This window comes from Bradyrhizobium sp. CB3481, assembly GCF_029714305.1.
Lineage (GTDB): Bacteria > Pseudomonadota > Alphaproteobacteria > Rhizobiales > Xanthobacteraceae > Bradyrhizobium.
On sequence record NZ_CP121647.1, the window covers coordinates 1349450 to 1575504 of the forward strand.

At 63.5% G+C, this 226055-nt stretch carries 222 protein-coding genes, 1 tRNA gene and 2 pseudogenes (1 of these 225 cut by a window edge); 126 read left to right on the top strand and 99 right to left on the bottom strand.

Annotated features, from left to right (window positions below):
• Positions 1-188 precede the first annotated feature (188 nt).
• Positions 189-413, top strand: a complete 225-nt coding sequence (locus QA643_RS06490; RefSeq protein ID WP_283032365.1) for a hypothetical protein — start codon at positions 189-191, stop codon at positions 411-413.
• Here the strand turns inward: QA643_RS06490 and QA643_RS06495 are convergent.
• On the bottom strand, positions 367-1158 hold the full coding sequence (locus QA643_RS06495; protein ID WP_283032366.1) for a crotonase/enoyl-CoA hydratase family protein: 792 nt from the start codon (positions 1156-1158) through the stop codon (positions 367-369). The two genes, QA643_RS06490 and QA643_RS06495, sit on opposite strands and share 47 nt — an antisense overlap.
• 249 nt (positions 1159-1407) lie before the next feature.
• Between QA643_RS06495 and QA643_RS06500 the strand changes: the two genes are divergently transcribed.
• Both QA643_RS06500 and QA643_RS06505 read left to right on the top strand, forming a co-directional pair.
• On the top strand, positions 1408-2028 hold the full coding sequence (locus QA643_RS06500) for a TetR/AcrR family transcriptional regulator (protein ID WP_283032367.1): 621 nt from the start codon (positions 1408-1410) through the stop codon (positions 2026-2028).
• A gap of 105 nt (positions 2029-2133) precedes the next feature.
• Positions 2134-2781 carry a VOC family protein gene (locus tag QA643_RS06505; protein WP_283032368.1) on the top strand — a complete coding sequence of 216 codons (648 nt, stop codon included), beginning with the start codon at positions 2134-2136 and terminating at the stop codon, positions 2779-2781.
• A 109-nt stretch (positions 2782-2890) separates the two neighbouring features.
• On the opposite strand, the gene QA643_RS06510 is transcribed toward QA643_RS06505, so the two are convergent.
• Positions 2891-3601, bottom strand: coding sequence for an HAD family phosphatase (locus QA643_RS06510; RefSeq protein WP_283032369.1), 711 nt, complete (start codon positions 3599-3601; stop codon positions 2891-2893).
• A 302-nt stretch (positions 3602-3903) separates the two neighbouring features.
• On the opposite strand from QA643_RS06510, the gene QA643_RS06520 reads away from it, so the two are divergent.
• The gene (locus QA643_RS06520; protein WP_283032371.1) at positions 3904-5463 is read left to right on the top strand and encodes a DUF1800 family protein; all 1560 of its coding nucleotides are present in this window, start codon (positions 3904-3906) and stop codon (positions 5461-5463) included.
• A gap of 5 nt (positions 5464-5468) precedes the next feature.
• Complete coding sequence (locus QA643_RS06525) at positions 5469-6701, top strand: DUF1501 domain-containing protein (protein ID WP_283032372.1); 1233 nt, start codon at positions 5469-5471, stop codon at positions 6699-6701.
• A gap of 155 nt (positions 6702-6856) precedes the next feature.
• On the opposite strand, the gene QA643_RS06530 is transcribed toward QA643_RS06525, so the two are convergent.
• From QA643_RS06530 to QA643_RS06540, 3 genes are all read right to left on the bottom strand, one after another.
• Positions 6857-7795 carry an aldo/keto reductase gene (locus tag QA643_RS06530; protein WP_283032373.1) on the bottom strand — a complete coding sequence of 313 codons (939 nt, stop codon included), beginning with the start codon at positions 7793-7795 and terminating at the stop codon, positions 6857-6859.
• Positions 7796-8072: 277 nt separating this feature from the next.
• Entirely contained in the window at positions 8073-8534 is a 462-nt protein-coding gene (locus QA643_RS06535) for a GNAT family N-acetyltransferase (protein ID WP_283032374.1), read from the bottom strand.
• Positions 8535-8652: 118 nt separating this feature from the next.
• A complete protein-coding gene (locus QA643_RS06540) occupies positions 8653-9465 on the bottom strand; it encodes a PAS-domain containing protein (protein ID WP_283032375.1) in 813 nt (270 codons plus the stop codon).
• Between the two features lie 200 nt (positions 9466-9665).
• On the opposite strand from QA643_RS06540, the gene QA643_RS06545 reads away from it, so the two are divergent.
• Positions 9666-10019: a DMT family protein gene (locus tag QA643_RS06545; RefSeq protein WP_283032376.1), complete on the top strand. Its 354-nt coding sequence runs from the start codon at positions 9666-9668 to the stop codon at positions 10017-10019.
• Between the two features lie 114 nt (positions 10020-10133).
• Positions 10134-11414 carry a M20/M25/M40 family metallo-hydrolase gene (locus QA643_RS06550; RefSeq protein ID WP_283032377.1) on the top strand — a complete coding sequence of 427 codons (1281 nt, stop codon included), beginning with the start codon at positions 10134-10136 and terminating at the stop codon, positions 11412-11414.
• 43 nt (positions 11415-11457) lie between these two features.
• Here QA643_RS06550 and QA643_RS06555 read toward each other — a convergent pair whose 3' ends face one another.
• The 4 genes from QA643_RS06555 to QA643_RS06570 form a co-directional block, all read right to left on the bottom strand.
• Positions 11458-12618, bottom strand: coding sequence for a PQQ-dependent sugar dehydrogenase (locus tag QA643_RS06555; protein WP_283032378.1), 1161 nt, complete (start codon positions 12616-12618; stop codon positions 11458-11460).
• 67 nt (positions 12619-12685) lie between these two features.
• Positions 12686-12859, bottom strand: a complete 174-nt coding sequence (locus QA643_RS06560) for a hypothetical protein (protein WP_283032379.1) — start codon at positions 12857-12859, stop codon at positions 12686-12688.
• A 197-nt stretch (positions 12860-13056) separates the two neighbouring features.
• Complete coding sequence (locus QA643_RS06565) at positions 13057-13710, bottom strand: glutathione S-transferase family protein (protein ID WP_283032380.1); 654 nt, start codon at positions 13708-13710, stop codon at positions 13057-13059.
• 202 nt (positions 13711-13912) lie between these two features.
• Positions 13913-15142, bottom strand: a complete 1230-nt coding sequence (locus tag QA643_RS06570) for a glycosyltransferase family 87 protein (RefSeq protein WP_283032381.1) — start codon at positions 15140-15142, stop codon at positions 13913-13915.
• A 190-nt stretch (positions 15143-15332) separates the two neighbouring features.
• Here QA643_RS06570 and QA643_RS06575 point away from each other — a divergent pair, with 190 nt between their 5' ends.
• The 9 genes from QA643_RS06575 (at position 15333) to QA643_RS06615 (ending at position 24481) form a co-directional block, all read left to right on the top strand.
• Complete coding sequence (locus QA643_RS06575) at positions 15333-16535, top strand: pyridoxal phosphate-dependent aminotransferase (protein WP_283032382.1); 1203 nt, start codon at positions 15333-15335, stop codon at positions 16533-16535.
• Positions 16536-16739: 204 nt separating this feature from the next.
• Entirely contained in the window at positions 16740-17261 is a 522-nt protein-coding gene (locus tag QA643_RS06580) for a DUF992 domain-containing protein (RefSeq protein WP_283032383.1), read from the top strand.
• A gap of 285 nt (positions 17262-17546) precedes the next feature.
• Positions 17547-18029 carry a DUF992 domain-containing protein gene (locus QA643_RS06585; RefSeq protein WP_283032384.1) on the top strand — a complete coding sequence of 161 codons (483 nt, stop codon included), beginning with the start codon at positions 17547-17549 and terminating at the stop codon, positions 18027-18029.
• 135 nt (positions 18030-18164) lie between these two features.
• The gene (locus tag QA643_RS06590) at positions 18165-19001 is read left to right on the top strand and encodes an SAM-dependent methyltransferase (RefSeq protein ID WP_283032385.1); all 837 of its coding nucleotides are present in this window, start codon (positions 18165-18167) and stop codon (positions 18999-19001) included.
• Positions 18994-19614, top strand: coding sequence for a TetR/AcrR family transcriptional regulator (locus tag QA643_RS06595; RefSeq protein WP_283032386.1), 621 nt, complete (start codon positions 18994-18996; stop codon positions 19612-19614). Before QA643_RS06590 ends, QA643_RS06595 begins: the two co-directional genes overlap by 8 nt.
• 194 nt (positions 19615-19808) lie before the next feature.
• Positions 19809-21857: an elongation factor G gene (locus tag QA643_RS06600; RefSeq protein ID WP_283032387.1), complete on the top strand. Its 2049-nt coding sequence runs from the start codon at positions 19809-19811 to the stop codon at positions 21855-21857.
• 256 nt (positions 21858-22113) lie between these two features.
• Positions 22114-22947 (top strand): shikimate dehydrogenase, encoded by an 834-nt coding sequence (locus tag QA643_RS06605; RefSeq protein WP_283032388.1) that lies wholly within the window; start codon positions 22114-22116, stop codon positions 22945-22947.
• A 134-nt stretch (positions 22948-23081) separates the two neighbouring features.
• Positions 23082-23660 (top strand): hypothetical protein, encoded by a 579-nt coding sequence (locus tag QA643_RS06610; protein ID WP_283034731.1) that lies wholly within the window; start codon positions 23082-23084, stop codon positions 23658-23660.
• Positions 23661-23854: 194 nt separating this feature from the next.
• Positions 23855-24481 (top strand): hypothetical protein, encoded by a 627-nt coding sequence (locus QA643_RS06615; protein WP_283032389.1) that lies wholly within the window; start codon positions 23855-23857, stop codon positions 24479-24481.
• A gap of 176 nt (positions 24482-24657) precedes the next feature.
• Here the strand turns inward: QA643_RS06615 and QA643_RS06620 are convergent, their stop codons facing one another.
• A complete protein-coding gene (locus tag QA643_RS06620; RefSeq protein ID WP_283034732.1) occupies positions 24658-25794 on the bottom strand; it encodes an alpha-hydroxy acid oxidase in 1137 nt (378 codons plus the stop codon).
• 108 nt (positions 25795-25902) lie between these two features.
• Between QA643_RS06620 and QA643_RS06625 the strand changes: the two genes are divergently transcribed.
• The 10 genes from QA643_RS06625 to QA643_RS06670 all read left to right on the top strand — a co-directional run bounded on the left by QA643_RS06625 (position 25903) and on the right by QA643_RS06670 (position 37371).
• The gene (locus tag QA643_RS06625) at positions 25903-26079 is read left to right on the top strand and encodes a hypothetical protein (RefSeq protein WP_283032390.1); all 177 of its coding nucleotides are present in this window, start codon (positions 25903-25905) and stop codon (positions 26077-26079) included.
• A 215-nt stretch (positions 26080-26294) separates the two neighbouring features.
• Positions 26295-27641, top strand: coding sequence for a phosphoglucosamine mutase (gene glmM, locus QA643_RS06630; RefSeq protein WP_283032391.1), 1347 nt, complete (start codon positions 26295-26297; stop codon positions 27639-27641).
• Between the two features lie 147 nt (positions 27642-27788).
• Complete coding sequence (locus tag QA643_RS06635; protein ID WP_283032392.1) at positions 27789-29054, top strand: MFS transporter; 1266 nt, start codon at positions 27789-27791, stop codon at positions 29052-29054.
• 290 nt (positions 29055-29344) lie between these two features.
• Entirely contained in the window at positions 29345-30181 is an 837-nt protein-coding gene (locus QA643_RS06640; protein ID WP_283032393.1) for an outer membrane beta-barrel protein, read from the top strand.
• A 211-nt stretch (positions 30182-30392) separates the two neighbouring features.
• Entirely contained in the window at positions 30393-31217 is an 825-nt protein-coding gene (locus QA643_RS06645; RefSeq protein WP_283032394.1) for an outer membrane beta-barrel protein, read from the top strand.
• 79 nt (positions 31218-31296) lie between these two features.
• Positions 31297-31887 carry a glutathione S-transferase family protein gene (locus QA643_RS06650; RefSeq protein WP_283032395.1) on the top strand — a complete coding sequence of 197 codons (591 nt, stop codon included), beginning with the start codon at positions 31297-31299 and terminating at the stop codon, positions 31885-31887.
• A gap of 326 nt (positions 31888-32213) precedes the next feature.
• Positions 32214-32408 carry a hypothetical protein gene (locus QA643_RS06655; RefSeq protein WP_283032396.1) on the top strand — a complete coding sequence of 65 codons (195 nt, stop codon included), beginning with the start codon at positions 32214-32216 and terminating at the stop codon, positions 32406-32408.
• Between the two features lie 79 nt (positions 32409-32487).
• Positions 32488-33660, top strand: a complete 1173-nt coding sequence (locus tag QA643_RS06660) for a phosphoserine transaminase (protein WP_283032397.1) — start codon at positions 32488-32490, stop codon at positions 33658-33660.
• A gap of 190 nt (positions 33661-33850) precedes the next feature.
• Positions 33851-35440, top strand: a complete 1590-nt coding sequence (gene serA / locus QA643_RS06665) for a phosphoglycerate dehydrogenase (protein ID WP_283032398.1) — start codon at positions 33851-33853, stop codon at positions 35438-35440.
• 251 nt (positions 35441-35691) lie between these two features.
• A complete protein-coding gene (locus QA643_RS06670; protein WP_283032399.1) occupies positions 35692-37371 on the top strand; it encodes a mucoidy inhibitor MuiA family protein in 1680 nt (559 codons plus the stop codon).
• Between the two features lie 177 nt (positions 37372-37548).
• On the opposite strand, the gene QA643_RS06675 is transcribed toward QA643_RS06670, so the two are convergent.
• Both QA643_RS06675 and QA643_RS06680 read right to left on the bottom strand, forming a co-directional pair.
• Positions 37549-38787 (bottom strand): DUF763 domain-containing protein, encoded by a 1239-nt coding sequence (locus tag QA643_RS06675; RefSeq protein ID WP_283032400.1) that lies wholly within the window; start codon positions 38785-38787, stop codon positions 37549-37551.
• 52 nt (positions 38788-38839) lie between these two features.
• Positions 38840-39415 carry an alpha-ketoglutarate-dependent dioxygenase AlkB gene (locus QA643_RS06680; protein WP_283032401.1) on the bottom strand — a complete coding sequence of 192 codons (576 nt, stop codon included), beginning with the start codon at positions 39413-39415 and terminating at the stop codon, positions 38840-38842.
• A gap of 286 nt (positions 39416-39701) precedes the next feature.
• On the opposite strand from QA643_RS06680, the gene QA643_RS06685 reads away from it, so the two are divergent.
• Positions 39702-40562: a hypothetical protein gene (locus QA643_RS06685; protein WP_283032402.1), complete on the top strand. Its 861-nt coding sequence runs from the start codon at positions 39702-39704 to the stop codon at positions 40560-40562.
• Between the two features lie 146 nt (positions 40563-40708).
• Here the strand turns inward: QA643_RS06685 and QA643_RS06690 are convergent, their stop codons facing one another.
• The 5 genes from QA643_RS06690 to QA643_RS06710 all read right to left on the bottom strand — a co-directional run bounded on the left by QA643_RS06690 (position 40709) and on the right by QA643_RS06710 (position 45227).
• Positions 40709-42061: an esterase-like activity of phytase family protein gene (locus tag QA643_RS06690; RefSeq protein ID WP_283032403.1), complete on the bottom strand. Its 1353-nt coding sequence runs from the start codon at positions 42059-42061 to the stop codon at positions 40709-40711.
• A 107-nt stretch (positions 42062-42168) separates the two neighbouring features.
• Positions 42169-42975 (bottom strand): heme ABC transporter ATP-binding protein, encoded by an 807-nt coding sequence (locus tag QA643_RS06695; RefSeq protein ID WP_283032404.1) that lies wholly within the window; start codon positions 42973-42975, stop codon positions 42169-42171.
• Positions 42972-44063 (bottom strand): iron ABC transporter permease, encoded by a 1092-nt coding sequence (locus QA643_RS06700; RefSeq protein WP_283032405.1) that lies wholly within the window; start codon positions 44061-44063, stop codon positions 42972-42974. Before QA643_RS06700 ends, QA643_RS06695 begins: the two co-directional genes overlap by 4 nt.
• On the bottom strand, positions 44060-45010 hold the full coding sequence (locus tag QA643_RS06705) for a hemin ABC transporter substrate-binding protein (protein WP_283032406.1): 951 nt from the start codon (positions 45008-45010) through the stop codon (positions 44060-44062). The genes QA643_RS06700 and QA643_RS06705 overlap by 4 nt, the downstream gene beginning before the upstream one ends.
• Before the next feature lie 19 nt (positions 45011-45029).
• A complete protein-coding gene (locus tag QA643_RS06710; RefSeq protein WP_283032407.1) occupies positions 45030-45227 on the bottom strand; it encodes a hemin uptake protein HemP in 198 nt (65 codons plus the stop codon).
• A 279-nt stretch (positions 45228-45506) separates the two neighbouring features.
• On the opposite strand from QA643_RS06710, the gene QA643_RS06715 reads away from it, so the two are divergent.
• The 6 genes from QA643_RS06715 (at position 45507) to QA643_RS06740 (ending at position 50964) form a co-directional block, all read left to right on the top strand.
• Positions 45507-47855 (top strand): TonB-dependent hemoglobin/transferrin/lactoferrin family receptor, encoded by a 2349-nt coding sequence (locus QA643_RS06715; protein WP_283032408.1) that lies wholly within the window; start codon positions 45507-45509, stop codon positions 47853-47855.
• Between the two features lie 138 nt (positions 47856-47993).
• Positions 47994-48329: an antibiotic biosynthesis monooxygenase gene (locus QA643_RS06720; RefSeq protein ID WP_283032409.1), complete on the top strand. Its 336-nt coding sequence runs from the start codon at positions 47994-47996 to the stop codon at positions 48327-48329.
• 14 nt (positions 48330-48343) lie between these two features.
• Positions 48344-48859, top strand: a complete 516-nt coding sequence (gene hutX, locus QA643_RS06725; protein WP_283032410.1) for a heme utilization cystosolic carrier protein HutX — start codon at positions 48344-48346, stop codon at positions 48857-48859.
• Between the two features lie 57 nt (positions 48860-48916).
• Entirely contained in the window at positions 48917-49678 is a 762-nt protein-coding gene (gene exbB, locus QA643_RS06730; protein WP_283034733.1) for a tonB-system energizer ExbB, read from the top strand.
• Between the two features lie 4 nt (positions 49679-49682).
• Entirely contained in the window at positions 49683-50126 is a 444-nt protein-coding gene (gene exbD / locus QA643_RS06735; protein ID WP_283032411.1) for a TonB system transport protein ExbD, read from the top strand.
• Between the two features lie 4 nt (positions 50127-50130).
• The gene (locus tag QA643_RS06740; RefSeq protein ID WP_283032412.1) at positions 50131-50964 is read left to right on the top strand and encodes an energy transducer TonB; all 834 of its coding nucleotides are present in this window, start codon (positions 50131-50133) and stop codon (positions 50962-50964) included.
• 166 nt (positions 50965-51130) lie between these two features.
• Here the strand turns inward: QA643_RS06740 and QA643_RS06745 are convergent, their stop codons facing one another.
• From QA643_RS06745 to QA643_RS06760, 4 genes are all read right to left on the bottom strand, one after another.
• Complete coding sequence (locus QA643_RS06745) at positions 51131-52033, bottom strand: carbohydrate ABC transporter permease (RefSeq protein ID WP_283032413.1); 903 nt, start codon at positions 52031-52033, stop codon at positions 51131-51133.
• Complete coding sequence (locus QA643_RS06750; protein ID WP_283032414.1) at positions 52026-52982, bottom strand: sugar ABC transporter permease; 957 nt, start codon at positions 52980-52982, stop codon at positions 52026-52028. The genes QA643_RS06745 and QA643_RS06750 overlap by 8 nt, the downstream gene beginning before the upstream one ends.
• A gap of 178 nt (positions 52983-53160) precedes the next feature.
• Entirely contained in the window at positions 53161-54507 is a 1347-nt protein-coding gene (locus QA643_RS06755) for an extracellular solute-binding protein (protein ID WP_283032415.1), read from the bottom strand.
• Between the two features lie 75 nt (positions 54508-54582).
• On the bottom strand, positions 54583-55626 hold the full coding sequence (locus QA643_RS06760) for a C-terminal binding protein (protein WP_283032416.1): 1044 nt from the start codon (positions 55624-55626) through the stop codon (positions 54583-54585).
• 241 nt (positions 55627-55867) lie between these two features.
• On the opposite strand from QA643_RS06760, the gene QA643_RS06765 reads away from it, so the two are divergent.
• Positions 55868-57553, top strand: a complete 1686-nt coding sequence (locus QA643_RS06765; RefSeq protein ID WP_283032417.1) for a methyl-accepting chemotaxis protein — start codon at positions 55868-55870, stop codon at positions 57551-57553.
• Between the two features lie 102 nt (positions 57554-57655).
• On the opposite strand, the gene QA643_RS06770 is transcribed toward QA643_RS06765, so the two are convergent.
• The 4 genes from QA643_RS06770 to QA643_RS06785 all read right to left on the bottom strand — a co-directional run bounded on the left by QA643_RS06770 (position 57656) and on the right by QA643_RS06785 (position 63050).
• Entirely contained in the window at positions 57656-59191 is a 1536-nt protein-coding gene (locus QA643_RS06770) for an ATP-binding protein (protein WP_349253257.1), read from the bottom strand.
• A complete protein-coding gene (locus QA643_RS06775) occupies positions 59191-59910 on the bottom strand; it encodes a response regulator (protein WP_283032419.1) in 720 nt (239 codons plus the stop codon). The genes QA643_RS06770 and QA643_RS06775 overlap by 1 nt, the downstream gene beginning before the upstream one ends.
• A gap of 1019 nt (positions 59911-60929) precedes the next feature.
• Complete coding sequence (locus QA643_RS06780) at positions 60930-61856, bottom strand: tripartite tricarboxylate transporter substrate binding protein (protein ID WP_283034734.1); 927 nt, start codon at positions 61854-61856, stop codon at positions 60930-60932.
• Positions 61857-62114: 258 nt separating this feature from the next.
• On the bottom strand, positions 62115-63050 hold the full coding sequence (locus QA643_RS06785) for a DMT family transporter (protein ID WP_283032420.1): 936 nt from the start codon (positions 63048-63050) through the stop codon (positions 62115-62117).
• Positions 63051-63351: 301 nt separating this feature from the next.
• Here QA643_RS06785 and QA643_RS06790 point away from each other — a divergent pair, with 301 nt between their 5' ends.
• On the top strand, positions 63352-63753 hold the full coding sequence (locus QA643_RS06790) for a DUF1330 domain-containing protein (RefSeq protein WP_283034735.1): 402 nt from the start codon (positions 63352-63354) through the stop codon (positions 63751-63753).
• An 11-nt stretch (positions 63754-63764) separates the two neighbouring features.
• On the opposite strand, the gene QA643_RS06795 is transcribed toward QA643_RS06790, so the two are convergent.
• A complete protein-coding gene (locus QA643_RS06795; RefSeq protein WP_283032421.1) occupies positions 63765-64373 on the bottom strand; it encodes a TetR/AcrR family transcriptional regulator in 609 nt (202 codons plus the stop codon).
• A 71-nt stretch (positions 64374-64444) separates the two neighbouring features.
• Here QA643_RS06795 and QA643_RS06800 point away from each other — a divergent pair, with 71 nt between their 5' ends.
• Positions 64445-64849, top strand: coding sequence for a hypothetical protein (locus tag QA643_RS06800; protein ID WP_283032422.1), 405 nt, complete (start codon positions 64445-64447; stop codon positions 64847-64849).
• 2 nt (positions 64850-64851) lie between these two features.
• On the opposite strand, the gene QA643_RS06805 is transcribed toward QA643_RS06800, so the two are convergent.
• From QA643_RS06805 to QA643_RS06815, 3 genes are all read right to left on the bottom strand, one after another.
• The gene (locus QA643_RS06805; RefSeq protein WP_283032423.1) at positions 64852-65859 is read right to left on the bottom strand and encodes a tripartite tricarboxylate transporter substrate binding protein; all 1008 of its coding nucleotides are present in this window, start codon (positions 65857-65859) and stop codon (positions 64852-64854) included.
• Positions 65860-65926: 67 nt separating this feature from the next.
• On the bottom strand, positions 65927-66835 hold the full coding sequence (locus QA643_RS06810; RefSeq protein WP_283032424.1) for a VOC family protein: 909 nt from the start codon (positions 66833-66835) through the stop codon (positions 65927-65929).
• 53 nt (positions 66836-66888) lie between these two features.
• Positions 66889-67884, bottom strand: a complete 996-nt coding sequence (locus tag QA643_RS06815; protein WP_283032425.1) for a zinc-dependent alcohol dehydrogenase family protein — start codon at positions 67882-67884, stop codon at positions 66889-66891.
• A 111-nt stretch (positions 67885-67995) separates the two neighbouring features.
• On the opposite strand from QA643_RS06815, the gene QA643_RS06820 reads away from it, so the two are divergent.
• The 3 genes from QA643_RS06820 (at position 67996) to QA643_RS06830 (ending at position 70302) form a co-directional block, all read left to right on the top strand.
• Complete coding sequence (locus QA643_RS06820; RefSeq protein WP_283032426.1) at positions 67996-68697, top strand: FCD domain-containing protein; 702 nt, start codon at positions 67996-67998, stop codon at positions 68695-68697.
• Between the two features lie 160 nt (positions 68698-68857).
• Positions 68858-69724, top strand: coding sequence for a fumarylacetoacetate hydrolase family protein (locus QA643_RS06825; protein WP_283032427.1), 867 nt, complete (start codon positions 68858-68860; stop codon positions 69722-69724).
• Positions 69721-70302 (top strand): amino acid synthesis family protein, encoded by a 582-nt coding sequence (locus QA643_RS06830; RefSeq protein WP_283032428.1) that lies wholly within the window; start codon positions 69721-69723, stop codon positions 70300-70302. Before QA643_RS06825 ends, QA643_RS06830 begins: the two co-directional genes overlap by 4 nt.
• 117 nt (positions 70303-70419) lie before the next feature.
• On the opposite strand, the gene QA643_RS06835 is transcribed toward QA643_RS06830, so the two are convergent.
• Both QA643_RS06835 and QA643_RS06840 read right to left on the bottom strand, forming a co-directional pair.
• Positions 70420-71637, bottom strand: coding sequence for an alpha-hydroxy acid oxidase (locus QA643_RS06835; RefSeq protein WP_283032429.1), 1218 nt, complete (start codon positions 71635-71637; stop codon positions 70420-70422).
• A gap of 37 nt (positions 71638-71674) precedes the next feature.
• Positions 71675-72490, bottom strand: coding sequence for an MlaD family protein (locus tag QA643_RS06840; RefSeq protein WP_283032430.1), 816 nt, complete (start codon positions 72488-72490; stop codon positions 71675-71677).
• Positions 72491-72676: 186 nt separating this feature from the next.
• Here QA643_RS06840 and QA643_RS06845 point away from each other — a divergent pair, with 186 nt between their 5' ends.
• Positions 72677-73603, top strand: a complete 927-nt coding sequence (locus tag QA643_RS06845) for a DUF3658 domain-containing protein (protein ID WP_283032431.1) — start codon at positions 72677-72679, stop codon at positions 73601-73603.
• Positions 73604-73631: 28 nt separating this feature from the next.
• Here QA643_RS06845 and QA643_RS06850 read toward each other — a convergent pair whose 3' ends face one another.
• Entirely contained in the window at positions 73632-74564 is a 933-nt protein-coding gene (locus tag QA643_RS06850) for a DMT family transporter (RefSeq protein WP_283032432.1), read from the bottom strand.
• A gap of 364 nt (positions 74565-74928) precedes the next feature.
• On the opposite strand from QA643_RS06850, the gene QA643_RS06855 reads away from it, so the two are divergent.
• The gene (locus QA643_RS06855; protein ID WP_283032433.1) at positions 74929-75120 is read left to right on the top strand and encodes a hypothetical protein; all 192 of its coding nucleotides are present in this window, start codon (positions 74929-74931) and stop codon (positions 75118-75120) included.
• Positions 75121-75137: 17 nt separating this feature from the next.
• Here the strand turns inward: QA643_RS06855 and ybaK are convergent, their stop codons facing one another.
• Positions 75138-75611, bottom strand: a complete 474-nt coding sequence (ybaK, locus tag QA643_RS06860) for a Cys-tRNA(Pro) deacylase (RefSeq protein ID WP_283032434.1) — start codon at positions 75609-75611, stop codon at positions 75138-75140.
• 281 nt (positions 75612-75892) lie between these two features.
• Here ybaK and QA643_RS06865 point away from each other — a divergent pair, with 281 nt between their 5' ends.
• Both QA643_RS06865 and QA643_RS06870 read left to right on the top strand, forming a co-directional pair.
• Positions 75893-77185: an adenylosuccinate synthase gene (locus QA643_RS06865; protein ID WP_283032435.1), complete on the top strand. Its 1293-nt coding sequence runs from the start codon at positions 75893-75895 to the stop codon at positions 77183-77185.
• A gap of 37 nt (positions 77186-77222) precedes the next feature.
• Positions 77223-78818, top strand: coding sequence for a hypothetical protein (locus QA643_RS06870; RefSeq protein ID WP_283032436.1), 1596 nt, complete (start codon positions 77223-77225; stop codon positions 78816-78818).
• A 94-nt stretch (positions 78819-78912) separates the two neighbouring features.
• Here QA643_RS06870 and QA643_RS06875 read toward each other — a convergent pair whose 3' ends face one another.
• On the bottom strand, positions 78913-79176 hold the full coding sequence (locus tag QA643_RS06875; RefSeq protein ID WP_283032437.1) for a hypothetical protein: 264 nt from the start codon (positions 79174-79176) through the stop codon (positions 78913-78915).
• A gap of 656 nt (positions 79177-79832) precedes the next feature.
• On the opposite strand from QA643_RS06875, the gene QA643_RS06880 reads away from it, so the two are divergent.
• Positions 79833-80951, top strand: coding sequence for a DUF2336 domain-containing protein (locus QA643_RS06880; protein ID WP_283032438.1), 1119 nt, complete (start codon positions 79833-79835; stop codon positions 80949-80951).
• A gap of 130 nt (positions 80952-81081) precedes the next feature.
• On the opposite strand, the gene QA643_RS06885 is transcribed toward QA643_RS06880, so the two are convergent.
• Together QA643_RS06885 and QA643_RS06890 are read right to left on the bottom strand one after the other, a co-directional pair.
• Positions 81082-82131 (bottom strand): glycosyltransferase family 4 protein, encoded by a 1050-nt coding sequence (locus QA643_RS06885; protein ID WP_283032439.1) that lies wholly within the window; start codon positions 82129-82131, stop codon positions 81082-81084.
• Positions 82132-82159: 28 nt separating this feature from the next.
• Positions 82160-83401, bottom strand: a complete 1242-nt coding sequence (locus QA643_RS06890) for a glycosyltransferase (protein WP_283032440.1) — start codon at positions 83399-83401, stop codon at positions 82160-82162.
• A 288-nt stretch (positions 83402-83689) separates the two neighbouring features.
• On the opposite strand from QA643_RS06890, the gene QA643_RS06895 reads away from it, so the two are divergent.
• The 3 genes from QA643_RS06895 (at position 83690) to QA643_RS06905 (ending at position 87029) form a co-directional block, all read left to right on the top strand.
• A complete protein-coding gene (locus tag QA643_RS06895) occupies positions 83690-84112 on the top strand; it encodes a DUF5413 family protein (protein WP_283032441.1) in 423 nt (140 codons plus the stop codon).
• Positions 84113-84306: 194 nt separating this feature from the next.
• Positions 84307-86379, top strand: coding sequence for an ATP-binding protein (locus QA643_RS06900; protein ID WP_283032442.1), 2073 nt, complete (start codon positions 84307-84309; stop codon positions 86377-86379).
• Positions 86376-87029 carry a response regulator transcription factor gene (locus QA643_RS06905; protein ID WP_283032443.1) on the top strand — a complete coding sequence of 218 codons (654 nt, stop codon included), beginning with the start codon at positions 86376-86378 and terminating at the stop codon, positions 87027-87029. Before QA643_RS06900 ends, QA643_RS06905 begins: the two co-directional genes overlap by 4 nt.
• A gap of 12 nt (positions 87030-87041) precedes the next feature.
• On the opposite strand, the gene QA643_RS06910 is transcribed toward QA643_RS06905, so the two are convergent.
• From QA643_RS06910 to QA643_RS06925, 4 genes are all read right to left on the bottom strand, one after another.
• Complete coding sequence (locus QA643_RS06910; protein ID WP_283032444.1) at positions 87042-87326, bottom strand: DUF6719 family protein; 285 nt, start codon at positions 87324-87326, stop codon at positions 87042-87044.
• Positions 87323-87727 (bottom strand): hypothetical protein, encoded by a 405-nt coding sequence (locus QA643_RS06915; RefSeq protein ID WP_283032445.1) that lies wholly within the window; start codon positions 87725-87727, stop codon positions 87323-87325. Before QA643_RS06915 ends, QA643_RS06910 begins: the two co-directional genes overlap by 4 nt.
• Positions 87728-87796: 69 nt before the next feature.
• Positions 87797-88036, bottom strand: a complete 240-nt coding sequence (locus QA643_RS06920) for a hypothetical protein (protein WP_283032446.1) — start codon at positions 88034-88036, stop codon at positions 87797-87799.
• Positions 88037-88378: 342 nt separating this feature from the next.
• A complete protein-coding gene (locus tag QA643_RS06925; protein ID WP_283032447.1) occupies positions 88379-88570 on the bottom strand; it encodes a hypothetical protein in 192 nt (63 codons plus the stop codon).
• Between the two features lie 420 nt (positions 88571-88990).
• Here QA643_RS06925 and QA643_RS06930 point away from each other — a divergent pair, with 420 nt between their 5' ends.
• On the top strand, positions 88991-89530 hold the full coding sequence (locus QA643_RS06930) for a DUF4112 domain-containing protein (protein ID WP_283032448.1): 540 nt from the start codon (positions 88991-88993) through the stop codon (positions 89528-89530).
• 60 nt (positions 89531-89590) lie between these two features.
• Here the strand turns inward: QA643_RS06930 and QA643_RS06935 are convergent, their stop codons facing one another.
• From QA643_RS06935 to msrA, 5 genes are all read right to left on the bottom strand, one after another.
• Complete coding sequence (locus tag QA643_RS06935; RefSeq protein WP_065731310.1) at positions 89591-89875, bottom strand: hypothetical protein; 285 nt, start codon at positions 89873-89875, stop codon at positions 89591-89593.
• A gap of 224 nt (positions 89876-90099) precedes the next feature.
• Positions 90100-90264, bottom strand: coding sequence for a DUF3309 family protein (locus QA643_RS06940; protein ID WP_283032449.1), 165 nt, complete (start codon positions 90262-90264; stop codon positions 90100-90102).
• Between the two features lie 166 nt (positions 90265-90430).
• A complete protein-coding gene (locus tag QA643_RS06945; RefSeq protein WP_283032450.1) occupies positions 90431-90805 on the bottom strand; it encodes a hypothetical protein in 375 nt (124 codons plus the stop codon).
• A gap of 115 nt (positions 90806-90920) precedes the next feature.
• Positions 90921-91331, bottom strand: coding sequence for a peptide-methionine (R)-S-oxide reductase MsrB (gene msrB / locus QA643_RS06950; RefSeq protein ID WP_283032451.1), 411 nt, complete (start codon positions 91329-91331; stop codon positions 90921-90923).
• 9 nt (positions 91332-91340) lie between these two features.
• Positions 91341-92060: a peptide-methionine (S)-S-oxide reductase MsrA gene (gene msrA, locus QA643_RS06955; RefSeq protein WP_283032452.1), complete on the bottom strand. Its 720-nt coding sequence runs from the start codon at positions 92058-92060 to the stop codon at positions 91341-91343.
• A 260-nt stretch (positions 92061-92320) separates the two neighbouring features.
• Between msrA and QA643_RS06960 the strand changes: the two genes are divergently transcribed.
• Positions 92321-94018 (top strand): caspase family protein, encoded by a 1698-nt coding sequence (locus QA643_RS06960; RefSeq protein ID WP_283034736.1) that lies wholly within the window; start codon positions 92321-92323, stop codon positions 94016-94018.
• A gap of 170 nt (positions 94019-94188) precedes the next feature.
• On the opposite strand, the gene QA643_RS06965 is transcribed toward QA643_RS06960, so the two are convergent.
• Complete coding sequence (locus QA643_RS06965) at positions 94189-95304, bottom strand: ATP-dependent RecD-like DNA helicase (protein WP_283032453.1); 1116 nt, start codon at positions 95302-95304, stop codon at positions 94189-94191.
• Positions 95305-95489: 185 nt separating this feature from the next.
• Here QA643_RS06965 and QA643_RS06970 point away from each other — a divergent pair, with 185 nt between their 5' ends.
• Both QA643_RS06970 and QA643_RS06975 read left to right on the top strand, forming a co-directional pair.
• Positions 95490-96695 (top strand): LLM class flavin-dependent oxidoreductase, encoded by a 1206-nt coding sequence (locus tag QA643_RS06970; protein ID WP_283032454.1) that lies wholly within the window; start codon positions 95490-95492, stop codon positions 96693-96695.
• A 64-nt stretch (positions 96696-96759) separates the two neighbouring features.
• Complete coding sequence (locus QA643_RS06975) at positions 96760-96915, top strand: hypothetical protein (RefSeq protein WP_283032455.1); 156 nt, start codon at positions 96760-96762, stop codon at positions 96913-96915.
• A 103-nt stretch (positions 96916-97018) separates the two neighbouring features.
• Here the strand turns inward: QA643_RS06975 and QA643_RS06980 are convergent, their stop codons facing one another.
• The 8 genes from QA643_RS06980 to QA643_RS07015 form a co-directional block, all read right to left on the bottom strand.
• Entirely contained in the window at positions 97019-98395 is a 1377-nt protein-coding gene (locus tag QA643_RS06980; protein WP_283032456.1) for a sigma-54 dependent transcriptional regulator, read from the bottom strand.
• Positions 98396-98448: 53 nt separating this feature from the next.
• Entirely contained in the window at positions 98449-98799 is a 351-nt protein-coding gene (gene fliN / locus QA643_RS06985) for a flagellar motor switch protein FliN (RefSeq protein ID WP_065731301.1), read from the bottom strand.
• A gap of 19 nt (positions 98800-98818) precedes the next feature.
• Positions 98819-99445: a FliH/SctL family protein gene (locus QA643_RS06990; protein ID WP_283032457.1), complete on the bottom strand. Its 627-nt coding sequence runs from the start codon at positions 99443-99445 to the stop codon at positions 98819-98821.
• Positions 99445-100533, bottom strand: coding sequence for a flagellar motor switch protein FliG (fliG, locus tag QA643_RS06995; RefSeq protein WP_283032458.1), 1089 nt, complete (start codon positions 100531-100533; stop codon positions 99445-99447). Before fliG ends, QA643_RS06990 begins: the two co-directional genes overlap by 1 nt.
• 1 nt (position 100534) lies before the next feature.
• On the bottom strand, positions 100535-102157 hold the full coding sequence (fliF, locus tag QA643_RS07000) for a flagellar basal-body MS-ring/collar protein FliF (protein WP_283032459.1): 1623 nt from the start codon (positions 102155-102157) through the stop codon (positions 100535-100537).
• A 169-nt stretch (positions 102158-102326) separates the two neighbouring features.
• The gene (locus QA643_RS07005; protein ID WP_002714638.1) at positions 102327-102602 is read right to left on the bottom strand and encodes a DUF1153 domain-containing protein; all 276 of its coding nucleotides are present in this window, start codon (positions 102600-102602) and stop codon (positions 102327-102329) included.
• 214 nt (positions 102603-102816) lie between these two features.
• Positions 102817-103506 (bottom strand): flagellar hook capping FlgD N-terminal domain-containing protein, encoded by a 690-nt coding sequence (locus QA643_RS07010; RefSeq protein WP_283032460.1) that lies wholly within the window; start codon positions 103504-103506, stop codon positions 102817-102819.
• 11 nt (positions 103507-103517) lie between these two features.
• Complete coding sequence (locus tag QA643_RS07015) at positions 103518-105224, bottom strand: flagellar hook-length control protein FliK (RefSeq protein WP_283032461.1); 1707 nt, start codon at positions 105222-105224, stop codon at positions 103518-103520.
• Positions 105225-105567: 343 nt separating this feature from the next.
• Here QA643_RS07015 and mnmA point away from each other — a divergent pair, with 343 nt between their 5' ends.
• From mnmA to QA643_RS07035, 4 genes are all read left to right on the top strand, one after another.
• Entirely contained in the window at positions 105568-106770 is a 1203-nt protein-coding gene (gene mnmA / locus QA643_RS07020; protein WP_283032462.1) for a tRNA 2-thiouridine(34) synthase MnmA, read from the top strand.
• A 22-nt stretch (positions 106771-106792) separates the two neighbouring features.
• Positions 106793-107431, top strand: a complete 639-nt coding sequence (locus QA643_RS07025; protein WP_283032463.1) for a methyltransferase domain-containing protein — start codon at positions 106793-106795, stop codon at positions 107429-107431.
• A gap of 54 nt (positions 107432-107485) precedes the next feature.
• Positions 107486-107851, top strand: coding sequence for a hypothetical protein (locus tag QA643_RS07030; RefSeq protein WP_283032464.1), 366 nt, complete (start codon positions 107486-107488; stop codon positions 107849-107851).
• Between the two features lie 116 nt (positions 107852-107967).
• A tRNA-Met gene (locus QA643_RS07035) sits at positions 107968-108044 on the top strand.
• Between the two features lie 71 nt (positions 108045-108115).
• On the opposite strand, the gene QA643_RS07040 is transcribed toward QA643_RS07035, so the two are convergent.
• Complete coding sequence (locus QA643_RS07040; RefSeq protein WP_283032465.1) at positions 108116-108742, bottom strand: TetR/AcrR family transcriptional regulator; 627 nt, start codon at positions 108740-108742, stop codon at positions 108116-108118.
• 173 nt (positions 108743-108915) lie between these two features.
• Between QA643_RS07040 and QA643_RS07045 the strand changes: the two genes are divergently transcribed.
• Together QA643_RS07045 and QA643_RS07050 are read left to right on the top strand one after the other, a co-directional pair.
• The gene (locus QA643_RS07045; RefSeq protein WP_283032466.1) at positions 108916-110151 is read left to right on the top strand and encodes an allantoate amidohydrolase; all 1236 of its coding nucleotides are present in this window, start codon (positions 108916-108918) and stop codon (positions 110149-110151) included.
• 9 nt (positions 110152-110160) lie between these two features.
• Positions 110161-111552, top strand: a complete 1392-nt coding sequence (locus tag QA643_RS07050; RefSeq protein WP_283032467.1) for an aspartate aminotransferase family protein — start codon at positions 110161-110163, stop codon at positions 111550-111552.
• 228 nt (positions 111553-111780) lie between these two features.
• Here the strand turns inward: QA643_RS07050 and QA643_RS07055 are convergent, their stop codons facing one another.
• From QA643_RS07055 to QA643_RS07070, 4 genes and pseudogenes are all read right to left on the bottom strand, one after another.
• Positions 111781-113397, bottom strand: a complete 1617-nt coding sequence (locus QA643_RS07055) for a DHA2 family efflux MFS transporter permease subunit (RefSeq protein ID WP_283032468.1) — start codon at positions 113395-113397, stop codon at positions 111781-111783.
• 1 nt (position 113398) lies between these two features.
• Positions 113399-114574 carry an HlyD family secretion protein gene (locus tag QA643_RS07060; protein WP_283032469.1) on the bottom strand — a complete coding sequence of 392 codons (1176 nt, stop codon included), beginning with the start codon at positions 114572-114574 and terminating at the stop codon, positions 113399-113401.
• A 243-nt stretch (positions 114575-114817) separates the two neighbouring features.
• A pseudogene (locus tag QA643_RS07065) lies at positions 114818-115479 on the bottom strand (TetR/AcrR family transcriptional regulator).
• Positions 115480-115536: 57 nt separating this feature from the next.
• Positions 115537-116043, bottom strand: a complete 507-nt coding sequence (locus QA643_RS07070; protein ID WP_283032470.1) for an Lrp/AsnC family transcriptional regulator — start codon at positions 116041-116043, stop codon at positions 115537-115539.
• Positions 116044-116247: 204 nt separating this feature from the next.
• On the opposite strand from QA643_RS07070, the pseudogene QA643_RS07075 reads away from it, so the two are divergent.
• Positions 116248-117335 (top strand): annotated as a pseudogene (locus tag QA643_RS07075) (aminotransferase class I/II-fold pyridoxal phosphate-dependent enzyme).
• Between the two features lie 40 nt (positions 117336-117375).
• A complete protein-coding gene (locus QA643_RS07080) occupies positions 117376-118380 on the top strand; it encodes an adenosine deaminase (RefSeq protein ID WP_283032471.1) in 1005 nt (334 codons plus the stop codon).
• A 104-nt stretch (positions 118381-118484) separates the two neighbouring features.
• On the opposite strand, the gene QA643_RS07085 is transcribed toward QA643_RS07080, so the two are convergent.
• Complete coding sequence (locus tag QA643_RS07085; RefSeq protein WP_283032472.1) at positions 118485-119135, bottom strand: TetR/AcrR family transcriptional regulator; 651 nt, start codon at positions 119133-119135, stop codon at positions 118485-118487.
• 240 nt (positions 119136-119375) lie between these two features.
• On the opposite strand from QA643_RS07085, the gene QA643_RS07090 reads away from it, so the two are divergent.
• The 3 genes from QA643_RS07090 to QA643_RS07100 are packed head-to-tail and all read left to right on the top strand — an operon-like array spanning position 119376 to position 123179.
• Complete coding sequence (locus QA643_RS07090) at positions 119376-119873, top strand: (2Fe-2S)-binding protein (protein WP_283032473.1); 498 nt, start codon at positions 119376-119378, stop codon at positions 119871-119873.
• Entirely contained in the window at positions 119870-120925 is a 1056-nt protein-coding gene (locus QA643_RS07095; protein WP_283032474.1) for a xanthine dehydrogenase family protein subunit M, read from the top strand. The genes QA643_RS07090 and QA643_RS07095 overlap by 4 nt, the downstream gene beginning before the upstream one ends.
• Positions 120918-123179 carry a xanthine dehydrogenase family protein molybdopterin-binding subunit gene (locus tag QA643_RS07100; protein ID WP_283032475.1) on the top strand — a complete coding sequence of 754 codons (2262 nt, stop codon included), beginning with the start codon at positions 120918-120920 and terminating at the stop codon, positions 123177-123179. The genes QA643_RS07095 and QA643_RS07100 overlap by 8 nt, the downstream gene beginning before the upstream one ends.
• Positions 123180-123260: 81 nt before the next feature.
• On the opposite strand, the gene QA643_RS07105 is transcribed toward QA643_RS07100, so the two are convergent.
• Positions 123261-124148 carry a LysR substrate-binding domain-containing protein gene (locus QA643_RS07105; protein ID WP_283032476.1) on the bottom strand — a complete coding sequence of 296 codons (888 nt, stop codon included), beginning with the start codon at positions 124146-124148 and terminating at the stop codon, positions 123261-123263.
• 183 nt (positions 124149-124331) lie between these two features.
• On the opposite strand from QA643_RS07105, the gene QA643_RS07110 reads away from it, so the two are divergent.
• Both QA643_RS07110 and QA643_RS07115 read left to right on the top strand, forming a co-directional pair.
• On the top strand, positions 124332-124700 hold the full coding sequence (locus tag QA643_RS07110) for a nuclear transport factor 2 family protein (protein WP_283032477.1): 369 nt from the start codon (positions 124332-124334) through the stop codon (positions 124698-124700).
• 1115 nt (positions 124701-125815) lie between these two features.
• Entirely contained in the window at positions 125816-126070 is a 255-nt protein-coding gene (locus QA643_RS07115) for a hypothetical protein (protein ID WP_283032478.1), read from the top strand.
• A 56-nt stretch (positions 126071-126126) separates the two neighbouring features.
• On the opposite strand, the gene QA643_RS07120 is transcribed toward QA643_RS07115, so the two are convergent.
• The 11 genes from QA643_RS07120 to QA643_RS07170 all read right to left on the bottom strand — a co-directional run bounded on the left by QA643_RS07120 (position 126127) and on the right by QA643_RS07170 (position 137486).
• Positions 126127-127104, bottom strand: a complete 978-nt coding sequence (locus tag QA643_RS07120) for a tripartite tricarboxylate transporter substrate-binding protein (protein WP_283032479.1) — start codon at positions 127102-127104, stop codon at positions 126127-126129.
• A gap of 23 nt (positions 127105-127127) precedes the next feature.
• Positions 127128-127841, bottom strand: a complete 714-nt coding sequence (locus QA643_RS07125; protein ID WP_283032480.1) for a GntR family transcriptional regulator — start codon at positions 127839-127841, stop codon at positions 127128-127130.
• Between the two features lie 107 nt (positions 127842-127948).
• The gene (locus QA643_RS07130) at positions 127949-128719 is read right to left on the bottom strand and encodes an SDR family oxidoreductase (protein ID WP_283032481.1); all 771 of its coding nucleotides are present in this window, start codon (positions 128717-128719) and stop codon (positions 127949-127951) included.
• 12 nt (positions 128720-128731) lie between these two features.
• Positions 128732-129112 carry a carboxymuconolactone decarboxylase family protein gene (locus tag QA643_RS07135; protein ID WP_283032482.1) on the bottom strand — a complete coding sequence of 127 codons (381 nt, stop codon included), beginning with the start codon at positions 129110-129112 and terminating at the stop codon, positions 128732-128734.
• Between the two features lie 26 nt (positions 129113-129138).
• On the bottom strand, positions 129139-130374 hold the full coding sequence (locus QA643_RS07140; RefSeq protein ID WP_283032483.1) for an ABC transporter substrate-binding protein: 1236 nt from the start codon (positions 130372-130374) through the stop codon (positions 129139-129141).
• Between the two features lie 37 nt (positions 130375-130411).
• Positions 130412-131647, bottom strand: coding sequence for an ABC transporter substrate-binding protein (locus tag QA643_RS07145; RefSeq protein ID WP_283032484.1), 1236 nt, complete (start codon positions 131645-131647; stop codon positions 130412-130414).
• Between the two features lie 37 nt (positions 131648-131684).
• Positions 131685-132392, bottom strand: a complete 708-nt coding sequence (locus tag QA643_RS07150; protein ID WP_283032485.1) for an ABC transporter ATP-binding protein — start codon at positions 132390-132392, stop codon at positions 131685-131687.
• Entirely contained in the window at positions 132379-134163 is a 1785-nt protein-coding gene (locus QA643_RS07155) for a branched-chain amino acid ABC transporter ATP-binding protein/permease (RefSeq protein WP_283032486.1), read from the bottom strand. Before QA643_RS07155 ends, QA643_RS07150 begins: the two co-directional genes overlap by 14 nt.
• Before the next feature lie 2 nt (positions 134164-134165).
• On the bottom strand, positions 134166-135101 hold the full coding sequence (locus QA643_RS07160; protein ID WP_283032487.1) for a branched-chain amino acid ABC transporter permease: 936 nt from the start codon (positions 135099-135101) through the stop codon (positions 134166-134168).
• 62 nt (positions 135102-135163) lie between these two features.
• Positions 135164-136561: an MmgE/PrpD family protein gene (locus QA643_RS07165; protein ID WP_283032488.1), complete on the bottom strand. Its 1398-nt coding sequence runs from the start codon at positions 136559-136561 to the stop codon at positions 135164-135166.
• Positions 136562-136592: 31 nt separating this feature from the next.
• The gene (locus QA643_RS07170; RefSeq protein WP_283032489.1) at positions 136593-137486 is read right to left on the bottom strand and encodes an NAD(P)-dependent oxidoreductase; all 894 of its coding nucleotides are present in this window, start codon (positions 137484-137486) and stop codon (positions 136593-136595) included.
• A 209-nt stretch (positions 137487-137695) separates the two neighbouring features.
• On the opposite strand from QA643_RS07170, the gene QA643_RS07175 reads away from it, so the two are divergent.
• Genes QA643_RS07175 through QA643_RS07185 form a run of 3 tightly spaced genes read left to right on the top strand, consistent with a single transcriptional unit; the run spans position 137696 to position 140330 of the window.
• On the top strand, positions 137696-139060 hold the full coding sequence (locus tag QA643_RS07175; RefSeq protein WP_283032490.1) for an MmgE/PrpD family protein: 1365 nt from the start codon (positions 137696-137698) through the stop codon (positions 139058-139060).
• An 11-nt stretch (positions 139061-139071) separates the two neighbouring features.
• The gene (locus QA643_RS07180; protein ID WP_283032491.1) at positions 139072-139455 is read left to right on the top strand and encodes a carboxymuconolactone decarboxylase family protein; all 384 of its coding nucleotides are present in this window, start codon (positions 139072-139074) and stop codon (positions 139453-139455) included.
• 41 nt (positions 139456-139496) lie between these two features.
• Positions 139497-140330: an N-acyl homoserine lactonase family protein gene (locus tag QA643_RS07185; RefSeq protein WP_283032492.1), complete on the top strand. Its 834-nt coding sequence runs from the start codon at positions 139497-139499 to the stop codon at positions 140328-140330.
• A gap of 28 nt (positions 140331-140358) precedes the next feature.
• Here QA643_RS07185 and QA643_RS07190 read toward each other — a convergent pair whose 3' ends face one another.
• Positions 140359-141330 carry a tripartite tricarboxylate transporter substrate-binding protein gene (locus tag QA643_RS07190; protein ID WP_283032493.1) on the bottom strand — a complete coding sequence of 324 codons (972 nt, stop codon included), beginning with the start codon at positions 141328-141330 and terminating at the stop codon, positions 140359-140361.
• A gap of 190 nt (positions 141331-141520) precedes the next feature.
• Here QA643_RS07190 and QA643_RS07195 point away from each other — a divergent pair, with 190 nt between their 5' ends.
• Positions 141521-142720: an adenylate/guanylate cyclase domain-containing protein gene (locus tag QA643_RS07195; protein ID WP_283032494.1), complete on the top strand. Its 1200-nt coding sequence runs from the start codon at positions 141521-141523 to the stop codon at positions 142718-142720.
• 84 nt (positions 142721-142804) lie between these two features.
• Complete coding sequence (locus QA643_RS07200) at positions 142805-143680, top strand: phosphonopyruvate hydrolase (RefSeq protein WP_283032495.1); 876 nt, start codon at positions 142805-142807, stop codon at positions 143678-143680.
• Positions 143681-143705: 25 nt separating this feature from the next.
• On the opposite strand, the gene QA643_RS07205 is transcribed toward QA643_RS07200, so the two are convergent.
• Positions 143706-144527: an SDR family NAD(P)-dependent oxidoreductase gene (locus tag QA643_RS07205; protein WP_283032496.1), complete on the bottom strand. Its 822-nt coding sequence runs from the start codon at positions 144525-144527 to the stop codon at positions 143706-143708.
• 29 nt (positions 144528-144556) lie between these two features.
• Positions 144557-145393 (bottom strand): MurR/RpiR family transcriptional regulator, encoded by an 837-nt coding sequence (locus QA643_RS07210; RefSeq protein WP_283032497.1) that lies wholly within the window; start codon positions 145391-145393, stop codon positions 144557-144559.
• A 122-nt stretch (positions 145394-145515) separates the two neighbouring features.
• Between QA643_RS07210 and QA643_RS07215 the strand changes: the two genes are divergently transcribed.
• The 7 genes from QA643_RS07215 to QA643_RS07245 all read left to right on the top strand — a co-directional run bounded on the left by QA643_RS07215 (position 145516) and on the right by QA643_RS07245 (position 152468).
• Positions 145516-146808: an ABC transporter substrate-binding protein gene (locus tag QA643_RS07215; RefSeq protein WP_283032498.1), complete on the top strand. Its 1293-nt coding sequence runs from the start codon at positions 145516-145518 to the stop codon at positions 146806-146808.
• Positions 146809-146881: 73 nt separating this feature from the next.
• Complete coding sequence (locus tag QA643_RS07220; protein ID WP_283032499.1) at positions 146882-147802, top strand: branched-chain amino acid ABC transporter permease; 921 nt, start codon at positions 146882-146884, stop codon at positions 147800-147802.
• 2 nt (positions 147803-147804) lie between these two features.
• Positions 147805-148848, top strand: coding sequence for a branched-chain amino acid ABC transporter permease (locus tag QA643_RS07225; protein ID WP_283032500.1), 1044 nt, complete (start codon positions 147805-147807; stop codon positions 148846-148848).
• A complete protein-coding gene (locus QA643_RS07230) occupies positions 148839-149582 on the top strand; it encodes an ABC transporter ATP-binding protein (RefSeq protein ID WP_283032501.1) in 744 nt (247 codons plus the stop codon). The genes QA643_RS07225 and QA643_RS07230 overlap by 10 nt, the downstream gene beginning before the upstream one ends.
• 47 nt (positions 149583-149629) lie before the next feature.
• Positions 149630-150280 carry an ABC transporter ATP-binding protein gene (locus QA643_RS07235; RefSeq protein WP_283032502.1) on the top strand — a complete coding sequence of 217 codons (651 nt, stop codon included), beginning with the start codon at positions 149630-149632 and terminating at the stop codon, positions 150278-150280.
• On the top strand, positions 150280-150936 hold the full coding sequence (locus QA643_RS07240) for an ATP-binding cassette domain-containing protein (protein WP_283032503.1): 657 nt from the start codon (positions 150280-150282) through the stop codon (positions 150934-150936). Before QA643_RS07235 ends, QA643_RS07240 begins: the two co-directional genes overlap by 1 nt.
• A gap of 95 nt (positions 150937-151031) precedes the next feature.
• Positions 151032-152468, top strand: a complete 1437-nt coding sequence (locus QA643_RS07245; RefSeq protein WP_283032504.1) for an NAD-dependent succinate-semialdehyde dehydrogenase — start codon at positions 151032-151034, stop codon at positions 152466-152468.
• Positions 152469-152535: 67 nt separating this feature from the next.
• Here the strand turns inward: QA643_RS07245 and QA643_RS07250 are convergent, their stop codons facing one another.
• Both QA643_RS07250 and QA643_RS07255 read right to left on the bottom strand, forming a co-directional pair.
• The gene (locus QA643_RS07250) at positions 152536-154248 is read right to left on the bottom strand and encodes a bifunctional protein-serine/threonine kinase/phosphatase (protein WP_283032505.1); all 1713 of its coding nucleotides are present in this window, start codon (positions 154246-154248) and stop codon (positions 152536-152538) included.
• A gap of 31 nt (positions 154249-154279) precedes the next feature.
• The gene (locus tag QA643_RS07255; protein ID WP_283032506.1) at positions 154280-155539 is read right to left on the bottom strand and encodes an MFS transporter; all 1260 of its coding nucleotides are present in this window, start codon (positions 155537-155539) and stop codon (positions 154280-154282) included.
• Between the two features lie 637 nt (positions 155540-156176).
• Here QA643_RS07255 and nirB point away from each other — a divergent pair.
• The 3 genes from nirB to QA643_RS07270 are packed head-to-tail and all read left to right on the top strand — an operon-like array spanning position 156177 to position 161641.
• A complete protein-coding gene (gene nirB / locus QA643_RS07260) occupies positions 156177-158636 on the top strand; it encodes a nitrite reductase large subunit NirB (RefSeq protein WP_283032507.1) in 2460 nt (819 codons plus the stop codon).
• A complete protein-coding gene (nirD, locus tag QA643_RS07265) occupies positions 158633-158968 on the top strand; it encodes a nitrite reductase small subunit NirD (RefSeq protein ID WP_283032508.1) in 336 nt (111 codons plus the stop codon). Before nirB ends, nirD begins: the two co-directional genes overlap by 4 nt.
• 12 nt (positions 158969-158980) lie before the next feature.
• Positions 158981-161641, top strand: a complete 2661-nt coding sequence (locus QA643_RS07270) for a nitrate reductase (RefSeq protein ID WP_283032509.1) — start codon at positions 158981-158983, stop codon at positions 161639-161641.
• 30 nt (positions 161642-161671) lie between these two features.
• Here QA643_RS07270 and nhaA read toward each other — a convergent pair whose 3' ends face one another.
• Positions 161672-162856, bottom strand: coding sequence for a Na+/H+ antiporter NhaA (nhaA, locus tag QA643_RS07275; RefSeq protein ID WP_283032510.1), 1185 nt, complete (start codon positions 162854-162856; stop codon positions 161672-161674).
• Positions 162853-163491, bottom strand: coding sequence for a TetR/AcrR family transcriptional regulator (locus QA643_RS07280; protein ID WP_283032511.1), 639 nt, complete (start codon positions 163489-163491; stop codon positions 162853-162855). The genes nhaA and QA643_RS07280 overlap by 4 nt, the downstream gene beginning before the upstream one ends.
• Positions 163492-163644: 153 nt before the next feature.
• On the opposite strand from QA643_RS07280, the gene QA643_RS07285 reads away from it, so the two are divergent.
• Complete coding sequence (locus tag QA643_RS07285) at positions 163645-163854, top strand: ferredoxin (protein ID WP_283032512.1); 210 nt, start codon at positions 163645-163647, stop codon at positions 163852-163854.
• 58 nt (positions 163855-163912) lie between these two features.
• Positions 163913-165133 (top strand): cytochrome P450, encoded by a 1221-nt coding sequence (locus QA643_RS07290; RefSeq protein ID WP_283032513.1) that lies wholly within the window; start codon positions 163913-163915, stop codon positions 165131-165133.
• Positions 165134-165286: 153 nt separating this feature from the next.
• Here the strand turns inward: QA643_RS07290 and QA643_RS07295 are convergent, their stop codons facing one another.
• Positions 165287-166255, bottom strand: coding sequence for a tripartite tricarboxylate transporter substrate binding protein (locus QA643_RS07295; RefSeq protein WP_283032514.1), 969 nt, complete (start codon positions 166253-166255; stop codon positions 165287-165289).
• A 57-nt stretch (positions 166256-166312) separates the two neighbouring features.
• Positions 166313-167344 (bottom strand): LacI family DNA-binding transcriptional regulator, encoded by a 1032-nt coding sequence (locus tag QA643_RS07300; protein ID WP_283032515.1) that lies wholly within the window; start codon positions 167342-167344, stop codon positions 166313-166315.
• Between the two features lie 216 nt (positions 167345-167560).
• Between QA643_RS07300 and QA643_RS07305 the strand changes: the two genes are divergently transcribed.
• Genes QA643_RS07305 through QA643_RS07315 form a run of 3 tightly spaced genes read left to right on the top strand, consistent with a single transcriptional unit; the run spans position 167561 to position 169532 of the window.
• Positions 167561-168358: a glucose 1-dehydrogenase gene (locus QA643_RS07305; protein WP_283032516.1), complete on the top strand. Its 798-nt coding sequence runs from the start codon at positions 167561-167563 to the stop codon at positions 168356-168358.
• A gap of 54 nt (positions 168359-168412) precedes the next feature.
• Positions 168413-168946, top strand: coding sequence for a VOC family protein (locus tag QA643_RS07310; RefSeq protein WP_283032517.1), 534 nt, complete (start codon positions 168413-168415; stop codon positions 168944-168946).
• Positions 168947-168971: 25 nt separating this feature from the next.
• Positions 168972-169532, top strand: a complete 561-nt coding sequence (locus QA643_RS07315; protein WP_283032518.1) for a carboxymuconolactone decarboxylase family protein — start codon at positions 168972-168974, stop codon at positions 169530-169532.
• A gap of 13 nt (positions 169533-169545) precedes the next feature.
• Here the strand turns inward: QA643_RS07315 and QA643_RS07320 are convergent, their stop codons facing one another.
• The gene (locus QA643_RS07320; RefSeq protein ID WP_283032519.1) at positions 169546-170229 is read right to left on the bottom strand and encodes a GntR family transcriptional regulator; all 684 of its coding nucleotides are present in this window, start codon (positions 170227-170229) and stop codon (positions 169546-169548) included.
• 127 nt (positions 170230-170356) lie between these two features.
• Between QA643_RS07320 and QA643_RS07325 the strand changes: the two genes are divergently transcribed.
• From QA643_RS07325 to QA643_RS07355, 7 genes are all read left to right on the top strand, one after another.
• Positions 170357-171541: a cytochrome P450 gene (locus QA643_RS07325; protein WP_283032520.1), complete on the top strand. Its 1185-nt coding sequence runs from the start codon at positions 170357-170359 to the stop codon at positions 171539-171541.
• A gap of 84 nt (positions 171542-171625) precedes the next feature.
• Positions 171626-172060: an SRPBCC family protein gene (locus QA643_RS07330; protein WP_283032521.1), complete on the top strand. Its 435-nt coding sequence runs from the start codon at positions 171626-171628 to the stop codon at positions 172058-172060.
• Positions 172061-172064: 4 nt separating this feature from the next.
• Positions 172065-172298, top strand: coding sequence for a ferredoxin (locus tag QA643_RS07335; protein ID WP_283032522.1), 234 nt, complete (start codon positions 172065-172067; stop codon positions 172296-172298).
• Positions 172299-172373: 75 nt separating this feature from the next.
• Positions 172374-172799, top strand: a complete 426-nt coding sequence (locus QA643_RS07340) for a DOPA 4,5-dioxygenase family protein (protein ID WP_283032523.1) — start codon at positions 172374-172376, stop codon at positions 172797-172799.
• Positions 172800-172969: 170 nt separating this feature from the next.
• Positions 172970-173962 (top strand): DUF2778 domain-containing protein, encoded by a 993-nt coding sequence (locus tag QA643_RS07345; RefSeq protein ID WP_283032524.1) that lies wholly within the window; start codon positions 172970-172972, stop codon positions 173960-173962.
• Entirely contained in the window at positions 173959-174228 is a 270-nt protein-coding gene (locus QA643_RS07350) for a hypothetical protein (protein ID WP_283032525.1), read from the top strand. The genes QA643_RS07345 and QA643_RS07350 overlap by 4 nt, the downstream gene beginning before the upstream one ends.
• A 7-nt stretch (positions 174229-174235) precedes the next feature.
• The gene (locus QA643_RS07355; protein ID WP_283032526.1) at positions 174236-174844 is read left to right on the top strand and encodes a nuclear transport factor 2 family protein; all 609 of its coding nucleotides are present in this window, start codon (positions 174236-174238) and stop codon (positions 174842-174844) included.
• Between the two features lie 332 nt (positions 174845-175176).
• Here QA643_RS07355 and QA643_RS07360 read toward each other — a convergent pair whose 3' ends face one another.
• The 8 genes from QA643_RS07360 to QA643_RS07395 all read right to left on the bottom strand — a co-directional run bounded on the left by QA643_RS07360 (position 175177) and on the right by QA643_RS07395 (position 181913).
• Positions 175177-176217, bottom strand: a complete 1041-nt coding sequence (locus tag QA643_RS07360) for a uroporphyrinogen decarboxylase family protein (protein ID WP_283032527.1) — start codon at positions 176215-176217, stop codon at positions 175177-175179.
• A 96-nt stretch (positions 176218-176313) separates the two neighbouring features.
• Positions 176314-177183 carry a fumarylacetoacetate hydrolase family protein gene (locus tag QA643_RS07365; protein ID WP_283032528.1) on the bottom strand — a complete coding sequence of 290 codons (870 nt, stop codon included), beginning with the start codon at positions 177181-177183 and terminating at the stop codon, positions 176314-176316.
• Complete coding sequence (locus QA643_RS07370; protein WP_283032529.1) at positions 177180-177845, bottom strand: polysaccharide deacetylase family protein; 666 nt, start codon at positions 177843-177845, stop codon at positions 177180-177182. Before QA643_RS07370 ends, QA643_RS07365 begins: the two co-directional genes overlap by 4 nt.
• Before the next feature lie 13 nt (positions 177846-177858).
• Entirely contained in the window at positions 177859-178653 is a 795-nt protein-coding gene (locus QA643_RS07375) for an ABC transporter permease (RefSeq protein WP_283032530.1), read from the bottom strand.
• A 7-nt stretch (positions 178654-178660) separates the two neighbouring features.
• Complete coding sequence (locus tag QA643_RS07380) at positions 178661-179458, bottom strand: ABC transporter ATP-binding protein (protein ID WP_283032531.1); 798 nt, start codon at positions 179456-179458, stop codon at positions 178661-178663.
• Positions 179437-180192, bottom strand: a complete 756-nt coding sequence (locus QA643_RS07385; RefSeq protein ID WP_283032532.1) for an ABC transporter permease — start codon at positions 180190-180192, stop codon at positions 179437-179439. Before QA643_RS07385 ends, QA643_RS07380 begins: the two co-directional genes overlap by 22 nt.
• An 11-nt stretch (positions 180193-180203) precedes the next feature.
• On the bottom strand, positions 180204-181175 hold the full coding sequence (locus QA643_RS07390) for an ABC transporter substrate-binding protein (RefSeq protein ID WP_283032533.1): 972 nt from the start codon (positions 181173-181175) through the stop codon (positions 180204-180206).
• 51 nt (positions 181176-181226) lie between these two features.
• Positions 181227-181913 carry a GntR family transcriptional regulator gene (locus QA643_RS07395; protein WP_283032534.1) on the bottom strand — a complete coding sequence of 229 codons (687 nt, stop codon included), beginning with the start codon at positions 181911-181913 and terminating at the stop codon, positions 181227-181229.
• A 214-nt stretch (positions 181914-182127) separates the two neighbouring features.
• Between QA643_RS07395 and QA643_RS07400 the strand changes: the two genes are divergently transcribed.
• Together QA643_RS07400 and QA643_RS07405 are read left to right on the top strand one after the other, a co-directional pair.
• Positions 182128-182568, top strand: coding sequence for a MarR family winged helix-turn-helix transcriptional regulator (locus QA643_RS07400; protein ID WP_283032535.1), 441 nt, complete (start codon positions 182128-182130; stop codon positions 182566-182568).
• Positions 182565-183341 carry an enoyl-CoA hydratase-related protein gene (locus QA643_RS07405; protein WP_283032536.1) on the top strand — a complete coding sequence of 259 codons (777 nt, stop codon included), beginning with the start codon at positions 182565-182567 and terminating at the stop codon, positions 183339-183341. Before QA643_RS07400 ends, QA643_RS07405 begins: the two co-directional genes overlap by 4 nt.
• A 371-nt stretch (positions 183342-183712) precedes the next feature.
• Here the strand turns inward: QA643_RS07405 and hemE are convergent, their stop codons facing one another.
• Positions 183713-184759, bottom strand: coding sequence for a uroporphyrinogen decarboxylase (gene hemE, locus QA643_RS07410; protein ID WP_283032537.1), 1047 nt, complete (start codon positions 184757-184759; stop codon positions 183713-183715).
• 135 nt (positions 184760-184894) lie between these two features.
• On the opposite strand from hemE, the gene QA643_RS07415 reads away from it, so the two are divergent.
• On the top strand, positions 184895-185116 hold the full coding sequence (locus QA643_RS07415) for a hypothetical protein (RefSeq protein WP_283032538.1): 222 nt from the start codon (positions 184895-184897) through the stop codon (positions 185114-185116).
• 67 nt (positions 185117-185183) lie between these two features.
• Here the strand turns inward: QA643_RS07415 and QA643_RS07420 are convergent, their stop codons facing one another.
• Both QA643_RS07420 and QA643_RS07425 read right to left on the bottom strand, forming a co-directional pair.
• Positions 185184-185399 (bottom strand): SlyX family protein, encoded by a 216-nt coding sequence (locus QA643_RS07420; protein WP_283032539.1) that lies wholly within the window; start codon positions 185397-185399, stop codon positions 185184-185186.
• Complete coding sequence (locus tag QA643_RS07425; protein ID WP_283032540.1) at positions 185392-186144, bottom strand: rhodanese-related sulfurtransferase; 753 nt, start codon at positions 186142-186144, stop codon at positions 185392-185394. Before QA643_RS07425 ends, QA643_RS07420 begins: the two co-directional genes overlap by 8 nt.
• Positions 186145-186350: 206 nt before the next feature.
• On the opposite strand from QA643_RS07425, the gene ggt reads away from it, so the two are divergent.
• The 8 genes from ggt (at position 186351) to QA643_RS07465 (ending at position 193109) form a co-directional block, all read left to right on the top strand.
• Positions 186351-187937, top strand: coding sequence for a gamma-glutamyltransferase (ggt, locus tag QA643_RS07430; protein WP_283032541.1), 1587 nt, complete (start codon positions 186351-186353; stop codon positions 187935-187937).
• An 85-nt stretch (positions 187938-188022) separates the two neighbouring features.
• On the top strand, positions 188023-188436 hold the full coding sequence (locus QA643_RS07435; RefSeq protein ID WP_283034737.1) for an FKBP-type peptidyl-prolyl cis-trans isomerase: 414 nt from the start codon (positions 188023-188025) through the stop codon (positions 188434-188436).
• A 21-nt stretch (positions 188437-188457) separates the two neighbouring features.
• Positions 188458-189438, top strand: a complete 981-nt coding sequence (locus QA643_RS07440; protein WP_283032542.1) for a D-2-hydroxyacid dehydrogenase family protein — start codon at positions 188458-188460, stop codon at positions 189436-189438.
• Between the two features lie 129 nt (positions 189439-189567).
• On the top strand, positions 189568-190083 hold the full coding sequence (locus tag QA643_RS07445) for a cupin domain-containing protein (RefSeq protein ID WP_283032543.1): 516 nt from the start codon (positions 189568-189570) through the stop codon (positions 190081-190083).
• A gap of 44 nt (positions 190084-190127) precedes the next feature.
• Positions 190128-190865, top strand: a complete 738-nt coding sequence (locus tag QA643_RS07450; protein ID WP_283032544.1) for an enoyl-CoA hydratase-related protein — start codon at positions 190128-190130, stop codon at positions 190863-190865.
• Between the two features lie 145 nt (positions 190866-191010).
• Positions 191011-192021 (top strand): alpha/beta fold hydrolase, encoded by a 1011-nt coding sequence (locus QA643_RS07455; RefSeq protein ID WP_283032545.1) that lies wholly within the window; start codon positions 191011-191013, stop codon positions 192019-192021.
• A gap of 142 nt (positions 192022-192163) precedes the next feature.
• Positions 192164-192589: a VOC family protein gene (locus QA643_RS07460; protein WP_283032546.1), complete on the top strand. Its 426-nt coding sequence runs from the start codon at positions 192164-192166 to the stop codon at positions 192587-192589.
• Positions 192590-192620: 31 nt separating this feature from the next.
• The gene (locus tag QA643_RS07465; protein WP_283032547.1) at positions 192621-193109 is read left to right on the top strand and encodes a VOC family protein; all 489 of its coding nucleotides are present in this window, start codon (positions 192621-192623) and stop codon (positions 193107-193109) included.
• A gap of 220 nt (positions 193110-193329) precedes the next feature.
• Here the strand turns inward: QA643_RS07465 and QA643_RS07470 are convergent, their stop codons facing one another.
• Entirely contained in the window at positions 193330-193518 is a 189-nt protein-coding gene (locus tag QA643_RS07470) for a hypothetical protein (RefSeq protein WP_283032548.1), read from the bottom strand.
• A gap of 248 nt (positions 193519-193766) precedes the next feature.
• Between QA643_RS07470 and QA643_RS07475 the strand changes: the two genes are divergently transcribed.
• Complete coding sequence (locus QA643_RS07475) at positions 193767-195029, top strand: phospholipid carrier-dependent glycosyltransferase (protein WP_283034738.1); 1263 nt, start codon at positions 193767-193769, stop codon at positions 195027-195029.
• A gap of 142 nt (positions 195030-195171) precedes the next feature.
• Here the strand turns inward: QA643_RS07475 and QA643_RS07480 are convergent, their stop codons facing one another.
• Positions 195172-195810: an OmpA family protein gene (locus QA643_RS07480; protein ID WP_283032549.1), complete on the bottom strand. Its 639-nt coding sequence runs from the start codon at positions 195808-195810 to the stop codon at positions 195172-195174.
• A gap of 675 nt (positions 195811-196485) precedes the next feature.
• Here QA643_RS07480 and QA643_RS07485 point away from each other — a divergent pair.
• The 9 genes from QA643_RS07485 (at position 196486) to QA643_RS07525 (ending at position 207166) form a co-directional block, all read left to right on the top strand.
• Positions 196486-196716: a hypothetical protein gene (locus tag QA643_RS07485; protein ID WP_283032550.1), complete on the top strand. Its 231-nt coding sequence runs from the start codon at positions 196486-196488 to the stop codon at positions 196714-196716.
• 77 nt (positions 196717-196793) lie between these two features.
• On the top strand, positions 196794-197960 hold the full coding sequence (locus QA643_RS07490) for a winged helix DNA-binding domain-containing protein (protein WP_283032551.1): 1167 nt from the start codon (positions 196794-196796) through the stop codon (positions 197958-197960).
• 70 nt (positions 197961-198030) lie between these two features.
• Positions 198031-198567 carry a hypothetical protein gene (locus tag QA643_RS07495; RefSeq protein WP_283032552.1) on the top strand — a complete coding sequence of 179 codons (537 nt, stop codon included), beginning with the start codon at positions 198031-198033 and terminating at the stop codon, positions 198565-198567.
• 144 nt (positions 198568-198711) lie between these two features.
• On the top strand, positions 198712-200031 hold the full coding sequence (locus QA643_RS07500) for an MFS transporter (RefSeq protein ID WP_283032553.1): 1320 nt from the start codon (positions 198712-198714) through the stop codon (positions 200029-200031).
• A 241-nt stretch (positions 200032-200272) separates the two neighbouring features.
• Positions 200273-201379 (top strand): efflux RND transporter periplasmic adaptor subunit, encoded by a 1107-nt coding sequence (locus QA643_RS07505; protein WP_283032554.1) that lies wholly within the window; start codon positions 200273-200275, stop codon positions 201377-201379.
• A gap of 171 nt (positions 201380-201550) precedes the next feature.
• Positions 201551-204703: an efflux RND transporter permease subunit gene (locus QA643_RS07510; protein ID WP_283032555.1), complete on the top strand. Its 3153-nt coding sequence runs from the start codon at positions 201551-201553 to the stop codon at positions 204701-204703.
• 19 nt (positions 204704-204722) lie between these two features.
• On the top strand, positions 204723-205328 hold the full coding sequence (locus QA643_RS07515; protein ID WP_283032556.1) for a TetR/AcrR family transcriptional regulator: 606 nt from the start codon (positions 204723-204725) through the stop codon (positions 205326-205328).
• Between the two features lie 118 nt (positions 205329-205446).
• On the top strand, positions 205447-206067 hold the full coding sequence (locus QA643_RS07520; RefSeq protein ID WP_283032557.1) for a flavin reductase family protein: 621 nt from the start codon (positions 205447-205449) through the stop codon (positions 206065-206067).
• A gap of 73 nt (positions 206068-206140) precedes the next feature.
• On the top strand, positions 206141-207166 hold the full coding sequence (locus QA643_RS07525) for a L,D-transpeptidase family protein (protein ID WP_283032558.1): 1026 nt from the start codon (positions 206141-206143) through the stop codon (positions 207164-207166).
• Positions 207167-207190: 24 nt separating this feature from the next.
• Here the strand turns inward: QA643_RS07525 and QA643_RS07530 are convergent, their stop codons facing one another.
• The gene (locus tag QA643_RS07530) at positions 207191-208501 is read right to left on the bottom strand and encodes a serine hydrolase domain-containing protein (protein ID WP_283032559.1); all 1311 of its coding nucleotides are present in this window, start codon (positions 208499-208501) and stop codon (positions 207191-207193) included.
• 254 nt (positions 208502-208755) lie between these two features.
• Here QA643_RS07530 and QA643_RS07535 point away from each other — a divergent pair, with 254 nt between their 5' ends.
• From QA643_RS07535 to QA643_RS07560, 6 genes are all read left to right on the top strand, one after another.
• Entirely contained in the window at positions 208756-210006 is a 1251-nt protein-coding gene (locus QA643_RS07535) for an SMP-30/gluconolactonase/LRE family protein (RefSeq protein WP_283032560.1), read from the top strand.
• Between the two features lie 215 nt (positions 210007-210221).
• On the top strand, positions 210222-210488 hold the full coding sequence (locus QA643_RS07540) for a hypothetical protein (RefSeq protein ID WP_283032561.1): 267 nt from the start codon (positions 210222-210224) through the stop codon (positions 210486-210488).
• Between the two features lie 205 nt (positions 210489-210693).
• Positions 210694-212961, top strand: a complete 2268-nt coding sequence (locus QA643_RS07545) for an acyl-CoA dehydrogenase (protein WP_283032562.1) — start codon at positions 210694-210696, stop codon at positions 212959-212961.
• Entirely contained in the window at positions 212961-214244 is a 1284-nt protein-coding gene (locus QA643_RS07550) for an acetyl-CoA C-acetyltransferase (protein ID WP_283032563.1), read from the top strand. Before QA643_RS07545 ends, QA643_RS07550 begins: the two co-directional genes overlap by 1 nt.
• A 2-nt stretch (positions 214245-214246) precedes the next feature.
• Positions 214247-216340: a 3-hydroxyacyl-CoA dehydrogenase NAD-binding domain-containing protein gene (locus QA643_RS07555; protein ID WP_283032564.1), complete on the top strand. Its 2094-nt coding sequence runs from the start codon at positions 214247-214249 to the stop codon at positions 216338-216340.
• A complete protein-coding gene (locus QA643_RS07560) occupies positions 216337-216765 on the top strand; it encodes an acyl-CoA thioesterase (RefSeq protein WP_283032565.1) in 429 nt (142 codons plus the stop codon). Before QA643_RS07555 ends, QA643_RS07560 begins: the two co-directional genes overlap by 4 nt.
• A gap of 91 nt (positions 216766-216856) precedes the next feature.
• On the opposite strand, the gene QA643_RS07565 is transcribed toward QA643_RS07560, so the two are convergent.
• Positions 216857-217291: a YMGG-like glycine zipper-containing protein gene (locus QA643_RS07565; RefSeq protein ID WP_349253258.1), complete on the bottom strand. Its 435-nt coding sequence runs from the start codon at positions 217289-217291 to the stop codon at positions 216857-216859.
• A gap of 142 nt (positions 217292-217433) precedes the next feature.
• Here QA643_RS07565 and QA643_RS07570 point away from each other — a divergent pair, with 142 nt between their 5' ends.
• Entirely contained in the window at positions 217434-217622 is a 189-nt protein-coding gene (locus QA643_RS07570; RefSeq protein WP_283032566.1) for a hypothetical protein, read from the top strand.
• Positions 217623-217647: 25 nt separating this feature from the next.
• Here QA643_RS07570 and QA643_RS07575 read toward each other — a convergent pair whose 3' ends face one another.
• Positions 217648-218103, bottom strand: coding sequence for a nuclear transport factor 2 family protein (locus QA643_RS07575; protein WP_283032567.1), 456 nt, complete (start codon positions 218101-218103; stop codon positions 217648-217650).
• A 227-nt stretch (positions 218104-218330) separates the two neighbouring features.
• Here QA643_RS07575 and QA643_RS07580 point away from each other — a divergent pair, with 227 nt between their 5' ends.
• Entirely contained in the window at positions 218331-219173 is an 843-nt protein-coding gene (locus QA643_RS07580; RefSeq protein WP_283032568.1) for a DeoR/GlpR family DNA-binding transcription regulator, read from the top strand.
• On the opposite strand, the gene QA643_RS07585 is transcribed toward QA643_RS07580, so the two are convergent.
• Positions 219170-219775: an ABATE domain-containing protein gene (locus QA643_RS07585; protein ID WP_283032569.1), complete on the bottom strand. Its 606-nt coding sequence runs from the start codon at positions 219773-219775 to the stop codon at positions 219170-219172. The genes QA643_RS07580 and QA643_RS07585 overlap by 4 nt on opposite strands.
• Before the next feature lie 98 nt (positions 219776-219873).
• Here QA643_RS07585 and QA643_RS07590 point away from each other — a divergent pair, with 98 nt between their 5' ends.
• From QA643_RS07590 to QA643_RS07615, 6 genes are all read left to right on the top strand, one after another.
• Positions 219874-220785 (top strand): DMT family transporter, encoded by a 912-nt coding sequence (locus tag QA643_RS07590; RefSeq protein WP_283032570.1) that lies wholly within the window; start codon positions 219874-219876, stop codon positions 220783-220785.
• 88 nt (positions 220786-220873) lie between these two features.
• A complete protein-coding gene (locus QA643_RS07595) occupies positions 220874-221257 on the top strand; it encodes a RidA family protein (protein ID WP_283032571.1) in 384 nt (127 codons plus the stop codon).
• 203 nt (positions 221258-221460) lie between these two features.
• A complete protein-coding gene (glpD, locus tag QA643_RS07600) occupies positions 221461-223005 on the top strand; it encodes a glycerol-3-phosphate dehydrogenase (RefSeq protein WP_283032572.1) in 1545 nt (514 codons plus the stop codon).
• Positions 223002-224132 (top strand): ABC transporter ATP-binding protein, encoded by a 1131-nt coding sequence (locus tag QA643_RS07605; protein ID WP_283032573.1) that lies wholly within the window; start codon positions 223002-223004, stop codon positions 224130-224132. Before glpD ends, QA643_RS07605 begins: the two co-directional genes overlap by 4 nt.
• A gap of 12 nt (positions 224133-224144) precedes the next feature.
• The gene (locus QA643_RS07610) at positions 224145-225230 is read left to right on the top strand and encodes an ABC transporter ATP-binding protein (protein ID WP_283032574.1); all 1086 of its coding nucleotides are present in this window, start codon (positions 224145-224147) and stop codon (positions 225228-225230) included.
• Positions 225230-226055 carry the 5' portion of a sugar ABC transporter permease gene (locus tag QA643_RS07615; protein ID WP_283032575.1) on the top strand. 77 nt of this gene lie beyond the right edge of the window, so the window shows 826 of its 903 coding nt (coding positions 1-826); its start codon is at positions 225230-225232; its stop codon lies beyond the right edge, outside the window. The genes QA643_RS07610 and QA643_RS07615 overlap by 1 nt, the downstream gene beginning before the upstream one ends.

Genomic DNA, 226055 nt, shown 5'->3' on the forward strand with positions numbered 1-226055 from the left:
TCGCTTGCGCTCCTCGCAATGACGGCCAGTCTGTGAGCCTCGTCAGCGAAGGTCGGCAGTTCATGATTGTGCGCCTTCGCGCGCAATCGTCGAGGCTGTAAATTAGTTCTATCCGATAACGATGTTAGCTTTGACGTAAAATGAAGGCGTAAGCTGTCTCCCCAATGGCCGTTCAGGGGAGGCGGGTCATGACCGAATTTGAAAGCAAACTGGAGCGATTTGAGACTCTCGCCGCCGAGTGCGATCTGATCAGCAAATTGACTGACGATGCCGCGAAGCGGGAATTGTATTTGCGCCTCGGCCTGCATTACCGCGAACTCGCCGGCGATATGCGGGCGGTGATCGCCGCCAGTGTTGCGCCCGGCGTCAGCAGCCGCGATAGCGCGGCGTCCGGCGCTCGATCCAGGCATTGATACCTTCGGCGAGGTCGGCGGCCGGCACCAACGCCGCGAATTGCTCGCTCTCGACCTGCAGCCCTTCGGCAATCGCCATGTTCAGTCCGCGGGTCACCGCGGTGATGATGCCGCCAGCTGCGAGCGGCGAATGCCTGATGATCCGCTGCGCCAGCTCGCGCGCGGCGGGCAGCAGCGCATCATGCGGCACCACGCGGTTGACCAGCCCGATCTCCAGCGCCCGTTCCGGCGAGAAGGGATCGCCGGTCAATAGCAGTTCGAGCGCGCGCTTGCGGCCGGCGAGCCGCGGCAGCCGCTGCGTTCCACCAAAGGTCGGCGGCATGCCGAGATTGATTTCCGGTTTGGCAAATCGCGCGCGGTCGCTGGCAATGGCAAGATGAACCGCTTCGGTGATCTCGCAGCCGCCGCCGAAGGCGAGGCCGTTCACGGCGGCAATCACCGGCTTGCGGAACGCTTCGAGCCGTGCGGTCATCGCCTGTCCGCGCCGCACGAAGTCGCGAATCGCCGTGTCGCGGCCCTGGCGGACGCTGCCGGAGAATTCGTGGATGTCAGCGCCGGCGGAAAAGGCGCGCCCGCCTGCGCCGGTCAGGATCACGGCGCGTACGGCAGCATCGGTCTCGACCGTGTCCAGCACCGCCATCAGGCGGTCGATCAGCGCGTAGTTCAGCGCATTGAGCTTGTCCGGGCGGTTCAGCGTGACCATCGCAAGGCCGTCACTGGTTTCGAGCAGGATGGGGTCGGACATCTTGAAGGCCTCTGCTAAGGGTTGACGATCTCGTGTCCCGGACGCAGTGCGGCGCGGAGTGACGTACTGCAGAGCCGGGACCAATGCCGGGTGGTGGGCCCCGGCTCTGCAGCGCATCACTTGCGTGCTGCGCTGCGTCCGGGGCACGCGGACGGCGCCCTAAGACTTCCGCAACAGCGCCGGATTGCGGGGATAGACTAGAAGCCCGGCCGCGTTGTGTATATTCACTGGTTAGTATACATCGGTGCGATGGCACGAACGGGTACTCCGACGCGCGAACGCATCATCTCGGCGGCCAACGCGCTGTTCTACAATGACGGCATTCGCGGCGTCAGCGTCGACGCCGTGGCCGAGAAGGCCGGCGTCACCAAGCGGACGCTGTATTATCATTTCAGGAGCAAAGACGATCTGGTGACGGCCTATCTCGCCGGCCGCGATCAGCCGAATCTTGCGCTGTTCCGAAAATGGTTTTCGGAGGCCGAGGGCGATTTGCCTGCGAAGGTCGAAGCCATTTTCCGCAACCTTGCCCGTTCGGCGCGGCATCCGAAGTGGAAGGGCTGCGGCTTCCTGCGCACGTCCGCCGAGCTCGCCAACATGCCCGGTCATCCCGCGGTCAAGATCGGCGCCGCCCACAAGAAGAAGTTCGAGGAATGGCTGCGCGCGACCTTCGCGGCGGAAGGCGTCGCCGAGCCGTTGCAGCTCGCGCGGCAAATCCTGCTGCTGCTGGATGGCTCCTTCGCCGTCGTGCTGCTGCACCGCGATCCCTCCTACATGGAAACGGCGGGCGAGGCGGCATCTTCTCTGATGGCAGCCGCGATGGTGCGGCGGCGGAGCCGGCGTCAGCGCAGACGCCTCGCCGGGGCCGATTGACAGCCGCGAGATGGCCCGGCATCCAGCTGACGCTGCATGTAGGGCGCATCGGCTTGGGCCGAAGGGGCTATGCCCACCTACGCGACGTCATCAGTAGCTGCGCCCATGCCCAATCTCGAAAACCTTCGCAAACAGGCCAAGCTCATCCTGCGCTGGCATCGTGACCGATACTATCCGGTCGCCGCCCAGATCAGGTCGGGCTTGCCTCGCTTCAGCCAGATGACCGATCCTGACATCCTCGCGCACAGTTTTCGCCTGAGCGATGCGCAGGAACTGGTCGCGCGGCAGCATGGTTTCGAAAGCTGGCAGGCGCTCAAGATGGGATTGCCGACCATGCCAGACCATGCAGACACCACGACCACCGCTGTTGTCATCACCGCCGCCGAGCCCCAGCTCTTCGTCGTCGATATCAAGGCGTCCTGCGATTTCTTCACGGGCAAGCTGGGCTTCAGCATCGTGTTCACCTACGGAGAGCCGCCATTCTACGCGCAGGTCGCGCGCGACGCGGCGCGGATCAATTTGCGCTGCGTCGCCCGGCCGCCGATCGATCCCGAACTGCGCGACCGTGAAGAGTTGCTTGCCGCTTCGCTGACGGTCGCGACGGCAGAAGAGATCAAAAAGCTCTTCCTCGCCTATCAGTCGGCGGGCGTGACGTTCTTCCAGATGCTAAGACGCGAGCCGTGGGGCGCGCGCGATTTCATCGTGAAGGATCCGGACGGCAACCTGCTGCTGTTTGCAGGGCCCGCGGAGTAGCGTTCGCAACTACGATCGGTTTCGTAGGGTGGGCAAAGCGAAGCGTGCCCACCATCATCTTCGTGCCGTATCCCGCGGTGGGCACGGCGTAAGAGCGCCTTTGCCCACCCTACGGCACTTCGTTTCCCGGGCGGAGCGATCGGCGCTCAAACACACCGCGCTCGTGCAGCATCGCCAGCACGGCATTCAGGTCCGGCAGCACCGCCGCGCATTTCGCCCGCGTCTCCTCTGTCGGCGGTGCCATGTCCGGCACCATGATCGTGATTGCGCCGGCGGCGTGGAAGGCGGCGACGCCGTGGTTGGAATCTTCCACGGCGACGCAGAGTTGCGGAGCGAAGCCGAGGCGCGAAGCGGCGAGGAGATAGAGATCGGGGCTCGGCTTGCCGTGCGTGACGTCGTCGAGTGTCAGGATGGTGTCGAAGCGCGCGCGGATTCTGGCCAGCGATAAATGGCGCTCGGCGTTACGCCGGGAGGAGGACGTCACGATCGCCGTCGGGCAATTGGCGGCGGCGAGGGCGTCTAGCAGTTCGATCGTGCCTGATTTGAGCGGCAGGCCGGCCTCCATCAACCGGTCGCGGTTGACGAGGAAGGCGTTGTTGATGTCGGCCAGCGGAAAGTCTTTGCCATAACGATCGAGCAGCATCGCTTCGCAGGCCGGCCCGGGAAGGCCGACCATGGCGTGGCACAGCGCGACGGAACCATCGGCATAGCCGGCCGCATCGAGCGCCGCGACGAGGCTGTCGAAATAGACCTTTTCGGTATCGAGCAGCGTGCCGTCCATGTCGAGCAGGACGGCACTGACGTTCCATTTTCCGGTCACGCAGCACCCGCCTCCGTGCGCCGTTTGGCGAGTTTGCGCAGGCAGTCCGGGCAGAGGCAGTCGCCGCCGTCCACAGGCATCGGCATCCGGAATGCCTCGTCACTGCACCAGCACGGGCCGGACAGGTTGCAGCCGAACTCGGTGCCGCAAGAGGCGCAGGCGAGGCGCCGCGGGGGCTGATGTTCCGGACGGCTTGTCATCGATGAGGCCATTTCCTGACGTGGAATTAATCACGGGTTCACGTTGAACCACGCTATACTCTCGCAGCACTATACGCCGGTGGATCTTTCAAGGGAAATCCGATGGCCCGCGATTCGCAAGCAGCGCTGGTTGCGCTCAATCGCTTTGGCTTCGGCGCGCGCGGCGGAGCCTCCGGCGATTTTCTCAATGCGGCCTCCGATCCGCGCGGCTTCGTCAAGGCGGATCTCGCTCGTTCCAACGGCGCGCTGCTCGAAGTGCCGGGATTGCAGTCGACGCCGGCGCTCGGCAAGGCGGTGTTCGACTATCAGTTCGGAGTTCAGCAGGCGCGCGAAGCGGCGGCCAAGTCCGCAGCGCCCGCGACCGAAGGTCAATCGCCGCCGGATGCGAAAGCGCAGCGGCGAAACCTTTCGCTCAACAGCATCGCCATGGATATGGCGCCAAAGGAACAGTCGAGGGAACAGGCGGCGAAGCCGCCGGAGAATCCCAATGCGACGATGGCGCCGGCCGAGACGATGCGGCCGAACGCGCCAAGGCCGCCGGCACCGCTCAACATCATCCAGAAAACCTTTCGCGCCGAGGCGCTCGCGCGGCTGCAGCGTGCCATCATCGCCGATTGCGGATTTGTCGAACGCCTGGTGGTGTTCTGGTCGAATCATTTCTGTATTTCCGCGAGCAAGGGCGGGCCGGCGCGGATGTGGGCCGGCTCGTTCGAGCGCGAGGCGATCCGGCCCTATGTGCTCGGGCGCTTTGCCGATATGCTGAAGGCGGTCGAGCAGCATCCGGCGATGCTGTTCTTTCTCGACAACCAGCAGTCGCTCGGGCCGGACTCCCGCGCCGGGAGAAACCGCAATCGTGGACTGAACGAGAATCTGGCGCGCGAGATCTTGGAGCTGCATACGCTCGGCGTCGGCGGCGGCTATTCGCAGGAAGACGTGACGGCGCTGGCCAACGTCATCACGGGCTGGACCTATGCCGGAAGGCTCGGCCAGTTGGGGCCGCCCGGCAGTTTTGTATTCAACGCCAATGCGCATCAGCCGGGCGCTCAGCGGGTGATGGGCAAGATCTACGACGCCCCGGGCGTGACGCAAGGCGAGGCGGTGCTTTCAGACATCGCGCGCCATCCGTCGACCGCGAAATTCATCGCCGGCAAGTTCGTGCGTCACTTCGTGGCCGACGATCCGCCGCCCGCACTGGTGGCGCGGCTCACCGATGTCTTCACCAGGACGGACGGCGATCTCAAGGCGCTGGCGATGGCGCTGGTGGATTCCGACGAGGCGTGGGCGGCGCCGCTCGCCAAGATGCGCTCGCCCTATGAATTCCTGATCGCGGCCGGCCGGCTGCTGGCGCAGATCCCGAACGATCCCGCCCGCTATCTCGGCGGCCTCAACACGCTGGGCCAGCCATTATGGTCACCCGCCGGGCCGAACGGCTTTCCCGATACCAGCGCAGCCTGGGCGTCGCCGGAAGGCGTCAAGCTGCGGCTCGACATATCCGCGCAGATCGCCTCGCGGCTGGCCGACGGCGTCGATCCGCGCGACCTGCTCGAGCTGGCCGCCGCGGACGCGGCATCGGCCGAAACGCGGCGGACCATCGAGCGCGCGGAATCGCGCCAGCAGGCGCTGGCGCTGCTACTGATGTCGCCGGAATTCCAGAGGAGATGACGTCGATGGAGACCACGATGGATTGCTGCGAAGGCATCAGATCGTCAGCGATCTCGCGGCGTGGCGTGTTGCTCGGTGGCGCCTCCTTTGCGGCTTGGGCGCACCTGCCGAAATTCGCGCGCGCCGCCGACGGCCGCGATCCGCGGCTGGTCGTGATCATCCTGCGTGGCGCGCTCGATGGTCTCGCCACGGTGGCGCCGATCGGCGATCCTGATTACGTCGGACTGCACGGCGCGATCGCGCTCACGTCGAATGGCCCGAACGCGGCCCTGCCGCTGGATTCGTTCTTCGCGCTGCATCCGGCGATGCCGGAATTCGCGCGGATGTACCGCGAGAAGAAAGCCGCGGTGATCCACGCCGTGGCGACGCCCTATCGCGACCGCTCGCATTTCGACGGGCAGGACGTGCTCGAGAGCGGCTTTGCCGGGCCAGGCCGGGTGCAATCGGGCTGGCTCAATCGCGCGCTGGAAGGCCTGCCGAAAGGTGAGCGCGTGACGAGCGCGCTTGCGGTCGGTCCGACCACGCCGCTGGTGTTGCGCGGCGCGGCGCCAACCGTCGGTTGGGCGCCGGTCGCAGTGCCGCAAGCTGCCGAGGATACCGCGATGCGGCTGGTCGAGCTTTATCAGCACCGCGATCCGGCGCTGGCGAGCGCGTTGAAGCAGGGCATTGCGCTCGACAAAACAGCGCAAGGCGACGACATGAAGCCGAAGCCGGGCACCAATGGCGGCGCGATGCGGCTGGTGGCGCGCGGTGCGGCCAAGCTGATGGCCGCCGATGACGGCCCGCGGATCGGCGCACTGGCGTTCGACGGCTGGGACACGCACGCCAATGAAGGCGGCCCGGTCGGCCGGCTCGCGCAACTGCTCGGCGGCCTCGACGGCGCGCTCGCCGAATTCGAAACCGGATTGGGTCCGCGCTGGCGCGATACCGTGATCATCGTCGCCACTGAATTCGGCCGCACCGCGCGGATCAACGGCACGCAAGGCACCGATCACGGCACCGGCACGCTGGCGCTGCTCGCCGGCGGCGCCGTGAAGGGCGGACGCGTGATCGCCGACTGGCCGGGGCTGAAGCCCGCCAACCTCTACCAGGGCCGCGACCTCGCCCCGACCGCCGATTTGCGCGCGGTGATGAAGGGCGTGCTGAAGGACCAGTTCGGCCTCGCCGACAAAGTGCTGGCGGAGAACGTGTTCCCGGACAGCAGCGCGGTGAAGCCGATGCAGGGGTTGATTGGGTAGATGCTAGTCCCACCCACGGTGTCGTCCCGGCCTTGAGCCGGGACCCATAATCACTGCAGAGAATTGCTGAAAGGCGCTGTTGCCTCGGCGCGGCGCAACCGCGAGCTTCTGTGGTTATGGGTCCCCGCGTTCGCAGGGACGACGACAACTAAGACCTACTTCGTCATCTGATCCACTTCCGCCATCTCTTCCACGCTCAGCGTCCAGCTGATCGCATTCGCGTTCTGCTCGACCTGTTCGACGCGGGTGGCGCCGGCGATGACGCTGGCGACTTGCGGGCGTTGGGCGAGCCAGGAGAAGGCCAGCTTAAGCAAGGAGTGGCCGCGCGCTTGCGCAAACGCCTGCAGCTTTTCGACGATGTCCTCGTTGCGCTTGGTGACGTAGCGGTCCTTCAGGGCAGGCGCCTTGGCGAAGCGGGTGTCGGCGGGAGCATCTGTACCGCGCTTGTACTTGCCGGTAAGCAGGCCACTTGCGAGCGGGAAGAACGGCAACAGGCCGAGCTTGTATTCCGCTGCTGCCGGCAAGAGATCTTTCTCGATGCCGCGCACCACGAGGCTGTATTCGTCCTGGCAGGAGATGAAGCGGCTCACATTCATCTGTCGCGCCAGCATTTCGGCTTCTGCGATGCGCCACGCCGGAAAGTTCGAATTGCCGATGTAGCGGACCTTGCCCTGGCGGACGAGATCGTCGAGCGCGCGCAGCGTCTCTTCCATCGGTGTCAGTGGGTCATAGTCGTGTTGCTGGTAGAGGTCGATGTAATCGGTCTTCAGCCGCTTCAGGCTCGCTTCCACCGCTTCCATGATGTAGCGGCGCGAGGCGCCCTGCTTGGTGCCGTCATTGCTCATGGGCTTGGCATATTTCGTCGCCAGCACGATGTCCTTGCGGCGGTCGCCGAGCACCGCGCCGAGCACGGTCTCGGAGCCGCCCATGCCGGCATAGATGTCGGCGGTGTCGAACAGGGTGATGCCGAGGTCGATCGCCTTGTGGATGACCTTGCGCGAGGTCTCCAGATCGGTGCGCTGGCCGAAATTGTTGCAGCCGAGGCCGACGGCGGAAACACGCAGGCCGGAGCCGCCGAGGTTGCGAATTTGCATGGATCGATCCTGTGGGAAGAGCGGGAGAGGACCGGTATTTTGGCCCGCACAGAGCCAACCCGCAAGCAGCGGGAGTTCCGGCATTCGCGCTTGGCAGCCATGCGGCACAAAAAGAGGCGGCCCCGGTCAGACGCGGCGACTGACGGGGACCGCTTGGGGCGTGTGATCTGAGACGGGGGCCTGATCAGACGCAGCTGCAACCTATCCGCGCCGTGTTACGCCGGCGTGACAGCGGGACTTATCCACAGGCACGCCGGCATCGGCAGGCACAGACCTGTCACAGCATCTTGCGGTACACAACGAAGCCTGAGCGCTCCGCCACTTTGTCGTAGAGCTGCATCGCGGTGTGGTTGGTCTCGTGGGTCTGCCAATAGACGCGAGAGCAGCCGGCGCGCTTGGCCTGGTCGTAGACGCCGTTGATCAGCGCGCGGCCGACGCCTCTGACGCGCGCTGCCGGATCGGTGAAGAGGTCCTGCAGATAGCAGTTCGGCTCGATCATGGTGGTTGAGCGGTGAAACAGATAATGCGTCAGTCCGAGCAACTTGCCGCCGCGCTCGGCAACCAGCGCATGCACCGGCTCGTAGGCATCGAAGAAGCGCGCCCACGTCATCGCGGTGATCTCGGGCGCCAGTGCGGTCGGGCCAGAGCGGCCATAGAAGGTGTTGTAGCCGTCCCACAGTGGCAGCCATTGCGCGTAGTCCTGACGGGTGACGAAGCGGATGGTGAGGTCGCCTGGCATTGCGGGATTTCCGTTTTGGTGAGATGGGCGCGCCGGGACGCACGAAAGACGTCTGTGCATTAGTACAGACGCGGCAATGCTGGATCAATGTCACAAAAAGCGCGGCGGTGCCGCGCCGCTACTCCGCGGCGCCGAGATGGTGGGCGAGGCTGCGATGGCTGCCGCGCAGCGCGCGATAATAGTCGGCGCTGCCGGGATCGTCGGAGTGGCGGACAAGATCGGTGACCGGCATGTAGCTCAGCATGCGGCCGCCGTCCGGCAGCGCCGTGCAGGTGAAGCGCAACACCTGCCCGTCGGCGAGGTTGATGTTGATCGGTGTGGAATCGCCGGTGCGGATCATTTCGGTGCGCTTGGCGATGAAGGTGCTGAGTTCGTCCTCGGGCAGTTGCCAGGCGCCGGTGTCGCGGCCGTGATACATCAGTGCGATGAAGGGCGGCTTGCTGTCGGCCTGCTCGTCGGACAGCTTGAAATAATCGCGGAAGGCGCGGTTGATGAATTCGGCGCGGGTATCGGCATCGAGCAGTACGATGCCGATATCGACCTGATCGAGCGCGGCCGACAGGCGATCGGCGGTGGCGTGATGCTTGTCCTGCCAGGCCAGCGTATCGATCCATTTCTGCCTGAGCAGGCCGGTGATCAGCGCGGTGCCGCCGGCGGTCGCCGCCAGCAGCAACATGCGCGACAGATCCGACATGTCATAGCCGGGCGTGGCGCGGTGGTTGAGGAAGAACAGCGCGGACGACGTTACCGCAATGACGGCACTCGCCATGCCCGAGGCGATGCCGCTGCTTGCGGCGGAAAGCGCAACGATACAGACGAACAGCGGCGCGGGATTGGGTACGGCAACGAAATGCCGGTCGATCAGGAAGGCGAGGAGCGCCGTCGCTGCCGTGAGGATCGGACCGGAGATTGCGTGCCAGTTGAACTGCATGCCGGTTCTCGCCGCTTGCCGGGAATAAGGCACAAGCATGCCTGATTGTTGCGATTGTGCACGCGTTTCTGCCGCTAGTCCTAAGAGAGCGTTGTCCGCGTGCGTAAGATTTTCGTGCTTTTGAAATCAAATGATATCGAGTTAAGGAACGCCGTACCGCGCCCGACGATTGGCGCACGCCATTTTGCAAGAGGACGTCAATGCCCACCGTTTCGCCCACGCTGCTCCCGGTCCTGATGCTGTTTGCCTCCAACGTCTTCATGACGTTTGCCTGGTACGGCCATCTGAAGTTCAAGGAAAGCCCGCTGCCCGTCGTCGTGGTGGTAAGCTGGGGGATCGCCTTTATCGAATACTGGCTGGCGGTGCCGGCCAACCGCTGGGGCAGCGCGGTGTATTCGGCGGCGCAGCTCAAGACCATGCAGGAGGTGATCACGCTGGTGGTGTTCGCCGCGTTCTCGGTGCTTTATCTCAAGGAGCCGCTGGGCTGGAACCATGCGCTCGGCTTTCTCTTCATCGCGATCGGCGCGTTCCTGATCTTCCACAAATGGGGGTGAGGGTTGTTGTATCTGGTATTCGAAATAAAGCGCCGGCTCGCCTTCCCGTTTCGTTTTTGATTTCGTGAAAGGACGTTGATAGCTTCCTGCTTTTCCCGCTAGCAGGAAGCCGTCATGCACCTATCGCGCCTTGTTTCGTCCTTCGTGCGTTCCTTGATCGCTTTGGCGCTGGCGGCCACGGCAGCGCACGCCGCGCCGGTGACGGACGTTCACGCGCTGACGCAGAAGGAGCAGCAGGCGCTGCTCGATACGCTGCGCGATCTCGTCAACATCGAGTCCGGCAGCAAGGACATCGACGGGCTGAACCAGATCGCCGGGCGCATCGCCGGCCAGCTCAAGGGGTTGGGCGCCACTGTCGAGGTTCTGCAGCCCACCGACGTCTACCGCCTGGACGACACGCCGGAGAAGGTGGGCCCGGCCGTGCAGGCCGTGTTCAAGGGCACAGGCAGCGCGAAGATCATGCTGATCGCGCACATGGACACAGTGTACCTCAAGGGGATGCTGAAGGATCAGCCGTTTCGCGTCGATGGCGACAAGGCCTACGGGCTCGGCATAGCCGACGACAAGCAGGGCATCGCTCTCATCATCCATGCCGTGGCGCTGCTGCAGAAGCTGAACTTCAACGGGTACGGTACACTGACCGTGCTGATCAATGGCGACGAGGAGATCTCTTCGCCCGCCTGGCGCAGCGCCATCACCCGCCTCGCGGCGGAGCAGGACGCGGTGTTTTCGTTCGAAGGCGGCGGCCTCGATGGCACGCTGCGGCTCGCCACCAGCGGCATCGGCTCGGCCTATCTCACGGTGCAGGGCAGGGCCTCGCATGCGGGCTCAAGGCCGGAAGGCGGCGTCAACGCGCTCTATGAGCTGTCGCACCAGCTGTTGCAGATGAAGGATCTGTCAAAACCGGAGCAGGGGTTGAAGCTGAACTGGACCGTCGCCACCGCCGGGACCAACCGCAACGTGATCCCCGCCGAAGCCGCCGCCCAGGCCGATGCGCGCGCCCTCAAAGTTTCGGATTTCGATGCGCTCGAAAAGGCGCTGCAGGACAAGATCAAGAACCGGCTATTGCCTGACGCCAAGGTGGGCCTGAAATTCGAGGTGCGCCGTCCGCCGCTCGAGCCGAACGACGCCGCGCGCCGCGTCACCGAGCATGGCAAAACGATCTATCAGGAGATCGGCCTCGCGCTCAACGTCGCCGAGAAGGCGACCGGCGGCGGCACCGACGCGGCATTCGCCGGCCTCAAGGCCAAAGGCGCCGTGGTCGAAGGCATGGGGCTTTCCAGCTTCGGCGCGCACTCCAACGATGCCGAGTATGTGAAGATCGACAGCATCGTGCCGCGCCTCTATCTCACCACGCGCCTGATTATGGATATGTCTACCGGCAAGCTGAAGTAGGTTTGAAGCCCACGCGATGCGAGGTCGCTCACCGGCGCAAAAATCATTTCGCGGCCGGCGCCACCCGCAAGACGCGTCCGTTCGAACTGTCCGTGAGCAGCCACAGCGCGCCGTCCGGTCCCTGGCGGACGTCGCGGATGCGCTCGTGCAGGTTCTGCAGCAGGCGCTCTTCCGAGGTGACGGTGTTGCCGTTCAGCGTCAGGCGCACCAGCATCGCGCCGCGCAGCGCGCCGACGAACAGGCTGCCGTTCCATTTCGGAAACAGTTTTCCGGTATAGAACGCCATGCCCGACGGTGCGATCGACGGCACCCAGTATTTGAGCGGCTGCTCCATGCCGTCCTTGGCCGTCGCATCGTGGATTTTGGCGCCGGAGTAGTCGATGCCATAGCCGATCACTGGCCAGCCGTAGTTCTTGCCCTTGCCGATTAGATTGACCTCGTCGCCGCCGCGCGGGCCGTGCTCGATTTCCCAGAGTTCGCCGGAGGCGGGATGGATCGCGAGCGACTGCGCGTTGCGGTGGCCGTAGCTCCATATCTCGGCCTTGGCGCCGCTGCGGCCAACGAACGGATTGCCTGAAGGCACGGAGCCGTCGGGCGCGATCCGGATCACCTTGCCGAGATGATTGTCGAGGCCTTGGGCCTGATCGCGATAGGTGAAATGTTCGCCCAGCGTGACGAACAGATTGCCGTCATCGGCCTGTGCGATGCGGCAGCCGTAGTGATTGCCTGACGACAGCGGCCCCTGCTGACGGAAGATGACCTTGACCTGATCCAGCCGGCCGTTGCCGTCGTCGAGTTTGGCGCGCGTGACCGCGGTGCGCCCGCCGCCCTCGGTCCGCTCGGCGTAGCAGAAATAGATGGTCCGGTTCTGCGCAAAGGATTTGTCGATGATGACATCGAGCAGGCCGCCCTGGCCCGACGCCCAGACCTCGGGCACGCCCTTGAGCGGCGGCGAGAGCTGTCCTTCCACTGAAACCACGCGCATGCGGCCGGGACGCTCGGTCACCAGCATGGTTCCATCCGGCAGGAAGGCGAGCGCCCAGGGATTGACGAGGCCGCGGGCGATGGTGCGGACCTCGAGCTCGCCGGCCGAGGAGTCGAATGCCGGCTGTTCGCCGCGGGTGCCGGTCGCGATCAGAAACGACAGGGCAAGCAGGATCGCTACCGTCAGTGCGGCGGTCACGAGGCCGACAGGTGTTTTCATCCTGGTCCACATCGCGATGCCTCTCATCGCGCGTTGGCTAATGATGCAAACAAAAAGGCCGCTGATATCAGGGGATGGGCATCGCCACGGTGGCCTTGATCGACAGCACCGTCATGGTGACCATGAGGCAGAGCGACAGTGTGCCGATCGCGAGCGAGGTGGCGATGGCACCAAGCAATCGGGAAGACGCAACAGGTGCACAGCGGACTCCGAAGCCGACCGTGCCGGGTGACCGTATCATGGTCCAGATCCTTGTAACGCGGGGCGAATCACCCGCGGTGTCAGGAAAACTTTGCAATCGGGACCGGCAACATTGCGGCGACCGACCCTCGAAAATGGCCAAATCACGGCAAGGGTTAAATTTATACCCGCTATTGTTAACTTTTCGAGTAGCGCTCGCGGGAATGTGAGCAGGACGTCCGGCAGACTCGGTCGCGGTTACGCGCCGGCAGCGATACCGGCCTCGTCGTCAGGCACGGTCTCCGGGCGCCAGTCCATGGTCACGAAGCCGGGGGTTTGCTCCACCCGCCGCAGCCAGGCGCGGATGGCGGGGAAGGTGGCGAGGTCGTAATCGCAGCGGTCGGCGACGTGGGTGTAGCCGTAGAGCGCGATATCGGCGACCGTCAGCTGCCCCGCGGCGAAATAGGCGCGGGTCTTGAGATGATTCTCCATCACCTGCAGCGCCGCATAACCACGTTCCATCCAGTCCTCCAGCGCATGCGTCTGCAGGTCGCGGCCGCCCTTGACCAACGACAGCCAGAAATAGGCGGCGCCGATATTGGGCTCGAGCGCGTGCTGCTCGAAGAACATCCATTGCAGCGCTTCGGCGCGTTCGACCCGCGACTCCGGCGCCAGCGACGTGCCGCCGCAGACATACCAGAGGATCGCGTTGGACTCGGCGAGATAGCGTCCGTCCGCGACTTCCAGCAGCGGCACCTGTCCCGACGGGTTCTTTTCCAAAAACTCCGGCGTGCGGCTTTCGCCGCGCAGAATGTCGACCTCGATCGCCTCATAGGGCGCGTTGAGCAGCGCCAGCGCAAGGCGGACCTTGTAGCTGTTGCCGGAGCGCTGCATCGAATAGAGCTTGTACATCGTTCTGGATTTCACCCGGACCCAAGGAAGCACGCACGCCGCGGTTGCGCACCCGCGCTGTCGGCGGATCGCACCGCAACGCGGCTAAACAATGATGCCGATGTCACTGCGTCGCAAGTCCCGCGGAATGGAAAAAGTCGAAATCCATTGCCGCACTGCACGCGCGCAGAATGATTCCATCAACACGCGGGAACAACAAAGATCACGCTTGCGCGACGCGGATAGCGCCGGGCGCATGGCTCGCACGGTCGAGGGCGGCGCGCCGCAATATGAGCGCATAAAAAGCCAGCTCGACCAGCAACCCCAGGGGTATGTAGCTGATGCCGGCGATGCTGCGTGACAGCAGCGGCACAATCCAGGCCGCGGCGAGCAGGCTGATCTCGAAATCGCGAAAGCCGTGGGTGAGCGCGTGCCGCGCGAAGAAGGCAATCGCGACCGCGAGCACCACAAAATCGTAGTCGAGCACATAGGGCGTTGCGAGCAGGCTGGCGAGCGCCAGCGCCGCCGCCTTGAGCTCGAAGGCGGCATCGCTGCGCCATAGCCAGGCGAGGCTGGCGGCGAGCAGCGCGAGCAGCGAGCCCTGCGCCGTATAGGCGGTCGGCACGTTCGCGCCGAGGGCGCGGACGGCCGAGAAGATCGACTGGATCTTCGGCCAGCCGGTGCCGCCTTGTTCGAGCACGACCGTTTGCGTGAAATTCATGGAATCGGCAAAGGCCTGCCAGATGCCGCTGCCGAGCATCGCGAAGCTGATCCCGACCAGCGCAGCCACTGTCAAGGTCGCAGCGCCGATGGTGCGCCAGCGCCCGCCCGCCAGAAGCGCGATCGGAATCAGCACGCCGAATTGCGGCTTGTAGGCGAGCAGGCCGATCAATACGCCGGCAAGCCACGGCCGCCGGTCGAGCCAGTGCAGTGCGCCGCCGAGCAGCGCTGCGGTGAGAAACCCGTTCTGGCCGTGGCCGACATTGACCAGCACGGCAGGGAAGGCGGTGGCAGCCAGCAAGGTTTCGCGGCGTGGCAGGATGGCGCGGATCGCCGCGAGGTAGGCGGCAAAGCTTGCGACCAGCCAGAGCGCGAGACCCGCAGCATAGGGCATTGCTGCGACGAGAAATGCGATCGCAAGGAAGAACGGCGGATAGTGCCAGCCATAGAGCGGCACCTCGCGGCCGTCGAACACGGCCTTCTCCGCCGCATGCTGAAGCACAGGCGAATAGGCGTCAGCGGCGCGTCCCTGCCAGGTCAGCGATCCTGCCGCATAGACGTTGGAAAAATCGGTGCCGATCGGCTGGCCGGTGCGGTCGATCAGGCCGTCGGAAACAACGATCCATCCGGCGAAGACCAGGACCGACAGGGCGAGCAGGATCAGGCAGTAGCCGCGCATGCGCGACGCCGTCAACCAATCGCCGGATCGCAGCCCTTGCCAGATATTTGTCATTTCACCGCGGAATTTTCCGAATATTGCGCCGTATTGCACCGACCGTACCGAGGCCGCTTTAATGTTCCCTAAAGTTCGACGGTATTTGGCCAAGCTTCTTGCGATGCAGCGCCCAGCGCCGTAGGGTGCCCCGTTCCCATCAAAAAGAGTCGTGAATTTTTGAGGTCACGACGTTTGCCAGGAGATGATGATGCCCTTCCTGTCTGCCTCGCTCGCCCGTGTGAAGCCGTCCGCGACGATCGCGGTCACGGATAAAGCGCGCGCGCTGAAAGCGGCGGGTCGCAACGTCATCGGGCTGGGCGCCGGCGAGCCGGACTTCGACACGCCCGCCAACATCAAGCTGGCGGCGATCCGCGCCATCGAAGCGGGCAAGACCAAGTACACCGATGTCGGCGGCATTCCCGAGCTGAAGGAAGCCATCATCGCCAAGTTCCAGCGCGAAAATGGCCTGACCTACAAGCCGAACCAGATCATCGTCGGCACCGGCGGCAAGCAGGTGCTCTACAACGCGCTGATGGCGACGCTGAACCCCGGCGACGAGGTGATCATTCCCGCGCCGTACTGGGTCAGCTATCCCGAGATGGTGGCGCTCGCCGGCGGCGAATCCGTGCCGGTGGTGTGCCCGGCCTCCAGCGGTTTCAAGCTACGGCCGGACGATCTGGAAAAGGCGATCACGCCGAAGACCAAATGGATCATCCTGTGCTCGCCGTCGAACCCGACCGGCGCCGCCTATACGCGCGCTGAACTCAAGGCGATCACCGACGTGCTGGTGAAGCATCCGCATGTCTGGGTGATGACCGACGACATGTACGAGCATCTCGTCTATGACGACTTCCAGTTCGCAACGCCCGCGCAGGTCGAGCCGAAACTCTACGATCGCACGCTGACGGTGAACGGCGTGTCGAAGGCCTATTGCATGACCGGCTGGCGCATCGGCTACGCCGGCGGCCCGGCCGAACTGATCAAGGCGATGTCGACGATCCAGTCGCAGTCGACCTCGAACCCATCGTCGATCGCGCAGTGGGCGTCGGTGGAGGCGCTGAACGGTCCGCAGGACTTCATCCCCGTGCACAACAAGACCTTCAAGGAGCGGCGCGACCTCGTGGTCTCGATGCTCAACCAGGCCAAGGGCATCGAATGTCCGCGCCCCGAAGGCGCGTTCTACGTCTACCCGTCCTGCGCCGGCACCATCGGCAAGACCGCACCGTCAGGCAAGGTGATCGCCAATGATGAGGATTTCGTCACCGAGCTGCTGGAGAGCGAAGGCGTCGCCGTCGTGCAGGGTTCGGCGTTCGGCCTCGGGCCGGCGTTCCGGATTTCCTATGCGACCAAGACCTCGGACCTCGAGGACGCCTGCAAACGCATCCAGCGCTTCTGCGGCAATCTGAGATAAGGCGCGTTTTGCGATCGAAGCGTCCTGCATTCGCTTGATGCAGGACGGCTTTTTGTTGCGCGATGAAAACGCGCATGTCGCGATGTTTTGATCGGTTCTTTGCGAAGCGTCATCTTTTTTGACGAAGCGCCATGTTTTCGACACGGCGCTTCCATCCTGTCCGCTCCGCCAAATTTGTTCATCATCATGCGGAGACTGGGACTCATGCGCTTCCTGACATTGACACTCGCCACGCTTGCGCTGCTCGCGCCGATCGCAGGCGCGGACGCAGCGCCGCCGGTTCGCGCCGGCATCCTGCAATGCCAGGGCGGTCAGAATGTCGGCTTCGTGGTTGGCTCTGTGGCGAACCTCGAATGCGTGTTCCGCAGCGAAGGCCGCCGGCCGGAGCCCTACATCGCCAGGGTGCAGCGCATCGGCCTCGACCTCGGCATTACCGAACAGACTCAGTTGCAGTGGGCGGTGAACGCGCCGACCACCCGGCTCGGCCGCGGCGAACTCGCCGGCTCTTACGGCGGCGTCGGCGCCAACGCTTCGATCGGCATCGGCGGCGGCGGCAACTTCCTGGTCGGCGGCCCGGCCAACGCCTACGCGCTGCAGCCGATCAGCCTGCAGGGCCAAACCGGCCTCAATGTCACCGCCGGGATCGCCGGCCTTGAGCTGCAGCCGTTCTACGGCAATGGCGGCCCGCGCCGCCACGGCCACCGCCGCCATCACCGCCGCGGCTGAGGATCACACGTTTACGGAAAAGGCCCGCGTGAGCGGGCCTTTTTTCTTGTGTCGTTCTGGATGCGGGACGCAGTACAGATGCGTTTCCCCGATCATCGCCGGGGCGCCAGACACAAATCGCGAAAACAACCCCATGCAAAGTAGAATTGGCCCGGCGCATCGCCGGAATGACGCCGCAGCCATTCTGGCACGGCGCATGAAGCTATGGCATAGAACAGCAGCAGTGGGCACGGCCGTTTTGTCGACTCTTGCTCGCATCATGCTTTTTCAGCCGGAGATTACTTCATGCGTCGTTCTCTCATCCTCGCCGCTGCCGCGCTCGCTTCGTTGGTGTCCCCAATAGGCGGCGCCAACGCGCAGCAGGTACAGCGCGTGCAGGTCGGCGTGCTGGAGTGCCGCGGCGGCGCCAGCGTCGGGTTCATCGTCGGTTCTGTCACCAATCTCGGCTGCGTGCTGCGCGCCGACGGGATGCCGGAGGACCGCTACATCGCCACCATCCGCAAGGTCGGCCTCGATCTCGGCATCACCCAGGAATCCGCGCTCGCTTGGGCGGTGTTCGCGCCGGTCGCGCAGCTCGGCCCCGGCGGCCTTTCCGGCGACTATGTCGGCGCGCAGGGTAGCGCCACGCTCGGCGTCGGTGTCGGCGGCAACGTCCTGGTCGGAGGCTCCGCCAATTCGATCGCGCTGCAGCCTCTGAGCCTGCAGGGCCAGGTTGGCGTCAGTATTGCTGCCGGATTGGAAGGCCTGGAATTGCGGCCGGGCCGCTAAATTAACCACACCTCACTTTCGGCATGGTCAGCGTGACCTGGCAGTCGATTGGGCATAAAAAGAATAAACGTTCTTTTTGAGAGGAGCGCGAAATTGCTGCAGCATCAGCCAAGCCGGACGGCCGAATACATGGCCATGTTCCGAGCGTCAGAGCATGCGAAGGGTACCGGGCAACGCTTGTTTGCCGACCCGCTGGCCGTCGCCTTATTGCCGGGAAGCCTGCGGCTATCGGCCAAACTGCTTGCGGTTCGCCCGGTGAGCAGCATGCTTGCCCGCTACATCGACCGGCAATGGCCGGGGGCACGAACCTCCGGCATCGCGCGTACGCGGCTGATCGACGACTGGATCGCGGAATCGATCGGGCAGGCCGAGCAACTCGTATTGCTGGGCGCGGGCTTCGATACGCGGGCCTGGCGGCTCGGCGCGCTCGATGCCGTCAAGGTTTTTGAGGTGGATCATCCTGCGACCGCAAAGGTGAAACGGCAGCGCTTGCAGGCGGCCGGAGCCGATATGAACCGAGTGACCTTCGTCGCCGTCGATTTCGAGATCGATGACTTCGAAGTGCGCCTGCGCGATGCCGGCTTCGATTTGGCGCGGCGCTCGATCGTGGTGTGGGAAGGCGTCAGCCAGTATCTGACCGGCGAGGCGGTATGCGGTGTGATGCGTTGGGCGGGCCGGCTCGCGCCAGGCAGCCGGTTCATCTTCACCTATGTTCATGAGGGCGTGATCGACGGCAGTGTCGCGTTCGATGGCGCAGACAAGGTCGTCGCCAAGGTCGGCGTATCAGGTGAACCCTGGCGGTTCGGGCTGCTGCCGGGCGAATTACCAGGCTTCCTGCGCGAGCGCGGGCTGCGACTGGTGAGCGATCTCGGCGCCGATCAATACCGGGAGCGGGTGATGGGGCAAGCCGGCCGCGATATGCACGGCTACAGCTTCTATCACACGGTGCTCGCGGAAGTCGGCGATGCCTAGGATTTCCGCGGCGCGCGCCAACGAGCAGCGCGGGCGCATCCTCGATGCCGCACTGACATGCTTTGCGCGCGAAGGCTTTCATGCCGCAACCGTGCAGGATATCGTCGAGGAGTCCGGGCTTAGTCCCGGTGCGATCTACGGCTATTTCAAGGGCAAGACCGAGATCGCAATGGCGATCGCCTCCGAACGCCATGCGATGGAACGCCGACGCATGGAATCCGCGCTGGCCGCGCCGGATATCGATACCAGCCTGCGGCGCCTTGTCGAAGGGTTCGTACTTGAATTGCGCAATCCCAAGGAAAGGCGATGGCGCCATCTCGCCGTGCAGCTTTGGGCGGAGAGCCTTTCCAATCCGCGGTTGAAGCGCGAAGCGCTCGCGGGCGTTTCGCAGGCCGTCGACGTGTTGGCGCCGATGATCGCGCAGGCGCAACGGGGAGGGCGCTGGCCGCGGCATCTCGATCCAGCGTCGGCCGCTCGCGTCATGGTCGCGGTCCTGCAGGGCATTTCGCTGCAGATTGCCTGGGATGAGCGCGTCGATATCGAGCGCTTCGCCGTCGCGCTGCGGATCATGCTGGATCCGGGTTCGGAAGGGTCAGGTGCGGTTACCGGCTAGACGAGAATTAGCATCAGGTTCCAGATTTGGCTGATGGTGAGCGGCTCCGAAAGGCGGTCGTCCCAAGCCGAACGTCAATATCGACTGGATGCACCGCAGCGAATTTTTCCCGCTTGCCAAATCGTCCGGACGGGCGGAGCATCAGAAGTCGCCGACCCAATCATGGGCCGAGCTCCAAAGATAAGGAGGCGGCAATGGGACAAGACGTCAGAAGTCCCCGTGGTCCACGGTGCATCGCGCTGGTGGGCCCTTTCCAAAGCGGTAAAACCACACTTTTAGAGGCCATATTGGCGCGAACGGGCGCCATTAAAAATGCCGGCAGCGTCGATGCCGGAACATCCGTCGGCGATGCCACCCCCGAGGCGCGCCATCACAAGATGGGGGTGGGCCTCTCCGCCGCCACCACCACCTTTATGGGCGATAGTTACACCTTTATCGATTGTCCCGGCTCGGTCGAGTTCGCGCATGACATGCGCGCCGCGTTACCCGCGGTCGATGCCGCAGTCGTGGTCTGCGAGGCGGACGAGAAGAAGCTGCCGCAACTGCAGATCATCCTGCGCGAGCTGGAGGATCTCGGCATTCCGCGTTTTCTGTTTTTGAACAAGATCGATCGCGCCAACCAGCGCATTCGCGAGACGCTGGCGATGTTGCAGCCGGCCTCACGCGTGCCGCTGGTGCTGCGGCAGATTCCGATCTGGAACGGCGAGTTGATCGAAGGTTTCGTCGATCTCGCTCTCGAACGCGCCTTCGTCTACCGCGAGCACAAGCCGTCCGAAGTCGTCGCGCTGGAGGGCGGCAATCTCGACCGCGAGAAGGAAGCGCGCTTCTCGATGCTGGAGAAGCTCGCCGACCATGACGACGCGCTGATGGAACAGCTGCTGGAAGACATCCAGCCGCCGCGCGACGCTGTCTTCGACGATCTCGCGCGCGAATTGCGCGAAGGCCTGATCTGCCCGGTGCTGCTCGGCGCGGCTGCACGCGAGAATGGCGTGCTGCGGCTGATGAAGGCATTGCGCCATGAAGCGCCCGGGATCGCCGAGACGGCAAAGCGCCTCGACGCATCGTCGCAAAAGGATGCGCTCGCCTACGTGTTCAAGACACTGCATCTGCAGCACGGCGGCAAGCTGTCGCTGGTGCGACTGCTCGCCGGCCATCTCGACGACGGCGCGACGCTGCAATCCTCGTCCGGCGAGGCCGGGCGCGTGTCCGGCATTCTCGCCGTCAGCGGCGCGCACGACACCAAGCGTCCCTCGGCGGAGCCCGGCGATACCGTCGCGCTCGGCAAGCTCGACGCGATCAAGACCGGCGACACGCTGTCCAGCGGTAAGACCGCGCCAGCGGCGCTGGCGCAGATCGCACCAGTGCCGCCGGTGCTCGCCATGTCGCTGTCGGCGACCGACCGCAAGGACGACGTCAAGCTCGGCCAGGCGCTGCTGCGGCTGAACGAGGAAGACCCGTCGCTGACCATGATCCAGAATCCGCGCACCCACGACATCGTGCTATGGGGGCAGGGCGAGATGCATCTGCGTGTCGCGCTCGAGCGCCTGCGTGACCGGTTCGGCGTCAACGTCAAGTCGCAGCCGCCCGCGATCGGCTATCAGGAGACCATCCGCAAATCGATCACGCAGCGTGGTCGCCACAAGAAGCAGTCCGGCGGCCACGGCCAGTTCGGCGACGTCGTCCTGGAGATCAAGCCGGTGCCGCGCGGCACGGGCTTCGAGTTCCACGAAAAGGTGGTCGGCGGCGCGGTGCCGCGCAACTATATCGGCGCGGTGGAGGAAGGTGTGGTCGATGGCCTCGCAAAGGGCCCGCTCGGCTTTCCCGTCATCGACGTTCATGTCACCCTGATCGACGGCTCCTATCACAGCGTCGATTCCTCCGATCTCGCCTTCCGCACCGCAGCGCGGATCGGTATGAGCGAAGGCCTGCCGCAATGCCAGCCGGTGCTGCTGGAGCCGATCCATGTGGTGGAGATCGTCTGTCCGACCGAGGCCACGGCGAAGATCAACGCCATCCTGTCGGCGCGGCGCGGCCAGATCCTCGGCTTCGACACCCGCGAGGGTTGGGCGGGCTGGGATTGCGTCCGCGCCACCATGCCGGAGGCGGAGATCGGCGACCTGATCGTGGAATTGCGCTCGGCCACCGCCGGCGCCGGCAGCTTTACGCGGACCTTCGACCGCATGGCCGAGGTCACCGGCCGGGCCGCCGACCAGATCATCGCCGCGCACCGCGTCGCGGCGTGAGAATCTCCCTCTCCCCGTTCTTCACGGGGAGCGGGCCGGGGGGAGGGGCTGCTTCCACAAAATTACTGCTTGTGAGTTTGCGGAGACAACCCCTCACCCTGACCCTCTAAGAGCAAGCTTCGCTTGCCTCGACCCCGCGGAGGGCGGGGAGAGGGAGTGCAGCACCGTGGGCTGCTTGACAGGCTCGGCGGGACACGAAATGGATCGGCTTCCAAGAAATTTGGAAAGCTCGTGTCCCACGCCGCAGAGAACCATTGTGTCTAAACCCCCCGCCGCCTGCCTGATCGGATGGCCGGCCGCGCATTCGCGCTCGCCGCTGATCCATCGCTACTGGCTGCGCACGCTCGGCATCGAGGGCGGCTATGTCATCGAGGCGGTGCCGCCGGACGAGTTCAAGGATTTCATCTTCCGCCTGTCGCTGCGCGGCTTCGTCGGCGCCAATGTCACCATTCCGCACAAGGAGCAGGCGCTGGCGCTGACCAAGCCCGATGCGCGCGCCCGCGCGGTCGGCGCGGCCAATACGCTGTGGTTTGCCGATGGCGAATTGTGCTCGACCAACACCGACGTCGAAGGCTTCATCAACAATCTCGACGCCTGCGCTGACGGTTGGGACCAATGCGATGAAGCGCTGGTGCTCGGCGCCGGCGGCGCCTCGCGCGCCGTGCTGTTCGGCCTGCTCGACCGCGGCATCAAGCGCGTCTATCTCGCCAACCGCACCATGGCGCGTGCGCAGGCACTGGCCGATCAGTTCGGTGCGCGCGTCGTGCCCGTCGCGTGGGATGCGATCGGCGATCTCCTGCCGCGCACGAGCTTTCTGGTGAACACGACCTCGCTCGGCATGAAGGGCCAGCCGCCGCTTGAACTCGATGTCACGATGCTGCCGCAAGAGGCCGTCGTCGCCGATCTCGTCTATGTGCCGCTCGATACGCCGCTGTTGGACGCGGCCCGGGCGCGCGGCCTGAAGACGGCCGACGGGCTCGGCATGCTGCTACACCAGGCGGTGCGCGGCTTCGAATTGTGGTTCGGCCGGCGGCCCGAGGTGACGGCAGAGCTTCGCACACTGGTCGAGGCCGATCTCACGAATAGCTGATCGGCCGGTCGCGAACTATTGAGGCGGAATTTTTTTGAAGTGCCGGGGTCAATGGCTACGTCAGTGCCGCCACCGGAGATCCCAGCATGCCCGTTCACCGCTTTCAGTTCGTTCGCCCGCTTGTCGCCGTCGCGATGGTGGCCGGTTCCACGCTTTACGCGATCGCCCAGCAGCCGCCGACGCCGACGCGCGTCCGTGGCACCATCGAGGCCGTCGATGGCAATCTGCTCGCGGTCAAGTCGCGCGGCGGCGAGGATGTCAAGCTGAACATGACCGGCGATGTCAATGTCGTCGGCATCAGCAGGATCTCGCTGTCCGACATCAAGGTCGGCTCCTTCATCGGCACCACCACGGTGCCGGGCTCCGACGGCAGCCAGAACGCGGTCGAGGTGCACGTGTTTCCGGAAAACATGCGCGGCACCGGCGAGGGCTCGCGGCCCTACGATCTGCGCCCCAACTCCACCATGACCAACGCCACGGTGGCGGATTCCGTGGTCGGCAATGACGGCCACACCCTGACGATCAAGTACAGGGGCGGCGAGAAGAAGGTCGTGGTCTCGCCGGAAACGCCTGTCGTGACCTATGTTCCCGCCGACAGGGCCGACCTCAAGGTCGGCGCCAAGGTGATCGCCTTCATGAAGAAGCTGCCGGACGGCTCGCTCGAGACCAGCCGCGTCAGCGTCGGCCGCGACGGCCTGACCCCGCCGATGTGACGCGCAGCGTCATTCCGGGATGGTCCGAAGGACCAGACCCGGAATCTCGAGATTCTCAGGTGCGCAATTGCGCACCGTAGTTCGATGCTTACGCATCGCCCCGGAATGACGAACAGGCGTTGAGCATGGAATACCTGCTCACATCCGGTGTTTGCGTTGAGTTGGGCGCCAAATAACAATCCGGGAGAACAATCATGCCGAAACCTTCTTCATGGCCGCGACTGCTCGCGGCAACCCTTGGCCTTGCCACCCTGATTGCGGTCGAGGCCTCGGCACAGCAGCCGCCGACGGTCCGCATCCGCGGCACCATCGAGGCGGTTGACGGCCCCGTGCTGTCGATCAAGTCGCGCGAGGGCACCGACATGAAGGTGAAGATGACCGACAATGTCGCTGTGTTCGCCGTCGTGAAGACCGAGCTCTCCGAAATCAAGGAAGGCTCCTATATCGGCGTCACCGGCATGCCGGAGCCTGACGGCACCCAAAAAGCAGTCGCGGTGCACATCTTCCCCGAGAACCAGCGTGGCGCCGCCGAAGGTTTTCGCCCCTGGGACCAGCGGCCGAACTCTACCATGACCAATGCCACGGTCGCGCAGACGGTGAAGGGCACCGACGGCCAGAACATTCTGGTCAAGTACAAGGACGGCGAGAAGAAAGTGGTAGTGCCGCCTGGCACGCCCGTCGTCACCTTCGTCGCCAGTGACAAGTCCGAGATCAAGCCGGGCGCGAAGATCATCATCTTCGGCGCGGTGAAGAAGGACGACGGCACGCTCGAAGCGAACCGCGTCAATGTCGGCCGCGACGGGATCACACCGCCGATGTGACGGCTATAGGACGGCTAGCGAGCTCTCTCAACGGGTCGTCCCCGCGAACGCGGGGATCCATAGCCACCGTTGCATGTTGTGGATCGAAGGCGTCTACCACATCGCTTGACTGAACGGCCGCGGCGTATGGGTCCCCGCGTTCGCGGGGACGACGATGAGCTTGTCTCGCCGCTTCCTCACACCGCCAGCACGTCGTCGTTGATCTCGGCCACCGTGTTGACGCCGCACAGGCCCATCGTCGTGAGCATTTCCTTGGCGAGGATGTCGATCGCCTTGGCGACGCCGGCCTCGCCGCCGGCACCCAGGCCGTAAGCATAGGCACGGCCGATCATGCAGGATTTTGCGCCGTGTGCGAGCGCGCGCACCACGTCCATGCCGGTGCGAATGCCGCCGTCGAACATGATCTCCACCTGCGAGCCGACGGCATCGACGATCTCCGGCAGCACCTCGATCGAGGAGGGCGCGCCGTCGAGCTGGCGGCCGCCATGGTTGGAGACGACGATGGCCTGCGCGCCGGTCTTGGCCGCGAGCTCGGCGTCCTCGACGTCGAGAATGCCCTTGAGGATCAGCTTGCCCGGCCAGATCGAGCGGATCCAGTCGAGGTCCTTCCAGTTCAGCGAGGTGTCGAACTGCGAGGCGGTCCATTCCGCCAGTCTATTGAGATCCTCGGTGCCTTTGACGTGGCCGACAATGTTGCCGAAGCTGCGGCGCTTGCCGCGCAGGATGCCCGCGACCCACGAAGGCTTGCTGGCAAAGTCGAGCAGTTTTCCCAGCGACCACTCCGGCGGCACCGACATGCCGTTCTTGATGTCCTGGTGGCGCTGGCCGATCACCTGCAGGTCGACGGTCAATACCAGCGCCGAGCACTTTGCCGCGATGGCGCGCTCGATCAGCGCCTTGATGAAGCCGCGGTCCTTCATGACGTAGAGCTGGAACCAGAACGGCTTGTCGACGGCGGCCGCGATATCCTCGATCGAGCAGATCGACATCGTGCTCTGGGTGAAGGGAATGCCGGCCGCCTGCGCCGCGCGGCAGGCATGAATTTCGCCGTCGCCATGCTGCATGCCGAGCAGGCCGACGGGAGCCAGGATCAAAGGCATCGCGGCGGGCTCGCCAAGGATGGTGGTGGAGAGATCGCGCTTGGAGACATCGACCAGGATGCGCTGGCGGAACTTGATCTGCTGCAGATCCTCGGAATTGGCGCGCAGCGTGTCCTCGGTGTAGGAGCCGCGATCGGCATAGTCGAAAAACGCCTTGGGAACCCTGCGCCTGTGCAACTGGCGCAGATCCTCAATGCAGGTGATGTGCTTCATGGACGTCCCGCCCTTCTTGAATTTCGTAAGCCCGCCGTCATCTAGCATGGTTGGATGGCCAGCCAAATCGCATCTCGTGCGGCGCCATTCATGACGGGAGAACATCCCATGACCCATCCGCGCACTGCTGCATCTGACAAGGCCGGCCCGACCGCGTTAGAGGACAAGCGCCGGCTCGACGATGCCCTGGAAGAGGGGCTGGAGGAGACCTTTCCGGCGTCCGACCCGGTCAATGTCACGCAGCCACCGCCCTCGAAGGCGGACCGCCGCATCAAGCGGCGCTGATCCGAGGCCCGGCCAGCAGGCCCGCCGGCATCTCCAAAAGCTGAGCAATGTCAATGCTATATCTGGGAAAATGGCTGCCTTGTGCCGTAATGATTCATCATATTTTTTGAAGCCATTTTAGCGGCCGAGGGATTATAACCGCTGCACGCCTCGATCGAGGGCGTTCGGTGATTCGTGGCCTGATGGGTCCTCGTCCCGAAATGGCTGGGGGTTTTATGAGTCGCAAATATTTCGGTACCGACGGCATCAGGGGTCGCGCCAATGGTTTGATCACGCCGGAGCTCGCGCTCAAGGTGGGGCAGGCGGCCGGCCTGGTGTTTCAGCGCGGTGACCATCGCCACCGCGTCGTCATCGGCAAGGATACGCGCCTCTCCGGCTACATGATCGAATACGCCATGGTCGCCGGCTTCACCTCGGTCGGCATGGACGTGCTGCTGCTCGGCCCGATGCCGACGCCGGCGGTCGCGATGCTGACCAAGTCGATGCGCGCCGACCTCGGCGTGATGATCTCGGCCTCGCACAATCTGTTCGAGGATAACGGCATCAAGCTGTTCGGCCCGCAGGGCTTCAAGCTGTCCGACGACGTCGAGAAGCAGATCGAGCAGCTGCTCGACGAGCCGATCGACCGCCGCCTGGCGCAGAGCGCGAGCCTCGGGCGCGCCCGCCGCATCGACGGCGTCCATGACCGCTACATCGAATTCGCCAAGCGCACGCTGCCGCGCGAGCTGTCGCTCGACGGCCTGCGCGTCGTGGTCGACTGCGCACACGGCGCCGCCTACAAGGTGGTGCCGGAAGCGCTGTGGGAGCTGGGCGCCGACGTCATTGCGATCGGCGTCGATCCCGACGGATTCAACATCAACAAGGAATGCGGCTCGACCGCGCCGGAGACGCTGGCCAAGAAGGTGCGCGAGATGCGCGCCGATATCGGCATTGCGCTCGACGGCGACGCCGATCGCGTCATCTTGGTTGACGAGCGCGGCCATGTGGTCGACGGCGACCAGCTGCTCGCGGTGATCGCGCAGAGCTGGAAGGAAGACGGCCGACTTGCCAAGCCCGGCATCGTCGCCACCGTGATGTCGAATCTCGGCCTCGAGCGCTTTCTCGAGAGCCAGGGCCTCGGCATGGTGCGCACGCCAGTTGGCGACCGCTACGTGCTCGAGCAGATGCTGAGCCAGGGCTACAATCTCGGCGGTGAGCCCTCGGGCCATATCATTCTCTCCGACTACGCCACGACCGGCGACGGCTTCGTCGCCGCGCTGCAGGTGCTCGCCGTGGTGCAGAAGCTGCGCCGCCCGGTGTCGGAGGTCTGCCATCGCTTCGACCCGCTGCCGCAGATCCTGAAAAACGTGCGCTATCGCAGTGGCAAGCCGCTCGACAATGCCGAGGTGAAATCGGCGATATCAGACGGCGAGAACCGCCTCAACGGCCACGGCCGCCTCTTGGTCCGCTCGTCCGGCACCGAGCCTGTCATCCGCGTGATGGGCGAGGGCGACGACCGCGATCTGGTCGAGGACGTCGTCGACCAGATCGTCAGCGCGCTCGGCCACGCTGCGGCGGCATAAGCGCGATTTATCCGGCGCCGACGTGATCGCTGATCGGCGGTGCGCAGTTGCGCATCGCAGCCATCGTCTATTGATGCTGGTCGCCGCCACGCGATGCGGCGTAAAAAGACGGCATTGCGCCCGCCGGTCATTTTTGGGAATGCGCCGTTGAACAAGCCCGTTATCGTGTCAGAGGAAACCGCGGCCGCGCCGGTGATGGTGGCGGATGCTGCGCCCGGCCTCACCGCCAAGGCCGCCGTCGCCGGGCCGGCCTATGTCGTGCTCGCCGGCATCAGCTTCTCGCATTTCCTCAACGACACGATGCAGTCGTTGATCGCGTCGGTCTATCCTATCCTGAAAGACGCCTACGCGCTCGACTACGCGCAGATCGGCATGATCACGCTGGCGTTCCAGTTCACCGCATCGCTGCTGCAGCCTGTGGTCGGGCACTTCACCGATAAGAAGGCGCAGCCGTTCTCGCTCGCGATCGGCATGGGCTTTACTTTCGTTGGCCTCTTGCTGCTCAGCGTTGCGCATCTCTATCCGATCATCCTGATCGCGGCGGCGCTGGTCGGGTTGGGCTCGGCGGTATTCCATCCGGAATCGGCGCGCATCGCGCGGCTCGCGTCCGGCGGCCGCTACGGCTTTGCGCAATCGGTGTTTCAGCTCGGCGGCAGTTTTGGCACTTCGATGGGGCCGGTGCTCGCCGCGTTGATTGTGGTGCCGTTCGGCCAGCCGTCGATCGCCTGGTTCTCGTCGATCGCATTTCTGGCGATCGTGATCCTGTGGCGGATCGGCGTCTGGTACAGGCCGCAGATCACGACCAAGAAGACGGCGGTGGTGGAACGGCATCCGGACCATCCGGATTCGCGTCGCGTGAAAATCGCGCTCGCGGTGCTGGTCGCGCTCTTGTTCTCGAAACAGCTCTACGTGTCGAGCCTGTCGAGCTATTACATCTTCTACCTGATCGACAAGTTTCAGGTCTCGACCCAGGCGGCCCAGCTCTATCTCTTCATCTTCCTCGCCGCGAACGCGGCGGGCGCGTTCTTCGGGGGGCCGCTCGGCGATCGCTACGGCCGCAAATACGTCCTCTGGTTCTCGGTCCTGGGCGCGCTGCCGTTCACGCTGGCGCTGCCCTATGCCGGCCTTGCCACCAGCGCCGTGCTGACGGTGTTCATCGGCCTGATCCTGTCATCGGCGACGTCGTCGATCATCGTGTTCGCGCAGGAATTGATGCCGCACCGTTTCGGCATGATCTCGGGCGTGTTCTTCGGCGTCGCCTTCGGCATCGGCGGACTTGGCGCAGCCGTGCTCGGCAAGGTCGCCGACCACACCGGCATTGCCTTCGTCTATCACCTCTGCGCATTCCTGCCCGCGCTCGGCCTGCTTGCAGTGTTCCTGCCGAAGATGCCGAGACAGGCGAATAGCGAGTAGGGAATGGCGAGTGGCGCGCGGGGGACGGCGGCGCCTCTACTCGCCATTCGCTATTCGCAACTCGCCCATTATCAATACATCGTTAGGGTGTATGGCGGTTTCGCCATTTTTCTCGTTGCAACTGCGCGGAGATTCGCTTGAAAAACAGGCCCCGCGAAAAAAGTGAGAGATTGTCAACCTTAAAAATTAGGGTTAAGCGCCGCTTAAACATTTAATGCCATCGTCCCGTCCGTGAGTTTTTGAAGTGGGGCCTTTTGTAGTCAGCCTCACCGGACAAAAGGACGAAGCCCATGCGTAGCGTTAAGTCTTTCATTGCCGCCGGTGCGGCCACTTTGTTGTCCTCCGCGGCGTTTGCTGCCGACATGGCGATAGCGCCTCCGCCCGCTTATGCGCCGGCTCCCGTGGTTGAGGATTTCGGCGGCTGGTATCTGCGCGGCGACATCGGCTTTTCCAACCAGCGTGTCGATCGTCTGAACAATGCGCTCGACGTCAACAACACGTCCTCGGTGCAGAGGCTGAACTTCAACTCCGCCGGCATCTTCGGCCTCGGCGTCGGCTACAAGGTCAACAACTGGTTCCGCGCCGACGTCACCGGTGAATATCGCGGCAATTCCAACTTCTTCGGCACCGACCGCATCACTTATGTCGGTGGCGTCGGCACCGACACCTATCACGCGACCAAGAACGAGTGGGTCGTTCTCGCCAATGCCTATGTCGATCTCGGCACCTGGTGGTGCATCACCCCGTTCATCGGCGCTGGCGTCGGTGGCGCGCGGGTTGCGATCAACGGCTTCACCGACCAGAGCATCGCGCTGAACGGCGGCGTCGGCCCCGCACTGCCGGGCCTTGCCTTCGGCGACAACGTCTCGAAGTGGAATTTCGCCTGGGCGGCCCACGCCGGTCTCGCGTACAAGGTCACGCCGAACTTCACGGTCGAGCTCGCTTATCGCTATCTCGACATGGGTGACGGCCTGACCGGCGACCTTCGCGCGTTCGATGGCACCAACAACATCAACAACCCGACGACCTTCAAGCACATCACCTCGCACGACCTGAAGCTCGGCGTGCGCTGGGATCTGACCAGCCCGCAGGTCTACGCTCCGCCGCCGCTGGTCACCAAAGGTTAATCGCGACTTCCATTCGTTAACGGTTGCCGAACGGCGCGGGAGTTTCCCGCGCCGTTTGCTTTTGCGCCACGCAGAGAGACGGGGCGCATCAGGAAGAAAATACGCGTCAGCTTTCCGACAAGATTGCGCCATTCGAAGCCCACGAAAACGATTGGTTAAGGTTAACAGGCGATGATCAGCGACAAGTTCAGTACGTGGATGGAGCGTTGCGATGCGTCGATTGTTGCTGGTGGCTTTGATGTGTGGGGTGGTCGGCGGCGCTCATGCGGCTGACATGCCGGACCTGCCGTTTCTCCGCGGCAGCTTCACCGAGGGGCTGAGCACAGCCACCGTGAATTGGCAGGGTGGCTATATCGGCGGACACGCCGCCTACGGCACCTCGAACATGAATTTTACGGGTTCGACGAGAAACGTCGTCGCGCGCCTCCTGGACGGTACCGAAATGGAGGCGATCCAGCGAATATCTGAGTGGCCGGTGCTGGGAAAAGTGTCGGCCCATGGCGAAGGGTTCGGCGGATTCATCGGCTACAACGCGCAGTGGAGCGACGTCGTCCTGGGCGTTGAATTAAACTACACCCATGGCAAGTTCGGCGGTTCACAAACCGGCAGCATGGCGCGGTTCTTCTCGCTTCCCTCCGGGTATACGGTCGGCGCCACGTATCAGGCGACAGCCCAGATGATCCTGAACGACATGGGAACGCTTCGCGTGCGCGGCGGCTACGCGTACGGTTCGTTTCTCCCCTATATGTTTGGCGGCATCGCACTCGGGCAGGCCGATATCATTCGCACCGCCCGAGTCTTCGGCACGCAGGTCAATCCGGCGGCCGCGCCGCCATTCCAGAACGTGCCGTTCGATGTCAGCGCGACCGACGCCCAGTATAGCCACTTGATCTACGGCTATTCGTTCGGCCTGGGCACTGAAGTGATGCTGATGGCCGGCCTGTTCTTGCGCGCCGAATGGGAATATGTGCGCTTCGCATCCTCGATCGATACCAGCATCAACACGGTCCGCGCCGGCCTCGGCTACAAGTTCTGACCGCCCCGCGGCGCCGAGCGCGCCGCCGTTGACAGATCTGCCGCCGCCTGTTGCACTGTTGCGCTGACAGGGGCGGCACATGAAGATCTACGGCGATACCAATTCCGGCAATTGTCTTAAGGTGAAATGGGTGTGCGATCATCTCGCGTTGCCCTACACCTGGATCGCAATCGATACGCTCAAGGGCGAGACGCGGACCGCGGAGTTTCTCAAGCTCAACGGCGCGGGTCAGGTGCCGACCATCGAGCTCGATGACGGCCGCACGCTGGCGCAGTCCAACGCGATCATCCGCTATCTTGCCCGCAGCTCTAGCCTGATCCCCACGGATGCATTCGCACAAGGCAAGATGGATGAATGGCTGTTCTGGGAACAGTACAGCCACGAGCCCTATGTCGCAGTGTGCCGTTTCCAGATGTTCTATCTGAACAAGCCGGCCTCCGACCTCGATCCCGAGAAGGTCAGGCGCGGTTATGCGGCGCTGGCGCGAATGGAGCAGCAGCTCAGCGTCACGCCATTTCTTGTCGGCGACGCCGTCACGCTCGCCGATGTCTCGCTGCTCGCCTATACCCGCGTGGCGCATGAAGGCGGCTTCGATCTCGCCGGCTATCCGGCGCTGCGCCGCTGGATCGCGGCAGCCGAAAAATTCCTCAAGCTTCCACCGGCGCGCTGACTTCACGACATACAGAAAATTGTAGGGGTGGGCAAAGGAGCGCAGCGACGTGCCCACCATCCATCACCGAGTACGTTGCTCAATGGTGGGCACGCTGGCTTTGCCCACCCTACTGCAGATCTTCTTGTTGCTTGCAGCAGTGCATGCGCGCAGCAAGGCTTTGCACGCAGGTTGAATGGAGTTTGCGACAAAGCTTTCAGGTAGTCGTCGCTGTGCGATCGGGTTAACAACCGATAAACTACGCATGCGTCCGTGATTTTACGGACAGGAACGTCTCCGCTAATGCGACGTCACCCATGGGGCTTGGGCAGCTTTGGGGATTTCCGATGAAGAAATATTCGATCGTTCGTATCGGAAGCGAATATGTCGTACAGGCCGGAGAGACGCGCATTTTGAAGGTCGCGAGCCGCCGGGAGGCGGCCAAGCTGGTCACCGATGCCGCCGAATTGTTGCAGGAGGAGCCGGCGCCTGGCGCAGGGGAGGGCTCATCAATCGGGCGTGATATGCCCGATGTTTCTTGACGATTGGGCGCGATTCCCTTAATCACCGCCGCGGGACACCTCCCCCCAACGGGAGGCTTACTATCTGGAAGGATAGATCATGACCGTAGCGAAGCCCGCTTCGCGGCCGAACGTGCCGCATTTCTCCTCCGGCCCCTGTGCCAAGCGCCCCGGCTGGAATCCCCAAAATCTCAAGGATGCCGCCCTCGGCCGCTCGCACCGCGCGAAGCTCGGCAAGGCCAAGCTTAAGCTCGCGATCGAGCTGACGCGCGAAGTGCTTGAAGTGCCGGCCGATTACAAGATCGGCATCGTGCCGGCGTCCGATACCGGCGCGGTCGAAATGGCGCTATGGTCGCTGCTCGGCGCGCGCCCCGTCACCACGATCGCCTGGGAATCCTTCGGCGAGGGCTGGGTCAGCGACATCGTCAAGGAATTGAAGCTCAAGGACGTCACCAAGCTGCATGCCGGCTACGGCGATCTTCCCGATCTCTCCAAGGTCGACCAGGCCTCCGACGTCGTCTTCACCTGGAATGGCACCACATCAGGCGTGCGCGTGCCGAACGCCGACTGGATCAGCGCCGATCGCCAGGGCCTGACGATTTGCGACGCCACCTCGGCCGCCTTCGCGCAAGCGCTGGATTTCGCCAAGCTCGACGTCGTGACCTTCTCCTGGCAGAAGGCGCTCGGCGGCGAGGCCGCGCATGGCATGCTGATCCTCTCCCCGCGTGCCGTGGAGCGGCTCGAGACCTACAAGCCGGCCTGGCCGCTGCCGAAGATTTTCCGCCTTACCAAGGGCGGCAAGCTCAACCAGGGCATCTTCGAAGGCGAGACCATCAACACGCCGTCGATGCTGTGCGTCGAGGACTATCTCGATGCGCTGAACTGGGCGAAGTCGATCGGTGGCCTCAAGGCCCTGATCGCGCGCGCCGACGCCAACACCAAGGTGCTGTCGGACTGGAAGGCGAAGACGCCGTGGATCGACTTTCTGGCGAAGGATCCCGCGATCCGTTCCAACACATCGGTGTGCCTGAAGTTCATCGACCCCGCCATCACCTCGCTGACGGCGGATGCGCAGGCCGAGTTTTCCAAGAAGCTGGTGGCGCTGGTCGAGAAGGAAGCCGCCGGTTACGACTTCGCCTATTACCGCGATGCGCCGGCGGGCCTGCGGATCTGGTGCGGCGCGACCGTGGAAGCGTCCGACGTCGCATTGCTGACGCAGTGGATCGACTGGGCGTTCGCCGAGACCAAGGCCGCGTTGCCGAAGGCGGCTTAAGCTTTACCCTCCCCTGGAGGGGGCCGAGACGAGCGGAGCTCGCTCGTGGATCGGCGCATCCGAAGGATGCGTCGGGGTGGGGTGATCTCTCCGCACCCGACGCACGCAGAGTTCGCAGCGACAGTTTCACCCATCCCGGCGCTTCGCGCCGACCTTCCCCCTCCAGGGGAAGGTGTGAAGGAACACTCCAATGTCCAAGCCCAAAGTTCTCATTTCCGACGCGCTCTCTCCGGCCGCGGTGCAGATCTTCAAGGATCGCGGCATCGAGGTCGATTTCCAGCCCAATCTCGGCAAGGACAAGGACAAGCTCGCCGAGATCATCGGCGATTACGACGGCCTTGCGATCCGCTCCGCGACCAAAGCGACCGCCAAGATCATCGACAAGGCCAAGAAGCTGAAGGTGATCGGCCGCGCCGGCATCGGCGTCGACAATGTCGAGATCCCCGCGGCCACCGCCAAGGGCATCATCGTGATGAACACGCCGTTCGGCAATTCGATCACGACCGCCGAGCACGCCATCACCTTGATGCTGGCGCTGGCGCGCGAAATTCCGCAGGCCGATGCCTCGACGCAGGCCGGCAAGTGGGAGAAGAACCGCTTCATGGGCGTCGAGATCACCGGCAAGACGTTAGGGGTGGTCGGCTGCGGCAATATCGGCTCGATCGCGGCCGATCGCGCGCAGGGGCTGAAGATGAAGGTGGTTGCGTTCGATCCGTTCCTGTCGCCGGAGCGCGCCAAGGACATCGGCGTCGAAAAGGTCGAGCTCGATGAATTGTTCAAGCGCGCCGACTTCATCACGCTGCATACGCCGCTGACCGACAAGACCCGGAACATCATCGATGCGGCCGCGCTCGCCAAGATGAAGAAGGGCGTGCGCATCATCAACTGCGCCCGCGGCGGCCTGGTCGACGAGCAGGCGCTGCTCGATGCGCTGAACGCCAAGCATGTCGCCGGCGCCGCCTTCGACGTGTTCGTCGAGGAGCCGGCCACCAAGAACGTGCTGTTCGGTCATCCCAATGTGATCTGCACCCCGCATCTCGGCGCCGCCACCACGGAAGCGCAGGAGAACGTCGCGCTGCAGGTCGCCGAGCAGATGTCGGATTATCTGCTCACCGGTGCGATCTCGAACGCGGTGAATTTTCCGTCGATCACGGCGGAAGAGGCGCCGAAGCTGAAGCCGTTCATCGAGCTTGCCGAAAAGCTCGGCTCGTTCGCCGGCCAGCTCACCGAGAGCGGCATCATCAAGACCGAGATCACCTATGAAGGCCATGTTGCCGAGATGAAGATCAAGGCGATCACCTCGGCGGTGCTGTCGGGCCTGCTGCGGCCGATGCTGGGCGATGTCAACGTGGTCTCGGCGCCTGTCGTTGCCAAGGAGCGCGGCATGGTGGTGGACGAGATCGTGCGCGCGGCGCAGAGCGACTATGAAAGCCTGATCACCGTCACCGTCACCACCGAACGGCAGGAACGGTCGGTGTCCGGCACCGTCTATCACGACGGCAAGCCGCGGCTGGTCGACATCAAGGGCATTCGCGTCGACGCCGAATTCGGCAAGTCGATGATCTATGTGACCAACGAGGACAAGCCCGGCTTCATCGGCAGCTTCGCCGGCCTGCTCGGCGATGCCAAGATCAACATCGCCACCTTCCATCTCGGCCGCGTCAAGCAGGGCGGCGACGCCATTGCGCTGGTCGAGATCGATGGTCCTGTGCCCGCTGACGTGCTGACGAAGGTGCAGGCCCTGCCGCAGGTCAAGCAGGCCAAGGCGCTGGCGTTCTAAGAGCCTCGCGCAAAACGCTGAGTGAATCTCGACGCATGGGATCGAGGTTCGCTCGCACTGTTGCCCCGAAGGTTGCGGCGACGAATGCCGGCGCCGACTGGCTATTCCGGCCTGCTCGATCATCGCCAAGCTGGCCGCAATCTTGCCTAAAGTCCTGATCGAACCCGTTTCTCCTTCGCTGCGTCTCACGACCGGGGACGGTGGGCCTTTTGGTGCGCCGCCGTCAGGGGAACAGGTCAGGAGAAAACTCCATGCGATTGATTGCAAACAGCTTTTTGACGACGAGCCTCGTCGTGCTGACGGCGCTTCTCGCCGGCCGGGCGCGGGCGGCCGACCTGCCGGCCAGTTCGGCGGTCGATGCCGTCACGGTCTATCCCGACGGCGCCAGCGTCACGCGCGTCGTCGAGCTGGATCTTCCTGCCGGCGAGAATTCCGCCGTACTGAAGGATTTTCCGCTCGCGCTCGATCCGTCGTCGCTCCGGGTCGAAGGCGAGGCGGCGGCCAAGCTCACGATCGGCGCAATCGACGCCAAGCCGCCGCGCGCGGCGCCGCCGGCCAACCTGCCCGAGCTCGACAAGCGCATCGAGGCGCTGAAGGACGAGCGGACCAATTTGCAGGGTGCGATCGATGCGGCTAATGCGCGGCGCAAATTCGCCGAGCGCTTCGCCGATACCTCGCCGGCCGGGATCGGCGACAAGGGTGAGGCGCGGCCGGTTGCCGAATGGCGGGCCGCCTTTGCCGCGGTCGGCGAGGAAATCGCCAGCGCCAACGCTGCGATCCGCGATGCGCAGCGCAAGCAGCGCGACATCGACCGTGAAATCGCGCACCTCGAACAGGACCGGGCGCAGAAGCCGCCGAACAAGCTGGAAGTGCGGATCGAGCTTGCCGCCGCCGCTGCGACCAAGGCCACGCTGCGGGTGACCTATGCGGTGCGCAACGCGCGCTGGACGCCGCTCTATGACGCGCGGCTCGAAACCGGCGCCCGGGATCGCAAGCCGGCGCTCGAACTGGTGCGCCGCGCCGAAATCACCCAATCGACCGGGGAGGATTGGTCCAACGTTGCGCTCAGCGTCTCGACCGTGCGCACCGCGCGCGGCGGCAGCGCGCCGGAGCTGAGTTCGCTTGTCGTGCAGTATCCGCAACCGCCGCGGCCGCAGGCATCCGCCAGCGGCGCGGTGGACACCAACAGGCAGTTGCTACGCGCGGCGCCTGCGCCGATGGCCAAGATGGAGGAGGCGGTGGCTGGGGAGCGCTTCCGGGTGGCCGATGAACAGCAGGCCACGGCCGATGTCAGCGGCTTCCAGGTGGTGTTCAGGATTCCCGGCCGCGTCAGCCTCAGCGCCAGCGAGGGTGCCAAGAGCCTGCGCGTCTCCTCTGCGGCCATCGCGCCCGATCTTTCGGTCCGCGCCGCGCCGGTGAAGGATCCGGCGGCGTTCCTCGAAGCGAGCTTCAAGCAGGGCGAGGACGCACCGCTCTTGCCGGGCCGGGTCTCGATCTACCGCGACGGCGTCTTTGTCGGGCGTGGCCTGATGGCCGCTGCAAGCAAGGACGAGACCGTGCGGCTCGGCTTCGGCGCCGACGACAAGGTCAAGATCGAACGCACTGTCCTCAAGCGCAACGAGGGATCGGCCGGCCTGATCGTGACGACGTCGAAGACCGACGAGCGCGCGTTCAAGACCACCGTGCGCAACGGCCACGATTTCCCGATCCGGATCGCGATCGAGGATCAGTTGCCGGTCAGCGAGAACGAGGACATCCAGGTCGAAATGCTACCCTCCACGACGCCGCCGACCGCGAGCAACATCCGCGACCGCCGCGGCGTGCTGGAATGGGCCTTCGAGGCCAAGGCGGGTGAAGTCCGGGATATCAACTTCGCCTGGCGGATCCGCTGGCCCAAGGACAAGGGTGTCGTGATGTTGCCGGCGGGGTGAGACCAGCGTTCACATCTCCCTGTCATGCCCCGCCACCCGGTCCGGCCTTCGGCCGGCCGGATGACAGGCTCCGGCGGGGCATCCAGTAACCCGCGGCGTCAGATGAGCGCGCCATGACCGCCGCGGAGTACTGGGTCCCCCGCCTTCGCGGGGGATGACCACTGAAGCTAGTTGGCGTCACCTACTCTTCCGCGCCTGCAACTCTGCTTCCCATCCGAACACCGAGCGGCCATCGAGCCCAGGCGATGCCGCTCGCTCTCCAGCGATGAACGCCTCCAGCGACGGCCCCTTGGCTGAACGCTCGAGCCGCCGCGACTGGTCGTCAAGGCGCTTCAACGCCTGCATCTCCTCGTCGCGCCCGAGCTTTGCGTTCTGCACCGCCGATTTCAGCACGCGGATGGTTTCGTCATAGACCTTGATCGGCACGGGGTAGGGATGGCGGTCCTTGCCGCCATGCGCCAGCGAGAAGCGGGCGGGATCCTTGAAGCGATAAGGCGCGCCATGGACGACTTCGGCGACCATGGCGAGCGAGCGCACGGTGCGCAGCCCGACGCCCGGTGTCAGCAGCAGCTCCGGAAAATCGATTGGCCCGCGCTCGGCCGCCGCGGCCAGCGTGCCATGCAGGCGGCGACTGAACACGTCACTTGCACGGACGTCATGATGTGCGGGCATCACGAGATGAGGCAGCAGCGCCTGCGCTGGTACTTTGCCCTCTATGGCGGCAAGTTCGCTGATGAGGCGATCGGGCCCCATCTCGCTCAACAATTCGAGCTGCGCGGCCCGCGAGCGCTCCGCGCGGTGGTCGGTGAGATTGACGATCTCGCCCTGCGCCGGACCGTCGATCGCGCTGTGCGGCTCGTCGACGAAGTTGGTGAGCTGCTCGGAATGCCAATGGTAGCGCCGCGCCTGCCGCTTGTCGCCGTTCATGCCCTGCTGCACGACGGTCCACTTGCCGTCATCGGTGACGAAGAAGCCGTGCAGGTAGAGATCAAAGCCGTCCTGCACCGCGGCGCTGTCGACCTTGGCGACGAGGCGGCTGGCACGGATCAATGGTCCGCTGTCGAAGCCAACCTGCTCGCCGATCAACCGAAGCTCATCCGGCGTCTTGCGCGAGTGCTGGCCGCGACCGCCGCAAACGCGGATGCCGAGCTCGTGCTCCATGGGTTTGAGGCCGCGTTTCAGCGCGCCGATCACGCTGGTGGTGATCCCGGACGAATGCCAGTCCATCCCCATCACGGCGCCGAACGACTGGAACCAGAACGGATGCGACAGCCGCCGCAAGAATTCATCGCGGCCGTAGTGATGTACAACGGCTTGCGTGATGATGGCGCCGAGCGAGGACATGCGCGTCGCCAGCCAGGGCGGCACGCGGCCGCCATGCAGGGGGAGATCGGCACTGCCGCTACGTCTTGCCATTGGTTCCCAGCGATTCTGGATGACAGTCTAGCAGAGCCAAAGGCCGTCGCCGCTAGGCCTTTCTGTCGGCCATCGTACGGAAGGTGATAGAATAGCGCGGCGCCCCGACGGCGGGAATGCTGTGCTCCCAGACCAGGCGGGATTCGCCCGACATCATGTAGAGCGAGCGAGGCGCGGCTTCGAGCGTATAACGCTGCCACTTCGCGCCAATGGCGCGGCGAAAACGGAACTTGCACGACGATCCCAGCGAGAGGCCGAAGATGCGATCGAAATGCGGTTTGTCGCGGTGCCAGCCGATCCCCACACCGACGTCATATTCGGTGCAAAGCACTTGCGCGACTTGGGTCGACGGGCCGCCATGGGCCTCGACCTTTTCGATCAGCGGCAGCAGCCAGGCGGGGATCGGTTCGGCCGGTCGCAGCCGTTGCAGCGTGTAGTCGTAGCGGAACCCGAAGGAAGCGACGCGGCGCTTGCCTTCGAACGCGCCGAACTGGAAAGGCTGCAGCGGCAATGCCGAGACCTGTCCAATAAGCTCACGCTCGAGCGCCGGCGTGATGAACTCCGGGGCATAGCGCAGTCCCTCCGGCGAGGCTTTCTCCTGCGCAAAAAGAGCGAGCTGCTCGGTCAAGCTGATGTCCTTGGCAATGTCGGCATCCATCCAATATGGGGATCAGTCCGCACAAATAAAGGTGCGCCCTCAACTGGTTAAAGCCGCACGCGAGGTCGCTTCGTTGCATGTTTTTCCTGCCAGCGGGAGGAACTTTGCCGGTATGCAAAAATTGTCGGTTCGGACATGGCGGCGGGACATTTGGAGGAGGAAACCATGCACGGACTTATCTATCTGGTCGGCTTGATCGTCGTCATTCTGGCGGTTCTGTCGTTCTTCGGCCTTCGCTAGTGCGATGGAGATATCGATGGAAAACATCACGCCGGCGGCGCGCAGCGATGTCGCGTCGCGTTTTTTGCAGTGGTCGCCGATCGTGCTCGGCGCTTTCGCGGCCACCGCGCTGTCTTCGGTGCTGCTGACATTCGCGGTGACGATCGGCCTTGGCGTAACGTCGGCCGCGCCGACATGGCGCGATGCGTCCGCAGCGCTTGCGATCCTCTCGGGCCTTTATCTGATCATCCAGGCGGTGCTGTCGTTCGGCCTTGGCGGCTACATCGCCGGACATGCCCGTAATTCGGCCGGCCCGGCCGCCGTGGAGGAAACAGAGCACGTCGACGGCGCCCACGGCCTCGGTAGCTGGGCGCTCGCCGTGGTGATGGGCGCCATCCTCGCCGCTCTGATCGGCGCGGCGACGGTCAACCGGACGGCCTCATTGCGCGGTCCTGCGCAGGCCGGCGCGGCCGAGCCGCTATTGAGCTACGAGCTGGACCGGCTGTTTCGCGCCGGCCGCCGCGCGCCCAATGTCGACCTCAGCGCCGAGCGCGCCGAGGCAGGTCGCATCCTGCTCACCACGTCGAGCCATAGCGGCCTGAGCGCTGATGACCGAACCTACCTCATTCAGCAGGTCGCCGCGCTCACGGGACTCTCGGCAGGCGATGCGGAGAAGCGTGTCGATAGCGTCGCTGGCGCTGCCCAAACCGCGATCGCGCGCTCGCGGCGCAGCAGCATCATCCTGGCGTTCTCCGTTGCCACCGCCATCCTGCTCGGCGCCGTGGCGGCCTGGGCTGCCGCCGTTGCCGGCGGCCGGCATCGCGACGGCGCGGCTCTGCCGGAATGGATGGTGCGATCGAACGCGATCGGAAGGCGGCACGAGGCGGTGTACCGATAGCGGCTTTCTTCTCTCTCTCCCCGTTCTTCACGGGGAGAGGGGAGGGGTGAGGGCTGCTTCAGCAGACTCAATTGGCAGTGATTACGAGGATAGATCCTCTCACCCCAACCGCCTCCCCGCGAAAGGCGGGGAGAGGGAGGAGCAACTCACTTCGCCTTCAGGAATTCACCGACTTCGAGCAGCACGAACTCGTTGTCGTCGGCCTTGTTCGGCTCGCGGCTGGAGGAGAACGGCAAATTGTTGTCGTTGCCGACGATGATGTGGGTGTCGTCGACGCGGTCGACGTTTTCGATGGTGAAGAACGGGAAGGTCAGCACGCCGTCATTGAGCGGCTTGCGGGCCTTCTTGTTCGGATCCTTGATCTTCATCAGGTCGATATAGGCCACCTTGCGCACCGGCTTGCCGACATTGGCGTCCGTCAGTTCGACCTTGTAGACGCGCTTGAATTTGGCGAGGTCGGCAAAGCAATTCTCGCCGCGCTGGCCGGCCGGGCAGGCCTTGTCGGCAGTGCCCTCGCCATTGTCGCGCTCGATGATCAGGCCGCTGGTCGCGTCGATCATGTTGAAATCGCCGATCGCATGGCCGTTCTGCTCGAACACGTACTGCCAGTAGCGGCCGGTGAACTTTTCGGCGGCGACGTCGAATTCGAGGATGCGCGACGCTTCCTTGCCGTCGACCTCTTCAAAGTCCTTTTTCTCGGCGTCCCATAGCGGGCCCTCGAGCAGGCCGTACAGGAACTTGCCGTCCTTGGAGGCGGCAAAACCTTCATATCCCTTGGAGCGGCGCAGATTGACTGTGGTGTAGCTCGCGCCGGGCGCGGCCGGCGACTGCACCGACCAGTGGTCCGGCGAGCGCACCGGCTTGCCGTCGGCGGTGGTTTCGAACACCGCGAGAATCTTGCCCATCCTGTCGGCCTTCAGCACATAGGGCCCGAACTCATCGCCGATCCAGAAGGTGTCGCCGATGATCTGGAATCCCTCGGTGTCGAAATCGGCGCCGGTGAGATAGCGCTTGGCGGTATCTTCATGGACGATGCGGAACGGCACCTTCTTGTCGGGATCGTGCAGGAAGACGGTTTCCTGGCGCTCGATCTTGCCGCTCGCCCAGTCGATCTTGTGGCGGTTGAGATAGAGCATCGAATCGGCCGAGTTGTAGCGCGAACCCATGCCGTTGTCGGTGAGCACCCAGAATGAGCCGTCTGACATCACCTTGATGCCGGAATGGCCCTGCAGCGGCTGGCCCTTGAACGGCAGCGCGACGCTGGTCGGACGCTCATAGGATTTGCCCATCACGCTGCCGACCGCGTCGACGCGCTTGCCGGTGGTGTACTTGCCTGAGGTCTTGAGATCATCAGGTGCGTCGGCCGGTGCCTCGATGAAGGTTTCGGCCGGCAGCACCGCATGGCTTTTCAGCGTGGCGGGAAATTCGCCTTCGCCTTGAGCGAAGGCGGTACCGGCCAGAAATATGGACGCGACAGAGCAGAGCAACGACACGCGCATGGCGGATCTCCTGTAGGTAGCGATGCGCCTGTCTTGCGGAGCGGCTGTTACAATCACCTGACAGTTCCGTGAACAACCGGTGACGCCGTTGGATAAGCCTTGCGGCGTTATGCCGTCGGCGCACCGGCCGGCCGCATGGTCTGCGGCAGCAGGAACGGCACGCCCTGGTCGGTGTAGTCGATCTCTACATCCACCTCGAATATTCGGCGGATGGTGTCAGCCGTGATAGCCTCGCTGCAGCCGCCATCGGTCGCGAGCCGGCCGCGATGCAAGAGCACGATGCGGCCGGCAAAACGCATCGCGAGATTGAGGTCGTGCAGCACGGCGATGACAGCCGTGCCGTTCTGCGCGCGCCGCTTGGCGATTTCCACGAGGTCAATCTGGTGGCGCATGTCGAGGCTGGAGGTCGGCTCGTCCAGCAAGAGGAGGCCGGGGCCGTACTGCGCCTCGCCGCAGGCAAGCTGCACCAGCACGCGGGCGAAATGCGCGCGCTGCTGCTCGCCGCCGGAGAGCGTCGGCAATTGCCGTGCGCCGAAATGCGCCAGTCCCACCTCGTCGAGCGCGGCATCGACCAGGCGCTGCGCGGCGGCGCGGCCGGCATCGCCGGCGCCCATATGGACGATCTCTTCGACCGTGAACGGGAAGGTGACGTTGACATGCTGCGACAGCATTGCGCGGTGACGGGCGAGCAGGCGCGGCGGATAGAGGTGGATGTCGCGCTGCTTCAGCGCGATGCGGCCCTTGGTCGGGCGGATGTCGCCCGACAGCATTCGTAGCAGCGTCGATTTGCCGGCGCCGTTGGGGCCGACGATCGCGACCATCTCGCCGGTCTGGACGCGCAGGTTGACGCTATCGACCAGCGTGGCGCCGCCGACGGCCATCGAGAGCGATTGCGCGTCGAGCAGGGCAGTCATAGCGACACCAGCCCACGCTGCCGCAGCAGCATACCCAGGAAGAACGGCGCGCCGACCGCGGCCGTCAAAATGCCGATCGGCATTTCCGCGGGCGCCACGGTGGTGCGGGCCAGCGTATCGGCACCCGTCAGCAGCACCGCGCCTGATAGCATGGAGGCCGGCAGCAGCAGCCGGTGCGCCGGCCCGATCACCAGCCGCAAGAGATGCGGCACCACGATGCCGACAAAGCCGACGACGCCGCAGACGGAAACCGCCACGCCTGTCATCGCCGACACCAGCACGATCGAAATCCGCTTCAACCGTTCGACATCGACGCCGCTGTGAAACGCTTCGGCTTCACCGAGCACCAGGACATCAAGCCCGCGCGCGATCGAGATGCAGGCGATCGCGGCAATGGCGAGCACTGGCGCCAGCGTGGCGAGCTTGGGCCACGTTGCGCCGCTGAGCGAGCCGAGCATCCAAAACGTGATGTCGCGGAGCTGCCGGTCGTCGGCAATGAATACCAGCAGTCCGATGCCGGCACCAGCGATAGCGGCGATCGCAATGCCGGCCAGCAGGAAAATTGCGATCGACGTCCGGCCCGAGCGGCTCGCAATCGAATAGAGGATGATGGTCGTTACCAGCGAACCGCCGAAGGCGGCCAGCGGTAGTAGCTGATGCTGCATGAATTGCAGGCTTTGGCCAAATCGGCTGTCGGTAAATACGATCGCCGCGGCGGCGGCAAATGCACCGCCGGAGGATACGCCGACCAGCGCGGGATCGGCCAGCGGATTGCGAAACAGCCCCTGCATGATCGCGCCGGATGCGGCGAGCAGGGCGCCGACCATCGCCGCGGCGGCGATCCGCGGGATACGGATCGACCACAGCACGAGCTGGTCGCGCGCGAGCGTTGGCGCCGGCGAGGCGTCCGCCCACAGGCCGAGCGCCGCGGGTAGCCGTGCCAGCGGGATTCCGGCCGCCCCCAAGGTGAGAGAGATCAGCACTGTGCCGGCAAGCACGATCAGCAGGAAAATGAGCGTCAGCGAGGCCGCCGGACGGAACGAATACCCGCTCCGCCGCTTCGCCTTGGCGTCAGTGAGTGCGGTCATGTTCGGCAATTAGCCGTCAATGCCGACGGCTTGAACTTCTCCGCCTGCGGTGCCAGCGCCGGGTAAAGCCTGATCGAGAGATCGCGTGCCGCGGCCGCGGTGCGCGGCCCGAAGCCGAGCAGATAAAGTCCTTCCATCGAGATGAAGGTCTTGTTCGCTGCGACCGGCGTCAGTGCGAAGGCCGGATGGACGTACACGGCTTCCGCATCCACCGAATCCTTGCCGCGCTGGATCGAAAGCACAACGTCGGGTTTGGCCGCGATGATCGCCTCGTCGTTGATGATCTTGTAGCCCTCATAGCCGTCGATGGCGTTGACGCCGCCGGCGAGGGCGATGATCTCATTGGCGGCGGTCTTCTGGCCCGCAGCCATGGCGCGGCCGTTGAGCAGCGACATCACGAACATGACGCGGACCGGCTTGGTCACCTTGGCCCTGAGCTCGCGCAGTTGCGCCAGGTCGTCGGTGACCGCTGCCGTCAGGCATTCGGCGCGCTTGTCCGCGCCCATGGCGTGGCCGACCAGCTTGATCTTCTCGACCAGGCCGGCTTCGGAGAAGGTCTCGGGCACCAGCACCAGTGGCACCTTGGCTGCCTCGAGCACATCCATGGTTTCCTTCGGCCCGGATCCCTGCGCCGCGAGCACCAGCGAGGGATTGAGGCCGAGCACGCCTTCGGCCGAAAGCTGGCGCATGTAGCCGACATTTGGCTTGTCGCGCAGCGCCGCGGCCGGGAACAGGCTGGTCGAGTCGACGCCGGCGAGGCGGTCCTCGAAACCCAGCGCATAGAGAATTTCGGTGATCGCGCCGCCGATCGAAACGATTCGCGCCGGATCGCTGATGATGACGTCGCGATTGCGTGCATCATGCACAGTGATGCCAGCGCCGAGCGCCACGCCGCCGAGCAGGAAGCAGGCGGTGGCCGTCCATGCGAGCGTGCGACAAATTGTCATCAAAGGTTCACCTGATCGGTCACTTGGTCAGGATCAGCTTGTTCTGTGACGTCAGCCGAAGACGATAATTGTCCTCGCCATGCGTGATGATGATCTCACGCTCGGTCGCGAACAGCTCGCGGCTGTCGATCCGGTTGCCGCTGATCGCGAGCGATCTGGCGGCAGTGGCGGCGCTGCCGGCTTTGGTCCGGGCGTTGTCTCCAGATGCTGCGGACATGTCGTTGGTGGCGCCCCGAAATTCTATGTGATGCCCCATGTTTGTACAGTTGCGACGTGCCGCAATCCAACTATGGCAATTTACAATTGATATAAACTGCCTGATGCGGTTCTTGACCACGCGGAACCTGCCACGTAACCAAGTATGACACGATGCCGGCGAAAGGCCCGCGTCGAGAATGTGGTAGCCAGCAAGCAGCTCGCAAGTTACGCGCAGCGCCCGCCAGCCAAACCCAAGAACAGATATCGGGGTCGGGGTTTTATGGCTGACGGGGCTAGGATGTCGCGCGCCCTCTTGTTGGGCGCGTCGGTGTTTTCAATTGCATTGCTGGGCGGGGAAGCCAGCAACGCACAGACGGCGGATACGCAGGTAGCGAGCGGTGCGTCCGAGCGCCAGAAGCAGTCCCGACGCAAGCCGGAAAAACCGCCGCAGGGTCAGCAGGCGGCAGCGCCCGTGATGAATGCACGGGCGCAGATTGGAGCTGCGCCAGTGCAATCGCTGGATACGATCACGGTGGCGGCCTCGAAGACCGAGGAGCGCGCGATCGATGCGCTAGCGCCGGTCAGCGTGGTGACGCTCGAGCAGATTCAGGGTTTGCAGCCGAACCGGTTGTCGGACGTTTTTTATAATGTGCCTGGCGTGTCGTTCCAGGAGCGCGGCGACGATCCTTCGACCGTCATCAACATCCGTGGCCTGCAGGATTTCGGCCGCGTCGCCGTCGTCGTCGACGGCGCGCGGCAGAACTATCAGCGTAGCGGCCACAACGCCAACGGCTCGTTCTTCCTCGATCCAGAGCTGGTCGGCGGCGTCGACGTGGTGCGCGGTCCCACCGCGAACATCTACGGCTCCGGCGCGATCGGCGGCGTGGTCTCGTTCCGCACCAAGGATATCGATGATGTCGTGCGTCCGGGCGAGCGCTGGGGCGTCGACATGACGGGCTCCGGCGGCACGAACAATGCGCGCGGCATGGGTTCGATCTTCGGCGGCGTGCGCGCCACGCCCAATGTCGACGTGTTCGGCGGCGCGGTCTACCGCACGCAGGGCAATTACAAGGATGGCAACGGCACCGAGATCGGTAACACCGGCAACGAGATCGCTGCCGGGCTGATGAAGGTCACAGTGCGGCCGGCGGAAGGCCACGAGATCAAGCTCGGCGGCGTCTTCCAGGACTATCAGTACAACATCGGCCAATTCAATCGCGGGCCGACAACGACCTCAGCGCCGCCGGCGGCGATCGCCGGCTCCTCGGTCTACGCATCGGATGCCAAGAATTACACAGGAACGCTGACCTGGAAATACGCCAGGCCGGATGACAATCTGTGGGACTGGAATCTGTCGCTCTACGGCAATCGCACCGATAACGACCAGGTCAAGACCTACAACAACCGCATCACCACTGGCGGCGGAACGTGTACGCTGGGCAATCCCGGCAACAACATTTCCGGTTGTGTCGGTGATCGCCGCGGCTATCAGCTCGACACGCTCGGGATCGACGTCAACAATACAACGCGGTTCAATGTCGGCGACTGGCGCAACGCCGTCACGCTCGGCCTCGATGCGTTTCAGGACGACGTCTCGACCTTCGATAGCCGTGGCAATTCCAACGTCACCACGCCCGGCGGGCTGCGTACGGTTTCCGGCGGGTTCGCGCAGTTGAAGCAGAACTATTCGACCTGGTTCGAGGCCGTCAGCGCGATCCGTTACGACCGCTACGATCTTCATTCGCCGTTTGTTGCGACCGGCGGTGGCGGCGACCGGTTCTCGCCGAAGTTCACCGTCGGTATAACGCCAGTACCTGGCTTCACGCCGTATGCCAGCTACGCCGAAGGTTATCGCGCGCCCGCGATTACCGAGACGCTGATCGCCGGCGCGCACGCCACCGGCGGCGGACCTCCGCTGTTCCCGTGCCCGGACGGCTCTGCCGGCCTGTTCTGTTTCCTGCCCAATCCGAACTTGAGGCCGGAGATCGGCAAGAACAAGGAAGTCGGTCTCAACCTGAAATACAATGACGTGTTCGCGGCTGGTGACAGCTTCCGCGGCAAGTTCAATGTCTTCCGCAACGACGTCGATGGCTATATCGACCTGGTCGGTTCGACCCCGCGGTCCGCCATCTTGGTCCCGGTCCCCGGCCAGTTCAGCCAGTTCTTCCAGTATCAGAACATCGCGCATGCGCGGATCGAAGGCTTCGAGTGGGAAACGGCATACGACGCCGGTCTGTGGTATGTCGGTTTCTCCGGTCACCTGATGCAGGGCAAGAATGTCGACACCAATGTCGGGCTTGCGACCATCACGCCGCGCAAGATCACCACGACCGGTGGTGTGCGCCTGCTCGACCGCAGGCTGATCCTGGCGGCGCAATGGTCTTCGTTCGGGGCCAACAACGACGTGCCGGCCGGCTATCTGCCTGCCACTGGCTATGAACTGGTCAACCTCTATCTGACCTGGAATGCCACCAAGGACGTTGTTTTCACGGCCTCGATCGACAATCTCTTGAATCAGTATTACCGGCCCTATGCGATTCCCGGCAGTTCCACCGACGGCACCACGCAGAACGACGTGTTATGGTCGAGCCCCGGCCCGGGCAGGGTCTACAAGGCCGGCTTGAAGATTCACTTTGGCGGAGCGTAGTTCGACGAGCTGACAAACCAGTCCAGTTGCACCCGGCCGCGCTGATGCTCCAGCGCGGCTTCGGTGCGTTTCATGTTTACTAGCCAACCCAAACGGTACGCCAGGCGCACCCCAGCAACCCAGCTAAGGAGATTTCAAATGTTTATCGCGATGAACCGGTTCCAGGTGAAGATTGGCTCCGAGGCGGCCTTCGAGAACGTCTGGCGTACGCGCGAGTCCTATCTCAGCAACATGGCCGGCTTCGTCGAATTCCACCTGCTCAAGGGGCCCGTGGCCGAGGATCACACGCTGTATTCGTCGCATACCGTCTGGGTCGACAAGGCCGCATTCGAGGCCTGGACCAAATCGGAAGAATTCCGCCGCGCGCATGCCCGCGCCGACAACAAGACCGGCGAGAGCCTCTACCTCGGCCATCCCAAGTTCGAAGGTTTTGAGGTGATCCTGAGCGAGCGCAAGTCCAGCGCCGCCGCGTGACGGGGAGGGGTGCGATGTTGAGCACGGACCTTGCCGACCTCAAGGCATATATGGCCGACAATCCGGGTGCGGTGATCGAGGACGTGGCGCGGGAACGGAAAGTCACCCCGCGCGCCGTGCTGCAAGCGCTGCCCGCTACGATGGTGCGCCTCGGCCCCGGCAGCGAGTTCGCCGCCGCGATGAACGATGTCGCGCAATGGGGCGAGGTGACGCTGATCGTTCACACCGACGATGCGATCTTCGAGTTCACGGGCAGCGTGCCGGCGGGCGAGATCGGCCGCGGCTACTTCAACCTGATGCAGCCGAAGGGACTGCACGGCCACCTTCGACACGAGCGTTGTGCGGCCATCGCTTTCGTCGAGCGGCCCTTCATGGGCAAGTCGTCGGCCTTCATCGCGTTCGTCAATGTCGACGGCGGCATCATGTTCAAGGTGTTCGTCGGTCGCGACGAGACGCGCGCGCTGCGCGGCGATCAGCTGCAGCGCTTTCATGCGCTTCGCGACAGGATCGGTTCCGCCCGCGCGGCGTAACCTGTTTCCATATTGTTGGCCCGGGAGACGATCATGCGGCGGAAAACGCTCGATGTTATGATCCGTTGGTGTGGCGCAATCGGCGTGGCCGCCTTGCCGGAGGCGGCGTTCGCCGCTCCCGACGTCGCGCTGCTGCCGCGCAATCTGTCGCCCTGGAACATGTTCGTGAATGCGGACGTGGTGGTGCAGGCGGTGATGGTGGGCCTGGCCTTCGCCTCGCTGGTGACGTGGACGATCTGGCTCGCCAAGACCATCGAGATCCGCCGCAAGACCACCACGGCAAAGCGGCGTCTCGGCATGCTGGAAAGCGATACGGTGCTGGCCAGGGCCGAGCAGGAGACCCGTGGCGGCAATGACGCGGTGGCGCAGATCATCCAGTCCGCCGCGCGCGAGGCCAGCCTGTCCGGCGGTCACTTCGACGACGGCCTCAAGGAGCGGGTGGCGCTGCGGCTGGAGCGGGTGGAGGCGGCGATGTCGCGCCAGATCGCGCGCGGCACCGGCGTGCTCGCGACCATCGGCGCCACCGCGCCCTTTATCGGGCTGTTCGGCACGGTCTGGGGCATCATGAATTCGTTCATCGGCATTTCCGAAGCCAAGACCACCAACCTCGCCGTGGTCGCGCCCGGCATTGCAGAGGCGCTGCTGGCGACCGCCCTTGGCCTCGTCGCGGCGATTCCGGCGGTCGTGATCTACAACCATCTGACCCGCACCATCACGGCCCACCGCGCGCTACTCGGCGACGCCTCGGCGCTGGTGCTGCTCTTGATCAGCCGCGAGGGCGACCGCGGCACGTTCCGGCTCGCGCGCGCGGCGGAGTGAAGCGATGGGCGTGAAGCTCGGGCAATCCATCAGCGGACGATCGCGCGGCGGCAGCGACGATCTTGCCGAGACTCATGAGATCAACGTCACGCCGTTCATCGACGTGATGCTGGTGCTTCTGATCATCTTCATGGTCGCCGCCCCGCTCGCAACCGTCGATCTCGGCGTCGATCTGCCAGCAAGCGCGGTCGAGCCGTCGCCGCGGCCGGACCAGCCGGTCTTCGTCACCGTGAAGCCGGATCTTTCGGTGGCGGTCGGCGAGGTGGTCATCGCGCGCGACGCGCTGACCACAACACTCGATGCCGCCACGCACGGCAAGAAGGAGGAGCGCATCTTTCTGCGCGCCGACAAGGCGGTCAGCTATGGCGACCTCATGGAGGTGATGAACTTGCTGCGCAACGCCGGCTACCTCAAGATCGCGCTGGTCGGCCTCGACGGCCGAAGCTGACACCATGAACGCGTTCGCGCTGCATGACGTTTCCGACCAGGCCACCGTCCGGCGCTGGGGTGCGTCGGCGTTTGCGATTGTCGCTGCGCATGCTGCGCTGATCGCCCTGGCCATCAACTGGGCGACGCAGCGGCCGCTGCCGGGCGTCTCGCTGCCGGTGATCATGGTCGACATGGCGCCGGTCTCGGCCGCGCCGCAGCCGACGCAAATGGACCTTGCGCCGGGGCCGGTGATGCAGCAGGCCGATGCCTCGCCGCCGCCGGCGGCGGCGCAGCAGGAGGTCGTGCAGGAGCAGATCGCGCCGACCCCGCCGCAGGAGAAGCCGGAGGTCGTCGCGCCGCCCGAGCAGAAGACCGAGCCGGCGCCGCCGAAACCGGAGCCGGCCAAGGTCGAGCCGGAGAAAAGGCCGTCGCCGGTGAAGCCGAAGGTGGTTCGTGCGGAGGCGAAGAAGCCGACCGACGCGCCGCCTGCGCCGCGCACGACGGCCTCGCCAAAGGCCGAGCGCCAGGCCCCGGCCGCGTCCGCCGCCAGCGCCGGCGCATCGGCCGCGGCGCTAGCTTCCTACCGGCAGATGGTCGCCGCCCATCTGCAGCGCTTCAAGCAATACCCGCCCGCCGCCAAGGCGGCGGGCCAGCAGGGTACCGCGCGGGTGAGCTTTACGCTGAGCCGGAGCGGCGGCGTGACCTCGGTCAGCCTCGGCGGCTCGTCCGGCCATGCGGCGCTGGACGCCGAGACGCTCGCCATGGTGCGCCGTGCCCAGCCGTTTCCTGCATTCCCGGCCGACGTGAAGCAATCCTCGATGCCGTTCAGCGCGCCGGTGGCGTTTTATATCAGGTAGTGTCGGATCGCGCTGTGTGCGCACTCTTCTCCCTCTCCCGCTTGCGGGGGAGGGCCGGGGTGGGGGTGTCTCCGCGGGCGATACTGCCTGAGTGGAGAGAGTCCCCACCCGGATCGCATCTTGCGATCCGACCTCCCCCGCAAGCGGGAGAGGTGACTCCGAGAGCCTACTCCTTCACCGCGCCTGTCAGCGACGACACGTAGTAATCCACGAATAGCGAGTAGAACAGCGCGACCGGCAGCGAGCCGAGCAGGGAGCCTGCCATCAGCGCGCCCCACTGGTAGACGTCGCCGGTGACGAGCTCGGTCAGGATCGCGACCGGCACCGTCTTGTTGGCGCCGCTTTGGATGAAGGCGAGCGCGTAGATGAACTCGTTCCATGACAGGGTGAACGAGAAGATGCCGGCCGAGATCAGGCCGGGCACCGCGAGCGGCAGCGTGATCCGCCGCAGGATCTGCAGCCTGGTGGCGCCGTCGACCAGCGCGCATTCCTCGAGCTCATAGGGGATCGACTTGAAATAGCCGATCAGGAGCCAGGTGCAGAACGGCACCAGGAAGGTCGGATAGACCAGGATCAGCGCCATCGGCGAATCGAACAGGCCGAACTGCACGATCACGGTGGCGAGCGGAATGAACAGGATCGAGGGCGGCACCAGATAGGCGAGATAGATGCCGAGCCCGACATAGGGGCTGCCGCGGAAGCGCAGCCGCTCGATCGCGTAGGCGGCGAGCGTCGAGGCGAACAGCGACAGGAAGGTCGAGCCGATCGCGACGAACATCGTGGTCTTCAGCCAGGTCGGATACGCCGTGTTGAACAGTAGATGCTTGATATGCGCCAGCGTCGGTGAGGAGATCCAGAACGGATTGTGCTCCTTGTAGTTCAAGAGCTCCGCGTTCGGTTTGAACGAGGTGATCGCCATCCAGTAGAACGGAAACAGCAGGATCAGCACGAAGCACGATAGCGGCAAATAGATCATCATCATCCGCCGTGCGCGGGAGTCCCACGACATCGTGTCGGGCGTGGCGCTGGCGACGTTGCTGTTGCCGGGCGAGGCGGCGACGTCAGTCATTGGCTTCTCCCTGCTGCCATTTGCGGCGCGCGAGGCCGAAGTAGCTGAACAGTGTTGCGAACACGAGGAATGGGATCATCGATACCGCGATCGCCGCGCCCTCGCCGAGCTCGCCGCCGGCGATGCCGCGCTGGAACGCGAGCGTTGCCAAGAGATGCGTGGAGTTGACCGGCCCGCCGCGGGTGATGGCGTAGACGAGCTGGAAATCGGTGAAGGTGAAGATGATCGAGAACGTCATGACGATGGCGAGGATCGGCATCATCATCGGCAGCGTGATGTAGCGGAAGCGCTGCCAGGCGGTGGCGCCGTCCAGCATCGCCGCCTCATAGAGCGACGGCGAGATGGTCTGCAGGCCCGCCAGCAGCGAGATGGCGACAAAGGGAATGCCGCGCCAGATGTTGGCGGCGATCAGCGAGAAGCGCGCCGGCCAGGGCGAACCGAGGAAGTCGATATTGGTCGAACGGATATGCAGCACGTCGACCAGAAGGTAGGAGATGATCGAGAACTGCGGATCGTAGATCCACCAGAACGCCAACGCCGACAGCACCGTCGGCACGATCCACGGCAACAGCACGATGGCGCGGAGCAGGCTCTTGAGCGGAAAGTGGTTGTTGAGCAAGAGCGCCAGCCAGAAGCCGAGCGCGAATTTCCCGATCGTCGCGATGCCGGTGTAGAAGATGCTGTAGAACACGGCATTCCACCACAAGGGATCCTTGAGCAGGTACTGGAAATTCTCCAGGCCGATGAAGATGCCACGCTGGCCGATGGTGGTGTCGGTGAAGGCGAGCCAGACACCGAGGCCGAGCGGATAGGTGAGAAATACGGTCAATAGCCCGATCGCGGGCGCCAGGCACATCACGATCAGGAACGGCTTGTAATCGAGCAGCCGCGCGATCCAGCCGGGTTGCCGGAGGGCTACGCCATGGGATGGTAGAGTTGTTACAGACATCGGACCCTTAATCTCGGTCTGATTTTCAAGGTCATTCCGGGGCGATGCGCAGCATCGAACCCGGAATCTCGAGATTTCCCGGTGCGCAACTTGCGCACCTGAGGTCTGGTGCTGCGCACCATCCCGGAATGACAGCGTGTCAATCGCTTCTCGCAATGACAGCCACTCTGTTCGGCTTCTACCGCCCCTGCCGCCGGAAATACCGCTTGCAGCGCTGCTCGGCTTCCGCGGCTGCAGCCTCCGGCGTCGAGGCACCGGTCGCAACCGCGGCGCACATCTGCACCAGAACGTAGTCCGCGTTGACGGCGCCGGTTGCCGTCGAGATCGGCCCCTTGTAGCCATCGTAATAGGTGCTGTTCATCGTGTCCTTGAAGATCTTGACCTTGGGGTCGCCGGACCAGACCGCGGCGTCGGCATAGGCGGCAAGTGGCTGGGACCAATAGCCGGAGTTGGCGTTGAGCCACGGCTCGTATTGTTCCTTTTCCAGCATGTACTGCAGGAATGCCTTTGCGGCGTTGGGATATTGGCTGTGCTTGAACACCATCGCGTTCAGCGTCAAGCCCGCCATCGGCGAAATCTTGGCGAGGCCTTTCGGCAAGAGCTGATGCTCGCTGTCCTCGGCGATCGCCTTGGTTGCCGGATCGTTCTTCAGCGAGAAATACAATGAGACGCCGTTGGCGGTGAGCGAGATTTCCTGCGAGGAATAGGCGCGATTGTTGCTGACGTCGTTCCACGACGGCGTGCCGGCGATGAAGGTCGGGTAAATTTCCTTGACCCATTTCAGCGCGGCGATGGTCTCCTTGCTGTTGATGACGACGTTGCCCTCTTCATCGAGCAGGGAGGCGTTGTGCGACCACAGCACCCAGTTGGCGAAGCCGTTGCCGTCGCCCCTGGCGTTGCCGAGCGCAAAGCCCGCGGGCTTGCCTGTCTTTTGCAGCTTGCGGCAAAGATCGAGAATCCCGGCGTGGTCTTCAGGCACCTTGTCGAAGCCGACCGATTGCAGCACCGATTTACGGTAGATCAAGGGGCCCGCGCTGGCGCCAAACGGCAATCCGATCCAGGCATTGCTCTTGTTGCGCATGCCGTATTTTTTCGCCAGCGGCTGCCAGCCGCCATAGCGCTTGCCGAGATAGTCGGCGACGTCGGTCAGCTCGATCAGCTTGTCGACATAGATGTGCGGGGCATCGGAGAAGCCGATGATGATGTCGGGTCCGGCACCGGAATTCGAGGTCACCGCGGTTTGCTGGTTGATGTCTTCCCAGCCGACGAAATCGACCTTGACCTCGACGCCCGTCTCCTTGGTGAACTTCGCCGCATTGGCGCGGAATACGTCCTCGTCCGCCTGCACGAAGCGCACCGGGCGCAGCATGCGCAAGGATGCGCCTTTCTCGATCTCAAGCTTGGGGGCAGGAACGTCGGCGGCCTTGATGCTGGATGCGGTCTGGGCGGAAGCGCCGGTCGCCGCCAGCGCGGCGGCGGATGCCCCCAATACCAGCGCCTCACGACGGGTGATGTCGTTCTTCATTATTTCTCTCCCTAAAATCGGTTCCCGGCGTTGAATCGCCGGTGAACCCTGTCGTTCGAAAACGCTTCGGCGGCGCTAGCTGTTCGGACCGCGATCCATGCTGACAGGTTGCCAGCGGCGGAGCGAGGTCGTTTGCAGCACCGACGGATTGACGCAGCTTACCGGCCACATCCCCTGCAGGACCAGTGACAATTCGTAGCCCACACGGCGCTTGCGCGCTTCGTCAAAACGTGCCGAGGCCGACGCCACATGGGCTGTCAGGGTAACGTTTTCCATCGAGAGCAGCGGGTTGTTGTGCGATGGCGGTTCCTTTTCCAGCACGTCGAGCGCGGCATGCGCGATCCAGCCTTCCTGCAGCGCCTTGATCAGCGATTCCTCGTCCACGGTGGCGCCGCGGCCGGTGTTGATGAACACGGCGGAATTTTTCATCTGACGGAAATGCTTCTCGGTGAGCATGTGATGCACCTCGGGCCGCGCCGGCGCATGCATCGAGACGAAATCCGACTGCTGCAGCACCTCGTTCAGCGTCGCCGGAATCACGCCGTGATCGTACATCAGCGTTTCCTGGATGAAGGGGTCGTAGGCCATCATGCGCAGCCCGAACGGGGCGGCGCGCTTGGCGACCGCGCGGGCCACGCGCCCGAACGAGATGAAGCCGAGCGTCTGGCCCATCAGCCGCGGGATCTTCAACAGCGCCGGGCGGCCTTCCGACCAGCGGCCGGTACGCACCATCTTGTCCTGCTCGACCAGGCGCCGAAAACCCGCCAGCAGCAGCATCATGGCGTGGTCGGCGACCTCCTCGATGAAGGTGTCGGGGATGTTGGTGACGGGAATGCCGCGGGCAGTGGCGGCCTTGACGTCGACCGAGTCGACGCCGACGCTGCCGAGCGTGATCACCTTGCAGTTTTGCAAGCTGTCGATGACCGTTTTGGTGATCGGCATGCCCTTGGCGTAGATCGCATCAGCGGTTTTCGCGGCGGCAATGAATTCGGCCTCGTTGGCCGGCGCCTCGATGATTTCGGCGCCGATCGGATCGAGCGCCTCCTTCTCATAATCGTAGCCGCCGCCGGCGACCGTGAAGCTCGCGCCCTTCGGCGTCACCACCCTGAATTTCGGCATTTCCTGCTCTCCCGATTTGATCTTCGGTGTTGATTTCAGGCGGCGGGCGCCGCCACTTTCTTACGCAACTTCACCTTTTACGCGACCTGATGCGATCCTGCTACAATCGCCGGTTGCTTTCGAAACGTAAAGCGCCGTCTTCCGCTGGCCGTCGTAACAAAGCGCTAAAGGGTCTCACGATAGTGTGCCGAAAATCAATCGGCCAATTCGCGCGCCCCGCGTCCATTTTCCGGAGACTCCCGTGAAGCTCACCAATCTCAAGATCACCCCGAAGCTCGGCATTCTGGTGGGCGTGACCCTGCTTGGGCTGTGCGCCGCCGGCGTGCTTGCGGGCTATCTGATGCAGCGTGAGATGGTGAATGCGCGGATCGAGCAGACCAGGGCGATCGTCGACATGGCGCGCAACATGGCGCTCGGGCTGCAGAAGCAGGTCGCCGCCGGCCAGATGACCAAGGATCAGGCGATTGCCGAGTTCTCCAAGCGCGGCAACACGCTGACCTTCGACAACGGCAACGGCTATGTGTTTGCCTATACGATGGACGGCGTCGCCGTGCTGGCCCCGGTTCCCAGCCAGATCGGCCAGAACCGCATGGATATCGACACCGGCGGCCGCAAGCTGGTGCGCGAGCTGCGCGACGGCGTCGCCGCCAACGGCGAAGTCATGCTGCGCTATGAATTCCGCAAGCCCGGACAGGAGGAACTCATCCGGAAATTCTCCTATGCGGTTGCGATCCCCGGCTGGAACATGTTCGTCGGCACCGGCGCCTATCTCGATGACCTCGACGCCAAGATGAAACCGCTGGCGACGTTGCTCGCCCTTGCCGTGCTCGGCATCGCCCTCGTTGCCGGCAGCATCGCCTGGACGATCGGGCGCAGCATTAGCAAGCCGCTCGGCCAGCTTGGCGCCCGCATGCAGGATCTTGCCGAGGGACGGCTCGACGGCGAAATTCCCGGCATCGGCCGCGGCGACGAGATCGGCGCGATGGCCGCGACTGTCCAGATCTTCAAGGACAACGCGGTGCGGATGCGCGGGCTGGAACACAAGGAAGCCGAGGTGCAGGCGCGCGCCGAGGCCGAACGGCGCGCGGCGATGGAGAGCATCGCCAGCGATTTCGAGCGCAGCGTCACCGGCATCGTTCGCTCGGTTTCGACCGCGGCCGCCGGCATGCAGACCACCGCGCAGTCCATGACTTCGACCGCCAGCGACGCCAGCGCGCGGGCGGCGACCGTCGGCGCGGCCTCGCAGCGTTCGTCCGACAATGTCGGCACGGTCGCCTCGGCCGCGGAGGAGCTGTCGAGCTCGGTGACGGAGATTTCCCGCCAGGTGACGCGCTCCAGCGAGATCGCCGCCAAGGCGGTCAGCGATGCCGAGCGCACCAACGCCACCGTCGGCGCGCTCTCGACCGGCGCCGAAAAGATCGGCGAGGTCGTCAAGCTGATCCACTCGATTGCCGCCCAGACCAACTTGCTGGCGCTCAACGCCACCATCGAGGCGGCGCGCGCCGGCGATTCCGGCCGCGGCTTTGCCGTCGTCGCTTCCGAAGTAAAGGCGCTTGCCAACCAGACCGCAAAGGCGACCGAGGAAATCTCCGCGCAGGTAGCGGCGATGCAGTCGTCCACCAGCGAGGCGGTCGCCTCGATCGGCGGTATCTCCGAGACCATCGCGCAGATGAGCGAGATCACGGTGTCGATCTCGACCGCCGTCGAGCAGCAGGGCGGCGCCACCCGCGAGATCGCCCGCAACATCCAGTCGGTGGCGGCCGGATCGAACGAAATCTCCGCCCATATCGGCGGTGTCACCACCGCGGCGGAAGCCACCGGCAAGGCAGCGACGGACGTGCTGACCAGCGCCCGCGAACTCGATACACAATCGGGCATGCTGCGCAGCGCCGTGGACGAGTTTTTGGTCAAGGTGCGCGCGGCGTAGGGCGCGCACTGATTTGCAGTGCGAAGTGAAGGCCATCGTCCATAACAATTGATGCGCGCGCTGATCCCTCCGGACTTCGCGCATCGGCGTTCTGCAGGGCGATCAATATGATTTCGACGCGCGCTGCAAGATCGTGGCCACCGACGAAGGTTTTGCCGATTCGAGAACGTTGGTAACGTCCTTCGCCGCTGCGACTGCGATCGGTCGGCCGACGGAAGGCGGCCCGCTATCCAGCGCTGGCAAGCTAATGGCCGCGTGTAGTCCCTTTTTCTGGTTGATGAAGGCGATATCGCCGCCGTGGTGGCGGACAATAGACCGGGCAATGGAAAGGCCGAGACCTACGCCTCCGGTTTCGCGGTTCCGCGAACTCTCCATCCGGAAAAACGGCGTAAAAACCTGCTCCTTGGCGGAGTCGGGAATCCCGGGTCCATCGTCCGAAACGATGATTTCGATACTATCTGCTCGTCTCTCCACGCTGACGCGCGCACGCTCACCATAACGAATGGCATTTTCGACGAGGTTACGGCATGCGCGGCGCAGCGCGTCTGGTCGGCAGCTGTAGCTGATCTTCTGTCCCTCGGAGAAAGAGACGTCATAACCGAGTTCGGCGAGATCGTCGCAGAGACTTTCCACGAGCGCCGAGAGATCCACGGTCCGCGTGTCTTCGGCGGTTGCGTCTTCGCGAGCGAATGCGAGGGTCGCCTCCGTCATCGTCTGGATCTCGGTAATGGTGGAGAGCATTTTCTCGCGGACGTCGCCGTCGGGCACGAATTCTGCGCGCAAGCGGAGCGAGGTCAGAGGTGTGCGAAGATCATGGCCGATGGCGGCCAGCATTCTGGTGCGGTCGTCAACAAAACGATGCAGGCGCGCTTGCATGCGATTGAATGCCTCGGCAGTGCGTCGGATGTCGTCGGGTCCGGTTTCCGGCAGCGGCACGATCTCCTGACCACGACCGAGGGCCTCGGCCGCAACGGCGAGCCGGCGCAATGGTCGCGCGATGCCTCGAGCGGCGAATACGGCAATGATCGACAACGACAACGCCGAAAGGCCGAGCGCCAGGGTGGATTTGGAGGTCCAGAAGCCGTCTTGTGCGGGTTTGGCAAATGCAGTGTTCAGCCATGCACCGTTCGCCAACCGAACGGCCAATCCCATGCCGGTGGCGTCATCGAGATAAAGAAATTTCGCTGGTCGAGACAGTGGCCAAGCTTCCGGCTTTAGGTCGATCCATTGTGAGGAGGTGGCGCTGCTACTGCTGGCAGTGTTCCGGGCGAAATCCGCTCTCACCTCGGCGGGCACGCTGTGGCCGGGAAAGGATACGCGCGGCAATGGCTGCGCCAAGCGCTCCCATGCCTCCTCTCGCCACGCGGAGGCATCCTTCAAACCATTGGTCGATATCCAATATCTCGCTGAACTGGTGTTACTGGCATTAAGGATGTCGGTCTGCAGCGCCGGAGGTGTCGCTTCCAAGACTCGGGCGAGCGAGGCGCAGCGGCTGAGTATCTCGCCCTTGGCGGCCTTCCGAATCGCCTGCCCATGCTCATCCCAGGAAATGAAGAACACGATTGCTTGCGACAGCACGAGGGACAGCAGCGTGAAACAGATGAAACGTGCCGCAAGACTACGCTTCCACAAGCTCATCATGGTTGCTCGACCTGTGCGGCGAGGCTGTATCCACCGCCCCAGTGAGTCTTGATCAATGCGGGTGTTTTCGGGTCAGCCTCGATCTTCTTCCGCAAGCGGCTGACTTGATTGTCAATGCTCCTGTCGAATGGATCGGCATCCCGGCCGACCGTCAGGTCGAGAAGCTGATTGCGGCTGAGTACCAGGCCAGGATGGTCAAGAAATGCACATAACAGGCGGAACTCCGCCGTGCTGAGCGGCACAGCAACGCGGTCGTCGCCCATCAACTCGCGCCGGTTGACGTCAAAGGTCCATCGATCAAAACGTACGACCTTGGTCGCAAGCCGGCCCTTCTGCGGCGGCAGGCTTTGGACTCGTCGAAGCACTGCCTTGATACGTGCGAGAAGTTCGCGGGGATTGAACGGCTTGCTCACATAGTCATCGGCACCTACTTCCAGGCCGACGATTCGATCGGTTTCCTCAGCCATCGCAGTCAACAGGATAACGGGAAGGTCTGTGGTGCTGCGCAGATGGCGGCAGAGGGACAGTCCGTCCTCGCCCGGCATCATGACGTCAAGAACCACCAGGTCCAGAGCACTTCGTTCGAGCAAACGGCGGAGTGCAACAGCGCTCTCCGCAAGGCTGATGCGGTAGCCATGCTGTATCAAGTACTTGCCGACCAGATCGCGAATATCGCGATGATCGTCCACTACGGCGATGTGAGGTGCCGAGTCCATCTAGTTTGCTCCGTGCCGGATCATACTGAAGTCCCGCACCCAACCCATCGAAAAAGTGTAACAGAATGTATCGGGCGCGTATGATCGACCGAAATCAAATGCTTGTGGCTGGCTTCACTATGCGTCGTGGCATCGGGATCGCACGATCCCGATGCCGGCCGATCCGAGCGGGAACCGTCCTCATGGGGTATGATTCCCCGATCTGGCTGAAACAATTTAGGCACAAGCTGTCGCAGAACGTTGTCCCGGTGAGCCATCTTTGTCGCGAATTGTCGCAAACTGGCATGGCTGCTCAGACTTGATACAACTTAAGGAGCAGCATTGAGAGCAAGGTAATGAAGAGGATGAGACGAGTAGCCATCACCGAAGCCGCAATTGTCGCGAACTATCCAATGCAATATTCGTGAGACAGATCGCGACAATTTCCAGTGGTCGTCGGCAAAGTTCTGCGACATCCGGACCTCATCGTACGCTCGCTCAACGAAGGAGCGTTATATGTACGATGCGATGCACGCCGTTTCCCGCGGGGCCGTTCCGGAGATCTTGAAAGGCTCATCGGCCGAGGGCGATGAAGATCACACTACACCGAAGCGAATGTTGCTTGGCAGAGCCGCAGCGCGGATAGGTTGGTTGCTCGTTCTCGTGTTGCGTAACACCTCGGCCTCAACCACCCCTCTTGACCTGATGTACCGTGGGGATGGTGTGGTTGTTTCGCGCCTCGTGACGGAGGACGACTGTTTGACGTCCGAGCAGAATCCCAAGTTCGTGTGCAGAGTGCCCGATTCTACTTCTTGCGGGCCATGTCTTCGTGTCGGTCACAAAAGCTCGTCCTCGGCCGATCAGCCTGACTGCCGTCGCATACAAACAAGATGACGTCTTGCCCGAGCCGGTTTGAAGTCGCGACGCGTCGCCGCGCCGCTGCAACGTTTGAATGGCACGATATGGGTCGCATGATTCGAGACGGCGCTGCGCACCTCCCCACCATGAACGTTTGATAATTGTTTACGCAGCGGTCTCGCCTACTGCTTCTCAATCCCCGCGGCGGTGATCAGCTTCTCCCACACCACGAGCTGCTCTTTCACGAAGGCGTCAAACTCTTCCGGCGTGCCGGAGAACGCCTCCATGCCGCGTTCGGCGAGTTGGCTCTTGATGTCGGGCCGCTCGACCACCTTGCGGATTTCCGTGTTCAGCTTCGTGACGATATCCTTCGGCATATTGGCCGGGCCGAAATAGCCCTGCCATGACGTGATATCAAAACCCTTCACCGTGTCGTCCATGGTCGGAAGCTCCGGCAGCAGCGCCGAGCGCTTCTTGGTCGTCACCGCCAGCGCCTTCAGCGCCTTGGCGTTGACGTGCGGCAGGCCGGTCGGCACGTCGATGAACATCATGGAGACGCGGCCGGCAATCAGGTCGGTCAGCGCCGGCGGCGAGCTCTTGTAGGGAACGTGCAACAGATCGATGCCGGCCAGCCGGGCGAAGGTCGCGCCGGCGACGATCGCCGCCGAAGAGCCGCTGGCATAGGTGTATTTGCCCGGCTCCTTCTTGGCCAGCGCGATCAGCTCGGCGACGGAGTTCGCTGGAATGTCCGGATGGATCACGAGCATGAAGGGCAGGTCGCCGGTGCGCGCGATCGGCGTGAAGTCCTTGACCGGGTCGTAGGTCATGTTCTTGAGCAGATATGGATTGGCCGAGTGCGACGTGTTGGTCGTCACGAACAGCGTGTAGCCGTCGGGCGCGGAGCGCGCGACAAAGCTCGCTGCGATCGAGCCGTTGGCGCCGGCCTTGTTCTCGATCACCATGCCGGTGCCGAGCGCGGTGCCGAGCTCCTTCGAAATGATGCGCGTGGTGGTGTCGGTGCCGCTGCCGGCCGCGAAGGGCAGCACCAGCGTGATGGTGCGGCTCGGGTAGGGCGCCTGCGCGGCGGCTGTGGCGACCATCGCCAGCATCAGGGGAGCCGCTGCCGCGACTGGCCGGTACCGTTTCCATAACGCGAACATGTAGTCGTTTCCTCGTTTGTTCTTATGTTGAATTGGCCGGCAAGCTAGCCTGCCCCCGGACAAAGTGGAAGCCGGTGCGCCGCCAAGGCCCAGCTCGTGCCCCGGGGCGCAGCGCAGCACGCAAGTGGTGCGCTGCTGAACCGGGGCCTACTGGGTCCCGGCTCTGCGGCGCAGCGTTACACGCTGCACCGCGTCCGGGACAAGAGACTATTTCTTCGCCGAAGCCCGCCGCGAGGCGATCACTACCCCGGCCAAAACGAGCGCATAGCCCACGAGATGGAATAAGCGCAACTGCTCGCCGAGCAAAAGGATCGCCATCGCCGAACCGAATACCGGCACCAGATGGAAGAACGGCGCGGCACGGTTGGGCCCGATCAGCGCCAGCCCGCGGTTGAAGAACAGATAGGCCAGCGTCGAGGGAAAGATCACGGCATAGCCCAGCGTCGCCATCGAGATCATGTCGAACTTCAGCGTGGCGCCAGTCGAATATTCCCAGATCGAGAACGGTACCAGCATCATCGCCCCGCAGCAGGTGGTGAACGAGATCAGCGACAGCGCATGGGTCACCGGCCGGCGCGGGATCAGCGCCGAATACAAGCCGAACGACACCAGCGAGCTCGCAAACATCAGGTCGCCGCGGTTGAAGCTGATGCTCGCAAGCGCGCTGAAATCGCCGCGCAGGATGATGGTCAGGACGCCCAGAAGCGAGATGGTGATGCCGGCAAGCTGCGCGCCGGTCAGGCGTACCCCGAACAGCGCCAGCGACCACAGCGCGACGAACAGCGGCCCGGCCGACTGGATCAGAAGCGCGTTCAGCGCCTCGGTATATTGCAGGGCCCAATAGGAGATCGCGTTGTTGTAGGCGAAGCCGACGAACGACAGGAACAGCATCATCGGCAGATGCGCGCGCAGCACCGGCCAGTCCTGCTTCAAATGCGGCCAAGCGAACGGCAGCAGGATCAGGAAGGTGCCGATCCAGCGCACGCAGGATAGCGTCAGCGGCGGCACGTGCCCGGCGACATGGCGCGCCAGCACGATGTTGCCGGCCCAGAACAGCGAGGTCAGGCTCAGCAAGAGATAAGGCTGGTTGGTCAGCCACCGGACCGGTTGGAAGGCAGGCGGCGCTGGTGCGGGCTTGGTCATGTCGCGGAGCGGAATAGGGCCGGATTTTCCGCCACGCGACAAGTCCTGTGGGCGCAATGCTACAATGCTCTGTGCATTGCGCTTTGGCCAGTGAGCAGCGCTGTAGCGGCACCCCTCACTGTCATACTCCGCGAAAGCGGGGTATCCAGTACGCCGCGGCTTCTCGATCGACCGCGAACGTCTCTGGAATACTGGATCACCCGCTCCAGGGCGCAATTGCGCACAAGGCGGGTGACGACAGTCTTCGTGTGGATGGATGATGGACAAGCACTCCCATCTCGCCGATGCGGCAGGAGCAATCATGGGCGTCGATCTCTTGAACGTACGAGGCCTTGCGGGGCTGGACCAGCACGCCCCTGTAGTCATGCTGAACCTGATGCGGTTCCGCGAGCGTTCGCTCGATGGCGATGGCTCAGGCTGGGACGCCTACCTGCGCTACAGCGCGCTCACCGTGCCGATGATCAAGGCGCGCGGCGGCACGTTGCTGTGGACTGGCGACGCCAAGACGGTCGCGCTCGGACGCGAAGCCGGCAATACCTGGGACTATCTGGCGCTGGTGTATTACCCGACCGTCGCCGCCTTCATCGACATGATGACATCAGCCGATTACGAAAGCCGCTGTGACCCGCACCGCACCAACGGCTGCGCTGAGCACGTGATCATTGTTACCAGGGAAGCCTACAGCAAGTTCAAGATCATGTAGCTCCGAACAGGCTAGCGCGATACCGGCTCGATCGCGGCGCGGCAGGCCGATTGCATGAGCTGACAGACTTCGTTGGCCGGCCGCCCGCGGCACAACATCGCGAACATCGGGTAGCTCGTCAGCGCAAAGAGCATGTCGACGGCGCCCTCGCGCGCGCGGCGCGATGCGGTCTTTGCGGCGATACGCCTCACCAGCATCCTGACCAGCTTTCGGCGCCGCTCGTTGCGTTCGAGCAGCGCCTCTGCAAATTCGGGATCGGTCGCCATCGCTTCGTGGAGGCGGCCAATGGCGGCGTCTCTGGCCCAGAAGCCGCAGAAGATTTCGACCACGCGCTCCAGCGCCATCAGCGGGTCCGGCATCGCCATGGCATCGGCGATTTCATGAAGCCCGCCCTGGCGGGCGATGTCGTCGAACACTGCCTCGAGCAGGCCGCGCCGTGATCCGAACTGGTTGTACACGGTCAGTCGCGTCACGCCGGCAGCCTTTGCCACCGTGTCCAGCGAAAACCGCGCGATGCTCGCGTCCTCGCGCAGCGATTTCGCTGCGGCTTCGATGACGCGATCGCGCTTCTCTGCCGCAGCGGCCGACCGCACGGAACTCACATAAGCGCGCTTCTTCATTCACCCGCCATTCTTTTGACCAATTGAATATACAATATGTATATTGAATTTCAGCATCCGGAGCGACGCCCATGCAGATCCCCCTCATCATAACCCTGTCCCTTCACGTGTTGTCATCGGTGTTCTGGGCAGGATCGAGCTTTACGCTGGCGCGCACCGGCGGCGCCTGCGGCGAGCAGTTGTTTGGACCGCAAATGGGCGCTGCGACCGTCACGATCCTGACCGGCGCCTATCTCGGACATTCCGTTCATGCCGGCACCTTCGGTACTGCCGAGCAGATCCTGGCCGTGGGGGCGCTCGCCGCGCTGGTTGCCGCTGCCGTTCAGGGCGCGATCGGCGGCCGCGCGATCCGAAGCTTGCGCAATGGGAAAGCCGCGGAGGCCGATGCGCGCTCGCGCATTGCCACTGCCCAGCGCATCGCGGCCGTCTTGCTAGCGGTGACGGCCGCGTGCATGGGAGCGGCGCGTTATGCGTAAGGTCAGATCCGCGGGATGCCGGCGTCGTTGATGACCTTCGACCATTTGGCGGTTTCGGACGTAATCAGCGCCCGCATTTCCTCCGGCGTACTGCCGCGGACCTCGCCGCCGGTTGCCGTCTCCAGCGCGGTCTTGACCGCGGGATCGGCCAGCATCGACTGGATTTCCGCCTGCAGTCGCTTGGCGATCTCCGGCGGCGTGCCCTTCGGTGCCACCAGCCCGGCCCAGGTGCGGACGTCGAAACCGGCGATGCCGGCTTCCTGAACCGTAGGCACGTTCGGCAGCAGCTTTGTGCGGGCGGGCGAGGTGACGGCAAGGCCGCGAATGGTGCCGCCTTCGATCTGGCTGGCGAGCAGCACGGTGGTTCCAACGATCACCGGAACGTCGCCGGCGAGCAGGGAAGTCACCGTCAGCGAGTCGCCGCGATAGGGGACGTGCACCATCCTGGTGCCGGCTGTGATGTTCAAGAGTTCGCCGGCGAGGTGATGCGTGCTGCCGAAACCGACTGAGCCGTAGCTCAGCGCGTCGGGCTTGGCTTTCGCCATCGCAATCAGCTCCGCCAGCGTCTTTGCCTGATGGTCGGCGCGCACCGCGACCACCAGTGCGTAGTACACCATCGTCGAGAGCATATCGAAGCTGTCGGTAGGGTTATAGGCGAGCTGCTTGTAGAGCGCGCCCGAGATTGCGTGGGCCCCCGTGATAAGCCCAATCGTGTAACCATCAGGTGCGGATTTGGCGACGGCATCCGCGGCGAGGTTGCCGCCAGCGCCGGGCTTGGCTTCCACGATCACCGGCTGCCCCAACCGCTTGGACAGCCCTTCCGAGACGATGCGCGCCATGGTGTCGGCGGCGCCGCCGGCCGCAAAGCCATGCAGCAGCCGGATCGGCCGGTTGGGATAGGTTTGCGCGGCGGCAACGGAGGGCATCAGGCATATCAGGCCGAGCGCCGCAATAGCGATGCAGCGCATGGCGAGCCATCGTCCGCGCAGGACGTTCAACGATCGAACCATCTGTTTCATCCCTAAATGTTTTGCTTTTCTTGAACGTCAGCTCCGGCTTCTGTTGGCGCGAGCGCGATTACTTCACGCCGCGCATCGCCGGAGAAAATTCGCTTGCTTCCTTGGCCGGGCCGACGCCCCAGACGTCGCGCGGCAGGCCGACCCAGGTCTTCGGCCGCTGCGGCCGGTCGCGGTGCCAGGGACGCGGCTCGAAATAGCCGAGCTCCTCGTCGAGCATCACGTCCATGCTGTAATAGAGCTCGATCAGATGGCGATCGGGATCGTAGTGATAGACTGCCACGTTATGGCCGGGCCCGTGGCGAACCGGGCCCCAGAGAATCTGAACGCGGTTGCGCCCGAGCAGGTCGCAGGCCTGATGCATGTGCGAGGCGTCGCGCAGCTCGAAGGCGATATGGTGCAGGCGGCCGTCGGTGCCGCGGGCGAAATTCATCGCGTGGTGCTCGGGTCCGCAGCGCATGAAGACGAAATTTTGCTCGATGCGGTCGGAGACGCGGAAGCCGAGCACGTCGCCGAAGAACTTTGCGGTTCGCTCCGGATCGGGCGAATGCAACGCGACGTGGCCGAGTTTTGCCACCGCAAGACCGCGGATCGGCTCGACCGCCTTGCAGAACCCCCAACGGGAGAACAGTTCGATCCGGTGCCCGTCCGTATCGTCGAACAGCAGCGATTTCGCGATGCCGGGCGCGGTATCGCTCCTGATCTCAGAGGCGATGCCGTGGCTTGCCAGCGATTTCTGCAGCTCGGCCGGCTCGAGGCCCGGCGCCACCTCATAGGCGATCGAGGTCAGTTGCGAGGCGGCGCCGCGTTCGAGCACCAGCGTCAGCTCGTCGGATTCGGTGCCGAGCAGGATGCGGCCGTCGCCGCGGGCGATAACGCCGAGCCCGATGATGGACTGGTAATAGTCGAGCTGCGCCTTGATGTCAGCCGTGGTGAAGGTGGCGTGTCGCAGCCGTTTGACCTTGATCATCTCATGACCTCGTGAACTGGTGTATCGGCCGGGGCGAAGGCATCGCGCGCCGCTCAACCCGGGATCATCACGATCTTGCCGAACGCGGTGCCGGAATCGAGCAGTTCATGCGCGGCGCGCACTTCCGAAAGCTTGAAGCGCCTAAAGATCGAGGGGCGGATCGTACCGTCGGCAAGATGGCCGATCACCGTTCGCATGATCTCGCGCCGGCCTTCGCGGTCGTGGTCGTAGATGTGAAAGGAAAAGCAGCGGATCGCGGGGCAGATATCGAGATATTTCCGCATCTCGCCCATCGCGTTCTCCGTCGGCAGGCCGGCAAATGCGTTGTAGGAGACGAGCGTGCCCCATTTGTCGAGCGCGCCGAGGTACGAATAGAACTCCGGGCCGCAGACGTGGTCGAGCACGAGGCTGACGCCGCGTCCGCCGGTCAGCGCCCTTGTGCGGCCGACGACGTCCTCATCGCGATAGAAGATGATCTCGTCGGCGCCCATCTGTTTTGCGAAGGCGGCCTTCTCGCGCGTCGAGACCGTCCCGATCGCCGTCATGCCGGCGAGCTTTGCGAACTGCACCAGCGAGGTTCCGACGCCGCCGGCGGCGCCGACGATGAGGGCGGAGTGAGGCGGCGTGCTGGCGCCGCATCGGTGCAGCAGCGCCCAGGCGACCTGGTAGTTCGGCAGGCAAACGGCGTCCTCGAACGCAACGTTGTCGGGCAGCAGGTGCACCGCATCGGCGGGCGCCGCGACATATTCGGCGTAGCAGCCGCCGCGCTGGGCGAGGTCGCGCGCGCTCAACAGCACCCGCTGGCCCACGGCAAGCCCGCTCACGTTAGTGCCGACAGCTTCGAGGATACCGGCGACGTCGTTGCCGGGATTGGCCGGCAGCGGCGGCATCCATTTGTAGGCGCCGCTGCGGATCAGCCTGTCCGGCTGGCCGACGCCAAAGGCCTGCGCCCGGATCAGAACGTCCCGCTCGCCGAGATCAGGCATCGGCACTTCGGCATAGTCGAGCGCCTCCGGCCCCCCAGGGCGATGCACCAGTACAGCCTTCATGCGGCCGGCCTCCCCAAAATCAGTATTTTCGAAAATATCTCCTATTGCGAAAATTATTGCAACGGGATTCTTTTGAGGTAGGATCGCGGCTCCGGATTGCGAGAAGAATCAATGACAACGACAGCCCTCAAGGCGCGCAAGGAATTCGGCAAGACGCTCGCTTCCGACATCGCCCACCGGCTGCGCAACGAGATCGTCACCTGCCAGCTCAAGCCGAATGAATCGCTCAAATTCGATGCGCTGCGGCTGTCGTTCGGGGCAAGCTTCACGACGCTGCGCGAAGCCCTGACATTGCTTGTCGCGGAGGGGCTGGTCGTCGCTGAGGAGCAGCGCGGCTACAAGGTTGCGCCGGTGACGCTGGAAGATCTGCACGACCTGACCCATGCCCGCATCCTGATCGAGGTCGATCTGATGCGCCGCTCGATCGAGAAGGGCGACGACGACTGGGAAATAAGGGTCATTTCGTCACTTCACCGGCTCGCCAAGATCGAGGAGCGGGCCCCGGAAGATTATGCGACCAATGTCGAATGGAAGATGGCGCACCGTCAGTTCCATGAAGCCTTGGTCTCGGCGTCGGGCTCGCCTACACTGCTTGCCGTGCGCAACTCGCTGTTCGATCGTGCAGAGCGCTATCGCAATCTCTCGGCCATGTACCGGCCGCGGCCCCGCGACAAGGCCGGTGAACACCGCGCGCTGATGCAGGCCGCGATCGGCCGCAATGCGGATCAGGCCTGCGATCTGATCGCGAGCCATATAAAGACCACGTCCGACAACGTCGCCAAATACGCCGCCGGCGTCATCAGCGCCATCTGATTGCCGGCGACCTGGCGGACGCCGCTCCTCTCTCACAAAAGCTCGGCATTGCCCTCCGCGGCGACGGATTTCTGTTGCACTCGACAATATTTTCGAAAATAGTTGCCTCTGACGAAATTTACTCCATCAGCCCGTCCAACCGAGAAGGATACCCCGTCGCATGCGGCTGCTTTCATTTCTGAACAAGGGCAAGGAGACCTGGGGCGTGGTGCTCGGCGATGGCGTCGTCGACCTCGGCAGCAAGCTCAGCCACGCCACCCTGCAGGACTTCATCGCCAGCCCGGATTTTGAGAAGCGTGACGGCATCGTCGCCGGCCACGCACCGGACCTGAAGCTCGCCGATGTCAAATATCTGCCGGTGATCCCGCGCCCCGAAAAGATCGTCTGCGCCGTGCGCAACTATCTCGACCACCACAATGAGGCGGTGGCCTTCGGCATGCAGCGCGAGATCACGGCGTTTCCGCCGATCTTCCTGCGCGTCTGGCGCTCCCAGGTCGGCCACGACGCGCCGGTGGTCCGGCCCAAAGTTTCGACGCATCTGGATTGGGAGGGCGAGCTTGCCGTGATCATCGGCAAGGGCGGCCGCCATATCTCTGAGGCCGACGCCATGAACCATGTCGCCGGCTATTCGATCTACAACGACGTCAGCGTGCGCGACTATCAGCGGCACGCGCAGCAGATCGCCGCCGGCAAGAATTTCGTCGGCACCGGCCCGTTCGGACCGTGGATGGTGACGACGGACGAATTGCCCGATCCGACCAAGTTGAAGCTCGAGACCCGCGTTAACGGCAACGTCGTTCAGAAGTCGGATACCTCGTTCCTGATCTTCTCGATCCCGCGGCTGATCAACTACGCCTCCGAGATTTTCGATCTGGTACCCGGCGACGTCATCGCAACCGGCACGCCGGCCGGCGTCGGCTTCACCCGCAAGCCGCCGATGTTCCTCGTTCCCGGCGACGTCGTCGAGGTCGAGGTGGAGAAGATCGGCGTGCTGCGCAACCCCGTGATCGACGAGGCCGCGCAGTGACGGCGTACGACATCAGGAAGACGCAAGTCTCGATCGAAGAGGTCTGGCACGAGCGCGGGCCGCGCCGGGCGCAGCCGCTGTTGGTCGGCACCGCGCTCGCCGTCATCAACAACCCTTATGCGGGCCGCTTCGAGCCTGATCTGATGGCTTTTCAGGCAGCTTTACGCGATCTCGGCCGGCAGCTGGCGCGCACGCTCTGCGAACGTCTCGGCGGCAAGGACGGCATCGAAGCCTATGGCAAGGGCGCGATCGTCGGCGGCGACGGCGAGCTCGAGCATGGCGCGGTCTGGCACGAAGCCGGCGGGGCGGCGATCCGCGAGGTGATCTCGCAGGCCAAGGCGATCGTGCCGGCGGCGAAAACCGTCGGTGCGATCGGCACGCGGCTGATGGTGCCGCTCGGCCACATCGAGGCGGCGTATGTGCGCAGCCATTTCGGCACCGCCGAGATGACGATCTGGGACGCGCCGCGCCGCGACGAGATCGTGTTCGGCCTCGTGATGGCGACCGGCGGCCGCACCCATGCGCGCATCGGCGGGCTGTCGGTGGACCAGATCTCGGTCCACGACGGACAGCGATAGCGTTCAGTCATGTAGGGTGGGCAAAGCGAAGTGTGCCCACCATCACGAGTGCGATGTTGAATGGCGGGCACGGCGCAACAGCGCCTTTGCCCACCCTACGATCCCCGCGCAACTACGTTAAAACTTCCGCACCAGGTCCGGCGTGATCTCGCTGAGCTTGCGGATGCCTGATAGAGCGAGGTCGCGGTCGATCTCGGCTTTCAGCAGCGAGATCGCGCGCTGCACGCCGGCCTGGCCGCCGGCGATCGCGGCATAGAGGAACGGACGGCCGATCCAGACGAAATGCGCACCGAGCGCCAGCGCCTTGATCACGTCGGTGCCGCGGCGGATGCCGCCGTCGACCATGACCGTCATGCCCTTGGCCTCGGCTGCGATCTCCGGCAGCGTGCGCAGGCCGGACATCGTGTAGTCGAGCTGGCGGCCGCCATGGTTGGACAGCATCACGCCGTCGACGCCGCTCTCGCGCGCAATCCTGGCATCCGCCGGCGAGACCAGGCCCTTGACCACGAGCTTGCCCTTCCACTTCCTGCGGATCATCTCGACATGCTTCCAGGCGAGCTGGTCGCGCGCGCCGATGTTGCGCATCAGGTTCTTCGCCAGCACCGGCGGGCCGCGCTGCGCGTCCATATTCTCGAAATGGGGCATGCCGTGATTCATGATGGTGCGCGCCCAGGTGCCGAACAGCCAGTGCGGATGGGTGACCGTGTCCCAGAACACGCGCGGCGTGATGGCGAGCGGCACCTGAAAGCCGTTGCGGATATTGTTCTCGCGGTTCGGCGGCACCGGCACGTCGGCGGTGACGACGAACGTGTCGTAGCCGGCCGTGGCGACGCGATCGACCAGCGGCTCGATCCTTTCAGGCAGGCCTGCGAGATAGGCCTGATACCACGCCGCCGGATTGGCTGACCGCACGTCCTCCAGCGTGATCAGCGAAGAGGCGCTGAGGATCATCGGCACGTTCTCGCACTTGGCCGCCTCTGTCAGCACGATGTCGCCGCGATAGGCCGCGAGTGCGGACGAGCCCATCGGCGGAATGCCGAACGGCGCGGCATAGCTCTTGCCGAACAACGTCGTCGTCTGGTCGCGGCCAGAGACGTCGTTGAGCACGCGCGGCACGAAGCCGTATTCGTTGAAGGCGTTGCGGTTGTCGCGCAGCGCGGCGTCGGTCTCGGCGCCGCCGGAGATGTAGCCGTAAAGAAATTTCGGAATCCGGCGCCGTGCCGTCGCCTCGAAATCGTCGAGCGCGAGATATTTCTGCAAATGCCGCGGCACCGCGCTTTCGGGACGGGTCACGGTCGCGGGCGGCGCAGTCAGGCTGGCGGATTTGTCGAGCACGTCGGCTTCCATCTTGTTGATTGTTATGCGGCTGGGCTCAGCGGCGGCGGGGTGGGGCGGCAGGTGCCGGGCTGGACTTGTTGATGGCGGCAGAGACCTCGCCGAGCATCTTTCGTGCGTCGGCGAGCACCTGGCCGGATTTCTTGTCAAAGCTTTCGATCAGTTCGCGCATCGAGATCACGGTCGGCAGCAGTTCGCCCCCATATTTGTCGCTGGCGAGACGGCCGAGGAAGTCTTTCGTCTTGTCCATTGCGCCGTCGACGGCGGCCACGCCGGATTCGGCAGTGGCGATGACGGAGGAGATCTTCTCGCCATTGCCCGACAGCGAGGCGGTGAAGCTCTCGAAGTTCCGTAAGGTGTCCTTGATCGCCACCTCGTTGTCGGCGATCACCTTGTCGACGTTGCGCAACGCGACGCGGATCTTTTCCTGGGTGTTGAGCGTGCCTTCGCGGTCGGCGGTCAACTCCGGAATGCCATCGGCGCCTTTGGGCGGCGGCGGCGCCTCGTCCGAGCCGCCGGTGAACGAGATCGCGGCAATGCCGGTGAGGCCCTGGAATTCGAGGCCGACCTGGGTGTCGCTCCTGACCGGCGTGTTGCCGTCGATCATGGTGAGCGCGACCACGCGGCGCGGATGGTCGAGCTTCAGCGACACCACCTCGCCGACGCGGATGCCGGCGAAATTGACGCTGCCGCCCTTGCGCAGGCCGGACGCCGATCCTTCGAAGACCACGCGGAACGGCACCTTCTGCTTGATCCCGGCGAGCTTCTGATAACCCAGCCACGCGCCAAGCGACCCGGCGATCAGGGCCAGGGTGAGCGTGCCGATCATCAGATTGCTGGCGCGAACCTTCATTGAAATGCCTAGGAGAAGCGGATCCGAGTGATATCGGATTTATGACGGCAAGTCACCGCGCCCGACGACCCGGAACTGGGCCGTATGCTCATAGGGTCGGTTGTACCGATCGGGCGCGATTCCGCCTTTCCCTGGCAGACATCGTCCCGGCCCGCTGGCATGTCCGGTTCGGGCCACGAGGCAGACATGAGCTTTTTGCTTCTCTTTATCAATTTTCGGTTGTGGCAAACGTGCAGACGTAACTACACGCTATTCTATAAAGTCAGAACCGCATCATTTGGGAGATGCTTCGCAATGGCTGCATCGACGCTTCATGTCGTGTTCAATTCGTCCGCGGCGGCTGGCCTGCGTGACGCACTACGACAGGCGGGCCGCGCCGAACGTGTGGTCAGCCTTTCCGATTGCCTCAGCTTCGGCCCGATCAACCCGCCCGATCCCGAGTTGCGCAGGGAGTGGGTCGAAGGCGAACTCGGCTATGCGGGGTGGGAGGAAGTCGTCGGCGAAGCAACTTCCTTCTGGTCCGAGGCGCTGTCGATCAGCAGTCGAAGGGTCGCGTGGCTGTCGCGACGATCCACGCAAGAATATGCGGGTTTTCTCGAATGGCTGTGGCGGCTTGGCGAAGAACCAATCGAAATTGTCGATCTAACCGACGTCATGGTGACAGGAATTGGCACTGGGCCGACCAAGCCACACCCTGCAATTTCCCTCGCAATGTTGCCTCCACACACGATTCTCGAAAACGAACTGCTCGACCGCACTGAAGCACTCACGGCGGTCCTGCGCGCCCGGTATCGACAATTGTGGGGACGCCTGAGGACCGAAAATGCACCGCTGCGCGTGCTCAGCGAAGGTGAACTTGTGTCCGCGCCGCTTTCATTCTTCGACCCGCTATTGTTGTCGTGCGCAGCGCCTGAATGGCAAAAGGCGGCAAGAGTTATTGGAGAAGCACTCTCAGATTTCTGGGAGACGTCAGTGTTACAGACCGGCGATCTCGTCTTGTGCGCGCGTGCCCGCGCAATTGCCAGCGCTGGTGGTCTGGAATTTCGGGGAGATCTGTCCGACATTCACAATAGCGAACTGCGGTTACCCATCAGCCGGACTCCCCACGACTGAAAGGCTCATATATTGGTGCGTACACGCCCTAGGTCGTCTGCGGCTTCCGCGACGCCACGAACACCCCGGTCAGCACCAGCGCAAAGCCGATGAAGTGGAACGCCTGCGGATGCTCGCCGAGGAAGGCGATCGACATGATGGTCCCGAACACCGGCACGACGTGGAAGAACGGCGCGGCGCGGTTGGCGCCGATCAGCTGCACGCCGCGATTGAAGCAGAGATAGGCGAGGGTGGAGGGAAACAGCGCGACATAGGCCAGCGTCAAAACATTCGCCGTGTCGAGCTGCATCACGGGCCGCGCGAACAATTCCCAGATCAACAGCGGGATCAGGCAGGCGGCGCCGGCGCCGAAGGTGAAGGCGACGAACGACAGGGCATGGATCGCCGGCCGCTTCAGCGACAGCACCGAATAGAGCCCGAAGATCGCAAGCGCGACCAGGAAGATCAGGTCGCCGCGGTTGAATTCGATGTTGGAAAGCTTGGTGAGGTCGCCATGCATCAGGATGATCACCACGCCGGCCGTCGACAACAGAATGCCCGCCGCCTGCGCCAGCGTCAGCCGCACGCCGAGCAATAGCAGCGACCAGACTGCGACCACCAGTGGGCCGGCCGACTGCAGCAACAGCGTGTTCAGCGCCTGGGTATGTTCCAGTGCCCAGTATTGCAGGGTGTTGAACGCGCCGATGCCGGTGATCGAGAGCACGATCATGATGCCGAGGCGGCTTCGGATCGCGTCCCAGTCGCGCCTGAGGTGCTTTGAGGCAAACGGCAGGATGACCAGGAAGGCGAGCGACCAGCGCAGGAACGACAGCGTCACCGGCGCGATGTGGCCGGCGGCGAGCCGCCCCACGATCGCGTTGCCGGCCCAGCATAGCGCGGTGATGCTCAGCAAAAGATAGGGCTGGTTGGCGATCCAGTTCCGAGATGACGATGCTGATGAGGTCTGTTCGGTAGCCGACATTCGAGGACAAGGCCCAGTTCATGGCGCCGCGGCCCGCCCGGCTGGCGTCGCCGGGCCGGAATGTGGCCCGGCCTCTGTCACAGACACGGATTTGCCTCGTGCATCAATGGTGCAGGATGCATCGCGACCATGCAGGCGTCTTGCTGCTTGCTCTGCACGGTATTTGGGGTTGCCAAAAGGTCGGCGGATATGCAATCAAAAGATGATCGATTCATGAGACCCAACCTTTGTTTGATTTTGAGGGTCGCATGCGATTATTCCGGCACTATTTGATTAGCGAAACTTCGTTCGATCGTTGGGACCAGGGATTGGGGGCGGCCGCGCTGGTGCGGCGTACCCTGATCCGTGAGGTCGAATTCTACAGATGATGGGCATTCCCTTGAACAGACCGACACCGGCCGAAGAAGCCGAAGCCGAAACACGTCACCAGTTTGCCATTCGCGCCAATTCCATTCTGGCGTTCATCGAATGCGATGAAGAGCAGCGCCCGAAGCTGCGCGAGGCCATCATCGAGGCGATGCTGTGGGCGCAGACGCAGCCCAGGCTCAGCAAATAGCGGCTTGTCGCAGCCGCTCACGCCACAAGCGGCCGCGCGATTGCGCCCGCGGCCTTCACGGCGTCACTCGGATCAAGTTCGACCTGCAGGCCGCGCTGGCCGCCATTGAGAAACACGCTGGCATGGCCGAGCGCCGCTTCCTCGATCGCGACCGGCACGCGCTTCTTCTGTCCGAACGGCGAGATGCCGCCGACGTGGTAGCCGGTCAGCCGTTCGGCATCGACCGGCCGCATCATCTTCGCCGTCTTGGCGCCGAAGGCGGCGGCGAGCTTTTTCATGCTGACCTCGCAATCCGACGGCACCACGGCGCAGACCGGCTTGCCGTCGGCCTCGGCCATCAGCGTCTTGAGCACGCGCGATGGCGGCACGCCGAGCGCCTCCGCCGCCTGCAATCCGATGCTCGCCGCATCCGGATCGTAGGCGTAGGCATGCACGGTGAATTTCACGCCCAGCCTTTCCAGCGCCTGGGTCGCACGGGTGGTTTTCGACATGGCCTTTCCGTCATTGCGCGAAGTTAATGCAGCGAGGCTCTGGGAGCCTCCGATTTTTACGGGTATATCAATGGGTTGGAGCGGTTCTAAGGCCCCCATAAAGCCGCCTTCTTGCTTGCCTAGATCAGCTGCTTCCTTTATCCGGTGGGGCGCCCTGCACGCGAACGGCCCCGGCCGTGATTTTGGCTGGGCGAGACAGAAGCATGGTCCGGAAAGTTGGAGTGCCGGTTTTCCGGTGAAATCATGCTGGAACCAAGAGATTTGCAGGGAAAACCATAGATATGGCCAATGTTGTCGTCGTCGGCGCCCAGTGGGGCGACGAAGGGAAGGGCAAGATCGTCGACTGGTTATCGGAGCAGGCCGATATCGTCGTGCGCTTCCAGGGCGGCCATAATGCCGGCCATACGCTCGTCATCAATGGCGAGACCTACAAGCTGGCGCTGCTGCCCTCCGGGGTGCTGCGGCCTTCCAAGCTGGCCGTGATCGGCAATGGCGTCGTGTTCGACCCCCAGGCCTTCCTTGACGAAGTCGCGCGGCTGAAGGGGCAGGGCGTCGCCGTCGGCCCGGACAATTTGCGAATCGCCGAGAATGTGACACTGATTCTGCCACTGCACCGCGATCTCGACGCGCTGCGGGAATCCTCGAACGCGGTCACCGCGATCGGCACCACGCGCCGCGGCATCGGCCCGGCCTATGAGGACAAGGCCGGCCGCCGCGCCATCCGTTTGATGGACCTCGCCGACCTCGACACGCTGCCGCACAAGATCGATCGCCTGCTGGCGCATCACAACGCGCTGCGCCGCGGCCTCAATCTGGAAGAGATCGACGGCGACGGGATCCTGAAGGAGCTCACCGCGCTGGCGCCCAAGCTGCTGCCCTATGCCGAGACGGTGTGGCGACTGCTCGACATCAAGCGCCGCGAGGGCAAGCGCATCCTGTTCGAGGGGGCACAGGGCGCGCTGCTCGATGTCGACCACGGCACGTATCCCTATGTCACCTCGTCCAACACGGTAGCCGCGCAGGCGGCGACCGGAACCGGCCTCGGCCCGGGTGCGGTCGGCTATGTGCTCGGCATCTGCAAGGCCTATACGACCCGCGTCGGCCAGGGCCCGTTCCCGACCGAACTGAACAATGAGATCGGCGAAGAGATTGGTCGCCGCGGCAGGGAGTTCGGCGTCAACACCGGCCGCAAGCGCCGCTGCGGCTGGTTCGATGCGGTGCTGGTGCGGCAAACGGTCCGCACCTGCGGCATCAACGGCCTTGCGCTGACCAAGCTCGACATTCTCGACGGCTTCGACACCATCGAGGTCTGCACCGGCTATATGCTCGACGGCAAGGAGATCGACCATCTGCCGGCGGGCGAGGGCGCCCAGGCTCGGGTGGTGCCGATCTATGAGACGATCGAAGGATGGAAAGAGCCGACCGCCAATGCACGCTCCTGGGCCGACTTGCCGGCCCAGGCCATTAAATATGTCCGCCGGGTCGAGGAACTCGTGGGTTGTCCAATCGCATTGCTTTCCACCAGCCCCGAACGCGAGGATACTATCCTGGTGCAGAATCCGTTCGAGGCTTGACGGGATGTTGCGGCCGCTCCAGCAGTATTGATGAGAAATGGCTGATTATTACCCGCTGATCGCACGCGCTATTGCCGGCCTGGACCCGAATGCTCCAGGCGAGAGCCGCCGCGCGCTTTATGAGCGGGCCCGCACCGCGCTGATTGCGCAGTTGCGCAGCGTGCAGCCGCCGCTTTCCGAATCGGAGATCACCCGCGAGCGGCTGTCGTTGGAAGAAGCCGTTCGCAAGGTCGAATCGGAAGCCGCCCAGCGTGCCCGGGAAGCCTCGCGTCCGGGCGGTGCCCCCCGGGCGGGCGATAATTTCCGCCGCGCCAATGCCCGTCCGCCGGAGGATGGGGCAGCGCCGCCACCACCGGGCGCCCCGCGCCCGCGTCCGCCGCAGGGGCCTGCGCGCGAGGGCCGTCCGCCGCTTGGCCAGGAGGAGCCGCGTCCGCCGCGCAATCTGCGTCCCGATGCGCCGCCGAACGGTGCGCCGCGCCCGCAGGTGCCGCCGATTCCGATGCAGGATGCCGGCTTGCCGCCGCCGCCTCCGCGCGGGGCCGGTCCGCGCCGCGGTCCCGAGAATGGCGGCCCGCCGCAGCCGCCGGGCATGCGCGGCTTCCGCGACATCGCCGCCGACGCCGACGATCTCGGCCGCGCCGCCGCGCAGGCCAATCGCGCCGCGCGAAAGACCTATGCCAACGTGCCGTCGCCCTCGCCGGAATTCGACCGGCTGGAGCCGAGCATGGAGAACCGCGGCGCCGATCCCGAGGCGCCGTATTCGTACGAGGAGCAGCTGGCGGAGGCCGACCGCTATCCGCCGCCGCCGCTGCGCGACCGCCCGCGGCTCTCGCAGGATCGCGATCGCGAGCCGCCGAAGAAGCGCGCCCGTTCTGCTGCCGTGTTTCCGTTCAAGAGCGCGATTGCGGTCGGCATCGTGCTCATCCTGGTCGGCGCCGGCATCCTGTGGGGCAAGTCGGTGGTGTCGGCCTTCAGCGGCCTGTTCAAATCCTCCCAAGTGGCGGAAGCGCCGAAGGATCCGGCCGCGCCGCAGTCGCGCCCGAAGATTCCCGATCGCGTCGGCCAGCCCGCAACCGGCGAGAACGTCGCGCCGGTGGCGCAGCGCGTCGTGCTGTATGACGAGGACCCGTCCGATCCCAAGGGCAAGCAGTATGTCGGCTCGGTGATCTGGCGCACCGAACCGATCAAGGCGAGCGGCAACCAGAAGCCTGACATCGCCGTGCGCGCCGACATCGAGATTCCCGACCGTAAGTTCAAGATGACGATGTCGTTCCGCCGCAACACTGACTCGTCGCTGCCGGCGAGCCACACCGCCGAGCTGACCTTCATCCTGCCGCAGGATTTCACCGGCGGCGGCGTCGGCAACGTGCCGGGCATTTTGATGAAGTCGAACGAGCAGGCGCGCGGCACGCCGCTGGCCGGCCTTGCCGTCAAGGTCACCGACGGCTTCTTCCTGGTCGGCCTTTCCAACGTCGATTCCGACCGCTCGCGCAATCTGCAGCTTCTGAAGGAGCGCTCCTGGTTCGACGTGCCGCTGGTCTACGTCAACCAGCGTCGCGCCATCATCGCGATCGAAAAGGGCTCGCCGGGCGAGCGCGCGTTCAACGACGCGTTTGCGGCTTGGGGCGAGTAGCTATCCGCGAGGCGTGCGCGAGGCTTTCTGACAAAAAACGGCCCCGGCATCGCTCATCCCGATGCCGGGGCTGTTCTGCGTTTTGAGCGATCCGTCATTCCACGGCGGCGGCGCGCCGGCGTGCGGCGGCTTCGCGGTCCATCACGGCCCGGCAGCCCGGGCTGAGCTGCGCCTTGTGCTTCACCATGCAGGCGGTGATGCGCTGGATATTGGGAACTTCGTGGCCGCATAGCCGCATGGCGTCGCCGGTGCACATCTGCTGCGCGTCGGACGAGAGGCTTGGGCTCGCGGAAAGCGCCGTCGCCGCAGCGGCGATGGCGAAGAGAGCAGCGATCTTGATGGTACGACAGGAAGTCATTTGACCGGTTCCCCAAAAGTTTGCGTGCGGCGCCTCGGCCGCTGTTCATTTCATTGGGGGCGCTGCAGGCGGCTTGCGCTGCCGCACGCGTCTTCCCGCACGCGGAAGGTGATCCGCGTGTGGTTGCTCGATTTCTGCCGATGTCCGAATCGAAAGGTGCTGCGCCGCCCCGCGCGAATTATGCGCCAACGCTGTGAAGCTGCAATGCTCGCTTCAACACTTCTCTGGACTGTTGCGAGCGCGCCACGAAATTGAGTCCACCGAGCGGGACGGCGAGACTCTTTCCCCGATCGCTCGGAGGCCGCTGTCGAAGCGGTGGAGTGCCCGACCCCGCGATCGGGGAGGTCGCTGCGGCGCATCTGCCCCGGGCGGGGCCGACCCGGCCTGCCGTGCGGCGCCGCAAACTCAGTAAAAATGCGGAAAATCCGGGGTCCGGAACAACCACCCGTTAGGGAAGGCTGGGTACGATCAGCGGCTATTGCTCGCACCCGCCTCATTGCTTTCGTGGAAGTAAAAAGGCTTGCCGAAACCGGCCCGTCGAATGGCACTCGAATGCGCGTTGATGCCGATGGATCCCCTGACATGCCGGCCGTCCGCGCGGTAGTGCGGGCGGTGATGCGGCGCGCCCGAACGATCCGCCCAGAGGCGGCATCGCCATGACGGCCGCAACCAGTCTGCGCGAGGAGCTGAACGGCGCCGAGAAGGGCGGGCCGGAACATGACGCCCAGGTTTTCGGGGAGGTGACGGACCTGTTCCTGTCGAACTTCGACCGGCTCAGCGAATCCCAGATCGCCGCCGTCGATGCCGTCCTCGCCCAACTGATCGCGCGGGTGGCGGCGGCCAGCCTGATCGAGCTCAGCGAAGAGCTGGCCACCATCGAGCAGGCGCCGCGCCAGACCGTCCGCAACCTTGCCTTCCACGACGACGTTCAGGTCGCCGGGCCCATCCTCCGGCATTCCGTCTGCCTGTCGGACCAGGACCTGCTTGAGATCGCCCGCAGCCGCAGCCAGCAGCATCTGCTCGCGATCTCCGACCGCAAGGCGTTGAACGAGGCGCTGACGGACGCGCTGATGCGGTTTGGCGACGTCAACGTCTCCAACGCGCTGGCCCGCAATGCCGGCGCGCGTTTCTCCGAATGCGGTTACGCCACGCTGGTCGGCCGCGCGGAGCGCGACGAGGCGCTTGCCGAGAAGCTCGGCCTTCGCCTGGATATTCCCGGCAACCTGTTGCGCGAGCTGATCGGCAAGGTGGCCGACGTGGTCCGCGCCCGCTTCCTGACGGCCTCGCGGCCGGTGGCCCGCAAGAAGGCGCCGGGTGCTGCCGCGACGGCCGCACCGCCAGCTACGTCCCGCAAGGCGATCGACTACACCAAGGCGTATAATGAGGTCGTCGCGCTCAACCGCGCCGGCAAGCTCAACGATTCCACGGTGAACCGGTTTGCGGTGCGCGGCGAATACGACCTGGTGGTCGCCGCTCTTGCCCTGAAGGCCGACGTCAAGGTCGAGGCGATCGAACCGTTCCTCGAACCCGAGCGGGTCTATGGCCTGATCGTCGCCTGCAAGGCGGCGCGGCTGAGCTGGTCGACCACGACGATGATCGTCCGCATGCGCCCCGACTGCCCGCCGGCCACCGACCGCGAGCTCGAGCAATGCGTGGCGATCTATGAATCGCTGTTGCTGTCGGTCGCGCAATGGACCATCCGCTTCGGGTCGGACCGGATCCTTGGAAAGAAGAGCGAGCCGGTCGCGGCGGTTGCGGTAGCCGGCAGGAAGTAAGCCACTCCATGCTCTCTACATCGTCATGGCCGGGCGCTGTCCCGGCCATCCACGTTCTCTTATGCAGAGTCGAAGACGTGGATGCCCGGGACAGGCCCGGGCATGACGAAATTGTGGACGCTCGCCCAGCTCAAGCCGGGACGGCTTCATTGGCGCGGCTCCGCGCCAGCGCCGCGTAACAGCGCAGATACTCTTTGGCCATCCGCTTTGCGGTGAACCGCTTCTCGAACTGCGCGCGCACTTTCCTGCGATCGAGCTCGGGCAGTCGTTTGATCGCTTCGATAGCTTCGGCTTCATCGCTGACAACAAAGCCGGTGATGCCGTCGTCGATCACCTCGGGCACTGATCCCGATCGGAAGGCGATGACGGGAGTACCGCAGGCCATGGCCTCGATCATGACAAGGCCGAACGGTTCCGGCCAGTCGATCGGAAACAGCAGCGCCGCCGCATCAGCGAGAAACTGCCGCTTCGTCTCGTCATTGACCTCGCCGCTGAGCTGGACCTGCTTCCCATCGATCTGCGGTTCGAGCTGCTCCTTGAAGTAGCCGCGTTCGCCGCGCGGCACCTTGGCGGCGATACGCAGCGGCATGTTGACGGCGCGCGCGATCCGGATCGCGGCTTCCGGTCCTTTCTCCTTGGTCAAGCGGCCGAGAAAGGCGAGATAGGAGCCGGCCTCGAACGACGGACGGAACAGGTCCGCCGGCAGGCCGTGATAGATGGTGCCGATCCACCTGGCCTCGCTCAAGGGCGCGCGCTGATTATCCGATATCGACACGAACGGCGCGTCGGGAAAACGGCCGACGACGTCCGGAAAGCCCGGCAGGTCCAGGCGCCCGTGGCAGGTGGTCAGGAACGGCACGCCGAGCCTGGTGAACAGCGGCAGATGCAGCCAATCGATATGCGCGTGAATGACGTCGAATTCGCTGGCGTGCCGCGCCACCGCCTCCAGCAGCGCCGCTTGCGTCGCCATCGGGTCCGTCTTCGGCCGGCCAAGCCGGAGCGCCCGCGGCCAGACGGCGTGAAGCCGGGCTGATGTCTGCGAATCCCCGCTGGCAAACAGCGTCACCTCGTGTCCGAGGTTGACCAGCTCGTCGACCAGCCACGCCACCACGCGCTCGGTGCCGCCGTAGAGCTTGGGCGGAACGCTTTCCATCAGCGGCGCCATCTGCGCAATTCGCATCGGCCTTGCACCATCGACATCCATGCGATCAGGCCACCCGCCGCTCGTATCTGGACAAGAGGTCGAGCCAATCCTCTAATAGCCGGCTCATCAGAAAGTTCTGCCGCACGCTTTCCCTGGCCCGCGAGCCGATCTGCCGCCGGAGCCTTGCATCCTTCAGGAGCCGAACGATTCTGTCGGCAGCCTGATCAGGCGTATCGACCAGAAACCCGTTCCAGCCGTCCTTGATCTGGTGGCGGATGCCGCCGACATTGCCGCCGATCACGGCGGCGCCTTTCCACATCGCCTCGGTGACGGTCAGGCCAAAACCTTCGCGCAGCGACTTCTGCAGGACGACGGCGGCGGAACGCTGCAGCGCGTTCACCAGCGTCGGATCGTCGACGCTAAGGATGATGATGCCGTCATCGGCGGCGCTCTGGATTGCTTCCAGGATCTTGCCGCCTTCCGGATCGTCGGAGGCATTGTTGCCGACGAGCACGAGCGTGCAATCGACCTGTTGCCTTGCCTTGCGGAACGCCTCGATCACGCCCGTCGGGTCCTTCCAGCGGTCGAACCTCGAAATCTGCGTCACCAATGGACGATCGGTCGGGATCTTGTAGTTGCCGAGGAATTCGCCGATCTCGCGCGCCGACAGCTCCCGGTTCTTTGCCGAGAACGGATCGATCGCCGGGGTGACGAAGTGTTGGCCGCCGCCAAGATCCTGCCCGTATTCAGGGAGCGAGAAGATCGCCGCATCATATTGCCCGATGAAGCGGCGCAAATAGGCCCATACCGGCGCGTAGGGCGACGAAAGGTCGACGTGGCATTGCCACAGCCACGGCATGTCACGATCGGGAAAATGCGCGATCAGCGGCAGTGGCTGCGGATCATGCACGATGACCGCGTCGCAATCCTCGAGATGAAGCCGCATGGCATTTTCGAATACGACCTGCTCATAGATCGTCTTCTCGGCGTCGGAAAATTCTACGCGCTCGCCCTGCAGCGTATTGTGCAGCTTCTTGGTGCAGCCGAAAAACCCGGGCGTCCCCTGGATCAGATGCCAGTCGGTCTCGATGCCGCTGGCGTTCATCATCAGCGTCAGCGGCGTCAGCAGTTCGGTGACGCCGCCGCCATAGAATGTCGAGCTGATATGGGCGACGCGCATCGTGCCCAGGCGGTTCGCCTTTGCCGCGATGCGTTCGACTCCGGCAGCGCCGATCAGCGGTTCGTATTGTTCGAGCGTATGCAGCCCGAGGGTGGATCGTTGCACGGCAGGAGTAAGCATGGACATCGCAGGTCCTCATCGTTCTTGCAGCGCGGCAATGCCGCTTCCATGGCCTGCGATCCCCGCAGCGCCATGCCAGTTTTTCCCGTCAGCGATAAGTCCGGAGACGTACGGAAGTTGCTTCAGTCTTGCGTCGGATAAGGCCGCTTAATCTTGCTGAACGTCCATTCATGGACCTCGATGCGATCCGATCGGATGCAGGCTGTCGGCTATGGCCATGGGAAGAGGGGCCCGACAAATTTACTTGGTCCCTGGCCTGCTGTATGGGAGTGACCAGCGCCAGGAGGCAGTTCCATGAAACGCTATCTGATCTTCGGAGCGATCGGGCCGTTCGTCGGCGGGTTTCTGATGCTGCTCGCGACCACGGTGGCTTCGGGTTACTGGACCGACACCAACTGGAGCGAGATCAGCAAATTTCTCGGCGCATTCTTCAAGACGCTGCATTACAGCTACCTGTTCGGCATCGTGCCGGCGCTGATGGTCGGCGCCATCGACGATATTCTCTGTCACGTCAGGCGCATTCTCCCTGCCGTGCGGACCCTGATCGTCGCCGCCATCGGCTTTGCCGCGTCCTCGTTGCTCTATGGCTCGCGAGGGCCGGATACCGGTACGACGCAGTTCTTGCTCTACGGCGCCGTCGGCATGGTGCCGGCGATGCTGTCGTCATGGCTCGCGCACAAATATGCCGACGAGCCGCAGGCGGTGCATTCGACGTGAGCGCCGGCCGGCACGCGGCTCGGCGGTCCCCCGGGACCTGTTTGAATTGGAACCATCAGGGGTCGACGGGCGTCAGGAATTTCCTGACCGTAGCCGGCCGAGATGATTGTTGGCAGAACAAGAGCGAACTGATCCGATTGGACATTCGAGGTTAAGGGAGCAATTGCGTTGTCCGTTATTGCCGGCAGGAAGACATGGCCGTGATCGCGGAACTGGGGAGCAGGCTATCCCCCGGTTCAAATCGGCCGAAGGAAGGCGTCTGGCTGTTCACGGCCCTCGTTCTCACCGCCGCCATTCCAGTTCTGCTTCTCGGCGGGTGGATGGCCTATATCACCGCCGACCAGGAACGCAGCTACGCGCGTGAGGCCGCAACGCAGGCGCTGACCCAGGTCGCGCACCGGATTGAAGGCGAGATCTCGCGCGAGATGCAGGTGGCCGAAACGCTTGCAAGTTCGGCCGCGCTGGATCGGGATAATCTGCAGGACTTTTATCTCGAGGCCACGCGAATCGTGGCGGCACGTTCGCTGTGGGAGACTGCCGCGCTGACGAAGCCGGATAAGGAGCAGGTCCTCAACGTGCTGCGGCCGCTGGGCGCGCCGCTCGGTCCGGTGACCGACACCGACAGCTTCAACGCCGTTCTTCGTACAAAAAAACCTGTTCTCGGCGGGCTCGGTCCCTATCAAGCCGCCATCGGCAAGCAACTCGTGTCGCTGCGCGTTCCGGTCATCAGGGATGGTGAGCTCCGCTACGTCCTGACGATCGGCCTGTTGCCGGACCAGCTCAGCACCATTCTCGCGCAAGCCGGTTTGCCCACCGGATGGGCGGGCACGGTCATCGACGCCAAGGAAAAGATCGTCGCGCGCACGCCCGATACCAAAATGACCAAGGCTGGCGTAACGACACCCGCGGTCCAGGAAGCCATGGCACGCGGCGGCTCGAACTCGCCGCGAACGGAGACGAGCGAGGGCGTTGCTGTGGAAACCGTTCACCGCGTTCTGGCTGGCACCGACGGCTGGTCGGTGCATGTCGGCGTGCCGGTCTCCGAGTTAAACGCGCCGGTGTCGCGCTCGTTGCGGCTGCTGGTCGGCGGTACGGCGGCGAGTGTCGGCCTTGCCATTGCGCTCGGACTGGTGATCGGCCGCGAAATCGCCCAGCGGCGCCGCATGGAGGCCCTGCAATCGGCGGCGGCGCTGCTGGACAGCGAAAAGCGCGGCGCGCTCGCAATCGATGCGGCCGAACTCGGGACCTGGCGTTGGGATCTGTCCGCAAACGAATTCAGCGGCTGCAGCCGGTTCTGTGCGCTACTCGGCCTTGCAGCTCCCCGAGCCGGCGAAGCGCGATGGTCGGCCGACCGGATTTTTGCGCTGCTCGAGCCGTCGCACCGAGCCACGCTGGCCTCGTTTGCAACCGACTGCATCGAGAGTGGCCGCTCGGGCAGCGTCGAGTTTCCAGTCCAGTCGGATGACCGCGGCGAGCATTGGTTACGCGCGGCTGGGAGAGCCGAAGGGCCGCCCAACCGGCGACATGTGATTCACGGCGTGCTGGCCGACATCGATATCCTCAAGCGTGCGGAGGCGGAACGGCACCATCTGCTTCGTCGCCTGGCGTCGGCCCAGGAAGAGGAGCAGCGCCGGATTTCGCGGGAGCTGCACGATCAGATCGGGCAGACGGTGACCGGGCTATCGCTCGGCCTGAAGGCCCTGGAGCAGGGACTGGCCAAGGGCAACCACGGCGATGCCGCGACGGAGCAAGTGCGGTGGCTGGAACAACTGGCCGGCCAGATCGGCCGCGACATTCATCGCACCGCCTCGGACCTGCGCCCCACCGCCATCGACGATCTCGGTATCTTCAAGGCCATCGAAGCCTATGTTGCGGACTGGCAGGAACGGTATGGCGTTCGCGTCGATATCCAGACCCTCGGACGCGACGATCGGTTGCCCGCCGACGTCGGGGCCGTGCTGTACCGGCTGGTTCAGGAGGGATTGACCAATGTCCTGAAGCATGCGGACGCCGGCAAGGTGAGCATCGTGCTCGAGAAGAAGAAGCAAGGGCTGGCGCTGGTCATCGAGGATGACGGCGTCGGTTTTGATCCCGAGACCGTGGGCCGGCTCGCGCCAGGCAGCGCGCGGCCGCCGGGCCTGGGCCTTTCCGGCATGAAGGAGCGGGTTGCGCTGCTCGGCGGCACGATCGCCATCGAATCTTCGCAAGGAAAAGGAAGCACGATTTTTGTCCAGATCCCGCTGGAAACCTCGGAGGCTGCCGCATGAGCCCCGTTCGCATTGCACTTGTCGACGATCATCCCGTTGTACTCGCGGGCATCCGTGCGCTGCTGCAGGGCGTGCCGGAAGTCGAGCTCGTCGGCGAAGCCAATACCGGAGCCACCGGCCTGAAGGCCATCCGTGATTCCTCGCCCGATATCGCCGTGATCGACCTTTCGCTGCCTGATATCAGCGGGATGGAGCTGGCGCGCCAGATTCGCCGGCAATGTCCCGACGTGAAGATCATCGCCCTCACGGTGCATGAGGACCGCGCCTATGTGCATCCAGTGCTTGAAGCGGGCGCCAAGGGATATTTGCTGAAGCGATCGGCCGCAGACGAACTGCTGCGCGCGATCCGTGCCGTCAATCAGGGCGATATCTATCTCGATCCGACGATCGCCGAGAAAGCGGCGGTGAATGCACCGGCACTTGCAGCGTCGGACGATAGCGATGGCGGCGAGCTCAGCCGGCGCGAGGAGGACGTGCTGCGGCTCGTGGCGCAGGGCTTCAGCAACAAGCAGATCGCAGGTCAGCTCGAAGTGAGCGTCAAGAGCGTGGAGACGTACAAGGCGCGCGCGTCCGAAAAGAAAGCGCTTCGCAGCCGCGCGGATATCGTCCGTTACGGCATCAAGCAGGGCTGGCTCGCCGCGCCGAACTGAGGTCGCGCGACTCTATTTGGCCGCGCCCGGGCCCGGCATGCCTTGCAGATCGCTCATGGGCACACAGCTCTTCTTGCGGCGTTGATTCCGGTGGGCACCTTGCACCCTCAGAACCTTGCCCGCCGAACAGGAACCATCGTTGACATAGATCGTCGAATACGGGTCCATCATCAGCGGCTCGTAAGGGTATAGTTTCTGGGCGGAGGCGGCTTGAGAGACGAGCAGCGCAGCCAGCAGCGCGGCGAAGAAACTTGCGATATGCCCGCGGCCCGGGCGCGAGATGATGGTGGCCATCATTGATCCCTTCGAAGCCCGCGCGTCTCTGCCGCCAGGCGGGAGTCTCGCGATTTGCCGTGGATGACATCCGTCACGGGGATGAGATGGCGAGCGTACGCGTCCTTCAGTCTTCCAATCATTTCGATGTTGTTGTCCGATGCGTTCAAGCCAAAGGTATCGTCCTTGCGGGCGAGCAGGCCGTTGTCACAAAGTCCCTCCAGCGCTTTTGCCGTTTCGGTTTCACCGGCGTAGATGCGCGCCGCGACCCTCGGCACGCTCCAGCACTTCTCCGGATTCGACCAGATCAGAAGCAGCGCTTCAATCTGGGCAACCGAAGCGATGTGCTTCACTATGAAATCCCTGATGTCATCGGGGACGTGTTGGGTTGCCATGCCGTCGGCTAATGTTGTTGGTTCGAGCAATGCCGGATGCCTGGAGTCGTGACCGTCGTGCCGCGGATGGGGACGAAATGGTCCGCGCTGCGCTTATCCTCAACCGGTGTGACGCTCCGGTGTGTCGTCGGCGTCAGCGGTTTGTAGTGGCGTCGCGGGCTGCTCCAGTTCGAGCTTTGCCCGGGCCGCTTCGCGTTCATATTCGTCGACCAATACCTGAAGCTTGGCCGAGAACTTTGGATCGGCTGCGCCGATCGCCAGCCGTTTGAAGAAAAAGGCCCGCTCGCGCAGCTGTTTGCTCCGGTGGTGCTGGAGCGGCTTGTCGTTCTTTTGGTCCACCGCGCGCCCCCCGGAAGTTACATGCGTTGTTCGCTCAATCGCCATCCTAAAGCCCGCCACCGTGGGGACCCGTCAGGAAAAACCTGTCAATTTGTCGTCCGCACTGCTTACGGTGAGGGACCGGGCGCCTTTTGGGAGACTGAGCCCTGGCGCGAGTCGTTGTTGCAGACCAGGCAGATGGCTCTGGACGTAAGCCTGCCATTGACGCCCAGCCTTTCGTAGCGGTGCGGCGTTCGTTCCGAACACGGCACGCAGTAAGCCCAAGGCTGCTTGTCGACTACCTTGCCGGTGAACATTTCGAGCCCCCTGTCTTGCCGTCCAGAAATCAGTCAATTGTCTCGGCTAATCCTTGCTGATCACCGCCGTTACGATCAGAAGCAGGCCGAGAATGCCGGCGGAAATGAGCGCGTCGATCCTCAGCGCCGCGGGAGGGACGCCCAGACCATAGTGGATGAAAACCGCCATCAGGAAAGCGGCCACGCCGGCGCTCGCAATGAAGAAAATGAGCGCGACGGCCAGATCGATGATCCTCATTGTCGGCTCGCTTGGTCACTCCTTGCTAACGAGAAATTCGATCGTAACGAGGCCGCAGATAAGGGCGGCGCAGATCAGTGCCTGCTCCCGAAGCGCTGTGGCAGGAACGCCAAGATCGTCATGCGCGATGTGTGCGAGCGAGTACGCCACGACGGCCGCACCCGTCATCGCAAGAGAAAATGTAACTGCGCGATGGGCGAATCTTTTCACTTGTCCTCACCTCGTGCTTCTATCCGCCCCGAAGACGCCCGCGATGACCATCTGCCCGTTTGCGCCCCGTGCCCGGCGCAAGCATGCGGCATAATAGAATGGCGCCCGATCGGGAAATGTCAGGAAATCCCCGTCAGGGCATATCAATGGCTCAGCGATGCCTCGTGATAATTTGACGCAACTTGCAGCTCCCATTCGCGTTACCATCTGATGACCATGTCAAACGACGATATTTATGTGCCGCCGCGTGCGCGCAACGAGCAGTCCTCCCGCCGGCGCGCGGCCGGGCGTGGTCCCGTCATCGACCAGGAGGGGCGCGAGATCCCCGAGCCGAACCTGCACACCCAGTTTGAGGGCCTGCGGTTCGATTTCGGCCATTCCGCCGCCAGCCCGTTCGGCAATCTGACGCGCGAGCAGCGGATCGCGCGGCTGGACGCCATCGCCAAGCTTCTCGACGTCGCCTTCATCGTGCCCGGCACCAATTTCCGCTACGGCATTGACGGCCTGATCGGGCTGATCCCGGTGGTCGGCGACATCATCACGACGGCGATTTCGCTGTGGATCGTGCGCGAGGCGCGGGCGCTCGGGGCGCCCTGGCACCTTACGGCGCGGATGCTCGCCAATGTCGCTGTTGACGGCGCGGTCGGCCTGGTGCCGGTGGCGGGCGACGCCTTCGACGTCATGTTCCGCGCCAACGTCCGCAACGTGCGCATGCTCAGGCGCTGGCTGGACCGGCAGCCGCGCCAATGAGGCAAGAAAAAACGCCCCCGGAAGATTTCCGGAGGCGTGCTGTTTGACGGTTGGAAGCGTTCAGGCCGCGTCGGCCTTGTCGTCGGTGCTGGCGGCCGGGCGCGGACGGCGCGGCAGCGGGAAGGCTTCGCTTTCATAGAGCGAGCGGATGCCGCTCTGGTCGAAGCGGGCTTCCTCGACTTGGAGATACGCGCCGTTCAGCGAATCCGCCGGCAACTCCTCGATCGCGAAGCGAACCGCTTCCGCCGCGGTGCCGAAACGCCGATAGGCAAACCCGGCACGCTTCTTCTTGCGGATCGCGGCGGGAAAGAGTTCGGCGGCGGTGTTGTAGCTGAAGGGACGCATGGTCGGTGACCTCAATCTTTTTAGGCTCTCTTCGTGCGAGCAATGGGGATTGGATGACGGTGGGCCTTAGGAAGCGGCGCGCCGTGCACGTCATTTCAAGGGCTAATATAAGCTTCTCTGACAGAAATGCGACCCCCGACGTCGGCCATCGGGGGTGATGATGAATCCACGCATGGCTGCCTGGAACCAAAATTTCATCAAGTTTTTTCAATGACTTATATGGCTCAAATCTTGCCGAATAGGAGCAGGATCAGGAGCACGATCAAAATCACCCCAACGAGCCCCATGCCGGAATGGCCATAACCGTAGCCATAGCCGCGGACGCGACCGGAAAAGCCGCCCAGTAGGATTATAATCAGGATGATGACGAGGATGGTGCCAAGCGTCATGGCGCGCACTCCGAAGGCTCGCGGCGCGTCCCCAAACGCATCCCGCAGCCCCCGGATCAAAGCACATTCCGGGCCGCGAGTCCTTGGATTGATGCACTGAAAGATTGAGTAAGCTCGTCATTCCGGACCGATGCGCAGCATCGAACCCGGAATTACGACTACGCCGTCACTTTTTACTTTCGTCGATCGGCAGCACCTTGAGCGGCGTCGCATAGGGTTCGACACGCAGCGAGTCGCTGGCGATTAGGCCGATCTTGTGCAGCGGCGACTGCTCGAGATCGCCGGTCGCGGATTTGCGCACGGCGTATTGCCACACGCTCATCGAGCCCTTGGCAACCAACGCCTTGGCGACGCCGCCGGCGTTCTGGCCCTCGATCTGGGCAAGGTCGGCTTCGCTGATCCCGATCACGATCTCGTCCCTGGTGGTGATGACCTTGAACAGGGAAATCTTGTCGGCGGCGAGGGCGGGCTGGATCACAAGGCTCTCCATCAGGAAGGCAGCTAGCCCGAAACCGAGCAGCAGACGTTTTTTAATGGGCATGTTGAAATTCATCCTTGTCTACGCGCCGGAGGGGCGGAAAGCGTCCCAAAAACAAACCCCGCGCGACCAGCCCTTGGTCGCGCGGGGAGAAAGCTAGGTTCGAGCGTTACTGGAACTATTTCGGCTGCAGCTTGAGCGCCGCCGAATTGATGCAGTAGCGCAGGCCGGTCGGGCCGGGGCCGTCGTTGAAGACATGGCCGAGATGGCCGTCGCATTTCGAGCACAAGACTTCGGTGCGGATCATGCCATGGCTGAAATCGCGCTCCTCATCGATATGGCTCTCCACGGCGGGCGCGCTGAAGCTCGGCCAGCCGCAGCCGGAGTCGAACTTGGCGTCGGACTCGAACAGCGTCTGGCCGCAGCCGGCGCAGGTATAGGTGCCCTTGCGCTGCTCGTGCTCATATTCGCCGGTAAAGGGCCGCTCGGTCGCCTTCTCGCGCAGCACGGCATATTGCATCGGCGTCAATTCCTTGCGCCACTCGGTCTCGCTCTTGACGACCTTGCCGGATGTTTTGGTGTCGGACATTTAGCCTCCTTAATTCGTGGCCTTCGCGCTGCTCACCAGCGTCGGCTTTTCGATGTAGTTATCCGCAAAGATCTTCTTCAGATTTTCGATCTTCGGAATGTCGTTGAAGGCAATATAGGGTTGGTTCGGGTGCAGCGTCAGGTAGTCCTGGTGATAGTCTTCCGCCGGGAAGAACGCCTGCAGCGGGCCGACCTTGGTCACAATCGGCTTCTTGTAGACCTTGGCGGCGTTGAGCTGGGCGATATAGGCCTCCGCGACCTTCTTCTGCTCGTCATTGGCCGCAAAGATCGCCGAGCGATATTGCGTGCCGACATCGGGGCCCTGGCGGTTCAACTGCGTCGGGTCATGCACCACGGAGAAAAAGATCTGCAGGATCTTGCCGTAGCTGATCTTCTTCGGGTCATACTTGATCTCGACCGCCTCGGCATGGCCGGTCGTTCCGGTTCCGATCATGGTGTAGTTCGCGGTCATCTTGCTGCCGCCGGAATAGCCGGACACCGCGTTGAGCACGCCCGCGGTGTGCTGATAGACGCCCTGCACGCCCCAGAAACAGCCGCCGGCGATCACGGCGGTCTGGATGCCATCGGCGGCCTGAACGTCGAGGGCCGGGGGCGGAATGACGACGGCTTCCTCCGAAGCGCGCGAGGGGCTGATGGCGATCGCGGCGAGGGCGAGCGCGCCGATGGCGGCGGCACCGAGCGACAGACGGCTGAGATGGCGAGGGGACATGGTTTCCTCTTTCGGCATTGGTTGGGGGCAGTCTAGAGCGGGACCGGCGTTTCGCAATCGGCGCAATTCTGTCCGATGCCCAAGATACGGCTGAAGCCGCCGATTGTTACGGGCCGTGTCACACGAGTTCGTGAATAAAGTGACGCCCGTGCAAGGCCTTAAGGGGAGGGCGATCGGTCAGGCTTGACCGCTGCGATCCTGTCTTTCCACAATGAACCGGGAATCATCAGCCGCGACCAAAATCCATGAACGTTTCGCAGATGTTACGGGCCTTGTTGCTGGCTCTCGTCATGCTCGCCGCCGCTGGCCCGGCGCGGGCCGCGGGGGATATCGACACCTGCCGGAATTCCACGGCGGAACCGGCGGCACGCCTCGCCGCCTGCGAAAGCGTGATCGCCGACGAAAGCATCACCGGCCCCTCCCGCGCCGCCGCCTTCTGGTACCGCGGCGACACCCTGATGAAGAAACGCGACTATGACGGCGCGATCGCGGCGTTCACCACCTCGCACGAGATCGCGCCGCAGAACGTCATGGTCATCAACGCGCGCGGCATCGCCTACAGCTACAAGGGCGACGACGAGCATGCGCTCGCCGATTACGACCTCTGCCTGCAGCTGCGCCCGACCTTCGGCAGCGCCTACAATAACCGCGGCCTGATCTTCATGCGTCGGGGCGAGCTGCAGCGCTCGCTCGACGAGTTCAACCTGGCGGTCAAATACATCGGCAACGATCAGAGCCGCTATCTGCATCATTACAACCGCGGCCGCCTGCAGGGATTGATGAAACGATACGAGGAATCGCTCGCCGACTTCGCCGAGGCGCAACGGGCCAATCCCGACGGCCCGCAAGTGCCGGGCTATCGGTGCCTCACCTATATCGGCATGGGCAGGTTCGACGATGCGCTCACCGACTGCAATACGGCGCTGGCGAAGTCGCCGAACAATCTCTACGCGCTGACCAACCGCGCCAACGCCTATCTCGGCAAAGGCAATCTCGACGCTGCGCTGAACGACTACAACCAGGTGCTCAAGGTCAACCCGAACTACGTTCGCGCCTATGTCGGCCGCGGCCAGCTTTACGAAAAGCGCCGCAACCTCGCCGCTGCGCGCACCGATTACCGCGCGGTGGCCAATGCCGTGGCGGCAAAGCGCGAGGACATCGACACCACGCTCGCGCGCGCCGTAGCCAAGGAGCGGCTCGAGGCCTTGCTGGGCACGGCGGCACCGGCGAGCAAGGCGCCGCAGCCGGCGGGCCCGCGCAAGGTCGCGCTGATCATCGGCAACGGTGCCTACAAGAATGTCGCGCCGCTGGATAATCCGCCGCGCGACGCCAAGCTGATCGCGTCGACCTTTCGCGACCTCGGCTTTGCCACGGTAACCCTGTCGTCCGATCTGACCCGGGACAAATTCTTCGCCGCGCTCCACGAATTCGGCCTGGAGTCCGAAAAGGCGGACTGGGCCGTGGTCTATTATGCCGGTCATGGCATGGAGATCGGCGGCGTGAACTATCTGATCCCGGTCGATGCCAGGCTGAAGGCTGACAGCGATGCGGAGACGCAGGCGGTGGCGCTCGAGCAGGTGATCGCTTCCGTTGCCGGCGCGCGCAAGCTGCGGCTGGTGATGCTCGATGCCTGCCGCGACAATCCCTTTGAAAAGACCATGCAGCGGACGATTGCGCTAAAACTCGTCAACCGCGGTTTTTCCAACATCGAGCCGGAAGCCGGCTTCATGGTGGTCTATGCCGCCAAGCACGGCGAGACCGCGCTCGACGGCGATTCCGTCAACAGCCCGTTCGCCACCGTGCTGGCGCGCGTCATCAGGGAACCGAAGATCGAGGTGCGCAAGCTATTCGACATCGTCCGCGACGATGTCTGGAAGGCGACCAACCGGACGCAGCAGCCGTTTACTTATGGCTCGCTGCCGGGGCGGGAGGATTTTTACTTCGTGGCGGAGAAATGACTGGTCTCGTGTCCCGGACGCGGTGCAGCGTGCAACGCTGCTCCGCAGAGCCGGGAACCCAGTGGTCGTGAGGTGAGCCGCATGGACCCCGGATCAGCAGCGCATCACCATAGCGCGTTGAAGACGCGCGTGAACGCGCTTATGCTGCGCAGCATCCGGGGAACGTGTCATCACACCACCACGCTCAGCCGCTTCGCCGCGCGCGTAATCCCCGTGTAGAGCCACCGTGCTCGGCTGTCCTGGAACGCAAAACTCTCGTCGAACAGCACGACATCATCCCATTGCGAGCCCTGCGATTTGTGCACGGTGAGCACATAGCCATAGTCGAACTCGTCATAGGGCTTACGCTGCTCCCACGGGATCGCCTCGATACCGCCCTCGAAGCAGTCGTGGCGCACAGACACCTTGGTGACCTTGTGGCCGAACTCTTCGTCGGGCGAGAGCCGCATGGTCAGGATTTTGGATTTCGCCCGCGGCTGGGTGCGCGACTTCACCCGCCACAGCCCGCCATTGAACAGGCCCTTTTTGCGGTTGTTGCGCAGGCAGACCAGCTTGTCGCCGGCAACCGGCAAGGGATCCTCGATGCTCTGCTTCTGGCGGATGCGCATGTTGTAAGCGCGGCGGGTGTTGTTGCGGCCGACCAGCACCTGGTCGGCGCCCATCACGCGCTCCGGATCGACCTCGCTGCGCGCGACCACCTCGCTCTCGCCATGGCGGCCGATCTCGAGCTCGCGGCCCTCGCGGATATCCATCGACATCCGCACGATCGGATCGTCTTGCGCCTGGCGATGCACTTCTGTCAGCATCGCGTCGGGCTCGCAATTGGTGAAGAAGCCGCCGCCCTGGATCGGCGGCAATTGCGCGGGATCGCCGAGCACGAGCAGCGGACAGTCGAACGACATCAAATCGCGGCCGAGCTCGGCATCGACCATCGAGCATTCGTCGATGACGATCAGCTTGGCCTTCGAGGCCGGCGCATCGTCCCACAATTCAAAGCTCGGCTGCTCGACGCCGGATTCCTTGGCGCGATAGATCAGCGAATGGATGGTGGAGGCGTTGTCGCACCCCTTGTTGCGCATGACCAGCGCCGCCTTGCCGGTGAAGGCCGCATACTTCACCTCGCCGTCGACGCCTTCGGCGATGTGCCGCGCCAACGTGGTCTTGCCGGTGCCGGCATAGCCGAACAGGCGGAAAACCGGCGGTGTGCCGTTTCGGCCGGGCTTGGCCTTGAGCCAGTCGGCAACGGCCTTCAGCGCAGAATCCTGGTGCGGCGTGAAAATGGTCATGGGGTCCAGATGGAGAGGGAGCGGGCGTTGGGCCGCGACTCAATGGCAGCGTAAAGCTAACCATTCGCGCGTTCCATGCAAGGCTGCTTCCGCACCACGGAATTGCTCACGCGGGGTCGAGGCTGGACTTGGAGCGGGTGGCGAATACACTGACCGAAAATAGCAAGCAGTCCTTGGGAGGCGTCATGAAATTCGGAATCTTCTACGAGCTGCAACTGCCGCGCCCCTGGCAGGACGGCGACGAGCTCCGGCTCTACCAGAACGCGCTGACGCAGCTCGAGACCGCCGACCGGCTTGGCTATGACTACGCCTGGGTTGTGGAGCACCATTTCCTCGAAGAATACTCACATTCGCCGGCTCCCGAGTCTTTCCTCGCCGCCGCCAGCCAGCGGACCAAAAACATCCGGCTCGGCCACGGCATCTTCCAGCTCACCACCAACCATCCGGCGCGCGTCGCTGAGCGCGTCGCGGTGCTCGATCTGCTCTCCAACGGCCGCTGCGAATTCGGCATGGGCGAAAGCGCCTCCATCACCGAACTGACGCCGTTCGGCCGCGACATGGAAACCAAGCGCGAGGTGTTCGAGGAAGCGGTGCAGGCGATCTTCCCGATGTTCACCAAGGTCGGCACCGAGCATCACGGCAAGTATTTCGATATTCCCTTGCGCAATGTGGTGCCGAAACCCGTGCAGAAGCCGCATCCGCCGCTGTGGATGGCGTGCTCGCAACTGCCGACCATCGAGCGCGCCGGCGAGAACGGGTTTGGTGCGCTCGGCTTCCAGTTCGTCAGCGCGGACGCCGCGCATGCCTGGGTACACGCCTATTACAACGCGATCACCAAGCGGCTGAGGAAGCTTGCCGACTACGAGATCAATCCGAACATGGCGCTGGTGTCGTTCTTCATGTGCGCCGAGACGGACGAAGAAGCGCGCCGCCGCGCCGACGGCGCCACCTTCTTCCAGTTCGCGCTGCGCTTTTACGGCCAGTCGCAGAACCGCCAGCGTCCCGATCCCGGCACGGTCAACATGTGGGACGAGTACAACAAATGGAAGCGTGACAATCCGGAGGCGCAGGAGGCGGCGCTGCGCGGCGGCCTGATCGGCTCGCCGGAAACCATCGCCAGGAAGCTGCGGCGCTTCCGCACCTCGCATATCGACCAGGTGATCCTGCTCAACCAGGCCGGCAAGAACACCCACGAACATATCTGCGAGTCGCTCGAACTGTTCGCCAGGGAGGTGATGCCCGAGTTCCAGCACGATCCCGAGCATGATGAGTGGAAGAAGGGCGTGCTGAGCGGGGCGATCCAGCTCGAGGAAATCGACACCAAGGCGTTCAGCGATCGTTACGGCAAGCTGGCGGTCAATGTCGCGCCTGCGAAGGTGGCGGCGGGATAGCGGTTGGGCCAGCGCACCGCGTTGTGCTAGCCTTTACGAAGGCTCAACGTGGTGCGGCGGTCTGATGAAGCGATTGGCGACCTGGGTATTTTATGGCATCGGCGCAATCGCGATCGCCTATCTCGCGCTGTATGCGTATGCCGTCTTCACCGGGCGTGACCTGCAGCCCGGGGATCCCATCCACATTTTCCGCAAGCCGGATGCGCCGAGTTATTCGTGATGCGTCGTCATTCCGGGGCGATGCGAAGCATCGAACCCGGAATCTCGAGATTCCGGGTCTGGTCCTTCGGACCATCCCGGAATGACGGGAGAAGCGATCGGCCTTACCCCGCCGTCATAAACCGCTGTTCACCCGCACCCGCCGGCGTAATCGGAATGCCGCCGTCGGCATATTCGTTCAGCTTGTTGCGCAGCGTGCGGATGGAGATGCCGAGGATGTTGGCGGCATGGGTGCGATTGCCTAAGCAGTGCTTGAGCGTCTCCAGGATCAGGTCGCGCTCGACATCGGCGACGGTGCGGCCGACCAGCGCGCGGGTGACCTGCTCGGCGGCAAAGGTCGCATGCGCGACCGCGGGCGCGGTCTTGGCGAGGTCGAGGCGGTCGCCGTCCGGCGTGACGATCGCATCAGCGCCAATCTCGTCGCCCTGCGCCATCAGCACCGAACGGTGAATGGTGTTTTCCAGCTCGCGCACGTTGCCCTGCCAGCGGTTCGAGGTCAGCACCCGACGCGCCTCGGCCGAGATCGGCCGCAGCGGCACGCCATTGGCCTCGGCGTATTTTTTGGCAAAGTGCTGCGCCAATTCGAGGATGTCGGCCGGACGGTCGCGCAGCGGCGGGATCTTCAGGTTGACGACGTTGAGGCGGAACAGCAGATCCTCGCGGAAGGTGCCTTCGCGCACGGCGTCGGCGAGGTTGCGGTTCGAGGTCGCGATGATGCGGATGTCGACGGGGACAGGCTTGGTGCCGCCGACGCGGTCGATGACGCGCTCTTGGATCGCGCGCAGCAGCTTCGATTGCAGGCGGACGTCCATTTCCGAGATTTCGTCGAGCAGCAGCGTGCCGCCCGAGGCTTCCTCGAACTTGCCGATGCGGCGGGCGACAGCGCCGGTGAAGGCGCCTTTTTCATGGCCGAACAGTTCGGATTCCAGGAGGTGCTCGGGGATCGCCGCGCAATTGATCGAGATGAAGGGACGCTTGGCGCGGTTTGAGCGGGAGTGGACATAGCGCGCCAGCACTTCCTTGCCGGTGCCGGATTCGCCGGTGATCATCACGGACGCGTCGGAGCCTGCGATCTGCTGCGCCAGCTTGATTACCTTGCCCATCGCTTCGTCGCGATAGACGAGATCGCGGGAGTCGTTGGCGACAGCGGCGAGGACAGCTGCGATCAGCTCGGGATCGGGCGGCAGCGGGATGTATTCCTTGGCGCCGGCATGGATCGCGGCGACCGCGGCGCGGGCGTCGTTGGAGATGCCGCAGGCCACGATCGGCACGTAGATATGCTCGGCTTCCAGCCGCATCACGAGGTCGCGGATGTCGAGGCCGACGTCGACCAGCAGGAGGTCGGCGCCCTTGCCGCCGCGCAACACGCCCATCGCCTGTTCGATCGCTTCGGCATGGGTCACGGATGCCCCGTTCGCCATCGCGATCTTGGTGGCGGTCGTGAGCTGGCCCTTCAAGGTGCCAACGATAAGAAGCCGCATGTCTGTCTCCTGTCCGTCTGTTCGCGCCCTGCAGGCGCGTATCGCCAAAATTATTAGCTGCGTTCAGCCTTGATGATTTCCGTCATGGTCACGCCGAGCTTGTCTTCCACCAGCACGACTTCGCCGCGCGCCACCAGGCGGTTGTTGACGTAGATGTCGATGGCCTCACCGACGCGGCGGTCGAGTTCGAGCACGGTGCCGGGCCCGAGCTTGAGCAACTCGCCGACATCCATCTTGGAGCGGCCGAGAACGGCCGATACCTGGACCGGCACGTCGAACACGGCCTCGAGGTCGGCCGCGATGCGCGAAGCCTGTTCGTCCTCGTTGTAAGCGAGGTCGTCGACCGGCGGCGCATCCGCGGCGTTGAGGTCGGGAAGCGGTACCTGTGCGTCGGTGTCACTCATGGTTCAGTCCTCATGACCTTTACGCTCCGGCCGGGTCGCGCGACGCCAGATAGCGTCCGACGAGTTCGCTGATTTTCGCTTCGATGGCTGCGCGCTCCAGCACGACGCCGCCATCTGCCCATTCGATCCGGCAGTCGCCGGTGGCGATGCCGGGTTCGGCCAGGATGACCAGCCGTCCCTCGAAACCGCTTTGCGCGGCCTGTCGTTCGATCTTCGCGCGGGCAGCTTCATAGAGCTGGTCGTTGATGCGAACGACCAGATGCGGGGTCGCAACCAGGTGCGAGAAGCAGTCGCTGACCAGCGCCATGACCTCGCCGAGTGGTTCGCGGGCGATCAGTTCACTGCAGAGCTTGCGGGCCACCGCGACGGCGACTTCGACCGCCTCCGTCTCCATCTTGGCCTCGATGCCGGAGAAACGCGTGGCGATACCCCTGATGGCGATGCCGATCTCCTCCAGCGCCAGCGCCGAGCGACGGTCGCTTTCCACCTTCGCCTCATGCTGGGCCGCTTCATAGCCGGCGCGATAGGCGCGTGCTTCGGCCTCCGCGACCTTCTGCGCGATCTCGGCGTCGGTGGCCGCCTTTTCGCGCGCCTTGTTAGGTGCGGCGAAGTCGGTGTCGAACAGGAATTTTGCGGGTGCGGCCATCAGTACACCAGCTCGTCGTCGGCGCGGTTCTTGGTCAGGGTGATTTCGCCGCGCGCGGCCATGTCCTTGGCGAGGTTGACGAGCAGCGCCTGCGCCTCGTCGACGTCGCGCAGTCGCACCGGCCCCATCGCGGCCATATCGTCGAGCAGCATCTTGCCGGCGCGCGAGGACATGTTGCCGAGGAAGAAGGCGCGCACCTCCTCATTGGCGCTCTTCAGCGCGATGCCGAGCTTGTCCTTGTCGACGTTGCGCATCAACGTCTGGGCCGAAGCGGAATCCAGCTTGATCAGGTCGTCGAAGGTGAACATCAGCGCCTTGATGCGCTCGGCGGATTCGCGGTTTTCTTCTTCCAGCGAAGTGATGAAGCGGGTTTCGGTCTGGCGGTCGAAATTGTTGAAGATTTCGGCCATCACCTCGTGCGCGTCGCGGCGACGGGTCTGCGACAAATTGGACATGAATTCGGTGCGCAGCGTCTGCTCGACGCGCTCAATGACTTCCTTCTGCACCGCTTCCATCTTCAGCATGCGGCCGACGACGTCCAGGGCGAGGTCCTCGGGCAGGATCGCCAGCACGCGGGCGGCGTGCTCCGGCTTCAGCTTCGACAGCACCACCGCGATGGTCTGCGGATATTCGTTCTTGAGGTAGTTCGCGAGCACCTCTTCCTGCACGTTGGAGAGCTTCTCCCACATGTTGCGGCCGGCAGGACCGCGGATTTCATCCATGATGCCGCTAACGCGTTCGGAGGGCAGGTATTGCTGCAGCAGCCGCTCGGTGGCATCGAAGGTGCCCATCAACGCGCCGGAAGCCGACATGCGCGAGACGAATTCGAGCAGGAGGTCCTCGACCACGTCGGCCTCGACGGTGCCGAGCGTCGACATGTGGATCGACAGTTCGCGGACCTCGTCATCGTCGAGCAGCGACCACACCTTGCCGCCATATTGTTCGCCCAGCGCCAGCATCAGGATCGCGGCGCGCTTCGGCCCGCTCAGCGGCTTGCTCTTGGGCCGGTTGCTCTGACGGCTCGCCAGCGCCGAGATGACGGTGGTGATGTCGTTGGCGTTGACGTTTTGTTGCGGTACGGCGGCCATGTCAGCTCTCGGCGGGTTCGCTCAGCCATTGCCGAACGATGGAAGCGGTTTCGTTGGGATTGCGTTCGGCCAGTTCGCCGACCCGGTGCACGGCCTGGGCGTGGACCTGGCCCTGGACCTGAGCGACGTCGATCAACTGCGCAGTGCCGCTGGTGCCGGCGATCAGGGCCTGATTGGGCCCGAGTTCACCATTGGGCCCGCTACCCTCGATCAGGGCCGGCGACGGCTCGGCCGCGGGGACGACTTCGGCGGCCAGGATGCGCTTGACCAGCGGCCGGATCACCAGGAACAGCACGACAAGGCCGAGCAGCATCATGACGCCGAGCTCGATGACGTGCATGACGTCGTCCTTGGTGAATTGCAGGAAGCCGAGCAGACCGCCGGGCTCGGCGACGGGCGGCACGGTCGGCGCCTCGGCAAAGCGCAGGTTGACGACCTCGACCTGGTCGCCGCGCTTCTGGTCGAAGCCGATTGCCGAACGCACCAGCGTGGCGATGCGGTCGAGCTGCTCCTTGCTGCGGTCCTGGTAGACCATCTCGCCTTTTTCGTTCTTGGCATAGGCGCCGTCGACCAGCACCGCGACCGAGATCCGGTTGACCCGTCCGGCCTCGGTGATTTCGGTCTTGGTGGTGCGCGAAATCTCGTAATTGTTGGTTTCTTCGCTCTTCTTGCTCTGGTCGCGCGCGGCGGTGGTGGCGCCCGCCTGGTTGCCGGGCAACTCGTTGTTGACGGTGACCTGGCCGCCGTCGCCGGCACTGGCGGAAGATTCCTCGCGGGTCTGGCTCGAGCGCAGCACGCGGCCCTCGGGATCGAACTTGTCCGAGGTCTGGGTGACCTTGTTGTAGTCGAAATCGGCGGTGAGCTGGACGCGGGCGCGGCCCTGGCCGACCACCGAGGAGACGATTGCCTCGACTTCGTTGCGCATGCGCTTCTCGAACGCGGTACGGCGCTCGTCGCCGACGGCGATATCGGGATCCTTGCTGGCGCCGTCGGCGAGCAGGCGGCCGCCTTCATCGACGATCGATACCCGCTGCGGCTTCAGCCCGTTGACGGCGGAGGCGACGACATGGCGGATGGCACGGATCTGCTGGGCCTCGAGGCTGCCGCGCACCCGCACCACGATCGAGGCCGACGGCTCCGGCGCCTCGCGCGCGAACAACGGGCGCTCGGGCAGCACCAGATGGACGCGGGCAGCCTGGATGCGATCGATGGCGCGGATGGTGCGGGCAAGCTCGCCCTCCAGCGCTCGCAAATGGTTGATGTTCTGGACGAAGCTCGTGGTGCCGAGCGCGTCGGATTTGTCGAAAATCTCGTAGCCGACGCCGCCGCCCTTGGGCAGGTTGCTTTCGGCGAGCTTCATCCGCAGGCGCGTGACCTTGTCCTTCGGCACCATGATGACCGCGCCGTCATTGCGCAGCTCGAAGGGGATCGCCTGGCGTTCCAGATCCTTGATGATGCTGGAGGAATCTTCAAAGGAGAGGTCGGTGAACAGGGTGGTCATCTGCGGCGTGGTGACGCGCATGATGACAAAGGCGAAGAAGCCGATCAGCGCGGTCGTCACGGCGACCATGGCCATCAGCCGTGCCGCACCCAGGCCTTTCAGGAAAGCAACGAGACTTTGCACCAACCGCCCCCAGGGATTCGGCCCCAGGGACCGACTGGGCAATTATTGCCTAGGGGATGGTTTCCATATGGTTAACGACCGTTAAAGCGCCCCTAATAGTTCCGGCATGTAAAAAACCGGCTTCGCAGAGCGAAGCCGGTTTTCATCAAATCTTTCGGTTCGGGAGGGCTTACTGCCGATATTGCTGGATCCGGGTCGTCCGGAGGCCTGCCAGCCCGTGCTGATCGATTGAGAACTGCCAGGAAAGGAATTCGTCGACGGTCAAGGTATAGCGGCTGCAGGCCTCTTCGAGGGATAGCAGGCCACCACGGACCGCGGCGACTACTTCGGCCTTGCGACGGATCACCCACCGTTTGGTGCCGGGCGCGGGCAGGTCAGCAATTGTTAACGGACTGCCGTCAGGCCCGATGACGTATTTTACCCTCGGGCGATGGGGTTCTGTCATGGCGTACTCACAAACTCTCAACCACTGAACTCACGGTACCAACTTACGCTGGTCGGCTTAAAATTTGCCTAAGCCTACGGCTTCAATACGAATCTCCTTGAAAATGACCAGAAATGGCCACGGCCCGGCCTCCGGGAACGCCTGTGCGTTCGCTGGGGAACCGGGCCGCTAAGGGCTGATGCTGGGGTAAGCGATCGACGTTGGGTACCGGATCTTAGGCTTTCGTGCGCATCACCCGCTTGATCTTGTCGGTGGTGTAGCTCTGTCCGCCGATCGACAGCAGCGGCGGGGACGAGGTCAGGTCGACGGAATCGACGACGCCCTGGACTTCGGTGGAAATAGCCACGTTGTTGCCTTTGCTATCCGTGCCCGTCGCGGTCAGGGTGTAGGTTCCGGGCGGCCACTGCACGCCGTCATTGCCCTTGCCATCCCAGACGAAGCTGGAGCCGCCCTTCTTCAGGTTGAAGTTGCCGCTGTAGGCCGTCTGTCCTGCGGAATTGGTGATGGTGATCTTCGCGGTTGTGTCTTGCTCGGAATTGAAATTCCAGGTCGCCGACTTGTCGAACTGCGCCTTGCTGCCGTCGATGGCAACGGTGTTGCCGACATAGACCAGCGCCTGCGTCGCCTGCGCACCCTTTTCGATCTCGACCAGGGACTTCAACTGCTCGTTCGACTTGAGCTGCTGCTCGATGCCGGCGAACTGCACGAGTTGCTGGGTGAACTGGTTGGTGTCGAGCGGATCCAGCGGATTCTGATTCTGAAGCTGCGTGGTCAGCAAGGTCAGAAAGGTTTGGAAATTATCCGCGATCCCGGTCGTCTTGTCCGATGCGGTCTTGTTGCCCGTCGCGTTACCGGTTCCGGGAGCCGAAACGACCGTGGTCGGCATGGTTGCATCAACTGCCATGGCGATTTCCTTTACACTCTGATGTCAACGCCGCCGCTCGCACCGAGCATGCGGCCATAGCTGCGGCCCGCGACGACGGCCGGCACGCTGTCTTCCTCGCTGACGACGATGCGATGCGCGTTGGGATTTCCCTGGTTGCCGTCGTTCTGGCCCTGCGAGGACTGGTCGCGCAGGCTGAACTGCAGACCGCCATTGCCGGTGGAGAGCCCGGCATTGTCGAGCGCGCGCTGCAGCTGGTTGGCGTCCTGGCGCAGCATCGACAGCGTTTCCGGCCGCTCGACGGTGAGGTGCGAGGTCACCTGGCCGTGTCGGTCGACATCGATGCGAACATCGATGCGGCCGAGCTCGGCGGGATCGAGCCGGATCTCGAAGCGGGTCTTGCCGCTCTTGGCGGAGGCGGCGATTTCCATCGCGAGTCCGCTAACCGGCACGGCAGCATCGGTAGCGGCAGTGGCGGTGAGTTGACTGGCCGCAGCGGTCGTCGCGGAATGAACGGTCGACTGTTGTGCCAGGATCGTGCCGGCGGCCTGCAGGCCGTTCCCTGGCGTATTGAACGTCGTCTGGCCAATATCGGCGGCAAGCTGCGCGTTGGCATTGGCATGCGCCACGGGCGGCGCGATGGAATTGCCTGACGCGTCGCCCTTCACGGCATCAGCGATGCCGTTCTCGGATTTTGGCTTGGCGACGGCTTCGGCCGGCGTGACGGCGGACACGATGGTGTCAGTGGCAGGTGCCGTCGGTGCAGCGGTATCGGTGCTGTCGATCGTGCCGGGCTGCTGCTCGACCGCCGCCGTGGCGCCCTTCTTGGCGAGATCGGCACCCTTGGACGGCACGGCGGCTTTGGTCGCGGCCGGCGTCGCCGCGACCACTGCAGCGGCCTGAGCGATGCCTCCGGTAACAGATGGATCGCCGGACGTCGCCTGCGCGCTGACCGCCTGGCCGACGCCGCCTTGCGCGACAGTCTTCACCGTGGTCTCCGCCTGTGCGGCGTTCGCGGTCGCGGGGGAAGTTGCTCCGGCGTCGCCGTCCGTCGTTTCGGCGGTGGGCGTCGCCGGAGCGGTTTCGGCGGCCACCGCTGCGATCGCGGCTGCTGCAATGGCGAGCGGGGCGGCGGCCTTGTCGGCTGTGGCCGCTGCGGGGACAGTCGGCGCCGGCGTTGCAGCAGCAGGGATTGCGGCGGCGATGGCATCGGCCGTCGTGACGGTCGTTCCATTCTGGTCCGTCTCGGTCTGATCGGCGGCGGAGATATCGCCGGAAGATGCCTGCGCCGTTTCGTCCGACGTCGCCTTGTCAGACTTCGGCGCGTCGGACTTCGATTTGGTGCGGCGGGTTGTCGTCGCCTTGGTATCGGCAGTCGTGTCAGTATTGGTGTTGGCGTCGGCTTTGCCATTGTCGCGCGCGTTGTCGTCGCTACCAGCCTTGTCGTTACGGGGCTTGGCCTCGGCGTTGCGATCATTCGCATCGTTGCGCGCGGCCTTGTCGGACGCGGCGGCGCTGTCACGCGATCGATTGCCGGATGCCTGGGTGTCGTCGGGGCGGCGCGCGGCGGGCGCCTGGTCTTGCGCGCGATTGTCGTTGCGGCTCGCGGCCGTGTTGCTGTCGACCAGCGCTGCGAAGCTGTGGTTCCCGGTGGGGGGATCGGAATCCGGCCGGGCGGATTTCGCCGCCGCGTTCTGGAAAGATGCGTTTGCCGATACTTCTGACGTGACACTAACCACGGGCAACCCTCGCGCTGAGCTCTCGGGCTACCCTTCAGCAAGGACCGGGCCACTTCCGTCCGAGAATTATTATTAAGGGATTTCAGGGCCTTGCGACCGAGCCCGACCGGGTGGCGTTGCCCGGTTTCGGCCGCCTTTTCTGCCCGGCGGCAAGATTTGCCGTCCTGGACCCGCTCCAAATTGGCGGCCGGCTGATTGCTTCGCAGGAATACGGCCTATATTAAAGAGCGGCGTCCAATCCGGTCCGGGATGGGCAGAATGATATCCTAAGGCCTTGGAGAAAAAGGTCTTTTAACCCCTGCGGGCCGCCTGGCGCCCGCGATTGAAGTCGATGACCCCTGGCATGCGAAACAGTCTGGATCTCGAGGGCCGCCCGCAGGACACGCGGATCGTGGTTGCCATGTCCGGCGGCGTCGATTCCTCGGTGACGGCCGCCCTCTTGAAGTCCGAGGGCTACGACGTGGTCGGAATCACGCTGCAGCTCTACGACCATGGCGCGGCCACCCATCGCAAGGGCGCCTGCTGCGCCGGGCGCGACATCCACGACGCCCGCAACGTCGCCGAACGGATCGGCATTCCGCATTACGTGCTCGATTATGAAAGCCGCTTCCGCGAATCCGTGATCGACAATTTTGCCGACAGCTACGCGCATGGTGAGACGCCGGTGCCCTGCATCGAGTGCAACCGCTCGATCAAGTTTCGCGACCTGCTTTCGACCGCGCGCGAGCTTGGCGCCCAGGCGCTCGCGACCGGGCATTACGTGGCCTCGCGCCGCCTCGCCGACGGATCGCGCGCGCTGGTCTGCGCGGCGGATGCCGATCGCGACCAGAGCTATTTCCTGTTCGCGACCACGCGCGAGCAGCTGGACTATTTGCGCTTTCCGCTTGGCGACATGACCAAGCCGCAGACGCGCGAGCTGGCGCGGCGCTTCGGGCTCGAAGTCGCCGACAAACAGGACAGCCAGGACATCTGCTTCGTGCCGACCGGCCGCTATACCGACATCATCGGGCGGCTGAAGCCCGGCGCGATCGAGCCCGGCGACATCGTCGATCTCGAGGGACGCGTGATCGGCCGTCACCAGGGCATCGTTCATTACACCGTCGGCCAGCGCAAGGGCCTCGGCATTGCCGCCGGCGCACCGCTCTATGTCGTCAAGCTCGATGCGGCCAGCCGTCGCGTCGTGGTGGGCCCGCGCGAGGCGCTGCGGATGGATCGCATCCTGCTGCGCGACGTCAACTGGATCGGCGACGGCGCGCTCGACCGTGTCATCGGCGAGGGCATCGAAATGTTCGTTCGCGTGCGCTCGACCCGTGCGCCGCAGCCGGCGTTTCTGCGTGCGGTCGATGGCGGTTATGAAGTCGAACTCGTCGCCGGCGAGGAGGGCGTATCGCCCGGCCAGGCCTGCGTGTTCTACGACGCGCCTTCCGGACAGGCGCGCGTGCTCGGCGGCGGATTTATCAAGAGCGCGACCGCGCGCCATGCGGTGACGAGGGCAGGGGCGCAGCCAGCGACGACGCCGCCACTTGCCGAGGCGATGCGCACGTAAAGAAAAAATCGGGGCAGGGGAAATGGCTGCGGACATCGACCGCGAGGGGGTCGAAAAGGCTTATGGGCGCTGGGCGCCGGTCTACGATCTGGTTTTCGGCAAGGTGTTCGACGAGGGCCGCCGGTCGACCATCGCGGAAGCCGACAAGATCGGCGGACGCGTTCTTGATGTCGGCGTCGGCACCGGGCTGTCGCTGTCGGAATATTCGCGCAATACGAGATTGTGCGGCGTCGACATTTCCGAGCCGATGCTGCGGCGGGCGCTGAGGCGCGTGCGCGAGTTTGGGCTGACCAACGTCGAAACCCTTGCGGTGATGGACGCCAAGAACCTGGCGTTTCCCGATTCGTTTTTCGATGCGGTGGTGGCGCAATATGTCATCACGGCGGTGCCGGATCCCGAGGCCACGCTCGATGATTTCATCCGCGTGCTGAAACCGGGCGGCGAACTCATCCTGGTCAACCACATCGGCGCGGAAAGCGGCCCGCGGCGCGCCTTCGAGCTGGCGTTCGCCCCGATTGCGCGGCGGCTGGGCTGGCGGCCTGAATTTCCCTGGGAGCGCCTGACCAACTGGGCCGACAAACATGGCGGCGTCACCCTGACCGAGCGGCGGCCGATGCCGCCGATGGGACATTTTTCCCTGATCCGTTATCGGAAATCGTGATCGCGCATGACAGTCTGACGGCGGAACCTCCGCCAGCGCAGGCCGTTTTCTTGCATGGCAATGAAACGCGCACTGCTTCTCTCATGCGTGATGACGGTGGCCGCCGGCGTGGCGGCGGCGCAGGCTCCGCCCGGTCCGACCACACCGCCGGCCCCGACCGCGCCGCCATCGCCGCAACGCGCCGCCGATTGTGCACCGATGCAGCCCAAGCCCGATACCGGCGAGAAGGTTCCGGAGGGAACGACCACTGGCCAGCGGGCTGAGCCGCTCGGCGACAAGCTGGCGCGCTCCGACGGCGTATTGTGTCCGCCTGCGGGCGTCGACCCCGAAATGCACGCGCCCGCGCCGGATGCCGGCAAGACCCCGGTGATTCCGCCGCCCGGCAGCCCCGGCGGCGACCAGACAATCAGGCCAAAATAGCGTGGTTTTGCGAAGGCTTGCGCGGCGTGCTCGCTTTGCTTGACAGCGGCTTGAGCCACTCCTTATATGCGCCGCGTTCGCGACCGCGGCATTGCCTGCCGCCACCGCGACGCCGTGGCGGGGTAGCTCAGCTGGTTAGAGCACGGGAATCATAATCCTGGGGTCGGGGGTTCGAGTCCCTCCCCCGCTACCAAGCGGCACGATTTTCTACGCCAGACTTCGATCTTCTGCGATCTTGCACTCCCATGGTAGCGGTCGGAGTCGTTACGCGCGAACCATCGATGCTTCCCGCTGCAGTTGTTGAGAATATTGCTTCGCTCCAAATATGAGCGCCTCAATCGCTTGATTGGAGCGCGTGCGGCTTGGTTTCACCAATTCCTGAAGAATGAGGCCGTCAATGCCCGCGAGTATGAAGCGTGCCAGCGAAGTATAGCCTGCGGCCGAAAGTTCCGACTTTTTGGATTTGCTGGTTAGTTGATCCCGGTAAAGCTGCAGGTAGGCCTCGTACTGCTGATCGGCGAGCCATTGGGCGCCCTCACGCAACGCGTACAGCGTCAGCTCGTACTGCACGATCTGGCGAGCGCGCGATTGCATGATGGATCGCCACGTGCCGCGAATTAGGATCTCGATGCGATTGTCGAGATCGGGTTCAGTGCCGGCGCGATCTTGCCGTAGTCGCTCGGCGATCTCGTCGATCAGCGCTTCCAACACGGCGACGAGCAATGTGCTCTTGCTTTCGAAATGATAATGCAGCGTCGCAAGCTGAACATTCGCTGCTGCGGCAATGCTCCTGGTGGTGGTTCCGATAACGCCGGTCGTCTCCAGAGCTTGCAGCGCTCCCTGAATGATTTGGGCGCGCGTTACGTCACTCTTCGTCCTCAGCTTTGTCATGCGTCCGATGTTTCCGCGAACTGCTTTGAGCTGTCAAATGCATCTTGGCTGCCCTCAGTTTCTTCGCCCGACCCCGCCCGACATGTCATCTTGCTCAAAGCTGGTCGCTTGACTAAATTTGGTCGTTTGACCAAAATGCTGCCGCGATAGGGAGATTGTCCAGGAAGCGAAAGATGATCAGAGTGGACGGCGAGCGCCTATGGTCGGATCTGATGACGATGGCGGCCATCGGCGCGACCGCGAACGGCGGCTCGTATCGAACGGCGCTATCGGACGCCGATCGCGATGGACGCAATCTGTTCGTGCATTGGGCGAAAGAGGCGGGGCTGACCGTCACGATCGACAAGATCGGCAATGTCTTTGCGCGCCGGAGCGGCATAGACGACAATCTGCCGCCGGTCATGATGGGCAGTCACCTCGACACGCAAGCGCCCGGCGGGAAGTTCGATGGCGTCCTGGGTGTCTTGGCGGGTTTGGAAGTCGTGCGAACGCTCGACCGCGCCGGCGCTCGGACTCGTCGCCCGATCGAGGTTGTGAACTGGACGAATGAGGAAGGTGCACGTTTTCCGCCCGGGGTGGTCGGCTCGAACCTGTTTGCAGGCCGAACGACGCTGGAGACTCTGCTCGCCACCCGCGACCGGGCGGGCATCTTGATGGGCGACGAGCTCAAGCGCATCGGATATGCGGGCGAGGCGGAGGTGGGACAGCGTCCCGTAGACAGCTACGTCGAACTACATATCGAGCAAGGGCCGGTTCTCGAGGCCGCCGGCATCCAGATCGGGGCAGTGACGCACACCTCCTATCAGGGCGGCGGCATCATCGAGATTCTTGGCGAGAACGGTCACTCTCAGACCACCCGGATGTCGAAACGGCGCAATGCTTTGGTTGGCGCCGCGAAGATAGTTCAGGAAATCGAAGAAATCGGCATGGCCCAGGAGCCGCATGGGATGGTCAGTGCGACGGTCATCGATATCTGGCCGAACAATCGCATCAATATCCCGCACAAGGCCGTCGTCCAGTTTTTGGCGGTGCACGCCGAAGCGGGCGGGCGCGACGACATTCTAGCCAGCATCGAGCAGTTGGTCGAAAAGGTTGGGCAGGAGCATCGACTGAGCATGTCATTCTCGCGCAATCCGCAGCGTCACCGCTTCGATTTCCCGAGCGAACTCGTCGAGCTGACCGAACAGGTCGCCAGCCAACTCGGCTTCACTTCGATGCGGCTGCCGACATGGACTGCGCATGATGCGCTCAACATGCATGTGGTGTGTCCTACAGCGCTGATCTTCGTGCCCTGCCGCGACGGCATATCGCACAGCGAATTCGAGTGGTGCGAGCCGGGTCACGCCAAAGCGGGCGCGGATGTGCTTGCCAATATGGTGTACGAGCGGGCCCAGCGGGCCGCGGATTAGGAGAGCAGAGTGAGCATTCGTCCCAATTCGATCGAGGCGCGCGACGTTGCGCGAGTGCTGCATCCCTACACCAATGCGGTTGCCCATGAAAAAGTGGGTCCGATGATGATCGAACGCGGAGACGGGATCTACGTCATCGACAACGAAGGCAATCGCTACATCGAGGGGCTCGCCGGCTTATTCTGCGCTTCGCTTGGCTTCAGCGAGCAGCGGCTGATGGACGCTGCGTATCGCCAGATGCAGAAATTGCCGTTTTATCACAGCTTCGGCGGCAAATCACACGATACGGCGGTCGAGTTGGCCGAGCGGCTGGTCGATCTCTCGCCAGTGCCGATGAGCAAAGTGTTCTTCGTCAATTCCGGGTCAGAAGCAAACGATACGGCGATCAAGCTCGCGTGGTACTACCACAATTCCATCGGCAGGCCGGCCAAGAAGAAGATCATCTCCCGTATGCGCGCTTACCACGGCGTGACGATTGCGTCGGCGAGCCTCACGGGTCTCGTCAATAATCATCGGGATTTCGATCTTCCGATCGACCGCGTCCTGCACACCGAGTGCCCACTTCACTACCGATACGCAAATCCCGGCGAAGACGAAGAGACTTTCGCCACGCGCTGCGCCGATGCGCTTGAGCAACTGATCCAGAGGGAAGGTCCAGACACGGTTGCGGCATTCTTCGCGGAACCGTTGATGGCATCGGGTGGATGCATCGTGCCGCCGCCGACCTACTATGAAAAGATTCAGGCAATCTTGCGCAAGTATGAGATCCTGTTGATCGCGGACGAGGTCATCTGCGGGTTCGGAAGAACCGGCAACATGTTCGGATGTGAGACTTTCGGTCTCAAGCCGGATGTCATCACGATGGCGAAGCAGCTCTCGGCGGCCTATCAGCCGATCGCTGTCGTGATGATCAATGAAAAGGTCTATTCAGCGGTTCGTGACGCAAGCGGAAGGATAGGAACGCTGGGGCACGGCTTCACCTATGGCGGTCATCCTGTCGCCACGGCAGTGGCGCTGGAGACTCTCAAAATCTATCAAGAACGAGACATCGTGAACCACGTCCGCTCGATCATGGGCGAGTTCCAGTCGGGTCTTAAGTCCTTCGCAGATCATCCGTTAGTCGGCAACGCCCGTGGCGTCGGACTCATCGGGGCGCTCGAGCTGGTTAGCAACAAGGATTCGAAGGAGGTTTTCGATCCGTCCTGGGGCGTTGCGGCTCACGTCGGAGAACGGGCCCTCAAGCACGGTCTGATCACGCGTGCGCTCGGAGACACGATAAACTTCTGCCCGCCGATGATCATCACCAAGGCTGAGATCGGCGAGATGTATGCGCGCGCCCGACGCGCACTCGACGAGACTTATGCGTGGCTGCAGGCCGGTCGCCCGGCGGCTGCGGCCTAACAAAAGGCGGTTTCGCCAGACTATCAAATTGCTCGCTGGGCCGGCTTCGCTGCCCGCCGATAAGAAAACAGGGCTCCCGAACTAGTGGGTATCGCGATGTAGCGGACCCCCGCTACCAAAGCTTCCATTGCCTGCGCCGATATGCGATCTCCCGCGATTTCGCACGCTTGAGGCATGCCCACGAGATATCGATCCCGCTTTGGTAGCGCCGACTTCGAGCTCGGGAGACTAGTGACCTCGCGCAGGCGCCTTCAAATCGATCGATCGGAGCGTCAGCGCCATGGGGATCATGATGGCGCCGATCATCGCAAGGGTCCAAAACACGTCCGCAAAGGCGAGCAGATCGACCTGCTTTTGCAGCGTTTGTCCCACCCAGGCGATGGCTTGCGACGCCGCTTCAGAGGCGCTGGAGCCTTGCGCCTGAAAGTAGCGCGTCATTGCATCGATCGTTTGCTGATAGGCGATGTCGGAAGGGGCAACATGCTCGACCAGGCGGGTTTGATGGAATTGCTGGCGCTGGGCGAGAACGGTCTGCACCAGCGCGACACCCATCGAGCCGCCGAGGTTGCGCGCGACGTTGATCAGCGCGGAGGCCTGGTTTGTCTTGTGCGGCGGGATGCCGTCATAGGATGCGGTCGTGATTGGCAGGAACAGCAGCGGCAGCCCAATCGCCAGATAAATACGTGACATCGCGGCATAGCCGTAGGTGATGTCGCCCGTGATCCCGGTGAGATGCCACATCGACAGCGCCGCGATCGCCGATCCTGCGGCAATCAGATATTTCGGCTGCACCCAGCCGATCAACCAGCCGGTGATCGGCATCATCACCATGGTGACGAGCCCACCCGGCGACAGCACCAGTCCGGCAAGCATCGCCGTGTAGCCCAGCTCGGTCTGCAGGAATTGCGGCAGGATCTGCGTGGTCGCAATGACGATCGCACCAGTGCCGAGCATGGCCAGGAAGCAGGCGCCGAACTGCCGCTGTCCCAGCAGGCGGATATCGATGATCGGATCCTCGCGCGTCAATTCCCAGAACACCAGCGCGACCAGGCAGAAGCCCGCCGCGAGCGCGAACCCGACAATCATGTTCGATCCGAACCAGTCGTTGCGCTGACCCTCGTCCATCACGAACTCGAGCGAGCCCAATCCAATCGCAACGAGCGCAAACCCGACATAGTCGACGCGCAATCCCCTGCTGAGCAGTCTTTGCCGTTCCTCTTCCGCGCCGGACGGTTCACTGACCAGCGTTCCAACCAGAAAAAGCGAGAGCAATCCCATGGGCACATTGATCAGGAATATCCAGTGCCAGGAATAGGTATCGCTGATCCAACCGCCGAGGGTCGGGCCGACCACAGGCGCGACCACGACTGCGATGCCGTAGATCGCAAAGGCCTGGCCGCGCTTTTCGGGCGGAAAGGAATCGGCGAGGATTGCCTGCTCACTGGTGGCCATGCCGCCGCCACCGAGACCCTGTAGGATGCGGAAGAGCACCAGCGCCTCGAGATTCCAGGCAAATCCGCACAGCAGCGACGCAAAAGCGAAGACGGCGACGCAGATCATGTAGAAGCGCTTGCGCCCGATGACCGTCGCCAGCCAGCCGGAAATCGACAGCACGACCGCATTGGCGACAAGATAGCTGGTAATAACGTAGGTACTTTCATCGAGCCCGACCGCGAGTCCTCCGGCGATATAGCGCAGCGAGACATTGGCAATAGTCGTATCGAGCACTTCCATGAAGGTCGCGATCGAAACAACAAAGGCTATGAGATAGGGATTGTGTCCACCGGCGGCGGACCGCTCCGGTGACCAGCCGCTGCCCCGCGCGCTGTCGGTCGTGCTGGTCATTTCACTTTGGTCCAATCACTCTGGTCCACGGCACGACCGACATGCCCGGTCCGACCGGCACGTCGGCAGGCCAATGGTCGACCACAATCTTCACCGGCACGCGCTGCACGACCTTGACGAAATTGCCAGTCGCATTTTCCGCCGGCAGCAGGCTGAAGGCGGTGCCCGATCCAGGCTGGATCGATGCCACGCGGCCAGTCAATGTCCGGCCCGCATAAGCATCGATGGTGAATTCGACCGGCTGGCCGGGCCGCATATATCTGAGCTGCGTCTCCTTGTAGTTCGCGACGATCCAGATATCGTCCGGAACCAACATCATCAGCGCCTGGCCCGCGGTAGCGAGAGTCCCGACGGCACCGGACAGCTTGACAACGCGCCCGGCCTGGTCGGCTGTGATGCGCGTGTACTGCAGATTGAGATTGGCCTGATCGAGCTGGGCCTGCGCCTGCTGCCGCCCGGCGCGCGCGCTTTCAAGCTGCGCCCCGAGCGTCTTGATGCCGAGCTCAGCAGCAATCATTGCCGCCTTTGCCCGCGAGGTGTTGGCCTGCTGTGACTGCAGATCCGAACGCGTCTGCTGCTCACGCTGGACGGTGCCGGCGCCTTTATCGACCAGATCCTTGGCGCGAGCTTCTTCCTGATCTGCGAATTTGAGCTGAGCCTCGGCCTGCTCCAACTGCGCCTTTGCCTGATCAATCTGCTGATGTTGGCTTTCGATCTGGGCTTGGACGTTGTCGATATTGGCTTCCGCGACCGCGACCTGCGCCTTGGCTTGGCTGACCGCGATGACGTAGTCGCGATCGTCGATCCGGGCCAAGAGGTCGCCGGCATTGACATGCTGGTTGTCGGTGACCGGCACGTCCGTGACATAACCGCCGACCTTCGGCGCAACTGAGAAGCTCCGTGCAGCGATGAAGGCGTCGTCGGTGATTTCGTAATTGCGAATGCTGAGCCAGTAGATAGTTCCTCCGCTGACGGCAACCAGCAACAGGCACGTCACGACGGACGCTAGAAGCCAGTGCGCGCGAAGTCGATCGCGCAGGGAAGCGGGTGGCTGCGCCTTGTCCTGCGCGCCGCTGTTCGCCTGATGATCCTTGGGCTGCGGCTGCTGCTCAGATCGCGTCGGCAGCAACCGGGGCCTGTCGGGGGAAGGGCTCCGCTCTATCGTCCGTGTGTCCATGCGATGCCCTCAGGTTGTGCTGCCTGCGGTGCTACGCATGGAGAGTAGCTTGGTTCCCTTGATCGCATTGAACTGAACAACTGGAACGGGCTTGCGAGCGGCCGTTTGACTTCACGGCAGTTCCGCACTTGCTCAATGCGCAGTTCCATGTCCAGACCGTAGGAGATCCCTCGCGCACCGCCTGCACTGGGCGTGCGCTAACTCTTCGCCCCCGGCTACTGCATCAATGCAGCTGCATGATGGTCAGCGTTTCGTCGCACGTTTTGTTGCTTGCTTGCTGGCCGGCGGCTTCGCGGCGGCGGGTGCCGTTTTCGCTTTCGGCTGGATCCGAAGCCCGTCGATGAACACGTCGAGCAGCCGCCGGGCGGTTGCCTGCCAGCCCGGCTGGTCGTGCATGTAGCACATGCCGATCAGCGCCCGCAGCAGGTCGTCCGGGCTGATGTCGGCACGCAATTTCCCGGCGGCGACCGCACGGTCGAGCAGCAGGCCGACGGCCTTCGTCAACGGTCGAGCGAAAACGCGTGCAGCTCGGACTGGTTCTGCACGGCAAGCGCCAGCGCGGCCAACATGCCCTTCTTGGTTGCGACGAACTCGACATTGGAATGCAGCCAGCGGCGCAGCGCTTCGACCGGGTCCTTTGCGCCCTTCAATAGCTCGGCGAGTTCGCCGAGTTGCTCCACCTCGCGCCGGTAGACCGACTCAAACAAAGCCTCACGTGTCGGGAAGTGTCGGTAGAGCGTGCCGATGCCGACGCCGGCGCGCTTCGCCACCGCTTCCAGGCTCGCCTCCGGCCCACCGGCGCTGAATACGGCCTTCGCCGCTTCGAGCACGCGCTCGCGATTGCGCACGCCGTCCGCGCGAGGTTTTCGGATCTTTACTTTCGGTCGTCCTGGATGAGCGGACATTTTCGATATCCGTCAACATGTTGCAGCCGCCAATGAGTGCGCACGAAGTTGCTAACCTCAGCGTTGGCGCAAGGGCAAAGCGCCGGACAGTTTGAAGCTTTTCATCGCGAAGCTCGTTCGGATGTCGCGCACTTCGGGGAGGCTTAGAAAACGCCGGAGCACCACGGATTCGTAGGTCGTCATGTCCGGCACGACGATCTCGACCAGAAAATCGACGTCGCCGGAGATCAGGTGGCAAGCGACCACTTCCGGCATTTTAAGGATGGTCTGGATAAACCGCTCCTTCGGCGCATCTGCGTGCTTTTCCATTTTGATACCCGCGAAGACAGTCAGTCCCAACCCGACGGCGGTGCGGTTCAAGACCGTTTGGTAGCCTTCAATGACACCTTCGCTTTCGAGCATCCGCACTCGCCGCGAACAGGGCGAGGGTGACAGGCCGACGCGATCGGCCAGAGTTTGGTTCGGCAGCCTCGCGTCGAACTGCAGTTCGCCGAGTATCTTCAGGTCAATCGCATCCAATTTCGCCAAAGAGTTGATTTGAGACTGTTTGGCTGGTTTGCTCATTTTTTATCTACCTATTAGCGGTTTGCACCAACTTTGAGGGGTTACGAGACGAAGTTTAGCATAATTGGCGCTCGCTTTCTCGCTAGATTGTGGCCATGAAAAACGATCGAAAATTCGGTTTCGCCACGACCGCCATCCATCACGGGTACAACCCGCTCGCTTACCATGGCTCGCTCAATCCACCCGTTTTTCTCACGTCGACATATGCGTTCGATCGCGTCGACCGGCAGCGAAACGTTCGCGGGCGAGAACGAAGGATACATCTACAGCCGGGTCGGCAACCCTACGGTCAGCATTCTGGAGGCGCGAATCGCAGCGCTCGAAGAAGGTCAGTGCGCCCTTGCGACCTCTTCAGGCATGGGTGCGATGACCGCTGTGCTGTGGACTCTGTTGCGTTCCGGCGATGAGGTGATCGCGGACAAGACGCTTTATGGGTGCACGTTCGCGCTCCTGAGCCACGAGATCCAAAGGTTTGGCATCAAGACACGCTTCGCAGATCTCACAAATCCATCCGGATTCGACCAGGCGATCACGCCGCGCACGCGGTTGGTTGTCGCCGAAACGCCCTCGAACCCCAACATGCGCGTTGTGGACATTGCCGAGCTTGCGGATCGCTGTCGCAAGGCCGGCGCTTTACTCCTGATCGACAATACCTACTGCACGCCCTATCTGCAGAAGCCGATCACGCTCGGGGCGTTCTCGTGGTCCATTCGGCGACGAAGTACCTTGGCGGACATGGCGATCTTCTCGCCGGTCTGATCGTCGCGCGCAAGGAACTCGTCGACCAATTCCGCTTCGTCGGGATCAAGGAGATGAATGGCGCGTGCATTTCGGCATTCGATGCCTTCCTTGTGCTGCGCGGATTGAAAACTCTCAACCTTCGGATGGAAAGGCACGGCACGACGGCGGCCAGGATAGCCCGCGATATCGAAGCGCATGCCGCAGTGGCCAAGGTTTACTACCCGGGCCTGGTGTCCCATCCGCAATACCACGTGGCGAGGCGCCAAATGCGGAATATGGGAGGAATGATCGCTCTCGAACTGAAGGGCGGTCTGCCGGCGGCCCGCGCATTTATGAATGCGGTCAGTCTGGCGACGCGTGCGGTAAGTCTCGGGGACGCGGAGACACTGGTACAGCATCCCGCCAGTATGACGCACGCTACCTATTCCCCCGAAGAACGCTTCGAGCATGGATTCACGGATAGTTTGATAAGATTGTCGATCGGCCTCGAGGATTATGACGATATCCGCGCTGACCTGATCGAGAGCCTTGATCGCGTCAAGGCCGCCTAGTTTTGGCGTATCCCTCTTCACGACCATAAAGGGAATCCTTATGACGGAGATGAGTGCTTTCATTCGGGGAATGCCGAAAACCGAGCTGCACATGCACATCGAAGGCAGCCTGGAGCCGGAGCTGATGTTCGCATTGGCTAGACGAAATGGTGTCAAGCTTCGCTGGGAAACGCCGGAAGCGCTACGAGCCGCTTACCGTTTCTCGGACCTGCAGTCGTTCCTCGATCTCTATTTCGAGGGTTGCCGTGTGCTCATGCATGAAGTGGACTTCTACGATGTGACCGCAGCCTATCTGAGAAAGGCCCATGAGCACGGGATCGTTCGGGCCGAACTGTTCATGGGCCCGCAAAGCTTTACCAGTCGAGGAGTTTCGATCGATTGCGTCATGAATGGCGTCCTGCGGGCGATGGACGATGCCAAACGTGAGCGTGGAATCAGTTCCGGTCTAATGGTCAGCGCGCACCGTCACAGGACGGAGGGCGATGCGTTGGAACTGCTCGATCAGGTAATGCCTTGGTCGGATCGCATACTTGCGATCGGGATGGGTGGCGCGGAGATCGGTAATCCGCCGTCGAAGTTCAAAAGCTTCTTCCGCGAATGCCGTGGCAGAGGGTTCCGAACCACGATTCACGCGGGAGAGGCGTCCTACGTCCGGGAAGCCGTCGAACTGCTGGAGGTCGACCGCATCGATCACGGTAATTCCTGTTTGGCCGATCACGGCTTGGCGAGGGAGCTTGCCCACCGCCGAATTGCGCTCACCGTTTGTCCACTCTCAAACCTGAGACTAAATGTAGTACGCTCGCTGCGCGATCATCCGCTGCGGGCAATGATGGATGCGGGCCTGCTGGCTACGGTCAACTCCGACGACCCGCCATACTTCGACGGATATGTCAGTGAAAATTTGATTGAGTGTCAGCGGGCATTGCAGCTCTCGCAGGAAGACATTGTCCGCGTGGTCCGCAACGGATTTGAGGCCGCTTTCATCACCGAAGAAGAGCGGCATCGGTTCTTGACAGCCGTCGATACCTACGTCGGACATGCCTGATCTTGCTAGGGCAGGCTCGGGATTGCGAACCAGTGCACGCCGCCGACGTCGGAGATCGTCGCTTTCAGCCGCTGCGGCTTTGCAGCTGAGGCTGATCCTGACGATCAGCGTCTGTTCACGCGCTTCGTTGCTCGCTTGCTGGTCGGCGGCTTCCCGGCGGTGGGTGCCGTTTTCGCTTTCGGCTGGATCCGAAGCCCGTCGATGAACACGTCGAGCAGCCGCAGGGCGGTTGCCTGCCAGCCGGGCTGGTCGTGCATGTAGCACATGCCGATCAGCGCCCGCAGCAGGTCGTCCGGGCTGATGTCGGCACGCAATTTCCCGGCGGCGACCGCACGGTCGAGCAACAGGCCGACGGCCTTCGTCAAACGGTCGAGCGAAAACGCGTGCAGCTCGGACTGGTTCTGCACGGCAAGCGCCAGCGCGGCCAACATGCCCTTCTTGGTTGCGACGAACTCGACATTGGAATGCAGCCAGCGGCGCAGCGCTTCGACCGGGTCCTTTGCGCTCTTCAATAGCTCGGCGAGTTCGCTGAGCTGCTCCACCTCGCGCCGGTAGACCGCCTCAAACAAAGCCTCACGTGTCGGGAAGTGTCGGTAGAGCGTGCCGATCCCGACGCCGGCGCGCTTCGCCACCGCTTCCAGGCTCGCCTCCGGCCCACCGGCGCTGAATACGGCCTTCGCCGCTTCGAGCACGCGCTCGCGATTGCGCACGCCGTCCGCGCGAGGTTTTCGGATCTTGTCGGCCTGATCGTCCATACCCCCGAATGTAGATCACGATCCGGTTAGATTGAACCCGGTCATGGCTGCATCGCGTTGTTTGCACATGCTCTTTTGACGAATTCTGAAATCTTTTTAGGTGCCCCTTGTTAAACGGAGGGTGCCTCCGTATATCCGCTCGGCTATCGGCTCGATCCATCGTCGAGCCGCGTGAAATCGATGGCGGCCACGCCGTGGCGCGCAGCGATGACCCATGACCATATCTGATCGGAGCTCTCGATGACCCACTCCATCAGCCTCACCGTGAACGGTGCGCGGCGCGAGATCGAATTGAACGATCCGCGCGTCACGCTGCTCGATCTCCTGCGTGAGCGCCTCCAACTCACCGGAACCAAGAAGGGATGCGACCGCTGCCAATGCGGCGCCTGCACCATCCTCGTCGACGGCAAGCGCATCAATTCGTGCCTCGCGCTCGCCATCAGCCATGCCGGCGCCGAGATCGTCACGATCGAAGGCATTGCCCGCGGGGATCAGCTGCATCCGGTGCAGGCCGCTTTCATCGCCTGCGACGGCTTTCAGTGCGGCTTCTGCACGCCGGGCCAGATCATGAGCGCGATCGGGCTGATGAGCGAGGGCCAGGCCGGCAACGATCCCGAGCGGATCCGTGAAGGCATGAGCGGCAATCTCTGCCGCTGCGGCGCCTATGCCGGCATCGTCGATGCCGTGCTGGAAGCGCAGGCGAGCCAGACCGAAGCAGGCCGGAGGCGCTCCGCATGAAAATGTTCGATTATGTGAAGCCCGCGACGCTGGCTGAAGCCGTTGCGGCCGCGAGCCAGCCGGGTGCCGCCTATCTTGCCGCCGGCACCAACCTGCTCGATCTCATGAAGGCCGGCGTCAGCCGTCCGGATCGCCTGGTCGATGTCACCCATCTTCCAGGACTGGACCGCATCGAGCATTTGCCCGGCGGCGGCGTCCGCATCGGTGCGCTGGTCTCCAATGCGGGCCTCGCGCACGACACCGAGTTCGCAACGGCCTACCCGGCGGTGGCGGAAGCCTTGCTGTCAGGCGCCTCGGCGCAACTGCGCAATGCCGCGACGGTCGGCGGCAATCTGCTGCAGCGGACGCGCTGCGCCTATTTCTACGACACCGCCAGCCGCTGCAACAAGCGCGAGGCGGGAAGCGGCTGCGATGCCCAGGGCGGCGAGAACCGGCTGCACGCCGTGCTCGGCTGGAGCGCGAGCTGCATCGCCACGCACCCTTCCGATTTTTGCGTGCCGCTGGTTGCGCTCGATGCCGTCGTCGAGATCGAAGGCAAGAACGGCCGCCGCGAGCTGCCGCTCGACGAGTTGTACCGCCTGCCGGGCGACGCGCCCGAGCGCGACAACGTGCTCGCGCCCGGCGATCTGATCGTCGCGGTGCGGCTGCCGCCGGCGTCGCGGAATTTTGCCGCGCATGCCCGCTATCTCAAGGTCCGCGAGCGCACCTCCTACGCCTTCGCCGTGGTATCGACTGCCGCCGCGCTGCAGATCGAGAACGGCAGGATCGCCGAGGCGCGGCTGGCGCTCGGCGGCGTCGCGGCAAAGCCATGGCGCGCCCGTGCGGCGGAGCAGGTGCTGAAGGGAGCTACGCCGGATGCAGCCAATTTCCGCGAGGCCGCCCGGTCAGCTCTCGCCGAGGCAACGCCGTCCGGCGACAACGCCTTCAAGATCGAGCTGGCGCGCCGTGTGATCGTGCGGGCGCTGAGCCTTGCCGCAACCGGGACGCCCGCGCGCATACCCGCGCTGCCGGCGTCCGTCTTCGCATCGAATTCCGGAGCATTGCATGCTTGAGATCAATCCGACGCAGACTCCCACGCACATGCGGCATGGTTCGAGCATCGGCCAGCCGCTGACCCGCCGCGACGGCATTTTGAAGGTCAAGGGACAGGCCGGCTACGCCGCCGATCGTCATTTGGCTGATATGCTCTACGCCGTGATTGCCGTTGCCAGCATCGCCCGCGGCCGCGTCACGTCGCTCGATGTGGCGGCGGCGAAAGCCCATCCGGGCGTGGTCGACGTCATGACGACGGCGAACAAGCCGCCGCTGGCGACCGATCCCGACATCAAGACCAATCCGTTCGTGTTCCGCATGGAGGTGCTGCAGAGCGACGAGGTACGCTATGCCAACCAGCCGATCGCGGTGGTGATCGCAGAAACGCTGGAAGCCGCCACCGAAGGCGCGGCCCTGCTGGCGCCGCGTTACGAGGCGCTGCCGGCCCGTGTCGGTCTGGACGCCGGCGAGGCTTTCGTGCCGCCCGTCGTCGGCGTCGGCAATCCTGCCGAGCACCTGCATGGGGATATCGAAGCAGGGCTTGCTGCGGCGTCGAAGACGGTCGAGGCGACCTATGAGACGCCACCACAATATCACAACGCGATGGAGCCGCACGCGGTCGTCGCGGCCTGGGACGTCGACAGGCTCGTGGTCGATACGCCGAGCCAGGCGATGGTGATGGCGCGCGCGCGTGTCGCCGAGCTGTTCGGCATCGCGCCGGAAAATATCCTCATCCGCAGCCCGTTCCTCGGCGGCGGCTTCGGCTCGAAGGGATTTTTGACCGGTCCGCAGATTCTTGGCGTCATGGCGGCGAAGCTGGTCGGCAAGCCGGTCAAGCTCGTGCTCCGCCGCGAGCAGATGTACGGCCCGGTGGGCCATCGCGCGCCGACAAGGCAGCGGCTGCGGATGGGCGCCGACGGCGAAGGACGTCTCACCGCGATCGACCATCATGCCCGGACGGTGTCGAGCCGCTATGACGACTTCTACGAGCCGGCGGCCGGTGCGTCCCACACGCTCTACGCCAGCCCCGCGATCCGCACCGCGCATGATGCGGTACGGGTCGATACCGGCACTCCCCTGTTCATGCGCGCGCCTGGGGAGGCGACCGGATCGATTGCGCTGGAGAGCACGATCGACGAGATGGCTGCAGCCTGCGGCATCGATCCGCTCGCATTCCGTCTGAAGAACTACGCCGAGGTCGAGCCGATCACCGGCAGGCCGTTCTCCTCCAAGGCACTGCGGGCTTGCTATGAGCAGGGCGCCGCGCGCTTCGGCTGGGCGAAGCGGCCGCTCGCGCCACGGCAGATGCGCGATGAGGCGGGTTTGCTGGTCGGCTGGGGCCTCGGCACCGCGACATTCCCGGCGATGATGTTCCAGGCTGAAGCCCGTGCGGTGATCCGCCGCGACGGCTCCGGCGTGATGGAAATCGGCGCGCACGACATGGGGCAGGGCGCCTGGACGGCGCTCGCCCAGATCGCGGCCGATGGTCTCGGTCTCGACGTCGATCGCGTCGAATTCAGGTCCGGCACATCAGATCTGCCAGATGGCGGCATCGCCGGCGGCTCGGCGCACACCGCGACAGCGGGCAATGCAGTCCACAATGCCGGCGCGGCCGTGATTGCCAGGCTCGCCGATCTCGCGACATCAGATGAACGCTCGCCATTGTTCGGGGCCGGCAATGCCGGTGTGATCGCGCGCGATGGAAGGCTATTCCGCCGCGACGATGATACCCGTAGTGAGGCCTATCCCGACATCCTCGCTCGCGCGGGCCTTACCGAGATCGAGGCGCGTGGCATGGGTGGCCCAAACCCGGCGGCGCAGGCGGAGTACGCGATGCATGCGCATGGCGCCGTATTTGCCGAGGTCAAGGTCGATCCTGAACTGGGCCAGATCCGCGTTTCACGCATGGTCGGCGCGTTCGCCGCGGGGCGCATCATCAATCCGCATCTGGTGAGGAGCCAGTTGTTCGGCGGCATGATCTGGGGCCAGTCGTTTGCGCTGCATGAGGAGGCGATCATCGATCGTCGCGGCGGCCGGATCATGAATGCCAACCTTGCCGAATATCATGTCCCGGTGAACGCCGACGTGCCCGAACTCGACGTGCTGACCGTCGAGGAGCACGATCCGCACGTCAACGCGCTCGGCATCAAGGGCGTCGGTGAGATCGGTATCACCGGCAGCGCCGGCGCGGTCGCCAATGCGGTCTGGCACGCGACCGGCGTGCGTGTCCGCCGTTTCCCGATCCGGATCGAGGAATTGCTGACGCAGCTGTAGCGCCAGGCTCACGCTCCCTCTCGCGCCTGGGAGGGAGGTCGTCCGCGGAAGCTAAGTGCGTCGGCAGCGGTCGCGCGCAGACTATTGTTCAGAGAGCCGCAGCGCGTTGACAAGTGTAGACAGCGCAGCAGGTTGGTGCCGACGACTGGGATAGTACATGAAGAAGCCGGGGATAGGCGGCGTCCAGTCCTCCAGGACGCGGATAAGCCGGCGTTTCGCAATGTGCTCAGCGACCTGATCTTCACATGCCAGTCCGAGGCCAGCTCCCGCGAGCGCCGCCTGGATCACCAGGTGCGTATCGTCGATGATGAGTGGGCCATTCACGCCGATTGTGACCGACTTTCGTCCTTGCTCGAACTCCCATCGATATGGGCCGCTGGGAAGACGCAGCGTTATGCATCGATGATCCCTGAGATCCTTTGGCTTTTGCGGCATCCGTCGTGATGCGAAATAACGAGGCGATCCCACCACGGCCAGTCGCAATTCCGGCGTGACACGCACGGCGATCATATCCTTTTGAATGTACTCGCCGAGCTGAATACCGGCATCGAACTCGCCCGCAACGAGGTCTACGGGGCCGGTGACCGTGACAACGTCGAGAACGATGTCAGGATAGGCCTCGGCGAATGCCCTCAGCCTTGGCATCAATACCATCACCGCGGCCGATCGCGACATGACAATGCGAAGGCGCCCGGCAGGCCGGCGACGAACACTGCGAGCCTTGTCCAGCGCAAGATCGATTTGCTCAAGCGCGGGAGACAAGTCCTTCAAAAGAGCTGCGCCTGCAGCGGTTGGCGCGACGCTCTTGGTTGTTCGAGCAAGAAGCTGCAGCTCGAGTCTTTGCTCAAGTCGTCGGATCGTGTGGCTGAGGGCAGACTGTGACACACCGAGCTTTACTGCAGCCCGCGTAAAGCTTCGTTCACTCGCGACGGCTGCAAAGGCCGTCAGTTCGTTCAATTCGTTTCCCATGATTTATGAATATCGTTCATGACTCTATCCCATTCAACAGATCTATCATCATAAGCCGCCTGGCCCTAGGTTCGGCCAACGAGGAGCGTGAGGCCCCGTTCGGCACATTCCGGGCGCTTAGGCGCTCGACACGCCAGGGGCCGCGCGAGTCGGTCCGTTGTAACGGTTTTTGGAGGATGACTGATGGACACCGATCTTCACGCCTTGCGCTCGCTGGCGCAGACCTATTTCGACGCGGCCTATGAAATGGATGCTGAGAAATTTGCATCCATATTCCATCCCTCGTGTTCCGTCACAAAGGTCGGTGACGACGGCAACGTGGCCGTGACGCCGATTGCCGCGTGGCTCGCAGCGGTCCGCAACCTGACAGCTCCGAAAGAGCAGGGCTTCGAGCGCGACGACCAGATCGTGTCAATAGACGTCGAAAGAGAGCTCGCGCTCCTGAAGTTGAAATTGCAGGTTCCGCCCCGTTACTTCACGGACATGCTGTCATGCTTAAAGGTCGATGGGGCCTGGAAGATCGTTCAGAAGGTGATGACTCCGAAAACGTAACAATTGGGCGTCCGAGGCTTGGACCTACACGGAAGTATCAGGCTAACGCAGAACGCCGCTGATCTATTTGCCAACTATTGCTCGCGACGAAGACGTCGAACCGCCCTGCTAAAGGGGCAAGAGGCCGCTCCACAGCACCCATCAGGGCGGCCTCCGGCCGCATTCAACATCGGTCAGTGAACTACGCGAATTAAGTAATAGCTGACGCCGCCCAGCACGATTACGGCAGGAACGGCCCACATGATGAATACTGGCATTCGCGTCTCTCCTCCATAATTGCCCACATGGAGGAATGCTCCCGTTTTGCCATTTGTTCCCGTATTATTTGATTGCCAACTTTGTTCTGTGCAGCGCTTTGCTGCGGAGCAATAACAATAATTGCCGCATATTCCCGATTGGAACATGGAATGGATTTTCTGGTTTTCATGCAGGTGGCAGCGAACTGGAGGGTCAAATGGACGGGCGTCGGGAAGCCAGGATTTTCGGTCTGGGCATTACAGCCGTCTATGTTTGCTTGCTACTTGCTGCGCTCGGCTCTGCATAGAGGGACAAATGCCGACACAAATCGCTACGGCCTCAATCGCGTTGCTGTTTACTGCGGTGCTCGCGCTGGGCAGTTATCGATTCATTGACAGCCGGCCCTCTGTCCTCAATCCGGCAATCTCTGCCCAGGGGGTGCGCTGACCGGTTGTGCCGAACCGCTGCTGATGGTCGAAGCGGCCCGTTCGGCTGATTGCATCAAGAGTCCCAGCTCCGGGGCGTCGAAGCCGGGACTCCTGGAGGCCGGCCCTTCACCCACAAAGGGCCACGCCAAAATCACAGCACCAGACGATCTTTCCTCGCTACAACAAAAGTTATTTGCAGGTCGATCGTCGGACGCAATGGCTGTACCCATATTGGCTTCCTTTGCTACCGAGCGGAATTTGCTGGTAGGAGGGCGACGCATAAAAATGGCCCCAGCGCGAGTGATGCGCCGAGGCCACCGAGGTATTCACATTTCAAATAGCCAGACAGGTAGTGGGTACCATCTGGCACCCCAATAATAGCGGGAAAAACTGGCAATGTCTGTTCAGTACTGTACAGAAGGCCGATAGCGAGCCAGCCGCAAGTCCCCTATGATTGACCGCAAGCAAAAGGGGACGCCGATGCCCATCTATCGCCTGCTGCAAAACATGCCAATGGGGCCGGAGGACATCGCGCGCTTGACCACTGCTTATGAGCACGCACTGCGCAGCATCGGCATCGTTGACCGAGGCGACCCGTTGGCTGAACTACTCGCCAGGAAAATCATCGAGGTCGCACAGACTGGCATTAGAGAGCCTGCGGACATTGCTGCTCAGGCAATCAGGGAAATCGGCTTCGCCACGTAGAACAAGAAGAGTCTGTCGGGAAAGGCGGTAGCGCTCCCGCTAGCCCCAATTGAGTCCTACTGCGGCTCAATTCCCGCGGCCTTGATAATGCGTCCCCATTTCTCGATTTCCGCCTTCAGGAACGCTTCGAGCGCCTCGGGATTCGCGCGGTCTTGCTCGACGGGCACCATGCTGAGTTCGGCAAAGCGGCTGACCAGTGCCGGATCTTTGAGGGCAGTCTGTAGGGCAGCGACCAGCGCGGCGATGACGGGTTTCGGCGTGCCGCGGGGCGCATAGAGCCCGTACCAGGTCGTGACGTCGAATGCGGGAAAGCCGGCCTCGGCCGCCGTCGGCACATCGGGCAATGTCGAAATGCGCTGCTTGCTCGTGATCGCATAACCCTTGATCGTGCCTGACTGGATGTGCGGCGTCGGTCCGGTTGCAGGATCGCAATAGACATCGATCTGGCCGGCGATGACGTCGTTCAGCGCCGGCCCGCCGCCCTTGTAATAGACCGGCGTCAGCTTGGTGTCGGTCGTGCCCATGAACATCAGTCCGCAGAGCTGCGAGGCGGAGCCGAGCCCGACATTACCGAACGTCATCTTGTCGCCCTCGCTGCGGATGCGGGCAACCAGCTCCTTCAGGTCCTTTGCCGGAAAGTTCGGCCGCGTCACCAGGATCATCGGTACGTCCGTGACGAGCCCGATCATCGAGAAGTCGCCGACCGGATCGAATGGCAGCTTGGCATAGAGTGCCGGGGCCGTCGCCTGGCCGACATGCATCAGCAGCAGCGTATAGCCATCGGCCGGCGCTTTGGCGACGCGATTGGTGCCGAGGGTGCCACCGGCGCCGACGACGTTTTCGATGACAAGCGACTGCTTGAGCGTTGCACTCATGGCAGTGCCGAGAATGCGCGCGATCACGTCACCGGGGCCGCCGGCCGAGAAGGGGACGATCATCGTGATGGGACGGGAGGGATAGTCCTGCGCGAACGCCGGAATGCAGGGAAGCGACAGAAGCAGCAGCAAAGCCAGCTTTCGTATCAGCAACATCACAAATACTCCTCCCATACGCTTCCCTATTTTCCGGGAAGCAAATTCTCTTTGGCCGATGTCCGCTCGATCATGTCGAGCGCGGCCACCGCCGCCGCCTTGACGTGATCGACGCAGCACCGCTCGGCGAGTTCTTCATCACCGCTCTGGATCGCGCGCCAGATCGCGGTGACCTCGCGCAAGCTCTTGTTGATCCGCTTCGGCTGCGACATCGACGTGATGCGCAATAGCGTGATCCGGTCATGCAGCGGCTTGAGCATCCGTTCGACGAAGCTGTTGCGGCAGCCGCCGATCAGCGCGCCGTAGAAATCGGTTTTTGCCTCCAGGCATCCGACCAGATCCTGCCTGGCCGCAGCCGCCTTCAACCGGGTCAATGCATCGCCTATCCTGTGCACCACGTCGGGATCGCGCAGGCGCGCGCATTCGCGGCCGGCAAACCCTTCCAGAACCGCCCGGGCGTCGTAGAGCTGCTTGGCTTCCTCAAGGCTGATGGTGCTTACCACCGGGCCCCGGTGCGGGACCGTGTTGACGAGCCCGTCGGCTTCCAACAGCCGCAGGGCTTCGCGGATCGAGGGGCGGCTGACCCCCATCATTTCGCAGAGCTCGCGCTCGACCAGCCGCTGGCCCGGCTTCAGCCTGCCGGACATGATCGCCTCGCGCAGCTTCTGGGCAACCATCGCCCGGACGGTCGGGACGTCCTCGATGCGAAGCGTAGACTGCAGTTCAGCGCGTCGGTCCATTTGCGATGTGCCTTCGTTCTATTCCCGGTTCATCGGCGATTTACCGGCAGAATCAGCATTTCCGCAATTTGAAGATGGGGATGTTTGCCCCGGAAAGTCGGTTTTGCTCATGCGATCGACCAACCTCCGTCGATCGGCAGGGCGGCCCCCGTGATGTCCTGCGCGGCGGCACTACAAAGGAAGGCCACCAGAGCGCCGACCGCCTCCATTGCGATGAATCGGCGGGACGGCTGACGTTCGGCCAGATAGTCTTCCGTGGCATCTTGCACGCTCTTACCGGCCTGTGCGGCGATGGCGGCGATCTTGCCCTGGATGGCTGACGTCGGCAGCGTGCCGGGGGCGACCGCGTTGCAGGTGATGCCCGTGCGCGCGGTTTCCAGCGCCACCGCGCGGGTGATGCCGAGGATCGCCGTCTTGGTGGTGACGTAATCGATGCGATCCTCGACGGCGCGGGTGGAGTAGATCGAGGCCATGTTGATGATGCGGCCCCAGCCGCGCTGCTTCATGGCGGGGAGCGCCAGGCGGATCAGGTGAAACGGCGCCGACAGGTTCACCGCCAGCGCGCGGTCCCATGCCTCCGGCGGAAATTGCTCTGTGGCGGCGAAATGCCTGACAACGGCATTGTTGACGAGAATATCGATCGCACCACAGCGATCGAGCGGCGCCGCCATCATGGTTTCGATGGCGGCACGTTGCGATAGATCGGCTTCGGCGGCGATGACCTCGACGCCGAAGCGGGCAGCGAGACGGTCGGCGGCGTCCCTCGGCGCGACGAGATCATGCAGGACAATATTGGCCCCCGCGCCGGCAAGACTTTCCGCCACCGCCAGGCCGAGGCCGGCGGTCGCTCCGGTGACGAGGGCCCATTTGTCCTTCATCTTCGGCGGTTCCTATTTCTTGTCGAGTTCGGCAAATACTTCCTTGGCGTTGCGGAACGCGTCGACGCCGGCGGGCACACCGCAATAGATTGCCACCTGCATGAAGACCTCGCGGATCTCCTCGCGCGTGGCGCCGTTGGCCAGCGCGCCGCGAACATGCGTCTTCAGCTCGTGCGGTCGGTTGAGTGCGCAGAGCATTGCGAGGTTGAGGAAGCTGCGGGTCTTTCGCTCAAGACCGTCGCGGCCCCAGACATAACCCCAGCAATATTCGGTCGTCAGATCCTGCATCGGGCGGTTGAAGTCATCTGCTGACGCCAATGCCTTGTCGACGAACTCGCTACCGAGCACGCTCTTGCGGATTTCGAGACCGCGGTCGTAGGTCGCCTTGTCCATGCTGTTCTCCGTTTTGTGGGGCGATGTCAGCTCTTCGGCCAGAACGGCTCCGCCAGCGCAAGCTGCGGCGGAAACACCGTGACCGGCACGCCCTTTTGCCACTGCACAATGGTCATGCCGGCGCCGACGCGGCGGCCCTTTTCGTCGAACTTGATCTCGCCGAGCGGATAATATTTGGAGGGGCCGGCATCCATGCTGCGCAGTGCCTCGGCGACCGCGACGCGGTCGGCTTTGCCGGCCTTCTCGAGCGCGTCCTTGATCACCCACATGTCGCCATAGGTGGAGATCGCGTTCTGCGTCATCCATGGCTCCTTGTAACGCGTCTTCAGCTCCGCGATCAGCGCTTCATGCCCCTTGGCGCCCCAGCTTGCGACGCAGGTCAATACACCCTGCAGCAGCTCGGGGCTGACGGTCTGCAGCATGTCAGGCTCGGCGATCGCAATGCCGAAGGAGATGGTGGGAATCTTGCCCTGGCCGAGGCCGAACTCGTTCATCTTCTCCAGCAGCAGTTTTGCGTCGGAGATCACGGTCGGCAGGAAGAACAGCAGGTCCGGCTTGGCCGAGCGGACCTTTTGAACCAGCGACGTGGCATCGGCAAGCGGCGGTGTGAAGGTTTCGTCGACGATGAGTTGTAGCTGGTTCTCCGCCAGCAGGCCTTCGCGCATCGACTTGGCGGAGGCGATGGAGGCCGCGGTGTTGTCGGTCAGGATCGCGACCGTCTTCGGCCGCTTGCCGGAGGCGGTTTCCGCAAGCTTGATAATCTGCGGCAGCGCCTGTCTGGCCTGCGAGCCCGCGGTCGCCGAGGTCTGGAAGACGTATTTGAAGCCACGGTCGGTGATGAGGTCGGAATAGGAGAGGGTGAGAACGGGCAGGTTGGCCCGCTCGGTGACCTCTGTGACCGCGAGCGTGAAGGAAGAGAGATAGGCGCCGCTCGCCGCCACCAGATCGGTCTCCTGCGCCACCATGCGTTGCGCGGCGTTCTTGGCTTTCTCCGTGCTGTCGCCGGAATCCAGCACCACCAGCTTCATCTTGGCGCCGCCGAGCGCCTTGATGCCGCCCTGGGCGTTGATGTGCTCGACCGCCATCTCGGCACCCTGCCGCATCACCGTTCCCGGGCGCGCATACATGCCCGAGATCGGCACTAATAGGCCAACCTTGACTTCGGAAGGCTGCTGCGCCCATGCGCGGGATGCAATCAGAGCACTGGATGCGCCGGCGAGCACTGTTCGCCGGGTCACTTTGGTCGGGACGCTCGTAGTCATGACGATCCTCCTCCCTCAATGGTGCAAAGTATTTTTCTCAGGATTTTTTCGGCCAGAACGGCGTGGCCTGCGCGAGTTCGGGCGGATAGACGGTGACCGGCACGCCGTTCTGCCACTGCACGATGACGACGCCGGCGCCGACGCGGCGGCCTTTCTCGTCGAACTTGAGCTGGCCGCCCGGATAGTATTTCGATGGCCCGGCATCCATGGTGCGGAAGGCATGCGCGACGGCCTGGCGGTCGGCCTTGCCGGTCTTCTCCAGCGCCTCTTTCATCAGCCACATGTCGCCATAGGTCGAGACGACGTTCTGCGTCGCCCAGGGCTCCTTGTACTTCGCCTTCAACTCCGCGATCAGCTCTTCCTGGCCCTTCGAGCCCCAATTGGCGACGATGGTCATGATGCCCTGCACGGCCTCGGTGCTGACGCTTTGCAGCATGTCGGGCTCGGCGATGGTGATGCTGAAGGACACGGTCGGGATTTTGCCCTGGCCGAGACCGAACTCGTTGATCTTCTCCAGCCCGAGCTTGGCGTCCGATACTGCGTTCGGCATGAACAGCAGGAGATCGGGACGCGCGGAGCGTACTTTTTGAATCAGCGGGGTGGCATCCGATAGCGGCGGCGTCCAGATTTCTTCGACGACGAGCTGCAGGCCTTCCTGCGCGAACAGCTTTTCCTTCAGCGCCTTCGCGGTCGCGATCGAGGTCGCCGTGTTGTCCATCAGCATCGCCACCGTCTTCGGCCGCTTGCCGGCCGCGGACTCGGCGAGCTTCATCAGGGTCGGCAGGCCAAGCTCGGACTGCCGGCTGGCGGGAGCCGCGGTCTGGAAGATGTATTTGAAGCCGCGCTCGGTCAGGAGGTCCGAATAGGACAGCGTCAGCACCGGCAATTCGGCGCGCTCGGTGACCTCCGTCACCGCCAGCGTGAAGGAGGAGAGATACGCACCCGTTGCGGCAACGAGGTCCGTTTCCTGCGCCACCATGCGCTGCGCCGCGTTCTTGGCCTTTTCGGTGGTGTCGCCACAATCGATCACCACCAGCTTCATCCTGGCGCCGCCGAGCGCCTTGATGCCGCCCTGCTTGTTGATGTGATCGATACCCATCTCGGCGCCCATCTTCATCACCTGGCCAGGACGGGTGTAGATGCCTGACAGCGGGACGATCAGGCCGACCTTGACCTCGGACGGCTGCTGCGCCCGCGCCAGCCCTGAGAAGCCGACAGCGGCGGCGCCGGAAAGCACGGTGCGGCGCGTCAGCCTTGTGGGGTTCTTGTTCATCTTGTTTCTCCCTGTCTTCTTTTTTTGTCAGAACTTGTCACATGCCGAGATAGGCCTTGCGGACCCGGTCGTCGGCGCGCAGCGTTTCGTTGTTGCCTTCGAGCACGACCCGTCCGGCTTCGAGGACGTAGCCGTGATCGGCGGATTCCAGCGCTTCGGCGACGCGCTGCTCGACCAGCAGCATGGTCAGGCCGGATTGCTTGCGGATGTCGATCAGCCGCTCGAAGATGAAATCTGCGGTCGACGGCGCGAGGCCCATCGACGGTTCATCCAACATCAACAGCTTTGGCGAGGAGGCGAGGCCGCGGCCGATCGCCAGCATCTGCTGCTGACCGCCCGACAGCGTGCCGGCGAACTGGCCGCGGCGCTCGGCGAGCACCGGCAGCCATTCGAAGATGCGCTCGATATTCTGCTTCCAGTCGCGCCGGCCGCTCTCGGTCATCGCGCCCATCTCCAGGTTCTCCATCACCGTGAGCGAGGGAAAGACCTGACGGCCTTCGGGTACATGCGCGATGCCGAGATGGGCGCGCTGCGCCGGCGGCACAGTCAGGAGGTCGGCATCACCGAACGTGATCCGGCCGGCGCTCGGCTGCAGGATTCCGGAGATGGTCTTGAACAGCGTGGTCTTGCCGGCGCCGTTCGGCCCGACGATGGCGACGAACTGGCCTCCCTCGACATTGATCGACACGCCGTTCAGGACGGGTTTGGCCGAATAGCCCGCGCTCAATCCTTCAATGCGGAGCATGGGCCACCCACTTCTTGCCGAGATAGGCTTCGATCACGCGGTTGTCGCGCGTGACAGTTTCCGGCTCTCCCTCGGTGATGACGGCGCCGTGGTCGAGAACGACGAAACTGTCGACCAGGCGGACCATCGCCTGCATCGTGTGCTCGATGATGGCGATGGTGATGCCGTCGCGGGCGAGCTGCTGGATGACGGCGACGACCTCGTCGGCCTCGCCATGGCCGAGGCCAGCGAGCGTCTCGTCGAGCAGCAGAATTCTCGGCTGGCCGGCAAGCGCCCGCGCGAGCTCCATCAAACGCAATTCCTTGGTCGACAGCTCGCCGGCGACGCGATCGGCCACATCGGACAGGCCGACGCGGGCGATGGCGTCGGCCGCGAGATTCCTCGCCTCCTCCTCCGTCTTGGCGCGCACATAGGCACCGACCACGACGTTGTCTGATATCGACATGCGCAGGAACGGGCGCATGACCTGGAAGGTGCGGCCGATCCCGGTCTCGCAGATCGTGTGCGGCCGCTCGCCGGACATGTTGCGGCCATCGATCAGGACTTCGCCCTCGTCGGGCCGCAGGAAACCGTTCAGGAGATTGAACAGCGTGGTCTTGCCGGCGCCGTTCGGGCCGATGATGCCGAGGATCTCGTTCTTGTGCAGCTGGAAGCTGACATTCTGAACGGCCTTCAGGCCGCCGAAGGATCGCGAGAGATTGCGCACTTCGAGCACGACTTCGGAAGTGGCGGCACGTTTCCGGGCCAGCGGCAATGGGGTTACGGTGGCCGCGGCTGGCTGCAACGTATGCGGCGTTGCAGGTGTCAGTGCGGTGGCTGCCCGTGCAAGGCGCTTGCGCAGGAGATCGCGCAGCTTCCAGAACAGCCCTTCCGGAGCCACCAGGATCACGCAGATGATGGCGAAGCCGAAGATCACGCCCTGGATGCCCGGGAAGCGATCGCCGGCTTCAGCATGGAGTATCTCGGCCAGCGGGATCAGGATCACCGAGCCGATCACCGGTCCCCATACCGTGCCGACGCCGCCGAACATGGCGACGGTGAGCGCCTGCGCCGACACCAGCATGCCGAATACGGATTGCGGGGTGACGACCAGGAGGACCTGGGCATAGAAGGCGCCGATCGCGGCAGCGATGGCGCCGCTCAGCGTGATGGCGCGCAGCTTCCAGGCCAGCGTATTGATGCCGGCCGCCTCGGCAGCGGCCTCGTTCTGCTTGATCGCCAGCAGCGCCATGCCGAAGCGGGACTGCTCGATGATCCGTGTCAGAACGATCGTGGCCAGCATGATCGCCAGCGCCAGCAGCGTGTAAACCCGGGGATCGCCGAACTGCATATAGGCGATCGGCGCCTCGCGCTTCATCGGCAGCGTGACTTCCTGGAAGCCGAGCCACTCGAAGACGTAGAGGATGGCGAGCGGATAGGCGAGCATGGCCAGCGCAAAGTAATGGCCCTGCAGGCGGAAGGTCGGAAAGCCGATCAGGAGCCCGGCAATGCCGCCGAGCATCGCCGCGACCGGGATCAGCAGCCAGGGAGACAGATCGAAATAGATCTGGCCGAGCGCGGTCGTATAGGCGCCGATGCCGAAGAAGGCGGCATGACCAAACGAGATCAGGCCGGTGTAACCGCTCAGCAGATTCCAGGACAGGCCGAACACGGCCCATACCGGAACCAGCGTCAGCACCAGCTGGTAATAGGAATTGGTGACGCTGAGCGAGACCACCGCATAGGCGATGGTGAAGATGATCGCGGGCAGCAGCGAGCGGAACTGCGGCATGGTCACGTCCTCTCGACCATGCGTCCGAAGAAGCCTTGCGGACGGAAGAAGATAATGAGGAGGAAGACGACGAAGATCGCCGCGTTCTGCAGCTGCGTTGGCAGGATCAGCGTCGACATCTGCTGGACCAGGCCGATGGTCATGCCGCCCCAGAACGCGCCGATGATGCTGCCCATGCCGCCGAGCACGACGCCGGCATACATCACGATGACATATTCAAGACCGACGAAGGGGTGAAACGGGTAGTTGGTCGCGAGCAGGCCGCCGGCGATCGCGGTGATGCCGCAGCCGAGTGCAAAGGCGACACGATGCGCGCGGTCGACGTCGATGCCCATATAGGTGGCAGCGGTCGGGTTGTCGGCGGCGGCGCGGAGCGACTTGCCGATCCGCGAACGCGTGATTAGCAGGCTGAGCAGCGTCATGGTCACGAGAGAGACGATGGCGTCGATGCCGCGCGCCTTGTTGATGAACACGCTGATGTCGGAGGTGAGGCCGAGCTCCCATGCAGAACTCGAGAGCGGCGTACGGATCGAGGCCAGTACCGATCCGAATACGATGAGGCCGCCGTTCTGCAGGATCAGCGCGATGCCGAGCGTGAGGATGAGCTGGGCGTAGTGGCCCTCGCCCTCGAGCGAGGCGGTGCGCGTACCCGATACGTGCGAGATTAGGGTGCGGTGAACGAAATAGCCGAAGACCGCAAGCACCGGGCCGGCAAGCAGGATCGCGACGAATGGTCCCACGGCGTTGCCGAAGACGGCCTGAACACCTGCAGCGGTGAACAGATAGAAGGCAACATACATGCCAAGCATCATGAAGTCGCCATGGGCGAAGTTGATGACGCGCATGACGCCGAAGATCAGTCCAAGGCCGACGCACATCAGGCCGTAGACGGCGCCGATCAACAGGCCTGCGGCGAGCGCTTGCAGAAAGCCCTCCATCAGCGGCCGCTCCTCGTTGTTGCGATGTTGGTTTTCTGGTTCACGATTCCCCCGACACTCGCTTAAGACGCTGTTCGCAAAATCTGTCCCGGCGGCTCGAGCCGGCATGAAGCGGCGATGACACCGGCATCGCCAAGCCGTTCGCAGCTCTCGATGGTCTCTTCCAGCCGGCGCGCGCGGTCCTCGCCGATCACGCGCGCCGCGGCGGCGCGAAAGCGGCCACGGATTTCGGCTGGGGTCGCCGCGACGACGTCGGAAAGGCTGTGCCGGATCGTCTTGCCGCCGCGCAGATGGACAGTGACATCGGCGCCTTGTTTCGCGGGGAAAGCGGCCGTGAAGGCGGTATCGCTCTGAAGATCGGTTGCGGCGATAAGGCGGAGGATTTCCGTATCATCGAGCGAGGCGTAATTCCCTTCGTCGATTTCGCCCCGGCTGAGCGTGGCCGCCACACTGAACGGAATGCTCATCTTGGCCTGCAATGCATTCCGGTAGGGCCCCTTGGCATCGCAGCCGGGATAGCGAACCGCGGCATCAGGCGCGCGAATGATGATGCGCTCGACCGATTCGGTTTCGGCCAGCTCGTGCGAGATGCGGAGCGCTGCTTGCGAGGCCGTCTGCGCGAAATTGCAGGCCGGCGCCGGCTTGTTGTAGACGGCCATGATCTCCGCCTGGCCACCGGCGAACAGCAGGATGTCGTCACGTGCGGGTTGTCGCCGGTAAGCGGCAAACAAGCCGGCTTCGCCTTCCAGAATAGTCTCGGAGGCAAGCGCGCCGGCTTCGGCGAGCGCGATGGCCTTGAGCGCGTTGCAAGCCGCAAAGCCCGGGTGAAAGTACATTTCGGAGCCGCCACCGTGCGGCCACTCGTTGAGGCCGCTGGACGTATTGGCGGCGATCGCGATCGCACTCGTCGCAGCTTGCTCCGAAAGGCCTAGTGCAAAGCTGCCGGCCAGCGCGGCGCCGAGCGGCGCCACCAGGCCGGTCGGCCGGTACAGGCGGGCGAGATCGGAGTTGAATAACGCACGGCCGATCCGTGCACCAACTTCGTAGCCGATGATGGCGGCGGCGAGCAGGGTGGTGCCGCGCAACGGGGCCCGTTCGGAGAGGGCGAGCAGGGTCGGCCAGATCACGACGCCGTGATGCGAGATGCTGGCCGCATGCATGTCCTCGCGCACCAGGCCATGGCCCATGACCGCGTTGGCAAAGGCCGCATCCGCGGGAGATGCAAGCCGGGAGGTTCCGATGATGGTCGCGCCACTGCTGACCGGATGGCTCGCCGCAATGGCCTGACGGCTCCAGGGGTGACCGCCGGCCTCGAACGCGCAGGAAAGGAAGTCGATCAGGCAGAGTTTCGCCTTCGCGACGATCTCCGAACTGAAATCCGCAAACTCGACGGCAAGCGCGGATCGCGCCATTCGCCGCGCCAGCGGTTCATTGCCTGACACGATCGCGCCGATCGCCATGGCACTCACCATTTCCTAATTGGTTTGCCGATCAGCCCCGCATCTGCACGCCAGCCCATTCCTCGACGACTTTGGCGATCGACGTGAAGTCCGATGCTGCGCCGTATTTGGCATTGGTAATCGCCAGCATCTGCCGCACCACTGCGCCGCAGACCATCGGCACGCCCATGGCTTCGGCTTCGTCAACGCAAAGCCGCACATCCTTGTAGGAAAGCCCGGTCGCAAAGCCGAAATCGAACGTGCCGGGCAGCACTGCGCGCGGGAACTTGTCCTCGGACGCGCTGTTGCGGCCGCTGCTAGCATTGATGATGTCGATCAGGACTTTGGCGTTGACGCCGCCCTTCACACCCATCGCCACCGCTTCCGATGTGATCACCAGCGCCGCGGCGGCCATCAGATTGTTGGCGAGTTTTGCTGTCTGGGCCACGCCGGGCTTGTCGCCGGTGTAGAACAGCTTGCCAAAATTTTTCAGGATTGGCTTCACGGTCTCGTAGGTCGCTTGCGGGCACGACACCATTACGGCCAGCGTGCCGTTGACGGCGCCCTTGATGCCGCCGCTGACGGGGGCATCGACCAGCGTCATGCCCTTTGCCTTCAGCCCTTCGGCCACCAGCTTTGCCGCACCCGGACCGGTGGTCGACAGGTCGACCACGATGCGCGCCCGATTGCCGCTGCTGATACCGTCAGGACCGAGCGCGACCGCCTTGACGATGTCAGGCGTCGGCAGGCTGGCGAGCACGATCTCGGCGCGGGAAGCGACGTCGGCGGGCGATTTGGCCCGCTGTGCGCCGCGCTTGAGCAGCGGCTGCATCGCCTCGCTCTGGGTGTCGTAGATAACAAGCGAATAGCCGGCGTCCAGCAGCCGCCCTGCCATAGGTCCGCCCATCCGGCCCGTACCGATTACGCCGAGCGTCTCTCCCGCCATCGTCTGCTCCCTGTCGCGCGTCTCGAAGGCGAGCGCGCTGTTGTTGTTCGACTTGTCGTCGTTGTTCGATTGTCGTTGTTGCGGGCCGCTGTCTTCGCAGCCGCGCCCATTTGTCCAGATTGTCAGTCAATCTGTCAAGCTGAACATTTTGGGGTCGACAGTTGGCCGCGGGTCGGCTTAAGGTTCGGAAAAGCAAGGAATGCGCCCCGGTGCCGCAAAGCGAAGTTTCAGGCGTCAGCCGGACATTGGCTGAGTTGGTTGCCGCCACATCATGGGCGGATGTCGCGGCGCAGCAGCATGAGGCCAAGCGGTCGATCCTCAATTTCTTTGCCACCGCGCTCGGCTCGGCCCATGATCCGGCGGTCACCATCGCGTTGCAAACCTTGCTGCCGTTCAGCGGCGCCGCGACTTCGACGATCATCGGCCGCGACGAGCGGCTCGACGCGATCGGGGCGGCGTTCGTCAATGCGATCTCGGCGAACCTGCTCGATTTCGATGACACCCACCCCGAGACGATCATCCATCCCACGGCGCCGGTTGCAGCTCCCGTGCTGGCGCTCGCGGAGGCGCGCGGGCTGCACGGCCGAAACGTTCTCACCGCATTCATCCTCGGCGTGGAAGTCGAGTGCCGCATCGGCAACGCGGTTTCTCCACGGCATTACGCGTGTGGCTGGCACATCACGTCGACCTGCGGAATATTCGGCGCCGCGGCAGCCTGCGCAAAGCTGCTCGGCTTATCCGTGGACGGCATCGCCAATGCGATCGGCATCGCCGCAAGCCAATCGGCCGGCAATGTCGAGAATCTGCCGACGGCTGCCAAGAATGTCAGCGTCGGCAACGCGGCGCGGAACGGGCTGTTCGCGGCGTTGCTGGCGCAGCAGGGCTATGAGGCCGCGCCGCGGGCGATCGAGGGCCCACTCGGCTGGGCGCGCGCCATGGGCGATGATCCCGATCTGGGCCGGCTGCTCGGTGGCCTTGGCGAAACTTGGGAGATATCGAAGAACACCTACAAGCCCTATCCGGCAGGCATCGTATTTCACGCCGTGATCGATGCCTGTTTTGGGTTGCGTGACCGCATCGGTCGGATCGATCAGATCGAGGTGGTAACCGTGCGGGGGTCTGCGCTGCTACTTGCGCGCGGCGACCGGCCGGTCAGGAACGAGCGCGATGCGCGCGTCAGCATTCATCACTGCGTTGCCTGCGCCCTGCTGATCGGCACCGCTGGGGTTCCCGAATTCGCGCGCGAGACGGTGTTCCGGCCGGATATTGCAAAATTCCGCGAGAAGGTGCGGGCGGAGCTCGACAGCTCCATGCCCGACGGTGCTGCGCGCGTCAGCATTCGCCTGGCATCGGGAGAGGCCATCACCGAAACCGTGATGTCCCCGCGCGGCAGCCTTGCCGATCCGCTCGGCGATCGTGATATCGAAGCCAAACTGCGCGATGGCGTGCGGACCGGCGGCAGCGATTGGGACGCCGACCGCATTATCGAGTCCGTTTGGCGGCTTGACACTTGCGACGATATCGCCGGTGTGATGCAACGGGCGTCATCAAACAATAGTGCTCTGCAAACCTGAAAGGACGATCCATGAGCAAGAGCGAGCTGTTCGAAAAAGGCCTCAAGGTCCGTAAAGAGGTTCTCGGAGAGGACTTCGTCAACAAGTCGATTGCGGGCGCCGATGAGTTCACCCGCACGATGGCCGAATGGTCGACCGAGTTCTGCTGGGGTGCGCTGTGGACCCGGCCGGGCATGGACAAGCGAACCCGCAGCATCGTCAATCTGGCGATGCTCGGCGCGCTGAACCGGCCGCATGAGCTGAAGCTCCATGTCAAGGGCGCACTGAAGAACGGCCTCACCAAGGACGAGATCAAGGAAATCCTGCTTCAAGTGGCGGTCTATTGCGGCGTCCCTGCCGGCATCGACGCCTTCCGCAACGCGCGTGAGGCATTCAACGAGGTCGAGGCCAAGTAATCGGGGCAAAGTGATCGGGCGCCGGAGCATCGGGGTATCGCATGGCTGAGCCGGAATACGAACTCTTCGCCATCCGCTATGCGACCCGCGATGCGCGGCGCAGCGATCATTTCATCGGCGGTGATCCGCACGACGGGCCGATGCCGATGGATTATTTCATGTGGGTGGCGCGAGGAGGCGGGCGCACCTTCGTCATCGACACCGGGTTCAATGCGGAGGTAGCGGCGAGGCGGAACCGGACTTTTCTGCGTTGCCCGGTGGAAACGCTCGGCGCGTTCGATATCGATGTGAATGCGGTGGAGGACGTGATCCTCACGCATCTGCACTACGACCACGCCGGCAATTTCGACCGTTTTCCGAAGGCGCGCTTCCATCTTCAGGAGCGTGAGCTGGCCTATGCCACGGGCCGCTACATGCGCTATCCGAGGCTGTCGCATTCCTTCGAGGTCGAGGATATCTGCGGGATCGTGCGGCTCAATTACGCCCGCCGCGTCTTGTTTTATAACGGCGATGCCGAACTCGCCCCTGGCATTACGATCCACGCGGCCGGAGGCCATTCGGCCGGGCTGCAGTTCGTTCGCGTCAGGACCCGCCGGGGCTTCGTCGTACTCGCCTCCGATGTCAGCCATTTCTACGAGAACATGGCGAGCGAGCGGCCGTTCACCACAGCTCTGCATATCGGCGAGATGCTGGAAGGCTTCGAAAAATTGCTCGCGCTTGCACCGGACGAGAACCATATCGTTCCGGGGCACGACCCGCTCGTGATGAAGCTATATCCGGCCCCAAGCCGGGAGTTGGAGGGGATTGCGGTGCGGCTCGACGTCCCGCCATCCGGCGACGCGCCGGCCCGTGTGGACTATTTGCCGGTGCATTAGCAGGCGAATCCGCCAAGGCAGGCGCGTTCTATTTTTCCCCGGCGGCCTTTAAGATCGGCAGCAGCCGCGCGGCTTCGCTTTTGACGAGATCGGCTAGGGCTTTTGGTCCGCGGCGGCTTTGCTCCATGCTTTCGGCGCCAAGGTCTGCCAGCCGCTTTTGTACAGCTTCCTCGTTTAGTCCCTTGCTCAGCGCGTCCGCGAGCTTGTCGACGATCGCCTGCGGCGTGCCGGTTGGCACGAACACGCCGTAGAACGGCGCCATGTCGAATTGGGGCAGGCCCTGCTCGTGGGAAGTCGGCACGTCGGGCAGCAAGGGACTGCGCTTTCGGGAGGCGATCGCCAGCGCCTTGACGTTTCCTGCCTGTATTTGGCCCAACGTTCCCAGCACGGGATCGCACTCATAGTCGACCTGCCCCGCCAGCATGGCATTGAGCACCGGGGCGGTCCCGGTGAAGGGAACCATCGTTGGCTTGATGCCGATCGCCGAATGAAGCAGCAGACAGCCGATATAGGAGACCGAGCCGAGCCCGGCATGCCCGACATTGAGCTTTTCCGGGTTAGCCTTTGCGTAGGCAACAAATTCCTTGAGGTTGTTGGCAGGAAAATCCTTCCGGACGACCAGCAATTCCGGATATTCGGCGGTCAATCCAATCGGTTCAAAATCCCTTTGCGGATCGTAGCCGAGGTTTGGATAGAACGCCGGCGCCAGCGCATTGGTGCCGAGATGGCCGGACAGGATCGTATATCCATCCGCCGGCGCCCGGGCAGCGCGTATTGTTCCCGTCGTGCCGCCGGCGCCCACGACGTTCTCCACCACGAATCTCTGACCGAGATAACGGGAGAGGATGTCAGCGACGATCCGCCCTGTGATGTCGGCCGGTCCGCCGGCGGCGAATGGAACGATAATTGTCGCCGTTCTTGTGGGATAGTCTTCGGCCCAAGCGCCGTTTATTCCGGCCATCGCCAAGAGCACAGCCGCAGCGATCAACTGTTTCGCCAATTATCGCCTCCCTGCCGTTGTTCTTTTCTGCAATCTTATGCTGGTTTCGCCGCCGGGCAAGCTGATTGGGCATCTTCGCCTATGCAGCCAGTGCGCCGGTCATGTCCGCTACAGCGCAGGGGCGTTTGCAACAGGCAGCCGGACACCACATATGGTGCATGGCGATCCACTCTACCCCTGAGAGCAAGACATGAACCCGCTGCCAAACGTCGATCCTGCCCCCGCATATTCCGACGACGACATCGTGCACTGGCTGACGAATGGCACGCGCGAGGAACGCTTCATCGACAATATCTTTGCTGAGTTGTGCATCAGGCTTCAGCGGGCAGGCATTCCGGTCAAGCGGGCGACGCTTCATTTCCTGATCCACCATCCGCAATGGCTTGGCGCCCGGATGGTATGGGCCGACGGAATGCGCGAAGCCGAGATTGCCAGAGTTGATTACGACGTCAGGGGGCGCTCGGAATATATCGGCAGTCCAGCAAACGAAATTCATGAGGGCGCTGCAGAGGTGCGCGAAAAGCTCGAACGCGATCCATCGCTCGGCCGCAAGCACGCGATCTATGACGAGATGCGGGCCAAGGGGTTGACGGATTACGTTGCATGGCCGCTGTACCATACGCTCGGCAAGCGGCACCTCGTGACCTTTGCGACCGACCACCCCGGCGGCTTCGACGACGCGCATCTCGCGCGTTTACAAAAGCTGGTGCCGCTTCTGGCGCTGGTCAGCGAGATCCGCGTCAAGAACCGGCTGGCGCGAACGTTGCTGGAGACCTATGTCGGATCACATGCCGGTGAAATGGTGCTGGCCGGTGCCACCAGGCGCGGCAGCGGAACGACGGTGCGCGCCGCCATCATGATCTGCGATCTGCGCGACTTCACCAAAATCTCCGATAACTGGCCGCGCGACGACGTCATCGATCTCCTGAACAGCTATTTTGATGCACTGTCGGAGCCGATCGCGAAGCATGGCGGGGAAATATTGAAATTCATCGGCGACGGCCTGCTCGCCATTTTCCCGCTCACCCAGCCGTCGGCCTGCGCAAATCTGCTGCATGCCGTTGCCGAAGCCCGTGACGCCTTGGCTGCCCTCAGCGAAAACAATGGTGCAACCGGCCGTGCCCCGCTGGATTACGGCATCGGTGTCCACATCGGCGACGTCATGTACGGCAATATCGGTTCGCGCACCCGGCTCGATTTCACCGTCATCGGTCCTGCCGTCAATATGGCCTCGCGTCTCGAAGCCCTGACCAAGCAATTGGGCAGAAAGGTGCTGCTATCCCGCGCATTCGCCGACCAGGTCCAGGGCGATTTCGATCTCGAACGCGTCGGCGAGCATCCGGTGCGGGGCTTTAGCGAACCGATCGAGCTGTTTGCGTATCACGGGTGAATAGGGTTTATCGTCGGTAGCCGACCTATGGGGCTCGGTTTGTCACGGCATCACCTCGCGCCGAATTCAGGGGGAAACGAAAGCATGAGCGGCAAAGGACGTCTGCTGAGGGACAAGATGGCCGATTCCGGCCTGGTCCACATCATGGCGGCGCATAGTCCGCTCTCGGCGCGGCTCGCCGAGGAGGCCGGCTTCGACGGCATCTGGGCCTCGGGCTTCGAGCTCTCGGCGCTCTACGGCCTCGCCGATGTCAGTCTGGTTTCGATGACGCAGCATCTCGAGATGATGCGCGCGGTGGCCGACCGGGTGAACCTGCCTATCGTTGCCGACATCGATACCGGCTTCGGCAACGCCATCAACGTGATCCATGCTGTCCAGAGTTACGAACGCGCCGGCGCCGCTGCTATCGTCATCGAGGACAAGTCGTTTCCGAAGGTGACCAGTCTGGTCGCCGACGGCCGTCAGGACCTGCTGCGGATCGAGGAGTTCCAGGGCAAGATCGAAGCCGCGTGTCAGACGCGGGCCGATGCCGGATTCCTGGTGATCGCGCGGGATGAAGCGCTGATCGCGGGATTGGGGCAGGACGAAGCGCTGAAACGCGCCGCCGCCTATGAGGAGGCCGGCGCGGACATGATCCTGATCCACTCCAAGCAAAAGGCGCCTGACGAGGTGGAAAGCTTTGTGCGCGCATGGAAGGGCAGGGTGCCGATCGTCATCGTCCCGACTGCCTATCCCGAGATGACGGCGGAACGCATCCGCGCGCTGGGAAAGATCAAGATGGTAATCTACGGCAACCACGCGATCCGCGCCGCCGTCACGGCGATGAAGGATGTGTTCGCGGCCATCCTGAGGGACGGCGGTATCCAGAATGTCGACAAGAAGATCGTCTCGGTCGAAGAGATCTTCCGCTTGCAGGACATGGATCAGATGAAGATCAACGAGAAACGCTATCTGAGATGAGCAGCGAGGGGATGCAGGGCTGGCCTCACGCCGCCCAGCACTGTCCGCCACCGTCGACCCGCAGCACCTGCCCGGAGACGAATGCGCCCCAGGGACCTGCGAACACCTCCACGACACGCGCGACTTCGTCGACGGTGGCGATGCGGTCGAGCGTGCCTGATACGGCCATCCGGTTCTGGTCGACCGCGCGCGTGCCCATGAAGCGGCCGGTGCGGGTGTCGCCCGGTGCGATGCAGTTCACGGTGATGTCGTAGGCGCGGAGCTGATCGGCGAGGCAGCGCGTGTAATGCGTCATGCCGGCTTTCGCCACCGCATAGATCGAACCGTTGGTGCGGCCCTTGAACGCCGCGACCGAGCCGATGGTGACGATGCGGCCCTGACGGCGCACCATCATCTCCTTGGCGACCGCCTGGCAGGTCAGGATGGTCGAGAGCAGGTTGCGGTCGAGTACGGCGCGCACGTCTTCTTCGCGGATATTGACGGCGTCGTTGGGATCGGGCTTGCCGCCCCTGGCCGCGATGTCGCCGCCGGCATTGTGGACGAGGATGTCGATCGGGCCCAGTCCCCTCGTTGTCGTCTCGACCACGCGCGCGATATCGGCGCCATTTGTGAGGTCGCCAAGCACGCGGATGGTGCGCACGCCATGATCAGCCGCGACCTGTTCAGCGACGGCCGTCAACGTCGATCCCTCGCCATACTCCGCCGGTCCATGTTCGCGCATGCCATGTATCGCGACATCGGCGCCCATCGCCGCCAGCCGTTCGGCGAAAGCGCGGCCGAGCCCGCGTCCCGCGCCGGTCACCAGCGCAACCTTGCCCTGCAGCGCCCGCGCGTCGTGTTGTGCCATGATGATGTTCTCCAGATTTGCGTAAGTTCTCAGTCGGCGGCGAGATCGAGGCCGATCGCGAGCGCCTGCACCAGGCACATTGGCGCGACCAGCGTGCGCAAGGCCGGCTCGGGCATGTCCTGAATCTCGAAGACAACCGACGCACCCTCGACGATCGGGCTCAAGAGGCTGTCCGTGATCGATATCGCCGGCACATTGCGCGCCACCAGCTCCGGGAATAGTCGCGCGGTGTCCGGGTAATAGTTGCGGAAGCTGATCGCGACCAAGGCGTCCTCGGACGTCGCCGGATGGGATTGCTCATGGATGCTGCCCCCGGTGCCGTCCAGCAATACCACGCGGCGCCCAAGCTTTCGCAGCACATAGGCCAGATGGGTCGCAACCGGAAACGAGCCGCCGAGTCCCAGCAAATAGATGTCGCGCGCCTTGGCCAGTATCATGATGGCCGCCTCGAGCTGGCGCTCATGAGCCGATTGGCTCAACGTCACCAGGCTTGATTGGGCTTCGGCGACGAAGCGCCCCAGCACCGCGCCGGGCTTGCGGCCGAGGACCGATTTCTCCTCGCTCTTCATGCGCGCCAGCCGCGCCTTGTAGCTCGGCGCCACGCCGGCCACGAGGCGGGTTCGAAACACTTGCTGCATCTGGGTGAAGCCGCCAAACCCCAAGGCGTGGGCGAAGCGAACGATCGCCGACGGTGGCACGCCGGATCGTTCGGCGATCTCCGCCACGGTGCCCAATGCCACGTCGATCGGGTGATCCAGCACGAACTCGGCGATCTGCTGCAGCCGGCCCGACAGCGCGCGATGCCGCTGGGCGATCGCGCCGCGCAGCTCATCATACGTCATCGCGGTGTCGGCAGGCTTGTTCATGCGCCAGCTTTATCCCATCTCGGCCATTCCGCCGACTGGTTCAAATATTCCACTTTACAGGTAAGAATAGAACGTTCATTCTAAATGCCGCAACAAGAAAACGATCTGCTCGGGAGGAAGCCATGAAAAAGCGTGAGATCTCGCGGCGAAGCGTTTTGCAGGGCAGCCTGATGGCGAGTGCCTTGGCCGGCACGGCGAGCTATTTCGGGCCGTGGAAGGAAAACCGGGTCTGGGCGCAAGGCACCAAGCCGATCAAGCTTGGCCTGACCTGCGACGCCAGCGGTCAATACGGCAACAGCGGGCAGGACGACCTGCGCGGCATCCAGATGGCCATCGATGAAGCCAACGCCAAGGGCGGGGTGCTCGGCCGCAAGATCACTTGGATCACGGCCGATACCGAAACGACGCCGGCCACCGGCAGCCGCATCGCCGAACGCTTCATCACGCGGGAGGACTGCACGATCCTGATCGGCGCGGTGCATTCGGGCGTCGCCAACGCCATTACCCAGGTCGCCGCCAAGAACGGCGTCATCTACCTCAACACCAATTCCTCGGCGCCCAGCGAGGCCGGCGAAAACTGTTCGCGCATCAAGTTCGTCTGGGACGGCAACGGCACCAATTTCTCCAAGGCCTCGGTGCAGAACGCCGTCAATTCGATCGGCAAGAACTGGATGCTGCTCACCAACGACTATGTGTGGGGCCACACCACGTCGGCGGCGACAAAGACGCAGGTCGAAGCGGCCGGCGGCAAAATCATCGATAACCTGCTGGTGCCGCAGAACACCCGCGACTTCACCGCCTATCTGCTGAAGATCCAGCAGGCGAAACCCGATGTGGTCGCAACCGCGATTGGCGGCGACGATATCAAGGCGCTGCGCGAGCAGGTCGCCCAGCTCAAGCTCGACGGCAAGCCGGCCTGGATCAACAACCAGCAGGACTGGCCCGATGTCTGGGGCGCGCCCAACAGCCTGTTCGGTGTGTTCGGCACCACCTGGTATCACAAGCTGGCGCTACCCGGTGTCCCCGAATTCGTGAAGAAATGGCAGGCCGCCAACAAGGAGGGGTCGATACCGGTACCCGGCAACGTCTCCTACAACGGCTACATGGCGACGCGCGAACTACTGCGCGCGATCGCGCGGGCTGGCTCGACCAACAACGTCAAGATCATCAAGGAGCTTGAAAACCTCAAGGTGTCGGCGGCCGACCGCATGCAGCACTTCGATGCCTACATGGATCCGGTGACCCATCAGATGCAGCAGACGATCTATCTAGCGCGGCGAAACGCCAAGCCGTCCGACAGCACCGATCTCTACGAGATCATCAGCTGGACCGAGCCCAAGGCGGTCGCCGATACCGATGCCGCCGCCAAGTGCAAGCTCGTTCCCTACGAGCAGGTTCCGACCGTGGATTCCTGATCTTCCGGCCTCAATAAACCAGCAGCGGACGCGGCTGCGCCCGCTGCCTTGCAATCCAGCCACGAGAGCGATCTTGTTCGATCTTCTTCCTCATGTTCTCAACGGCCTCACGCTTGGCCTGTTGTTCGCGCTGATTGCGCTCGGCTTCATGCTGATCGTCGGCCTGATGGAGCAGATCAACCTGGCGCATGGCTCGCTGTTCGCGCTCGGCGCCTACTTTGCCATGCAGCTATTGGGGCCGCGTCCGCCGTTGCCGCCCGGCATCACGACTGCCTGGCTCGCGCTGCCGCTAGACTGGCGCTACGCCGCGACGCTGATCCTCGCACCCTTGGCGGCGGGCCTTGTCGGGATCGCGATCGAGTTCTGCATGCGGCGGACCTATGGCAAGGATCCGATGTACGGCCTTCTGCTGACGTTCGGCGCGGCGATGGTGATCGAGGAGACGATCCGCCTGACCTGGGGCACGCGTGATTACGTCCTGCAGGTGCCGCAGGCGATCAATGGCGGTTTCCTGTTCGGCGATCTGATCTGGTCGACCTACCGCTTCTATGCCGCAAGCATTGCGGCCGTCATCATCGGACTGGTCTGGCTGCTGATCGAGAAGACGCCGTTTGGCGCGACCGTCAAGGCCGGCGCGCATGACAGCGAGATCGTGCGCGCACTCGGGATCAACCTGACGCGGCTGCGGCTGTTGGTCTTCTTCTTCGGCACCATGCTCGCGGCAATCGCCGGCATCATCGTGGCCCCGATCTGGGGTATCCGTCCGCATATGGGCGTCGATGCCGTTATTCCGGCGTTCCTGGTTATCGTGCTCGGCGGGGTCGGCAGCTTCTGGGGCGCTGTGGTGGCCGGGCTGCTGGTCGGTCTCGCTGTCGGTCTCTGCGGCGCCTATGCGTCCGAATGGTCGCTGCTGTCGATGTATGTGCTGCTGGTCGCGGTCGTAACCTTCAGGACGAGGGGCCTCTGGGGCAAGAAGAGCGTGCTTGAGGCCTAAAGATGATCGCGACACACCAATCGGATTCCATTCGGCTGATTACGCCCACCATGCTGGTGCTGTTCCTGGCGTTGTTGACGGTGCCGCTCTGGATCGCGCATGCCGGCCTTTATCCCTATCTCGGCATCGAAATCCTGATCTGGTCGATCTACGCCCTGGCATTCAATCTTGTGCTTGGAATGGCCGGCCTGCCGTCGTTCGGCCATGGCGCCTACTTCGGAATCGGCGCCTACGCTTTCGGCCTCTGTCAGTTCAACGTCGCCGCCAACCTATGGGTCTGCATGGCGGCTGCGTTCGCCGTCGCCGGGCTCGCCGGTGCGCTGGTGGCGCTGTTCATCTCGCACCGGCGCGGCATCTACTATGCCTTCATGACGATCGCGTTCGGTCAGATCTTCTGGACGGTCGCGATCAAGTCGCACAAGGTCACCGGCGGCGAGGACGGGCTGTTGAAGATCGCGCGGCTGCCGGCCGATCTCGGGTTTGCATCGTTCGATCTCTCCAGCAATGTCGCGTTCTACTATTTCGTTCTCATCGTGTTCGGCGTTGCGGCCATTGCGATGTGGCGGCTGGTGCATTCGCCCTATGGCCGCGTGATTGCGGCGATCAAGCAGAGCGAAACGCGGGCGGCGCATCTCGGCTACAATGTCTGGCTCTACAAGGCCTCGATCTTCACGCTGTCGGCCGCCATATCGGGGTTTGCCGGTGGGCTGTTCGCGATGGCGCAACTCGCGGCGTTTCCTGATGTCATGAGCCTGCATCAATCGGGCTATGTGGTGATGATGACGCTGGTCGGCGGCGGTCTCGTCAGCTTTTGGGGGCCGGTGGTCGGCGTCTTCCTGTTCCTGACGGCGCGCGACGTGATCGGTGCGCTAACCAACGCATGGATGCTGTATTTCGGTCTGCTTTTCATGGCCGTCGTGCTGTTCTGGCCTGAAGGTGTCGCCGGAGCCATTGCCGCTATCTGGCAGAACAGGTCACTGCATCTGGCGCGGCAGCAGGGCAGTTCGGCGTTGCGTGTGTTATTCGGAGTTGGGCGATGGCGCTGATCGAGGTCGAGGGAGTCCACGTCCGTTTCGGCGACCGCGTCGTGCTGGAAAGCATCGATCTTGCGGTGCCGGAGGGGGAGTTCCACGGTCTGATGGGGCCGAACGGTGCCGGCAAGACCACGTTCTTCAACGTGCTTACCGGCCGCGTCAAGCCGAGCCGCGGTTCGATCCGGCTCGCCGGCGAGGACGTCACCGGCCTCAGCCCGCACCGCATCGCCGACAAGGGCGTCGCCCGCTCTTTTCAGATCATGACGCTATTCGATGATTTCAGCGCCCGCGAGAACATCATGACGGGCCTGCCCGGTTTTCGCGCCCGCGGCTTTGACATGTGCCGCGCGGCTGCAGCGGATCGTGACCTTTCCGAGCAGGCGTCAGACATTCTCGCGATGGTCGGCCTTGCCGACAAGGCTGACGTTCGCGCCAGGGATCTCTCCTATGGCGATCGCCGCGCGCTCGAAATCGCCGTTGCGCTCGGGCAGGGCCCGCGCGTGCTGTGCCTGGACGAGCCGACATCCGGGCTCGGCACCGATGGCGTGCAGCGGCTCGGCCAGCTGGTCAGCCAGCTCAAGCGCAAGCTCACGATCGTGGCAATCGAACACGACATGGAATTCCTGTTCTCGCTGGCGGACCGTATTTCCGTGATCCATTGGGGGCAGGTGGTCGCGCGCGGCGCGCCGCGGGAGCTGCAGCAGAACGAATGGGTCAGGCGCTCGAATCTCGGACGGTTCGCATGATTCTCGAAGTTGAGGCTGTCGATACGTTCTACGGTGAGACACAGGCATTGTTCGGCGCATCGCTGGCCGTCGAGCGCGGCAAGGTCTTCGCCCTGCTCGGCCCCAACGGCGCGGGCAAGACGACGATGCTGCGCTCCATCCTGGGATTGACGCGGCCGCGGCGCGGCGTGGTCAGGTTCGACGGCAGCGATGTCACTCACCATGCGACGCACGAAATCGCCCGTGCCGGTGTCGGCTGGGTGCCGGACGATCGTCGGCTGTGTCCGACGCTGTCGGTCGCCCGCAATCTCGGCATCGCGCAGAAGCGCACGCGTTTCCGCAGTTGGACGATCAAGGAAACCTGCGAGATTTTCTCGCCGCTCGAATATCTGATGGAGCGCGAGTGCGAAAATCTCTCCGGCGGCGAGATGCAGATGGTGGCGATCGCCCGCGCACTGGTCGGAGCGCCCGGGTTGATCCTGTTCGACGAGCCCAGCCAGGGCCTCGCACCCAAGATAGTCGGTGACGTGTTGGCGACGATACGCAGATTGCGGGATGAAGGAGTGGCGTCGCTCGTGGTCGAGCAGAATGCCGAAATCGCGTTGTCGGTGGCCGACCAGGCGGCTGTCATTGACCGCGGCCGGATTGCGTGGAGTGGTGAGGCGGCCGCGCTGCGCGATGACCGCGAACTCCGCCAGCGCCTGCTCGGAGTTCACTGATGACGCCGTTGCTTGTCCTCGATCGTATCAGAAAGGTCTACACGCGCGGGCGGGTGGTCCGGCGCCCGACATTCACCCTCGAGGTTGACCTCGTGATCGACCGGCCCGCGATCATTGGGGTGGTTGGACCGAACGGGGCCGGCAAGACCACGCTATTTGAGATGATGACCGGCTCCAACGCGCCGTCATCCGGCCGGGCCTACGTCGCCGGCACCGACATTCATCGGGTGAAGTACCGCGAACGCGACCGGCTGGCGATCCATTATCACCAGTCCTATCAGGTCCGCCGGTTTCGCAAGCTCGTGCCATCCGTGCTGCTCGAAAGATCGCCGACGGCCGTACCGATGGTGCATCTGTTCGACGAGCCGCAGTTCAATCTGCAGGACGGGTATATCGGCTTCATGCTCGATTTTTTCCGCAAGCTGCGGGGCGAGGGGCGGCTAGTGGTGCTGTGCCTGCATCCGACCGCGGCATGGCACCTGGAAATTCTGGCCGAGATCGCCGAGCAATATCTGCTGGTGGCCGATGGCGGCGTGACCCGGCAGCCGGATTTTGCGACGCTGACCAGCCAGCCCCGGTTCCGGAGCTATCTGGGTGAGGAAATGACGCGGGCCGCGGAGGCGCTATGCGCCGCTCGCGCGGGCGCACCCCACTGAATCGGCTTTGCAATTTGATAGGGCTTCCATCATATAGCGCCTGAATTTCCGCCGCGCGCCATTTTGGCGATCAATAAGCTCAGGGAGAAAGTCTCGTGGCATATTCGAACACTCAACTCTTCATCAACGGCAAATGGCGTCCGAGCCAGTCGGGCAGGACGATTGCCGTGCTCAACCCGGCGACCGAGGAAACAATCGGCACAGTGGCCCATGCCGACCGCGCCGATCTCGACGAGGCGCTGGAAGCGGCCGCCAAGGGTTTCAAGGCCTGGCGTGCGGTGGCGCCGTTCGACCGCTGCCGGATCATGCGCAAGGCGGCCCAAATCATGCGCGAGCGCAATGACGAGATAGCGCCGCTCCTGACCATGGAGCAGGGCAAGACGCTGGCCGAAGCCAAGATGGAGGCGATGGCGGCGGCCGACGTCATCGAGTGGTTCGCAGAAGAAGCCAAGCGCGCCTATGGCAGGGTGATCCCGGCCCGCGGCCCCGGCATTTACCAGATCGCGGTCAAGGAGCCGGTCGGCCCGGTCGCTGCCTTCACGCCCTGGAATTTCCCGATCAACCAGGTGGTCCGCAAGCTCTCCGCGGGCCTTGCGGCCGGCTGCTCGATCATCGTCAAGGCGCCTGAGGAAACCCCGGCATCGCCCGCGCAACTGATCAAGGCGTTCGCCGATGCGGGCGTGCCCGACGGCGTCATCAATCTGGTCTACGGTGTGCCGTCGGAGATTTCGGAATATCTCATTCCGCATCCTGTGATCCGCAAGATTTCCTTCACCGGCTCCACCATCATCGGCAAGCAGCTCTCCGCACTGGCCGGCCTGCACATGAAGCGCGCCACCATGGAGCTCGGCGGTCACGCACCGGCGATCGTGTTCAAGGACGCCGACGTTACCTCGGCGGCGAAGATCCTGGCGGCCGCGAAGTATCGCAATGCCGGCCAGGTCTGCATCTCGCCGACCCGCATGCTGGTGCAGGACGATGTGTTCCGTGAGTTCGTCGACAAGTTCGTCGAGGGCGCCAAGTCGATGAAGGTCGGTAACGGCCTCGATCCGGACTCGAAGATGGGCTCGCTCGCCAATCCGCGCCGCGTCACCGCGATCGAAGGCATGGTGCAGGACGCCGTCGGCAAGGGCGCCAAGCTCGAGACCGGCGGTCACCGCGTCGGCAACAAAGGCTACTTCTTCGAGCCGACCGTCGTCAGCGACGTGCCGAAGGATGCCCGCGCCATGAACGAGGAGCCGTTCGGACCGCTGGCGCTGATTTCGCGCTTCTCGACCTTCGACGAGGTGGCGGAAGAAGCCAACCGCCTGCCGTTCGGCCTTGCGTCCTACGCCTTCACCAGCTCGACCAAGACCGCGACCGCGATCGGCGCTGCGATCGAAGCCGGCATGGTCTCGATCAACAGCTTTGGTCTCGCGCTGCCCGAAGTGCCGTTCGGCGGCGTCAAGGATTCCGGCTACGGCTCGGAAGGTGGCACCGAGGCGATGGAAGGCTATTTCAACACCAAGTTCATCACCCAGACCGGGGTGTGATCAGACTGCGAAGCAATACGTGCTTCGTTCGCCTGGTATGGCCCGACGCTTCGCTGTGAGCGTCGGGCTAACTTTTTACGATCCATGCGAGAAGCAGGATGACCAGCACGACGAGGCTTGCGGACAGGCTTTTCCAGAACACGAGCGGATCGCGCTCATAGAGCGAGCGCCGCGACGTGACGGCTGGTTTCGCCCATGTCGCGCCGTTCTCGAGCTCGTGCGAAAATTCGATGACATCGCCATAGCGCTGCGCAGGGTCGACGTGCAGCGCCTTGCCGATCACCGCGTCCAGCCAGGCCGGCAGGTCGGGACGATAGCGCGCGAGGTTGGCGGGCTTGCCGAAGCGGGGCCGCGAGAACGGCTCGATCTCGCCATAGGGATAGGCGGCGGTGAACATCCGGTACACGGTGACGCCGAGTGCATAGAGATCGGAAAATTCATCACCCGGCCGGCCGCCGAACAGCTCCGGCGCCATGTAGCTCGGCGTCCCCGGAATATCCTCGGCCGGAAAATCCTCGAGCAGCGGCACGCGGGCGACGCCGAGGTCGACGAGCCGCAATCCGCCGCCCTTCAGCAGGATCACGTTATCGGGCTTGATGTCGCGATGGATGATGCCGGCGCGGTGCAGCGTCGCCACCGCGCGCGCCAGCTTGGTCGCGATCCCGATGCCTTCGGCGAGCGAAAGCTGCGGCGAGCGGTTGAGCCGCTGCTCCAGCGTCTCGCCCTCGTAAAGCGGCATCACCGAATAGAGGCGGGTCTGCCGTTCGGCGGGCAGCTCGACGATCTCGCCGATCCACAGGCTGCGCACGCGCGCCGCGACCCAGGCTTCGCGGACGAAGGCGAGGCGATAGGAGCCCTCGCTGGCAACGCGTGGATGTGGAAATTTCAGCACGACTTCGCGGCCTTGCCGCTTGTCGGTCGCCTTGAACAGCCGGCTGTAGCGTCCGTCGGACAATATCTCGCCGAGCGCGAAATCGTCGATGACATCGTCCGTTTCCGGCAGGTCCAGGATCGGAAGCGTGGCGATCGAGTGAGTGAGCTCGTCACGGTCGGCGGGCGGCAGGTCGACGACGTCGAGCACCAAGGCCGTCATGTTGTCGGTCGAGCCGGCATCGAGCGCCGCATCGACAAGCGCGCGCGCGGATTCTTCCGGCGAGGTGCGCTCGCTCAATAATAGCTGCAGCCGATGATCGGCGAGCACGCCATGCACGCCGTCGCTGCAGACCAGGAGCCTGTCGTGCTGCCGCAATCCGACGGTCGCATAATCGAAGCGGGCGAAATCTTCGAAGCCGATGGCGCGGTTGAGCAGGTGCGCGAGATCGCCGCGTCCGGCGATGTGATCCGTGGTCAACCGTTCCAGCCGTCCCTCGCTCAACCGATAGGCGCGGGTGTCACCGATGTGAATGACGTGGCAGAGCCGCCGCGACAGGATGATCGACGAGAAGGCGCAGCTCATGCCGCTGAGCCGGGGATCGGTGCGGCCCTGCGTGTAGATCCAGCTATTGGCGGCTTCAAGCGAGCGCGATGCCCGGCGACGCACGCCGAGCGTCTCGGGCAGGGAATAATAGGCGTCGATGAAGCAGCGAACCGCGAGCTCGGCGGCTTCGCGCCCGCCCTTGTGCCCGCCGACGCCGTCGGCGACGGCGGCGACGATGTCGCGGTTGTTCAGGCCGGATTGCCCGAGGCAGGTACCGACGTAATCCTCATTGGCGGAGCGCTTGCCGGTCTCGCTGACGAAGCCGACGCGAACCCCGAGATTACGTTGCGAACCGATCGTCACCCGCGCGGCCTCGAACTAGCAGCGCGGATCCTCAGACCCGCGCTCCCGATGCGGCGCCCCAAGTGGTGCGCCAGCGCACCTTGACCATGGCAAGTCCGATGAAACCAAGCAACGCCAGCAGGCCGAAAAACAGGAAGCCGGCGCCGAAACCGCCGGTCATTCCCTTGGCAAGGCCGAGCGTCTTGGCGAGGAAGAAACCGCCGATGCCGCCGGCGCAGCCGACCATGCCGGTCATCAGGCCGATCTCCTGACGGAAGCGTAGCGGGATGAGCTGGAACACGGCGCCATTGCCCATGCCGAGCGCCAGCACGCCGATCGAGAACAACAGCACCGACATCCAGGCGATCTTCGGCATCTCGGTGAGCGCCCAGCCGGCCGGTGCCGGCGCGGCCGGTCCCTCCGGCATGAATGCGATGACGAGATACGCCGCCACGACGACGCCGAAGAACATCGACAGCGAGCGGATGCCGCCGATGCGGTCGGCGATCAGACCGCCGACCGGGCGGAAGCCCGAACCGAACATGACGATCAGGGAAACCAGGAGGCCCGCCGCGACGCCGGAGACGTGATACTGCACGGTGAAATACAGCGGCAGCGCGTTGGCGAGCCCGACGAACCCACCGAAGGTGATGAAGTAGAAGAACATGAACCAGCGGCTGTCGGGATCGCGCAGCAATGTGCCGTAGGCCTTTAGCGAAACCGGCTTTCGCTCGCCGGGTGCGTCCTTCGCGGCGTAGATGTAATAGGCGAGGATCAACAGCATCGGAACCAGCAGCACACCGAACACGGCCTGCCATCCCCAATGTTCGGCGATCGACGGCGCGAACATGGTGTCGAGCACGACCCCCATATTGCCGGCGCCGGCAATCCCCATCACCACGCCCTGATATTGCGGCGGATACCAGCGGCTCGCCTGCGGCAACGCCACCGCGAACGAGGCGCCGCCGATGCCGAGCGCCAAGCCGAACAGCTCGATCGAGAGCTTGCTCGGAAGTCCGAAATAGCAGACCCAGGCCGTCGCGGCGATGACGACGAGCTGCGCGACGATTCCGGTTTTCTTGGCGCCGAACAGATCGGCGAGCAGGCCCATCGGCACCCGGAGCAGCGCGCCGGCCAGAACCGGAATGGCGACGAGCGTGAACTTTTCGTCCACCGCAAGGTTCATGTCGCGCACGATGTAAACGATCAACGGGCCGAGCGCGACCCAAGCCATGAAGCTTATGTCGAAGTAGAGAAAGGCGGCGAGCAGCGTGGGCCAATGGCCGGCCTTCTTGAATTCAGCAAACTTCATCAAGCAGCCTCGAAGATCGGCGCGTGATGCCGCGCTGGAAGCGCGGCGATCGCGGCACACAGGAATTTAATGTTGGGAAGCGAGTCGTCTCGTCGTTGAGGCGTACTCTCGTTCTCACTTCAGCAATTCGTGTGCCACAACGACGAGTGCACCACTTTGTGAGCGTTTGCAGAGCGTTGCCGGCCAAGGACAAGCCACCGCGAATACCGTTGCTGCTCCGTTTGTTGGCAAAAACAGCCCTCGAACGTGCAGATTGGTGTTTTATTATGCTGTGCAGAGGATGCGCGCTTGAAAGGCCGGTTTCCTCTGCTGTGCCGGTCTACCGGGCAGGTTGCCGCGCAATCGTGGTTAAGCATTGGTGCTGTGCACAATGGATAGCCCGAACGGGTGATTTTTTGTGCATTCGTGCACGCGCGGGTGCAACCAGTCAGCGATTTCATCAGCCGAAGTTGGTCGTGGTGCCCGAAAAACTACGGACCCCGTGTTGGCACGTGTCTTGAATACGTGAGAACTCGATCGTCATAGCCGACGAGTCTCTGCCCGCCGATGGGCGCTCCCAATCAACCAATATCGTTTGCCGATCGTCGATGCAGGGCTGCGTCGCCGACCGGGGCCGTCGGAACCTGGATCAGAGAGCATGCTCGATAAAGTGACTAAGCAAAAGTTGGTGGTGATCGGCAACGGCATGGCCGGCATTCGCACGGTCGAGGTGCTGCTCGAACGTGCGCCCGATCTCTACGACATCACCGTGTTCGGCTCCGAGCCATACGGCAACTACAATCGCATCCTGCTGTCGCCCGTGCTCGCCGGCGAAAAGACTGTCAACGATATCATGCTCAACACCGAGCAGTGGTACGAGGATAATGGGATCACGCTGCGCAAGGGCGAAATGATCGAGATGATCGATCGGCGCACCTGCGAGGTCGTCACCGTGGAAGGCGCGCGGGTCCCTTACGACCGTCTCCTGATCGCGACCGGCTCCAACCCGATCATGCTGCCGCTGCCGGGCAAGGACCTGCCAGGTGTCATCGGCTTCCGCGACATTCAGGACGTCGAGCGTATGGTTCATGCGTCGACGAACTACAAGAATGCCGTCGTGATCGGCGGCGGCCTGCTTGGCCTCGAAGCCGCCAACGGACTGATGAAGCGGGGCATGAACGTCACGGTCGTGCACCTCCTCGATACGCTGATGGAGCGCCAGCTCGACCAGGTCGCGGGTGGGCTCTTGCGCAAGTCGCTGGAAGAGCGCGGCATGGTGTTCAAGATGCCGGCGCAGACGGAAGCGATCCTCGGCACGGATCGCGTCACCGGCGTTCGCTTCGCCGATGGTGAGGAAATCCCCGCCGATCTTGTCGTGATGGCGGTCGGCATCCGTCCGAATGTCGAGCTGGCGCGCAAGGCCGGTCTCTATTGCGAGCGCGGCATCGTTGTCTCCGACACCATGCAGACCTATGACGGGCGGATCTACGCCGTCGGCGAATGCGTGCAGCACCGCCGCCAGACCTACGGTCTCGTGGCGCCCTTGTTCGACCAGGCCAAGGTCTGCGCCAATCATCTCGCCATGAAGGGCTTTGCCACCTATGACGGTTCGGTCGTTTCGACCAAACTGAAGGTGACCGGGATCGACCTGTTCTCCGCGGGCGACTTCGCGCCGGGCGCGGACAAGGAAGAGATCGTGATGCAGGACGCCTCCCGCGGCGTCTACAAGCGGATCATTCTGCGCGACAAGAAGATCGTCGGTGCCGTGCTCTATGGCGATACCATCGACGGCCCCTGGTACTTCCAGCATCTGCGCGACGGCACCGATGTCTCGCACATGCGCGAGCGGCTGGTGTTCGGCGCCGCCAATCTCGGCGATGGCGGCCATAGCGGCAAGAATTCGGTCGCCGCGATGAGCGACGACACAGAAATCTGCGGATGCAACGGCGTCTGCAAGGGGACGATCGTCAAGGCGATCAGCGAAAAGAAGCTGTTCACGATCGACGACGTGCGTGCCCACACCAAGGCGTCGTCCTCGTGCGGCTCATGTACCGGCCTCGTCGAGCAGGTTCTCGCCTTCACGCTCGGCGGCGACTATTCGGCGGCCCCGAAGGTCAAGCCGATGTGCGCCTGCACCGATCACAGCCATGACGACGCCCGCCGCGTCATCATCGAGAACGGATTGAAGACCATTCCCGATGTCATGAAGTTCATGGACTGGAAGACACCGAACGGCTGCCACTCCTGCCGGCCCGCGCTGAACTACTATCTGCTCGCCACCTGGCCGGGGGAATATCGCGACGATCAGCAGTCGCGCTACATCAACGAGCGCGTCCATGCCAACATCCAGAAGGACGGAACCTATTCGGTGGTGCCGCGGATGTGGGGCGGCGTCACGACGCCGGACGAACTGCGCGCCATCGCCGATGTTGCCGACAAGTTCAACATTCCAACCGTCAAGGTGACCGGCGGACAGCGCATCGACCTGCTCGGCGTCAAGAAGGAGGACCTGCCCGCGGTCTGGTCCGACCTCAACAAGGCCGGCATGGTGTCGGGCCACGCCTATGCCAAGGGACTGCGCACGGTGAAGACCTGCGTCGGTTCGGAATGGTGCCGCTTCGGCACGCAGGATTCGACCGGCCTCGGCGTCAAGCTCGAAAAGTTCATGTGGGGCTCGTGGACGCCGGCTAAGGTGAAACTTGCGGTCTCCGGCTGTCCACGCAATTGCGCGGAGGCGACCTGCAAGGATGTCGGCGTCGTCTGCGTCGATTCCGGCTACGAGATCCATTTTGCCGGCGCCGCGGGCCTTCACATCAAGGGCACCGAGTTCCTGACCAAGGTGGCGACCGAGGAAGAGACGCTCGAAATCATCGCCGCGCTGACACAGCTCTATCGCGAGCAGGGCTGGTATCTGGAGCGCATGTACAAATGGTGCGACCGGGTCGGTCTCGACGCCATCCGCAAGCAGGTGGTCGACGACATCGCCAACCGCAAGGCGCTGTTCGGACGCTTCGCCCATTCGCAGCAATTCTCGCAGAGCGATCCCTGGGCGGCGCGCGCCGAGCGCGGCGTCGATCGCAACGAATTCACCCCGCTGGCGGAGCTGGAACTGGCATGACCAAATGGATCGAAATCGGGGCGCTGAACGATATTCCGGTTCTCGGCTCGCGCGTGGTGCGAACTGCCGGTGGTGACATCGCGGTGTTCCGGACCAGCGACGACGAAGTCTTCGCGCTTGACGATCGTTGCCCGCACAAGGGCGGGCCGTTGTCGCAAGGCATCGTCCACAACAAGCGTGTCACCTGTCCGCTGCATAACTTCGTCATCGAGCTCAGAAGCGGTGCAGCGGTTGCACCCGATGAGGGATGCACACGCGCGCACCCGACCAAAGTGGAGAATGGCATCGTCTGGCTTGGCATCCAGGCGGCAGCGACCGTGCCTGCCGAGTGAGGGTGATCGCCCGTGGCAGTGAAGACAACCTGTCCGTATTGCGGCGTCGGCTGCGGCGTCATCGCTGACAGGGACGCTGCCGGCACGGTGACCGTCCGCGGCGATCCGCTTCATCCTGCCAATTTCGGAAAGCTGTGCGGGAAGGGCTCGGCGCTCGCCGAGACCGTCGGCCTTGAGGGGCGGCTGCTCTCGCCTGTCGTCAATGGGCAGGAGGCGGGCTGGGCTGCCGCGCTCGATCATGTCGCGGAGGGATTTGGCAGGATCATCCGCGAGCATGGCCCTGATGCGGTGGCGTTCTACGTCTCCGGCCAAATACTGACCGAGGACTATTACGTCATCAACAAGCTCGCCAAGGGCTTCATCGGCACCGCCAATATCGACACCAATTCCCGGCTTTGCATGGCATCGAGCGTGGCGGGCCACAAGCGCGCGTTCGGCAGCGACACCGTCCCGGGCTGCTATGAGGATCTCGAAACCGCCGATCTTCTGGTCCTGGTCGGCTCCAATGCCGCCTGGTGCCATCCGATTCTCTATCAGCGCATGATGGCCGCCAAAGCCAATAACCCGGCGTGCCGCGTCGTCGTCGTCGACCCCCGGCGAACCGCGACATGTGACGGCGCCGACCTGCATCTGCCACTTCGTTCCGGCAGCGATTCCGTGCTGTTCAACGGGCTGCTCGCGCATCTTGCGTCGCAAGGCGCGATCGATCGTGCATTCGTGGAGGGCTGCACTACTGGCGCCGAGGCGGCGCTTCAGAACGTCGCCGGCCAGACGGTTGCGCAGACTGCGGAGATCTGCGGCCTGTCGGAGGGCGCGGTGGCGCTGTTCTTCGACTGGTTTGCCAGGAACGAACGGGTCGTCACGCTCTATTCGCAGGGCATCAACCAGTCGAGCAGCGGCGTTGATAAGGTCAATTCGATCATCAACTGTCATCTGCTGACCGGCCGGATCGGGCGGCCCGGCATGGGCCCGTTCTCGCTGACCGGGCAGCCCAACGCGATGGGCGGGCGGGAAGTCGGCGGGCTGGCCAATCAATTGGCCGCCCACATGGAGATCGAGAATCCTGGGCACCGCGATATCGTCAAACGCTTCTGGCAGTCGCCTGTCATCGCCGACAAGCAGGGCCTCAAGGCCGTCGACATGTTCGACGCGATCGCCGATGGGCGCATCAAGGCGGTTTGGATCATGTCGACCAATCCGCTGGTCAGCCTGCCGGATGCCGATCGCGTGCGCTGCGCGCTCGACGCCTGCGAACTCGTCGTCGTCTCCGATTGCATGCGCCATACCGACACCACGCGACATGCCCATGTGTTGCTGCCCGCGCTTACCTGGGGTGAAAAGGACGGCACCGTCACCAATTCCGAGCGCCGCATCTCGCGGCAACGTCGGTTCCTGCCGGCGCCCGGTGAGGCGAGGGCCGATTGGCAGGTCGTCTGCGACGTCGCGAAGCGTATGGGCTTTCCCGGATTTGACTATCCGAGCGCGGCTGCGATCTTTCGCGAGCACGCCGGGCTTTCCAGTTTCGAGAATGACGGAACGCGCGATTTCGATCTCTCCGCGCTGCAGACGCTGGACGATCGCGCCTATGACGCGCTGACCCCGATCCAATGGCCGGTGACGCGGGAATATCCGACCGGCACGCCGCGGATGTTCGAGACGCGCGAGTTCTTCACGCCCGACCGCAAGGCCCGTTTCGTACCGGTGACGCCGCGCGCCGCGATAAATGCGACCAGCCGCGACTATCCCTTGGTGCTCAATACCGGCCGGGTCCGCGATCAGTGGCATACGATGACGCGGACTGGAAAATCGCCGCGGCTGCTTGCCCATATCTTCGAACCTTATGCCGAATTCCATCCTGACGATGCGCGGATGGCCGGCGTCGAGAACGGCGGGCTGGCGCGGCTGACCAGCCCATGGGGTGAGATGGTGGCGCGCGTCGTCGTCACCGCCGATCAGCGCCGCGGCTGCGTGTTCGTGCCGATGCACTGGAACGGCGAGTATGCCGGCGACGGCCGGGTCAATGCGCTGGTCAATCCGGCGACCGATCCGATATCCGGACAGCCTGAGTCCAAGCACACGCCGGTCAAAGCAGCAGCGTACTTGCCGAAATGGCACGCCTTCATCCTCAGCCGCCAGGAGATCGAACGTCCTGCCGCAGGCTATTGGGTTAGCGGTCTCTCGGGGACGTGCTGGCGCATGGAGCTGGCCTTCGATGTGCGCGAGCCGAGTTGGCGCGATTGGGCGCGGGCACAGCTCCGCGTGGGAGATGACGACATCGAGTGGATCGCCTATCGCGATCCCAAAGCCGGCCGCTTCCGTTACGCCGCCGTTCGCGACGGCCGGCTGGAGGGCTGCGTGTTCATCGCCCCCGACCACAAGCTTGTCTCGCGGTCATGGCTGACAGGCTTGTTTGCGGAACCAGCCTTGTCGCCGAATGCGCGGATGTCGCTGCTGACAGGACAGCCGCTGGACGCCGGCCAGGACGTCGGGCAGATCGTGTGCTCTTGCTTCGGCGTCGGGCAGCATCAGATATCGGCTGAAATCCGCAAGGGTGCGGCGAGCGTCGAGGATATCGGCCGCTGTCTGAAGGCCGGCACCAATTGCGGTGCCTGCAAGCCGGAGATTGGAAAGCTGCTGCGCGGTGCGGCCGTGCGCGACCCGCATCCGGCGTGAGCGATTCCTGAGCGCATCAAGCGGCGTTCGTCACCGCGACGCGGACGCCTCACCGGACTTCGCGCCAACTGAAAACATCACGGCAGCCACAATGCCCGACATCAGCGAGGCGGCGAGGACGCCGAGCCGAATTTGCTTCAGCACCGTTTCGTCATCGAAGGCGAGGGTTCCGATAAACAGGCTCATGGTGAAACCAATGCCGGTCAGGATGGCCATCGCATAAAGCTTTGCCGTTGTCGTGCCTTCCGGCATCGCCGCCAGCCCGAGCCGGATCGCGATCATCGAAGCGGTGAAGACCCCGAGTTGCTTGCCGATGAAAAGCCCCGCGACGATGCCGAGCGGTATCGGCGCCGTCAGAGTTGAGATGGTCAGCCCGTGGAGCGATACGCCGGCATTGGCAAAAGCAAAGATCGGCACGATCGCGAAGATGACCCACGGCCGGAGTGCGTGTTCGGTATCCTCGAGCAGGCTGTGGCCGTCATGCCGGGTAAGCGGCATCGCCAGCCCGACGGCGACGCCCGCGAGCGTCGCGTGCACGCCGGATTTGAGCACGCAGACCCAGGTGAATAGGCCTGTGATCAGATAGAACGATGGCCGACGCACATCCAAAAAGTTCAATACTGCGAGCGCGGCGACGCCGAGCCCGCCGAGCGCCAGTGCCAGCACCGAGAGATCGGCGGTATAGAAGATCGCGATCACCACGATGGCCATCAGGTCGTCGATGATCGCGAGCGCCAATAGAAACGCCTTCAGCGAAGCCGGCACCTTTCGTCCCAGCATGGCGCAGACGCCGAGCGCAAAGGCGATGTCGGTGGCTGCCGGTATGGCCCAGCCGCGCAAGGCTTGGGGATCTCCCCAGTTCACCGCGGCATAGATGGCGGCCGGCGTGACAAAGCCGCCAAAGGCGGCGATCACGGGTAGCGCCGCCTGCTTGGCGCTCGCCAGCGCGCCCTCCATCACCTCGCGCTTGATTTCGAGGCCGACCAGCAGAAAGAACACCGCCATCAGGCCATCGTTGATCCAGTGGTCGACGGTTTTGCTCAGTCCGATCGATCCGATCCGAACCTCGCCGGTCATCCGCAGCAGCGCCTCGTAGTCCGCGCCGAATGGCGAGTTGGCAACGACCAGCGCCGCGATGGCTGCCAGGCCGAGCACCGCGCCGCCATAGAGACCCGTATTGTCTGAAACGTCTGAGGCCGGAATGTTGGCGGTCATCGGCCAGTCTTGCCGCTCGCCTCGATCGCGATCGACAGCGCAAGCTTGGTTTCCGCAACGATGTCTTCGACCAGCTCTTCCCGGCTGACCTGGGCGGCCTGGCCGGTGAGCAATCCCTGTTCGGCGAGCATCACCACCCCATGCAGCGAGGCCCAGATCTTCAGGGCACTGCGCTCGCGTAAAAGGCCGACAGCCGGCGCCTCCAGCGCCTCCACCAGCAACTCGAAGGTCTCCATTGCCGCGCTGTGCAGCTCGCTGCCTTTCGGCGCGCATGCCATGGTCCGCGATGCGAACATCAGGCGATAGATGCCGTTGCGGCGCAGGCCGAAATCGAGCGTGAGCTGCGCGAAACGCGACAATTTCGACTGTTTCGACGGCTTTTCGATCGCCGTGCGCAGCATTGCGCTGAACTGGCGAAAGGCTTCGGCCGTGACGGCGGTCAGCAGCGTTTCGCGGTCGGCAAAATGCTTGTAGGGAGCCGGCTGCGAGACGCCGAGTTTTTTGGCAAGGGCGCTGATGCTGATCGCTTCGGGGCCGCCGAGTTCGACCTCGTGCAGCGCAGCCTGAACCAGGGCATCACGGAGATCCCCATGGTGATAGGCATTCAGCGCTTTGCGTGCAGGTCGAGGCGGCATCCAGTTCCATCATCTATAACTTTTGCCTTGACAGCACAACGCCAACGCGAATGTAATATGATATAACTTCGCGGTGCGCCGGCGGGTCTGTCCGGTCGCGCCGAGGATAAGGCCGTGCAAGATAAGCGCGCCGCAAGCGAGGGGAACGCTGCGATGGCTGGAACGCTGAAGATCCGCGTCGACCAGGACAAATGCCAGGGACACGCGCGCTGCAAATCACTGGCACCCGAACTGTTCGACCTCGACGAATTCGGCAACGCCCACGAAGTGGGCGACGGCACCGTGCCTGCAGGCCTCGAAGACAAGGCCTACCTCGCCCAGAGCAACTGTCCGGAAATTGCGATCGAGGTGACCGAAGAATAGCCGGTCGCGATCTTTCATCCATCACGATCTGAACGAACCAAGCAGAGGAATTGCTCCGATGTCCGATTCCGCCAGCATCATGCCCGAACATCCGCCGGTCACCGATTGGGTCAACGATTTCGACCACACCGATCCGAAATGGACGGAGAACCCGTTTCCGATCTGGGAAGAGTTGCGTGCGGCCTCGCCCGTCGTGCACACTGAGCGGTTCCTCGGCTGCTACATGCCGACCACTTATGAGGCGGTGAAGGAAATTGCCTACGACACCGAACACTTTTCATCCCGGCGCGTCATTGTGCGCGACGTGCGGCCGGAGATCACGGCAAGGGCGCCGCCGATCACTTCCGATCCGCCCGAGCACAAGCCGGCCAAGCAGTTGCTGCTGCCGCCGTTCACGCCGGACGCGATGAAGAAGCTTGCGCCGCGGGTGCGCGCGATCTGCAACGAACTGATCGACGAGTTCATTGCCGACGGCAAATGCGATGCCGCCGCGCGCTATACCAAGCACGTTCCGGTGCGCGCCATCGCGCATATGCTCGGGATTCCGGAAGACGATGGCGAGCTCTTTATCAAGTGGATTCATGAGATCCTCGAGCTCGGCATCAAGAGCGAAAATGCACTGATGGGCGCCGTAAGGGATATGACCGGCTATTTCGCCGTGCATCTGGAGCAGCGCAAGAAGAACCCCACCGACGACCTGATCTCGACCTTGATGAAGGCGAGGGACAAGGACGGCAATCCGCTGGCGGACGAGCACGTGCTCGGTTCGCTGCGGCTATTGTTGATCGCCGGCATCGACACCACCTGGAGCGCGATCGGCTCCTCGCTCTGGCATCTGGCGAAGACGCCCGCGGATCGCGAGCGTCTCGTCAAGGAGCCGGAACTGATGCCGCTCGCGGTGGAGGAACTGCTGCGCGCCTATTCACCGGTGACGATGGCGCGCGAGGTGATGAAGGAGACCACCGTCAGCGGTTGCCCGATCAAGCCCGGCAACATGGTGCTGCTGTCGTTCCCCGCCGCGAACCGCGATCCCGCGATGTTCCCCGATGCCGACAAGGTGGTGATCGACCGCAAGGAGAATCGTCACGCCGCGTTCGGCCTCGGCATCCACCGCTGCGTCGGCTCCAACCTTGCACGCATGGAAATGACCGTCGCAATCGAGGAATGGCTGAAGCGGATTCCGGATTTCCGGCTCGATCCGGCCGGCAAGGTGACGTGGTCCGAGGGCACCGTTCGCGGCCCGCGCCAGTTGCCGCTGCTGTTTGGCAAGACGAACTGAGCATACCGACATCGGATAGCGTCGTGTTCCGGACGCAGCGCGGCACGAAGTGCTGCGCTGCTGAGCCGGGACCTTCCCGTGCATTGAGGTGGGTCCCGGCTCTGCGGTGCAGCGCTGAAGCGGCGCTGCGCCGCGTCCGGGACAGGAGCGCCGTTACTTGACCTCGATCTTCGCGTCGCTGGCCACCTTCTTCCAGGCCTCGATGTCCCGCGCGTTGATGTCGCGCTGCTGGTCCCCGGCGATGAATTCCGCGGAGATGCCGAGCGCCAACAACTTGTCGGCAATATCCGCCTCGGTGAGAGACTCCCTCAAGGCACCAGCGATTTTCTGCGCGACGGGATCGGGAACGCCGGCTGGCGCGTACATTACCCAGGAAAGGCTACGTTCGAAATCGACGCCTTGATCCTTGTAGCTCGCAACATCCGGCAGGCTCGGCGAACGCCCGCCGCATGCCGCCAGCGCCTTCAGCTTTCCGTCCCTCACCAGCGGCGTTCCGGTCGCCATGTCGACCAGTCCGACCGAGATGTGCCCGCCCATGAGATCGTTGGCCAGCTTGGCCGCGCCGCTGAAGGGGACGTGCTGCAGGCGGATGCCTGCCTTTTGCGAAAGAATTTCGCCGCAGAAATGTCCGGTCGAGCCGACCCCCCAGCTTCCGTACTGGATGGGCTCTCCCTTCTTCGACAGTTCGGTCAGTCCGCGCAGATCGCTGGCGGGAAAATCCTTCGTCGCAATCAGCAGGATCGATGACGTTCCGATGCGGCCGATGGTGGTGAAATCCTTGAGCGGATCATAGGGCAGGCTCGGATAGACCGCGGGCGCCAGCACATGCGTGGTCATGCCGCCGATCGTGATGGTGTAACCGTCCGGTGGCGAGGTTGCCGCCTGTTGCGCGCCGATGGTGCCGGCGGCGCCGGTGCGGTTTTCGACATATATGGTTTGTCCGAGGCGTTTGCCCATCCGGTCGGCGAGCAAGCGCCCGAGCACATCGCCGCCGCCGCCAGCTCCGAACGGCAGCAGCATCTTGATCTTCTTCGAGGGATAGTCGGCTGCGTCCTCCGCGTGAACTGAGGCTGTCATCGACGACAGCGCAAGCAGCGAAAGCATGATCGCACGCAACTTCATTTACTCACTCCCTGGGTTTCCTGTTTTTGTTTTTGGTCGTTTGGATCGGCGGCCCCGTTAGGGCGCGCGGGGTTTGGCGCCCGAGTGTCGAAGAATGAACCGTGTCGGCAGGTAAACCGGCCGTATCTTCTTGGCCGTTTCACCGCCGCGGATGCGGTCGAGCAGGATGTTGGCCGCAAGGCGGCCCATCTGGTCGAGATCCCAGGTCAGCGCCGATATGCCCGGCGTTGCATGTCGCGCCAGGTCGGTGTCGCCGATGCACACCAGTGAGACATCGTCGGGATAACGCAGTCCGCTGCTGGAAAGCGCGTTCATCACGCCAGCCAGCATATGCGTGCCCAGCGTGATAATCGCGGTCGGGCGGTTGGGGCCGCGCAGCAACTGGCAGACGTCGCTGAACGCGATGCCGGAGCCTTGCGTCTGCGGCAGGATCAGCTCGGGATCGACCGCGAGCTTCGCTTCGGTATGGGCCTGGCGATAGCCGGCAAGGCGTTCCGAGCTCGGCAGCAATGCCGCGCGTCCCGTGAGCAGCGCGATGCGGCGGTGGCCAAGCCCGATGAGATAGCGCGTGATCTCGAGGCCGCCGCCGCGATGATCTGCGCGTACCGAGGGAGCGCCTGGCACCTCGCGGTCGATGGCGACGCAGGGCAGCTCGAGGTTTGCCAGCGCGCCGGTAAAATCCTTGTGGGCGTTGTCGCCGGCAAACAGCAGCAGTCCATCCATGCGCCGGCGTCGCACCGCCGAGATAAAGGCTGTCTCGCGGTCTTCCTCGTGCCGAGTCGCGGCGAGCATCAGCACATAGCCGGCGCGCTGAAACTCCTCTTCCGCACCGTTGATCATCTCGCTGTAGAGCGGGTTCGACAGATCGGAGACCATGCAGCCGATCGTCTTGCTCTCGCGCGAGCGCAGCGCCTGCGCCGCCGAATGCGGCTCGAAGCGCAGGCGGTTCACCGCGCGCATGATCTTTGCGTGCAATTCCGGGCTGATATGGGGTTCGCCGTTCATCACCCGGCTGACGCTGCTGACCGATACGCCGGCCTGGGCGGCGACGTCACGAATGGTGGCGCGCACGGGCTGCGCTCGGCGCATTGCAGATTCCCGATCGGAACAAAGGCTGAAGCAGCCTAGCTCAGCCTGGAAACGATATACAAGATAATTTAGCTTCGTCTATGCATCTTGTTTGGACGGTCGTGATAAAGTATGGAAACGTTTCCAAGAAATAGCCGGAGCGAGGCGGCAGACCGTTGCCCTCCGCTCGATAACAAGACGGCCGAACGGCCGCAGGCCGGGGAGGCGAATCAAGCGATGACGCGGCGTGTCGAAGGAAAAGTCGCCCTCGTGACCGGTGCGGCCAATGGTATCGGGCGCAGCGCGGCCCTGCTGCTGGCGCGCGAGGGCGCGAAGATCATCGCGACCGATCTGCAGGACGAGAGGGGCGAGGATCTACTGCGCGAATTGCGCGCCATGGGATGTGAGGCCGAATACTGCCACCACGATGTCACACGCGAGGAGGACTGGCAGGCGGTCGTCGCTGAGACGCGCGCACGCTTCGGCAGGCTGGATGTTCTCGTCAACAATGCCGGGATTGGCCTGTCCGGTTCGGTCGTCGATATGGCGTTTGCCGACTGGAGGCGGCAGGTCGCCGTCAATCTCGACGGCGTTTTTCTCGGCGTGAAATATTCGCTTCCGCTGATGCGCGAAGGCGGAGGCGGCAGCATCATCAATGTTTCCTCGATCGCGGGAATCAAGGCTTCGCCAAATGTCTCGGGCTATTGCGCGACCAAGGGCGGCGTCCGGCTGTTCACGAAGTCAGTGGCGCTGGAATGCGCGGCCGCTAAAGACGGGGTGCGCGTCAACTCGCTGCACCCCGGTATCACCGAAACCGCGATCTGGGACACGTTGATCGGCACCGTCGAGGATGGCTCGAACGGTGGACAGGAGCGCGGGCCGACGCTGGACAAGCTTACCGAACGTGCCGTCCCGCTCGGCTACAAGGCGGCACCCGAGGATATCGCCAACGGCATTTTGTGGCTCGCCAGCGACGAAAGCCGTTACGTCACCGGCACGGAGCTCGTGATCGATGGCGGCAGGTCGATCGGCTGAGAGATCAAGAAGAACAACGGGCGGACTGCGCCGGCAACGAGAGGGGAGGTCATAATGAGTCGTATCTTTGGTGCAGTCTGTCAGAACGGTTACGTCGTGCGGGATATCCGCGCCGCGATGGATCACTGGGTCAATGTGATGGGCGTCGGGCCTTGGTATTACATTCCCAAGGTCAAGACCGACTACTTCCGTCACCGCGGCCAGGACTCCGCCATGGAGATGAGCGTGGCGCTGGCCAATTCCGGCGATCTGCAGATCGAGCTGATCCAGCAGCGCAACGACGCGCCCTCGATGTACAAGGAGTTTCTGGACTCAGGCCGCGAAGGCCTGCAGCACATGTCGTACTGGACGCGCGACTATCAGGCCCTCTACGACCGCGCGCTGTCGCTGGGCTACAAGGTGGGCCATGAAGGCCAGATCGGCGGCGAGAAGGGCCGCTTCGCCTATTTCGACACCGAGGCCCATCCCGGCACGGTGGTGGAGATTTCGGATATCAGCGGCAGCAAGGGAAGCTTCTTCGACCACATCCGCAAAGTCGCCGCCGATTGGGATGGCTCCGATCCTATCCGCGAAGTCGGCGCCCGCTGAAACGGCAACGTTAAGGAATACGCAGATGGCAAGACTTCCCCTGATCGATCCGGCGTCAACCAGCGGCGATATCCGTGCGTCCTTTGACAGGATGCCGGTGGTGCTGAACATCTTCCGTATGATGGCGCATGCCGAGGCCAATTTCATCCCCGCGATGCGGTTCGCCAATTCGATCCTGCACCGCCAGAAGCTCAGCCACGTCAACCGCGAACTGTTGATCCTGCAGGTCGCGCAATGGGAGCATGGCGAGTATGAGTGGCGGCAGCATGTGCCGATCGCGCTCGGCGTCGGCGTCACGCAGCGGCAGATCGATTGTATCGAGCGGGGCAGATACGAGGATGCCGCGTTCAACCCCGCCGAAAACGCGCTGCTGGCATTCGGCCGGGAGGTCATCGAAAATGTGCGGGTGTCGGCGCCGGTCTTTGCTGCGATGCGCCAGCATTTCAGCGAGCAGGAGGTCGTCGAATCGATCCTCGCGATCGGCTTCTACATGACGATGGCCCGCCTGACGGAAGCAACCGAGGTGGACCTCGACCCCGCCGCCGGGATGACCGTGTTCGAGGGCGGCAAGAAACGATCGGGCTGATCGAAAACCGTTCTCAGGCGGTCACGGACTGACCGATGCGGCTCTCAACATAGCGCAGCAGCCGCTCGGTTCCAGCCAGCGCGGCCTTGGCATCGCCGCGCGACAGCGCCAGCGCGATCTCGATATGGGCTTCGACACCTTCCTTCGACAATCTCCGGCCGTGATGGGTAAACCAGAAGCGACGATTGAGCGGCGCGATCACCTGCATCATCGAGCCTGCAAGCTCGTTCCGGCAGGCGGCAATGCAAAGCCGATTGAATTCGGCGTCGAGCCGCGCGAAGGCATCGAAGTCCTGCGTGCGTAGCGCGGTCTTCATCTGGGTGGCGATCTCACCAAACTGCCTGCGTTCGGATTGGCCGGCCCGCTCCGCGGCCCTCCCCATCACCAGCGTCTCGATCGCGCGCCGCGTTTCGATCAACATCACCTCTTCCTCGGGCCTGATCGGCGTGACGATGCAGCCGCGGCGGGGCAGGACAAGCAGAAGCCTTTCCCGTGCCAGCCGTTGCATGGCTTCGCGAACGGGCGTGCGGCCAATTCCAAGCTGGGCCGAAAGCTCGGCCTCCGATACCAGAGTCCCCGGCGCCAATTGCAGCGTGCTGATCATTTCCTCAAGCAGAGCGTAGGCCTGATCCGTGAGGCTTTCGGCTTCCGCCGGCTCCTGTTTGCGCTGGTTGGATTTCTTGGAGGCTTTGGGCAAGGCGTCTGGTCCCCGGCATTCGAATCGCGATTGACGACGTGCTTCTGATATATTATCTGATATATCAGAAGCGATGCTGGCCGCAAAGTTGGACCAGGCATGGCGGACAATGTATCCGGGAGCGAGAATGACCGCACGTCCTCCGGTTTCCGATTGGGCCACGGATTGGGATCATCTCGATCACGCCTGGACGACCGACCCGTATGGGATCTGGGATCGTCTGCGGCAGAAATGTCCGATCGCCCATACGGACCGTTACAGGGGCGTCTATTTCCCGACGCGCTATCAGGACATCCGTGACATCGCCTATGATTGCGAAAATTTTTCCTCGCGCCGCGTTGTGGTCCGCGAAGGCGACTACCGGGTGAATTCGCCACCGATCACCTCGGATCCACCCGACCATCGTCCGATGCGGATGATCCTGATTCCGCCATTCACGCCGCAGGCTGTCGCGAAGCTCGAAGCGAAGGCGCGGGCCGTTTGCAACGGGTTGATCGATCGCTTTGTTGCGAGTGGCGTGTGCGACGGGGCGGTCGACTATGCCCAGAACATTCCAGTGCTGATCATCAGCCACATGCTCGGGATTCCGGCCGAGCATGGCGATCAGTTCCGCGAATGGATCACGATGGCGCTGCAGACCGGCGTCACTGACGAGACGGCGCTTCGGCAGGCGGAGGAGGCGATCGCCGCCTATTTCGAGGTGCAGATCAAGGCGCGCCGCGAAAATCCCGGCGACGACCTCGTCAGTTTTTTGATCGCGGCGCGTGCGCCCGATGGCGAACCGTTCTCGGATCGTCAAGTTCTCGGCGCGTTGCGTCTTTTGCTGGTGGCCGGCATCGATACCACCTGGAGCGCGATCGGATCGTCTTTGTGGCATTTGGCGACGCATGAGCAGGATCGGGCAAGGCTGGTCGCGGAGCCAGAATTGATACCGACCGCGGTCGAAGAACTGCTGCGCGCCTACGCGCCGGTGACGATGGCACGGGAGATCGCGAAAACAACCGATGTCGGCGGCTGTCAAATGCGGGAAGGGGAGATGGTGCTGCTGTCATTTCCCGCCGCCAACCGCGACCCCGAGAAGTTTGTTGATGCGGACAGGGTTATAATCGACCGCAAGCACAATCCGCATGCCGCCTTCGGGCTTGGTATTCACCGCTGCATCGGCTCGAACCTGGCGCGGATGGAAATGGTGGTGGCATTGCAGGAATGGCTGAAGCGTATTCCTGTGTTCAACCTCGATCGTTCGAAACCCACGACGTGGTCGCAAGGGACGGTGCGCGGCCCGCGCAATTTGCCGATCAGGATTGGGTGAACCGCTCGTCGGATCGCCTCCAGCAACGAACTTGGGAGAAAAGGACCAGCCATGGGCGTATCGTTCCAACGAAGCCACGACATCATGATCGAGACCCCACCCTCGGCGGTCTACGACTATGTCTGCAATCCGAATTCCTGGCCGGAGTGGCTTGCCGCCTCCCATCACATCGACGGCGAAAATCGCCCTTTGCTGCGCGGGGAGACGTTTCGAGAGAAGTGGCACATCAAGCGGGGCGAGGTGCGCCTTGCGTGGACCGTCACCGAAAGCGATCGGCCAAGGGCTTGGACGGTCGAAGCCGATACCGATTTCATCGGCAAGATCGTCATTCGCTACACGTTCGAGGCCACCGCAGGCGGCACGAAATATACGCGTACGTTATGCAACCCCGACCGGCCGTCGGAACCGAGCCCTGAACAAATTGCCCGGATGGATGAGGAGGCCGTGGTCGGACTTCAGAACATCAAGCGCAATGTCGAGAAGCGTTTTCCTGCAGTTTCCGAATCCGCCCGGACGTAGGCGCATGAGCGAAAAGCGCGTTCTCACCGTGAAGATCGATCCGGACAAGTGCCAGGGCCATGCGCGCTGCCATGCCCTGGCGGCTGAACTGTTTGAGCTGGACGAGCTTGGCAATGCACGCGTCCGCGGCTCCGGCCAAATTCCAGCCGCGCTGGAAGATCGGGCATGGATCGCACGGGTGAATTGCCCCGAACTGGCGGTCGAGATTATCGAAGAGCGGGAGGCTTCGGGCCGCTAGCGGTGCATTGACCGCTCCATCGGTTGAGGCGATCATTGGCCAATCCAAAAGCAACGGCGGCGTGGAGCGCCCGAGATGACGGATGAGCCTGTTACGAGCGATCCGCGACCCCTGCGGGAGATCGCCAGCTATCATGCCCATATTTATTATGATCCGGCAACGACCCGGGCCGAGGCCGAGCAGTTGCGTACCTGGATCGGCGAACGCTTCTCGGTCACGCTGGGGCGGTGGCACGACGTCAAGGTCGGCCCGCATGACCAGGCGATGTACCAGGTAGCCTTTGCCCGCGAGATATTCGCCGAACTGGTGCCCTGGCTGATGCTCAACCACGGAAAACTGAGCGTTCTGGTCCACCCCAACACGACAAACCCGCGCCGGGACCATCTGGCCGATCCGATCTGGATCGGGCCGGCACTCGCGGTTCATGGCGACAAATTGCCTGACCACGCCGAGATGGAGCAGGCGCCGGTGCCCAATACCAATCCGGTTGTGCGGCCCTGACAATTTGCTTTCGCTGTGCGGAATGACAGCAGAATAAAAAGTTGAAGGGGCACCCGCCGCGGCCGCTTCCGCTTGTCTCGATTATGCCTTACTTTGGTTTGCATTATGGTGGGGTTATTCGGCGTATTCAGGGGATCAGACGTGATTCCAAAGCGCCGAGTTGGGGAAGAATGACTAGGGCGAAGACCAGCGCAGCCGGGCTTGCTTCGGGCCGCGGTAGCCGATTGCTCCGCGAGGTGGCGTTCGGCACTGCAGGCCTCGCCGTGGCCGTGGGTCTCGCTGTCTGGGCGACTGATTTCGATCTGGCCGGCTGGATCAACCCGGCGTCTGCGAAGGTCGCCACTGGCCCCTCGTTCGAGGAGCGCTTCGGGCCGAGTTCGGTACGCCGTTCGCTGGCCATCAGCTACCCCTCGCGCCCCACCCCGCGCTCGCAACGCTCGGATTTCGAGGCGGAGTTCGGGCACATCGAAAACCAGCTTGGCTGGCAGTTGCGTGAGACGCAGGACGTTGCGCCCGCATCGCCCTCCGCGCCGACGGTCGAAGCCGCAATTCCGCTGCCGAGGTCGCGGCCGGTACTGGCCAATCTTCAGGCGATGCGGGTCGATGCGCCGACCGTCTCATCCGACAACCGCAGCATGTTCGAGAAGCTGGCCGATCTCGTGCCGATGAAGTTCTCGCTGGCGTCGCTGACACCGGGCGACGGGCTGCTCGGCGAGCGGCAGGATCTGTCGAAGCTGGGTTATGACGGCCAGACCGCGGTCTACGATATTTCGGCGCGCACCGTGTACCTGCCCGGCGGTACCCGGCTCGAGGCGCATTCGGGCCTCGGCACCCTGATGGACAATCCGGCGCATGTCGACCAGCGCATGGTCGGCGCCACGCCGCCGAACGTCTACGATTTGAAGCCGCGCGAAAAACTGTTTCACGGCGTCGCCGCATTGCGCATGACGCCGGTGGGTGAGAACGAAATGCACGGGCGAAATGGCCTGCTCGTGCACAGCTACCTGCTGGGGCCTAACGGCGATTCCAACGGCTGCGTCTCGATCAAGGACTATGACCGGTTCCTGCAGGCTTACCGGAACGGCGAGGTGAAGCGGCTCGTCGTGGTGCCGAGCCTGCGCGAAGGTCTCACCGCGTCGCGGCGTTCACCTTCTCCGTCATGACCGCGATTGCGGACGACGTTGCGCTGTCCGATACGCCCCTGCGCGCCGTCTTCAAGATCAGCCTGAATGGGCAGACGGTATCGATCACGACCGTCGGTCAGGCCTATCGCTTCATCACCAATCTCAGCTCGATCGAATGGATCGAATTCCGTGCGCTGCACGCCGATGCCGTTCGCGCGCTGCAACGGGCCGCCGGCAACGCCATGCTGAGCGTGCAGGCGACCGACGCGCTGCGCACGCTGTTCGTCCGCGCCAAACTGTTGTGAGTCCGCGATGCCCGCAAGCCCCACCGAGATTGAAGACGATCGCCTGATCCGCGAATTGTTGCAGAACTGGGCGATCTGGCGCGATGCCGGCGACTGGGAGCGTTTCCGGACCGTCTGGCATCCGGACGGCCGCATGATGGCGACCTGGACGCAAGGCACCGGCGACGAGTTCATCGAGATCAGCAAACAGGCCTGGGCGCAGGGCGTCAGCATCCTGCATTTCCTCGGCGGCATCTCGGTCGACCTTGCAGGAGACCGCGCGATCTCGCAGACCAAGATGACGATCTCCCAGCGCGCCGAGGTTGAAGGCGTGCTGTGCGACGTGCTTTGCACTGGGCGGTTCTACGATTTCCTCGAGAAGCGCGGGGGGCGCTGGGGCATCGTGCTGCGCCAGCCGATCTACGAGAAGGACCGCATGGACCCCGTCACGCCCGGCGCCGTGCCCAATCTCGACAAGGCGCTGCTCGAGCAGTTTCCTCCGGGCTATCGCCACCTCGCCTACTTGCAGACCCGCATCGGTTACACCGTCAAGCGCGACATGCCGGGCCTGAAGGGGCCCGAGGTTGAGGCCTTGTGTGCGCGCGGCGCTGCATGGCTGAAAGGCCATTCGATATAGGCTGGCGATCGTGCCCAGACGCCGCGCACCGCAGGCCTATCCACAAATCTCGAAAACAACCCCATGCACGGTAGAATTGGGACCGTTTCGGGCCTTTTGTCGGCCTGATCGATCGGGTGCCCAAAGCGCGATGGGATTAGGTTGATTGTTGCCACGAGGGAGGTGCGCTCCCTCTCCCGCTTGCGGGGGAGGGCTGGGGTGGGGGTGTTTCCACGGAGAGACTGCCCAAGAGGAGAGAGCCCCCACCCGGCGCTTCGCGCCGACCTCCCCGCAAGCGGGAGAGGTTGAGCAACCCCGGGGCCCAAATCGATTCAACCTAATTCCATCGGAGTTTAGCTGATCTCCTTGCGAACGGTCGCGGCCGCATCGCACATCGCCCTCAGCTTTCCGAACGCGACATGGCGCGGCATGTATTTCATGCCGCAGTCGGGCGCGACGACAAGGCGATCCGCGGCGACGTGCTTCAGTCCGTTGCGAATTCGGTCCGCCACGATATCCGCCGGCTCGATCTCGGGATTGCCGAGGTTGAGCACGCCGAGCATGATCTTCTTGGACGACAGGTCCTTGAGCACGCCGAGATCGAGTTTTGGCTGCGCCGCCTCGATCGAGATCTGCTCGGCCCTGGTGTCGGCGAGTTCGGCGAGGAATGAATAGCCGGCCGGTTTGGTCGAGCCAGGCACCACCGCGGCATAGCCGAAGCACAAATGCACCACCGTCGGCACCGTGATGCCTTCGAGCGCGCGGTTGATCGCCTTCACCGCATAACGTCGCGCCAGATCGGGATTGTTGCGCACCCAGGGCTCGTCGAGCTGGATCACGTCGGCGCCGGCCTTCTGCAAGTCCCGCGCTTCGGCGTTCACCGCTTCGGCGAACGCCATCGCCAGCTCCTCGTCGTCCTTGTAGAACTCGTTCTTGGCCTGCTGGCTCATCGTGAACGGGCCGGGCAGGGTGATCTTGGCCGCGCGATCGGTATTTTGGCGCAGGAATTCCATGTCGTGCAGCTCGACCGGGCCGCGGCGCTTCACCGGGCCGACGACGCGCGGGACCGGCGTCGCGTGTCCGCTGCGCGAGGTGATCATCGCGGGGTTTTCGTCGTCGACGCCTTCAAGCGCGGTGGCAAAGCGGTTGGAATAGCTCTCGCGGCGGATTTCGCCGTCGGTCACGATGTCGATGCCGGCGCGCTCCATGTCCCTGATCGCAACGATGGTGGCGTCGTCCTGCGCCTCTTCGAGATGCTCGGCCGGCAGTCGCCACATCGCGTGCATGCGGGTGCGCGGCACCACCTTCGACAACATGGCGCGATCGACCAGCCATTCCGGCTGCGGATAGCTGCCGACAACGGTGGTCGGCAGCAGGTGCTTTGGCAGGTTCATGGTCGTCTCCTTGCTCTTGTTATTTTGTTTCCATAACGTTTTCGAGCGAAGTGGTTTTCCGGTTCGCGTGAAGAAAACGCGTCAAAAGAGAAATTCTCAGGCCGCACGCGTCGCTGCAACTGCTGCTTCGTCCTTGACCGGATTGCGCAGCACGCCGATGCCGGAAATTTCGACCTCGACGACATCGCCATCCTTCATCCACAGCGGCGGGCTGCGATAGGCACCCACGCCGCCCGTGGTGCCGGTGACGATGACGTCGCCGGGGACGAGCTCGGTGAAGGTCGAGCAATAGGCGATCAGGGCAGGGACGTCGAACACGAGATCCGAGATCGGCGCCGCCTGCACCTCGACGCCATTGAGGCGGGTTGCGATTGTCTGCTGGCTGATATCGGCAAGCTCATCCGTCGTGACCATCCACGGGCCGAAGGCGCCGGTGCCGACAAAATTCTTGCCGGGTGCGAATTGCGAGGTGTGGCGCTGCCAGTCGCGGATGCTGCCGTCATTGTAGCAGGCGTAGCCGGCAACATGCGCCAGCGCCTTCTCGCGGGAGATGCGGCGGCCGGCCTTGCCGATGATGACGGCCATTTCACCCTCATAGTCGAACCGCTCGGATTCCAGCGGTCGGATCATCGGTTGGCCACCGCCGACCTGGCTGTTGGAAAAGCGGGTGAAGATCATCGGATGCGGCGGCGTCGGGTGGCCGCTTTCGGCCAGATGCGTCGCGTAGTTGACGCCGATGCAGAAGATCTTGTCCGGGTCGGGGACGGTCGGCAGCAACTCGATTTCGGCCAGCGCGTAGTCGGGGCGCTCGCCTTGCAGCGCCTTAAGGGTGTCGAGCGAACCGTTCGCGAGCAACGACTTCAGGGTCGGAAAATCCTTCAGCCGCTTGCCGGCGTCGATGACGCCGGCGTTCGTCACCACGCCGTAGGTTGCCGTCTGACCTGCCTTGAAGCTCGCGATTTTCATTGTCTGATACTTTCTTCGATAGAGGAAACATAGGATTCGATGGGACGGACGATTTCGCCTGACAGGATCGGGACGCAATCGGGCGGAAAGTCCTGGCGGAAGCGCGCCCCGGCTTGCTCGGCGCGGTCGATAAAACTTTCGAGATGGTCCATCGCACCGCTTGGAAGGTCGTGCAGGACCATCAGGCTCCATGGCTGCGACCGGCATTGCGCCAGGGCCCTGTCAACCCAGCCGTCCGGATCGGCCCAGTCGCGCGGAATGGCATTCCAGAGCACACAACTATGCTTGTTGCGCGTGACGTAGTCGACCACGGACGGCTTCAACAGCCGTTCGTCGAGATTGCCGCCGCCGCCGAATGGACGGAACCATCGATTGGCGTGGGCGAGTTCGCCGATCGCGGCCTGCGTCCGCCCGATCTCGTTCTCGGCGGCGTCGGGATCGTGTTGCTGTCCGAGCGGCACCGAGTGCGTAAAGGTATGATTGCCGATCCAGTGGCCTTCATCATGTGCCCGTGCTGCAAGGCGCCGGCGGGCGGCATCGCCGAGTTTTTCGCCGATCACGAAGAACGTTGTCCTGATGCCGCGTTCGCGCAAGGTATCGAGCACGCGCGGCGTCACGCCGGGCTCGGGACCGTTGTCGAATGTCAGCGTCAGGTCGAACACGCAAGCCCTCCGTCTAGGTCGCCGGCTGCAAGGCCGTGGGTGCGATTTCGGCCTCCTGTCCGGCGCGGGTGCCGGTCTGCCAGATCGCGGCCTTGCTCTCGATCCATTTGATCGCGGCGTTGAAGGCGATCGCCATCGCCAGCACCAGCAGCACGCCGGCGAACACGTGCGGGCTGTCCAGAATGGTGCGGTAGCGCGAGATCAGATAGCCGATGCCGGCGGACGAAATCAGCATCTCCGAGACGACGACGCCGACGATGACGAGCGCACCGCCAACGCGCAGCCCCGACAGCACGGTCGGGATTGCCGCCGGGATGATGACGCGCACCAGGCGCTGGCTCAGCGTCGCGCCCATGCTGCGGGCGGCGAGCAGCAGCTGCGGATCGATGGTCTGGATGCCAGCCGCGGTCGCCAGCATGGTCGGCAGGAAACCATAGATCGAAGCGAACGCGATCTTGGATTCCGAGCCGATGCCGAGCCAGACGGTGAAGACCGGATAGAGGATAACCAGCGGCACCGCGTAAAGGCTCGAGACCATCGGCATGATCAGGATGCGCGGCCGCGGCAGGCTGCCGACGACGGCGCCGAGCAGGATGCCGCCGCCACAGGCGAACGCCATCGAGATCGCGACCTCGTAGAGCGTGACGGCAAGCGCATGGCCATATTCGCCGGCCTCGTTCCAGCCGGCCGCAAGCGTCGATGATAGCGAGGGCAGGAACAGCTCGGGTATGAAGCCGGCGCGCGGCAGCACTTCCCACAGCACGATCAGGCCGATCACGATCAATCTGCGAAGCGTTGCCGCACTCATCTCAGCCTCATGCGGTTTTCCGGATATGCCGCCAGATGCGGTCGCGCAGGCTGCCGAACACGTCGCCGCTCAGCATCTCGTAGGTGCGCGGGCGGGGCAGCGAGACCTGGAGATGGTCGACGATGCGGCCGGGACGCGGCGACATCACGATCACCTCGTCGGCGAGATAGACCGCCTCCGTCAGGCTATGGGTGACGAACACCACGGTCTTGCCGGTCGCGGCCCAGATCCGCAAGAGTTCGTCGCCCATGGTCATGCGGGTCTGCTCGTCGAGCGCAGCGAACGGCTCGTCCATCAACAGCACCGGCGGGTCCTGCACCAGGCCGCGCGCGATCGAGACGCGCTGCTTCATGCCGCCGGACAGTTCATGCGGATGACGCTTGCCGAAGCCGTCGAGACCGACCAGCTTCAGCGCGTCCTGCGCCCGGGCGCGGCGGTCGCTTTTGGTGACGCCACGCAGTGCCAGCGGAAACTCGACATTCTCTTCCGCCGTCAGCCAGGGAAACAGGCTGGCTTCCTGGAACACGACGCCCACTCTATTCGGATCGGGTTCGGGAATCGGGGCGCCGCTGATCGTGATGGTGCCCGAGGTCTGCTGACGCAAGCCGGCCATCATCATCAGCAGCGTGGACTTGCCGCAGCCGCTCGGGCCGACCAGTACGACGAAGCGGCCGGGCTTGACGTCGAGCGAGACGTTATCGAGGGCAACGACGTCCTGCGTCGTGGTCTTGAAGATCTGGCCGACGTTGCGGACCTCCATCGCGCCGGCCGGCTTCAGCGGAGTTATGTTCGCCAATGGCTGCATCGCGTTTCCACCCATCTGACCAGTTCGTTGAAGGCAATCGCGATCGCGGCGATCATCAGCACGCCGGCAAGCAACTGCCTCATCTGGAAATTCTCGCCCCAGGTCGCGATCTGATGGCCGATGCCGTCGCGCGAGGCGTACATTTCGGCGAGGATGACGCCGGTGAGATTGAAGATCATGGAGATACGCAGCGCTTCCAGCAGAACAGGAAGCATGCTCGGCAAGTAGACGCGGAAAGCGGTCTGCATCGGCGTCGCGCCGTAGGAGCGGGCGACCGTGAGATGCTCGACCTTGACCGATTCCACCGCTGTTGTTGTCGACATGATCACGATGAAGATCGTGGAGAAGAAGCCGAAGCCGACTTTCTGCGAGAAGCCGACGCCGAACACCAGGATGAACATCGGCAGGAAGATCGACTTGGGAATGCTGAAGGCAAAGAACAGCAGCGGCTTTGCCACGTCGGCAAAGTAGCGGTTCTCCGCAATCAGGAAGCCGATCAACGCGCCGACGGGAACGGCGAGCGCGAACGCCGTCACCACTTCCGTTGCTGTCACTGCCAGATCCTTGCGCACGCTTGGCCGCTGCAGGAGATCGCCGAGGGTTGCCAGCGTATCGGAGGCGGAGGGAAGCAGGCGCGGGTTGACGATGCCGGTCCGCGACAGGATTTCCCATATCGCAAACAGCGCCACCACAATGGCGATCCGTGCCGCCTTTACGCCGAGCCCGCTTTGCATTGCGCTGGCCTTTAGAACTTGGTCGGAACCGGCTTGAACTGCGTCGAGATGATCTCGGCCGCCGGTCCGAGGTCCTTCATGCCGCCGGCCTTGGCCATGTCGAGCGCGAGCTGAAGCTGCTCCGGAATCTTCGGCCCGTCCATGCTGCCGTCGGTCTCCAGCTTCAGAATCGTGTTCTCATATTCCAGCGCCGCGATCTCGGCAGGGATTTCGTAGAGCTCGGTGATCAGCTTGACGGAGGCGTCCTTGTTGGCACGCATGTACATCAGCGCGCCGTAAAGCGCGTTCAGCGTCTTCTGCACCAGCTGCGGCTTGTCCTGCACGTATTTGTCGAGCGCGATCCATCCCGCCGCGAGGTTCGGCGGCACTTCCTTGGAGAAATCGAGGATGGTGCGTGCTTCGCCCGATTTGGAGATCTGGAAGCTGAGCGGGGAATAGACCACGGCGGCATCGACATTGCCGGCGAGCAGGTTCGGCACCAGGCCGCCGCCGCCGACCGGCACACGCGTGAATTCGATCTTCTTGTCCTGCTGGGTCCACAGCGCCAGCAGGTCGGAGCCGGAGCCTGCAGAAGTGATCGCGACCTTCTTGCCTTTGAGATCGCCAACGCCGAGCGTCGATTTCGAAAGGGTCATCAACTGCCAGCCGTAATAGCCCGTCGCGGCGCTGGCGAGCACTTTTGAGTTGACGCCCTTCTTGCGTCCGGCCGAGACCAGCGAGGTGGCGTCGAGAATGACATCGGCAGCGCCCGCCGCCATCGCCTCGAACGTCTCAGCGCCGCCGCGATAGATCGTCAGCTCGGCTGTGATGCCTTCCTTCTCGAACAGCTTTTGCCGCACCGCGGTTTCCGCGATCGTGGTCGGCCAGTACGTCTTGGTGGGAAGGCCGATGCGGACGGTGTCGGCGGCCTGCGCCAGGGAGGGTAGGCCGAGCATGGTCGCCAGAGTGATCGTTGCCACGATGTGGTGTCGCGTGATTTTCATGGTGACGTTTCCCTTTGCCTTTTTTGATTGGTTTGTTGTTCGAACGAACGGTCAGACGGCGTCGCCACCTCCGGCAGCCTTCGGTGTTGCGAGCTCGACGAGGTGCATGGTCGTCGTGAAATGCGTCGAAAGCGCCGCGACCGCGGCATCAGCGTCGCGGTTCAACGTGGCCTGCACGATGGCGGCGTGTTCCGCCTCGACGTCGCGGGATTTTTCGGTGTTGCGCCGGATCGCCAGCCGTCGATAGCGTTCGCTCTGCTCATGCAGCACGTCGCGGAATCCGAGCAGCCATTGCGAACCGCAGGCGCTTACCAGCGTGCGGTGGAAGGCACGATGCCGCACCACCCATTCTTCGTAGTGATGGGTCGGATCGTCGGGATAGGTGTGGGGCACGGCGCAAAGCGCCGCGAAAGACTTTTCGACCGACGCAAGCCATGTCGCATCGCCGCGCTCGATCGAGCGGCGTAGCGCGAGGCCCTCGATATCGACGCGGGTCTGCGTCACGTCGCGAAGATCGGCCGGCGATACCGGGCTGACACGAAAGCCGCGCTGGTCAGAAGCTTGCACCAGCCCGTCGGCGACCAGCCGCGACAGTGCTTCGCGCACCGCGGCGAGGCTCACCGAAAACTGCTTGGCGAGCCCAGCGATATGCAGCTTCTGGCCGGGCAACAGACGGGTCGAGAGAATATCGGCGCGCAGCCGCTCCTGAACGGCGGACGTCAGGCTGCGAGGCCGCATCCCGGCGCGCTCACCAAAACTCAACCCGATACTGCTCATGGCCGCGCAGACTGGCGACGGAATCCGGAATCGTCAATCGAAAATCGATTTTTTCGGTAAGGTGCTGATTTAACGAGGATTTCAGAATGGCTGACGCCGACTCCCTTTTTGCGCGTGACAATCTCCGTCCGCTGCCGTAAATATTTCGCATGCGAAATAAATCGATTTTGTCGGCATGACTGCGCGTCGCGAGCATCGCCTCGTCTTCCTGCTCAACGTCGCGCAGCGCCGGCTGCAGCGCTGGATGGCGGCACGGCGACAGAATAGCGGCGTGACTTCCACGCAGGCGGGCTTGCTGTTCATCCTGGGCAAGCGCGACGGCGTCCTGATGGGCGAGGCGGGCGCTGCGCTCGATCTCGGTGCGCCCGGCATCAGCGGATTGGTGGACCGGATGACGGCGGCAAACCTGATCACGCGGCGCGCCGATCCCGATGACGGGCGCGCCTGGCGTCTGTGGCTGACGCCGGCCGGCCGCGCGGCGATGGCGGAGTCGAAGGCCGGGCTCGTCGAGGTCAACGCGCGCCTCACGGATGGATTTAGCGATGCCGAGGTCGACCTCGTCGCGCGCTGGCTCACCACCATGCAAACCAGATTTCCCAGAGGAGAAGACGAATGACCGAGCATATCAAGATCGAGAAGAGCGACGGGATTTTGACGCTGACGATGGCGCGACCCGACAAGAAGAACGCGCTGACCAATGCGATGTACGGCGCGCTGGCGGATGCGCTCGAAGCCGCGGAGACCGACGCTTCCGTTCGCGTTGTGATGATCCGCGGCGAGGGCGACATGTTCACCGCCGGCAACGATGTCGGCGAGTTCGCAGCCATCGCGACCGGCGCGTTCAAAGGCGAGCGTCATGTCGGCCGTTTCCTGCAGGCCCTCGCACATTCGAGCCGGCCGCTGGTCGCCGCCGTTCAAGGACGCGCCGTCGGCATCGGCACCACGATGTTGCTGCATTGCGACCTGGTCGTGTTGGCCGAAAACGCGCTGCTATCGACGCCGTTCGTCAGCCTCGCTTTGGTGCCGGAAGCGGCCTCCAGCGTGCTGATGCCGCTCCGCATCGGCTATGCCCGCGCTTATGAGATGTTCGCGCTTGGTGAAGCCGTCGATGCCAAATCGGCCTTTGCGTGGGGACTTGCCAACCGCGTCGTGCCGCTCGACAAGCTCGACGCCGAGGCAAGGGCATTCGCATTGCGGCTGGCGAAGCAGCCGGCGGGCGCCGTCAGCGCCGCCAAACGGCTGATGCGCAATCCGGAAGTTCTGATGGCGCAGATCAAGGCCGAGAGCGAGCAGTTCGCGGCCCGCCTGAAGACGGCGGAAGCGCGCGAAGCCTTCGCCGCGTTTGCCGAGCGCCGGCCGCCGGATTTCCTGAAGCTGGCCGCCAGCTAGGAAGAATTCCGCGGTAGGCAGTAAGATGGCGCGACGAACACAGCTGTCATCATCCGCGAAGGCGGATGATCCAGTACGCCGTGACGTCTCGATTCAAGCTGAGGCCGGTGATTACTGGATCCCCGCCTTCGCGGGGATGACGGCCTGTGTTATCCCCTAACCCTCGCACGCGCTTCGGCATCCATGATTCCGGAGGATGCGCGGTAGGGGCTGTAGCCGCAATTACTGCTGTCATCCCCGCGCAGGCGGGGATCCAGTACGCCGCGGACTATCGATTCAATCACTACGGCCTCTGGAATACTGGATCCCCGCCGGAGCCTGTCATCGGGCGCGCATTCGCGCGACCCGGTGGCGGGGATGACAGTAGGGTGTTAGCCTCCATACGCCCGCACTCGCCGCAGCATCTGCTCGACATGGGCGATCGGGGTTTCCGGCTGGATGCCGTGGCCGAGGTTGAAGATCAGCCGTCCCTGCGCGTAGTTCGCCAGCACGTCGTCGACGGCACGGTCCAGCGCGGCGCCGCCGGCGATCAGGGCCAGCGGATCGAGATTGCCCTGCACGGCAACGCGGTTCTGCACGCGCTCGCGGATCAATGACGGCTCGGCCGCCCAGTCGATGCTCACGGCGGTGACGTCAGTTGCTTCCACATAGGCCGGCAGCAAGGCGCCGGCGCCGCGGGGAAAGCCGATGATCTTCGCACCGGGCACTTTCGCGCGCACGCCGGCAACGATGCGTTTTGCCGGTTCGATCGACCAGCGCTGAAATTCGCGCGGCGGCAGCACGCCGGCCCAGGTGTCGAAGATCTGCAAGCAATCCGCGCCGGCTTTGAGCTGGCCGAGCAGATACTGGATCGAATTCTCCACCAGCACGTCGATGATTTCAGCGAACGCCTCCGGATGCCGATAGGCCATCATCCGCGCCGGCGCCTGGTCCGGCGTGCCCTGTCCCGCGACCATGTAGGTCGCGACCGTCCAGGGCGCGCCGCAGAAGCCGATCAGCGCGATGTCGGCTGCGAGCTCCTGCCGCACACGGCGCAGCGCCTCATAGACGGGCTCGAGCTTTGCGAAATCGGCGTCGCGCGCCAGCGTCGCCACCTTCTCCGCTGTATCCAGCGGATCGAGCCGCGGACCTTCGCCGGCCTCGAAACGCACGGAGCGGCCGAGCGCATAGGGAATGACGAGAATGTCGGAGAAGATGATCGCGGCATCGAAGTTGAAGCGGCGGATCGGCTGCAGCGTCACCTCAGCGGCATATTCCGGCGTGAAGCAGAGATCGAGAAAACTTCCCGCCTTGGCGCGCAGCTCGCGGTATTCAGGCAGATAGCGGCCGGCCTGGCGCATCATCCATGCCGGCGGCACGTTCTGCCGGCGGCCTTCGAGCACTTCGATGAAAGGTTTCACGACGGATTTCTGGGTCAAAACGCGAGGTTCCTGAGCAGGGCTGCTATGGCGCCTCTGATACACGCCGGTTCCCGATTGGCCAAGAAGCGATCCGTGGTGCGATGGCGGAACCGGCGCAAAAACGAGCCGTTATCTCGATCATGGAGGTACAGTATGGCTCAAAAATTCAATCCGGCGGCGCATGACAAGCACGCCGAAGACCCCCGGGACGCGCGGAAGGCCGATCGGGAAGCGCATGAAAAGCTGGAGGCCGGGCTGGTCGATACTTTTCCGGCATCCGATCCGGTAAGCGCCGCGCAACCGGCGCCGTCGAAAGTCGATCACGAACAGGAAAATCCCTCGCTGTGGGAGAAGGTCCGCGCGGTGTTCAGGTAACCCGTCACGCGCATGTGACGCGCGAAAAGCGGCTCCCTTCGCGGAGCCGCTTTTACTTGATAGCGCTTTAATAGTGTGGCGGCCGTTCGTTCGCAGGCGCGGGTATATTGCTCTCGGCGTCCTGCAATCGTTCCTTCAATTCGGCAACCTGACGCGTCAGCCTGTCGATCTCGGTCCATTGCGCCGTGATGGTCTGATTCAGCGTCTCGATGGTCTCGTCCTGATAGGCGATCCGCACTTCCAGCGCATCAATGCGTTCGCTCAAACCTTTGACGTCAGTCATCGGAGCCGCCGTTCATCTTGTGCTCGCGCAGGCCATGGCCGAGCGCCACGCGCTCGTCGAAGACGAAGCATTCGCCGCGCCAGCGGCTTTCACTTTCCGGGACGCCTTCGAGGTAGCGCAGGATGCCGCCCTTGAGGTGATAGACCTCGTCAAACCCGCGGGCCATGAGATAGGCGCTGGCCTTCTCGCAGCGGATACCGCCGGTGCAGAACATCGCGATCTTCTTGTGCCTGGCCGGGTCGAGCTTCTCTGCCGCGAAATCCTTGAACTGGCCAAAGCTCTTGAGGCCCGGATCGACCGCGCCCTCGAACGTGCCCATTGCCACCTCGAAGGCGTTGCGGGTGTCGATGACAAGCGTATCGGGCGCTGCGATCAATGCGTTCCAGTCCGACGGCTCGACATAGATGCCGACCTGCCGCGTCGGATCGACCGCGGCATCGCCCAGCGTGACGATTTCCTTCTTCAGGCGAATCTTCAGCCGCTGGAACGGCATCTCGGCCGCGCGCGAGAACTTGAGCTCGAGGTTGTCGAGCCGGCCGCCGAACAGCTCGCCGTGCTGCAGCTCCCGGACGAACGCGTCGATGCCTTCATCGCTGCCGGCGACCGTGCCGTTGATGCCCTCATGCGCCAGCAGCACACTGCCTTTGATGCCAAGGCCGGCGGCAAGCGCGCGCAGCGGCTCGCGCAGCTCCCGGAAATCCGGCAGCGCGGCGAACTGATAGAGGGCGGCGACCTTAAGCGGCATGGCGACCGTTTATCAGGCCGGCCGGGGAGGGGAAACCCCGTATCCCCCGGCGCATTCCCTGCATTGCTGCCGCCCGATTCATTGGCATGCCAGCCATTGCCCTGGCGGGGATGAATATGCCAAGAACGTCCGCAATCCGCCCCCGGTTGGTCCCGTGCGGGACGCCCATAAACGCTGAAAAACAACGCTGAAAGAAAGCACTCGCGATGAGGAATTTCCATTTCGCCGGCCGCTCCACGGTCCATGCCCAGAATGCGATGGTGGCGACGTCGCATCCGGAGGCGGCGCTGACCGCGATCGAGGTGATGCGCGCCGGCGGCACGGCGGCGGATGCCGCGGTGGCGGCCTGCGCCCTTCTCGGCGTCATCGAGCCGCAATCGACCGGCATCGGCGGCGACTGCTTTGCGCTGATCCAGCCGAGGGGCGAGGGCAAGATCGTCGCCTATAACGGCTCCGGCCGCGCGCCGATGGCGGCGACCGCCGAATGGTACCTGGAGCGCAAGATTCACTCGGTGCCGCTGACCTCGGCCCATGCGGTGAGCATTCCCGGCGCGATCGATGCCTGGGACACGATCCTGCGCGACCATGGCAAGATGGGGCTCGACACGCTGCTGCAGCCCGCGATCAAGGCCGCCGAGGAAGGCTACGTCGTCGCACCGCGCATCGCCTTCGATTGGAAGAACCAGTTCGAGAAGCTGAAGAACGGCACCAATACCGAGCGCTATCTGTTGCCGCACGGCAAGCCGGCGGTGGCCGGCGACGTGATCCATCAGCCGGAGCTCGGCAAGACGCTGCGCGCCATCGCCAAGAACGGCCGCGATGCGTTCTATACCGGCGAGATCGCCGCCGACATGGTCGAGACCTTGCGCGGCATCGGCGGCCTGCACACGCTGGAGGATTTTGCCGCGCATTCGACCGAAACGACGTCGCCGATCGGCACCATGTACAAGGGCCACGACGTCTGGCAGTGCCCGCCGAACGGCCCGGGCATCACCATGCTGGTGATGCTGAACATCCTCTCCCGCTTCGACCTGACCAAGTTCGCGCCGCTTAGCATCGAGCGCTTCCATCTCGAAGCGGAAGCCGCCCGCATCGCCTACATGATGCGCGAGCAGCATGTTGCCGATCCGCAGCATGTCCATGTCGACGTCGCCGGCATCCTTGCCAAGGAGTTCGCCGAGGAGCACATCAAGAACATCCGGATGGACCGGCTGCTCGAATTGCCGAACGTTGCGCCGCCGATGAACCCGTCCACCGTCTACATCACCGTGGTCGACAAGGACCGCAACGTCTGCTCCTTCATCAACTCGATTGCGCATTCGTTCGGCTCGGCGATCGTCTCCAACAACACCGGCGTCCTCTTGCAGAACCGCGCCGGTGGCTTCCGCATTCAGCCCGGCCACCCCAATTGCATCGCGCCGGGCAAGCGGCCGCTGCACACGATCATTCCCTCGCTCGCCACGAAGAACGGCCGCGCGGTGATGCCGTTCGGCGTGATGGGCGGCCAGTATCAGCCGGTCGGGCAGAGCCACGTGCTGACCAATATCCTCGACTATGGCTGCGACGTGCAGGAAGCCATCGATATGCCGCGCGGCCTGCATTATGAGGGCGTCTACCAGCTCGAAGACAGCGTGCCGGCCGAAATCGTCGAGGGTCTCAAGAAGATCGGCCACAAAACCACCAGCGTGGTCGGCCCGCTCGGCGGCGGCCAGGCGATCTGGATCGACTGGGAGAAGGGCACGCTGACTGGCGGCTCCGATCCGCGCAAGGACGGTTGCGCGCTCGGCTATTGAGCGTCTAGAAGCTCCGTCTCTCCAGAACGAGGTTCAACCGATGCGCTTCTCGCGACGCACGATCTTCCGGACCGCCTTTGCCGCCATGGCAGCCGCGGTCGCCACGCCCGCTGCCATCAGGTCGGCATCGGCCCAGACTGCAGGAAAACCCATGACCACAGCTTCAGGCTTGCAGATCATCGACAGCAAAGTCGGCACTGGCGCCTCGCCGGCATCAGGCCAGACCTGCGTCATGCACTATACCGGCTGGCTCTACGAGAACGGCCAGAAGGGCAAGAAGTTCGATTCCTCTGTCGATCGCAACGAGCCGTTCGAGTTCAAGATCGGCCAGCGCCAGGTGATCGCCGGCTGGGACGAGGGCGTTGCCTCGATGAAGGTCGGCGGCAAGCGCACGCTGATCATCCCGCCCGCGCTCGGCTATGGCGCGCGCGGCGCCGGCGGCGTCATCCCGCCGAACGCGACGCTGATGTTCGACGTCGAATTGCTGGCGGTGAAGTAACGCCAACGAGGGAGGCGCATCGTGAAGGTCTCGATCCTCGACGATTATTTCGATACGCTGCGCACCCTCGACTGTTTTGCAAAGCTCGCCGGGCATGACGTGACGATCTGGAACGATCATGTCCAGGATGTCGACGTGCTGGCGGAGCGGCTGAAGGATACCGAGGCGCTGGTGCTGATCCGCGAGCGCACGCAGATTCGCACCCCGCTGCTGGAGCGGCTGCCGAAACTGAAATTGATCAGCCAGCGCAGCGTCTATCCGCATATCGATATCGACACCTGCACCCGGCTCGGCATTGTCGTGTCGTCCAGCCAGCACGCCGATACGCCCTCCTATGCGACCGCCGAATTCACCTGGGGCCTGATCCTGGCGGCGATGCGCGCCATTCCGCAGCAGATGGCGGCGCTCAAGGCCGGCAAATGGCAGATCGGCGTCGGCCACACGCTGCGCGGCAAGACGCTCGGCATCTATGGCTACGGGCGGATCGGCGCCGTCGTTGCCGGCTATGGCAAGGCGTTCGGCATGAACGTGCTGGTATGGGCGCGCGAGCCGGCGATGGCGAAGGCCCGTGCCGACGGCCATGCGACCGCCATGAGCAAGGCCGATTTCTTCGAGCGGTGCGACGTGCTTTCGCTGCACATGCGGCTCGTCGACGCGACGCGCGGCATCGTGAAGGCAGAAGACCTCGCGCGGATGAAGCCCACGGCGCTCCTCGTCAACACTAGCCGTGCGCCGCTGATCGAGCCGAACGCGCTCGTCAACGCGTTGCGCGCCGGACGGCCCGGGATGGCCGCGGTCGACGTTTACGAAAAGGAGCCGCTGCGCGACGTCAACGATCCGCTGCTGTCCCTGGATAACGTGGTCTGCACGCCGCATCTCGGCTATGTCTCGCGCGACGAGTACGAACTGCAGTTCACCGATATTTTCGATCAGATATTGGCCTATGAAGCGGGAACGCCGACCAACGTCGTCAATCCGGATGTGATGTCCAGGCGGCGCTGAAAGGGCCGCCGACAGGCCGGTCATGACGAAAACCGGGACGCCCATGCGCCGCGGGCTCCCTTAATCTTCTGGTTTGCCGCCGCGCTTTTCGATACTTTCAGGACAAACGATCCTTCGAAAAGGCGCCCCATGACCGGCACGCACGACCACAGCCATTCGCACCATCACCACGATCACGACGAGCGCTGGAAGCATGACGGCGTTCGCGTCATCCCCGGCAATCAGCTCGATCCCAACGTGCCCTCGACCGCCGGCATGGACCGCAAGGCCGCGATCAATTTCGCGCGCGTCGGCGCGCAGAAATTGTGGGCGGGCACGGTGACGATCAGGCCGGACGCCAAGACCGGCGCGCATCATCACGGCCATCTCGAAAGCATCATCTATGTCGTGAAGGGCAAGGCGCGGATGCGCTGGGGCGAGCATCTGCAGTTCACCGCCGAAGCCGGCCCCGGCGATTTCATCTTCGTGCCGCCCTATGTGCCGCATCAGGAGATCAACGCCAGCCCCGACGAAGTGCTGGAATGCGTGCTGGTGCGCTCTGATGGCGAGGCGGTTGCGATCAATCTCGACATCGAGCCGGTGGAAAAGCCGGAGACGGTATTGTGGATCGATCCGGTTCATCGCGATCCTGCCGAAAAGAAATAAAGAATCGCAATCGTCGCCATCGGCTGGTGTCACGGGGGAATGTCATGACGCTTGTTCGCTATGAGAGCGCAGGCCACGTCGCCACCATTACGATGGATCGTGCGTCCGCGCATAATGCGCTCAATAACGCGCTATGCGATGAACTGCGCGAGGCCTGGCAGCGCTTCCACGAAAGCGATGACCGCGTTGCGGTGCTTGCTTCGTCCGAAGAGAAGTATTTTTCGGTCGGTGCCGACGTCAGGGATCTCCCGGTCAACATGTGGCATGCGGTGCCGGGTCTTGGCGTCGAGCTGGACAAGCCGGTGATTGCCGCGACCTCGGGTTGGGTCGTCGGCGGCGCCTTCGTGCTGGTGCAGATGGCGGACATGTGTGTGGCGTCGGAGACGACGCGCTTCATCTATCCCGAGGGCAAGATCGGCACCACCGCCGGCGGAATCTCCTCGGTGATGGCGCGGATGCCGCACAAGATCGCGATGGAGTTTCTGCTGGTCGGCGAGGAGATGTCGGCGGAACGCGCCTACCAGATCGGCTTCGTCAACAAGGTCGCGCCGAGCGGGCAGCACGTCGCGCTCGCGCAGGAAATGGCGGCCAAGATCGCCGCCAATGCGCCGCTGGTGGTCCGGGCGCTGAAGAAGCTCGCCCGCGACGCGATGCCCAAGGGTCCGCTCGAAGGCGTTGCCGAGGTGCGCCGGCTGCTCGATGTCATCAGGGACAGCGAGGATCTCAAGGAGGGCGTCAAGGCCTTCACTGAGAAGCGCAAGCCGGACTTCAAGGGCAAGTAGGAATTGCGCGGCTGCGCTCGGGTTGTATTCGCGCGGATATTCGCGTGATCGCGCGATCGTGTTCGCACCGCGACGCGCGTGCCTGCGCCCCAAGGATGTTCCCTGCTAAGCTTCGCACACGAAAAATGTAATGTGGGATGAAGCGATGACGAATTCCGGGAATTTGATAGGGCGGCGCACTGTTCTCACAGGCCTCGGCCTTGGCGCGGCGGCGATTGCAGCGTTGCCCACGCAGGCTGCGACGTCTTCCGAGAGCGGCAAGATTTGGAGCAGCGAATATTGGACCAAGAAGGGCGACGTTCCCTTGTGGATGTTTCGCAAGCGGATCGGTGCGCCCAAGCCCAGCGAGCCGGCGCGGCCGGTCGTCTTCTTCGTCCACGGTTCTTCGGTGACGTCACGGGTGTTCGATCTCACCGTGCCGGGCAAGGGCGAATATTCCGTCATGAACGAATTCGCCCGCCACGGCTTCGACTGCTGGACGATGGACCACGAGAACTACGGAAAATCCGGCCGCACCTCGGGCAATGCCGATATCGCCAGCGGCGTCGAGGATTTGAAGGTTGCGGTTGAGCTGATCGCCCGCGAGACCGGCCAGAACAAGGTTCATTTCGTCGGCGAATCCTCGGGCGCACTGCGCGCGGGTGCCTACGCCATGGTGGCGCCCGAGCGGGTCGACCGCCTGGTGTTCGCCGCCTTCACCTACAAGGGCGAGGGTTCACCGACCCTGACCAAGCGGGCCGAGCAGCTCGCCTACTTCCGCTCCCACAACATGCGCAAGCGCGACCGCGACATGATCCGCTCGATCGCGACGCGCGACAAGCCCGGGACTTCCGATCCGGCCGTGATGGAGGCGCTGGCGGATGTCGAGATGCAGTTCGGCGATCAGGTGCCGACCGGCACCTATCTCGACATGACCGCCAATCTGCCGGTGGTGCATCCGGAGAAAGTACTGGCGCCGGTGCTGCTGGTGCGCGGTGAATATGACGGCATCGCCACCGTCGCCGATCTCGAGGAATTCTACAACAAGCTGCCGAATGGCGATCGGCAGCTCATCATCCTGCCCGGCACCGCCCATTCGGTCGCGCTCGCGATCAACAGGCAGCTGTTCTGGCATGTGACGCGGGCGTTTCTCACCATGCCGACGCCGATTGCGTAATTTGCCTTTGTAAGCCCACGGCCGGCATTTCCGAGCGGCACAAGAGCCGGCCAGAGCAACCCCAAAAAAAATTTGAAAACGGGTGTCGGATCGACCGGCGCCCGCTCGTCCTTGACACGAATCCCGCGAAAAGGAGCCTATTATGGCCAAAATGATCTTCGTCAACCTGCCGATCAGCGATCTCGCCCGGTCCACCGCCTTCTATCAAGCGATCGGCGCCGAAAAGAACCCGCAATTCTCCGATGACACGGGATCCTGCATGGTGCTGTCCGACACCATCTACGTGATGCTGCTGACCCACGACAAATATCGCCAGTTCACCTCGAAAAAGATCGCCGATGCCAAGGCCACCAGCCAGGTCCTGCTCTGCCTTTCGGCCGACGACCGCGGGGCGGTGGATGACATCGTCGCCAAGGCGAAAGCCGCGGGTGGCGGCGTCGATCCCGGTCCGAAGCAGGATTACGGCTTCATGTATGGCCGCAGTTTTGAAGACCCCGATGGACATCATTGGGAAGTGATGTGGATGGACGTTGCCGCTGCCACCGCCGCTCAACCCGCGACCGCCTGACGGTCGGACGCATCGCAACCGGAGTTTATCCGTGTCCAAGATTTCCCCCTGCCTGTGGTTCAACGGCGAGGCTGAAGAGGCTGCAAATCTCTATGTTTCACTGCTGCCGGATTCCCGCATCGACAAGGTCCAGCGCAACACCGTCGATGGACCGGCCGGAAAGGCCGGCACGGTGCTGGTGGTGGACTTCACGGTGGCCGGACAGCGCTTCATGGCGCTGAACGGCGGCATGAAGATGGAGCATTCGCACGCGGTCTCCTTCATGATCGATTGCGCCGACCAGGCCGAGGTCGACCGGCTCTGGGATGCGCTGCTCGCCAATGGCGGCCAGCCCAGCAAGTGTGGCTGGCTGAAAGATCGCTTCGGCGTTTCGTGGCAGATCATCCCAAGCGCGCTGCCGAAATATCTCGGTGGTGCGGATAGCGCCGGCGCCAGGCGCGCGATGCAGGCGATGCTGGGCATGGTCAAGCTCGACATCGCAGAGCTGCAGCGCGCGTATGAAGGCAAGAGCGCGGCGTAGCTCGCGCCAGCCTTTCATCGCCCGGCTTTGCCGCCTCCGCTAAAGCTCCGGCGAGCCAGCGAGCGATGGCCTCGGCGAAGCCTTGGCGTAGCCGGGACCGGGCGATCCAGTACGCCGTGCAGCAGATTGTTGCGAAGCAACTGGCGCCGCAGATTACTGGATGCCCCGCCTGAAGCGGGGCATGACACCGGGGGCGTACGATAGATCGAAAACTCGGTTTCTAGTAACTGATCCTCAACCCCACGCCGCCGACCTTGATCTGCCTGGTCGAAGGTCCGGCCACGCGGAGCGCTTCGTTCTGGACCGCAGCCGCTTCGCCGACGCATGTTTGCGTCGAGGTAGTCGCCGTCATGAGCGCCACCGTCAGGCCAATGGCGGGCAGCGAACCAAAGCAGTTGCCAAAATTCATTTCAAAGCCGATCGATCCATCCCGGAAATCGCGCCTGATCGCGCGTGCACGCGATGTGGCAGAATTATCACTCGTGCGGCTACTGGTCCGCCGGCTAGTGATTGCGAGTTCGAAACGCGTTCAACGTGATGGACACAAAAATCCGGAGCCGTCACACTCAATTTTGCCGCAACGCCGTCCAGCCCCCGATTTCGTGCAGATCGTTCGTGAAGCCAGTAACCCAGTCAGTTTCCGTTCCGCCTGGTTCGATGATGCGCACGGGGATCGTCGCAGGCGTCCTGTTTATTCTCGCGCATTTCGTTTTGCTGACCGGCATCACCTCGCCGGAGAAATTCTATTTCGACGAGGTTCACTACGTCCCCGCGGCGCGGCAGATGCTCGAGCCGGTGATGCGCGAGCCGATGCTCAATCCGATGCATCCGCCGCTCGCCAAGCAGTTTATCGCGCTGTCAATCCATTCGCTCGGCGATACGCCGCTGGGCTGGCGTTATCCCTCGGTGTTGTTCGGATCGCTCGCCATCGTCGCGGTGTATCTGTGCGGACTGGCACTGTTCGCGGCGCAGGGGCCGGCCATCGCGGCGAGCCTTATCGCCTTTTTCAATCAGATGCTGTTCGTGCAGTCACGCATCGCGATGCTGGATATTTTCGGACTGGCCTTCAGCCTGTTCGCCATTGCTGCGTTCATGCATGGCTATCGAAGAGAGCGGCCGCATTTGTGGTTCGCGCTTGCCGGGATCGGCTTAGGTCTCTCTGCCGCCTGCAAGTGGAGCGGCCTGTTCGCGCTCGCGGTCTGCATCGCCATCATCGCGGCGGTCCGCCTGATGCAAAGCTGGCGCACGCAATTCGCCGACGCGAGACCGGAGGATTGGTACCGGCCCGATCTCTGGTCGGACTTCAAGGCCTGGCACTTTGCAGTGTGCTTCATTTTGATTCCGGCCGCCGTCTATCTCGCAACGTTCGTTCCGCTCTACGGATTTTCGGCCCCCGACATCTGGGAAGCGCAACGGCGGATCTTCAGCGATAACACGACGACCGCGATCGCCGGACACACTTATATGAGTTCATGGCCGTCGTGGCCGTTCCTGGTGCGTCCGGTCTGGTATCTGTTCGACAAGATCGACGAAGACCACATCGCCGCCGTGGTGTTTCTCGGCAATCCCCTGGTGCTGTGGCCGGCGCTGCTGGCACTTGCGATTTGCCTGCGCGACTTTATCGTGACGCGGCGGGTCGATGCCTTCCTGATCCTGGCGTTCTATTTCGGCCCCTATCTCGCATGGGCGTTGCTGCCGCGAACGCTCGGCTTCATCTACTACTACCTGCCCGCGGCGACGACGGCGAGCTTTGCACTCGTGTATGCCTTGAAACGCGGCAGCATGCCTGGGTGGTTGTTATGGGCCTATGTCGCGATCGGCTTTGCCGGTTTTGCCGCAATGTTGCCGATATCGGCCGCGTTCATAGGCACGTCAATGGCGACGTTCAGCCGCCTGATGATCTTCCAGAACTGGATTTGAGACTAAGGAGAGCTCGTCACGCAGGCACTGCTGGCGACAAGATCTGGAGAACGTTAGACGCGGGGCTGCGCGGCTTTGCTTAGCTGAGCGCGAAACAAAATCCGCCTGCCGCAAGCGGCAGGCGGATCGGCATTTCAAAGCCTCACTTCGCGGCGGTCTTGGTGTCCATGTTGACGACCTGGACGCGGCGGTTGGTCGGGTCCATCGGCGCGTTTGGATCCTTCGGCCTGGTCTTGCCGTAACCGACGGTCACGAGGTTGGAACCGGCAAGGCCGTACTTCTCGGTCAGGTACTTCTTGATCGTATCGGCCCGGCGCTCGGAGAGATCCTGGTTATACGCCTCGCCGCCGATCGCATCGGTATGGCCGGCGACCACGAAGGTCGAACCCTTCAGGCTCGCATCGGACAGCGCCTTGCCGAGTTCCTGCACCGCGGAAACCGAGTTCTTGCTGATGTCAGCCGAGTTGTAGTCGAACTGGATTTCGAGATCGATCTTCGGCTTGGTCGCGGCGAGTTCCGCGATCTCCTGGCGTTCGCCGAGCGACAGCGACCGCGTCTTGCGGTTGCGCAAGGTGTCGACGAAGCTGGTTTCCTTCGCCTTTGCGGTGGCATCCACCGGCTGCTGCGGACCGGTCGAAAGGCCGCGGGTTGCGCCCGGCTTCGGCTTCAGGGCGTCCAGGATCTTGTCGGCGGAGACAGTGTCGCCGGCGGCAGCCAGGCCCGCCGTCATCGACAGCGCGGCGCCGATCGTCATGATTGAAAGTCTGAGATAGCGGGTCATTGTCCTAATCCTCAGTGTTAACGCCGTGCAAAGCTGGCGTGCATGACGTTTTGATGCTGCGAGGATAGGACGGGTTCAAAGCTCGCAATGTGACTCAGATCACAGTATCAGGGAGCGGGTTTTCCGTAGAGACGGACTTTCGATCGCCGCTACAGAGGGTTGACGGGCACGCGGCGCGTTCGGCGGATCGATCGCCCCGGCCTTAGCCGCGTGATCTGAATCACGGGTAGTGTTCGCCTCGACCGCAGATCGACCAAGCTCGGGATGTGAGTGGAATGAGCGCAGCGATCAATCCGCTTCCGATATTGCCCTCCGGAATTTTACGGACGCAGTTGCGGTGTCCAGCGAATCGAACTTTCTGTTATCTCAATGCTATGCAGCCGATGCTGCAAGCTTGTTCGAAATCCAGTGTCTGCGAACCCATCTCAAGCACTGCTTCCGTTGCGATTGACTTCTTCATTCACAAAAAAAGCTGACACGTCGCGGCAGCGCCGACGTGTGAACAACAAATCGGCAAGATGCACCTCTAGCAGAATCGTTCACAAAAAAAAGTCTGAAGAAGAAATCGTTCGGGGCAACCAAACGGGCAGGACGGTGTTACAGTCAGTCAAACGTCAGCGCGAATATCTGGGCTATCGCGCCAGTGCATCGGAGCCTGCCGGTTCCGGAAACTCTATGCCAACACTGATCGGCGCGGCGCTGATCGCCGCCGCAATCTTGCTGTCGACGCTGATCAATGCGCTCGGCACCCGCTACGTCGGGTTCGAAAGCCCCACGGAGGAGAGCGCGTGGCTGCTCGATCGGCTAACCGGCACCGTCTACAAGTGTCATGCGCCACAGCCGGGCCGCGCCTCCTGCGAGGCTGAGATTGCAACCGGCAGCGTCGGGGACCGGCAGAAGCGGTGAGGTGAGGCGCGCCGCAATCCGGCGATCGCGGAACCCGGGACTCCCCCGCCGCGCGAATCCCGCTACATTGCCGCGCGATGCCCCGCGCGACCAAACCCCATCCCCTGACCCAGCTTGAAGCCCGGCGCCTCTGGCTGCAGGCCCAGCGGCTCGATACCAGCGAGCCGTTCGGCGCCGGCCCAGCAGCCGTTGCGGCAGCGGTCGACCATCTCGGCTACGTCCAGATCGACACCATCCACGTCATCGAGCGCTGTCATCACCATATTCTTTATAGCCGTATCCCGGCCTATGCCCGCGCCGACCTGCGCCAGGCGCAAAGCGTCGACAAGAGCGTGTTCGAGTACTGGACCCACGCGCTGTCCTACGTGCCAGCGAAGGATTTTCGCTTCTTCGTTCCGGCGATGCGGGAACACCGGCGCAACGGCCACAAATGGTTTGCCTCCGTGAAGCCGGAGGACACCCGCAAGGTGATGCGGCTGTTGCGCCGCGACGGCGCGCTGACCATCCGCGACATCGAGGACGACGTCCTGACGGAGAAGGAACATCTCTGGCAGAGCCGCAAACCCTCGAAACGGGCGCTGCAGCTTGCCTTCTACACCGGCGAGGTGACGATCTCCGAGCGCACCGGTATGCTCAAGACCTATGAGCTGATGATGCGGCATTTCGGCTGGGACAAGCCGCCGAAGCCGGCCAGTCCGGCTGAGATCACCGCCTATCTGCTCGACCGCGCGTTGCGCTCGCAAGGCATCGTCAGCCTCGATTCAATCTGCCATCTCGACGCGCCGAGCAAGCCGGCGGTGCGGCGGCTGGTCGAGGCGCGGGTGCGGCGCAAGGAACTTGTACCCGTGGCGCTCGAAGGCGCCGGCAAGCAGGAGCATTGGGCGCGGCCCGAGGTGCTGGAGACAGCCCCGGAGGCGGGCGAGGGCCCGGTGCATATCCTCTCGCCGTTCGATCCCCTGATCATTCAGCGCAAGCGGACCGAATTGTTCTTCGGCTATGGCCATCGCTTCGAGGCCTATGTGCCGAAGGAGAAGCGCGTGTTCGGCTATTTCGCGCTGCCGGTGCTGGTCGGCGAAGACATCGTGGCCGCGATCGACCTGAAGACCGACCGCCAGAACAAGAAGCTCGTGATGCAGAAATGGAGCTGGGTCGGCAAGGGCGCGGCGCGGACGGCGCGCAAGGACTACAAGCGCCGCATCGAGGAAGAGCTGCACCGCTTCGAGCGGTTTCAGCTGGCGGAGTAGGGTTTCTCTCCCTGGAACTCCGTACCGCCGCGCCGGTTAGTTCCATGGTGCAAAGCCCGGGGAGGGTGACATGGACGACACCGACAAGGACAAATCGATTCTGGAAAGATTCACCGACACGGTGAAGGAGATCGCGGGCACCGCGACGGAGGCGGCAAGCCAGGCGCTGAAGACGGACGAGGCCGCCCTGAAGGCGGATGAACGCGCGGCCGCCTATGTGCCGCTTGCGGCCGACGGCCTGGTCTCCGATCCGCTGATGGTGCCGCCGGCTGCAGCCGCTCCGCCGCGCCGCAAACGCGCGGCCAAGGCGCGGCAAGCCGCAACCGCCGGCAGGACCCGAAAGGCGAAAGCCGCGAAGTCCAGGGCCGGGAAGGCCACGACAGCGAGGGCCGGGCGCTCAAAGAAAGTGGCAGGCCGTTCCGTTGGCCGGAAGTCGAGCGCAAAGAAACCGGCGGGGCGGGCGGCGAGAAAGACCGCAGCAAAATCGGCCGCAAGCGTCAGCAAGACCGCCAAGAAAACCGCAATGAAAACCGCAATGAAAACCGCAACGAGAGCTACCGGCAGGAAGGCGGCCAAGAAATCTCGCGCGAAGACACGGCGTAGCTGACGGTCCTCCGCCGCCGCGCGAGGCCGCCGGCCAGCCCCCCATCTTTGGAATGCCCGCGTTACGCCAGCGCGGGCATCGCGCGTTGCCAGCGGTGACAGCGCCCGGTAATTCGAGGAACAACAACAATCCTCGAAGGGAAACCCCATGAGCCAGCCCGCCGCGCCAACCGCCAGCGAGATCGAAGCATCCACTATTCGCACCATCTCGTGGCGGCTGATTCCATTCCTGGTGCTGGCCTACTTCTTTTCCTATCTCGACCGCGTCAATCTCGGCTTTGCCGCGCTGGAGATGAACGCCGACCTGAAATTCACCCCGCTGGTTTTTGCCTGGGGCGCCGGCATCTTCTTCATCGGCTATTTCATCTTCGAGGTGCCGAGCAATCTGGCGCTGGAAAAATTCGGCGCCAGCCGCTGGATCGCCCGCATCATGGTGACGTGGGGGATCATCTCGGCATTGATGGCGACGGTGAGCGGCGAGCTGAGCTTCTATGTTCTGCGCTTCCTGCTCGGCGTGGCCGAGGCCGGCTTCTTTCCCGGCATCATTCTTTATCTCACCTATTGGTACCCGGCCGAATATCGCGGGCGGTTTCTAGCTGCCTTCGCGATCGCCGTTCCCATTTCCACCGTGATCGGGGCGCCGGTCTCGGGATTGCTGCTCGGGCTCGACGGCATGATGGGGCTACGGGGATGGCAGTGGCTGTTCATCATCGAGGGCATCCCCTCGGTGCTGCTCGGCATTGTCACCTGGTTCTATCTGACGGACAAACCGGAAAAGGCCTACTGGCTCACCACCGAACAGAAGGCCTGGCTTTCAGCCAAGCTGCAGGCGGAGATCGCGACCAAGCAGGCGGTGCGGCATCTGACGCTCGGCGAGGCGCTGTCGTCGCCAAAAGTGATCGCGCTCAGCCTGATCTATTTCGGCTTTGTCGGCGCGCTCTATGGCATGCAGTTCTGGCTGCCGCAGATCGTGAAGGCATTCGGCCTGACCAACGCGCAGACCGGATTCGTCACCGCGATCCCTTATCTGTTCGGCACCATCGCCATGATCTTGTGGGCGCGTCATTCCGACGCGACGCGTGAGCGCGTCGCCCATGTCGGCGGGCCGCTGCTGCTCACCGCCGTCGCGCTCGGCACCAGCAGCTACATCGCCGATCCCACGCTGACGATGATTTTGCTGACGGTGGCGGCGATCGGCATCTTCTGCACCTTCGCCGTGTTCTGGACGTTGCCGACGGCGTGGCTATCAGGCACGGCCGCCGCCGGCGCCATCGCGCTGATCAACTCGATCGGCAACCTCGCGGGCTTCGGTGGGCCTTATCTGATCGGCTGGGCCAAGGAGGCCACCGGCTCCACCTCGGCGGGGCTGCTGGTGCTGTCGCTGTTGCCGCTGGTCGCCGGCCTGCTCGTCTTCCTCGGTGGCCACGAGACGAAGACGGAGTTCGCGGGGGCAGGGAAGGCGAAGTAGCCCGGGGTTCGTAGGATGGGTAGAGCGCAGCGAAACCCATCAACTTTCTTTGCGGCAACGATGATGGGTTTCGCTGCGCTCTACCATCCTACGGCTCCTTATTCGGATCGAGGTCCATCTGCCGACCTTTGCCCCACGTTAATCACGTCGGAACTCACGAATTAGTGTCTACTGACGAATATTGACATTCGTCAGTGATAAATCGATAGTCTTCATCAGTCATCAGCCGATGGAGACTCCAATGTTCGCCCGCTCGATTTTTGCTAGCTATTACAGGCTCTTGACTGGAGCATCGCTGGCATTTGCGGTATTTGCTCTGGCTGGCTGCAATGAAAAGGCCGCTGAAGCGCCGGCTCCCGGACGCCCGGTCCTGGTCGCCACCGTCCATTATGCGGCCGAGACCCCCGAGCGCAGCTTTGTCGGCACCATCCGGCCCCGGATCGAGACCGACATGGGCTTCCGGGTCCCCGGCAAGGTCGCGCGGCGCCTGGTCGAGGTCGGCCAGACCGTCGATGTCGGCCAGCCGCTCGCCACCCTCGATGAGGTCGATCTGAAGCTGCAGGCCGAGCAGGCCGAAGCCGAATTCCGCGCCGCCACCGGCGTGCTGGCGCAGGCTGGCGCTGCCGAGCAGCGCGCCAAGGACCTGCGCGCCAAGGGGTGGACCACCGACGCCCAGATGGATCAAAGCCGCGCCGCCGCCGATGAAGCGCGCGCACGCCTTAATCGCGCCGAGCGGCAGGTCGAACTCACCAAGAATTCTCTGTCCTATGCGACGCTGCTGGCCGACAGCCGCGGCGTCGTCACCGCGACCCTGATCGATCCCGGGCAGGTCGTGGCCTCCGGCCAGACCGCGATCCGCGTCGCGCGCTTTGGCGAGAAGGAAGCCGTGGTCGCTATCCCTGAAACGCTGGTTGGCCGCGCCAAGTCCGGCTCAGCCACCGTGACGCTGTGGTCGGATGCGGAGAAGAAATATACCGCGAAGCTGCGCGAGATCGCGCCGTCGGCCGATCCCGCGACCCGCACCTACCTCGCAAAATTCTCGCTGCCGGAAGCCGACGACAAGGTCTCGCTCGGCATGACCGCGACGCTGACGCTGGCCGATGCTGCAAGCGAGCGCGTGGCCAAGCTACCGCTGTCGGCGCTGTTCAGCCAAGGCGGCAATCCCTCGCTTTACATCGTCGACGATGCCGGCGCCATGAAGTTGCAGCCGGTGGTCGTGAAGTCCTACGAGAGCAACGCCGTGGTGATCTCGGGCGGCGTCAACGAGGGCGCCAAGGTCGTCGCGCTCGGCGTGCAGAAGCTCGATCCGGCGCAGAAGGTGCGCGTGGTGTCGGCGCTGTCGTTCTAGTCCGTTATTGCGAGTTGGTCCCGTCATTGCGAGGAGCGAAGCGACGAAGCAATCCATAGGGCCACAAGCCGACAGGTGGATTGCTTCGCGGAGCCTGTCATCGGGCGGGCATTCGCCCGACCCGTTGGCTCGCAATGACGCAGCAAACAAGTTTCGAAGTTGGAGAGTGACATGAAGCGCTTCAATCTCTCGGGCTGGGCGGTGAGCCATCCGACCCTGATCCTGTTCTTGATGATTGTGCTCGGTGCCGCCGGCTTCTTCTCCTACGAGCGGCTCGGCCGCGCCGAAGATCCGTTCTTCACGGTCAAGGTGGTCAACGTCTCGGCGATCTGGCCGGGCGCGACCGCGCAGGAAATGCAGACCCAGGTCGCCGATCCCATCGAGAAGAAGCTGCAGGAGCTGCCGTTCTTCGAGAAGGTGCAGACCTATTCCAAGCCGTCATTCACCGCGCTGCAGGTCACCTTCAAGGATTCCACGCCGCCGAAGGACGTGCCTTACCTGTTCTATCTCTTGCGCAAGAAGCTCGCCGACGTGCAGGGCCAGCTTCCCGCCGGCCTGCTCGGCCCGAACGTCAACGACGAATTCTCCGACGTCGATTCCATCCTTTACATGATGACCGGCGACGGCGCTGATTACGCGCAGATGAAGAAGGCCGCCGAGGGCATGCGCCAGCGCCTCCTGAAGGTCACCGGCGTCACCAAGGTCAATCTCTACGGCACCCAGGACGAGCGCATCTTCGTCGAGTTTTCCCACGCCAAGCTGGCGACGCTCGGGATCACGCCGCAGGCGCTGTTCGATTCGCTCGCCAAGCAGAACAACGTGACGCCAGCCGGCACGGTGGAGACCTCCTCGCAGCGCGTGCCGCTGCGCGTCACCGGTGCGCTCGACGGCGCCAAGGCCGTGGCCGAAACCCCGGTCGAAAGCAACGGCCGCGTGTTCCGGCTCGGCGATATCGCGACCGTCACCCATGGCTTCGTCGATCCGCCGACCTTCACGGCCCGCCAGGAGGGCAAGCCGGCGATCGGCATCGGTGTCGTCACCGCCAAGGGCGCCAACATCCTCGAGCTCGGCAAGGACGTCGAGAAGGCGACCAACGACTTCATGAAGGCCGTGCCGCAGGGCATCGAGGTCGAGCAGATCGCCGACCAGCCGAAGGTGGTCGAGCGCGCGGTCGGCGAGTTCGTGCATTCCTTCATCGAGGCGCTGGCGATCGTGCTGTTCGTCTCGTTCGTGGCGCTGGGCTGGCGCACCGGCATCGTGGTCGCGATGTCGGTGCCGCTGGTGCTCGCCATCGTCTTCATCGTCATGAATGCGATGTCGATCGATCTGCACCGCATCACGCTCGGCGCGCTGATCATCGCGCTCGGCCTTTTGGTCGACGACGCCATCATCGCCGTCGAAATGATGGTGGTGAAAATGGAACAGGGCTGGGACCGCATGCGCGCGGCATCCTTTGCCTGGGAATCAACTGCGTTTCCGATGCTCACGGGAACGCTGGTCACGGCCGCTGGCTTCCTCCCCATCGGCTTTGCCAATTCGGCGGTCGGCGAATATGCCGGCGGCATTTTCTGGATCGTGGCGATCTCGCTGGTCGCGTCCTGGTTCGTGGCGGTGATCTTTACGCCCTATATCGGCGTCAAGTTGCTGCCCAACATCAAGGTCCATCACAACCACGATCCGCATGCGATCTATGAGACGCGGATGTATCGCGGCTTGCGCGCCGTGGTGCAGTGGTGCGTCGACCACCGGATCAAGGTGGTGGCGGCCACCGTCGGCGTGTTCGTGCTCTCGATCATAGCTTTCGGTCACGTCCAGCAGCAGTTCTTCCCGCTGTCGGAACGGCCCGAGCTATTCCTGCAGCTTCGCCTGCCGGAAGGCACCGCCTTCAACGTCACCGAAAAATCGGTGAAGAAGGCCGAGACGCTGCTCAAGGACGACAAGGATATCGCGACCTATACCGCCTATGTCGGCCAGGGCTCGCCGCGCTTCTGGCTCGGCCTCAACCCGCAACTGCCGAACGAGGCCTTTGCCGAGATCGTCATCGTGTCGAAGGACGTCGAGGCCCGCGAGCGGATCAAGGCACGGCTGGAGAAGGCGGTCGCCGAGGGCGAACTGTCCGAAGCGCGCGTGCGGATCGACCGCTTCAATTTCGGCCCGCCGGTCGGCTTCCCCGTCCAGTTCCGCGTGATCGGCCCCGACGCCAATACCGTCCGTGACATCGCCTACAAGGTGCGCGATGTCATGAAGCAGAATCCCAATGTCGTGGAGCCGCAGCTCGACTGGAACGAGCAGTCACCTTACCTGAAGCTTGTCGTCGATCAGGACCGCGCGCGGGCGCTCGGCCTGACCCCGCAGGACGTATCGCAGGCGCTCGCCATGCTGATCTCGGGCGCGCCGGTCACGACCATTCGCGACGGCATCGAGAAGGTCGGCGTGGTTGCCCGCGCGATCCCCTCGGAGCGGCTCGACCTCGGCCGCGTCGGTGATCTCACTGTGACGTCACGCAACGGCGTTGCCGTGCCGCTGCAGCAGATCGCCAAGATCGAATACTCGCATGAGGAACCGATCATGTGGCGGCGTAACCGCGACATGGCAATCACCGTGCGCACCGACGTTGTCGATGGCGTTCAGGCCCCTGACGTCACCAACCAGATCTGGCCGAAGCTGCAGGAGATCCGCGACCATCTCGAGCCGGCCTACCGGATCGAGCCCGGCGGCGCATTCGAGGAATCTGCCAAGGGCAACGCCTCGATCTTCGTGCTGTTTCCGCTGATGGTCATGGTGATGCTGACGCTGCTGATGATCCAGCTTCACAGCTTCTCGCGCCTGTTCCTGGTGTTCCTGACCGCCCCGCTCGGCATCGTCGGCGCCTCGCTCGGCCTCAACGTTGCCAACCAGCCGTTCGGCTTCGTGGCGCTGCTCGGCCTGATCGCGCTGGCCGGTATGATCATGCGCAACGCGGTGATCCTGGTCGATCAGATCGAGGCGGATGTTTCGCAGGGCCTGACGCGCAAGGAGGCCATTGTCGAAGCCACCGTCCGCCGTGCCCGCCCCGTGGTGCTGACCGCGCTGGCGGCGATCCTGGCCATGATCCCGCTGTCCCGCTCCGCCTTCTGGGGCCCGATGGCGATCACCATCATGGGCGGCTTGTTCGTTGCAACCTTCCTGACCTTGCTGTACCTGCCGGGCCTTTATGCCCTGTGGTTCAGAAAGAGCCTGGAAGAAAGCGGCCAGGCCGATCAACCCGATCTTGCGGCGCAGCATGAAGCCAGGTTGCCTCCGAAGGGACCGCACGCGATTCCGCTTGCCGACGCCGCAGAATAATTGAACATTGAGAGCTGACATGACGCTTGTTTCAGAACACACCGAGACCGATACCCGGGAAAAGATTCTCGTGGTGGCGGAGCGTCTGTTCAGGCAGATGGGCTACCAGAAGACGACGGTCGCCGACATCGCCAAGGAACTGCGGATGAGCCCCGCCAACGTTTATCGCTTCTTCGATTCGAAGAAGTCGATCCACGAGGGCGTGGCTCGCACCCTGATGGGCGAGGTCGAGGTCGAGGCACGGCGGATCGCGGCCGCGCCCGGGCCGGCCAAGCCCCGCCTGCGCGAGCTGCTCAAGACCATCAATCGCATGAACTCCGAGCGCTATGTCGGCGATAACAAGCTGCACGAGATGGTCGCGATCGCGATGGAGGAAGATTGGGACGTCTGCGTCGTCCATATCGAATGCATCACCGGCATGATCGGCCAGGTGATCGCGCAGGGCGTCGCGTCCGGCGAGTTCGAGGCCCCCGACCTGCCGCTGGCCGCGCTCTGCACCTGCACCGGCATGATTCGCTTCTTCCACCCGCAAATGATCGCGCAGGCCGTCAACAAGCCGACCGCAACGATCGACCAGATGATCGATTTCCTCTTCCGGGCCCTTGAGCCGCGCAAGGGGCATTGACGCATTCGCTGGTTGACTCTTCTGTCATTCCGGGGCGATGCGTAGCATCGAACCCGGAATCTCGAGATTCCGGGTCTGGTGCTACGCACCATCCTGGAATGACGAGGAAACTCCCCGCGTGACCAAAGACCTGCACTACTACGAGCCGAAGAACGGCCACGGCCTCAAGCACGATCCCTTCAACGCCATCATCGCGCCGCGCCCGATCGGCTGGATTTCCTCGCGCGACGCTAACGGCAACGTCAATTTGGCGCCCTACAGCTTTTTTAACGCATTTTGCTACGTGCCGCCGATCATCGGCTTCTCCTCGACCAACTGGAAGGACAGCGCCGGCAACATCCAGGATACCGGCGAGTTCGTCTGGAATCTCGCCACCATGGATCTGGCTAAGCAGATGAACGCGACGGCGGCGCATGTCGCCCGCGACGTCGACGAGTTCAAGCTCGCAGGCCTGACGGCCGCGCCGTGCAAGCTCGTCAACGTGCCGCGCGTCGCCGAAAGCCCGGTCGCCTTCGAATGCAAGCTGACGCAGATCCTGCAATTGCAGGGTGCCGACGGCAACAAGGCGCAGGCCTGGGTTACCTTCGGCGAAGTCGTCGCTGTTCATATCGACAAGGCCTTCATCAGGGACGGCGTCTATCAGACCGGGCTGGCGCACCCGATTGTCCGCGCCGGTCGCAAGGGCGACTATTTCGAGATCAAGCCGGAAAACATGTTCGAGATGATCCGGCCGGATTGAGCGGGTTGACTGTCGTCGCGGGGAACTCCGCCCCGCCCAAATCTTTATCAGCGTGTTGTTTCGGAGATTGCCGATGATCCGCTTGCTCGCCGGGCTGCTTGTGCTCGCGTGCCTGGTCCGTCCTGCCATCGCAGGGCCTGATGCGGCCGCGATCAACAATGCGGAGTTCAAAGGCAAGGCGCCGTCCGACGACAAGATTCATCCGGCTGTCGTCAAGGCGCAGGTTTTACTCGACCGAGCCAATCTCTCGCCTGGCGAGATCGACGGCAAGCTCGGCGAGAATGCCCGGAAGGCTTTGAAAGCCTTTACCGAAGCCAACGGCCTCGCTGCAGGCAAGCAGCCGCTGACATCAGAGATCTGGGGCGCGCTGGTCGCGACCAGTTCGGATGCCGTCATCGTGGACTACAAGATCACCGATAAGGACGTGAAGGGGCCGTTCCTGGAAAAGCTTCCGGCGAAGATGGAAGACATGAAGGGTCTGAAGTCGCTTGGCTACACCAGTCCGCGCGAAGCCATCGCTGAAAAATTTCACATGAGCGAGGCGCTTCTTGCCGCGCTAAATCCCGGCAAGAAGTTCGACGAGGCGGACCAGACGATCTCGGTGGTGAACGTCGCGGTGACCGAGACGAAGGCGAATGGCGATAGCAAGACTAAGAGTGCGAAGCCGGCGGTAACGCGTGTCGAGGTCGACAAGACGGCCCAAACGGTCAAGGCCTTCGCGGATTCCCAACTGATCGCTTTCTTCCCGGCGACTGTCGGCAGCACGGAGAAACCGACTCCGAGCGGCACGCTCAAGGTGACCTCGATCGATGCCAATCCGCACTACGGCTACAACCCGGATTACAAGTTCAAGGGCGTCAAATCCAAGACCGCCTTTACCATCAATCCGGGTCCTAACAATCCCGCCGGCATCTACTGGATCGGACTTTCAGCGGAAGGATATGGCATCCACGGGACGCCGAACCCATCGAAGGTCAGCAAGGCGGAGTCGCACGGCTGCGTCCGGCTGACGAACTGGGACGTCGCCAAGCTGGCGAAGCTTCTGAAGAAGGGTTCGGAAGTATCGTTCATTGATCACGAAGCGGCAAACCGGAAGTGACTTTCTTGCGTAAATTCCGGCCGATCATTTGTCCGCGGCGAACGCGTCGTAAACCAGCGCCTTGAAGGCGGGCAGGATGCGGCTGCGTTCGTTCTGGGTTTGCTCCAGCATGATGTAGATCATGTCCAGGCTGGGATCGACGCCGAAATAGGTGCCGCTGCCGCTATCCCATTTGAGTTCGCCGATCGAGCCGGGCGGCGGTGGTTTGGCGTTGCCCGGATCGGTGCGGATGCCAAAGCCGTAACCATAGCCGAAGCCGTCGCCGGGAAAGTAGTAGTAATCCCGCCCCACGCCGGAGCCCGGCCCGACATGGTCCGTCGTCATCGCCTTGAACGCCGCCGGGCTGAGATAGCGTTTACCCTCGAACTCTCCGCCGTTGAGGATCATCTGGGCAAAGCGAGTATAGTCGTTCAGCGTCGAGACCAGCCCGCCGCCGCCGGATTCCCATTCCGGATGGGCGCGCCTCTCGCGTTCCGAGTCCAGCAGGATGGTGTCGTTCGGCAGCGGCTCCGCCATTCGCGCGCGCTCTTCGGCGCTTTCGAGAACATATTTGGTGCTGGTCATCCGAAGCGGATCAAGGATGTGCTGCTTCTCGAATTGATAGAGCGTCTGTCCGGATACGATCTCGATGATGCGGCCGATCACGTCGGTGGAGTGGCCGTAGCGCCAAAGCGTGCCGGGCTGTCTTGAAAGCGGCAGCCTCGCAATGCGCTCTGCAAACCTCTTGTTGTCGAACATGCCGTCGAACAGGCCTGAGTCCTTGTAGGCTTTGTCGATCAGCTTGCCGCCGATGTAATCATAGGTGATGCCCGACGTATGGCGCAGCAGGTCCTCGATCGTCACCGGCCGGTCCGGCGGGACAAGTTTCAGATAGTGCGTTCCGTCAGCCATGGTGGATGGTATCCCGACCTTGACGTCGGCGAACGCCGGAACGAATTTCGAGGCGGGGTCGGTGAGCGAAAGCTTGCCGGCGTCGATCAGCATCATCGCCGCGACGCTGGTGATCGGCTTCGTCATCGAGTGAAGCGCAAAGATCGTGTCTGATGTCATCGGCGCCTTGGTCGCGACGTCCTGCACGCCGAAACACTTCAGATAGACCGGCTTGCCATGCTGCTGGATCAAGACGACGGCGCCCGGCAATTTCCCGGTCGCAACCTCATTGTTGAAGAACTCGGTGATGCGCTCGAGCTTGTGTGGAGAAGGGGCGGGGACGTTGGCCGCCGGATTGGCCGCCGCCGCGCCGGTCCAAATCGCCCATGACAACGCCGCGGCAAGAGCCTTTCCGGCGCGCAATCCCGCAGCGCGATGCAATGTCTGCCGAGCCGGCGTCTTCATTGGCTTGCCCCACGGACTGATTGATTTGTCGAGGAATTTGACGGCTGGCGGGTGCTTAGCATGTCGCTCACCTCATCGCCATGTGGGCAATCGCCCCAATCTGGCACCATGCATCGGACGAGGGAATGCCATTTTCGACTGCAAGCGTTGAAGCGGGAGCCGAATCAAAAGCGGCTCTCGCAACGGGACGCCGTCCAGATTAACCTTGGGTTGCCAGGCCGGATCAACGGCCGGCGAACAGATTGGGAGGAGCGATGACACGCCCACAACAGGAGCGCGATCCGGAACGCGCGATTTCACGACGGACCCTGGTCCACGGCCTTGCGGTGGCCGCCGGCGCCACCGTGGCGGGAGCCAGTGGCGCGCTGGCCCAGGTCAGTGCTCAAGGCGGTCCTCCGAACGGCCCGGTGGCGCCGCCGTCCACGGTGACAAATCCGCCGCGCGATTTCAGTCCGCGTGGCGCCCCGACCACCTACTTCTGGGACCCCGACATCATCGCCGTCGATCCGTCCTTCAACAATCTTGCCCAGCCCAATACCGCAATCAAGCGTCTCTATACTGGCGTGTTGTGGGCCGAGGGACCGGCCTGGAGCGCGCAGGGACGTTACCTCCTGTGGAGCGACATCCCGAACAATCGGCAGATGCGGTGGTCGGAGGACGACGGCCACGTCAGCGTCTTCCGCACGCCCTCCAACAACTCGAACGGTAACTCGTTCGACTTCCAGGGCCGCCAGCTCTCCTGCGAGCATCTCACCCGCCGCGTGGTGCGCTATGAGCATGACGGCACCGCCACCGTGCTGGCCGATTCCTACAACGGCAAGAAGCTGAATTCTCCGAACGACGTCGTCGCGCATCCCGACGGCAGTTACTGGTTCACCGATCCGCCCTATGGCGGCCAGCTTTATGAGGGTGAGCCGGATGCTGCGGGCGGTCCGAGCAATGCCGGCGGCAAGCTCAATCCGCGGATCGGCCAGCCGGCCGGCTTCGTGCCAGGCAAGCGCGAGCTGCCGACCAATTGCTATCGGATCGATCCCTCCGGCCGCATCGACCTCGTGGTGACGGAAGAGCAGGTGCCCGATCCCAACGGCCTCTGCTTCTCGCCTGACTACAAGAAGCTGTACGTCAGCTCCACCGGCAAGGGACCGGGCGACACCGGCGCGGGCGGCAAGGGCGATATGTTCGTGTTCGATGTCGGCACCGATAACAAGCTCAGCAACCAGAAGCGGTTCAGCGATTTCATGGTCGACGGCGTGAAGTGTGGACCGGACGGCATGCGCTGCGATGTCAACGGCAACGTCTGGGCCGCGAGCAATGCCGGCCGCGCCGTCGGCTATAGCGGCGTGACGGTATGGTCACCGGAGGGCAAGCTGCTTGGCCGCATTCGCCTGCCTGAGGTGTGCGGCAACGTCACCTTCGGCGGTCCCAAGCGCAACCGCCTGTTCATGGCGGCGAGCCAGTCGCTTTACGCCGTATATTTGGCGACCCAAGGGGCAGGGCCTGGTTAACGCCGCTTGGTATTGCGCAAATCGGAAGCGCCGGCATAACCCGCCGGCGCTTCGTCGCATTGAGGCCCCGCTGTAGGCCTTCGGCATTCATTAAAATTTGCCGCAAACTGACAACCTGCGAAAAACCGCTCCGGCAAAAGCTGGGCGCGGTTACACCCGGCTTTTATGCCGGGCGATCCATCCTCCCCTGTAGAAAGGGGAGGCTCGCAATATCAATGCCCATTTTCAAATATTTTACCGTCGTTGGATCGGCGCTGCTCGTACTTTTGTTCGTTTCAAACGCTTATCTGACCTACGACGAAAGCAACTTCCGGTTCGATGGGTCATTGTACGAGAGCGCGCTCTATGCGCCTCGGCAGCAAGAAATCCGGACGATGACCGAGCTTCGCTTCACCCGCGACGTCACGCCTGCCGTTCGGGTTATGGAAGTGTTTGCTGTGTTCGTCCCCAACGAACGACGCCGCAACAAACGCGATTCCTAGGAGCCGCTGCCCCGGCCGCCAACCGCCGGATAATGCGTTATCATACGGGAACGGCCCCGGGGCCCTTGCCGTTATCTTCCGGTTTATCAATTTCGCTTCATTCCCGGGGCGAAACGCCCCCAAATCCCGGTGCTTTCAGCTAGAATAAGCCGTCGTTGGGCACCGGTGGGGCGCGACCTCGCGCCGCAGACCAGGAGGGTTCGCCATGAGCTTCCGCCGCGATTTCATCAGCAAGCCGATCTTCGCTTTCGCGCGTGGCGCGATGCCGGCGATGTCCGACACCGAGCGCGAGGCGCTGGAGGCGGGCGACGTCTGGTGGGACGCCGACCTCTTTACCGGCAATCCCGACTGGTCGAAATTGCTGGCAGTCGCGCCGGCCATTTTGACGGATGAAGAAAGGGCCTTTCTCAACGGTCCGGTCGATGAGCTCTGCGCCATGCTCGACGAGTGGAAGATCAATTGGGAATGGCGCGATCTGCCGCCGGAGGCATGGGCCTTCGTCAAGCGGCACAGATTCTTCGGCATGATCATCCCGAAGGAATTTGGCGGGCTCGGCTTCTCGCCCTATGCGCATTCGGAAGTGGTACGAAAGCTGTCCTCGCGCTCGCTGACCGCCGCCGTCACCGTGATGGTGCCGAACTCGCTCGGGCCCGGCGAACTGTTGATGCGTTTCGGCACCAAGGAGCAGCAACAGCAATGGTTGCCCCGCCTTGCCGACGGCCGCGACATTCCCTGCTTCGGCCTGACCAGCCCGGAGGCGGGCTCGGATGCCGCTTCGATGGTCGACACCGGCATCATCTGCAAAGGCCAGTTCGAAGGCCGCGAAGTGCTGGGCCTGCGGCTGAACTGGCACAAGCGCTACATCACGCTGGGGCCGGTGGCGACGCTGCTCGGTCTCGCCTTCAAGGCCTATGATCCCGATCATCTCGTGGGCCAGCAGGAAGAGCTCGGCATCACCGTCGCCCTGATCCCGACCCATCTGCCCGGCGTCGAGATCGGCCGCCGCCACCTACCGGCGATGCAGGTGTTCCAGAACGGCCCGAACTGGGGCCGGGACGTCTTTATCCCGATGGACTACATCATCGGCGGGCAGGAGCGGTTAGGTGAGGGCTGGAAGATGCTGATGACGGCGCTCGCCGCCGGCCGCGGCATTTCGCTGCCGTCATTATCGGCGGCAGGCGCGGCCTACGCCGCGCGGACCACCGGCGCCTATGCCCGCATCCGCGAGCAGTTCGGCATTTCCATCGGTAAGTTCGAAGGTATTGAGGAGCCGCTCGCCCGCATCGTCGGCACCGCCTATCTGCTCGACGCCGCGCGTCGGCTGACCTGTGCCGCGCTCAACCAGGGGCATCATCCGGCCGTGATCTCCGGCATCATGAAGCTGCACGCCACCGAGCGGATGCGGATCGTGATCGACGACGCCATGGACATCCATGGCGGCAAGGCTGTGATCGACGGGCCGCAGAATTACATGGGCAGCCTCTACCGCGCGGTGCCGGTCGGCATCACGGTGGAAGGCGCCAACATCCTCACGCGAAACCTCATCGTGTTCGGGCAGGGCGCGATCCGTGCTCATCCATTCCTGCTCGAGGAAATGAATGCGCTGGGTGAAGCCGACCGTGCCAAGGGGCTGGACGCGTTCGACAAAGCGTTCTGGGCGCATGTCGGCCACAGCTTCAAGACCATGTTCCGCGCCTGGGGCCGGAGCTGGACCGGCGGCCTGTTGGCGCCGGCGCCCGATGCCGGCGAGGCGACGCGATTCTATCGCCAGCTCTCGCGCTATTCTTCAGCGTTTGCGCTCTGCGCCGACATGGCGCTGCTGACGCTCGGCGGCGCGCTCAAGCGTAAGGAAATGCTCTCGGCGCGGTTCGGCGACATCCTGTCCGAGCTCTATCTGTTATCGGCCGCGCTGAAGCGCTGGCAGGACGAGGGACGCCAGCGCGAAGATTTCGCGGCGCTTGAATGGTGCATGGCAAGTGGCTTCCGCACCATCGAAAATCGCTTTGCCGAGATCCTCGCCAATCTGCCGAGTCGGTTGGTGGCGGTGATGCTGAAATTCCTGATACAGCCGTTCGGCGCCAAGGTGACCGGACCGTCGGACCGCGTTGTGCATCAATGCGCAGAGCTGGTGCTGGCGCCGTCGACGGCGCGCGACCGCCTGACGCCGGATCTTGCCGCCGTCGACGATGATGGCGGCATCGCGCGGCTGGAGAAGGCGTTCCACCTCGTCACATCAGCAGAGGACGCCGCAAAGCAGATGCGCGCGGCGCGGCTGCATGACTGGAAGGAGGCGGTGACGAGGGGCGTCATCACCCAGGCCGACGGCGAAAAGCTTCAGGCCGCGCATGAGGCCGTTGCCAAGGTGATCGAGGTCGACGACTTCGCAGCCGAAGCATTGTCGCCGATTTACAGGAAGGGCGCCGACGTGCATCAGTTCTTCCAGGAACTGGGTGAACAGAGGGCGGCAAGCTGATGGCAAGACCGGTCTTTATCGTCGACGGCAGCCGGACGCCGTTCCTCAAAGCGCGCTCCGGTCCGGGGCCGTTCACACCGGTCGATCTTGCCGTGCAATGCGGCCGCCCGCTATTGGCGCGGCAGCCGTTTGCGCCCGACGCCTTTGATCAGGTCATCCTCGGCTGCGTCAACGTCATCGCCGACGAGATGAATCCGGCCCGGGTCGCCGCGCTGCGGCTCGGGATGGGCGAGAAGATGGTCGCCTTCACCGTCCAGATCAATTGCGGCTCCGGCATGCAGTCAATCGACACCGCCTATCGCTACATCCGCGAAGGCGTCTCGGACCTCATTCTGGCCGGGGGTGCCGAGGCGCTCAGCCATGCACCGCTGGTATGGCCGCAACAGGGCGTGCGCTGGTTTGCCGGGCTTGCCGGCGCCAAGGGCATCGGCGCCAAGATCATGGCGGCGCTGAAGGTGAAGCCGAGCTATTTCAAGCCGATCATCGGGCTGGAGCGGGGGCTCACCGATCCCATCACCGAACTCAATATGGGGCAGACCGCCGAGGTGGTCGGCCATCTCTTCGGCATCACGCGCGCGCAGTCGGATGCCTATGCCGCCGAGAGCCACAAGCGACTGGCCAAAGCGCAATCCGAAGGCTGGCTCAAGGGCGAAGTCGAGACCGCATTTGCGCGCGATGGAAAATTCTACGATCATGACGATGGCGTACGGCCGGATTCCACGCCGGAGTCCCTGGCAAAGCTGAGGCCGGTGTTCGAACGCCCCTGGGGCAAGGTCACCGCGGGCAATTCCTCGCAGATCACCGATGGTGCATCCTGGGTGATCCTCGCTTCCGAAGAGGCCGTCGCCAGGCATGGCCTGACGCCGAAAGCTGCCATCCTTGACAGCCAATGGTCGGCGCTCGACCCCGGCATCATGGGCCTTGGACCGGTGTTGTCGGCGACGGAACTATTGAAGCGCAACGAGCTGACGCTGTCCGATATCGAGACCTGGGAATTGAACGAGGCCTTTGCCACGCAGGTGCTGGGCTGCCTTGCCGCCTGGAACGACGAAAAATTCTGCAAGGAGATTCTTGGGCTCGACGGCGCGGCTGGCGAGCTCGACCAGAGCCAATTGAACGTCGACGGCGGCGCGATCAGCCTTGGCCACCCTGTGGGGTGCAGCGGCAACCGCATCGTGCTGCACCTCGTCAATGCCATGAAGCGGCTGGGCACACGGCGCGGCATCGCCACCGAATGTATCGGCGGCGGGCAGGGCGGCGCGATGCTGATAGAGACGGTGTGAGCATGGACAGCCAAATCATGAACCTTCTTGGCGATCGCGTGCTCGAACTCGGGCCGACGCCGGATGCCGGCGGCCCATACAAGAATTTCAGGCTGACCCGCGACGCCGACGGCGTCGCCTGGCTGCTGTTCGACCGCGAGGGCACCAGCGCCAACACGCTTTCGGCCGACCTGATCGAAGAGCTCGACAAGGTGCTGGCGGAGCTGGAAAGCCAGCGCCCGACGGGCCTCGTGATCCGCTCCGCCAAACGATCCGGCTTCATTGCCGGCGCCGACGTCAACGCTTTTCGCGGCGCGACCGACGTCGCGGCAGTGGAGACCGAGATCGGCCGCGCCCATGCAGTGATCGACCGCCTCGAGGGCTTGCGGGTGCCGAGCGTGGCTGTCATCCACGGCTTCTGTCTCGGCGGCGGGCTCGAAGTGGCGCTGGCCTGCCAGATGCGGATCGCGATCGAGGATGCGCGGTTTGGTTTTCCCGAGGTGATGCTCGGCCTGCATCCCGGCCTCGGCGGCACCGTGCGCTTTACGCAACTGGTCAATCCGATGCAGGCGATGCCGCTGATGCTGACCGGCAAGACCATCGATGCGCGCCGCGCAAAATCGCTCGGGCTGGTCGACGCCGTGACGCAGGAGCGCCATGTGCGGGGTGCAGTCAAGGACGCTGTTTCCGGCCGCCTCAAGCGCGCGCAGCCGGGGCTGCTCAACAATATTGTCGGCCTCGGGCCGGTCAGGAGCTTCCTCGCCGGGCGGATGCGAAGCGAGGCGGCGAAAGCTGCGCCGGAAGCAAATTATCCCGCGCCTTACGCGCTGATCGATCTCTGGGAGAAGCATGGCGGCGATCGTCGTGCGATGCTGAACGCCGAGAAGGCGTCGTTCGCGCGGCTGATGGTGACGCCGACCACGCAGAATCTGATCCGTGTATTCTTCCTGCGCGAGCAGATGAAGAAGCTCGCGGGCAGCGGCAACAGAATCGAGCATGTCCACGTCATCGGCGCGGGCGCGATGGGCGGCGACATCGCCGCCTGGTGCGCCGGCCAGGATCTGCGGGTGACGCTTGCCGACATGAAGCCGGAGCCGATCGCGGGCGCGATAAAGCGCGCCGCCGATCTCTACGGCAAGATTCTGCGCAAGCGCACCGCGGTGCGCGATGCGCTCGACCGCCTGATGCCGGATATGCAGGCAGAGGGTGTCCGCAATGCCGATCTCATCATCGAGGCGGTTCCGGAAAAGCTCGAGCTGAAGCAGAAGGTCTACGCCTCGCTCGAGCCGAAGATGAAGCCCGGCGCTATCCTCGCCACCAACACCTCGAGCATTCCGCTGCAGGATCTGCGCACCACGCTCGCAAAACCCGAACGGCTGCTCGGTCTGCATTTCTTCAATCCGGTCTCGCGGCTGCAGCTCGTCGAAGTCGTCAGCCATGACGGCACTGACGGTGAGCTCCTGAAGCAGGCGCTCGCCTTCGTCGGTGCCATCGACCGCCTGCCGCTATCCGTCAAATCCTCGCCCGGCTTTCTCGTCAACCGCGCGCTGACGCCTTACATGCTCGAAGCGATGATGATGCTCGACGAGAAAATCGATAAGACCGTCATCGACGCCGCCGCGAGAAAATTCGGCATGCCGGTGGGGCCGATCGAACTGGCCGATCAGGTCGGCCTCGATATCTGCCTCGACGTCGGCGACATGCTGCGCTCGAAATTCGGCAACGCGCTGCCGTCGACGCCGGCCTGGTTGCGCGACAAGGTCGCCAAGGGCGAACTCGGCCGCAAGACCGGCAAGGGCTTTTACACCTGGAAGGACGGCAAGGCCGACACATCAGGCATGTCGGCGATCTCAGAGCCGTCAGCCGAAATGATCGACCGGCTGATCCTGCCGATGTCGAATGTCTGTATCGCCTGTCTGCGCGAGGGCATCGTCGACAATGCCGACGTGGTCGACGGTGCGATGATCTTCGGCACCGGCTATGCGCCGTTCCGTGGCGGTCCGCTCAACTATGCACGCACCCGCGGCGTGGACAACGTGGTCTCGACGCTGGATGCGCTGACTGACAAATTCGGCGGCCGGTTTACGCCCGATGCCGGCTGGGAGAACTTCAAGTGAGCGAAACACATGTGCATGCGCCGGTTTCGACCGAGACCGAACCGCGTGGCGACCTCTGCATCCGCACGCTGGCGATGCCGGCCGATACCAACGCCAACGGCGACATCTTCGGCGGCTGGCTATTGAGCCAGATGGATATCGGCGGCGGCGTGTTCGCGTCCAAGATCGCCAAGTCGCGCACCGTGACGGTCGCGATCGAGGCGATGAATTTTCGAAAAGCTGTTTATGTCGGCGATCTCGTGTCGGTTTACGCCAATCTGGTGCGGGTCGGACGCACCTCGATCACAGTCCATCTCGAAGCCTGGGTCGTCCGCCGCAAGGAGCTGCAGTCGATCCTGGTGACTGACGGCAATTTCACCTACGTCTCAATCGACGATGACGGCCGTCCGCAGCCGGTCACCCCGGATGGCGTTATCAAGACGTAGTTTTTTGTTTTGACGCGTTTCTTGACGCGAACCCGGTATCCACCCCCGGATCAAGTCCGAGGGCATGCTTCGCTTGAAAACGCTATGGATCTTACGGGCAGGGACGCTCGTAGCCGTCGCGGCCGATGAACGTGCCGCGGCGCGGATCGTAGCTCGGCGAGCGCATGCAACGGGGCGTGTCGTCATAGTAGCGCGGCGGCGGAGGGGCATATTGCGCCTGGACCCCGCAATAGCGCGGCGAGACCGCGACCCAACCTTCGGGCTGCTCCATGTAGCAACCGCCCTGATACCAGCGATAGCCGCCCGGTCGCGGCTCGCCCTGGGCGCCGATCGCAGCCCCCGTGCCAGCGCCGACGATGGCGCCGATCGCAGCGCCGCGGCCGCCGCCGAGCGCACCGCCGACAATGGCGCCGGCGGCGCCGCCGAACAGCGCGCCCCCGAGGGTGCTTTCCTGCGCCGCCGCCTCCTGGAGCGGAGCGCAAACCGCCAGGGCGACCAGCATCGAGAGCGCGAATTTCGGCATCATGTCAGTTCTCCAGCCATTTGAGCGATTCGCCATATTCCGGAACCAGCTTTGACATAGGTTGGCCTTGTGCCGCAACGGTGGAAGCACGGAACGATTCGCGGTGCAACCCGTTGTAGGCCCGGAAGAAATCAAAGGCTGGGCCATGTCGGACACCTATATTATTGAAGTCGGCTCGCAGCCGGCCGGGATCATCGTGCGCTCGGAGGGCGGCTACCGGTTTTTCGCCGCCTCGCATCGCTTCAACCGCCTGGAAGGGCAGATCTTTCGCAATGCACGCGAGGCAGAGCGGGCCGCCAGACAGCTGGTCAGCGGGATGACGCTGGCGGCATGACCGCCAGCGCCTGATGTCCTGACGGTCAGAGCTTGGTGGCCGCCCGCGACAGCAGCTTCCAGTCGTTGCCCTGCTTCTGCCAGTTCATCAGGATGTGCAGGTTCTGCGGCGTCTTCTTGCCGTCGTTGAACTCCTGCTCGCCGACGAAAGTGAAGCGCACGATGGCGGCGGGACCAACGACCTTGACCGTGGGATCCTTGTATTCAAGCGACGTCCATTTGTAGTTGGCCTTGGCGACGCCGTCGAGAAGCGACGCCTTGGTGTCGATCTTGGCGTTCGAGTGGCTGTAGCTCAGCTCTTCTGCGCAGAGCGAGGCGAGCCCTTCGGCATTGCCGGCCGCCTGCGCCGCACGGAAGGCTTCGACCTTCTTCGCAACGGCGTCTTCATCTGCGCCGGCAAGAGCGGGAACGATGCTTGTGAGCCCAAGGCCCAACCCAAGCGCAAGTGCGGGCAAGGCGAGCTGACGGCGATCGATGTTCATGGTTTCCTCCATTCCGTTTCTGGTTGTGATTACAGTGTCGCAGCCACAAATTGCCTTGTCGAGTGGCAGAACGCTCGCGTGGCTGGGCGCGGTCGCCTTAACCAGGATTCGTCGTTTTGCACCCTCGGCGGCCCTGACGGCCGATCTCCCTCGTTGACCGCGGCCCTAATCAGCCGCACCATAAAGGCAACTTTGTGCCCCAAGTTGATATCGCAAGGGTGCCAGCCGTGGCCGGACTGTCCCACCGTCAGACTGAAATTCTCAACATCGCCCGTGCCTTTGGCCGGGTGATGGTGGAGGACCTCGCCAAGCGCTTCGAGGTTTCGGCGCAGACCATCCGCAAGGACCTCAACGACCTCTGCGACCAGCGCTCGCTGACGCGCATCCATGGCGGCGCCATCATCGCCTCCGGCGTGGAAAACCTCGCCTATGAGGCGCGGCGCTTCGTGGCGGCGGAGGAGAAGCGGGCGATCGGTCTTGCGGCGGCGCAGCGGATTCCAAACGGCTGCTCGCTGTTCATCAATATCGGCACCACGACGGAGGAGGTCGCGAGCGCGCTGACCTCGCATGAGGACCTGCTCGTCATCACCAACAATCTGAACGTCGCGATGCTGCTCTACCGGCACCCGCGCATCGAGGTGATCGTGGCCGGCGGTGCGGTGCGCCGCGCTGACGGCGCCGTGATCGGCTCCACCGCGATCAGCCTGATCGGCCAGTTCAAGGTCGACTACGCCATCATCGGCGCATCCGCGATCGACGAGGAGGGCGCGCTGCTCGACTTCGACTATCGCGAGGTGCAGGCCGCGCAGGCGATCATCGCCAATGCACGAAGCGTCATGCTGGTCGCGGATTCGACCAAACTCCGGCGCAGCGCACCGGTGCGCATCGCCCATCTCAGCCAGATCCAGACTTTTGTGACTGATGCGCCGCTGCCGGCAGGCCTTGCCAATATCTGCCACCATCGCGGCATCGAGATCGTCGAGGCGATGGAGAAGCCGCCGGCCGATATCGACGATCCCGGCGGCGAGGCGGCTTCGGCGGTAGCTCCAACACCTATCCGCTTGCGCTAGTTTCGCGTCACGGAGCGTCGTCGCCGCTGCTTTTCGCGGTTTCCGCATCCCTTCATACTGCACCATTGCCGGCGTTGCGCCTTGCTCGTGTCCAGATAGTACACGTCGCAGTCAGCGGCTCCGCATTTTCGGATTCTCTTGCGTTTCCCACCGACCAGCAGAGATTCGATCGCAAGCGCGCAGGCATGCAGCGGAATTACGGGCGTCCAAGGCAAGCGCCAGCGGTATTCGACCAATCCCGTTGAACGCGATGCGACCAGCGCCCGCGCTGCATGGGCGGCCTGAATGGCGGCGCTCAGCGCATCGAGGTCTGCCTGCCGCACCAGCCGTCTCGAGGTTGTTGCTGCCAGCAGGTCGTGAAGGTGCTCGCGAAGGTGGCGTGCTCGTTTCACGATGCGGATGGACGCCGGATCATGGAGCCGCTGCAGCGGTCCGGCAATCTGCGGTTCGATCAAGCCTGCCAACTCAGCGAACCGCGCCAGGTCGCGGTAGGTCGCAAGGTTGTCGATCGGCTCGTCAGAAGGTCGCTCATCCAGCGTATTGACGAAATCCAGCGCTGGATGACCGCCGCTCCAGTCAAAATGGTCGGCGCGTCTGTTCATCTCGTTCTTGCTCGATACCTCATTTCCAATGTAACCTTTGAAACTGATTTATCAGGTTATCACCCCCGCGGCCATACTGGAAGTGAAGCATGTCCGAGTTGGCCGCCGATCGGCGCACTTCCGCGAATTACCTTCGCGGGGCTCTCTACGGGCTCGCGGCCGTCAGCATCTGGTCGGGTTGGATTGTCGTAGCTCGGCTTGGGCTGCAGACGAACCTCACGCCGTGGGATATCGCGGCCCTTCGTTTCGGAGTAGCCGGCTTGCTCCTGCTGCCTATTGTCCTGCGAAGGGGGCTTGCGCTCGAACGCCTCGGCTTCATTGGATTGATCGCGATCGTGCTCGGTGGCGGCGCCCCCGTGCTGCTCGCCAATACTGGCCTGCTGTTCGCTCCAGCGGCCCACGCCGGCGCGCTGTTTCCCGGCGTGATGCCGCTGGCGGTCGCTGTACTTGCCGCAGCCGTTCTGCACGAGCCGTTCACAATTGTGAAAAAGGTCGGCTTCGCGCTGATCGTGGTTGGAGTCATCGGCATCACCTGGCGCATGGTCGGGCCGATCGATCCGCAGCAGGCGACAGGCCACGTGCTCTTCCTCGCGTCTGCGTTTGCCTGGGCCTGCTACACGGTAGCGATGCGGCGGGCGCGGCTAGACGGATTGCATGCGGCGAGCATCGCCGCTGTCGGGGCCCTGATCCTCTATGTGCCCGCCTATTTTGTTGCGGAAGGTGCAAGCCTCGGCCGGGCATCCCTAGGCGATGTTGCCCTCCAGGCATTCGTGCAAGGCGTTTTGACGGCGATCGTTTCATTGGTTTTTTACGGGCGCGCGGTGAGCTTGCTTGGCGCGTCGAGTGGGGCTGCCTTTGCCGCGCTATCGCCGGCCATGACGGCGGTGATGGCCATCCCGGTTCTCGGCGAATGGCCTGCGACGCTGGACTGGATTGCCATCGCTGCGATTTCGGCCGGCGTTTACGTGGTGAGTGGTGGGCCGCTGCTGCGACGGGCCCGCTTGGAATAGAAAATCTAAAGCGACGATGCAGGAAAAATGGTTTGCGCAACAGCTGCGCAGCGATGCACGAGGTGATCCCTGAGAAAAGGAGAACCAAATGCATATCCGACGCGTGAATGCCGAAACCGCACTCGTGCCGACGACCGGTTACAGTCAGGCGCTTGAAGTCAGCGGTCACACGCGGATGCTTTTCGTCAGCGGCCAAATTCCGGTCGCCGCTGACGGCAGTGTGCCGCAGGATTTTGAAGCGCAATGCAGGCTAGCCTGGAGCAACGTCGAAGCACAGCTGAGGGCGGCCGGCATGACGCTTGATAATCTTGTCATGCATCGGACGTATCTTGCTGACCGTAAGTACACGACCATCAATCGCGCCGTGCGGAATGAAGTTCTCGGTGACCGGAAAACGGCGCTGACGGTTGTCATTGCAGGAATTTTCGACGAAGCGTGGCTTCTCGAAATAGAGGCGGTTGCTGCGGGATAGCCGACCGGCCGGACAGTCGAGGCGCGAGTTGCCTTAGGGGAACTACACAACTTCCATATGTTCGCGGGCGGTGCCCCTCCCACCAAATCGGTTCCCCACTTTCGTTTCGCTTTCGACTTGCTTTCGTTTTTGGTTGTGTTTAACTCCCAATCCGAAAGCGAAGTCGCCGAAGTGAAGAGGCGATCGCCGGGGGATGCGTTTCGTTGGATAGGGTATTCGATCTCGCCATCATCGGAGGCGGCATCAATGGCTGCGGCATCGCGCGCGATGCGGCGGGCCGGGGCAACTCCGTTTTCCTTTGCGAAATGAATGATTTGGCGAGTGGGACGTCGTCCTGGTCGACCAAATTGGTGCATGGCGGCCTGCGCTATCTCGAATATTACGAGTTCCGCCTGGTCCGCGAAGCCCTGATCGAGCGCGAAGTCCTCTGGCAGATCGCCCCCCACATCATCCGGCCCCTACGTTTCGTTTTGCCGCACCATTCCGGCTTGCGGCCGGCCTGGCTGCTCAGGCTGGGGTTGTTCCTGTACGACCATATCGGCGGACGGCACCTGCTGCCGCCGACGCGCTCGGTCGATCTGGTTCACGACGAGGTGGGCAAGCCCCTGATCGCCAACCGCTACAAGCGCGGTTTCGAATATTCCGACTGTTTCGTCGATGACGCGCGGCTCGTCGTGCTGACCGCGCGGGACGCCGCGGACCGAGGCGCCGAAATCCAGACCCGCTCGCGCGCGGTCGAGATCAGGCAGGTAGACGGCATCTGGCACGTCACAGTCGAGAACACGATCAGCGGTGCGCGCAGCACCATCAAGGCCCGGGCGCTGGTCAATGCCGGCGGTCCCTGGGTCGAGCAGGTGCTGTCGGCAGGTTCGGGCGTCAATGCGCGCGCCAAGGTGCGGCTGGTCCAGGGCTCCCATATCGTGGTGCGCAAGCTCTATGAGCACGACCGCGCCTACATGTTCCAGAATGCCGACGGCCGCATCATCTTTGTCATTCCCTATCAGGACGATTTCACCCTGATCGGCACCACCGATCGCGACTATGACGGCGATCCTGCCAAGGTGAAGGCCTCCGACGAGGAGATTCAATATCTGTGCGCCTCCGCCAGCGAATATCTGAAAAAGCCGGTGCTGCCCAAGGACGTGGTGTGGACCTATTCCGGCGTCCGGCCGCTTTATGATGACGGCGCGAGCGAAGCCAAGGCGGCGACCCGCGACTACGTGTTCGAACTCGATACGCCCGGCGGCGCGCCGCTGTTGTCGATTTACGGCGGCAAGATCACGACCTATCGCCGCCTGTCGGAAGAGGCGCTGGAACGGCTGGCACCCTATCTACGCAGCGCGAAAGAGAAAGAAGGGTGGACCGGCAAGGCGCCGCTGCCCGGCGGCGACATGGATGTCTCGGCGGTGGCTGCGCTGACGGCGGAATTGATGCGGAACTATCCGTTCCTCAGCCCGGCGCATGCCGGCCGGCTAGCGCATGCCTATGGCACGCGTGCGACAAAATTGCTCGGCAATGCAAAATCATCTGATGATCTCGGCCAGTCGTTTGGCGCTACCCTGACGGAGAGCGAGGTCCGGTACCTGATGTCGAACGAATGGGCCTGCACCGCTGAGGACGTGGTGTGGCGAAGATCCAAGCTCGGTTTGCGGCTCTCACGGGATGAGATCGCCGCACTCGACGAATGGATCAAAGCCCATAGCGCCTCCGGTGAACGTCCCTTGCGCGAAGCAGGAGGACGGCCATGAGCGTCACGCTCGAACATGTCACACGAACGGTGGACGGTATCCCGACCATTCGCGATGTCTCGCTGACACTCGAACGTGGCACGCTGAGCGTGCTGCTCGGGCCGACGCTTTCGGGCAAGACCTCGATCATGCGGCTGCTCGCCGGGCTCGACAAGCCGGCCACCGGCCGCGTGCTGGTCGACGGCAACGACGTCACCGGCGCCGACGTGCGGCAGCGCTCGGTCGCAATGGTCTATCAGCAGTTCATCAATTATCCCGCGCTGACGGTATACGAGAATATTGCCTCGCCGCTGCGCGTGCAGGGCCGGCCGCGCGAGGAGATCGAGCATCGCGTGCAGGAGGCTGCAAGACTCCTGCGGCTCGAGCCGTATCTGAAGCGTACCCCGCTGCAGCTTTCGGGTGGCCAGCAGCAGCGGACCGCGATCGCTCGTGCGCTGGTCAAGGGCGCCGACCTCGTGCTGCTCGACGAGCCGCTCGCCAACCTCGATTACAAGCTGCGTGAGGAGTTGCGCGCCGAACTGCCGCGCATCTTCGAGGCCTCGGGCGCCATCTTCGTCTATGCCACGACCGAACCCTCTGAAGCGCTGCTGCTCGGTGGCAACACGGTCTGCATGTGGGAAGGTCAGGTGCTTCAGGCCGGCGATACGTCGCAAGTCTATCGCCAACCCGATACGCTGCGCGTGGCGCAGGTATTTTCCGATCCGCCGCTCAATATCGTCGGGATCGAGAAGAAGAACGGTTCCGTGCAATATGCCGGCGGCATCAAGGCGCCAGCCAGCGGGCTCTATGCATCGCTCGCCGACGGGCCGTATCGCGTCGGCTTCCGCGCCCATCAGCTCGAAGTCGCGAGCGGCGTCGCCGGGCGGCACACGTTCCATGCCACCGTCACGGTGACCGAAATAACCGGCTCGGAAAGCTTTGTGCATCTCACCCGCGACGGTTCCAACTGGGTCGCGGTGCTGCAGGGCGTGCATGAATACGAGCCCGGCCAGACCCTCGACGCGGTGCTCGATCCCGACAATGTTTTCGTGTTCGACGCCGCCGATCGCTTGGTCGCAGCGCCAGGTAAAGCGTCTTCAAGCGAAGTGCATCGCGCTTCGTTTGAAGCAAAGAAATCGTGCGCTTGAGGGAGATGCGACATGGCCCGCATTGATCTCGTCGATCTCGCGCATTCCTACGGCGGCAATAACGCGCCGCCGGAATCCTTTGCGCTGAAGCCGGTGACCATGACCTGGCGGCAGGGCGGTGCCTATGCACTGCTCGGCCCCTCCGGCTGCGGCAAGACCACGCTGCTGAACCTGATTTCCGGCATCGTCACGCCCTCGCGCGGAAAGATTCTGTTCGACGGCGCCGACATCACGCCGCTGTCAACCCAGAAGCGCAATATCGCGCAGGTTTTCCAGTTTCCGGTGATTTACGACACCATGACGGTCGGGCAGAACCTCGCCTTTCCGCTGCAGAACCGTGGCGTGCCGAAGGCCGAGGTCGAGGCGCGGGTGAGGCAGATCGCCGATCTCCTGGACCTCACCTTCTATCTCGACCGCAAGGCGACGCGGCTGACCGCGGATGCCAAGCAGAAGATTTCGCTCGGCCGCGGCCTCGTCCGCTCCGACGTCGCCGCCGTGCTGTTCGACGAGCCGCTGACGGTGATCGATCCGGAGTTGAAGTGGCAGTTGCGCTCGAAGCTGAAGGCGCTGCACCGCGAGCTCGATCTCACGATGATCTATGTCACCCATGACCAGACCGAGGCGCTGACTTTCGCCGACACCGTCGTCGTCATGCATGACGGCCGCGTCGTGCAGAGCGGCACGCCGGCCGAATTGTTCGACAAGCCTGCGCATACCTTTGTCGGCTATTTCATCGGCTCACCCGGCATGAACATCGTGCCGGCTGCCGTCAGTGGGCACGAGGCGCGGATCGATGGCCATATCATCGGGCTGCACCGCAATTATGGTGTGCTGCCGGCAGGCGCCAAGATCGAGGTCGGCGTGCGGCCGGAATTCGTCAATGTCGCCGCGCCCGCATCGGGCCTGCTGTCGGCCACGATCGAGCGGATCGACGATCTCGGCCGTGCCCGTTTCGCCCGCGTCCGCGTCGGCGATGCCAAACTTGCCGCGCGCGTTCCGCCGGGATTCTCCGTGTCAGACAATACGGTCGGGCTGGTGTTCGATCCCGCCCATGTTCACGTCTATGCCGACAGCCGTCTGGTCGAGGGGGTTGCCTGATGGACAAGACCGTCAATCAAAAAGCCTGGTTCCTGGTGTTGCCGGTGTTCGCGGTGGTCGCGTTTTCCGCGATCCTGCCGCTGATGACGGTGGTGAACTATTCGATGCAGGACACCTTCGGCAACAACCAGTTCTTCTGGAACGGCGTCGGTTGGTTCAAGGAACTGCTCGATCCCTCGACCGATCTCGGCGGCCGTTTCCTGGCTTCGCTCGGCCGCAATCTGCTGTTCTCCGCGATCATCCTGGCGATCGAGGTGCCGCTCGGCATCGTGGTGGCGCTGTCGATGCCGCGCGAGGGCTGGACCGTCGCCGCATGTCTCGTCATCCTGGCGCTGCCGCTGCTAATTCCGTGGAACGTGGTCGGAACGATTTGGCAGATTTTTGGCCGGCCCGATATCGGCCTGCTCGGCTACACGCTCAACAGTCTCGGCTTTGACTACAATTACGTCTCCAACGAGTTCGACGCCTGGGCGACCGTCATTGTGATGGACGTCTGGCATTGGACCAGCCTCGTTGCGCTGCTCTGCTATGCCGGGCTGAAGTCGATCCCCGATGCCTATTACCAGGCAGCGCAGATCGACGGCGCCTCGCGCTGGGCGGTGTTCAAGGCAATTCAGTTGCCGAAGATGAACCGCGTGCTGCTGATCGCCGTGCTGCTGCGCTTCATGGACAGCTTTATGATCTACACTGAGCCGTTCGTGGTGACAGGCGGCGGCCCCGGCAATTCCACCACCTTCGTCTCGATCGAGCTGGTCAAGATCGCGCTCGGGCAGTTCGACCTCGGCAAGGCCGCCGCGCTGTCGCTGGTCTACAATTTGATCATCC

Excerpts from the sequence above, each read along its gene's own strand:
- QA643_RS06490 (WP_283032365.1), top strand. The coding sequence starts at position 189 with ATGACCGAATTTGAAAGCAAACTGGAGCGATTTGAGACTCTCGCCGCC.
- QA643_RS06495 (WP_283032366.1), bottom strand. The coding sequence starts at position 1,158 with ATGTCCGACCCCATCCTGCTCGAAACCAGTGACGGCCTTGCGATGGTC.
- QA643_RS06500 (WP_283032367.1), top strand. The coding sequence starts at position 1,408 with ATGGCACGAACGGGTACTCCGACGCGCGAACGCATCATCTCGGCGGCC.
- QA643_RS06505 (WP_283032368.1), top strand. The coding sequence starts at position 2,134 with ATGCCCAATCTCGAAAACCTTCGCAAACAGGCCAAGCTCATCCTGCGC.
- QA643_RS06520 (WP_283032371.1), top strand. The coding sequence starts at position 3,904 with ATGGCCCGCGATTCGCAAGCAGCGCTGGTTGCGCTCAATCGCTTTGGC.
- QA643_RS06525 (WP_283032372.1), top strand. The coding sequence starts at position 5,469 with ATGGAGACCACGATGGATTGCTGCGAAGGCATCAGATCGTCAGCGATC.
- QA643_RS06530 (WP_283032373.1), bottom strand. The coding sequence starts at position 7,795 with ATGCAAATTCGCAACCTCGGCGGCTCCGGCCTGCGTGTTTCCGCCGTC.
- QA643_RS06535 (WP_283032374.1), bottom strand. The coding sequence starts at position 8,534 with ATGCCAGGCGACCTCACCATCCGCTTCGTCACCCGTCAGGACTACGCG.
- QA643_RS06540 (WP_283032375.1), bottom strand. The coding sequence starts at position 9,465 with ATGCAGTTCAACTGGCACGCAATCTCCGGTCCGATCCTCACGGCAGCG.
- QA643_RS06545 (WP_283032376.1), top strand. The coding sequence starts at position 9,666 with ATGCCCACCGTTTCGCCCACGCTGCTCCCGGTCCTGATGCTGTTTGCC.
- QA643_RS06550 (WP_283032377.1), top strand. The coding sequence starts at position 10,134 with ATGCACCTATCGCGCCTTGTTTCGTCCTTCGTGCGTTCCTTGATCGCT.
- QA643_RS06555 (WP_283032378.1), bottom strand. The coding sequence starts at position 12,618 with ATGAAAACACCTGTCGGCCTCGTGACCGCCGCACTGACGGTAGCGATC.
- QA643_RS06560 (WP_283032379.1), bottom strand. The coding sequence starts at position 12,859 with ATGATACGGTCACCCGGCACGGTCGGCTTCGGAGTCCGCTGTGCACCT.
- QA643_RS06565 (WP_283032380.1), bottom strand. The coding sequence starts at position 13,710 with ATGTACAAGCTCTATTCGATGCAGCGCTCCGGCAACAGCTACAAGGTC.
- QA643_RS06570 (WP_283032381.1), bottom strand. The coding sequence starts at position 15,142 with ATGACAAATATCTGGCAAGGGCTGCGATCCGGCGATTGGTTGACGGCG.
- QA643_RS06575 (WP_283032382.1), top strand. The coding sequence starts at position 15,333 with ATGCCCTTCCTGTCTGCCTCGCTCGCCCGTGTGAAGCCGTCCGCGACG.
- QA643_RS06580 (WP_283032383.1), top strand. The coding sequence starts at position 16,740 with ATGCGCTTCCTGACATTGACACTCGCCACGCTTGCGCTGCTCGCGCCG.
- QA643_RS06585 (WP_283032384.1), top strand. The coding sequence starts at position 17,547 with ATGCGTCGTTCTCTCATCCTCGCCGCTGCCGCGCTCGCTTCGTTGGTG.
- QA643_RS06590 (WP_283032385.1), top strand. The coding sequence starts at position 18,165 with ATGTTCCGAGCGTCAGAGCATGCGAAGGGTACCGGGCAACGCTTGTTT.
- QA643_RS06595 (WP_283032386.1), top strand. The coding sequence starts at position 18,994 with ATGCCTAGGATTTCCGCGGCGCGCGCCAACGAGCAGCGCGGGCGCATC.
- QA643_RS06600 (WP_283032387.1), top strand. The coding sequence starts at position 19,809 with ATGGGACAAGACGTCAGAAGTCCCCGTGGTCCACGGTGCATCGCGCTG.
- QA643_RS06610 (WP_283034731.1), top strand. The coding sequence starts at position 23,082 with ATGGTGGCCGGTTCCACGCTTTACGCGATCGCCCAGCAGCCGCCGACG.
- QA643_RS06615 (WP_283032389.1), top strand. The coding sequence starts at position 23,855 with ATGCCGAAACCTTCTTCATGGCCGCGACTGCTCGCGGCAACCCTTGGC.
- QA643_RS06620 (WP_283034732.1), bottom strand. The coding sequence starts at position 25,794 with ATGAAGCACATCACCTGCATTGAGGATCTGCGCCAGTTGCACAGGCGC.
- QA643_RS06625 (WP_283032390.1), top strand. The coding sequence starts at position 25,903 with ATGACCCATCCGCGCACTGCTGCATCTGACAAGGCCGGCCCGACCGCG.
- glmM (WP_283032391.1), top strand. The coding sequence starts at position 26,295 with ATGAGTCGCAAATATTTCGGTACCGACGGCATCAGGGGTCGCGCCAAT.
- QA643_RS06640 (WP_283032393.1), top strand. The coding sequence starts at position 29,345 with ATGCGTAGCGTTAAGTCTTTCATTGCCGCCGGTGCGGCCACTTTGTTG.
- QA643_RS06645 (WP_283032394.1), top strand. The coding sequence starts at position 30,393 with ATGCGTCGATTGTTGCTGGTGGCTTTGATGTGTGGGGTGGTCGGCGGC.
- QA643_RS06650 (WP_283032395.1), top strand. The coding sequence starts at position 31,297 with ATGAAGATCTACGGCGATACCAATTCCGGCAATTGTCTTAAGGTGAAA.
- QA643_RS06655 (WP_283032396.1), top strand. The coding sequence starts at position 32,214 with ATGAAGAAATATTCGATCGTTCGTATCGGAAGCGAATATGTCGTACAG.
- QA643_RS06660 (WP_283032397.1), top strand. The coding sequence starts at position 32,488 with ATGACCGTAGCGAAGCCCGCTTCGCGGCCGAACGTGCCGCATTTCTCC.
- serA (WP_283032398.1), top strand. The coding sequence starts at position 33,851 with ATGTCCAAGCCCAAAGTTCTCATTTCCGACGCGCTCTCTCCGGCCGCG.
- QA643_RS06670 (WP_283032399.1), top strand. The coding sequence starts at position 35,692 with ATGCGATTGATTGCAAACAGCTTTTTGACGACGAGCCTCGTCGTGCTG.
- QA643_RS06675 (WP_283032400.1), bottom strand. The coding sequence starts at position 38,787 with ATGGCAAGACGTAGCGGCAGTGCCGATCTCCCCCTGCATGGCGGCCGC.
- QA643_RS06685 (WP_283032402.1), top strand. The coding sequence starts at position 39,702 with ATGGAAAACATCACGCCGGCGGCGCGCAGCGATGTCGCGTCGCGTTTT.
- QA643_RS06690 (WP_283032403.1), bottom strand. The coding sequence starts at position 42,061 with ATGCGCGTGTCGTTGCTCTGCTCTGTCGCGTCCATATTTCTGGCCGGT.
- QA643_RS06695 (WP_283032404.1), bottom strand. The coding sequence starts at position 42,975 with ATGACTGCCCTGCTCGACGCGCAATCGCTCTCGATGGCCGTCGGCGGC.
- QA643_RS06700 (WP_283032405.1), bottom strand. The coding sequence starts at position 44,063 with ATGACCGCACTCACTGACGCCAAGGCGAAGCGGCGGAGCGGGTATTCG.
- QA643_RS06705 (WP_283032406.1), bottom strand. The coding sequence starts at position 45,010 with ATGACAATTTGTCGCACGCTCGCATGGACGGCCACCGCCTGCTTCCTG.
- QA643_RS06710 (WP_283032407.1), bottom strand. The coding sequence starts at position 45,227 with ATGTCCGCAGCATCTGGAGACAACGCCCGGACCAAAGCCGGCAGCGCC.
- QA643_RS06715 (WP_283032408.1), top strand. The coding sequence starts at position 45,507 with ATGTCGCGCGCCCTCTTGTTGGGCGCGTCGGTGTTTTCAATTGCATTG.
- QA643_RS06720 (WP_283032409.1), top strand. The coding sequence starts at position 47,994 with ATGTTTATCGCGATGAACCGGTTCCAGGTGAAGATTGGCTCCGAGGCG.
- hutX (WP_283032410.1), top strand. The coding sequence starts at position 48,344 with ATGTTGAGCACGGACCTTGCCGACCTCAAGGCATATATGGCCGACAAT.
- exbB (WP_283034733.1), top strand. The coding sequence starts at position 48,917 with ATGATCCGTTGGTGTGGCGCAATCGGCGTGGCCGCCTTGCCGGAGGCG.
- exbD (WP_283032411.1), top strand. The coding sequence starts at position 49,683 with ATGGGCGTGAAGCTCGGGCAATCCATCAGCGGACGATCGCGCGGCGGC.
- QA643_RS06740 (WP_283032412.1), top strand. The coding sequence starts at position 50,131 with ATGAACGCGTTCGCGCTGCATGACGTTTCCGACCAGGCCACCGTCCGG.
- QA643_RS06745 (WP_283032413.1), bottom strand. The coding sequence starts at position 52,033 with ATGACTGACGTCGCCGCCTCGCCCGGCAACAGCAACGTCGCCAGCGCC.
- QA643_RS06750 (WP_283032414.1), bottom strand. The coding sequence starts at position 52,982 with ATGTCTGTAACAACTCTACCATCCCATGGCGTAGCCCTCCGGCAACCC.
- QA643_RS06755 (WP_283032415.1), bottom strand. The coding sequence starts at position 54,507 with ATGAAGAACGACATCACCCGTCGTGAGGCGCTGGTATTGGGGGCATCC.
- QA643_RS06760 (WP_283032416.1), bottom strand. The coding sequence starts at position 55,626 with ATGCCGAAATTCAGGGTGGTGACGCCGAAGGGCGCGAGCTTCACGGTC.
- QA643_RS06770 (WP_349253257.1), bottom strand. The coding sequence starts at position 59,191 with ATGAGCTTGTGGAAGCGTAGTCTTGCGGCACGTTTCATCTGTTTCACG.
- QA643_RS06775 (WP_283032419.1), bottom strand. The coding sequence starts at position 59,910 with ATGGACTCGGCACCTCACATCGCCGTAGTGGACGATCATCGCGATATT.
- QA643_RS06780 (WP_283034734.1), bottom strand. The coding sequence starts at position 61,856 with ATGCTGGCGATGGTCGCCACAGCCGCCGCGCAGGCGCCCTACCCGAGC.
- QA643_RS06785 (WP_283032420.1), bottom strand. The coding sequence starts at position 63,050 with ATGACCAAGCCCGCACCAGCGCCGCCTGCCTTCCAACCGGTCCGGTGG.
- QA643_RS06790 (WP_283034735.1), top strand. The coding sequence starts at position 63,352 with ATGGGCGTCGATCTCTTGAACGTACGAGGCCTTGCGGGGCTGGACCAG.
- QA643_RS06795 (WP_283032421.1), bottom strand. The coding sequence starts at position 64,373 with ATGAAGAAGCGCGCTTATGTGAGTTCCGTGCGGTCGGCCGCTGCGGCA.
- QA643_RS06800 (WP_283032422.1), top strand. The coding sequence starts at position 64,445 with ATGCAGATCCCCCTCATCATAACCCTGTCCCTTCACGTGTTGTCATCG.
- QA643_RS06805 (WP_283032423.1), bottom strand. The coding sequence starts at position 65,859 with ATGGTTCGATCGTTGAACGTCCTGCGCGGACGATGGCTCGCCATGCGC.
- QA643_RS06810 (WP_283032424.1), bottom strand. The coding sequence starts at position 66,835 with ATGATCAAGGTCAAACGGCTGCGACACGCCACCTTCACCACGGCTGAC.
- QA643_RS06815 (WP_283032425.1), bottom strand. The coding sequence starts at position 67,884 with ATGAAGGCTGTACTGGTGCATCGCCCTGGGGGGCCGGAGGCGCTCGAC.
- QA643_RS06820 (WP_283032426.1), top strand. The coding sequence starts at position 67,996 with ATGACAACGACAGCCCTCAAGGCGCGCAAGGAATTCGGCAAGACGCTC.
- QA643_RS06825 (WP_283032427.1), top strand. The coding sequence starts at position 68,858 with ATGCGGCTGCTTTCATTTCTGAACAAGGGCAAGGAGACCTGGGGCGTG.
- QA643_RS06840 (WP_283032430.1), bottom strand. The coding sequence starts at position 72,490 with ATGAAGGTTCGCGCCAGCAATCTGATGATCGGCACGCTCACCCTGGCC.
- QA643_RS06845 (WP_283032431.1), top strand. The coding sequence starts at position 72,677 with ATGAGCTTTTTGCTTCTCTTTATCAATTTTCGGTTGTGGCAAACGTGC.
- QA643_RS06850 (WP_283032432.1), bottom strand. The coding sequence starts at position 74,564 with ATGTCGGCTACCGAACAGACCTCATCAGCATCGTCATCTCGGAACTGG.
- QA643_RS06855 (WP_283032433.1), top strand. The coding sequence starts at position 74,929 with ATGATGGGCATTCCCTTGAACAGACCGACACCGGCCGAAGAAGCCGAA.
- ybaK (WP_283032434.1), bottom strand. The coding sequence starts at position 75,611 with ATGTCGAAAACCACCCGTGCGACCCAGGCGCTGGAAAGGCTGGGCGTG.
- QA643_RS06865 (WP_283032435.1), top strand. The coding sequence starts at position 75,893 with ATGGCCAATGTTGTCGTCGTCGGCGCCCAGTGGGGCGACGAAGGGAAG.
- QA643_RS06870 (WP_283032436.1), top strand. The coding sequence starts at position 77,223 with ATGGCTGATTATTACCCGCTGATCGCACGCGCTATTGCCGGCCTGGAC.
- QA643_RS06875 (WP_283032437.1), bottom strand. The coding sequence starts at position 79,176 with ATGACTTCCTGTCGTACCATCAAGATCGCTGCTCTCTTCGCCATCGCC.
- QA643_RS06880 (WP_283032438.1), top strand. The coding sequence starts at position 79,833 with ATGACGGCCGCAACCAGTCTGCGCGAGGAGCTGAACGGCGCCGAGAAG.
- QA643_RS06885 (WP_283032439.1), bottom strand. The coding sequence starts at position 82,131 with ATGCGAATTGCGCAGATGGCGCCGCTGATGGAAAGCGTTCCGCCCAAG.
- QA643_RS06890 (WP_283032440.1), bottom strand. The coding sequence starts at position 83,401 with ATGTCCATGCTTACTCCTGCCGTGCAACGATCCACCCTCGGGCTGCAT.
- QA643_RS06895 (WP_283032441.1), top strand. The coding sequence starts at position 83,690 with ATGAAACGCTATCTGATCTTCGGAGCGATCGGGCCGTTCGTCGGCGGG.
- QA643_RS06900 (WP_283032442.1), top strand. The coding sequence starts at position 84,307 with ATGGCCGTGATCGCGGAACTGGGGAGCAGGCTATCCCCCGGTTCAAAT.
- QA643_RS06905 (WP_283032443.1), top strand. The coding sequence starts at position 86,376 with ATGAGCCCCGTTCGCATTGCACTTGTCGACGATCATCCCGTTGTACTC.
- QA643_RS06910 (WP_283032444.1), bottom strand. The coding sequence starts at position 87,326 with ATGATGGCCACCATCATCTCGCGCCCGGGCCGCGGGCATATCGCAAGT.
- QA643_RS06925 (WP_283032447.1), bottom strand. The coding sequence starts at position 88,570 with ATGAGGATCATCGATCTGGCCGTCGCGCTCATTTTCTTCATTGCGAGC.
- QA643_RS06930 (WP_283032448.1), top strand. The coding sequence starts at position 88,991 with ATGACCATGTCAAACGACGATATTTATGTGCCGCCGCGTGCGCGCAAC.
- QA643_RS06935 (WP_065731310.1), bottom strand. The coding sequence starts at position 89,875 with ATGCGTCCCTTCAGCTACAACACCGCCGCCGAACTCTTTCCCGCCGCG.
- QA643_RS06940 (WP_283032449.1), bottom strand. The coding sequence starts at position 90,264 with ATGACGCTTGGCACCATCCTCGTCATCATCCTGATTATAATCCTACTG.
- QA643_RS06945 (WP_283032450.1), bottom strand. The coding sequence starts at position 90,805 with ATGCCCATTAAAAAACGTCTGCTGCTCGGTTTCGGGCTAGCTGCCTTC.
- msrB (WP_283032451.1), bottom strand. The coding sequence starts at position 91,331 with ATGTCCGACACCAAAACATCCGGCAAGGTCGTCAAGAGCGAGACCGAG.
- msrA (WP_283032452.1), bottom strand. The coding sequence starts at position 92,060 with ATGTCCCCTCGCCATCTCAGCCGTCTGTCGCTCGGTGCCGCCGCCATC.
- QA643_RS06960 (WP_283034736.1), top strand. The coding sequence starts at position 92,321 with ATGTTACGGGCCTTGTTGCTGGCTCTCGTCATGCTCGCCGCCGCTGGC.
- QA643_RS06965 (WP_283032453.1), bottom strand. The coding sequence starts at position 95,304 with ATGACCATTTTCACGCCGCACCAGGATTCTGCGCTGAAGGCCGTTGCC.
- QA643_RS06970 (WP_283032454.1), top strand. The coding sequence starts at position 95,490 with ATGAAATTCGGAATCTTCTACGAGCTGCAACTGCCGCGCCCCTGGCAG.
- QA643_RS06975 (WP_283032455.1), top strand. The coding sequence starts at position 96,760 with ATGAAGCGATTGGCGACCTGGGTATTTTATGGCATCGGCGCAATCGCG.
- QA643_RS06980 (WP_283032456.1), bottom strand. The coding sequence starts at position 98,395 with ATGCGGCTTCTTATCGTTGGCACCTTGAAGGGCCAGCTCACGACCGCC.
- fliN (WP_065731301.1), bottom strand. The coding sequence starts at position 98,799 with ATGAGTGACACCGACGCACAGGTACCGCTTCCCGACCTCAACGCCGCG.
- QA643_RS06990 (WP_283032457.1), bottom strand. The coding sequence starts at position 99,445 with ATGGCCGCACCCGCAAAATTCCTGTTCGACACCGACTTCGCCGCACCT.
- fliG (WP_283032458.1), bottom strand. The coding sequence starts at position 100,533 with ATGGCCGCCGTACCGCAACAAAACGTCAACGCCAACGACATCACCACC.
- QA643_RS07005 (WP_002714638.1), bottom strand. The coding sequence starts at position 102,602 with ATGACAGAACCCCATCGCCCGAGGGTAAAATACGTCATCGGGCCTGAC.
- QA643_RS07010 (WP_283032460.1), bottom strand. The coding sequence starts at position 103,506 with ATGGCAGTTGATGCAACCATGCCGACCACGGTCGTTTCGGCTCCCGGA.
- mnmA (WP_283032462.1), top strand. The coding sequence starts at position 105,568 with ATGCGAAACAGTCTGGATCTCGAGGGCCGCCCGCAGGACACGCGGATC.
- QA643_RS07025 (WP_283032463.1), top strand. The coding sequence starts at position 106,793 with ATGGCTGCGGACATCGACCGCGAGGGGGTCGAAAAGGCTTATGGGCGC.
- QA643_RS07030 (WP_283032464.1), top strand. The coding sequence starts at position 107,486 with ATGGCAATGAAACGCGCACTGCTTCTCTCATGCGTGATGACGGTGGCC.
- QA643_RS07040 (WP_283032465.1), bottom strand. The coding sequence starts at position 108,742 with ATGACAAAGCTGAGGACGAAGAGTGACGTAACGCGCGCCCAAATCATT.
- QA643_RS07045 (WP_283032466.1), top strand. The coding sequence starts at position 108,916 with ATGATCAGAGTGGACGGCGAGCGCCTATGGTCGGATCTGATGACGATG.
- QA643_RS07055 (WP_283032468.1), bottom strand. The coding sequence starts at position 113,397 with ATGACCAGCACGACCGACAGCGCGCGGGGCAGCGGCTGGTCACCGGAG.
- QA643_RS07060 (WP_283032469.1), bottom strand. The coding sequence starts at position 114,574 with ATGGACACACGGACGATAGAGCGGAGCCCTTCCCCCGACAGGCCCCGG.
- QA643_RS07070 (WP_283032470.1), bottom strand. The coding sequence starts at position 116,043 with ATGAGCAAACCAGCCAAACAGTCTCAAATCAACTCTTTGGCGAAATTG.
- QA643_RS07080 (WP_283032471.1), top strand. The coding sequence starts at position 117,376 with ATGACGGAGATGAGTGCTTTCATTCGGGGAATGCCGAAAACCGAGCTG.
- QA643_RS07085 (WP_283032472.1), bottom strand. The coding sequence starts at position 119,135 with ATGGACGATCAGGCCGACAAGATCCGAAAACCTCGCGCGGACGGCGTG.
- QA643_RS07090 (WP_283032473.1), top strand. The coding sequence starts at position 119,376 with ATGACCCACTCCATCAGCCTCACCGTGAACGGTGCGCGGCGCGAGATC.
- QA643_RS07095 (WP_283032474.1), top strand. The coding sequence starts at position 119,870 with ATGAAAATGTTCGATTATGTGAAGCCCGCGACGCTGGCTGAAGCCGTT.
- QA643_RS07100 (WP_283032475.1), top strand. The coding sequence starts at position 120,918 with ATGCTTGAGATCAATCCGACGCAGACTCCCACGCACATGCGGCATGGT.
- QA643_RS07105 (WP_283032476.1), bottom strand. The coding sequence starts at position 124,148 with ATGGGAAACGAATTGAACGAACTGACGGCCTTTGCAGCCGTCGCGAGT.
- QA643_RS07110 (WP_283032477.1), top strand. The coding sequence starts at position 124,332 with ATGGACACCGATCTTCACGCCTTGCGCTCGCTGGCGCAGACCTATTTC.
- QA643_RS07115 (WP_283032478.1), top strand. The coding sequence starts at position 125,816 with ATGATTGACCGCAAGCAAAAGGGGACGCCGATGCCCATCTATCGCCTG.
- QA643_RS07125 (WP_283032480.1), bottom strand. The coding sequence starts at position 127,841 with ATGGACCGACGCGCTGAACTGCAGTCTACGCTTCGCATCGAGGACGTC.
- QA643_RS07130 (WP_283032481.1), bottom strand. The coding sequence starts at position 128,719 with ATGAAGGACAAATGGGCCCTCGTCACCGGAGCGACCGCCGGCCTCGGC.
- QA643_RS07135 (WP_283032482.1), bottom strand. The coding sequence starts at position 129,112 with ATGGACAAGGCGACCTACGACCGCGGTCTCGAAATCCGCAAGAGCGTG.
- QA643_RS07140 (WP_283032483.1), bottom strand. The coding sequence starts at position 130,374 with ATGACTACGAGCGTCCCGACCAAAGTGACCCGGCGAACAGTGCTCGCC.
- QA643_RS07145 (WP_283032484.1), bottom strand. The coding sequence starts at position 131,647 with ATGAACAAGAACCCCACAAGGCTGACGCGCCGCACCGTGCTTTCCGGC.
- QA643_RS07150 (WP_283032485.1), bottom strand. The coding sequence starts at position 132,392 with ATGCTCCGCATTGAAGGATTGAGCGCGGGCTATTCGGCCAAACCCGTC.
- QA643_RS07155 (WP_283032486.1), bottom strand. The coding sequence starts at position 134,163 with ATGCCGCAGTTCCGCTCGCTGCTGCCCGCGATCATCTTCACCATCGCC.
- QA643_RS07160 (WP_283032487.1), bottom strand. The coding sequence starts at position 135,101 with ATGGAGGGCTTTCTGCAAGCGCTCGCCGCAGGCCTGTTGATCGGCGCC.
- QA643_RS07165 (WP_283032488.1), bottom strand. The coding sequence starts at position 136,561 with ATGGCGATCGGCGCGATCGTGTCAGGCAATGAACCGCTGGCGCGGCGA.
- QA643_RS07170 (WP_283032489.1), bottom strand. The coding sequence starts at position 137,486 with ATGGCGGGAGAGACGCTCGGCGTAATCGGTACGGGCCGGATGGGCGGA.
- QA643_RS07180 (WP_283032491.1), top strand. The coding sequence starts at position 139,072 with ATGAGCAAGAGCGAGCTGTTCGAAAAAGGCCTCAAGGTCCGTAAAGAG.
- QA643_RS07185 (WP_283032492.1), top strand. The coding sequence starts at position 139,497 with ATGGCTGAGCCGGAATACGAACTCTTCGCCATCCGCTATGCGACCCGC.
- QA643_RS07195 (WP_283032494.1), top strand. The coding sequence starts at position 141,521 with ATGAACCCGCTGCCAAACGTCGATCCTGCCCCCGCATATTCCGACGAC.
- QA643_RS07200 (WP_283032495.1), top strand. The coding sequence starts at position 142,805 with ATGAGCGGCAAAGGACGTCTGCTGAGGGACAAGATGGCCGATTCCGGC.
- QA643_RS07205 (WP_283032496.1), bottom strand. The coding sequence starts at position 144,527 with ATGGCACAACACGACGCGCGGGCGCTGCAGGGCAAGGTTGCGCTGGTG.
- QA643_RS07210 (WP_283032497.1), bottom strand. The coding sequence starts at position 145,393 with ATGAACAAGCCTGCCGACACCGCGATGACGTATGATGAGCTGCGCGGC.
- QA643_RS07215 (WP_283032498.1), top strand. The coding sequence starts at position 145,516 with ATGAAAAAGCGTGAGATCTCGCGGCGAAGCGTTTTGCAGGGCAGCCTG.
- QA643_RS07225 (WP_283032500.1), top strand. The coding sequence starts at position 147,805 with ATGATCGCGACACACCAATCGGATTCCATTCGGCTGATTACGCCCACC.
- QA643_RS07230 (WP_283032501.1), top strand. The coding sequence starts at position 148,839 with ATGGCGCTGATCGAGGTCGAGGGAGTCCACGTCCGTTTCGGCGACCGC.
- QA643_RS07240 (WP_283032503.1), top strand. The coding sequence starts at position 150,280 with ATGACGCCGTTGCTTGTCCTCGATCGTATCAGAAAGGTCTACACGCGC.
- QA643_RS07255 (WP_283032506.1), bottom strand. The coding sequence starts at position 155,539 with ATGAAGTTTGCTGAATTCAAGAAGGCCGGCCATTGGCCCACGCTGCTC.
- nirB (WP_283032507.1), top strand. The coding sequence starts at position 156,177 with ATGCTCGATAAAGTGACTAAGCAAAAGTTGGTGGTGATCGGCAACGGC.
- nirD (WP_283032508.1), top strand. The coding sequence starts at position 158,633 with ATGACCAAATGGATCGAAATCGGGGCGCTGAACGATATTCCGGTTCTC.
- nhaA (WP_283032510.1), bottom strand. The coding sequence starts at position 162,856 with ATGACCGCCAACATTCCGGCCTCAGACGTTTCAGACAATACGGGTCTC.
- QA643_RS07280 (WP_283032511.1), bottom strand. The coding sequence starts at position 163,491 with ATGCCGCCTCGACCTGCACGCAAAGCGCTGAATGCCTATCACCATGGG.
- QA643_RS07285 (WP_283032512.1), top strand. The coding sequence starts at position 163,645 with ATGGCTGGAACGCTGAAGATCCGCGTCGACCAGGACAAATGCCAGGGA.
- QA643_RS07290 (WP_283032513.1), top strand. The coding sequence starts at position 163,913 with ATGTCCGATTCCGCCAGCATCATGCCCGAACATCCGCCGGTCACCGAT.
- QA643_RS07295 (WP_283032514.1), bottom strand. The coding sequence starts at position 166,255 with ATGAAGTTGCGTGCGATCATGCTTTCGCTGCTTGCGCTGTCGTCGATG.
- QA643_RS07300 (WP_283032515.1), bottom strand. The coding sequence starts at position 167,344 with ATGCGCCGAGCGCAGCCCGTGCGCGCCACCATTCGTGACGTCGCCGCC.
- QA643_RS07305 (WP_283032516.1), top strand. The coding sequence starts at position 167,561 with ATGACGCGGCGTGTCGAAGGAAAAGTCGCCCTCGTGACCGGTGCGGCC.
- QA643_RS07310 (WP_283032517.1), top strand. The coding sequence starts at position 168,413 with ATGAGTCGTATCTTTGGTGCAGTCTGTCAGAACGGTTACGTCGTGCGG.
- QA643_RS07315 (WP_283032518.1), top strand. The coding sequence starts at position 168,972 with ATGGCAAGACTTCCCCTGATCGATCCGGCGTCAACCAGCGGCGATATC.
- QA643_RS07325 (WP_283032520.1), top strand. The coding sequence starts at position 170,357 with ATGACCGCACGTCCTCCGGTTTCCGATTGGGCCACGGATTGGGATCAT.
- QA643_RS07330 (WP_283032521.1), top strand. The coding sequence starts at position 171,626 with ATGATCGAGACCCCACCCTCGGCGGTCTACGACTATGTCTGCAATCCG.
- QA643_RS07335 (WP_283032522.1), top strand. The coding sequence starts at position 172,065 with ATGAGCGAAAAGCGCGTTCTCACCGTGAAGATCGATCCGGACAAGTGC.
- QA643_RS07340 (WP_283032523.1), top strand. The coding sequence starts at position 172,374 with ATGACGGATGAGCCTGTTACGAGCGATCCGCGACCCCTGCGGGAGATC.
- QA643_RS07345 (WP_283032524.1), top strand. The coding sequence starts at position 172,970 with ATGACTAGGGCGAAGACCAGCGCAGCCGGGCTTGCTTCGGGCCGCGGT.
- QA643_RS07350 (WP_283032525.1), top strand. The coding sequence starts at position 173,959 with ATGACCGCGATTGCGGACGACGTTGCGCTGTCCGATACGCCCCTGCGC.
- QA643_RS07355 (WP_283032526.1), top strand. The coding sequence starts at position 174,236 with ATGCCCGCAAGCCCCACCGAGATTGAAGACGATCGCCTGATCCGCGAA.
- QA643_RS07360 (WP_283032527.1), bottom strand. The coding sequence starts at position 176,217 with ATGAACCTGCCAAAGCACCTGCTGCCGACCACCGTTGTCGGCAGCTAT.
- QA643_RS07365 (WP_283032528.1), bottom strand. The coding sequence starts at position 177,183 with ATGAAAATCGCGAGCTTCAAGGCAGGTCAGACGGCAACCTACGGCGTG.
- QA643_RS07375 (WP_283032530.1), bottom strand. The coding sequence starts at position 178,653 with ATGAGTGCGGCAACGCTTCGCAGATTGATCGTGATCGGCCTGATCGTG.
- QA643_RS07380 (WP_283032531.1), bottom strand. The coding sequence starts at position 179,458 with ATGCAGCCATTGGCGAACATAACTCCGCTGAAGCCGGCCGGCGCGATG.
- QA643_RS07385 (WP_283032532.1), bottom strand. The coding sequence starts at position 180,192 with ATGCAAAGCGGGCTCGGCGTAAAGGCGGCACGGATCGCCATTGTGGTG.
- QA643_RS07390 (WP_283032533.1), bottom strand. The coding sequence starts at position 181,175 with ATGAAAATCACGCGACACCACATCGTGGCAACGATCACTCTGGCGACC.
- QA643_RS07395 (WP_283032534.1), bottom strand. The coding sequence starts at position 181,913 with ATGCGGCCTCGCAGCCTGACGTCCGCCGTTCAGGAGCGGCTGCGCGCC.
- QA643_RS07400 (WP_283032535.1), top strand. The coding sequence starts at position 182,128 with ATGACTGCGCGTCGCGAGCATCGCCTCGTCTTCCTGCTCAACGTCGCG.
- QA643_RS07405 (WP_283032536.1), top strand. The coding sequence starts at position 182,565 with ATGACCGAGCATATCAAGATCGAGAAGAGCGACGGGATTTTGACGCTG.
- QA643_RS07415 (WP_283032538.1), top strand. The coding sequence starts at position 184,895 with ATGGCTCAAAAATTCAATCCGGCGGCGCATGACAAGCACGCCGAAGAC.
- QA643_RS07420 (WP_283032539.1), bottom strand. The coding sequence starts at position 185,399 with ATGACTGACGTCAAAGGTTTGAGCGAACGCATTGATGCGCTGGAAGTG.
- QA643_RS07425 (WP_283032540.1), bottom strand. The coding sequence starts at position 186,144 with ATGCCGCTTAAGGTCGCCGCCCTCTATCAGTTCGCCGCGCTGCCGGAT.
- ggt (WP_283032541.1), top strand. The coding sequence starts at position 186,351 with ATGAGGAATTTCCATTTCGCCGGCCGCTCCACGGTCCATGCCCAGAAT.
- QA643_RS07435 (WP_283034737.1), top strand. The coding sequence starts at position 188,023 with ATGGCAGCCGCGGTCGCCACGCCCGCTGCCATCAGGTCGGCATCGGCC.
- QA643_RS07445 (WP_283032543.1), top strand. The coding sequence starts at position 189,568 with ATGACCGGCACGCACGACCACAGCCATTCGCACCATCACCACGATCAC.
- QA643_RS07450 (WP_283032544.1), top strand. The coding sequence starts at position 190,128 with ATGACGCTTGTTCGCTATGAGAGCGCAGGCCACGTCGCCACCATTACG.
- QA643_RS07455 (WP_283032545.1), top strand. The coding sequence starts at position 191,011 with ATGACGAATTCCGGGAATTTGATAGGGCGGCGCACTGTTCTCACAGGC.
- QA643_RS07460 (WP_283032546.1), top strand. The coding sequence starts at position 192,164 with ATGGCCAAAATGATCTTCGTCAACCTGCCGATCAGCGATCTCGCCCGG.
- QA643_RS07470 (WP_283032548.1), bottom strand. The coding sequence starts at position 193,518 with ATGAATTTTGGCAACTGCTTTGGTTCGCTGCCCGCCATTGGCCTGACG.
- QA643_RS07475 (WP_283034738.1), top strand. The coding sequence starts at position 193,767 with ATGATGCGCACGGGGATCGTCGCAGGCGTCCTGTTTATTCTCGCGCAT.
- QA643_RS07480 (WP_283032549.1), bottom strand. The coding sequence starts at position 195,810 with ATGACCCGCTATCTCAGACTTTCAATCATGACGATCGGCGCCGCGCTG.
- QA643_RS07485 (WP_283032550.1), top strand. The coding sequence starts at position 196,486 with ATGCCAACACTGATCGGCGCGGCGCTGATCGCCGCCGCAATCTTGCTG.
- QA643_RS07490 (WP_283032551.1), top strand. The coding sequence starts at position 196,794 with ATGCCCCGCGCGACCAAACCCCATCCCCTGACCCAGCTTGAAGCCCGG.
- QA643_RS07495 (WP_283032552.1), top strand. The coding sequence starts at position 198,031 with ATGGACGACACCGACAAGGACAAATCGATTCTGGAAAGATTCACCGAC.
- QA643_RS07500 (WP_283032553.1), top strand. The coding sequence starts at position 198,712 with ATGAGCCAGCCCGCCGCGCCAACCGCCAGCGAGATCGAAGCATCCACT.
- QA643_RS07505 (WP_283032554.1), top strand. The coding sequence starts at position 200,273 with ATGTTCGCCCGCTCGATTTTTGCTAGCTATTACAGGCTCTTGACTGGA.
- QA643_RS07510 (WP_283032555.1), top strand. The coding sequence starts at position 201,551 with ATGAAGCGCTTCAATCTCTCGGGCTGGGCGGTGAGCCATCCGACCCTG.
- QA643_RS07515 (WP_283032556.1), top strand. The coding sequence starts at position 204,723 with ATGACGCTTGTTTCAGAACACACCGAGACCGATACCCGGGAAAAGATT.
- QA643_RS07525 (WP_283032558.1), top strand. The coding sequence starts at position 206,141 with ATGATCCGCTTGCTCGCCGGGCTGCTTGTGCTCGCGTGCCTGGTCCGT.
- QA643_RS07530 (WP_283032559.1), bottom strand. The coding sequence starts at position 208,501 with ATGAAGACGCCGGCTCGGCAGACATTGCATCGCGCTGCGGGATTGCGC.
- QA643_RS07535 (WP_283032560.1), top strand. The coding sequence starts at position 208,756 with ATGACACGCCCACAACAGGAGCGCGATCCGGAACGCGCGATTTCACGA.
- QA643_RS07540 (WP_283032561.1), top strand. The coding sequence starts at position 210,222 with ATGCCCATTTTCAAATATTTTACCGTCGTTGGATCGGCGCTGCTCGTA.
- QA643_RS07545 (WP_283032562.1), top strand. The coding sequence starts at position 210,694 with ATGAGCTTCCGCCGCGATTTCATCAGCAAGCCGATCTTCGCTTTCGCG.
- QA643_RS07550 (WP_283032563.1), top strand. The coding sequence starts at position 212,961 with ATGGCAAGACCGGTCTTTATCGTCGACGGCAGCCGGACGCCGTTCCTC.
- QA643_RS07555 (WP_283032564.1), top strand. The coding sequence starts at position 214,247 with ATGGACAGCCAAATCATGAACCTTCTTGGCGATCGCGTGCTCGAACTC.
- QA643_RS07565 (WP_349253258.1), bottom strand. The coding sequence starts at position 217,291 with ATGATGCCGAAATTCGCGCTCTCGATGCTGGTCGCCCTGGCGGTTTGC.
- QA643_RS07570 (WP_283032566.1), top strand. The coding sequence starts at position 217,434 with ATGTCGGACACCTATATTATTGAAGTCGGCTCGCAGCCGGCCGGGATC.
- QA643_RS07575 (WP_283032567.1), bottom strand. The coding sequence starts at position 218,103 with ATGAACATCGATCGCCGTCAGCTCGCCTTGCCCGCACTTGCGCTTGGG.
- QA643_RS07585 (WP_283032569.1), bottom strand. The coding sequence starts at position 219,775 with ATGAACAGACGCGCCGACCATTTTGACTGGAGCGGCGGTCATCCAGCG.
- QA643_RS07595 (WP_283032571.1), top strand. The coding sequence starts at position 220,874 with ATGCATATCCGACGCGTGAATGCCGAAACCGCACTCGTGCCGACGACC.
- QA643_RS07605 (WP_283032573.1), top strand. The coding sequence starts at position 223,002 with ATGAGCGTCACGCTCGAACATGTCACACGAACGGTGGACGGTATCCCG.
- QA643_RS07610 (WP_283032574.1), top strand. The coding sequence starts at position 224,145 with ATGGCCCGCATTGATCTCGTCGATCTCGCGCATTCCTACGGCGGCAAT.